The organism is Dechloromonas sp. TW-R-39-2, from assembly GCF_016864195.1.
In the GTDB taxonomy this organism is placed as follows: Bacteria; Pseudomonadota; Gammaproteobacteria; order Burkholderiales; family Rhodocyclaceae; genus Azonexus.
Genome location: NZ_CP045202.1, coordinates 57,672 through 279,273, shown reverse-complemented (window position 1 = coordinate 279,273; position 221,602 = coordinate 57,672). Strand labels below are relative to the sequence as shown.

The following is a 221,602-nucleotide window of genomic DNA, read 5'->3' as shown; positions in this document are numbered from 1 at the left end:
CGCGGATTTGCCGGTCAAGTTGATGGTCGACCGCGACAATCTGTTTTCATCGGTCCGGCTGTCAGGTTCAGCCGATCTTGCTGAAACGCTGGCTTTCGTCTTTCGCAATTTGCGCTGGGATGCAGAGGGCGATCTGGCTCGCCTGGTTGGTGACATACCGGCTCGCCGTACCTTGATGACCCTGCGCGATCTTTCTGCGCATTGCCTGGGGAGTGCCCGACGGGTAGTGGACAATGTCAGCGAGTACATCAGGGAAGATTCCGGCCTGCTGGTGAATCAGCTTGAAATCGGCAGTTTTGGCAGCGAAATCAACCGCTTGCGCGATGATCTGGCCCGTCTTGAAAAACGAGTAGCTAGTCTCTGATCTGGGAATTCCGGGTGACCCGTCCTGAAATAGGTTGACACCTATTACGACGAATTGGTCAGCTTAATTGCTGACCTGCAAAGACGCCCGATGGACCTCATCGGGCGTCTTCAATTGTAGCGAGAAATGCGGCCGCTCCTGATTGTAGATAGCGACGGATTGGCTGACCATGCGTCGGGCCTGATGTAGATCATCGGGCTGCTGAAGCAGGAATTCGTGCTTCAGAATGCCATTGACCCGCTCTGCCAAGGCATTCTGATAGCAGTCGTAGCCGTCCGTCATCGAGCAGATCAGTCCGTGTTGCTGATGAATGGCCTGATACTCATTCGAGCAGTATTGAATCCCCCGGTCCGAATGATGGACCAGCTGTCGATTCCCTTGTCGGCTTTTCAGTGCCATCTTCAAAGCCAGACTGACCTCGGCCGTGTGCAGGCTGCCATGGACGTGGTAACCGACGATCTTGCGTGAATAGGCATCGGTCACCAGGCTCAGGTAGGCACACTGCTCGCGGGTGGGCAGGTAGGTGATGTCCGCGACCCAAACCTGCTCACTGGCCTCGGCGTGAATCTGTTCGGGACCGGCTTTCAGCAAGTTGGGATGACGCCGGAAACGGTGCTGGCTGTTGGTCGTCTTGTGATAGGCCCGTTTGGGCTGTACCAACAGGTGTGTGCTGCGCAACAGCGCAAACAAGGCATCCCGACCAATGCTCAGGTCCTGAGTGGCGAGTGCTGGGCTAATCAGGTGGTGCAGTTTGCGCGTGCCCAGCCGTGCTTGATGCAAACGCTTTGTCTTCACCAGTGCCAGAACCCGCTCGCACTTGGCCTCATCGAGCACCCGACGATGTTGCCACTGGTAGTGTGCCTGCCGGCTGATTCCCATGTGACGGCAAGCCCTCGACACGCTCAGCCCTTCAACGGACTTTTGCGCGAGGACTTGCCCACAGGCTTTTTTACAACACGCACGCCATAGTCCTTCTTCAAAACATCGATGACTGCTTCGAAGAATTGGGATTTCTCCCGCGCTTCCTTGAGCTGGACTTCCAGTTCCTTGATCCGTTGTTCCGGCGTCAGGCCTTGGCCGCTCGTTGATGGGTGGGTTGGGTCAGTCATGCGACCGTATGATGCCATCGCCCCCCAGTTCTGGCGACCGTGCTTACGCAACCAGACCAGAACCGTCGATCTTCCCTGGATGCCGTAGCGATCCTGTGCCTGCTTGTAACTCAGCTCGCCTTTTTCTACCTGATCAACCACGGCACGTTTAAAAGCCAGCGTGTAGTCTCGCTGTGTCCTCTTAATCCCTGTGTCCATCTGACTTCCCCTTTCACTCAGGAAAAGGTGTCAACTTCTGGCAGGACGGGTCAGGGCAAATAAAAAGGGCAGCCTTAGCTGCCCTTTTTTTATCCGCTGTTCCGGAATCAGTGCGTATGTTTGCGCAGATGCTGAATCGTCTGAAGCTGTGCAATTGCTTGCGCCAGTTCGGATTCGGCCGCAGCGTAATCCATTTCTGCTTTCCGGTTGGCCAGTGCTTCTTCGGCCCGCTTCTTGGCTTCAAGCGCCTTGGCTTCGTCCAAGTCGTGGGCACGAATGGCGGTGTCAGCCAACACGGTAATCATGTCGGGCTGTACCTCCAGCATGCCGCCAGACACATAAACCAGCTCGAATTCGCTCTGGTCCAGCACCTTCAGACGAATAGTGCCGGGCTTGATGCGAGTGAGCAGCGGGGTGTGGCGCGGCAGAATGCCGAGTTCCCCGGCTTCGCCGGGAAACACCGCAACCTCGACCAGGCCGGAGAAGATGGACTCTTCGGCACTGACGACATCACAATGAACAGTCATAACCATGAATGGCTCCTATCCAGAAACTGCATTACTGCAGTGTCTTGGCCTTTTCGATGACTTCCTCGATACCGCCGACCATGTAGAACGCTTGTTCCGGCAGGTGATCGTATTCACCGGCACAAATGCCCTTGAAGCCCTTGATGGTTTCCTTGAGCGGGACAAACTTGCCCGGGGAACCGGTAAAGACTTCAGCAACGTGGAACGGCTGCGACAGGAAACGCTGAATCTTACGAGCACGGGAAACGGCCAGCTTGTCTTCAGGAGACAGTTCGTCCATACCCAGAATCGCGATGATGTCACGCAGTTCCTTGTAGCGTTGCAGGTTCATCTGCACGGCACGGGCAACAGCGTAGTGCTCTTCGCCAACGACTTGCGGATCGAGCTGACGCGAGGTGGAATCGAGCGGATCGACGGCCGGGTAGATACCCAGGGAGGCGATGTCACGCGACAACACAACGGTGGAGTCCAAGTGCAGGAAGGTGGTAGCCGGGGACGGGTCGGTCAAGTCATCGGCAGGCACGTAAACGGCTTGGATGGAGGTGATCGAGCCAACCTTGGTGGAGGTAATACGCTCTTGCAGACGGCCCATTTCTTCAGCCAGCGTCGGCTGATAGCCCACAGCGGAAGGCATACGGCCGAGCAGTGCGGAAACTTCCGTACCAGCCAGGGTGTAGCGATAGATGTTGTCGACGAAGAAGAGAATGTCGCGGCCATCATCACGGAAACGCTCGGCCATGGTCAGGCCGGTCAGCGCGACGCGCAGACGGTTGCCCGGCGGCTCGTTCATCTGACCGAACACCATCGCGACCTTGTCGAGAACGTTGGAGTCCTTCATTTCGTGATAGAAGTCGTTACCTTCGCGGGTACGCTCACCAACACCGGCAAACACGGACAGACCCGAGTGTTGCTTGGCGATGTTGTTGATCAGCTCCATCATGTTGACGGTCTTGCCGACGCCGGCGCCACCGAACAGACCGACCTTGCCGCCCTTGGCGAACGGGCAGATCAGGTCGATAACCTTGATACCGGTTTCGAGCAGATCGACGGAAGAGGACAGCTCGTCGAACTTCGGCGCAGCAGCGTGAATTTCACGCAGCTCGTTCGAGTCGATCGGGCCGGCTTCGTCGATTGGACGGCCGAGGACGTCCATGATGCGACCTAGCGTACCCATGCCGACCGGCACGGAGATGGCTGCGCCAGTGTTGTTAACTTTCATCCCGCGGCGCAGGCCGTCGGAAGAACCCATAGCGATGGTACGCACCACGCCGTCACCCAGTTGCTGCTGAACCTCGAAGGTCAGGCCTTCTTCGGCCATACCATTGGCTTCAGCGGCATCCAGCTTGAGCGCGTCGTACACCTTCGGCATCGCGTCGCGCGGAAAGTGGATGTCCACAACGGCGCCGATACACTGAACGATGGAACCTTGACTCATATTCAAATCCCCAAAAATTAAAAGCTTCGCGCTTGCGTCAGACGGCGGCTGCACCGCTTACGATTTCCGACAATTCCTTGGTAATCGCGGCCTGACGGGCCTTGTTATAGACCAGCTTCAATTCACCGATAACGTTCTTGGCGTTGTCGGAAGCAGACTTCATGGAAACCATCCGGGCAGATTGCTCGGAAGCCATGTTTTCAGCGACTGCTTGATAAATCAAAGCTTCTACATAACGGATCAGCAGATCGTCGATCACTGCCTTGGCTTCGGGTTCGTACACATAATCCCAGTTCGATTTGCTCGAACCAACGGCATCGCCGCTCAGGGGGAGAAGTTGTTCGAAAACCGGCTCCTGCTTCATCGTATTGATGAAGCGGGTGTAGCCAATATAAAGCGCGTCGATCTCGCCGTTCATGTAGGCGTCGAGTTGAACCTTGACCGGCCCGATCAGCTTTTCCAGATGCGGAGTATCACCGAGACCCGTTACGTGCGAAACGATCTTGGCGCCTGCGCGCTGCATGAAGCCGAAACCCTTGTTACCGATGCAGGTAGCCTGAAGCTTTTTGCCCTCGGCCTCAAAAGCCTTCATCTTGCTGACCACAAGGCGCAAGACGTTGGAATTGAGACCGCCGCACAGGCCCTTGTCCGAGGTGATCAGGATCAGGCCGACATTGGCCTGGTCACGGTTCATCAGGAACGGGTGCTTGTATTCGGTCAGGGCATGAGCCAGATTGCCTGCAACGCGCCGGATTTTCTCGCCATAAGGACGGGCAGCACGCATCCGTTCCTGCGCTTTGCGCATTTTGGATGCGGCCACCATTTCCATGGCCTTGGTGATCTTTCGCGTGTTTTCTACGCTCTTGATCTTGTTGCGAATTTCCTTGCCGCTAGCCATGCAATTCTCCTAGCTGATCAGGCCCAGCTGCCCTTGAAGGCGGTGATGCCGGCGGCGAGAGCCTTTTCGGTATCACCGCTGAGGTCTGCGGACGACTCCATGGTGTTCATGACGTCGGCACAGTTAGCCTTGAGGTAACCGAGCATGGCCTTTTCGCATTCCAGAGCGCGCTTGACTTCGACATCGTCGAAGTAGCCCTTGTCAGCTGCATACAGCGTGACGGCCATTTCGGAGATGCTCATCGGCGAGTACTGGGCTTGCTTCATCAGCTCGGTCACCAGACGGCCACGCTCCAGCTGCTTGCGGGTTGCTTCGTCGAGATCGGAAGCAAACTGGGCAAATGCAGCGAGTTCGCGGTACTGGGCCAGGGCCAGACGGACACCGCCACCGAGCTTCTTGATCAGCTTGGTCTGGGCAGCGCCACCGACGCGGGACACGGAGATACCGGCATTGATAGCAGGACGGATACCAGCGTTGAACAGGTCGGTTTCCAGGAAGATCTGACCGTCGGTGATGGAAATCACGTTGGTCGGAACGAAGGCGGAAACGTCACCAGCTTGGGTTTCAATCACTGGCAGCGCGGTCAACGAACCGGTCTTGCCCTTGATCTCGCCGTTGGTGAACTTTTCGACCCATTCTTCGGAAACGCGAGCTGCGCGCTCGAGCAGGCGTGAGTGGAGATAGAACACGTCACCCGGATAAGCTTCACGGCCTGGTGGGCGGCGCAGCAGCAGGGAAACCTGACGGTAGCCCCAAGCTTGCTTGGTCAGATCGTCATAAATGATCAGTGCGTCTTGACCGCGGTCGCGGAAGTACTCACCCATCGTGCAGCCAGCGTAAGGAGCCAGGTACTGCAGTGCAGCGGATTCAGAAGCGGAGGCAGCAACAACGATGGTGTTGGCCATCGCGCCGTGTTCTTCCAGCTTGCGAACGACGTTGGCGATGGTCGAAGCCTTTTGACCGATAGCGACATAGACGCAGAAAACGCCGGTACCCTTCTGGTTGATGATGGCATCGACAGCAACGGCGGTCTTGCCGGTCTGGCGGTCGCCAATGATCAGCTCGCGCTGGCCACGACCAACCGGAACCATGGAGTCCACGCACTTCAGGCCGGTTTGTACCGGCTGGGAAACGGACTTACGCCAAATAACGCCCGGCGCAACCTTTTCCAGCTTGTCAGTTTCCTTGGCGTTGATCGGACCCTTGCCGTCGATCGGCTGGCCCAGCGTGTTGACCACGCGACCAAGGAGTTCCGGACCAACCGGCACTTCCAGAATGCGGCCCGTTGTCTTGACAACGTCGCCTTCGGAAATGTGCTCGTATTCGCCGAGGATAACAGCGCCGACGGAGTCGCGCTCGAGGTTGAGTGCCATGCCGAAGGTGTTGCCGGGGAATTCCAGCATTTCGCCTTGCATGACGTCTTGCAGACCATGCACGCGGACGATACCGTCAGTGACGGAAACCACGGTGCCCTGCGTGCGCACTTCCGATGCGCCTTGCAGGTTCTGGATCTTGCTCTTGATCAGTTCAGAAATTTCGGAAGGATTCAACTGCATGAAATTCTCCTAGTTGTTCAGCGCCACGGCCATCGAGTCGAGTTTGCCGCGGACTGAAGCATCCAGCACCTGGTCACCCACGGCGACCTTAACCCCACCAATCAGGGACGGATCGATAACGACACGGCCTGTCAGACGGGTACCAAAGCGGGCTTCGAGCTGTTTGAGCAGCGTCGACACCTGGGCGTCGTCAATGGGAAATGCGGAATGCACCACCGCCTCTTTGACCCCTTCTTCCTGGCTCTTGGCCAGGTCGAAAAGCCGGGAAATCTCCGGCAGGAGCGCGAGACGCCGGTTTTCTGCGAGGGTACGAATAAAGCTGCCAAGTGTTGCGTCGCTATCTTCCGACAGCGAAATGAACAGTTCAGCAACCTGCTCGGCGGAGAGCCGGGGATTGCCCATGACCGAAGCCATGTCCCCGTCCTGGGCGATCAGGGACAGACGCGCAAGGCGTGCAGCCCAGATGCCCTGCGCCCCGGTTTCCTGAGCTATCCGGTAGGCAGCTTCAGCATAGGGGCGGGCGATGGTGACAGATTCAGCCATAAGCTTTACAGATCCTGTTTGATCGTGGCCAGAATATCGGCATGAGCCTGGGCATTAATCTCGCGACGCAGAATTTTTTCTGCACCGGAAACAACCAGGGCAGAGACTTGTTCGCGCAATTGTTCCTTGGCGCGGACAGCTTCCTGGTCGATTTCAGCCTTGGCGCCGGCGACGATGCGGTCAGCTTCGGCCTTGGCCGTAACTTTCGCTTCTTCGACTACCTGAGCCGCACGCTTTTCAGCTTGAGCCAGGAGTTCGGCGGCTTTTTCCTTGCCTTCACGGAGTGCTTCCGTGGAGCGCTTGGTGGCCAGTTCGAGATCATGCTTGCCGCGTTCGGCGGCAGCCAGTCCATCCGCGATCTTCTTCGCACGCTCGTCGAGCGCCTTCACAATGGGGGGCCACACGAATTGCATCGTGAACCACGCCAGAATGAAGAACACAACGAGCTGTGCAAACAACGTTGCGTTCAGATTCACGGTTCTAGTCCTCTAAAAGTTGATCGGGTGAGGACCGATTAAACCAGCTTGAACGGGTTGGCGAAGGCGAACATCATGGCGATACCAACGCCAATCAGGAATGCAGCGTCGATCAGACCGGCCAGCAGGAACATCTTGGTTTGCAGAGCATTCATCAGCTCAGGTTGACGTGCAGATGCTTCAATGTACTTGCCGCCCATCAGGCCAATACCGATACAGGCACCGATAGCGCCCAGACCAATGATCAGGCCGGCAGCCAGAGCAACAAAACCGAGAACGTGTTCCATGACAACTCCTTGCTAAGTTAAAAAAGTAAAGACTACAAAGTTACTACAAATCAGTGTGCTTCGTGTGCCTGGCCAACGTAGACCAGTGTCAGCATCATGAAGATGAATGCCTGCAGTGCAACGATCAGGATGTGGAAAATTGCCCAGATCGAGCCGGCAATGACGTGGCCGGCAAAGAGGGAAACTCCGGTTGCGCTGGCAGACCATGCGGCACCCATCAGGGCGATCAGCATGAATACGAGTTCGCCAGCGTACATGTTGCCGAACAGTCGCATGCCGTGGGAAACGGTCTTGGCGAGGAATTCGATCATCTGCATGGCGAAGTTGATTGGGTAAAGCAGCGGGTGGCTACCGAACGGTGCGGTGAAGAGTTCATGCACCCAGCCGCCAATGCCCTTGATCTTGATGTTGTAGTAAACACAGACCAGCAGGACGCCGACGGACATGCCGAGGGTGCCGTTCAGGTCAGCGGATGGGACAACGCGCAGATAGGCGTGATGGTCGCCGGTGATGGTTTGCCAGATGGTCGGCAGAAGATCGAGCGGCAGGAAGTCCATCGAGTTCATCAGGAAAATCCAGATGAAAACGGTCAGCGCGAGAGGGCCGACGAACTTGCGCGATTCGGCGCTATGGACAATGCCCTTGGCCTGGTCGTTCACCATTTCGAGGACGATTTCGACGGCAGCCTGCATGCGGCCGGGTACGCCAGAGGTGACGCTCTTGGCGACGCGCCACATGACGAAAAGACCGATGACGCCCATCAACACCGAGAAAATCATGGTATCGAGGTTGATCACGCTGAAATCAATGACGTCCTTCTGAGCGTGACCGGTGGAGTTCCAGTGCGTCAGGTGGTGGACGATATATTCGCCGGCGGTCGGCGCGTTTGCTGCTGTTTCGTGGCCTGCTGTAGACATAATCAGGATTTCTTCCAAAACGCTATAAAACCTGCATGCAAGACAATCGCAAAGCCGATCAGCAAGCTGGGCCAGTGCATCTCGGGATACCCCTTGACGGCGATTGCCAGTAATCCGATGGTGGCTGCAATCTTGAGGAACTCACCGATGAAGAAGTTCGCTGCGTAAGAGGCGCCAGAGCGATCATTCACCATCGTTAGACGGATGGCGAAGAAAAGGTTGGGAAGTATGCAGGCAACAGCCGCCAATCCCACCGAAACAAGCCCCCGTGTTCCTACTATTGCACCGGCCCCGACTGCTGTTATCAGCGCTGCACCAAATTGGAGGAAAATCGCTCTATACATGGTGTCCTGCAATCGTTGACCGGCTGTGCCACACAGACCTAAATGATACAAGAGTTAAACGCCGTACGTCAATGAAATTACGGGTTTTCCTCAATGTCCGGCTGGCCATTACTGGTTTACCGGAGGCGTCCGAGAATTCCGTCGAGCTGGTCGAGATCGTTGAATTCGATGGTCAATTTACCGGCGCCCTTTTTGTTGCTGCGGATCGCCACGGCTGCACCGATGACATCCGAAAGTTCTTCCTGAAGGCGCAGAATGTCGCGGTCGACAGGCTGGACTGTGGATGGTTTGGGCGGGTTGATGATCTGCTGGACGAGGCGCTCGGTTTCGCGCACAGACAACGATTTGTGGATGATGCGCTGTGCCAGTGCAACCTGCTGTGCGCCAGGGATGGGCAGCAGGGCGCGGGCGTGACCCATGTCGATCTTGCCGGCCATGAGAAGCTCTTGGACTGCTGCGGTCAACTGCAGCAAACGAAGCAAATTGGTTGCTGCCGGACGTGAGCGGCCGACGGCATCGGCTGCCTGCTGGTGGGTCAGGCCGAATTCGTCGATCAGGCGTTGCAGGCCCTGGGCTTCTTCAAGCGGATTGAGATTCTCGCGCTGGATGTTCTCGATCAGCGCCATGGCCAGCGCCTGTTCATCCGGAATGCTGCGAATCAGTACCGGAACTTCACTCAGGCCGGCCAGTTGGGAGGCACGCCAGCGGCGTTCACCGGCGACGATTTCGTAGCGTTCGGCACCCGGCGTCGGGTCGATGGCGCGCACCAGAATCGGTTGCATGACGCCCTGTGCCTTGATTGAGGCGGCCAGTTCGGCCAATGCGGCATCGTCCATGTGTGTGCGCGGCTGGTATTTGCCGGGGCGCAGACGCTCGACCGGCAAATTGCGTTGCTCATCGCCGTGCGGCTTGTCGTTGCCGGAAAGCAGTGCGTCAAGGCCGCGGCCGAGTCCTTTCATCTTGATCATGGGGCGACCCTTTCGAGAATTTCTTTGGCGAGCGCGCTGTAGGCTTGCGCGCCCTTGGAATTTTTGTCAAAAGCGATGACCGGCTTGCCGTAGGACGGGGCTTCGGCGAGTCGGACATTGCGTGGCACGATGGTCTTGTAGACCTTGTTGCCGAAGTGGTTTTCAAGTTCGTTTGAAACCTGTTGCGTCAGCGTGCTTTGGGCGTTGTACATGGTGCGCAGCAGACCTTCGATTTCGAGCCGGGAATTCAAGTGAGCGCGCACCTTGCGCAGTGTTTCGACCAGATCGGACAGGCCTTCTAGCGCGTAATATTCGCATTGCATCGGGATCAGCACGGAATCCGATGCCACTAGGCCGTTGACCGTCAGCATGTTGAGGGCGGGTGGACAGTCGATCAGGATGAAGTCGTAGGTTGCATGACCGGCTTGCAGCGCATTTTTCAAGCGGTATTCGCGCTCGCTGAGTTCGATCAGCTCGACCTCGGCACCGGCCAGTTCGCGGTTGGCCGGGAGAATATCGAAGCCGAATTCGGTGTGGATGCAAACCTCGCTCAGGGTCGCGGCGCCGATCAGTAACTGGTACACCGTCGGCAGTGCTTCCTTCTTGGTGATGCCTGCGCCGGTCGTTGCGTTGCCCTGCGGATCGAGGTCGATCAGCAGGACGCGTTGACCTTCGACACCCAGCGAGGCGGCGAGATTGACGGCTGTCGTGGTCTTGCCGACGCCGCCCTTCTGGTTGGTGATGGCGAGTACTTTCATGACCCGGCTTTCAAAATGATCAAATGTCTTTCGGCATCCAGCCCCGGAACGCGGAGCGGAATGATCGTTTCAACCGTTACATCGGCCGGCAGCGCGGCAATTTCGTCGTCGGGACGGACGCCCTTCATGGCCAGCCAGCGGCCGCCCGGGGCGAGCAAATGGCGGGTCAGGCTGACGAACAGCGCCAGCTCCGAAAAGGCACGCGAGCTGATCTGGGCGTACTGTCCGGTCATTTCCTCGACTCTGGCGTGGTGCACCGCGACATTCTTCAGCCCAAGCTCAATGCTTGCCTGCTGCAGGAAAGTGGCTTTTTTCTGGACGGTGTCGACCATGCTGACCGACAGTTCCGGGCGGGTGATGGCCAGCGGAATGCCGGGCAGCCCACCGCCGCTGCCAACATCGAGCAGCGAGCCTGAACCGATATGCGGCAGGATGGCCAGCGAGTCGAGCAAATGGTGCGAGATGGCCTGGGCTGGATTGCGCAGCGCGGTCAGGTTGTAGGTCCGGTTCCACTTGAGCAGCAGGTCGCGGAAGTCGAGGAGCTTGTCCTGCGTCGCTTCGGTGAGTTCAAGGTGCAATTCGGCGAGGCCGGCGGCCAGTGCTTGACGGCTCATACGGCCACCTGCGAAAGATTGTGGCGCTTGAGATGGATCAGCAGCAGCGAAATGGCGGCCGGGGTGATGCCCTGGATGCGCGAGGCCTGGCCGATCGTTTGCGGCCGATGCTGGGTCAGCTTCTGCTTGACCTCGTTGGATAGCCCGGCGACGGTGCCGTAATCCAGATCGACCGGCAGAATCATGCTCTCGTAGCTGGTCGACCGCGCCACTTCGTCGGCCTGCCGGTCAATGTAGCCCTGATACTTGGCCGAGATTTCCAGTTGCTCGACAACCAGCGGATCGGTCTGTGCCTCGCCGGCACCCGGCAAGGTAAGCAACGATGCGTAGGAGACTTCCGGGCGGCGCAGCAATTCGAACAGGTTGTACTCGTGTTCGATGGCTTTGCCGAGGACACGGATGCAATCTTCGGCCGGCGTGATCTTTGGATTGACCCAGGTCGCCTTCAGACGCTCCTGTTCGGCGGCGACGGCATCGCGCTTGCGGCAGAAGGCGTCCCAGCGATTGTCGTCGACCAGTCCAAGCGCCCTGCCCTGTTCAGTCAGGCGCAGGTCGGCATTGTCTTCGCGCAGGCTGAGGCGGTATTCGGCGCGGCTGGTGAACATCCGGTAGGGGTCGGAAACGCCGCGCGTGATCAGGTCGTCGACCAGTACGCCGAGATAGGCTTCGTTGCGCTTCGGGCACCAGCCGGCTTCGCCACGGACGTAGCGCACGGCATTGACGCCGGCCAGCAGACCCTGTGCGGCGGCTTCCTCGTAGCCGGTCGTGCCGTTGATCTGGCCGGCGAAGAACAGGCCGTTGATGGCCTTGGTTTCCAGCGTGTCCTTGAGGCCGCGCGGGTCGTAGAAGTCGTATTCGATGGCGTAGCCGGGGCGCAGGATGTGCACGTTTTCCATGCCGCGGATCGAGCGCACCAGCGCCAGCTGGATGTCGAAAGGCAGGCTGGTTGACACGCCGTTCGGGTAGATTTCGTGCGTCGTCAGGCCTTCTGGTTCAAGGAAGACGTTGTGCTTGTCCTTGTCGGCGAAGCGGTGAATCTTGTCTTCAATCGACGGGCAATAACGCGGGCCGACGCCTTCGATGACACCGGTGTACATCGGCGAACGGTCCAGGCCGCTGCGGATGATGTCGTGCGTGCGTTCGTTGGTTTCGGTGATCCAGCACGGCAACTGGCGCGGATGCTGGGCCGCGTTGCCGAGGAAGGAGAAGACCGGCATCGGGTTGTCCGAATGCTGTTCTTCCATGACCGAGAAATCGATGGTCTTGCCGTCCAGGCGCGGCGGTGTGCCGGTCTTCAGGCGGCCTTGCGGCAGCTTCAGTTCCTTCAGGCGGCCGGCCAGCGACACCGAGGGTGGATCGCCCATGCGCCCGCCGGTGTAGTTCTCCAGCCCGACGTGGATCTTGCCGTTGAGGAAGGTGCCTGCGGTCAACACCACGGCATCGGCCAAAAAGCGGATGCCGAGCTGGGTAACCGCGCCGCACACCTTGTCGCCTTCGACAATCAGGTCGTCACAGGCTTCGGCGAAGATGGTCAAATTGGGCTGATTTTCGAGTCGACCGCGGATCGCCTGCTTGTACAGCACGCGGTCGGCCTGGGCGCGGGTAGCGCGCACGGCCGGGCCTTTCGAGGCGTTCAGGATGCGGAACTGGATGCCCGATTCGTCGGTCGCGGCAGCCATGGCACCGCCCAAGGCATCAACTTCACGGACCAGGTGGCCCTTGCCGATACCGCCGATCGACGGGTTGCAACTCATCGCTCCCAGCGTATCGAGATTGTGCGTCAGCAACAGCGTGTTCGCGCCCGCTCTTGCCGCAGCCAGCGCAGCTTCGGTGCCGGCATGGCCGCCGCCGACAACGATCACGTCAAAACGGGTGGGATAGAGCATGGTTGGGCAATGTTGCAGCGCAGTATCGGGAGGCGGATTTTACGTCAGGTCGCTGAAAAAACACAGGTTTTTGCCGGCCCCGACGGAGCCTTGGGCGATCCCGGCGATGTAGTGCGAAAGCCTTGCCCTTCTTGCCGTTCGCCCGGAAGTGCAGTACCTTGGCCGGATACGCACACGTTAAGCAAAGCGCATGGCCACCCTTGATAACGACGAGATGCTGCTGGTTTTACAGCAGTCACTGACAAAAAAACGGGTTCTGATCGTTGATCGCCATTCTCCGGCACGCGATTCCATGCGCCTGATGCTTTCGGCGCTGGGCGTGACGGCGGTGCATGGGGCGGGTAATTCGGCCGAGGTGATCCGCCAGGTCAAGGCCAACCGTTTCGATATCATTCTTTCGGATTTCGTCCTCGATGACGGCCGTGACGGCCAGCAACTGCTTGAGGAACTGCGCCACGCGCACCTGATTCCGCTGTCGACGGTTTATCTGATCATCACCAGCGAACGCGGTTACACCAATGTTGTTGCACTGGCTGAGTTGGCGCCGGATGACTATCTGATCAAGCCATTTACCGCCGAGCAGTTACAGGCCCGGCTGGTCAAGGCAATCTACAAAAAACACATCCTGCGCAAGATTTACGAGCAGATCGAACGGGGTGCCTTGCAGGAAGCCATCGCTGCCTGCGACCGCGTCATCCAACAGCAACCTGCCTTCATGTACGACGCCTTGCGTTTCAAGGGTGAGTTGCTGCATTCGCTGGGCAAGACGCGTGAAGCCGAGGAAGTTTTTCGTCATGTGCTCGAAGGGCGGGTGGTGCCGTGGGCCAAGATGGGACTGGCGACTGCCCTGCGTGATCGTGGTGCACTCGATGAAGCTGAGCAACTGGCCGAGCAGGTGACTCAGGAAACACCGGAATATCTTTCAGCCTATGATTTCCTGGCCTCGGTGCACGAGGCCCAAGGGCGTCTGGATTCGGCGCAGCAAGCCTTGCAGCGGGCGGCCGATGCCTCACCGCACAACACCGTGCGTCAGCGTCTGGTTGGTGATGTAGCGGTGCGCAACAAGGATTTTCTCTCGGCTGAAAAGGCGTATGGCAAGGTGATTCAGCGCAGCAAGGGATCGACGCTGCGCACTGTCGATGATTTCGCCAACCTGTCGCGCGTGCTGGTCGAGCGCGGCGAAATCGATGGCTCGCGCAAGCTGGCGGCCGAGATGAAGCGTGAGTGGCGGGGCGACAAGCAGGGCGAGTTGGCGGTGCTGGTGACCGAAAGCCTTTGTCTTGAAGCCGAAGGGTCAGCTGAAAAAGCCAAGGAACTGGTCGACAAGGCGCTGGCGCTGCAACAGCAGGTCAGCGCCGAGGCTGCAGAAAAGGGCCGGCATGTTTCCCAGCGGCTGGCGGTCGACCTGGCGCATGCCTGTTTTGCCACGGGAAAGCAGGAGGCGGCCCAGAAATTGATGCGTCAGGTCGCGGCGGAGAATCACGAAGATCCGCATCTGACCGAACAAATCACCAGCGTTTTCGAAAAAACCGGTCAACCGGATGCCGGCAAGGCCTTGCTCGATCAGGTTGGCAAGGAAATCATCGAGCTCAACAACAAGGGTGTGTTGGCGGCGCGTAGCGGCGATCTGGATGGCGCTGTGCAGTTGCTGATTCAGGCTGCCGAGCAGGTTCCCAACCTGCAATTCCTGGTCAATGCCGCCAAGGCCATTTTTACGCTGCTTGACCAGAAAGGCTGGGATACCGATCTGGCCGCCAAGGGCGTCGTCTATTTGCAACGCGCCCAGCGCAAGGACCGCAAGAGCCAGAAAGTGGCTTCAGCCCGCGAACTCTACGTTTCTGTCGCGCGCAAGAACGGGGTCGTGCCGGAAGCCTAGCTTGTCGCGGTCGACTCGGGTTCAGTGCTGTTTTTGCCCGAGTCCGAGGTAGGCTTCGATCACCCGTGGATCGGCGGCCAGCTCTTTGCTCGGGCCGGCCAGCGAGACTTCGCCGGTTTCCAGCACATAGCCGTAATCGGCGATCTGCAGTGCAGCACGGGCATTTTGCTCGACCAGCAGGATGGCGACACCGGTTTTTTTCAGCTCGGCGATGATCCGGAAAATTTCCTTGATGATCAGCGGTGCCAGGCCGAGGCTGGGTTCATCGAGCATCAGCAGTTTCGGCTTGGCCATCAACGCACGGCCCATCGCCAGCATCTGGCGTTCGCCGCCGGATAAAGTGCCGGCCAGCTGGTTGCGGCGCTCTTCCAGGCGCGGGAAAAGTTCGAAAACCTCGTCCATCGTTTCCATGTGGTCGCGGTGGCCGGTGCGGTAGCGGTCGAAGGCGCCGAGTACCAGGTTGTCCTCGACACTCATTTCGGAGAACAGCTCGCGTTTTTCCGGGACCAGCGTCATGCCCTGGCGAACCAGGGTTTCGACCTGGCGCTCGCGGCCCTGGGCGTGGCCCATGTAGACGATCTCGCCATCGGCCGGCAGCAAGCCCATCAGCGCTGAAAGCAAGGTCGTCTTGCCGGCGCCGTTCGGGCCGATGACGGTGACGATTTCGCCGCGCCGGATGGTCAGGCTAACCTGGTGCAAGGCTTCGACCTTGCCGTAGGCGACGCGCAAATCCTTCACTTCGAGGATGATTTCGTGGTCGTGCAAATGCGGGTGCTTGGTCATGATTTACTCCACGCCGCCGAGGTAGGCTTCGAGCACCTTCGGGTTGCGCTGAATTTCTTCCGGCAGGCCCTCGGCGATTTTTTCGCCGAACTCCATGACGACGATGCGATCGGCCAAGCCCATGACGAAATCCATGTCGTGTTCGACCAGCAAGATGCCCATGCCTTCGCTGCGCAGTTTGCCGAGCAGTTCGGCCAATGCCTGTTTTTCACGATAGCGCAGGCCGGCCGCCGGCTCGTCGAGTAGCAGCAGGCAGGGGTCGGAACACAGCGCGCGGGCAATTTCGACGATGCGCTGCTGGCCAAGGGCGAGACTGCCGGCCGGTTCGAACATGTGCTCGGCCAGGCCGACGCGTTCGATCTGGCGGGCGGCTTCGGCCAGCAGGCGGTTTTCTTCGGCACGATCGAGGCGCAAGGCGGCGGCCAGAACCCCCTTGCTGCCACGCAGATGGGCGCCGATGGCAACATTTTCGAGCACTGTCATCTGGCCGAGCAGGCGGACATGCTGGAAAGTCCGGCTCATGCCGCGTCGGGCAATGTCGCGCGACAGCATGCTTGCGGTCGACTCGCCAAGGAACTCGATTTTGCCTTCGCTGGCCGGGTTGACCGCGGAAATGCAGTTGAACATTGTGCTCTTGCCGGCGCCGTTCGGGCCGATCAGTGCCATGACTTCACCGGCCTTGACGGTCAGCGACAACTGGTTGTTGGCGACCAGTCCGCCGAAGCGCTTGGTCACCTCGGTGGCTTCGAGCAGCAGCGTGCCGCCCTCGGCCAATTGGCGCCGTGGCATGGCTTCGGCTTGTGGTACGGCATGCTTGATGCGGCGTTCCGGTACCAGCTTGAGAATCAGCGGCCAGATGCCATCGCGCGCCCGCTGCAAAATGAGCACCATGGCGATGCCGAAGACGATGATCTCGAAATTGCCGCTTTGGCCGAGCAGTTGCGGCAGCAGATCCTGCAGCCACTGTTTGAGGATGGTGATCAGGCCGGCGCCGAGTACGGCACCCCAGACATGGCCGATGCCGCCGACCACCGCCATGAACAGGTATTCGATGCCCTGGGTCAGCGAAAATGGTGTCGGATTGACGAAGCGTTGCAGGTGGGCGTAGAGCCAGCCGGAAATACTGGCCAGCAAAGCGGCGATCAGGAAAATCACGATCTTGGCTTGCGGCGTGTTGACGCCCATCGCCTCGGCCATCACCGTGCCGCCCTTGAGTGCGCGGATGGCGCGGCCCTGACGCGAGTCGAGCAGATTGCGGATGGTCAGGATGGCGAGCAGTACGACCAGCCAGATCAGGTAGAAAAATTCACGGCCCGATTTCAGCTCCCAGCCGAACAGCTGGATGGTCGGAATGCCGGTGATGCCGGTATGGCCACCGAGGAATTCGACATTGCCGAACAGGAAATACAGGCTCATGCCCCAGGCGATGGTGCCGAGCGGCAGATAGTGGCCGCCCATGCGCAAGGTGATGAAGCCGAGGAAAAGTGCCACCGATGCGGTGATGGCTAGACCGATCAGCAGGGTCAACCAGGGCGACAGGCCGTAGACCGTGGTCAACCAGGCGGTTGTGTAGGCACCGAGGCCGACAAAGGCCGCCTGGCCGAACGAAGTCAGTCCGCCGACGCCGGTCAGCAGCACCAGACCGACGGCAACGATGGCGTAAAGCCCGATGTAATTGAGCAGCGTGACGTGAAACTCGGGCAGCAGCAGCGGACTGATGCCGAGCAGAGCGACGAAGAGGGCGATCGGCAGATGGCGCATCATTCTTCCTCCTCCTCGACGTGGGTTGAGGTCAGCGAGCGCCAGAGCAGCACCGGGATGATCAGCGTAAACACGATGACTTCCTTGAAGGCGCTGGCGTAAAACGAGGAATACGATTCAAGCAGGCCGACCAGAATGGCGCCGAGCGCGGCAATCGGGTACGAGGCCAGGCCACCGATGATTGCCCCGACAAAGCCTTTTAGGCCGATCAGGAAGCCGGAGTCGTAGTAAATGGTCGTGATCGGCGCGATCAGGATGCCGGAGAAGACACCGATCGCAGCCGCCAGCGTGAAACACAGTTTGCCGGCGAGGATGGGCGGAATGCCCATCAGGCGGGCGCCGGTCCGGTTCATCGCCGTGGCGCGCAGCGCCTTGCCGTAAATCGTCCGTTCGAAGAAGAAATAGAGGCCGATGATCAATACGGCGGAGGCGACGACAACGAGGATGGTCTGGCCTTGCAGCGGTGCGCCAGCCAGCTCGAAGCTGAGGTCGGTGAAGGCCGGCGTGCGCGAACCTTCCGCGCCGAAGAAAAGCAGGCCCAGGCCGATCATGGCAACGTGGACTGCAACCGACACAATCAGCAGCACCAGCACCGAGGCGCCGGCTAGCGGCTGATAGGCGACGCGGTAGATCATCGGGCCGAGCGGCACGACCAGCAGCATCGAAACGACTACCTGAATCCAGAGCGGCAGTTCGGTCGGCGGTATGGCGAACAATCCCGCCGCACACAACAAGGGCACACCGATGTTGGCAATCAGCAGCGGTGGCAGTTTGCGGTAGCGGCCTTCACGAACCAGTGCGATGCCATCCAGCAAGGCGACAAGGCAGCCGAGAACGAGCAGCAGCCAGACGGTGCCCGGCACCTTGCCGGCCTGCAGGCTGGCCAGAGTCAGTGCACCGTAGGCAACAAATTCGCCCTGTGGAATAAAGATGATGCGGGTGACCGTGAAGACCAGCACCAGGGCCAGAGCCAGCAGCGCATAGATGGCACCATTGGTGATGCCATCCTGGCCGAGAAGAAGGAGGATTTGAAGGTCCATGCTACCGGAGAGTGTGAGACCGCAGCGCCGACCAGTGGCTCGTACCCGGCTGGCGGGTGAGCCCTGGTGGCGGCAGATTGTTACTTACTTGATGAGTTTCCAGGCGTTGTTTTCAATCGTGACCATGACGCGGGCGCGCTGGTCAAAACCCTGGTGATCGTTTGCGGACGTGTTGAAGATGCCGTGGGCGCCGGCCAGGTTCTTGCTGTTTTCCAGTGCATCGCGCAGTGCCTTGCGGAATTCCTTGGTGCCCGGCTGGGCTTTCTTCAATGCAACCGGAATGGCGCTTTGCAGCAGTACGCCGGCATCCCAGGCGTGGCCGCCGAAGGAGCTGACGCTGCCCTTGCCATGCACGGTTTCGTACTTGGCAACGTATTCCATGGCCGATTTCTTGACCGGATTGTCATTCGGCAACTGGCCGGCAACAACCATCGGGCCGACCGGCAGGAAGGCGCCTTCGACATCCTTGCCACCGACGCGCAGGAAGTCGTTGTTGGCGACGCCGTGGGTCTGGTAGATCAGGCCCTTGTAGCCTTTTTCCTTGAGCGCCTTCTGGGGCAGCGCAGCCGGCGTGCCGGCACCGCCGACCAGTACGGCATCCGGCTTGGCGGCCATGATCTTGAGAATCTGGCCGGTCACCGAGGTGTCGTTGCGCTGGAAGCGCTCGCTGGCGACGACCTTGAGCTTGCGAGCTTCGGCAATCTTGGCGAACTCCTTGAACCAGCCTTCGCCGTAGGCATCGGCAAAACCGATGAAAGCGACGGTCTGGACATTCTTGTCGGTCATGTGCTGAACCAGCGCGGTCGCCATGTGGGCGTCGTTCTGGGCGGTCTTGAACACCCACTGGCGCTTGGCATCCATCGGTTCGACGACGATGGCCGAGCCAGCCATCGAAATCAGCGGTGTTTCGTTGTCGACCGCGACATCCATCATGGCCAGCGAATTTGGCGTGGTGGTCGAGCCGATCACGACATCGACCTTGTTCTCGCCGATCAGTTTCTTGATGTTCTTGGTCGCGGCGGTCGGGTCGGTGGCATCGTCGAGCACGATGTAATTGACCTTCTGGCCACCGATTGTCGTCGGCAGCAGCGCAATGGTGTTCTTTTCCGGAATGCCGAGTGAGGCGGCCGGGCCTGTCGCCGAGAGTGAAACACCGACATTGATGTCGGCCAGAGCCATGGTGGACAGTGCGGTCAGAACAGCCAGCGTCAGTTTCTTGTACATCTATGTCTCCCGGAAAAAAGGCGGAAAGAACGGAGTCTACCATGCACAGCCGGCCCTGAGCGTGCGGTGGAAAGTGGGATGAAATGGGGGTTTCTATCCCTTGTCGCATCAATCCGGCATGATAAAGTCAGCGTTTTGAGCAAAAACGGGTTCTGCCAATGTTTTCTGGAATCATCGCGGCGGTTGGCCGCATTACTTCCCTGACGCCGCGTGAAGCGGGTTTCCGCCTGCACATCGACGCTGGCAGTCTGGGGCTGGATGACGTCGCGCTGGGCGATTCGATTGCCTGCAACGGCGTTTGCCTGACCGTGGTTGCCAACGAGGGCAATACTTTCGCGGTCGACGTCTCGCCGGAGACCTTTTCCTGTACGGTCGGTCTTGATGCACCGGGCGAAATCAATATGGAGAAGGCGCTGCGCCTGGCTGACCGTCTGGGCGGCCATCTGGTTTCAGGTCACGTCGATGGTGTTGGTGAAGTGCTGCGCTTCGATCCGGTCGGCGACAATCGCCTGCTTGAAATTCGTGCGCCGCATGAACTGGCAAAATATATTGCACGCAAAGGATCGATCACGATCAACGGGACCAGCCTGACGACCAATGAAGTAGAGGGTGACGTTTTCACCATCAACCTGATCCCCCACACGCTGGAAAGCACGACACTGAAGCATCTGGTGCCGGGCAGCCGGGTCAATCTGGAAATCGATCTGATCGCCCGCTACGTCGAGCGCATGCTGAGCGGCGCCGCTTAAAAGAATTCGACGCGATTTCGTCCGGCCTGCTTGGCGCGATACATCGCCTGGTCGGCCAGGCGGATCAGTTGATCGGCATCCGCCGCGTCTGGCGGGTAAAGAGCGACACCGATACTGCCGGACACGGTGACTTGGACATCATCCGCCAGTTGGCAGGGCATGCCGATGCTGTCCAGTGTCCGAGCCAGGATTTCACGGGCCATGGTGCAGGTGTGGACCTCCGCCAGCAAAATGACGAACTCGTCGCCACCCAGTCGGCAAACCGTGTCGACATCGCGCAGCGTGGCCTTGATGCGTTGCGCAATCTCAATCAGGACGGCATCGCCAGCCTTGTGGCCGTAGGTGTCGTTGACCGGTTTGAAGTCGTCAAGATCAAGGTAGCAAACGGCGAGCAACTGGTTGCGTCGGCGTGCTTGCGCTAGCGCCAGGGTCAGGCGGTCGGTCAGCAAGGTCCGGTTGGGTAGCGCGGTCAGCGGGTCGTAATAGGCCAATTCCTCAAGTTGGCGCTGGTTTTCGCGCAGGCTGGTGATGTCTCGCAAGGATGTGACGGCGGCCGTGATCTGGCCGTTGTCGGCATCGACGATGGCGGATGCATTGATCGTCAGCCACTGAATGCTGTCGCGGCCATGGGGCTGCAGGCCGACGATCTGGTCGTGTTGCGATTCACCGCTTTGCAGGGCGCGCATGACCGGGAAATTGTCCGGCGGCATCAGCGTGCCGTCGGAGTGGAGAACATTGCCCCCGGCCCAGGGATGAATCAGGTTGCCGACAAGATGCTCCTTGCTGGCGCCGAAGATGGTTTGCGCGGCCTGGTTGCAACTGATGATCCGGTAGTCCAGCCCGACCACAAGAACGCCCTCGGCCAATACCGAGACGACCGAGCGATTGAATTCGTGGGCTTGACGCAAAGCCTGCTCGGCATACCAGCGCTCGGTTTGCTCGCGGAAAGTCCAGACCCGGCCGATCGGTCGCCCATCAAGAATCTGCGGATTTGAACTGCGTTCGATGACCCGGCCATCCTTGAGGTGAACGACCGTGTGGGAGAAGGCCATCGGTTCTCCGGCCAGGCGCGTTACCTCCAGCCCGAAATCGGCCGGTGCTGTTGTTTGCTCGCCGATGAAGGCAAAAAGCGTCGCACTCTGTTTCTCATTGATCAACTCGAAGGGCATGCGCCAGAGATCGACCAATCGGCGGTTGGTGCTGGTGATGCGGCCATTCAGGTCGGCCACCAGAATACCGTCGGCCGATCCCTCCATGGTTGCCTCGAAGCGGGAGAGCGATTCCTGCTGGTTGCGCAGCGCTTGCTGACGTTCCGTGACATCGGTGATCAGGAAAAGGATTTCATCGCCCATCCTGGTCGCCAGGACATCAAGCGTCAAAGTACGGCCATCCCGGCGTCGAATGCAAAACTCGGATGGTCCCAGTGGCTCTGTCTGCTCGGTGGGCATGTCGATCAGGGCCAGCCAGAGTGCTTGTGCGCGCTGGCGCTGAAACTGGTCCGGTAAAACTACGGCCCACCAATCGTTGATTTGTCGGGTGTCGCTATCGAGCAAACCAAACATCGCAATCGCGCTGCGATTGATGAACCGGTTCTGGCCGTCTACGCCGAACAGCATGATCCCGCCGGGCTGGTATTTAAGTACTTTGATCCAGTGGGCTTCGCGCTGGCGCAAATTCTCCTGCGCCTGAAGACTTGGCTTGAGCAGCGCTTTTTGTAGAGGAGTGCGGAGTGCGGCGCCAAGCAGCCCGCCGAGCAGCAGGCTGGATAAGATTCGGAATATGAATGCGCTTTCCGGTTCGGGTCCTTGAGGAGAAAACCATGGGTAGCTGGCCAATCCGCAAGTCAGTGCCGGCAACAAGGCAATCGCCAGCGCCAGCGCATTACTCAGGCGACCGATCTGGCGTACGAGTTGCGTGTCTTGGTTGGGATTCAATGGACAGGGACCTGGCGGGGATGGTTCGAAGCGATGAGCGTCGGAGCCGACGGCGGAGAAAAAGTTTCTGGAGATCGCTGCTCAGTAGCCGAATTTATGATTTTAGTGCGTCTTTGGGTGTGTGAGGTGAGTTGAAAAGGCGTTGATACCAAAAGAAAAGGGCCCGGATAACCGGGCCCTGGAATTTGGTGGAGGCGGGGGGGATCGAACCCCCGTCCGCAAGTCCTACACAGGCAGATCTACATACTTATTCCGGTCAATTGGTTTTAACCCTGGTGCGCCGGCCGAACAGGCTCACTTCAGGCGATCCACTTGATTTTCGAGGATGGCTACGCGGCATCGCCAACCCTTATCCGATGTAAGTGACACTGCGTCCAGTTGCCTGGTCCGGCCCATCGGAGAGCCGGTGCAGCGCCAGCCGCGTTAAGCGGCCAGTGCGAATTGTTCGTCGTTGGCGTTTGTAAAGTTTCCAGATGGATTTACGAGGTGACTGGCCCTCGGTATGCACTGTTCTGATTCGCAACCCACGTCGAAGCCAGGTCGCCCCCATTTTTTACGGCAACCATGAGACACGGCTGCCGCTCAACAAGTTCCGGATTTTACGCTATCGCGCCGGTTCCGTCACGAAGGCTATTTTGACGATGCCGGCTTTCTGCGCTTCGGCCAGGACTTCGGTCACTTTGTCATAACGTGTTGTACGGTCGGCGCGCAAGTGCAATTCGGGTTGCTGGTTTTGTGTCGTTAGCTGCGAGAAATGGGCTGACATGCCGGCTTTGTCCATCAGGCTGCCATCCAGATAAACCTTGCCGCTACCATCAATCGCAACCGAGATAACCCGTGGTTTGTCATCGAGTTTGCTGGCATTGACTTGCGGCAGGTCAATCGGAACGGCTTGATGGAAAAGCGGTGCAGTAATGATGAAAATAACCAGCAGTACGAGCATCACATCAACCAGTGGTGTCGTATTGATCTCGGCCATTGGCTGGGTATTGCTGCCGTTTTCGAAAGAGCCAAAAGACATGATTTTCTCAGGCGTTACGGTTGGCGCGCACGGCGTCGAGGTCGATCAGCTTGTCGCCTGGCTGGCCGCGCAGGCCGGTCGTCAGGTAGGCATGCAGGTCATGGGCGAAGCCGTCGAGACGGGCCATGGCCAAGCGGTTGCCACGCGTAAAAGCGTTATAGGCGAGGACGGCCGGGATGGCGACAAAAAGGCCGGCGGCAGTCATGATCAGCGCTTCGCCAACCGGACCGGCTACCTTGTCGAGAACAACCTGGGTTGCCCCGGATAATCCGACCAAGGCGTGATAAATCCCCCAGACCGTACCGAATAGACCGATGAATGGCGCGGTCGACCCGACCGAAGCGAGAAAAGTCAGGCCGGATTCGATTTTGGCCTGTGCTTCGACGATCTGGCTGCGGATGGAGCGGGTGACGAATTCGCTGGCGCTGACGCCGGCTCCGATGCCGCGATCAGCATGCCGCCTGTGTAATTCAGCAGCATTGGCTCCGGCAATGGCCAAACTGGCCAGAATGCCTGTCTTGTCTTCCGTGTTGATTGCTTCAATGGCACTTGGGAGCGTTGGTGCGCCCCAGAATGCAGCCAGGGCACGTCCGTGACAACGACGTGAAAGCCACATTCCGTAAGCCTTGCCGGCCATGACATACCAACTGGCAACGGAGAGCAGCAGTAACAGGATTGCGACCGAGTGTGTGATCAGGTCACCTTGCGCCCAAAAATGCGCCAGTCCCATGTCTCTTTGCATTGTTTTTCCTTAACTATCCAGTGAAAACAGCAAGGGCACGAGGACCCATGCTTCGATGGTTTCATTGCCTTGCTTGGCCGGTACGAAACGCCAGAGCTCGACGGCCGACCGGGCAGCTTCATCGAGCCGGCTGAAATTGCTCGATTGCTTGATTTCGATAGTCAATGGCAGTCCCTGCGGACTTACCTTGACCTTGAGTATGACGCGGCCCTCTTCGCCGAGGCGACGTGACATGGTGGGGTATACCGGCTTGGGGTTTTGCAGGTAAGCAGCATCAAAGCGCGCGGCAACAATCGGTGCCGGCGGCGCCGGGGGCGTTGGAACGGTTTCGACCGGTCTGGGTGGAGCCTGCGGTGCAACACTGAAATTGCTTGAACTCGGGGTTGATGTGGCGGCAACCATGACCGGTGGGGGGGCGATTTGCGTCTTTGGACGTGGTGCTGCCGTTGGTTTGACCGGAGGCGGTTGGGGCGCTTCAGTTTTCGGCGGTGCCAGTTCGATGATTTTGACGCTCAATGTCGCGAGCGATTGCTGGAATTCCGGACGCAGCGTCGTCGTGACGATGAGCCCGAGCAGTACGGCGTGAATACCAACGACGAGCAGTAATTCAATCAAGCGCCGGGCAGGCTGCTTGGCAGGAATTTCCGGTGTGGAGAACAGGGGCTGACTGTCTGACATCGGTCTATTTTACGTGGTCCTTGATCCAGCGCTCGAGCTGTTCGTGCGGGATCAGTCCAGAGGTCGCAAGGCGCCGATGCTGAGCGTCAAAAAAATAGGTGCGTGGCAACTCGCCATACCAGCGCCGATCAATCTCGAAGCGCAGTTTTTCTGGTTGAGGATCGGCAAAAACCCATTGCTGTTTGCTCGATAAACCGTAGTTTTGAACCAATTTGCTCAGCTCTTCGGATTCGGCAGGAGAGTCCGTTGAGATCAGGACAATATCGGTTCGCGGATACTTCTTTACCCACTGACCGAGCATGCGCAGTTCTTCCGGACAGTGGGTGCAACTGGCTGACCAGAGGGCGAGGATGAATGGTCGACCGGTTCGCTCATCCTGGATTTTTTTGAGGCTGCCTGAGGTGAAGGGCTGAACGTCTGCCTGGGCGAGGCTGCTGAGCAGACCCAGTATTGCGACAAGGTATTTCATGGACTGACCTGCTTCACGGCGACCCCTTGCCTGGCAGTGTTCCATACCAGCCAGATAGCGCCGCGTCCCTGAATCAGTAGCGGATCATCGGCAGCGCCTTCGGTGCTGGAGAGCTCCTTCGGGGCGGACCATGCTTTTCCTTGATTAGTCGAATACATACCCAAAATACGAGTGTACTTGCCATCAAACTCTCGCCATACCAGATGCACGTTGCCATTTTGCGTGGCGATCGCTGGATGGCTGGCCTGGGCGTCAATATTGCCAAAAGGCATGGGTTTCGAGGGCGTTTTCCCGTCGATCCGCCGGTAATACAGTCCGGGGGATTTCTCGGCACCGGTGAACCATGCCAGATGCCGGATAGCATCCCGGTCTACAGCCAGAGTGCCACCGTGATGCGGGCAGGCGTCTATGGCCCAGCCATCTTCCGTGGCTCGCATCAACGGTTCATCGAGACGGGCCAGTGCAAAATCACGAATGTTGCGGCCGAAAATCTGTCGCCAGAAAATCAGGGCTGTCCCGTCCTTGTCGCTGGCCATGCCCAATCGGCAGCATTCACAGGAGTGATCGGCTTGCTTGCGATTGGCGGTAAAAGTCTGGCCGCCGTCATGAGATTGGGCGGTATAGATTGCCGCTCCACGGTAATCGGCTTTGCCGCTGCCATCACGTTTGTCGATCCAGGCGATGGTGATGTTCTTTGCGTCGGCCAGCATGGCATTGAAACGGTGGGTAATTGCTTCCTGATTATCGTTGACCGTGACGGGGGGCGAAAAACTCTGGCCGACATTGTTCGATACCGCAAAGCGGATATGACCGGCAAAGGGTTCGGGCAGGACTTGCGTCCAGTTGAGATAGATTTTTTGCCCGACAACGGCAATCTGCGGCCGACTTTGACCGTCGGCAGCGATCAGCTCGGGGACTTCGTTGACCGTGACCGGGCTTGAAAAATTTTCACCGGCATCATCCGAGTGACTAATTTGTAAATGCCGGCCAACGGCCCGGGCCAACCAAAGTCGGCCATGATCATCAAAACTTGCTGCGACGGCGAGGCGTGGGGCTTGTTCCTGACGAGCTAGCCACTTTCTGGCTGAATTGCTTTGAGTGGTGCTATGAGCAGCATGTTCATCAGCCAGCGTGACGCTGGAAAACAGGCAGGCGCCCAAGGCGAGTAGCAGAACATTCATCAGGTTTGCCTAATTGACTTTGGTCAAAAATGTTTATTTAACAATGATTTAGGTGTCGGATAATAAGGTTTTCAGTCAATCTCAGGAATGCGGCAAATTGTCGCACCTGTTGATTCATCCCCGGCTGCCTTGCATGTTCTCCCATAAAAAAGCCCCGGGGAAAGCCCGGGGCTTTGCTCGGTATCGAAGGTTTAGAACTTCACATTCACACCGGCATAGAGCGAACGTCCCATACCCGGAACTGCGATGCCGTAGGGTGCGCCTGTCCCGTTCAGTGACATGGTCGATCCCTGGCCGATATAAGCGCCGCCAAGCGGGGCTGCATATTGCTGGTTCAGGGCATTATCAAGGCCAAGATCAAGGCGGACCTGCTTCCACTCGTAGCTGCTCCGCAAGTTCAGCAGACCGTAACCTTTGGTCTTGATTTCATTGCGGACAGCCGAAACCTGATGTTTGCCGCTGACCAGTTGCTCTTCGATGGTATTCGTCCAGTTGCCAATCCGATGCTCCAGTGCCAGTTTGGCGTTGAGCGGCATGATGTTGTAAAGGTTGTCGCCGGTGCTCAGGTTCTTGCCGTCCACATAGCCCAGCACGCCGCGGGCCGTGACGCTACCGATGCTGCTGGCTTTGACCACGGGCATGAAACCTGAGATGTCGGCCCCGAACAGGCGGGCATCCTGATTGACCAGCGTCAGGCTGACAAAGCGGTCGGAGCGGCAGGGGGCGCTCAGACAAGTGGCGTCAATGTAATCCTTGACGTAGGTGAAGTACGGCGTGACCTTGAGCCCCCAGCTTTCCTTGGCGGCATCGTGCCAGTCGGCCGTGAAGCTCAGGGTGTGGGCAACCTCGGGTTTCAGGGTGAGATTCCCGACATAACCGTTGCCATCGTTCACCCAGTTGTTCATGGCCAGCGCCATGCCGTTGTTTGACCAGGTATAGCGTTCGTAGAGGCTGGGTGAGCGGGTTTTGCGGGCGTAGCCGCCTTCGTAGGTCTGGGAGGCGTTGGCCACATAGCGGGCCAGGGCGGTCAGATCAATGTTGTCATCGCTGCGTTTGCGGTCGCTGGCATTGAAATTCGATGCGTTATACATCCCGTTGTAACCTTGAACCGAACCGGTATTCATGGTCACCGTACTGCTCCGGAGACCGACCAGGCTTTGCCACTGGCTGGTCCATTGTGCCTCCCATTCGGCGAATACATCGAAGCGGTCGCGTTGCCCGTCGTTGATGTTCCAGAAAGTGTTGGGCGACATCATGGCCGAATTGGCGACCGGAGCCCACCAGTCGCTCAGCCGGTAGCGCTGGTATTCACTGCCGACCCGCAAGGTATCGCGGGCCGAGAGATTGATGTCGGCCTTGATCTGTACCCCGGTATTTTTACCCTCGGTTTCCATCGGCATGCCGGCAACGTTGCGACTTGCGCCAAACCAGTAGAGCTTTTCGTCACCGAAGTTCATCTTGTGGCTGGTGCGCTCGTTATACAGGCGGGTTTCCAGCTTGCCCCAGTCAAATACGCCGGTGTAGCGCAGATTGACTTGCGTGCTCTCGTTGTCAGTCATGTCCATGTGCTGATTCGGATAGCCCTGATAGGGAATGTGCTGATAGCCGAGCTTGAGGTCGAGCAAGTGGTTCTCATGCTTGAGTGCGACGCCCAGCGCATGGTTTTCAGCACGATAGGACGACGAACCGACTTCGTTGCCCTGCAGCCAGCCCTTGCCCCAGGCAGCCTGGCCTGCGGGTTTGAAGTCCTTGGCCGATTTGTAATTGTCGGACTGTGCGGTCGAACCGTTGTAGCTGACACTCAGGTTCTCTGTTGCAACCGTGGCTGATGCATTGCCGCCAATGGCATTGCCGTTGGAGCGGTAAAATGAACCGAGCTGGCCACCGACCAGCATTTTTTCACCCGCCTTGGCAAATTTCGGGGCGGCTGAATTCACCAGAATCGTGCCGCCAATGCTGTCTCCACCCACGCTGACTGGCGTGATGCCGGCAAATACGCGAATCTGCTCGACATTGTTCGGGTCGATATATGACAAAGGGGAGTTCATGTGATTGGCGCAGGCGGAAATCAGATCCATGCCATCCACCTTGATGCGAATTCTGTCGTCGGCCAGTCCGTGAATCACCGGCAGGCCGGAAACGCCACCTGCACCTGAAATGTTCACGCCCGGCACATCCCGGAGCAGGGTTGCGGTGTCGCTGGTTGCGGCGCGCAGCGGTGAAATATCTTTGCTGTCCATCTTGTCGGTTGCTGCATCGGCTCCCTTGATGCGGCCTGCATTGACAACCACGCTATCCAGCGTCTGTGTTTCGGGGCTTGTTTGAGCCTGGACTTGCCAGGCTGCAGTTGTCGAGAACGCGACTGCCATGGCGGCAACCAGCGGACGTAAACGTGAAACCATTGTGCTCTCCCTGTTTATTTTGATCTTTAAACGGGGGCCGATTCTCCGCTTTCGTGAAGACGTGCGGAATGTGACAAATTGTCGCGCACCAGTACAGTGCATGCCAAAAACTGGTTTTGGCGGGTTTGCCGCGGTCGACCGCGGCAGGTCAAAGATTCAGCCGGCGGGGCTGTGGGCCCTGAGTACGCGAAGCATTTCATCTGCCTTGAAGGGCTTGCTGATGAAATCATCCATGCCGGCCCGCATGCATTGTTCGCGGTCGGCAGCCAGCACATTGGCGGTCAGGGCAATGATCGGCAGGCGTGGTAGCGACTCGTTGGCTTCCCTGGTGCGGATCAGTTGCGTGGCTTCAATGCCGTCCATATTCGGCATTTGCAGATCCATCAGGACGAGATCGAAGGTTTGGCTGTTTACGGCGTCAACCGCCTGCAGCCCGTCTTCGGCCAGCGTGACGAGACAGCCCTGCTTGCCGAGCAACATGGTGGCGAGTTTTTGGTTGACCGGCGTATCTTCGACCAGCAGGATGCGTCGCCCTTTCAGGTTGGGGCCGGTCTCCAGCGAAGGGCTGGCGGATATGGCCGTTGTCGTGGCTGGCATGGCTGTGCGCAGATAGTCGATGCTGAACCTGAAATGGCTGCCTTGCCCCGGCTGGCTGTCTACCGAGAGCGTGCCATCCATCATCTCGATCAGGCGCATGACGATCGACAAGCCGAGGCCGGTGCCGCCGTATTTCCGGGTAGTCGAGCTTTCGGCTTGCGAGAAGGGCGAGAAAATCATTTCCTGCTTGTCGCTGGGAATGCCGATGCCGGTATCGCTGACGATGAAGTTGAGTCGAACTTTCTCGGCCACCGGGCCGGGCGTGGCTGACAACTCGATGTGTACGCCACCCTGCTCGGTGAATTTCAGGGCATTCGAGATCAGGTTGGTCAGAATCTGGCGCAGGCGGACCGGGTCGCCGATGACCTCGCGGGGAACGCTCTCCGCAGCGTGCCAGCTGAGCTTCAGCTTCTTGTCGCTGGCTTGTAACGAGTAAATGCCGAGGACGCTGTCGAGCAAATCCGGCAAGGAGATCGGGATATGTTCCAAGCTGAGCTGGCCAGCATCGATCTTGGAAAAATCGAGTACGTCATTGAGAACGCGCAGCAGGCTTTCACCCGATACCTTGACCCAGGTGAGATATTCGCGTTGTTCCGCGGTCAACTCAGTGGCCAGGGCCAAATCCGTCATGCCGAGAATGCCATTCATCGGTGTCCGGATTTCATGGCTCATGGTCGCCAGGAAACGGGTCTTGGCCTGGGCGCCAGCTTCGGCCGCCTTGGCCAGTTCGGTTTCCTTGTCGCGGGCTTCGGTCAGTTCCCTGATCCGCTCGGCGATGGCGCGCGACATGGCATTGAATGCCCGGCCAAGATGGCCGATGTCGTCATCGCCTTCAGGCACCGGTGGCGGCGTCAGATTGCCGGCAGCAACCGCTTCGCTGGCCTCGGTCAGCGTACTCAGATGGCGCGTCATCAGGTAGCCGATCAGGCCGATCAGTCCGGCCGAAAATAAAATTTCGAGCAGCGCGATGCCGACGCCTTGCTGGAAAAGTTGCGCGTGTGCCTGAAGGATCTGCGAAAGATCGAGTCCGACATGCAGCGTTCCCATTTTCTGGCCATAGGCCGTGACCGGCACCTGAATGTCGTAACGTGGATTGCCATCCTTGGCGGCAAAAAGCTGGAAGCTGGGGTCCGGTGGCGGCAAGTCCGAACTTTTGGACCAGCCGCTGCTGGCTATTCGACGACCGGCCTTGTCGGTGACAGCCAGATAGCTGATGCCGCTGGCCGCCCTGCTTTCGTCGAGAACGGCCTGGACGGTGGCATAGTCGTGCTGGGCAAGCGGTGCGACGATGGCGGCGATCAGCACCGGGGCAATCTGCTCGGCATGGCGTTGTGCCTGCATCCCCATATTGTCGGCCAGCAGCCGCAGGCTGTTGGCGACGAGCACGGTCAACATCAGCGCTTCGACCAGAATGGCGACGACCAGAAGACGACCGCGCACCGAGCGCGGCAGGAATGAACGTCTCATCGGGCCTTGATCAACTGACGGGTTTCGACGGCGTAGGGTTCCATCGTTTCAAGCTCCTTGGGGCGAAGCTTGCGGTAAGCCTCAAGCTTGTTCTGGCTGAGGTATTTTTTTCCTGCCGGTGAGTTGGCAAAATTGACCAGTGCCTGCTCGAATTTGCCGAATTGCTGGGCCCAGCGTTTGTTGAGCATGTAAACCCGGCCAAGCAGCGAGTCGCTTTCGGCCAGGATGCGCAAGGCAGCCTGTTGTTCGACCGGCAGTTTTTGAAAATTGGCCAGCGAGGTAAAGGCCAGGCTGGCGTCGCCGGCGAGGACTTGCTGGCTGACGCTGTCGGCCGCTGAAACATAACGCATGCTGGTTTCCTGGACGCCGTTGATTTTCATCCAGTGCTGCCCCCACAAGGTCACCAGGGAGGATGGTGAGAGTCCGAGGACCGTTGAACCTTTCAGATCTGCCGGGCCGCGAAAAGGGCTGTTGCGTGCAACCAGTGCAACGGCCTTGAAATCGGCCTTGTAGGTTGCCAGCGGCAGGTAGCCGGCGTCGGTCTGGTAAAGACGGGCCTGGTGGCCTGTCGTGATTGCCAGGTCGTAATCCTGATTCAGGGCGCGCCGGCCGAACTCGGTAAAATCCGGCGCTGTCTGGACTTCGACGGGCATGCCCAAGTCGCGCTCAAGCTGCTGGCGCAGTGGCTGATACATTTCCAGAATGACCCGGGCGCTGGTGTGTGGCGCAACCCCCAGCTTGAAAACCGGCGACTCTGCCGCTGCGCCCCATGCAAAGCACAGGGCCCCAATGGCGAACAGGCGGATGAGTGCGGATTTCAGCATCAGGTTTCTCAGGCGTTCAGCTTATCGAGTGCCTCGCGCAGTTTTCCCGGTTCATCGAGGCGCAGCATCCGGCGGACCGTGGGGGCGAGTTCGCTGACATCGGCTTTGAGTACGCGATTCTTCACTTCAAGAATCTGCGATGGGTGCATCGAGAAAATGCGCAGGCCCATGCCGAGCAGCAGGCGGGTGAATTGCGGATCACCGGCGACTTCACCGCAAACGGAGACCGGAATGTTGACCTTTTCCGCCATCGACAGCGTGTGGGCCAGGAGCATCAGTACGGCAGGATGCAGCGGGTCGTAAAGATTGGCGACCTGTTCATCGGAACGGTCGATGGCCAGTGTGTACTGGATCAGGTCGTTGGTGCCGATCGACAGGAAGTCGAGGCGGCGCAGGAACAGGCCGACGGCCAATGCGGCGGCAGGAATCTCGATCATCCCGCCAACCTGGATGTTTTCGTCGAAAGCGACCTTTTCGCCACGCAGGCTGGATTTGGCCTGCTCCAGCGCGGCCAGCGTCTGGTCGATTTCATGGGCGTGCGCCAGCATCGGGATGAGCAGTTTGATCGGGCCGTATTTCGAGGCACGCAGGATGGCACGCAGCTGGATCTGGAACATGCGCGGCTCGGCCAGCGACAGGCGGATGGCGCGCCGGCCGAGGGCCGGGTTGGTGTGAACGCGATCGTTGGTGTTGTTGCCGGGGCGCAGATCCTTGTCGTTGCCGAGGTCGAAGGTGCGGATGGTGACTGGTCGGCCGGCCATGCCCTTGACCACTTTTTTGTAGGCTTCGTATTGCTCGCGCTCGTCGGGCATGTCGCCGCGGTCGAGGAAGAGGAATTCGGTACGGAACAGGCCGACCCCTTCGGCACCAGCCTCCAGCGCAATCGGCACATCGCCGGGCAATTCGATATTGGCAAAAAGTTGCACGTCGACCGCGTCAATCGTCTGCGACCTGGCCGTCTTCAGGCGCTTGAGCTTGGAGCGTTCCAGCTCGATCTGGTTCTTGCGGAGCTGGTATTCCTCCAGCACGCGCGGGTCCGGATTGACGATGACGACGCCGCGCGTGCCATCGACGATGATCTGCTCGCCATCGCGGATCAGCGAACGCGCCGTTTCAAGGCCGACAATCGACGGAATCGCCATGCTGCGGGCGAGAATTGCCGTATGCGAAGTCGAGCCGCCGACATCGGTGATGAAGGAGGAGAAGCGGTGATCCTTGAAGGCGATGACGTCGGCCGGTGAGAGATCGTGGGCAACGACGATCAGTTGCTCTTCCTTGACGCCCTTGGCCGTTTTCATCACCGCCCGGCCGGGGTGGCCAAGCAGTTCCTTGATGACGCGCTCGACGACCTGGACGACGTCGAACTTGCGTTCGCGCAGGTAGGGATCGTCGAATTGCTCGAATTGCCCGACCAGGTGCTCCATCTGCTGGACCAGCGCCCATTCGGCGTTGCAGCGCCGCTCGCGGATGATCTCGCGCGGCTTGTCGACCAGTTCCGGGTCTTCAAGGAACATGGTGTGGATGTCGATGAAGGCGGCAAGCTCGGCCGGGGCGTGCTCGGTCGTTTCCTTCATCAGTTCGAGTTCGCCCTTGACGGCCTTCATGGCTGCCTCGAAACGGGCGATTTCCTTGTCGACCATGCGCGGGGCAATGGTCAGGTGCGACACTTCGAGCGTCGCATGCGACATCAGCATGGCCCGCCCGATGGCGATGCCGCTGGAGACACCGAGACCGTGCAGGGTGAAGCTCATGGTCGCTTACTCCCCTTCGCCGAAATAATCGGCGATCAGCGCAAGCAGCGCATCCATCGCCTCAGCCTCATCCGGGCCGTCGGTCTCGACAGTCACTTTCGAGCCCTTGCCAGCCGCCAGCATCATCACCCCCATGATGCTCTTGGCGTTGATTCGTCGCGTGCCTTTGGTCATCCAGACTTCGCTCTTGTATTTGCCGGCCAGCTGGGTCAGCTTGGCCGAGGCGCGGGCGTGCAGGCCCAGTTTATTGATGATTTCAGTTTCTCTGGTCTGCATGTCTAGTGGTCCTGCATGTTGAAAACGCCATCGCGGCCGCCGCCGATGGCTCGGGTGAGCAAGGTTTCCATGCCTTTTTCGCGGTAGGTCAAGGCGCGTAGCAGCATCGGCAGATTAACCCCGGCGATGCCTTCGACGCGCCCCGGTTCCAGTAGTTTCAGGGCGAGATTGGCCGGGCTGGCACCAAAAATGTCGGTCAGGACGACCGCACCTTCGCCGGTATCAACCAGGGCGAGCATTTGTTGAGCCAGTGGCAGGAGGTCGAGCGGGTCATCCTGAGCGGCCACGCCCAGCTGGTTGAGCTGGATCGGGCGCTTGTTGAGCACGTGGCAGGCGTTCTGGACGAGTGCCTCGCCATAGCTGCCATGGGTGATGAGTAGAATTCCGATCATGCGTCGGATTCTACCGCCCTTTCAGCGTCGGCTGGCGATCAGGATACCGCCGACAACCAGGCCGGCTCCGGCCACCTGGGCGAAGGAAATTTGCTCGTCGAGCAGCCACCAGCCAAAGCCGATGGTGAGTAATGGTCCGATCATCGTGATCAGCGAGGCATGGCCGGCGCCGAGCCGCTTGATTGCCGCCGTTTGGGCGAATACCGGGATGATCGTGGCGAACAAGGCCATCGCCAGTCCCCAGCCGTATACCGGCAATGGCTGGATGAAGGCGCTGAGCGGATGTGACAGGGCGAAGTGTACCAAGGTGACGGCCGACGACATTAGCGTGGCGATGGCGGCAAAGCGCATGGCGCCGATCCGCGTGATCATCGGGGCGCTGCCCGAGAGATAGATGGCGTAGGAAACGCTGGAACCGAAGACAAGGGCGCCGCCGAGCCAGACATTGCGGGCATCGCCGAAATCGAGATCATGCATGAAGGCAAAACCGATGCCGCAATAGCAGAAGACGATGGCAATCGCTTCGCGGCGGGTGAAGGGTTTGCCCTGGAAGAAAATGCCGATCAGGATGGTCAGCGTCGGGTAGGTGAACAGGATCAGGCGCTCCAGTCCGGCCGAAATGTACTGCAAGCCCCAGAAGTCGAGGATGCTTGCACCGTAATAGCCGCAACAGCCGAGCAGGAAAAGCCGGCCCCAGTCCTGGTGCGACAATTGGGCGCCGCTGCGTTGCTCGGCCAGGCCGACCCAGAGAAAGACCGGCAGCGCAAAACCCATGCGCAGCGCCAGCAGGGTGACGGCATCGACGCCATACGGATAGGCCAGTTTGACGAAGATGGCCTTCATCGAAAAACCGAGTGCGGCAAGCAGGGCCAGGGCGGCACCGGTGGCAGAACTATTTTGCCAGGCGTTCGATTTTTTCAAAGTCATGTTCGTCGAGTTGGAGTGGATAGCCCATTGAATACGTCACCAGGTGGCTTGGCAATTGGTAATATTCAAAGCAAGCATTCGTTCTGGACGAAACCATGTATTACGATCTTCCTGATTTGCGCCTGGTTGCCGCGATTGCCGACAGTGGCAGCCTGACCCGGGCGGCCGCAAGGGTTCATCTGGCGCCCTCTTCGGCCAGCCATCGCCTGACCCAGCTTGAAGCGGCGCTCGGCGTGCCGCTGTTTGCCCGTCACCATCGTGGCCTGACCCCGACGTTGGCGGGTGAGTCGCTGTTGCGGCATGCCCGTCAGGTATTCGCCCAGCTGGAACAAATGCATGCCGATCTGGCGCCCTACGCCAGCGGCTTGAACAGCCAGGTCACGGTGTTTGCCAACACCAATGCGATCAACTGTTTTTTGCCCGAAGATCTCGGCGATTTTCTGCGTGAGCATCCGCGCATCCGGGTCAGCCTCGAAGAGCAGCCCAGTCCGGCGATCATTCAGGCGGTGGCCGCCGGGCAGGTTGAAATCGGGGTGGTGGCCGCGGAGCGCGGGCCGGGCAGCCTGGATTCGCAGCCTTACCGGCGCGATCGTCTGGCCCTGGTGGTGCCGGCCGGGCATCCGTTGGCGGCTCGCCAGATCGTCGATTTTGCCGAGGTGCTCGACCAGCCTTTTGTCTGCCTGCATGCCGGCAGTGCGATTCATACTTTCATGATGAATGCCGCGGCCCAGTTGGGTGGCAGCCTTGATGTGCGCATCCAGGTACGCAGCTTCAATGCCATTTGCCGCATGGTGGCGGCGGGTGTCGGCATCGGTTTGTTGCCGCACTCGTCGATTGTCGCGGTCGACGGCTTGAAAACGGTAAAAATCGCCGACGACTGGGCGCCGCGCGATCTGCAATTGTGCGTTCGTTCGCGCGCCGCACTCAGCCCGGCGGCAGCTGCCCTGTTCGACCATCTGGCCGACAAGGGCAGGCAGGCGCTTACAACGGTCGTTTGACGGTCAGCGCACCGCGCACTTCGCCCTTGGCGTAGCCGGTCGCCTGGTCGTGTGGATAGCTCTCGCCGAGTTTGGTCTTCAAACCGGCCTCGAATTGTTCAACCGGGCCGTGGCACTTGAGGCAAACGTCGCCGACCGGCAGGGCCTTGATGTAGCGGAAGACCGGTTTGCCGTCGATGTTGACGATTTCGCTCTTTTCCAGCGTTTCCGGTTTTTCGCCGTTGGCGGCACGGATGTTGAAGTCGGCCAGTTGCCGGACTTCCCACAAATCCGGCGTGCTGCGCTCGGCGTTGCGCGTCTTCAGGCTGACCCGGCGAATATCCCAGCTGGTTTCCTGACGTTTTTCCTTGATCAGCGCCGGTGCCTGCTCCTTGCAGACGGGAATCGCCCCGGCGACGCCTTTTTCAGCGACCGCCTCCTGCATTGCACTGACTACCTTGGGGACAACGGGCAGCACGGTTTTTTTGGTATCGGCGGTCAGCGTGGCGATGTCCTGGGCCAGCACCGGCATGGCTGCCAGCAGCAGGGCGAGAGGCATGAAAGTTTTCATTGGGGCTCCGGATAAAATAAGCAAACTCTTATTTTATTCCCTCTTCCTGCTGCATGGTGTGCGATTTGTCAGTGCCAGCGCTCAGCGACGACCGCCGAGAATCGAGCCGAGTACGCCGCGCAGGATCTGCTTGCCGATTTCACGGCCAACGGTGCCGGCCATGCCGCGGGCGGCGCTCTTGGCGGCCGCTTCGATCATGCCTTCGCGCTTGCCGCCCCGCGGTCCGGTGCTGCCGCCGAGCATTTCGCCGATGCTGTCGAGAATGCCGCCGCCGGATTCCTGTGCGGCGACTTCGGGCTGGCGAGCCTGGGGCGCCGGGCGTGGCTGGGCTTGCTGGCCGCCGTGATTGCCCCAATCATTGGCGTTAAGGCCGCCCGGCTGGCCGGGGGGCGGGGCCGGAATGGCGCCGGGAGCCGCTTGCTTTGTGGCCGGCTTGCCGCGCAGTATTTCGTAGGCCGATTCGCGGTCGACCGTGGTGCCGTAAGTGGCGAGCATCGGTGACGCCTGGATCATCGCCTTGCGTTCGTCGGCGCTGAGCGGGCCGAGGCGGGAAGCGGGCGGAAAGATGATGCTGCGGTCGACCACCGTCGGGCGGCCTTTTTCGTCGAGGAAGGAAACCAGTGCTTCGCCGACGCCGAGTTCGGTGATGACGGTGGCTGCATCGAATTTCGGGTTGGCCCGCATGGTCTGGGCTGCGGCCTGGACGGCCTTCTGGTCGCGCGGCGTGAAAGCGCGCAAGGCGTGCTGGACGCGGTTGCCGAGCTGGCCGAGGATTTTCTCCGGCACGTCGAGCGGATTCTGGGTGACGAAATAGACGCCGACGCCCTTCGAGCGAATCAGCCGGACCACCTGTTCGACCTTGTCGGTCAGGGCCTGCGGGGCATCGGTGAACAGCAGGTGGGCTTCGTCGAAGAAGAAGACGAGCTTGGGTTTGTCGAGATCGCCGGCTTCCGGCAGTTGCTCGAACAATTCGGCGAGCAGCCAGAGCAGGAAGGTCGAGTAAAGCGCCGGGGCCTGGACGAGCTTTTCGGCCGAGAGCACGTTGATCACGCCGCGCCCGTTTTCATCGAGCTTCATCAGGTCGTTGATGTCGAGCATCGGTTCGCCGAAGAACTGGTCGCCGCCCTGCTCTTCCAGCGTCAGCAGGCCGCGCTGGATGGCGCCGATCGAGGCTGACGAAACGTTGCCGTATTCGGTGGTGAATTCCTTGGCGTTGTCACCCACGTGCTGGACCATGGCGCGCAAATCCTTGAGATCGAGCAGCAACAGGCCTTGATCGTCGGCGATCTTGAAGACCAGTTGCAGCACGCCGGTTTGCGTGTCGTTCAGGTTGAGAAGGCGGGCGAGGAGCAGCGGGCCCATGTCGGAAATGGTGGCGCGAACCGGTACGCCGCCCTGGCCGAAAACATCCCAGAAGGCGACCGGGTTGGCGTAAGGCTGGAAACCTTCGAGGCCGAGATCCTTGAGCCGGGCTTCCAGCTTCGGCGTGACGACGCCGGGCGCGCCCATGCCGGAAAGATCGCCTTTGACGTCGGCCATGAAGACGGGAACGCCGGCAAAGGACAGGCGTTCGGCGATCGATTGCAGGGTGACCGTCTTGCCGGTGCCGGTGGCGCCGGTGATCAGGCCGTGGCGGTTGGCCATCTGCGGCAGCAATGCCGGGTAGCCGTCTTCGGATTTGGCGAGGTAAAGCGGTTCGGACATGGCGCGAGCTTCCACTGGATAGGTATCCGGCATTCTAGCAACGCTTGGCGGGGTGAAATGTGAAAGAGCGTAATCAGCGTCAGCTGGAAATTCGAACATCGACTGACGAGACTGCCGGCTGCGGTTAAAATTGCGGCTTCTTTGTTTTTGCAGTGAGAGAAGACCATGGCAGGTCATTCCAAGTGGGCCAATATTCAGCACCGTAAGGGTCGTCAGGACGAAAAGCGCGGCGCCGCTTTCTCCAAGATCGCCAAGGAAATTACCGTGGCTGCCAAGATGGGCGGCGGTGATGCCGGTTTCAATCCGCGCCTGCGTGTCGCGGTCGACAAGGCCAAGGGCGTCAATATGCCCAAGGACAAGATCGATACGGCGATCAAGAAAGGGACCGGCGAACTGGAAGGCGTCGATTACGTTGAAATCCGCTACGAAGGCTACGGCATCGGCGGCGCAGCGATCATGGTCGACTGCCTGACCGACAACAAGACCCGGACCGTCGCCGAAGTGCGCCACGCCTTCAACAAGTACGGCGGCAACATGGGCACCGAAGGTTGCGTCGTGTTCCAGTTCAAGCATTGCGGCCAGATGATTTTTGCCCCGGGGACCGACGAAGCGGCGCTGATGGATGCGGCGATCGAAGCCGGTGCCGAGGACGTGGCGACCAATGAAGACGGTTCGATCGAAGTGATCACCGGGCCGACCGATTTCATCACCGTCAAGGATGCACTGGAAGCTGCCGGTTTCAAGCCGGAGTTCGGCGAAGTGACGATGAAGCCGGAAGGCGAAACCGAGCTGGTCGGCGACGACGCCGTGCGTATGCAGAAACTGCTCGATGCGCTCGAAGGTCTGGACGACGTGCAGGAAATCTACAGCACGGCTGTGATGGATGAATAAGCGCTTGCCGCGCAGTCAGGAATTATCGTGAATCAATCCCGTGTCTTGCTTGCCGTGCTGCTTGTTGCATCGAGCCTGACTGCGTCGGCCGCGACGCTGGTCTGCCCGGATTTGTCCGGCGCAGCCCAGGTCAATGCCTGTCCGATGGAAGAAGAGCTGAAGTACACCTACAACGGCTTTTGCAGCGATGCCGCCAAGGCGTATGCCAATCAGACCGACTCCTGTTTGCGTTATGAAGACTACCGGGCGATGAAGAATGTCGCCCTGTGGGAATCGAAGGATGGCGTTTTCGACGCTTACGTTTCCTGCGACAAGCCGGCCGCCGAGGTCAAAATGCTACGGTCGACCGGCATGAGAGTCGAAAAACTGGGCAAGCTGACCAAGCTGGTCTGCAGCTATCCGGGCGGGGTGACGTTTACCTACCGGACCAAGGGTGCTTGCCGGGTGGATGGCGCGCAGGCAAGTTGCGATTGAGTGCCACGGGGCGCAGCTGATGCAGCGCCTCTACCCCTTTCTTTTTGTCTTTCTGTGGAGCACCGGCTTCATTGGGGCCAAGTACGGCCTGCCTTACGCCGAGCCACTTTCTTTTCTGCTCACCCGCTACGCCTTCGTCATCGCCCTGATGACGGCAATCGCCCTGCTGACCCGGGCACCTTGGCCGAAAGCGCCGATGCAGTGGGTGCATATTGCTGTTTCCGGCTTGCTGGTCCATGCCGTTTATCTCGGCGGGGTTTTCGTCGCCATCCGGCACGGCCTGCCGGCCGGCGTCACGGCGCTGGTCGTCGGCATGCAACCCTTGCTGACGGCGCTGGGGGCCGGCTGGTTGCTTGGCGAACAGGTCAATCGCCGGCAGTGGGCCGGTCTGGGCCTCGGTTTTGTCGGCGTTGCGTTGGTTGTCTCAGGCAAATTTGGCGAGGCTGCCGCCCTCGGGCCGATGTTGGTTCCCGCTTTGATTGCCTTGCTCGGCATCACCATCGGCACCTTGTACCAGAAACGTTTTTGCGCCAGCTTCGATCTGCGCACCGGGTCGGTCATCCAGTTCGTTCCGACGGCGCTGGTCACCGCGCTGGCGGTGCTGTCGTTCGAGAATTACCGGATCGAATGGAACGGCGATTTCATCTTCGCGCTCGGCTGGCTGGTGCTGGTGCTCTCGATTGGTGCGATCAGCCTGCTCAATCTGCTGATTCGCAGCGGCAGTGCGGTGAATGTCGCCAGTCTGTTTTATTTGACCCCGCTGAGCACGGCACTGATTGCCTTCGTGATTTTCGATGAAAAACTGACGTTGACCGCAGCAATCGGCATGTTGATCGCGGTCAGCGGCGTCTATCTCGTCGCACGACCCAAGTGAGTCTGGCGACACCGCGTATTCTCGGGATCGATCCTGGTTTGCGGGTCACGGGGTTCGGTGTCGTCGAGTTGCACGGCAACAAACTGGTCTATATCGCCAGTGGCTGCATCAAGTCGAACGACAAGCAATCGCTGCCGGAGCGGATCAAAACGCTGTTTGCCGGGATCAGCGAGGTGGTTGCAACGTATCAGCCGGATCAGGCTGCGGTCGAGAAGGTCTTCGTCAACGTCAATCCGCAATCGACCCTGCTGCTCGGCCAGGCGCGCGGTGCGGCAATCAGCGCCCTGGTTCACGCCGGTCTGCCGGTCTCCGAATACACGGCATTGCAGGTCAAGCAGGCCGTCGTCGGCCATGGCAAGGCGGCCAAGGAGCAGGTTCAGGACATGGTGGTCCGGTTGCTCAATCTCTCCGGTTCACCGACTTCCGACGCGGCCGATGCGCTGGCTTGCGCCATTTGCCATGCGCATGGCGGGCAAGGTTTGGGCGCCATGGCGACCGCCGGGTATCGCATTCGGGGCGGCCGCCTGATAGGATGAGCACCTGTGTGAAATTACAGTACCTTGCCCTGAAAGAAATCGAGCCGACATGATTGGAAGACTGACCGGCATCCTCGCCGAAAAAAATCCCCCGCAGATCGTGCTGGAGGTGAATGGCGTCGGCTACGAGCTCGACGTGCCGATGAGCACCTTCTACAACCTGCCGGCCAATGGCGAAAAAACGCGCTTGCTGACCCATTTCGCCGTGCGTGAGGACGGTCACTATCTGTACGGCTTCCTGACCGAGGCCGAACGTTTCGCTTTCCGTCAGTTGCTCAAGGTTTCCGGGATCGGCGCGCGCACTGCGCTGTCGGTCCTCTCTGGCCTGTCGGTCGGCGATCTGGCCGCTGCCGTGGCGCAGCAGGAGCTGGGTCGCCTGATCAAGGTGCCGGGCATCGGCAAGAAAACGGCCGAGCGCCTGTTGCTCGAACTCAAGGGCAAACTGGCTGAAACTACCGGTGTTTCGCTGCTTGCTGCGGTCGACGATACAAAACAGGATATTTCCAACGCCCTGCTCGCTCTGGGTTACAACGAAAAGGAAGCGGCTGCGGCAATGAAGCAATTGCCAGCCGATATCGGCACCTCGGATGGCATCCGGGCGGCGCTCAAATTGTTGTCCAAGGTCTGATGTTCAGCAGCGAGGAAAATCCCAAGCGCCTGGCGCAGATTGCGCTGGTGATCTTGCTGATTGTCGGCTGCATTGCCGTGCTCTGGCCGATGATCGGCGCCGTGCTGTTCGCTTTCGTCGTCTGGATCTGCACCTGGCCGCTTTATTCAGAACAGCTGCTGCCGCGTCTGGGCGGCCGCAACACGCTGGCCGCCACCTTGATGACGACCCTGCTCGTGCTGGTCATGCTGCTGCCGATGATCTTCCTGGCTGGCAGTCTGGCGAGCAGCGCCGACAAGCTGATCGATTTCGCCCGGCCTTATGTCGAGCAGGGCTTGCCGCTCGATCCACCCGCCTGGCTTAGTGGATTGCCGTTTTTTGGTGTCGAGATCGATACTTTCTGGCACCAGATCGCCAGTAACCGGGCCGAACTGAATGCCCTGCTCAAGCAACTGGTCGTGCCTTTGCGCCAGTTCGGGCTGGCGCTCGGCGGCATTGCTGCCAACGGTTTGTTGCAGGTGGCGTTGGTGATTTTTGTTGTTTTCTTCCTTTATCGCGACGGCGCCAAGGTGGTCCATTCGTTGTATGTCGCCGCGCACAAACTCGGCGGCGAGTTGGGTCAAGAAATGCTCGACAAAGCACGCGGCACGGTGGTTGGGGTGATGCTGGGCATTGTCGGCACGGCTGCGGCACAAGGCACGGTGGCGATGATCGGTTTCCTGATTGCCGGTGTTCCGGCTGCAGTCCTGCTGGGTTTTGCCACCTTTTTCCTGTCGATGATTCCAATCGGGCCGCCGTTGATCTGGGGGGGCGCCGCCGCCTGGCTTTACAGTCAGGGGCTGACCGGCTGGGCGATTTTCATGGTCCTTTACGGCCTGTTCATCATCAGCAGTATCGACAACTTTGTAAAACCCGTCCTGATGGCGCGCGGCGCCGGCATTTCGATTTTGCTGATCGCGCTCGGCGTGCTTGGTGGGGTGCTGGTCTTCGGCTTCATCGGCATTTTTCTCGGGCCGGTACTGCTGGCGCTCGGCCATATGCTGTTTGGCCGCTGGACGCGTGAGGACATTTCCGCATGATCGAAACCGACCAACTTTTTGCTCCGCAGGCCGATTCTCCCCGTGCCGCGGTCGACCGCATCATTGCCCCGAATTCGAAATCGGCTCAGGAAGAGGCGCTGGAACGGGCGCTCCGTCCCAAGCGGCTGGCTGATTACACCGGCCAGGTCAAGATTCGCGAGCAACTGGAAATCTTCATCCAGGCAGCCAAGAATCGCAGCGAATCGCTCGACCATGTGTTGCTTTTCGGGCCGCCAGGTCTGGGCAAGACGACTTTGGCCCATATTGTGGCGGCGGAGATGGGCGTCAACCTGCGCCAGACTTCCGGCCCGGTGCTCGAACGAGCCGGCGACCTCGCCGCCATCCTGACCAATCTCGAACCGCACGATGTACTGTTTATCGACGAAATTCACCGTCTTTCACCGGTCGTTGAAGAAATTCTCTACCCGGCGCTGGAGGATTTCCAGATCGACATCATGATCGGCGAAGGCCCGGCGGCACGCTCGGTCAAGCTTGATCTGCCACCGTTCACGCTGGTCGGTGCGACGACCCGGGCCGGCATGCTGACCAATCCGCTGCGCGACCGTTTCGGTATCGTCGCCCGGCTTGAGTTTTACAACGCCGATGAACTGAAAAGTATCGTCAGTCGTTCCGCCTCCCTGCTTAATGCGCCGATCGACCCGGAAGGCTCGCTCGAAATCGCCAAACGTTCGCGTGGCACGCCGCGTATCGCCAACCGCTTGTTGCGTCGGGTGCGCGATTACGCCGAGGTCAAGGCCGATGGCAACATTACCCGCCAGGTCGCCGATGCCGCGTTGCATATGCTTGACGTTGACCCTGCCGGGCTTGACCTGATGGATCGCAAACTGCTCTCGGCGGTGATCGATAAATTCGGCGGCGGACCGGTCGGAGTCGACAATCTGGCGGCTGCGATTGGCGAAGCTCGCGACACGATCGAAGATGTCCTGGAGCCCTACCTGATCCAGCAAGGCTATCTGCAACGGACCTTGCGCGGCCGGATTGCCACGCCGGCCATTTATCGCCATCTTGGCTTGCCGGTGCCAAATTCGCCGGAAACCTTGCCGGAAAACTGAGTTTTGGCGCGGTCGACCGCGCCAAATGCGGCAAGAAACAGATCGTTACAAAATATTGTTGCGGCGCAAGGTAAAATCGCGGGATGAAATACGAGCCCAAGCCCAACGCCTTCTCGATCCCCGTTCGTGTCTATTACGAAGATACCGACGCCGGCGGCGTGGTTTACTACGCCAATTACCTCCGCTTCTTCGAGCGTTGCCGTACGGAATGGATGCGTTTTGCCGGCCACGACCAATCGGCGCTGGCTGCCGAAGCCGGTATTGGTTTCGTGGCGCGCAAGGCGAGTTGCGAATATCTCAAGCCGGCAAGGCTCGACGACGAACTGACTGTTGGTCTGGAAGTCGAAAAACTCACCCGTGTCCGCGTCGTCTTCCGTCAGCACGTCCGCCGTGGCGACGTTGAACTGGTCACCGGCACCGTCGAAATCGCCTGCGTCAACATGGCCACCATGACGCCGGCGGCCATCCCCGATTTTCTGCATCAAAAACTGGAAGCGCTGAAATGAACGTCACCCAGGATATGTCCATCCTCCACCTGATTCTCCAGGCCAGCGCGGTCGTCCAGGCCGTCATGGCCCTGCTCGCCGGCGTTTCCTTCATGTCCTGGTACTACATCTCGATGAAGTGGTTCACCGTGCGCCTGGCGCGCACCAAGACCGAGACTTTCGAGCGTGATTTCTGGTCCGGCGGCGATCTGAACAACCTCTACAACAGCGCGGTCAACGACCGCCACCATGCCGGCTCGATGGAGCGCATCTTCGAAGCCGGTTTCCGCGAATTCACCAAGCTCAAGGGCCAGAAGAACCTCGACCCGAAAGACATCGTCGACGGTTCGCGCCGTGCCATGCGCGCCACCTACCAGCGCGAAATGGATGCACTCGAATCGCATCTCGCCTTCCTCGCGTCGGTCGGTTCGGTGTCGCCGTATGTCGGCCTGTTCGGTACGGTGTGGGGCATCATGCACGCCTTCCGCGGCCTTTCGAATGTCGGCCAGGCCACGCTGGCCTCGGTTGCGCCGGGTATTGCCGAAGCGCTGGTCGCCACCGCCATCGGCTTGTTCGCCGCCATTCCGGCCGTGCTCGCCTACAACCGTTTCTCGCACGACATCGACCGCCTGGCTGTGCGCTACGAGTCGTTCATGGAAGAATTCTCCAACATCCTTCAGCGGCAGATGCGTTAAGCCATGCGCCAGCGTCGCCTGAAAGCTGAAATCAACGTCGTTCCCTACATCGACGTCATGCTGGTGCTGCTCGTCATCTTCATGGTGGCAGCGCCGATGATGACGACGTCGAGTATCGATGTGCCGACCGTCGGCAAGGCCAATACCGCACCAACGGCACCGCTCGAGGTTGCGATCAAGGCCGACCAGACCTTGACGCTGACTGACCGGGCTGGAAATGGCAAGGAAATCCGCGTCGACCGCAAGGAACTACCGGGCATGATCCGCGCTGCGCAGGACAAGAATCCCGAGCAGCCGGTATTGATCGCCGGTGACAAGAACGTGAAGTACGAAGCCGTTCTTTCGGTGATGGATGAATTGCAGCGTGCCCAGGTCAAGCGCGTTGGCCTGGTTGTTCAGACAACTGGCAAATGATCCTCGATCGTCCCGAAGAGCCCGGTAAAAAGTACGCACTGGCGTTCACCATCGCGGTGCACGTCGGTCTGGTGCTGGCGCTCTTTCTTGGTGTGCAGTGGAAGCGCAGCCCGCCCGAGGTGATGGAGGTCGAACTGTGGTCGGCCAAACCGGCGCCGGCGACTTTTGTCCCGCCGCCGCCCCCGCCGGAACCCGAGGTGAAACCCGAGCCGAAGCCGTTGCCCAAGGTCGAGCCCAAGCCAGAGCCACCGCCGCCGAAAAAACCGGATATCGCGGTCAAGGAAGAAAAGAAGAAACCTGAGCCGAAGAAGCCGGAACCCAAGCCCGAGCCACCGAAGCCGGAACCGCCGAAAAAGCCTGAGCCGAAACCCGAGCCGCCCAAGAAACCGGAGCCGAAGAAGCCCGAGGCACCGAAGTTTGACTTCGACAAGGAACTGGCCAAGGAAACCTCGCAGCTCAAATCTGCGACCCGCAGCGCCACGGACAGCCAGCGGATGTCGAATGCTGCCGCGGCTGAAGCCGAGCAGCGCGCCTCATCGAACAAGCGCGGGCTGGCCGATTACGCCACCAAGATTCGCGTCAAAATTCGGGGGAACATCGTTCTGCCTCCCAGTATTCAGGGGAATCCGGAAGCCATCTTTGCCGTCGATCAGTTGCCATCCGGCGAGGTTCTGGCCATCAAGCTCAAGCGTTCGAGCGGCAATCCGGGTCTGGATGCAGCAATCGAACGAGCCATCCTCAAGTCTTCGCCCTTGCCCAAGCCCGATGATGCGGCGCTTTTCCAGCGTACGCTGGAAATAAAATACAAGCCGTTTGAAGAGTAAAATCGCGTAAAACCTATTGAAAATGAACGCAATGTACACAATTTCACGCCGTCTCTTCCTGGCCCTCGCGCTCTCCATGACCGGACTGGCTCAGGCTCAGTTGTCGATCGAGATCAGCGGTGCCGGTGCCAATCGCCTGCCGATTGCGATTGCCGATTTTACCGGTGATGGCACGGCGTCACGCATCATCACCGCAACGGTTCGTTCGGATCTTGAGCGCAGTGGCCTGTTCAAATTGATCGATCCGGCCAATGCCGTGCTCGATGAAAATTCCCCGATCAATTACGGCGAATGGAAAGGCCGTGGTGCCGATTCTCTGGCTGCCGGTCGTCTGGCACAAAGCCCGGATGGCCGGATGGAAGCCCGTTTCCGGGTCTATGACACACAAAAGGGTGTGACGCTGGGTGGTGCGGTCTACGTCACCAGCAACCAGCAATTGCGTGCCGCCGGTCACCGTATCGCCGATTACATCTATGAAAAACTGACCGGCGAGAAGGGTGTTTTCTCGACCCGGATCGCCTATGTCGTCAAGGCTCGCGGTCAGTTCCTGTTGCAGATCGCCGATGCCGACGGCCAGGGTGCCGCGACCGCGCTGACCTCGACCGAGCCGATCATTTCGCCGGCCTGGTCGCCGGATGGCGGACGTCTGGCTTATGTCTCCTTCGAAAAGAAGAAGCCGGTCATCTACGTTCATTCGCTGGCTTCCGGGCAGCGCCAGATCGTCGCCAATTTCAAGGGTTCCAATTCGGCACCGGCCTGGTCGCCGGATGGTCGCCGGCTGGCGGTCGTGCTTTCCAAGGATGGCAATTCGCAGATTTATGCCGTCAATGCCGATGGCAGTGGCGTCCAGCGTCTGAGCCAGTCGGGCGGCATCGATACCGAACCGCGCTACTCGCCGGATGGCGGCACAATCTATTTCACGTCCGATCGGGGCGGCAGCCCGCAGATTTACCAGATCGGCGCCAATGGCGGTGATGCCCGCCGGGTCAGTTTCGAAGGCAATTACAATGTCTCGCCGCGTCCCTCGCCGGATGGCAAGAGCCTGGCTTTCATTACCCGCCGCGAAGGTCGTTTCCAGCTCGCCGTGATGGATCTGGCCAGCCGTCAGGTGCAGGTGCTGACCGACTCGCACAAGGACGAATCCCCCAGTTTTGCCCCTAATAGCCGCATGATCCTGATCGCCACTGAAGTTGGCGGGCGCGGCATCCTATCGGCTGTCTCCAGCGATGGCAGGATCAAACAACGCCTTTCGGTCGCCGCGGGTGATGTACGTGAGCCGGCCTGGGGCCCTTTCTTTCAATAATCCTCACCAAATTCCCCGGAGAACACCATGAAAAAACTGCTTATTCCCGCCCTGCTGTCCGCCTTGATCGTCGGTTGCAGCTCTACCCCGATTCCTGACGACAATGGCGGTGCGCCGGTCGAGTCCCGTACCGGTGGCAGCAATACCGGTGTTGCTCCGGTGGTTGCCGGTGGCCTTGATTCCCGTGGTCTGCCGCGCGAACTGACCGATCCGAAGAGCACGCTTGCCCAGCGCAGCATCTATTTCGACCTCGACAGCTACGAAGTCAAGGGTGAATACAAGGATCTGGTTGCCGCACACGCCAAGTACCTCGTTGCCAATCGTGGTTTCAAGGTGCTGCTGCAAGGCAATACCGACGAACGCGGCAGCCGCGAATACAACCTGTCGCTCGGCCAGAAACGGGCCGATGCAGTCAAGCGTTCGCTGACCCTGCTCGGCGCTCGTGAAGATCAGGTGGAATCGGTCAGCCTCGGTGAAGAAAAGCCGAAGAACGACGGTCATGATGACTCGGCCTGGGCGGAAAACCGTCGCGCCGACATTCTCTACCGTGCAGCTGACGGTCGCGGCGAGTTCTGATCATGCGCCCGGTTCGAATCGCCCTCCTGATTGCCGCACTCGGCACGGCCCAAGCGCAGGCCGGTGTATTTGACGACGATGAAGCACGTCGTCAGATTACCGATCTGAAAATCAAGACGGAGGCGCGCTTCGACCAGCAAGCCAAGGGCCAGCTGGATCTGGCAGGCCAGATCCAGCGCCAGGCCGAAGAAATTGCCCGCTTGCGCGGTCAATTGGAAACACTGAATTACGAGTTGGAAACTGCCAAGAAGCGGCAGCAGGATTTTTACCTCGATCTCGATACCCGTTTGCGCAAGTTCGAGGCTCCGGGTAGCGCCAATGCCACGGTCGACCCCGCTGCCGGCGGAAATCCGGTGAAAGCCGATCCGGCACGCGAGGGGCAGGAATACGAAGCCGCCTTGAACCAGTTCAAAGCGGCCAAGTACAAGGAGGCCGCTGTGGCCTTCGCTGGCTTCGTCCAGAAATACCCGGATAGTTCGCTGGCGCCGAATGCCCAGTACTGGCTCGGCAATGCCTGGTACGCCCAGCGCGATTGCAAGCGTGCGATCGAAGCGCAAACGCTGGTCACGACCAAATACGCGGATTCGCCGAAGGCGCCCGATGCCTGGCTGGCGATTGCCACCTGCCAGCAGGAGCTGGGTAATCCGGCCGGCGCCAAGCGCTCGCTGGAGACGGTGCTCGGCAAATATCCCAACACACCGGCAGCCGAGTCGGCCCAGCAACGTTTGAAGAAGAAATAATTGGCTTTACGTCTGACTGAAATTTTCTTCTCCCTGCAGGGAGAAGCTGCACGCGCCGGCCTGCCGACCGTCTTTGTCCGCCTGACCGGTTGTCCCTTGCGTTGTGTCTGGTGCGATACCGAATACAGCTTTACCGGCGGTGAGCCGGCAACGATAGCCTCGGTGTTGGCCGAGGTCGCCAAATACCCCGCACGCCAGGTTTGTGTCACCGGCGGTGAGCCGCTGTCGCAGAAAGAATGCCTGCCTTTGCTGACCGCCTTGTGCGATGCCGGCTACGACGTTTCCCTCGAAACTTCCGGCGCACTTGACGTTGCTGCGGTCGACCCGCGTGTGGCGCGGATTATGGATTTAAAGGCACCGGATTCCGGCGAATCGGCGCGCAATCGTTGGGAAAATCTCGACGTGCTGACGGCACGTGACGAAATCAAGATCGTCATTGCTTCGCGCGGTGATTACGAGTGGGCGCGCGATGTATTGCGCCAGCGCAACCTGGCGCAATGTTGTCAGGTTCTGTTCTCTCCGGCCCAGGGGCGTGTCGAGCCACGGATGCTGGCTGAATGGATACTCGAAGACGGTCTCGATGTGCGCTTTCAGATGCAGTTGCACAAAGTGCTTTGGGGTAACATGAAGGGCAAATAACGGACGGAGACTTCCATGACCAGCAATCGCCGCCAGTTTTCCCGGATTCATTTCCAGACCGAAGCAAGGCTTTATCTGCCGGCGGGTGAAGCTTCAGTCGAGGTGCTTGATCTATCGCTGAATGGTGCGCTGATTCAGCCAGAAGTCGATTTCTATGCCAAAGTTGGAACCAAGGGCGCGCTAAAAATACGTCTCGACGAGATGGGAACGACGATCAGCATGGAAGTAGCTATCGTGCACCATCAGGGCCAGGTCTATGGGCTCGCCTGTCGTGAGATCGATCTCGATAGCATCACCCATCTGCGACGACTGGTTGAGTTCAATATGGGCGATGAAATGCTGCTCGAACGCGAGCTGGCGTTGCTGATCAAACCTTAGTCTCGATTTTCGGGGGCTTCCCCGCCGTTTTACAAATTTCATCGTGCTTTCTATTGTCAGACAATAGACCATGTGAGCATAATGGAATTTATGTCGAGACGACTGTCGCAGAAGGGTTTGCGGGGGAATGATGACGAATGTGGTTTCTGCCAGCAGGATGGCATCGTGCCTGAAGCACCGTTTTTCCCGGTGGACGAACAGGCATGGTTGCTGACTCCCCATCTTTTTTCCCTTGTTGTGCCGGTGAGAACCTGATCGACTCGGACCTGTGCCTCCCCGAACTATTCGAAATACAGCACGCCATTCTTGAAAATGCCGGCCATTCGATCATTGCGACGGATGCCGAAGGGACCATTCTCTACTTCAACCGGGCCGCCCAGAAAATGCTCGGTTACAGTTGGGCCGAGGTGGTCGGCCGCGCCACTCCAGGGCTGTTTCATGAACTGGATGAGGTTGCCCGTCGGGCACAGACCCTGTCACTTGAATTGCAGCGCCCGGTAGCACCCGGTTTCGAGGCTTTTGTCGCGCGTCTGACCATCACCAGCACCGATGAGCAGGATTGGACATACCGCCGCAAGGATGGCTCGACACTGCCCGTCCGCTTGTCGGTTACAGCCTTGTGCGATCCGCACGGGACAATCAACGGCTATCTTGGGATCGCTTCGGATATCAGCGAACGACGTCGCCTGGAGCAGGAACTGCGCGTTGCTGCCGTCGCCTTCGAGTCCCAGGCGGCGATCATGGTAACCGACCCGGCCCAGCGCATCCTGCGGGTCAACCAGGCTTTTGTCCGGCTGACCGGGTATTCGGCCGACGAGGCGATTGGCCAGAAGCCGAGCCTGTTGCAGTCCGGTCGGCAGGACAAGGCTTTCTACCAGGCGATGTGGCAATGTCTCCTGTCGCACGGGCATTGGGAAGGAGAAATCTGGAATCGGCGCAAGTCCGGCGAGATTTATCCTGAATGGCTGACGATCAGTGCCGTCAAGGATGATCACGGGGCGCTGACCCATTACGTCAGTACCTTTTCGGATATCAGCAATTTGAAGGTTGCCGAGTCGGAAATCCACAGTCTGGCCTTCTACGATCCGTTGACCGCGCTACCCAACCGGCGCTTGCTGCTTAATCGGTTGGCCAAGGCGCAGGCGGCGAGCAATCGCAGTGCGCAATATGGCGCCTTGCTGATGATCGATCTGGATAATTTCAAGACGCTGAACGATACCCTCGGTCACGACATGGGTGACCGGTTGCTGGTCGAAGTGGCCAGCCGCCTGACTTTCCGGATTCGTGAAGGCGATACGGCGGCCAGGCTTGGTGGCGACGAGTTTGTCGTGATGCTCGAAGATCTTGGTGAGGATGCCGAAGCGGCGGGGGTCCAGGCCGAAGTCATCGCCGAGAAAATTCGGCTGGAACTGGCCAGACCCTATGTCATGCTCGGCGATGGCGAGTATTTTCACAGCGCCAGCTTTGGCATCAGCCTGTTCTGCGGTCACGATAAAACCACCGAGGCCATTCTCAAGCAGGCCGATATTGCGCTCTACAAATCGAAGGATGCCGGACGAAATACCATTCGCTTCTTCGATAACGAGATGCAGACGGCACTCGATATCCGGGCCGGACTTGAGGCTGGTTTGCGTCAAGCCTTGTCGCGCAATGAATTCCGTCTTTTCGTCCAGCCTCAGGTCGATGGTGCTCGGCAAGCAATCGGTGCCGAGACGCTGTTGCGCTGGCAACCACCCGGCAAGCCGATGGTCGCACCGGGCGACTTCATTCCGCTGGCCGAAGAAACCGGCCTGATTGTTCCGATCGGCTTGTGGGTGCTCGACATGGTGTGCGCCCGTTTGCGGCGCTGGGCCGATAATCCGAAAACGGCGGCGCTTTATCTGGCTGTCAATGTCAGCGCCCGCCAGTTCCGTCAGCCTGATTTTGTCGAACAGGTCAAAGCGGCATTGGCCAGGAACGGGGCCGACCCACAGCGCCTGAAACTCGAACTGACGGAAAGCCTGCTGCTCGACAACGTCGATGGGGTGGTTGTCAAAATGCAGGCGCTGCGCGCCATCGGCGTGCGCTTTTCACTGGATGACTTTGGAACCGGTTACGCCTCGCTGTCTTACCTCAAGCGTTTTCCTTTCGAACAGCTCAAGGTCGATCGTTCTTTCATCCGTGACATCACGGTCGACCCCGACGATGCCGCGATTGTCCGGGCAATTATTGCCATGGGCAGTACCTTGCGGCTGAATGTGGTGGCCGAAGGGGTTGAGGCCGATGAGCAGCACGCCTATCTGGTTGAGCACGGTTGTCAGGTATTTCAGGGTTATCTCTTCGGTCGTCCGATGCCTTTCGAGGACTTCGAAGCCAGTCTTTGAAGCGATTCGGCAATTGCTGCGGTCGACCGTCGAATTGGCAAAATATTGCGCAGGAACAAGCAGATACGGGTTCAAAGCAGGCGCTGTTTCAGGTATATTCGCGCCCCATGATGAAGCCTGCTGTCGTTCTCCTTTCCGGTGGTCTCGATTCCGCCACCTGCCTCGCCCTCGCCCGTAGCCAGGGTTTCGATTGTTATTGCCTGTCTTTCGACTATGGCCAGCGCCACAATGCCGAACTGGCGGCGGCCGACCGTGTCGTCAAGGCGCTCGGTGCGGCCGAGCATCGGGTGATCAATTTCGGCCTGGCCCAGTTCGGTGGTTCAGCGCTGACCGATACCAGCATCGCAGTGCCAACCGGCGGCGTCATGCCCGGTATTCCGGTCACTTATGTGCCGGCCCGCAACACCATCATGCTCTCGCTGGCGCTTGCCTGGGCCGAAGTGCTGGGCAGTCGCGACATTTTTGTCGGGGTCAATGCGGTCGACTATTCCGGTTATCCCGATTGCCGCCCAGAGTACATCGCGGCATTTGAAACCATGGCCAACCTGGCGACGCGAGCCGGTGTCGAAGGTGTCAAATTAAGCATTCATGCGCCGCTGATTGCGTTGTCCAAGGCCGAGATCATCCGTACCGGCATGCAGCTGGGGGTCGATTACAGTCTCACCGTTTCCTGCTACCAGGCCGATACGCAGGGTCATGCCTGCGGCCAGTGCGATTCCTGCCGCCTGCGGGCCGAAGGCTTTGCCGCGGCCGGCGTGCCTGATCCAACGCCTTACGCAGCCGCCTGAGCATGGAGGCCAATAGCGCAGTGGCGACCATTCTCTGGCTCGCATTTGCCGTTGCCTTCGTTTTTGGTGCGATTGGCCAGAAAACGCATTTCTGCACGATGGGCGCGGTATCCGATATCGTCAATATGGGCGACTGGAGCCGGATGAGGATGTGGTTGCTGGCCATTGGCGTGGCGATTCTGGGGGCCGGCGCCTTGCACGCCAGCGGCCAGATCGATCTCGGCAAGTCGATTTACCGGACCCCCGCATTTACCTGGCTCTCGTACATCGTCGGTGGCAGCTGTTTTGGCGTCGGCATGGTGCTCGCCTCGGGCTGCGGTTCGAAGACGCTGATCCGGATCGGCAGCGGCAATCTCAAGTCGGTGGTTGTCTTCATCGTGCTCGGTTTGGTGGCTTACATGACGATGCGCGGTGTGCTGGGCGTGTTTCGCGTCAATGTGCTGGAAAAAGCGGCCATGACCTTTCCCGGTGGCCAGGATGTTCCGGCACTGCTGGTTGCCGCCGGCATCGAGCCGAAAACGGCGTTCATGCTGGCCGTTTTTGGCATCGGCGGCGGGTTGACCGCGGCAGCGCTGCTCAAGCGTGATTTCTGGACATTCGACAATCTGCTCGGTGGTCTGGGTACCGGCCTGGCCGTGGTCGCTGCCTGGTACGTCAGTGGCCACCTCGGTTTTCTGGCAGAACACCCGGAAACGCTGGAAGAGGCTTTCATCGCGACCAACAGCGGGCGCATGGAGTCGCTCAGTTTTGTCGCGCCGGCTGCTTTCTCGCTCGATTTGCTGATGCTCTGGTCGGACACCAGCCGCAAGGTGACCTTTGCCATTGCTACCGCTCTCGGCGTTATTGCGGGCTCTTTCGCCTGGACATTGCTGACGCGCAATTTCCGTTGGGAAGGCTTTGTCAGCGTTGAAGACACGGCAAACCATCTGGTCGGCGCTGCGTTGATGGGCTTTGGCGGCGTGGTGGCCATGGGGTGTACGGTTGGCCAGGGCATTAGCGGGTTTTCAACGCTGGCGCTGGGTTCCATCGTCACTTTCCTGTCCATTGTTCTGGCTGCGGCCGGGATGCTGAAGTTCCAGTATTGGCGCTTGATGCGCGAGGATTGAGCGCCTGTTTTCCTGCCTCGGGCCGGTTTAGAATGCCGGAATAACCGATAAATGGAGGAGAACCCATGGCCAAGGCCCAATTTTGCTGGCAAGACCCGTTACTGCTTGATGCGCAGCTGACGTCCGAAGAGCGCATGATCCGCGACGCGGCGCGCGATTATTGCCAGGAGCGGCTGATGCCGCGCGTTACTGAAGCCTTTCGCCACGAGAAGACCGATCCGGAGATTTTCCGTGAAATGGGCGCTCTTGGCCTGCTCGGCCCGACCATTCCGGCCGAGTACGGCGGCGCCGGCCTGAATTACGTCAGCTACGGCCTGGTTGCGCGTGAAGTCGAGCGTGTCGATTCGGGCTATCGCTCGATGATGAGCGTCCAATCCTCGCTGGTCATGGTGCCGATCCACGAATTCGGGACGGAAGCCCTGAAACGCAAATATCTGCCTGGCCTTGCCCGTGGCGAGTTGATCGGCTGCTTTGGCCTGACCGAGCCGAACCATGGCTCCGACCCCGGCAGCATGGAAAGCCGGGCGCGCAAGGTCGATGGCGGTTACCTGCTCAATGGCAGCAAAATGTGGATCACCAACGCGCCGATCGCCGATGTTTTTGTCGTCTGGGCCAAGAACGATGCCGGGATGATCCGCGGCTTCGTGCTCGAAAAAGGCATGCCCGGCCTGAGCGCGCCGGTCATCCACGGCAAGGTCGGTTTGCGTGCCTCGGTGACTGGTGAGATCGTCATGAACGATGTATTTGTCCCGGCTGAAAACGAGTTCCCGGAAGTGCGCGGTCTGAAAGGCCCGTTTACCTGCCTCGATTCGGCCCGTTACGGCATCGCCTGGGGCGCTTTGGGGGCCGCCGAGTTCTGCTGGCACATGGCCCGGCAATACACGCTTGATCGGCAGCAGTTCGGTCGGCCGCTGGCGGCCAATCAGTTGGTTCAGAAAAAGCTGGCCGACATGCAGACGGAAATCACGCTTGGCCTGCAAGGCTGCCTGCGCCTTGGCCGGATGAAGGATGAAGGCACGGCGTCGGTCGAAATCACGTCGATCATGAAGCGCAACTCCTGCGGCAAATCGCTCGATATTGCCCGCGTTGCGCGCGACATGCTGGGCGGGAACGGAATCAGCGACGAATTCGGCATTGCCCGCCATCTGGTCAATCTGGAAGTGGTCAATACCTACGAGGGAACGCACGATGTCCATGCGCTGATCCTCGGCCGGGCCCAGACCGGCATCGCGGCTTTTTGATCCGCCGGGGGCGCTTCAGCCGCCCTCGTTTTCCTTCAGCTTCTCGATGACCAGCGGGAAGGCTGCCGAACCGAACAGCGCAACCGCCGAGACGATGAAGGCCAAGCCGGCCATCGGGTCATCGAGCACCGGATGGAGCCAGGAGCCGAGGCCAAACAGGCTGAACAGCCCGACCAGAGTACAGAGCAGACCGAGGCTGCCGAGGGCAATGAAGGAATAAGGGTAGCGGCGCATGACCGGGATTCTACGGTCTTCAGGGGCGGGGCGTGAACGGGCAGCCTGGACAGGCATGAAAAAGGCCGGCCCGGATTGCGCCGGCCGGCCTTGTTTCAACGCTCGAGGCGCTTACTGGATCTGCTGGATACCGGCCAGCGTCCAGCCACGGCTGCCATCGTGCGGCTTGGTCAGATGCCACATTTCGTCGAAGGCTTCGGTCGGGCCATTCTTTTCCTCGCGGATCAGGCCGTGGAAACGGACGCTGACGACGTAACGACCAGCTTCTTCAGCCACGTCGAGGACTTCGGCGTTGAGCTGGACGACATCGGTTTCCTGCTTGGCGGTACCCCGCTCGGCCATGGCCAGCTTGATTTCACCGAACATTTCTGGCGAAGTGAATTCGCGGATATCGTCCAGATTGCCGGAGTCGTTGGCGGCCTGCAGGCGGATGAAGTTGACCTTGGCATTGCGCACGAAACCATCGACATCGAAGTCGGCCGGGATCGAGCCAGTGGTTGTGGCTGCTGCTGCGGCGGCAACTGGTGCAGCGCTGCCGCCGGCCGGGAATTCAGGCTGGATCGGTGCATTGCGGTTGAAGTCGGGATTGCCACCGGCGTATTGCATGCCGTTTGACGCGCCTTGTTGGGCCGCGGCCTTCTTGCGCATGAAGTAACCGATCGCCATCACGGCAACCATGACCAGCAGGCCGATCATCATCATGTTGGCCAGGCCTTCACCAAAGCCGAAGTGCGAAGCCAGTGCGGCCAGACCAAGACCGGCGGCCAGGCCGGCCAGCGGTCCCATCCAGGAACGTTTGGGCTGGGCTTGCGGCGCTGCAGCCGGTGCAGCATGTTGCTGCTGGGCGGGAGCGGCATTGGTTGCCTTGTTCGGGGCGACCGACTGGCGTTGCATGCCGGATGAACTGCCACCGCCGAGGCGCTTGGCTTCGGCATCGCCGATATTCAGCGTGAAGCCGAGTACAACGGCTGCGACCATCAAAGCAAAAGATTTCATGTTTGTCTCCATCGAGGTAAGTATTGCGAGGTGCAGGATAACCGCAAACCAGCCCCGAAAAAATATGATTTATTTGTGATGTTCAATCGAAAAAACCGAAGTATTTCAGGAGAACAGGGCGGCCGTTGCCTTGGGGTTGGAGGCGAAGTAGAAGTGGACATAGGAAGCGGTCAGCCGTTCCCGGCGGTAGATCGCCTCGCCTTCCCGGCCATCCTGCGTCTGGGCACGGACGATGGGCGTCAGCGGGGTCTCGCTCTTCGAGTAATGGAAGGTGTGGCCCTGCAGGCGGCCTTCCGGCAGGTCGGCGAACTGCATGCCGAGCGCTGTCAGGCGTTTCTGCATCACCGAGATGCCGGGCAACAGACCGGCGAAGGCGTGCGTTGTGCCGGCCTTGTCGGTGACCTGCTCGAACAGGCTCATCATGCCGCCGCACTCGGCGAGCAAGGGCTTGCCGGCCGCGACGTGGGCGCGCAGCGCGGTCCATAGGGGCTGGTTGGCCGACAGCGCCGGGGCGTGCAGTTCCGGGTAACCGCCGGGCAGCCAGACGGCATCGCAGGCCGGCAGCGGCTCGCCGGCGACCGGCGAGAAAAAGCGCAGTTCGGCGCCGAGGTCGGCCAGGGTTTCCAGATTGGCTGGATAAATGAAGCCGTAGGCGGCATCTCGGGCAATGGCGATGCGCTTGCCGGCGAGCAGCGGTTCGATCGTCGGGGGCGACGCGTCAGCAAAAACGACCGGTGGCGGCAGGTCGACTGCGCCCCGCAGGACCCCCCCTTGGGGGGAGGCACTGGCGGCCAGCGCATCGGCCAGGCGGTCGAGGCGTTCCTCGATATCGTCGATTTCGGCCGCCTGCAGCAGGCCGAGGTGGCGTTCCGGCAGCACCGCATCCGGGTTGCGCGGCAGGGCGCCGAACCAGCCCATGCCGGCTGGCAGGCTATCGCGGGCCATCGTGGCGTGGCGTTCGCTGCCGACCCGGTTGGCCAACACGCCGGCAAAGGGCAGGCCGGGGCGGTAGGTGGCGAGGCCGTGGGCGACGGCACCAAAAGTCTGGGCCATTGCCCCGGCGTCGATCATCGCCATCACTGGGATGTTGAAGCGGCAGGCGATGTCGGCTGCCGAGGGCGTGCCATCGAACAGCCCCATGACGCCTTCGACCAGGATCAGGTCGGAATCCTGCGCTGCCCGGCTCAGCCGCCAGCGGGCATCTTCTTCGCCGCACATGCCGAGATCGAGGTTCTGGCACGGTCGACCGCTGGCTACGGCATGAATCTGCGGATCGAGAAAATCCGGGCCGCACTTAAATACGGTGACGCGCCGGCCTTGCCGGGCATGCAGCCGGGCCAGCGCGGCGGTGACGGTGGTCTTGCCTTGGCCGGAAGATGGGGCGGCAATCAGCAGGGCGGGACAGGCAGTCATTTTTCTTCCTTGGCGGCGGGTTCGATCAGGACCAGTTTGCCGGTTTTCGGGTCGCGAAACACTTCGCCGATGCGGTCGTAGCCGCTGCCGTTCTGCGTGATGCCGCTGACCGGGCGTTCGATCTGCTGGCCTTTTTCGACCGGTTTTGGCGCCTTCAGCGCACTTTGCGTACCGGCCGCCAGCGCGGCGAGCAGGCCGCAGGCGAAAACCAGCATGACGTCGACCAGATTGACCAGGCTGGCGCGCGGGTCTTCGTCGTGATCGTCGAAGCGGGCATCGAGCTTGGAATAGAGGCGCAGGCGTTTGCGCGGCTGAATTTCGCTCATTCCATGCGCTCCAGCACTTCCTCGTACCAACGGCGGCGCAGCTTGCCGATCACCAGGCCGCCGATGCCGGCGACCAGGCCGAGGACGGTGGCATCGAAGGCGACGGTGACGGCACTGGCCAGCTGGGCCGGATCACCTTTGCCGAGTGCTGCAAGGCCGGGTCCGAGCGGGATGATGGTGGCCATCAGGCCGAGCATGGGCGGGATACGGGCGAGCAGGTCGGCGCGTTCCAGCCGGTGGCGGGCGATTGCCTGAACACGATCGACATTGCCGCTGGCCTGCAGTTTGGCAAGGCCGGAGAAACGCTCGCCGACGGCAATGCCGGCTTCGATCAGGGCGATGGCACAGGCCAGCATCAGGGCGGCGAGAGCCGGGGTGAGCAGCCAGGTGACGGCATCGTGCAGCCAGGCGAAGGAAAGTGGATCGTTCATTGAAAACTCCTGGAATTAAGCGCTGCGGCGGCCCAGCCACAAGCCGGTCGTGAACAGCGCAAGACTGGCGGCAAGCAGGCCGAGCAGGTTGAGGGTGCGGCCGACCAGATCGGCCGCCGGCAGTTCGGATTCGTTCAGTTCGTAGTAGCGCGGTGCGGCGGCGGGGGCTTCGGCTGCCGGTTCGGTTTTTGCCGTTTTTGCGGTGTCGACCGCCGGATTGCCGTTCGTTGCCGGGGTGACGGCGCCAGCCGGGGCTGTTGCCACCACTTCGCCGCGTGCCTTGGCCAGCGTCACGCCGAGCGCCTGTGCCTCGGCCGCATCGAGCTGCGGTGCCAGCCATTGCCACATCGGGTGATTGGGCGCGGTGTGACCGCTGCCGGGCAGGCCGTTCTTGGTGACCAATCTGGCCAGTTCGCCGCCCATCTGCTTGATGGTGGCGGCATCAGTTTTCCAGAAACCCTTTTCGGCGGCGACCATGAAAATCGCCAGCATATGTGCCTTGACGTGGGCGTTCTGGCCCTGGCCGAGGAATTTCGGCAGGCCGAGCTTCTGTGCATCGTCGAAATAGACGGCTTTCACTTCCTCCCAAGCCCAGTTCTTGACCAGATCGGGGCGTGTTACCTGCCAGCCCCACAGATTTTCGAGGAATTCGGTACCCATTGTCCGCGCCCCGGCGTAACCGTGTTCCATCAGCGGCTTCAGCCAGGCCGGGTTGAGGAAGCGGCCGCGCAGTTCGCCGAGCAGTGCCGTGGTCAGCGGCTCGACATCGGCCCGGCCGGGTTCGGCGTGTTGCAGGATCAGCGCTTCTGGCGGCTGGCCGGTACGGCCCTCGATGGCCAGCGACAGGCCGCCCAGGTAATCGAAGGCGTCGTTGTTGTCGAGCAGGCCGTAAAGGTTGCTGGCCCGGCCGTGGTAGGTCCGCTTGATGCCGTCGAGGGCGGTGTCGAAGGCGGCATGGGCGGCTTCGCCGCTGTCGTCGAGGCCGTAGGCGTGACCCATGCGGTTGCGGTAGGCACGGCCGATTTCGTCGCGTTCGCGCCAGGCGCCGGAGCGTTCGGTCAGCCGGTTGACGCCGGTGCCATAGGCGCCCGGGGCATCGCCGAAAATGCGCTGGGCGGCGGCATGGCCGGCTTCCTTGGTCGGCAGGCCGGCTTGTTCCAGTGCCGCAACGCGGTTCAGCCATTCGCGGGCAACGCGGTTGTCGCTAACCGCTTCTTTGCCCCAGTGGACGGTGGGGAGCGGCGCGAGTGCGGCGGTGAGCGCATCCTTCAATTCCGGTCGTTGTTCGAGCAGACGGCCGGCCGAGGCTGCGAGCGCCAGGCGGCCGGCACGGTCGATCAGGTTGTTGAGGTTGGGGTAAAGGTCGCGGAACAGGCCGGAAGTCGTGACGATGACGTCACGCCGCACGACGCCTGGCTTGAGGCGAACGTCGGTGACGATGCCGCGGGCGTTCCACACTGGTTCGGCGCCCATCATGGCCAGCGCGAAAGCGACCATCACCCCTTCGTCACGTACGGCGTCGGAGGCCCAGAGGATGATGCCTTCCGAGCCCTGGTCGTTCTTTCCAGCGCGGTCGACCGACTTCCGGGCCAGTTTTTCGCCGAGCTGGTAGCCGATTTTGGTCGGCAGGATATCGCCATCGACGGCGTGGAAATTGCGCCCGGTCGGCAGCGAGTCGGGCGAGCGCAGCGGGTCGTTGCCCTTGCCCGGTGGAATGTAGCGGCCATCCAGCCCGGCCAGCAGGCCGAGCATTTCGAGGCGGGGCGAATCGGCCAGCTTGCGGCTGATTTCCGGATCATCGATGCCGCCCTGCTTCATTGAGCCGAGCATCAGGTCAAGCGCCTTCTGGCTCCAGTTGCGGCCGAAAATGTGCAGGCCGTAGGGCATGAATTTTTCCTGCAGCTTGGTCAGGTAGTGGCCGACTTCGTGCGCCAGCAGGTCGTCGTCGGCCGCCTCGAAGCCAATGCCGCGCACCGCCAGCACGTCGGCCATCGAGGCTTCCAGTTCGGCCTTGAGGTTGAGCGCGACGACCTGCTCGCGCATGGTTCGGGCGGCTTGCGCCTTGAGCGATTCGGAGGAAGCGGCTTCGTAGCTTTCAACAATTTGGCGCAGGGCCAGCAACTGGTCGTAGAGCGGCGTTGCGGCGAGCGGTGGCGTCAGGTGGTCGACCATCACGGCCAGCCCGCGGCGCTTGGCCTGGGTGCCTTCGCCGACGCCATCGACGATGTAGGGGTAGATGCCGGGCAGATCGGCGGCGATCAGGCTTGGGTAGTCATCGGCGGCGAGGCCGACAGCCTTGCCGGGTAGGAATTCGTAGGTCGAATGGCGACCGACATGGACCACGGCATCGGCTTTGAAACGGTCGCGCAGCCAGTGGTAGAAGGCGAGGTACTGGTGCGGCGGCGTGACGCTGGTGTTGGCGTGCAGCAGTTCCTCGTCGACTTCCCAACCGCGTGGCGGTTGCGGGCCGATGAAGACGTTGCCGAAGGTCATGCCCGGCACCAGCAGCCGGCCGCCTTCGACCATCACCTTACCCGGCACGGTACCCCAGCCCTTGAGGCCTTCGATGCCGTAGCCGCTCAGGCGCCGGTTGAGCGGTGCTAGCGTCGCACAACGACGGGTGGATTTGTCGGCCAGGCAGGCGAGATAGCCGGCTTCCAGCGCTTTCAGGTCGCGGATTGCGACTTTGCGTTTCGGGTGATCGGCACCTTCGACCAGATGGTGCAGTTCCTTCAACACCGCATCGACTCGTTTGCGGCCGACCGTCTTTTCGTTGGCCTGTTCGGCTTCGAGCACTTCGGCCTGCAGGCGGCCGAGTGGACCGGCGGTCATTTCGCCCTGCACCCGGGCCGGCAGCGTCGCGAACCAGCGAGCGTAATCGGCGGTTTTGACCCCGTCGACCGCAGCACTCAATTCCTTCAGCGCAGTGCGGTCTTCCGGCAGATTGACGCCGTGCGCCATGATCCGGTCGAGCAGCGCTTCGGGCGATGCCGGCAGTTCGCCGACCGTGTAGCCAGCGGCTTTCAGCGCGTGCAGCATGTCGAACAGCGAGGCTGGCACGTCGAGGTTGTCGGCCCCGATGTTCTGTCGCCCCGGCGGATGGTTGTAATAGATCACCGCGACCCGTTTGTCGCGGTTGGCCTTGGCGCGCAGGTCGAGCCAGCGGCCGACACGGGCCGCCAGACGGTCGACTTCGGCGCCCAGTACGACCGGTGGCCGGCTTTCGATGCCGGTCAGCTTGTCCGGCCGCGCCGCGCCGAGCGCCGAGACGACGATGGGCTGGCCGATGCCCTGCAACTCGGGCAGGGCGACGCGATACTGCACCGAATCGGCCGGCAGGCCATCGGGCGACAAGCGCCACTGGGTCGCTGTCCGCTCGTTCAGGCGGATCGCCTTGAAGACCGGTACGTCGAGTTTCTTGAATGCTTCGCCGACCGCTTCGCGCCCTTCGGCCGCCCCGACGACGAAATCCTGCAGTACGACGAGGGCCGCCGCACGGGCCGGGGCGATCAGTTCAGGCAGTCGTTCGAGCGCTTCGCGCGAGGCGCCGCCCCAGCGCGTCAGCACCTGGACGCAGGCTTGGCCGTTGGCTTCGATCTGCCGACAGAGTGCGGCGGGCGGGCCGCCATCCATATTGGCCAGGTCGAGGACGACGACGGTCGGCTCGGCTTTGAGTCCGAGCTGGCTGGCGTTACCCCAGGCCGCGGTGTCGCTCAATTCCCGCTGGCCGACGCGCAGGCGCAGCGTCGGTTCCGGCTTGATTGCCGGTAAAGGCTGTTGTGGAGCGAGCAGGTGGGCGAACAGGGCCTGCGTGTTGTCGCTGCCGCCGGCTTGCCAGATTTGACGGGCGGCCAGCCAGTGGCGCGTGGTCGACTGCTTGCTTGCTGCGGTCAACGCTGATTCCGGTGGGTTTTCCAAGGCCAGCTGGCGCAGGGTTTCGGCTGGAAAGGCCGCCAGGGAGCCTTCGTTGTCGCGGCTCATCAGATTCAGGCTGGCTTCGCCGTTCATCGCCAGTACGGGCGTTTGTGGCCGTACGTGACGGCCCAGCGCGTCTTTCAGTCTACGGGCCGGGTCGCTGAAGACCGAAACGGCCAATATGCTGTCGGCCTTGCTTAGCCACAGACCAAGCTGTTTTTCGTCGGCCGCCATCAACTGGGCCGGCGTGCGCAACATGATGCGGTCACCCGGATGGCTGGCGAGATGGCGATGCGCCGCTTCGATTGCGGTGGGAGCGGCTCGTTCGGTGACCACGGCGAACAGGGTTGCGGCCTGCGCCGATACCATGCCGGCGGCACACAAAAGTGCCAGGGCATGGCGTTGCCAGCGGCAAGAAAAGCGTGTCATTGACGAGGTGTTTTCGGACGAGTGTGGCCGACTTACCAGTCGAGCCCCGGCATCGCCTTGATGCCTGCCTTGAAGGCGTGTTTCTCGTTGCCGATGTCGCTGACGGTATCGGCTGCATCGCGCAGAGCCTCGGGGGCGGCGCGGCCGGTGATGATGACGTGCTGCATCAACGGTCGGGCAAGCAGTTTGGCGATCACGCTGTCGAGATCGAGCCAGCCGTATTTGAAGGCGTAGGTCATTTCGTCGAGCACGACGAGGCCGATAGCCGGATTGTTCAAATGGCCGCAGGCGACTTCCCAGGCGGCTTGCGCGGCTTTGGCATCGCGTTCCTTGTCCTGGGTTTCCCAGGTGAAACCTTCGCCGCCGATATGCCAGGCGACATTGGCCTGCTGGCGGAAAAAGGCTTCTTCGCCGGTATCCGAACGACTCTTGACGAACTGCACGACACCCACTTTCAGACCGTGGCCGAGGGCGCGGGCGACGACGCCGAAAGCGGCCGACGATTTGCCCTTGCCGTTGCCGGTGTTGATCAGCAATACGCCGCGCTCTTCCTGGGCGCCGGCGATCTTTTCATCGACCACGGCTTTCTTTTTCTGCATGCGTTCTTCGTGGGTCACAGCCATGGGTCTTACTCCGGAATGAAACAGCGATGGCCGCGGTCTTCGAGCTGACGCAGGCCATAGCCATAAAGTTGGGACAGCTTTTCTGCCGTCAGGATGGTGTCGACCGTGCCAAGCTCGGTGCGGCCATCGCCATGCACCAGCAAGGCGCGATCACAGAAGCGATGCGCCAGTGCCGGGTCGTGCAGCACCATGATGACGCCCGCCCCATCGTTGCGTGCGGTCTCCGCAAACAGTTCGAGGACAGCCATCTGGTGATTGAGGTCGAGGTGCGAGAGCGGCTCGTCGAGCAGGTACAGCGGTGCTGCCTGGGTGAGTAGCGTGGCAATCGCCAGGCGCTGGCGTTCGCCACCTGACAAGGTATGAATCTGGCGGGTTTCCATGCCATCGAGGCCGACCGATTTCAGTGCAGCACGGGCGATTTCGGCATCCTGCCGGCTTTCCCAGGCCCAGCGGCCAAGGTGCGGGTGGCGGCCGGTCAGGGTTGTTTCCAGAACCGTCGAGCCAAACGGGTCGGACTGGAACTGGCCAAGCCAGGCCCGACGCAGGGCGGCCTGGTGCGGCGGGGTCAGCGCAAGGTCTTCGGCATCGAGCATCACCACGCCGGCACTACTTGGACGCAAGCCGGCCAGTGTCGACAGCAAGGTCGACTTACCGGCACCATTGCGCCCCAGGATGGCCAGCCGTTCGCCGGCGTGCAGGCTCAGGTCGAGCCGGTCGATGACTCGTTTGCCACCGACGTCGACGGCCAATTGGCGTGTTTCGAGCAGGGCGCCGCTCATTTCGGCTGCCTCGACAGGATGACCAGGAAGATCGGGACGCCGATCAGCGCGGTGAGTACGCCGACCGGGAGTTGTTGCGGGGCGATGATCGTCCGGGCCAGCGTGTCGGCCAGAACCAGCAGCGAGCCGCCGGCCAGCACCGATGCAGGGAGCAGCAGTCGCTGGTCGTTGCCGGTGGCGAGGCGAACGAGGTGGGGAACGATCAGGCCGACAAAGCCGATCGAACCAGCCGTTGTCACAGACGCAGCGGTGGCCAGCGAAGCGAGCAGATAAATGGCGTAGCGCAAGCGGTCGACCGCGACACCCAGCGCCTGGGCCTGCATCTGTCCACGTGCCAGCATGTTCAGTTCGCGGGCGAAGGGCATGGCCAGTATCAATGCCAGGCCCAGGGCGCTCAGGGCTGGCCACCACTGGGCGCTTTGGCCGAGATCGCCCATCAGCCAGAAAAGCATGCCGCGCAGCTTGTGCTCCGGTGCGATGGCCAGCATCAGGGCGACCAGCGCACCGCAGCCGGCGGCAACGATGACGCCGGTGAGTAGCAGGCGTGTCTGCGTCCAGCTGCCATCGCCGTGCGCCAGACCAAAAACCAGCAGCATGGCGCCGAGCGCACCGGCAAAAGCCAGTCCGTCGATGCCGAGGGCCGGCAAGCCGAGAATGATGGCGAACATTGCCCCGGCCCCGGCGCCGCCGGAAATCCCCAGGACGTAAGGATCGGCCAGCGGATTGCGCAGCAATACCTGCATCAATGCGCCGGCCAGTGCCAGCAGGCCACCGCAGGCAAAACCGGCAATTGCGCGCGGCAACCGAAGCTGCAGCACGACATCGCCGGCGCCGCCTTCCTGCCCGAGCAGGGCCGCCCACACTTCACCGATCGAAACCTTGAAGCTGCCGACCGTCAGGGCCAGTGCGAAGCTGGCCAGGACGAGCAGGCAGAGACAGGCGAGGATCAGCAGGGCGCGGCGGCTGGAGGGCATGGTTCAGTAAGCGTAGTTGACCGCGGCAAACCAGTTGCGCCGGGGTGCGGCATAGTACGAGTAATACTCACGGTCGAGCAGGTTGTCGATCGCCAGCGAGGCGGTGATGTGCTTGTCGATGCGATAGGCGATACGGCTGTCGACGACGGTGTAGGCATCGTAGGACTGGAAGACGTTGCCGGCGAAATCGCTGTTGTCATCGGTCGAGTATTGCTTGCTGGCGTAGCGCAGATTGCTGCCCAGCGTCCATGGGCCGTAGCTGGTGTCAAAGCCGAGCGTTGCCTGGTGTTGCGGCAAATAAGCGATTTTCTTGCCTTGGCTGATGCGCGATTGGCTATTCCGCCGTACTTCGGAATCAGTCATCGTGTAAGAGGCCATCAGACGGGTCGAGTCGCCGATTTTTTGCGTCATGCCGACGACGAAGCCCTGGCTGGTGGCCTCTTCCGCATTGATCCGGTTACGCGTTGTTCCACTCGTTTGTGTGTAGATCAGGTCATCCATCCGGTTGCTGAAGGCAGTGAACTTGAGTTCGCCTCCTTGCCAGGGCTTGAAATCTGCGCCGATATCCAGCGTTGTGACGGTTTCTGGCTTGAGCAGTGGATTGGCGGTTAAGTTTGTTTTACCGATCCAGCCGCTGCGATAAAGCTCGTAGACGGAGGGCGCGCGGAAGGCAGAACCGTATGATGTGCGCAGGGCAAAGGCTGAATTGACTTCAAAACGCAGGGCCAGTTTCGGGTTCCAGGCTTCAGCCGTCCGGCTGGCGTAGTTTTTGTAGATATTGCCGCTGTTCCAGCCCGGGGTCTCGATATGGCCGTTCGAGTTCTTCCAGTAGTCGTAACGCAGGCCGAAATGTGCGAGCAGTCGATCGCTCAGTTGCCATTCATCCTGAGCATACAAGCCGAGAGAGTTGGTTTCTCCACTGACGTTGGCGTAAAGATTGCCCCGGCTCGATGCATCGTGCCAGTTGCTCAGTGTGTATTCGCTGTTGTTTGCCCGGTCGTGGCGCCATGCGCTCCCCAGCGTGATGCCGTGGCGACCCAGCTGACGTGTCCAGTAAGCATCAAGCAATTCGCTGCGGGCGGGAGAGTCGCTGATCCGGCTGGTGCTGGGGGTGATGAAATAATTGCTGCTGACATCAATATAGGCTGCGCTGATCTTGAGCAGTCCGCCCAGCGTTTCGATATCGCCGCCTAGCGAGTAAATCTGCCGTTCATAAGCGCCCGGGCTGGCCATCCAGGTCGAACAGATGGCCGTTGTCGGCGTACACCCGTTCCAGTTCGTCGTGCCATTGCTGTTTCTGAGATAGCTTTCCGGGGTGCTGTTCGAGTATTCATAAGCCTGGCGCTGCCAGCCGGCGCGCCATTTGTTCAGGCCGCCCAGGCGCTGTTCGAGTTTGATGTACTCGCCGTTTTCTTCCCAGGCCGTTGCTCCTTTGTTGCCAACGAGATAAGCATTGACCCCCTTGTTGCTGCTGGTCTGGGTCCAGCCGCTGACGGTGGCGCCAGGACTGCTTGTTGCCGTGACATTTTCATTGCGATAGCCGGCGGTTGCCATCCAGTTGCCGCCAATCAGGACCGACAGACCATTATCGAACAGCGTGCCGCCCATTAAGCTGATCCGGCGTGTGTCTTCCGGTGCCGTACCACGCGAAAAAGGTGCGCCGTAACCAAAACTGGCGTTGAACATCGGGGCTTTCGGCATCAAGGTGGTGAAATTGACCACGCCGCTCATTGCCGTTCCGCCATAGAGCGAAGACATCGGGCCGACCATGACTTCGGCCTGGCGAAGTATTTCGGTTGGCATGCCGGATAAGTTGACGCTCCCGGCGTAACCGTCGTTGACCGGTATGCCATCGACCATGACCAGCATCCGTCGTTCGTCCGGGATGCCGCGCAATGACATGGCCTGGGTCGATTGGGTCGTGCCTCGCCCGGGTTGGATGGTCAGGCCTGGAATGTATTTGACGACATCGCTCAATCGGTCGTTTTTGCGGCTGTTCAATTCATCCTGGCGAACAATCTCGACTTGCCCCGGTGCCTTTTCCAGCGGCGTCATGAAACGACTGGCCGAAACAACGACCGATTCCAGCTCGGTTGGCCGGTCGATACTGAGGGGCTCGGCAATGGCGTGATGCGCGAAAAGCGAACTGATCACAGCCGCAGTGTGGGTCAATCGAAAATTCATGGTCTTCCTTTTTCCGGCAGGCGTCCCCGCGAACCGGAATGGCATTGAAAAGGAAAAGCAAGGGATGACAGGTCGGCCGAATAAAACTGGCGCCACAACCCCGTGGCAATTCCGTGATTTGTTTCAGGCCGGTATCCGGGCTCGCAAGTCTTGATGTACCGCCTTCCCAGGTTTTACCCAGTGGCCTTGAGGTACATCCGCACTCACTTACCGTTGCGGGGGCAGCAGCGGATTGATCTCATCGGAGACGCACCACTTTCCCGTTTAACTGCACTTGGAGAATCCGCGCGCAGCACCTGACACGGTGCGCATTCTACATGTGCACTTGCTGCATCGCACTATAAAAGTCGTGCCCATTTCGTATAAACCACTTTGAGAATAAAGGCTTAGTCCTTGACCACGCATTGTTTTTCCCTCTATAGTTCGCGCCATGAATACCGAACTCGAAGCGCTTGAAGCCAAGATTGAACAGGTGGTTGCCCTGGTGCACCAGTTGCGTGCCGAGAACGAGGTGCTGAAAAACCAGATGGCTGCTGCCGAGGCAGAGCGTCTCCACTTGCGTCAGACAATGACGGTGGCGCGAGAGCGCCTTGAAGGCCTGGTCGACAAGCTGCCCGAGGATGTCTGAGATGAGCACCGAAACGAATTTCCTCGATGTCAAAATCATGGGGCGCGAATATCGCGTGGCCTGCAGTGCCGAAGAGCGCGATGCGCTGCTTGCTGCGGTCGACCTGGTTGACAACAAAATGCGCGAAATCGCCCAGCGCACCAAAAGCACTATTGCCGAGCGTGTAGCGGTAATGGCTGCGCTCAACATCGCGCACGAACTGCTGGCCGGTCAGGCTGCAGGCGGTATCGAAGGCGATGCGGAATCTGTTGATACTTCCGAGACAAAGCGTAGAATCGATCACATGGGAGCACGAATTGATTCCGTGCTTGCGCCCCAGCAGCAACTGGACATCTAGGTCATTTGCTGTTGACCCCGGCGCCGCCCGCCGAGCGTCCCCTGCGGTGTTTGTTAAGACCATATATTCCTTGAACCAATGCTAATTGGCATCGGTTGCGGACCATACCGCTGCTGTTGTGAGTGCCTCTCTGTCAGGCGTTCCTGATGCAGCTGGAAAGCGACCATTCTGGACCCCGGTTCAGGATGCCGGTCTGACGGCACTTGCGGGGGCCTTTTTTTTGGCCTGGCGATGACTATTTCTCCTGATTTTCCCATGGCAGTCTCCGATCAACCGGTTGCGCAGTTCTGGTTGATGAAATCGGAACCTGATGAGGTCTCGATTGATCATCTTGCCGCTGCGCCAAATGTTCCCTTTCCGTGGTTTGGCGTCAGAAACTATCAGGCGCGCAACTTCATGCGCGATGCGATGCGGGTCGGCGATCTGGCATTTTTTTATCACTCGGGCTGTGCCGAACCGGGGATTGCCGGGGTTTGCCGGATCGCTTCGGCGCCTTACCCCGATGCAACCCAGTTTGATGCGGTCAACCCGTATTTCGACCCGAAATCCAAAGCCGATTCGCCGCGCTGGTTATTGCGTGATGTCATGTTCGTGCAAAAGACGCGCTATTTGCCGCTGACTGAACTGCGGGCTTGTCCGGAACTTGCTAACATGCGCCTTCTTGCCCGCGGCAACCGTTTGTCGATTACACCGGTAACCGCTGAGGAATGGCAATTTATTACGATGGAACTTCTGGTATGAGCTTGTTGCTGATTTGGGTTGCTGCTTATCTTGTACTTGGTGCATTTACCGGATTTTTTGCCGGGATGCTGGGGATTGGCGGCGGGCTGGTCATGGTGCCGGCCCTGACCTTGATGTTTGCTGCACAGACTCAGTTTCCTTCAGGCGAAATCCTGCACATGGCACTTGGCACTTCGATGGCCTCGATCATTTTTACGGCTGTTGCCAGCTTGCGGACGCACCATAGCCATGGTGCGGTGATGTGGAATATTTTCAAAGTAATTACACCCGGCATTCTGCTTGGTACGGCGATCGGAACTTTGTTTGCTGCCAGCGTTCCGGCACGTCCACTGGCCATTTTTTTTACTTTCTTTGTTTGTCTCGTTGCAGTCCAGATGGCGCTTAACTTGAAGCCAAAGGCGGCTCGTGACTTGCCTGGGACGATGGGGGTTGCTGCTGTCGGCTTCGGTATCGGTGCACTGTCTTCTGTCGTAGCAATCGGTGGCGGTGCATTGACCGTACCGTTCCTGACTTGGTGCAACGTTCGTGTTCAACATGCTATCGGTACCTCGGCGGCAGTCGGTTTGCCTATCGCGGTCGGCGGAACGTTGGGCTATGTCTTCAATGGCTGGCACCAGCCGGGTTTGCCACAGGGCAGTTTGGGATTTGTGTACTTGCCAGCCCTGGTGATTCTGGTTGCAGCATCGATGGTGACAGCTCCCTACGGTGCCAGTCTGGCGCATCGCTTGCCAGTGGCAACCCTGAAGCGGATTTTTGCCGCAATCCTTATCCTGCTCGCGGCAAAAATGGTCTGGAGTTTGTTCAGCACGCCTTGAACGCAGGTTTGCGCTTTTCAAGGAAGGCGCTCAGGCCTTCCTTGTAGTCCTCTGTGTCGAGGAAGGCGAACGACGCGGCTTTTTCTTCATCGTTCAGCGGTCGACCGTTTTGCAGGCGGCGAATCCACTGCTTGTGCCAGCCGGCCACCAACGGGGCGCCGGCACAGATGCGCCGTGCCGTGGCATAGGCTTCATCTTCGACCTGCGGATCAGGAACAACGCGGGTGATCAGCCCTTTTTCATAGGCTTCGGTGGCGTTGAGAATGCGTCCTTCGAGCAGGATTTCCTTCATCACGGCGGCACCGGCCAGCTTCAGCAAACCCTCCATCTCGCCTGGATACATCGAAAAGCCGAGTCGATTGATCGGCGCACCGAAGCGGGCCGATTCGTTGCTGATACGCAGGTCACAGACGCCGGCGATTTCAAGGCCGCCACCGATGCAGGCTCCCTGGATCAGGGCCACGGTCGGGTGCGGGCAATCGGCGATGGCATTCAGGGCCAGCGCGACTTGCTCGTGGTAGTGCAGGGCTTGCTCCAGCGTGGCGCGTCCGGTGACGAATTCTTCCAGATCGCCGCCCGCGGCAAAGGCATCGTGCCCGGCACCACGCAGCACGATGCAGCGGATGTCGCGGTCAACCGCCAGCTTGCCCATGATTCCGGCCAAGTCCTGCCACATGGCCAAATTGATGGCATTCAGCTTGCCGGGATTGTTGAGTGTCAGGGTGGCGATTTCGCCGTTTGTGGAGAGGTCGACCGTAGCCATGTGCGCAAAGTGTTGTTTTTAATGACTTGAATTATATGCCCAGGGACATTCACGCATCGTGAATGTCTTATATAAGATATAATATAGCCGCCGATTTTTCGGTAATTACAAATTACTAATTATGGAGATATAGCCATGAGCAGCGCGATGTATGAGCGTATGCGGGCCAATCCGAAGTTCCAGGACCTCGTCGCACGACGCGGCCGTTTTGCCTGGACCTTGGCCTTCATCGTATTGGCCATGTTTTACGGCTTCGTGATGGTTGTTGCCTTCAACCCGCTTTCGCTCGGTCAGCCGATCAGCGAGGGTTCCAAGGTAACGGTCGGGGTTGCCGTTGAACTTTTCATGTTCACTTTCTTCTGGGTGCTGACGGCTGTTTATGTGCGCCGCGCCAATACCGAGTTTGATGCCCTGACGCAGGAAATCGTCAAGGAAGCCTGGAAGGAGAGCAAATAATGCGTCACCTGACTCAACTTATCTCCGCGCTCGGCCTTTTTGCCGCAGCGGCTTCGGCTTACGCCGGTGGCCCGCTTGAAGGCGTGACCGAACAGCAGGCGACCAATTGGCACGCCATCATCATGTTCTGCATCTTCGTCACGATGACGATGGGCATTACCTACTGGGCGGCCAGCCGGACCAAGTCGACGGCTGACTTCTACACGGCGGGCGGCGGTATCACCGGTTTCCAGAACGGTCTGGCGATTGCCGGCGACTACATGTCTGCCGCCACGCTGCTCGGTCTGACCGCCATGGTTTATACCCAGGGCTACGACGGCTATATCTACATGCTGTGCTTCTTCGCCGGCTGGCCGGTCATCCTGTTCCTGATGGCCGAACGCCTGCGCAATCTCGGCAAGTTCACCTTCTCCGACATCACGGCCTATCGCCTTGATCAGGGCAAGGTACGGACCATGGCCGCGATTTCGTCGCTGGTTGTTGTGTGCTTCTACCTGATCGCCCAGATGGTCGGTGCCGGTCAGTTGATCAAGCTGCTCTTCGGTCTGGAATACAACGTCGCCATCTTCGCTGTCGGTATCCTGATGATGGTCTATGTCACCTTCGGCGGCATGGTTGCTACGACCTGGGTGCAGATCATCAAGGCCTGCATGCTGCTGTCCGGCGGTACGCTGGTCATGGTGCTGGCCATGAGCCAGTTCGATTTCTCCTTCACCAAGCTGGTTGACCGCGCCATGTCGGTGCACAAGCTCGGCGAGAAGCTGATGTATCCGGGCAGCCTGCTCAAGGATCCGGTCACCGCGATCTCGCTCGGTCTGGGTCTGATGTTCGGTACGGCCGGTTTGCCGCACATCCTGATGCGCTTCTTCACCGTGACCGATGCCAAGGAAGCGCGCAAGTCGGTGCTCTACGCATCCGGTTTCGTTGCCTACTTCTTCAACGTCATCTTCCTGATGGGCCTCGCCGGCATCCTGATCGTTGGTCAGAACCCCGAGTTCTTCGAAGGCGGCACGGTCGGCGGCAAGCTGATCGGTGGCGGCAACATGGTTGCCATGCACCTGGCCAAGGCGGTTGGCGGCAACATGCTGCTCGGCTTCCTGGCTGCCGTGGCTTTCGCCACCATCCTGGCTGTCGTTTCCGGTCTGGCACTGGCTGGCGCCTCGGCGATCTCGCATGACATCTACGCTCGCGTCATCATGAAGGGGCAGGCTTCCGAAGCCACGGAAATCCGTGTCTCCAAGATTGCCACGATCTGTCTCGGTGCCGTCGCCATCGTGCTCGGCATCCTGTTCGAAAAGCAGAACATCGCCTTCATGGTCGGTCTGGCTTTCGGTGTTGCAGCAGCCGCCAACTTCCCGGTCCTTATCCTGTCGATGTACTGGCGTGGTCTGACGACGCGCGGCGCACTGTTCGGTGGTTACGGTGGCCTGGTTTCAGCCGTGCTCTTCGTGCTCTTCTCGAAGTCGGTATGGGTCGACGTGCTGGGCAATGCTGCGCCGCTCTTCCCCTATACCCAGCCGGCCCTGTTTGCCATGCCGGTGGCCTTCCTGCTGGCCTACATCTTCTCGAAAACCGACTCCAGTGCTCGCGCTGCGGTTGATCTGGGTGGATTTGAAGACCAGTACGTTCGTGCTCAGACCGGTTTTGGTGCAGCCAGCGCCAGCAACCACTAAGCAGAATCAGCTGTTGAAAACCCCGGCGCGTAAGCGACCGGGGTTTTTCATTTTTTGCGTGGCTCAAATACGCGATTCGTGGCGCATTTATATAGTATATTTGATAAAAATCTCAATAAGATTTTCGGCCTGATTGTTGCCGGTCCGGGGTTTCCGGGGTAAGTCGCTTGATTGGAGAGGCGAGGGTGAAACGAGCTATTGAGCCGACCAGCATCGAACGTACGATGCGCGAAAATGATTTCATCGTATCGAAGACGAATGCCAAGGGAATCATCACCTACGGCAATCCGATTTTCATCGAGTTTTCAGGGTATACCGAAGCAGAGTTGCTGGGATCGCAGCACAATATCATCCGTCATCCGGATATGCCGCGCTCAGTGTTCAAGTTGGCCTGGGATACGATCCAGAGCGGCAAGGAGTTCTTTGGTTACGTCAAGAACATGTCCAAGGATGGCGGTTTTTACTGGGTTTTCACGCATATCGCCCCCGATTTTGATGCGAACAGACAAATTGTCGGCTTTACTTCGGTACGCCGTTGCCCGCGTCGCGAGGCGATCAGCAAAATCGAGCCGGTTTATCGTGAAATGCTGCAGGCTGAACGCGCAGCCGGAGCGCGCGATGCCATTGCTGCCGGGACGCAGGTTCTGGTCGACCTGCTGAACAAGTCTGGAACTGGATATGAAGAACTTGCTTTCTCCCTTTAGGCTCAAACTTCTGCTGGTCGGTATGCTGGTGGCCGGGCTGGCTGCGGGCTTCTATTCCCCATGGGCGCCCTTCTTCCTGATCTTGCCGGCCATCTTGATTCTGGTACTCGGCAAAACGTCGGGCGACGCTCAACTGAGTGCGCTGGATGCCGAGCTGCAGGCGATTGGCCAGGGCAATCTGGTCGGACGTTTGCCGAACCAGTTTGACGATGTCACGCTGGAATCGATCCGGATCAATCTCAATTCGGCACTCGATCAGACGGAGTCTGCGTTTCGCGAAATTCTGGGGGCGATGAGCGCATCGTCGGAAAACAGGACATGGCGTCGGTTGCAGACCACCGGGCTGCACGGCGCGTTCAAGGATGTGTTGCTGCGCGTGCAAACGGTGCTTGACCAGCTTGATGCCGCACAGGAGTCTGTTGCCCGGGAAGCTTTGTTGTCGCGTATTTTCCTGCGTTCGGAGCGCGGCTTGTCGATGGCCATCACGCATGTCGGTTCGGCGCTTGGCGATGTCGATGGCAATGCCGTTCAATCGGGTGAGTTGTCGGCCAGCTTTGCCGACTCGGCGAGTGCCATGGCTGATGCCGCAAACCGCATGTCGCTCGCGCTGGGGGGTGCCCAACAGGCCGCAGAAGCGGGTTCGGCGGCGCTCGATGAACTCAATGCCAAGACCAGCGATATCCGTGATCTGACCGGGCGCATCGACGGTATCGCCAAACAGACCAACCTGCTGGCGCTCAATGCCGCCATCGAGGCTGCGCGTGCCGGTGAGGCCGGGCGTGGATTTGCCGTTGTGGCCGACGAAGTCCGCAAACTGGCGGATCAGTCGCAGCGCTCAGCGGAGGAAATCACGACGGCCATCGAGCAAATTACCCACGCGCTTGCGATGACGACCGATCGGGTCGGTACATTGAAACTGGCGGTTTCCGGTGCGCGAACGACGGCCGATGAATTCGGCCTGAATCTGGCTGATGCAGCCGGCTCCGCAACACAGGTGCGCGAACTTGCCCTCTCGATTGGTGGTGGCGCAAAGACCATGGGCGCATCGATGCATCTTGTGGCGCTGGCCCAGAAGGCACGTGCCGATGTCACCGCCATCCTGCACGGCGATAACGTCAACATTGCCAATCTCTCGGAGCTTGAGCAGAAAGCGCTGACCATCGCCCAGTCGCGGACGTGGGTCAAAGGCAGCAAGGACCGCGAGGCGCTGATCGAAATCTACGAAATGCTTTTTGCCAACATCGAAGGCCAGATGCATTGACCGTGTTGCGGTCAACGCCAAAAGTCAGGCTGTTTTGACGGCAGGGTCCTGAATCTTGGCCAGTGCTTCCCGGCCGGAAAGCAGGTGGTCGTGCATCAGTTTTTCAGCCTTGGTGCTATCGCCGGCTTCAAGGGCGGCCATGATTACCCGGTGTTCGTCGAGCGATTGCTGCAGGCGGCCTTCGAGGGACAGTGAGTGCAGGCGAGAAAGCTTGAGCACCTTGCGCAGATCCTGAATGACCGAAAGCAGCCAGCGGTTGCCGGACAATTCCTGGATTTTCTTGTGAAACTCCTGGTTGGCTTCAAAAAAAGCATCGATCCTGCCTTCGCGGGCCGCCGACTCCAGTTGTTCATGGATGGCCTTCAGGGCGGTCATGTCGGCCGCCTTGGCGCGACGGACGGCTTCCGAGGCGCAGCGTCCCTCCAGCATGGCCATGAGCGGGAAAATGTCGTCGAGGTCGCGGCGGGAAATTTCCGTAACGTAGCAGCCGCGGCGTGGCTTCAACTCGACCAGCCCCTCGGAGGCGAGAACCTTGAGGGCTTCGCGCAGCGGTGTCCGGGAAATACCGTATTGCTCGGCCAGCTTCTGTTCGTCGATCCAGGTGCCAGGCGTCAGCTCGTGCGCAAAGATACGTTGCCGCAAACGTTCGGCAACTTCCTGGTAGAGCGCGGTGGGGACAATACGGGTCATGGTGTTGTGTGGTGTGTGAGTTAAGGGCACGTCGATACATTGCCGACTTGCGTCCATAATTATGGATAAAGTATTATGCGTTGGTTTGTATGTCAAGCTAGGCTCGAAAGCGTAGAATTTTGAATTCTGCATCATCGGCCTCAAAAAATCGAATTAGCGAGGGTGAGTCATGTCTGAAAAATTCTTTGATTCCAATAACCTGGACGCCTGGGAGAAGGCTGCCGCGAAACATTCGCCGGCTGGTGACGTCAAGAATCTGAACTGGATCACCCCGGAAGGCCTGACGGTCAAGCCGCTGTATACCAAGAGCGACGTCGAGAATCTCGAATTTGCCGACACCCTGCCGGGCTTCGCACCGTATCTGCGTGGCCCGCAGCCGACGATGTATGCGGTCAAGCCGTGGACCATCCGCCAGTACGCCGGCTTCTCCACCGCCGAAGCTTCCAATGCCTTCTACCGCAAGGCGCTCGCCGCCGGCGGCCAGGGTGTTTCCGTGGCTTTCGACCTGGCGACGCACCGCGGTTACGACTCCGACCATCCGCGCGTCACCGGTGACGTCGGCAAGGCCGGCGTGGCGATCGACTCCGTCGAGGACATGAAGATCCTCTTCGACAGCATCCCGCTCGACAAGATTTCCGTTTCGATGACCATGAACGGCGCCGTGCTGCCGATTCTCGCCGGCTACATCGTTGCCGCCGAAGAACAGGGCGTCAGCCAGGACAAGCTGTCCGGCACCATCCAGAACGACATCCTCAAAGAATTCATGGTGCGGAATACCTATATCTATCCGCCCAAGCCGTCGATGAAGATCATCGCCGACATTTTCGGCTACACCGCGCAGCACATGCCGAAGTTCAACTCGATCTCGATTTCCGGTTATCACATCCAGGAAGCCGGTGCCAACCAGGCGATCGAACTGGCCTTCACGCTGGCCGACGGCATGGAATACGTGCGTACCGGCGTCGCCTCGGGCATGGACGTCGATACCTTTGCTGGCCGCCTGTCCTTCTTCTGGGCGGTGGGCATGAACTTCTACCTGGAAATCGCCAAGATGCGCGCCGGCCGCCTGCTGTGGGACCGCATCATGACCGGTTTCAACGCCAAGAGCGCCAAGTCGAAGATGCTGCGCACGCACAGCCAGACCTCGGGCTGGTCGCTGACCGAGCAGGACCCGTACAACAACGTCGTGCGCACCACCATCGAGGCGATGGCGGCAGTGTTCGGCGGCACCCAGTCGCTGCACACCAATGCGCTCGATGAAGCCATTGCGCTGCCGACCGAGTTCTCGTCGCGCATCGCCCGCAACACGCAGCTGATTATCCAGGAAGAAACCCACATCACCAACGTCGTCGATCCGTGGGCCGGCTCCTACATGATGGAAAAGCTGACCCAGGACATGGCCGACAAGGCCTGGGGCATCATCCAGGAAATCGAGGCGATGGGCGGCATGACCAAGGCCGTCGAATCCGGCTGGGCCAAGATGCAGGTCGAAACCTGCGCGGCCGACAAGCAGGCGCGCATCGACTCCGGCAAGGACGTCATCGTCGGCGTCAACAAGTACAAGCTGGCCAAGGAAGACGCGATCGACATTCTCGATATCGACAACCATGCCGTGCGCGACTCGCAGATCGCCCGTCTCAAGCAGATTCGTGCGACGCGTGACACTGCTGCGGTCAACGCGGCTTTGGAGGCATTAACCAAGGCCGCCGAAACCGGCGAAGGCAACCTGCTCGACTTGACTGTCAAGGCGATGCGCTTGCGTGCCACGGTGGGTGAAGTGTCGGATGCGCTGGAAAAAATCTTCGGCCGTTTCCGTGCCAACAACCAGACCATTTCGGGTGTGTACGGAGGTGTAGTGGAAGGTCAGGAAAGCTGGGAATCCATCAAGGCCGATATCGCCAAATTCGCTGAAGAAGAAGGCCGCCGTCCGCGCATCATGATCGCCAAGCTTGGCCAGGACGGCCATGACCGTGGCGCCAAGGTGGTGGCTACCGCCTTTGCCGACCTTGGCTTCGACATCGACATGGGGCCACTCTTCCAGACACCGGAAGAAGCCGCTCGCCAAGCCATCGAAAACGACGTACACGCCATCGGCTGCTCGTCGCTTGCCGCCGGCCACAAGACCCTTGTACCGCAAATTATCCAGTCGTTGAAGGCGCAGGGCGCGGAGGACATCATCGTCTTCGCGGGTGGCGTGATTCCGGCCCAGGATTACGATGCCCTCTACGCAGCAGGTGCCAAGGCCATCTTCGGGCCGGGTACGCGCATCGAGGACTCGGCCAAGCGCGTCATGGAAGAAATCCGCAAGGCGCGTGGCTGATTACTGAATGAACCTGAGCGAGCCTCCCTTGTTGGCGAAGCAACTTTTGCTGGCTGACCAGACACTGGTGGACGGCGTACTGGCCGGCCAGCGGCGCTCGCTTGCCAAGGCCATCACGTTGATTGAGTCGACGCGGCCCGATCATCAGCAGCGTGCCCAGCAAGTGCTGAATGCGCTGTTGCCGAGCACGGGCAAGGCGATCCGCATTGGTATTTCCGGCGTGCCGGGGGCGGGCAAGTCGACCTTCATTGAAGCGCTTGGTGTCTGGCTGATCGAACAGGGCAAGAAACTGGCTGTTTTGGCCGTTGATCCATCGTCGTCGGTTTCCGGCGGTTCGATTCTCGGCGACAAGACGCGGATGGAAATGCTCTCGCAGCGCGAGGAAGCCTTTATTCGTCCAAGTCCGTCATCGGGTTCGTTGGGTGGCGTGGCCGAAAAATCGCGCGAAGCCATGTTGCTTTGCGAGGCTTCCGGCTACGACGTGATCATCATCGAGACCGTCGGTGTCGGCCAGTCGGAAACCACCGTGGCCGGCATGGTCGACATGTTCTGCCTGCTGCAATTGCCGAATGCTGGCGACGACCTGCAGGCGATCAAGAAGGGCATTGTCGAAATCGCCGACATGGTGGTCATCAACAAGGCCGACATCGACAAGCAGGCCACTGCCGTCGTCCGCGCCCAGTGGCGCAATGCCTTGCACATGCTGCGCCCGGCCTCGCCCAACTGGTCGCCGCCGGTCATTGCATTGAGTGCCCTGCACAAGGAAGGCATCGTCGATTTCTGGGAGCAGGTCGAGAAATATCAGGCCGCCCTCAAGCCGACCGGCGAATTTGCCGCCAAGCGCCAGCATCAGGCGCTGAGCTGGATGTGGCAAATGATCGACTCCGGCCTGCGTCAGCATTTCCGTCATCATCCGCGCGTGCAGGCCAGCCTGCCGGCGCTGACCCTCTCCGTCGAACAGGGCCATACGACCCCGGCAGCTGCCGCGTATGCCTTGCTTGACTACCTGAAACACTGAAGTTCCGAATTACCCGATCCACTTAGGGAGTTTTCTATGCATGACATCATCCGCCAGCTGGAAAAAAAGCGTGAAATGGCCCGCCTTGGCGGTGGCCAGAAGCGTATCGACAGCCAGCACAAGAAGGGCAAACTGACCGCCCGCGAACGTATCGAGCTGTTGCTTGACCCGGATTCCTTCGAGGAATGGGATATGTTCAAGGAACACCGCTGCGTCGATTTCGGCATGGATCAGGCCGAAAAAACACCGGGTGATGGTGTTGTTGTCGGTTACGGTACGATCAACGGCCGTCTGGTGTTTGTCTTCTCGCAGGATTTCACCGTGTTCGGCGGCTCGCTGTCAGAAACTCACGCCGAAAAGATCTGCAAGGTGATGGATCAGGCGATGAAGGTCGGTGCCCCGGTGATCGGCCTCAACGACTCGGGCGGCGCCCGTATCCAGGAAGGCGTTGCCTCCCTCGGTGGTTACGCCGACGTGTTCCAGCGTAACGTCATGGCCTCCGGCGTCGTGCCGCAGATCTCGATGATCATGGGCCCCTGTGCCGGTGGCGCGGTCTACTCGCCGTCGATGACCGATTTCATCTTCATGGTGAAAGACTCTTCCTACATGTTCGTGACCGGTCCGGAAGTCGTCAAGACCGTGACCCACGAAGATGTGACCGCCGAAGAACTCGGTGGCGCCGTGACCCACACCAGCAAGTCCGGTGTTGCCGACCTGGCTTTCGAGAACGATGTCGAAGCCCTGTCGATGCTGCGTCGCTTCATGAACTTCGTGCCGGCCAACAATCGTGAAAAGCCGCCGGTCACGCCGACCAACGATCCGGTCGACCGCATGGATTATTCGCTCGACACCCTGGTGCCGGATAACGCCAACAAGCCGTACGACATGAAGGAACTGCTCGTCAAAGTGGTCGACGACAATGACTTCTTCGAACTGCAGCCGGATTACGCCAAGAACATCATCATCGGTTTCGGTCGTATCGACGGCCATCCGGTCGGCATCGTTGCCAACCAGCCGCTGGTGCTGGCCGGCTGTCTGGACATCAAGTCCTCGATCAAGGCAGCCCGTTTCGTCCGTTTCTGCGACGCCTTCAACATCCCGGTCGTCACCTTCGTCGATGTGCCGGGCTTCATGCCAGGTACGACGCAGGAATACGGCGGCATCATCAAGCACGGCGCCAAGCTGCTTTACGCCTACGCCGAATGTACCGTGCCGAAGGTTACCGTCATTACCCGCAAAGCCTACGGTGGCGCTTACGACGTGATGTCGTCCAAGCACCTGCGTGGCGACGTGAATCTGGCCTGGCCGTCTGCCGAGATCGCTGTGATGGGTCCGAAGGGGGCCGTGGAAATCATCTTCCGCGAAGAGAAGAACGATCCGGAAAAGCTCGCCCAGCGCGAAGCAGAGTACAAGGCCAAGTTCGCCAACCCGTTCGTGGCCGGTGCGCGTGGCTTCATCGACGACGTCATCATGCCGCACGCCACCCGCAAGCGGATCGCCCGTTCGCTGGCCATGCTGCGCGACAAGAAACTCGACAACCCCTGGCGCAAGCACGGCAACATTCCTCTCTAACCAATTTGGCATCGCGCATGGCTTCGTTGGCCTCCTCGTCTGCTCTTCGCCGTACTGGCGTACTGTCTCGTCGCAGTCAGCGTCGCCGCCTCGCCCTGCGCGCCCCAAATTGCTTAGTCACTCCGAATTGAGGGTCATACATGTTTACTAAAATTCTGATCGCAAACCGCGGCGAAATTGCCTGCCGCGTCATCAAGACCGCCCGCAAGATGGGCATCAAGACGGTTGCCGTCTATTCCGAAGCCGACAAGGACGCCCTGTTCGTCGATCTGGCTGACGAAGCCGTCTGCATTGGCCCGGCTGCTTCGAAAGAGTCCTACCTGGTTGCCGACAAGATCATCGCTGCCTGCAAGCAGACCGGTGCTCAGGCGGTCCATCCGGGCTACGGCTTCCTGTCCGAAAACGCCGCGTTCTCGCGTCGTCTGGAAGAAGAAGGCATCAAGTTCATTGGTCCGAAGCACTACTCCATCGCCAAGATGGGTGACAAGATCGAGTCCAAGAAGCTGGCCATCGAAGCCAAGGTCAACACCATCCCGGGCTACAACGACGCCATCTCCGGTCCTGACGAAGCTGTCAAGATCGCCCAGGGCATCGGCTACCCGGTGATGATCAAGGCCTCCGCCGGCGGTGGCGGCAAGGGTCTGCGCGTAGCCTACAACGATGCTGAAGCGCACGAAGGCTTCACGTCCTGCGTCAATGAAGCCCGCAACTCCTTCGGCGACGACCGCGTCTTCATCGAAAAGTACGTGCTGGAACCGCGTCACATTGAAATCCAGTTGCTCGGCGACAGCCATGGCAACTACGTGTACCTGAATGAGCGCGATTGCTCGATCCAGCGCCGTCACCAGAAGGTCATCGAAGAAGCGCCGAGCCCCTTCGTCGATGCCGAGATGCGCAAGGCGATGGGCGAGCAGGCCGTGGCTCTGGCCCGTGCCGTGAATTACGAATCGGCCGGTACGGTCGAATTCGTCGTCTCCGGTGCGACCAAGGAGTTCTACTTCCTGGAAATGAACACCCGCCTGCAGGTCGAACACCCGGTCACCGAACTGATCACCGGCCTCGACCTCGTCGAGCAGATGATTCGCGTCGCCTACGGCGAAAAGCTGCCGCTGACCCAGGCCGATGTGAAGATCAACGGCTGGTCGATGGAGTGCCGGATCAACGCCGAAGACCCGTTCCGTGGCTTCCTGCCGTCGACCGGTCGTCTGGTCAAGTTCCTGCCACCCAAGGAAACCACCGATGCCAACGGCACGACCCGTGTCGATACCGGCGTGTACGACGGTGGCGAGATCTCGATGTTCTACGACTCGATGATTGCCAAGCTGATCGTTCATGCCAAGGATCGTGACAGTGCGATTGCCCGCATGCGTGATGCGCTGAACGCCTTCGTCATCCGCGGGATTTCCTCGAACATTCCATTCCAGGCCGCGCTGATGCAGCACCCGGCTTTCCATTCCGGCATTTTCGATACGGGCTTCATTCCCAAGTACTATCCGACCGGCTTCGATGCCTCGATGGTGCCGCACGATGATCCGGCGCTGCTCGTTTCTGTCGCGGCTTATGTCTATCGCGCCTTTACCGACCGTTCTGCCTCGATCAGCGGCCAGTTGCAGGGTCACGAGCGTCTGGTCAGCAACAACTGGATGGTGGTTCGCCTCAATCCCGAAGGTAACGAGCATCATCCGGTCACGGCGCGTCTGGTACCCGGTGGCTATGATATCGAGTACAAGGGCCAGCACTACGAGCTGCGCTCGAACTGGAAGCTGGGCGAATCCCTCTTCGTCGGTACCTGTAACGGCCAGGAATTCACGCTGCAGGTCGAGCGTCACAAGACCAAGTACAGCCTGTTCCATTGGGGCACGCGTGCTGACTTCATGGTGATGAGCGCCCGTGCTGCTGAATTGCTTGCACTGATGCCTGAAAAGGAAGCGCCGGATCTCTCGAAGTTCCTCCTTTCCCCGATGCCGGGCCTGCTCCGTGAAGTGTCGGTGAAGGTCGGTCAGGAAGTGAAGGCAGGTGAGAAGCTGGCGGTCATCGAAGCGATGAAGATGGAAAACATCCTCAAGGCAGACCAGGACTGCAAGGTGAAGAAGATTTCGGCGGCTGCCGGCGAAAGCCTGACGGTCGACCAAGTCATCATCGAGTTCGAGTAATCCGGAATCCGGCTATTCTGGCCGGTCGACCGCAGCGTTCCCTTTTTTTGGGATGCTTCAAGAGCCCGTCGCAAGACGGGCTTTTTGCATTCAGGCCGCCTGGCAGGCGTAGCGGATGAAGTCTACGCCGCGTTCGATCACGCTGGTCGGCAGCAAGTGTTCGACTGAGGTTGATTCGAGTACCAGGCCGACGCCCAGGCGGGCACCGGCACTGATCGGCAGCAAGGCCGAGAGGGTCTTTTCGTCGCGCAGGATGAATACCGGAATCGGTGGCTGGCGTGGGTCGTGCTGAGGACTGCGCTTCAGTTTTCCAGCTTCGACTTCTTCCGCGAACCATTTCAGCCGGGCGGAAAGATGCCCCCCGGGGCCTGTTTGCAGAGCTTGCAGAATACCCAGTCGAATCTTGCCTTGCATCGATGCAGCAATCAGGCTGTTGGACAGATGACGTCCGAGATTTTCCCCATTGACCCGGCTGGCTCGTCCGGCTTGCAGCGTCCACTGTTCACCGGGAATGACCAGTTTTCTATCGACGCTGCTGACTTGTCCGTCACCGTCTCGTTCATGGCCGAACATCGCCATCCGCTGGTAACTCAGCGGGGTGTGCTGGACTGTTTGGCCGGGGGGCGGACTGAGCAATTCTCCACGAATCAGCGCGAAGGCATCTGCGCCACCAAACACCAGCTCGATGTGCCCGGATTCCTCGGGCTCGGTTTTAAAGGGGTTGTGAAGGGCGCGGTTGATCTGCTCAAGTACGGCAATGCACGCCTGGCTGGAAAGTTCGCTCCCCAGCTTGAGTGCTTCCGGTGTTTCACCTGCGTTCAGGGAGTCGATGCGTTGGCGAATTTTCCGGCTGACATTGCGAACTTCGAGCCAGCGCGGAATACCTTCCGGCAGGGGGCTGCCAAACAAGGGGGAGAGATCGAGCAGCTGAGCTTTGGGCGAGTGGTCCGGGATGACCTGGAATCCGGGGAGCTCGCGCCAGCGGCGAAGGGCACGGTTGGCCACCGTCAGTTGACCGGTACTCATGTGATACGGGTCGGAGAGTCGCAACAGGTAAGCCCAGGAGAGGATGCCTGCGATATGCGCCGTACCGAGTTGAGGGAAATCCGGGTCGCTGACCGGTTGGCGCAACAAACCGTGGCGTTCTGCCTGGGCAAGGACTGAAAAGAGCAGGCGATCGATCAGCGGGGGGAGTTCGTGTGATGCCTGGAAATGCGCGTACTGGGCCAGGCGGAGTGCTGTCGCGGCGCGGTGCAGGTGCAGGCATTTGTCGGCCGGGGCAAAATGCGGTGCCCGCCGGAGAAAGGCAATACCCAGTCGAAGCCAGATGAGCTGGGTGATTTCAAAGGCACGCTGATCGTCTTCCGGTAGGGGCAAGGGCTTTCTGATGAATCGGGGGGCGACATCGGCCAGCAAGGGAATGGCAGCCGTCCGCAGGATCGACAGGAGCTCGATGGCTTGCGTTGGCGGCATGATGGCGCCGTCGATTGCCTCGATCTGAAGCCGGATGGCAGCCAGCGTCTGGAGCGGCCGGGCATCGAGTTGCTCGGCCAGCCAGAGTTTGGCGGTCATTTTGTCGTGGAAGGCGGGGCTGATCGTTTTGCTTGGTTCAGGCAGGGTTAGCCAGTGCATACTTGCCTCTTTCAGCGGAGAACGAAATGAGTGGGTTCGAACACTATGGACAGGAACTGGCTGATCTTGATCACGAAATTCGCCGCTATGCGGCCATTTGCGGGGTGAGTCTGGAAAGGCGCCACGAGGTGGATGCTTGTCTGCGGGAGGAGCATGCCGATTGGGCGGATGACAAGGCGCGGCAATCGTTGAAAGGTTTGTTGATTTTGCGCATCAAGCTGGAGGCGGAGATGATCGAGCTGGGTTTTACGCCGGCCCCGTTGATTCCGCCTCCCGTGGTTGAAGCCTGATCAGCCGTCGGCGTTGATGCGCTTGATCAGCGCCTGCAGGGTTGCTTCCGCCTGATCATTGTCGACCTGGCAGGTTCCTGCCGCATGATGCCCGCCGCCGCCATACTGCAGCATCAGTTCGCCGACATTGGTCTTGCTGCTGCGGTCGAGGATCGACTTGCCGGTTGCAAAAACCGTGTTCTGCTTCTGAACGCCCCACAGAATGTGGATTGAAATGCTGGTTTGCGGGAACAGGGCATAGATCATGAAACGATTGGTCGCCCAGATCGTTTCCTCGTTGCGCAAATCGAGCACGGCGAGGTTGCCATGTACGGTCGTGCAGCGCTGGAGCTGTTCCTTGGCCTTCTCGGCCTGGTCGAAATAAAGCTCGACTCGTTCCTTGACGTCAGGCAGGGCAAGGATTTCGGCGATGCTGTGATTCCGGCAGTATTTGATCAGGTCCATCATCAGCGCATAGTTGCTGATCCGGAATTCGCGGAAACGTCCCAGGCCGGTCCGTGCATCCATCAGGTAATTGAGCAGTACCCAGTCGGTCGGATTGAGGATTTCATCGCGGCTGAATTGTGCCGAATCAGCCTTGTCGACCGCATCCATCATGTCGTCGGTGATATTCGGGAAAGCCTGTTTGCCGCCGTAGTAGTTGTAGACGACTCGTGCCGCCGAAGGAGCGTCGGCCTCGATGATGTGATTCTTGCGCTCGCCGGTATTGCGGATGGTTTCCGAGAGGTGATGGTCGAAAGCCAGGTGGGCGGCAGCGACATATGGCAGGTTGGTCGTGATGTCGCGTGAAGTGATGTCGACCTTGCCATCCTGCATGTCTTTCGGATGGACGAACTTGATGTCGTCGATCAGGTTCAGTTCGTTGAGCAGTACGGCGCAAACCAGGCCGTCAAAGTCGCTGCGGGTGACGAGGCGGAATTTTTCTTGGGTCATCGGTTGTCTCCGGGTGGCAAATGGCAGTCCGAATCAAAGCATAACGCCATTGGTCTGGCAGCGGAACGGGCTGCGACAACTTATTGCTGAATTGCGATAGCCTGTGTCGGGCAGGCAGCGACGCAGGCGCCGCAGCCGCTACATTGTTCGTGATCGATTTCCGGTAAGGGGCTGCCGCCGAGGCGTGGCTGGAAGCGGATGGCACGCGCATCACAGAAGTCGCCGCAAACACGGCATTCAACCCCCTTGTGGGGCAGGCAGGCAGGACTGATGACAGCCTTGTACGGCCAAGGCGAGGTCTGGGTTTCGGGGTTCAGTGCCTTGGGCTGGCAGGCACGGGCGCAGTCGCCGCAGAAGGTACATTCGCCGCGCTTGAAATCGACGCTCGGGTAGCCGCCGTCGCCTGCAATCAGAATGGCTTCCGGGCAGGCGCCCAGGCAATCGTTGCAGCGGGTGCAGGCATCGATGAAAGCGGCTTCAGCGAGCGCCCAGGGCGGGCGGATTTCGGCCTTCGGGCGCGGTCGACCGCGAAAGAAGCCGCGCCGCGCCAGATCGACCATGGCTTACTTGCCTTGCTTCATCTTGTCGATTCCGCTACGCAGCATCTGGTCGATTTCAGAGCCCGGCTCGACTTGCGGCAGCAACTGCTCCCAGTAAGCGATGCCTTTCTTGTTTTCACCGGCTTCCATGGCGGCGGCACCGGCCAGGAACAGCGAGTGCGCATGCTTGGGGTCGAGCTTCAGGGCGCGCTGGACGAGTTCGATCGGCTTGCCCTTGAGGCCCTTGCCGTTGGCCATGGCGACGGTTTCGGCATAGTTGGCGAGCAAATCCGGGTCTTCGTTGACCAGCGTTTCAGCCTTGCTGAAAGCCTGTACGGCTTCGTCGTAGCGTCCCATCGTCTTGTACGAGCGTGCCAGCATCAGCCAGCCTTTCAGGTCACCCGGATTGGCCTGCATCCGCTCGGCCAGTTTGCCGACCATGGCGTTGATCTGTTCCGGCGTCATCGGTGGCTGGGCGACGGTCTGTGTCGGGTCGAGCGCCTTGGTGTTGCCGAGAATGCCGTAGCCGGCCAGGGACAGAATGGGCAGCAGCACCAGGATGGCAATCGCCAGCTTGCGGCTGGGCGCATGGCTGGTTTGCGGTGTCGGCAGATCGGCTGGTGCGACTTCTTCCAGCAGGCGGCGCTGCAATTCGCGGTGGGCCTGGTCAAAATCGCTGGCCGACAGCGTGCCTTCGGTTTTTTCCCGTTCGAGCTCGGCCAGTTGATCCCGGAAAATATTGAGATTGAGTGCCTTGCGTTCGCTCTCGGTTGATTTCGGTGCGCGCAGGCCGAGCCAGAGCGGTGGCAGGATGAAGGCCGCAACAACGACGATAAGCAGTGTGGCGAAAATGGCGAACTGGGTCATTTTTGATCGATTTCCTTGAGCAGCGCCTCGGCGCGGCTGGCTTCGGCAGCCGACAGCGGCTTGTCCTCGGCGTTAATCCGGCTGGCACGGCGGCGCAGATAGTTGCGCAGTGCCAGGATGCCGAACAGCATCAGGGCAATCGGGCCGCCCCAGAGCAGCAGCGTAATGCCCTTGACTGGCGGGCGGTAGAGGACGAAATCGCCATAGCGGGTGACCATGAAGTCGACAATTTCCTTATCCGACTTGCCATCCTTGATCATGCTGCGAACTTCGCGGCGCAGATCCTGCGCCAGTTCGGCATTGGAGTCGGCGATGGTCTGGTTCTGGCAGACCAGGCAGCGGAGTTCTTCGGAAAGTTTTTGCAGACGCTTTTCGGCCACCGGATCGGCGGCCAGCGCAGCTTCATTGGCTGCCGAGGCAAGGGCGGCGGTCGACCCGATGAAATGGGCAAAAACGAAAGCGGCAATCAGTGCGCGGAGGTTCATTTATTCAACTCGGCAAGCAGTGGCATGATTTTCTTGCCGAGAATTTCAGGCGTGATCGGGCCGGTGTGTTTCATGCGGATGACGCCAGCCTTGTCGATGACGTAGGTTTCCGGCACGCCATAAACGCCGTAGTCGATGCCGACGCGTCCGTCGAGGTCCATGACCGTCAGCTTGTACGGGTCGCCGTGGTCGGCCAGCCATTTGTTGGCCCGCTGGAAGGCGAGTTTTTTCTCTTCATCGGCCGGCATCTTGCTCATGTCGAAACCGCCATCGCCGCGAACTTCCTTGTAGTTCAGGCCGATCAGCGGCACGTCCACTTTTTTCGAGAATTCAACCAGGATCGGATGTTCGGCCCGGCAGGAAACGCACCACGAGGCCCAGACGTTGAGCAGCCAGACCTTGCCCTGCATGTCCTTCGGGCTGAGCGTCGTTTCAGGCTTGGCCAGCACATTCAGGCTGAACGCCGGGGCAGGCTTGCCGACCAGCGGCGATGGTACATCGCGCGGATTGAGCCCCAGACCGACGGCGAGCAGGGCGACGAGGGCGGCAAAGCCGCCGAGAATCCAGAAATAACGGTTCATGCTTGTTGAGTTCCTGCTGGAGTTTGAGCGGGAGATGCCACCCGCGATTTGGCGCGGTAACGGCGGTCGAGCATGGCTAGCAGGCCACCGAGTGCCATCAGCACACAGCCGCCCCAGATCCAGTCGACAAAGGGTTTGTAATAAACGCGAACGGCCCAGGCACCTTCCGGCTTGTCGCGGTCGATGGGTTCGCCGAGCGACACATAGACATCGCGCAGGAAGCCGGCATCGATCGATGCCTCGGTCATCGGCATCTGGGACGAATGGTAATTGCGCTTTTCCGGATTCATTTTGCGCTGGAAACGACCGTCGACCGCAAGATCGAAGTCACCCTGCGCGGCCACGTAATTCGGGCCTTCAACCGCCTTCACGCCGTTGAAGGTAAAGCTGTAACCAGCCACCTGAACGGTGTCGCCGGCTTCCATCTTGACGTCTTTTTCATCCTGGAAGCTGCTGACCATGGTGACGCCGACGACAAAGACAGCGATCCCGATATGGGCCAGATGCATGCCGAAGAAGCTGCGTGGCTGCTTGAACGATGCCGTCAGGAAGCTTTGCTGGCCGCGGGTATGCTGGACGCGCTGGGCGAAATTGAGCCCGGCGGTAAAGACGATCCAGGCGGCAAGCAGCAGGCCCAGCGCGGTCAACGCGCTCCACTGACCATAAACCAAGGGCAGGGCGATGGCGACGACGACAGCAGCGAGGAAGGCCCAGCGCACGGTGCGGATGATTTCAGGGACGGAGGCTTCCTTCCAGCGGGCGAAGGGGCCAATACCCATCAGGAAGAGCAATGGCGTCATGACCGGGACGAAGACCGCATTGAAATACGGTGGGCCAACTGAAATCTTGCCGACGCCGAGTGCATCGATCAGCAGCGGATAGAGCGTGCCGAGCAGCACGGTGGCGCAGGCGACGGCGAGCAGCACGTTGTTGGTGAGCAGCAGCGATTCACGCGAAACCAGGCCAAAACGCCCACCCAGACCAACCTTCGGGGCGCGCCAGGCAAACAGGGCGAGCGACGAGCCGATTACGGCGACGAGGAAAATCAGGATGAAAATGCCGCGCCGTGGGTCGGTCGCAAAAGCATGCACCGAAGTCAGGACGCCAGAGCGGACCAGGAAGGTACCGAGCAGCGACAGCGAAAAAGCCGAAATGGCGAGCAGAACGGTCCAGTTTTTGAAACTGCCGCGTTTTTCGGTGACTGCCAGCGAGTGCACCAGGGCGGTACCGACCAGCCACGGCATGAACGAGGCATTTTCGACCGGATCCCAGAACCACCAGCCGCCCCAGCCCAGTTCGTAATAGGCCCACCACGAACCCATGGCGATGCCGAGGGTCAGGAAACACCAGGCGGCGGTCGTCCAGGGGCGCGACCAGCGGGCCCAGGCGGCGTCGAGCTGGCCGGAAAGCAGTGCAGCGATGGCAAAGGCGAAAGCGACGGAGAAGCCAACGTAACCCATGTAGAGCAGTGGCGGATGGATGACCAGCCCGAAATCCTGCAACAGCGGGTTCAGGTCGCGCCCTTCCGCAGCGCCCGGCAGCAGGCGGTCGAACGGATTCGAGGTGATCAGGATAAACAGCAGGAAACCGAATGAAACCAGACCGAGGGTGCCGAGCACGCGGGCAACCATGGTTTCCGGCAACTGGGCCGACAGCAGGCGGACGGCAAAGGCCCACCAGGCGAGCATCAGCATCCACAGCAACAGGGAACCTTCGTGGCCACCCCAGACGGCAGCAACGCGATATTGCAGCGGCAGCAGCGAATTCGAGTGCTGGGCGACGTAGACCACGGAAAAGTCGTTGGTGATGAAAGCCTGCATCAGGCAGGCGAAGGAGAAGGTGACGAGCAGGGCCAGTGCCGAGGTGGCCGGGCGGGCGACGGCCACCCAGGTCATGTGGTTCTGGTGGGCGCCGACCAACGGCAGGATGCCGAGAATCAGGGCGACGAGCGCTGCGAGGATCAGCGCGAAATTACCGATTTCTGGAATCATGCTCAGTAACCCGTTCCTGTTTTTGCCGGTGCACCGGTTGTTTCGGCCGCTTTTTTGTCGGCTGCGCGGTTGCCTGCGTCATTGACTGCCTTGGCGGCTTCCGGCGGCATGTAGTTTTCATCGTGCTTGGCCAGCACTTCATTGGCTACGAAGATGCCTTCGGCGGTCATCTTGCCCTGGGCGACAGCACCTTTGCCCTCCTTGAACAGGTCGGGAAGGATGCCCTTGTAGTTCACCGTGATGTCCTTTTCAGTGTCGGTCATGATGAAGGCGATTGTCACACCATCGGCCTGGCGCTTGATGCTACCTTCCTTGACCAGCCCGCCGATGCGGAAAACCTTGCCCTGCGGTGCCTTGCCGGCGGCCACATCGGTCGGCGAAATGTAGAGCGCGATATTGCTGTTCAGCGCGTTCAGGACCAGTGCGGCGATGATGCCGATGATGGCCAGGGCGCCGCCGATCAGGGCGAGTTTCTTGTGACGGGATTTCATGAGGCGATGTTCCTAGATTCGGCGCGCAACTGGCGCTTGAGGCGAGCAATGGTGTTCTTTCGATGGCGCACGACGGCAATCGGTTCAATCGCCATGATGGCGGCGGTCAGGCCGAAGGAGCCCCAGACGTAAAAGCCGTAGCCGCCCATGGCGATAAAGTCGGAAAAACTGTTCCAGTAGATCATTTTTCGTCTCCGGCCAGCGCCGCCTTGACCCAGTCGGTGTGGCGTTCGCGCTCGAGCATGATGGTCCGGACGCGCATCAGCGCGACGGCAATCGAATACATCCAGAAACACAGGGCCATCAGCAGCATGCCCCAGAGCATGGTTTCAGCCATCGACGACTTGGTCATGTTGATGCTCGATCCCTGGTGCAGCGTGTTCCACCATTTGACTGAGAAATAGATGATCGGGATATTGACCACGCCAACCAGCAGCAACAGGCCGCCGGCCTTGTCGGCCCGACGCTGGTCGTCGATTGCCGCGGTCAACGCCATGTAACCGATATAAAGGAAGAGCAGGATCAGTTCGGAGGTCAGGCGCGCATCCCACACCCACCACGCACCCCACATCGGCTTGCCCCACAGCGCGCCGGTCCATAGCGAGAGGAAGGCCATCAGCGCCCCGGTTGGCGCCAGCGCCTGGGCCATCATGCCCGACAAGCGGGTATTGAAGGCCAGCCCGATGGCTGCCCAGAAGGCCATGACCAGGTAGATGAACATCGACATCCAGGACGCCGGGACGTGGATGAAAATGATCCGGTAGCCTTCGCCTTGCTGGAAGTCGGTCGGTGCGACGAGCATGCCGAGCCATAGCCCGGCCAGCCCGAAGACGACTGAAATGGCGATGAACCAGGGAATCAGTGCCCCGGCCAGCGGATAAAAGGTGGCCGGTGAGGCAAAGCGATAGAGATTGAAGCGATCTTTCATTCGAGGGCGATCTTCAAGGCAGCGGCCGTCGCCCAGGGGGCGAAGCCGAGTGACGCAAAAGTAAGGGCGGCGAGCAGGGACAGGTGACCTTCTCCCCCGAGTCCGGTCACCGTAGCGTCCACTGCGCCCGCGCCGAATATTAGCACTGGAATGTAGAGCGGGAGGACAAGCAGGGAAAGCAGTACGCCACCACCGCGCAAACCGAGGGTCAGCGCCGCGCCGATGGCGCCGATGCCGGAGAGCGCCGGGGTGCCGAGCAGGATGGCGCCGGTCAGGACGATGAGCGCATCGCCGGAGAGGTCAAACTGGATACCGAGGACGGGGGCGATCAGCGCCAGCGGCAGGCCGGAAACCAGCCAGTGAGCGATCACTTTGCCGGTCACGACTAGCCCGAGCGGGTGTGGGGCCAGCGCCAGTTGTTCAAGCGTGCCATCGCGGTGGTCGTCGGCGAACAGGCGCGGCAGCGACAGCATCGTAGCGAGCAACGCAGCGACCCACAGCACGCCTGGGGCGAGTTTGCGCAACAGATCGGGTTCGGGGCCAACTCCGAGTGGGAACAGGCTGACGACGATGACGAAGAAGAACAACGCTGAAACGATGTCCGCCTGTCGCCGCATGGCCAGTTTGAGATCGCGGCCAATCACCGCAGTAACGATCTTCAGCATCAGCAATCCATTAACCGAGGCGCAATTCGCGAACCTGCCCGGCCGGAATGCTGACCAGCTGGTGCGTTGTCATGACCGCCAGCCCGCCGCGCTGGAGGTGGCCGGAAATGATGCCGGCCAGCCAGTCGACCGCAGCAACATCGAGCGCCACAAACGGCTCGTCGAGAATCCACAGGGGGCGTTTTTCGGTGACCAGGCGAGCCAGTGCGACCCGGCGTTTCTGGCCTTGCGAAAGATATTTGCAGGCAAGGTCTTCGCGTCCGGCCAGCCCGACTTGCTCCAGTGCGTCGAGAGCATCGTCTTCGGACAGCGTTGTGTCGGCCAGGCTCGCTGCCGCGAGCAGGTTTTCAAGCGGCGTCAATTCTTCCTTGATGGCGTTCAGATGGCCGAGGTAGCAGAGATCGGCACGAAAATCGTCACTGCCGATCGGCTTGCCCTGCCAGCGGATTTCCCCGGCTTCCGGTGGCAGCAGGCCGATCAGCATGCGCAACAGACTGGTCTTGCCGGCCCCGTTTTTGCCTTGCAGATAAAGCAGTTCGCCGGCCTCCAGGCGAAACCCGACGCCTGAAAACAGGCGGCGTTCGCCACGTACGCATTCGAGGTTGTCTGCTTCAAGCATCAAGGGAAAAAACCGAAAGAATTCAGGCGCAAATTATGAACGCGCCAGTGTACCGACAGATTGATGATCATCAAACAAAAAGGGCAAGAAAAACGGGGGCCGTAGCCCCCGTTGTTTCTCTGTTGGCGTTTTATTTTTTTTCAAACGGCGTCGGACGCGGGGTGGTGTCCGACGATGGTGGCAGGATCGGCATCTTGAAACTTGGCTGATCACCGGTCAGTGTCTTGAGGAAGGCCACGACCTTGGCGTTTTCTTCGGCGGTGAATTTTTTGCCAAGCTGCAGGCGAGCCATCGTATCGACGGCTTCTGGCAGGGTATTGGCCGCACCGTCGTGGAAGTACGGATAGGTCATTTCGACGTTGCGCAAGGTGGGAACCTTGAAGTTGAACCGGTCGGCATCCTTGCCGGTCACGGCAGAGCGACCTTCGGCCGGGCTGGAAGCCTTGTAGGCTTCGACCACGCCCATTTTCTGGAATGAGTTGCCGCCAACGGCCGGACCATTGTGGCAGGCGATACAGCCGCTATCCTTGAACAGCTTGTAGCCTTCCTGTTCATTCTTGCTCAGGGCTTTCTTGTCGCCTTTCAGCCATTTGTCGAAGCGTGAATTCGGGGTGACCAGGGTTTCCTCGAAGGCGGCGATGGCTTTGGTCACTTTTTCGATGTCGACCGCATCATTGCCAAATGCTTTCTTGAATTCGGCAACGTAGCCAGGGATCGACTGCAGGACGTTGATCGCCAGCGTGTGGGTGAATGCCATTTCGCCTGGATTGGCGATCGGCCCACCGGCTTGTGCCTTGAGGTCGGCGGCGCGGCCATCCCAGAACTGAGCAACATTCAGGCTGGAGTTGAGGACGGTGGGTGCATTGATCGGACCCTCCTGCCAGTTGTGGCCGATCGAGGTCTTGATATTGTCGGTGCCGCCCATCGACAGGTTGTGACAGGAATTGCAGGAAATGAAGCCGGATTTCGACAGTCGCGGATCGAAATAGAGCTTTTTGCCCAGTTCGACAAGTGCCGGGTTGCTGATCTTGGCAGGGTTAATCGGCTGGATGGGTTCCTGATTGGCCGCTAGAGCGCCATGACTGGTGACAGCTCCCAACAGCATGGCAATAGTGGCAGCAAGCAGTGTGCGTTTCATGTTTTTCTCCCTGAGTGAAATAAACCGGTCCGCGCATTCTCACCTTTGTGCCTGTGTTAATATTGATCCAAGTCAATGATTTTTATGGATTTTTGTTATAGTGCCTATAGGTATTCCCTATAGTAAGAAGGGGTTTTAGCTCCCGGCGAATATTTTTGGAGAGCAGTTAATGACACTGACCGAGTTGCGATACATCGTCGCGCTGGCACAGGAGAGCAATTTCAGCCGGGCAGCCGAACGTTGTTCGGTGAGCCAGCCCACACTCAGTGTGGCCATCGCCCGCCTCGAGGATGAATTGGGCGTTCAGCTCTTTGAGCGTGGCAAGGGATTCGTCAGCCCGAGTGTGGTTGGCCTGAAAGTGATCGAGCAAGCCCAGAGAGCCCTCGCCGAGGCAGAAAAGGTGCGCCAGATTGCAACGCATGGACGCAATCAACTGGAAGGTGCCTTGCGCCTGGGCGTGATTCATACGATTGGTCCTTACCTGTTGCCGCAATTGATTCATTCGCTCAAAACAGTGGCACCGGATATGCCGCTGGCGATCGAGGAAAACATGACTGCGACGCTGGCCGAGATGTTGCGTGACAACGAGCTGGATGTCGTGATCATCGCCTTGCCGTTCGATGTTTCAGGGATATTGACCCGGCCGATTTACGATGAAGCGTTCAAGGTCATTGTGCCTCGTGGTCATGCCTGGGAAAGCAAGCAGTGCATCAGTCCGGAGGAGGTGGCGGGAGACGAGGTTTTATTGCTCAAGGCAGGCAATTGTTTCCGCGATCAAGTGCTCGACAGTTGTCCGCAGGTGAGCAGTCCGGAAACCGATATCCGGCTCGGCCATTCCATCGGCACTATCCGCTGCATGGTGGCTTCCGGGCTGGGGGTGTCGGTGCTGCCCGATGGTGCACTGCTTAATCCCTACAGTAATGACATGATTTCAGTCATTCCATTCAAGGAACCGGCGCCATCGCGTCGCATCGCATTGGCCTGGCGGGTCGGATTTGTCCGGCCGAAGGCGATTGATGCTTTGCTTTCGGCCGTGGCCGCACTGAATACCCCAGCCTATCGTCTACTGGTCTGATCGGCGATCAGTACCTCGGCCTGGATTTGTTCGATATGTTCGACAAATCGCGCGCTGGCTGCTTCGAGCTCTAGCAGGAGTTTTTCGCTACCTTCGCTCGATCCTGCGTCATGCAGCGCAATTAATTCCTGGCCGAGTTGATGGATTCGCGTATGAATGTTTTCGATCGAAGAAAAGCAGTCGACCGCAGCATAGCGTTTGCTTTCCTCGCTGTAGAACCAGCGCCCCAAACGACACTGATGCGTATCTTTTGGGGGCATCCTGGCGGCATCGTTCGGTGTGCTGAGGTAAGTGTAGAGCGAGCGCTTCCAGCGCTTGTGGTCGACTTCGGCGATCAGCAGCGGCAAGTCGTCGCGCGACCAGCGAAACGCCGTGGCGGAACTCCACAGGGCATCCGGCTGGAAGTGACGCACCCAGTCGGGGAGTTGCTCGGCGGGCATCGGGCGGGCGATGCCGAAACCTTGCGCCAGATCGCAACCGAGCAGCAGCAGAACCAAACCATGTTCTACCGTTTCCACCCCTTCGGCGATCACTTCGCGCTGAAAGGCCTTGGTCAGTCCGATGACGCCTTCGACGATGGCCAGGTCGTCGGGGTCATCCAGCATGTCGCGGACGAAGGACTGGTCGATCTTGAGAACATCGGCCGGCAGGCGCCGGAAGTAGGTCAGTGATGAATAGCCGGTGCCAAAGTCGTCCAGCGAGAAACTGACGCCGAGGCGTCGGCAGGTGGCGAACAGCTCGGCGGCATGCCCGATGTCTTCAAGCGCAGCCGTTTCGAGGACTTCAAGTTCCAGCCGATGCGGCTGAATGTTGGGGTGTGCGGCGAGCAATTCGCTCAGGCGGCGGGCAAAGCTCGGGCTTTGCAAATGGTTGCCGGCAATGTTGACGCTGACTTTGATGTCGAGCGATTGCTTGCGCCAGCGCTCAAGCTGGCGCAAGGCTTCCTGGATCACCCAGTCGCCGAGCTCGATGGCCAGTTCGCTGCCTTCGATGGCGGGGAGGAACTGGCCGGGTGCGAGCAGGCCGCGTTCGGGATGCTGCCAGCGAATCAGGGCCTCGACGCCGACGACACGCCCTTCGCGCATGTTTACCTTGGGCTGGTAGTGCAGCACGAATTCGTTATTGACCATGCCCTGGCAAATGGCAGCGATTTCGTCACGCCGCACGCGGGCACGCCGGTCGTTTTCCGGGTCGAACAAGTGGTAGCGATTGCGGCCGGCCTGCTTGGCGGCGTACATCGCCTGGTCGGCGTGGCGCAGCAGCGTGTCCGAATCGGCGCCATCTTCCGGGTAGAGCGTGACGCCGATACTGGCCGATATCGTCACGGCATGATTGCTGATGATGAACGGCTGGGTCAGTGCGGCAATGATCCGGGCGATTGCGTGGTCGCATTCATGCACGTCTTCGAGGCCAGCCAGGAGCAGGACAAATTCGTCGCCACCCAGTCGGGACACCGTATCACCGGCCCGGACGCAGATTTTCAGGCGTTGCGCCACCTCGATCAGCAGACGGTCGCCGGTGGCGTGGCCGTAGGCGTCGTTGACCGGTTTGAAATTGTCGAGGTCGAGATAGCAGACGGCCAGCGTCTTGCCGCTGCGCTCGGTCTGGGCCATCGCCAGTTGCATGCGGTCGCCGAGCAGCATCCGGTTGGGGAGCTGGGTCAGGGCATCGAAGTGGGCTTGGTGTTCGAGACGGCGCTGATGCTCCTTGATCAGCGTGATGTCGGAGAAAATGCCGACAAATTGCGATATTTCGCCATTTCGGTTGCGAACGGTCGAAATGGTCAATTGTTCGACGAAAATCTCACCGGTTTTCTTGCGATTCCAGACCTCGCCGCGCCAGAAGCCTTCCTGGCGAATGGTCTGCCACATTTCCTGATAAAACACCGGATCGTGGTGGCCGGATTTGAGCAGATCGGCTGTCTGGCCGATTGCTTCGTCACGCGCATAGCCGGTCAGCTCGCTGAAAGTCGCATTAACTTCGATGATCTGCCCATGAGCATCGGTGATCATGATGCCTTCGTGGGCGTTGTCGAAAACACTGGCGGCCAGTTTCTGACGCTCTTCTGCCGCCAGACGCTCGCTGATGTTCTGGGAAATGCCGAACAACGCCGGCTGGCTATTCCAGTAGCCCTGCGTAATCCGGGTTTCGACGATGATTTCATGCCCGTCGACGTGCAGAATCGGCAAGGTGCAGGTCGAACGCGTGCCGCTGATCATGTCCTCGACCATTTTTCCGGCCATTTCATGTGCTTCGGCCGGGTGGACCGCGGTAACCGGTTGACCACGCAAGGCATCCGGGCCGTAGCCCAGGTTTTCTGCCACCGAGCGGTTGTAGTGCAGGATGCGGCCCTGCATGTCGAAAATCAAAATATAGTCGGCCAGGGTGTCGAACAGGCCATTCAGATTCTGCTGGAGGCGTTGGGCTTCTTCCTGGGCTTGCAGGCGGGAAAGCGTCTGGCTGAAGTTGCCGGCCAGGGTTTCCAGGGCCAGCAAGGTTGCATGGGTGATTTGTCGTGTCCGGTGCCCGGCCAGATTCAGGCAGGCAACCGGCTGGCCGGCAACGGCGATGGGCAGGATGACCAGGCAGCGCAGTCCTTCGCCCTGCATTAGCGGGCTATTGATCAGTTCGGTGTTGTTGCAGTGCTCGCAGGCGGGGGTGCAGTTGCAGACCGGTTTGCCATCCTGGACGATACCGGCTTGCGGTGAGTCGCCAGCAATTTCGCCGACCTGGGCAATGAACTCGGGCGATAGCCCTTCGTGAGCCACAAGATGGTAGCGGCCATCCGGCTGGCGCCAGTAAATCCCGCCCGAATCGAGCTCAGGAAAACGCAGGGCCGCATGCAGGATGGTGGCCAGGACTTCTTCTCGCGCCATGCCGGCAGCCAGGGCCAAGGCCAGATCATGTTCGATATCGAGGCGCAATTTGGCGTTTTTGCGCTCGCTGATGTCCTGAATCGAGATGATCAGTGCCTTACGACCGAAATAGGTGCCGGCATGCAGGTGGGCTTCGACCGGAAATATTTTGCCGGCAGCGTTCTGCCCCCAGAATTCGAGCAACCGGGGCCGGCCGGAAAAAGCTTCGCTGACTTGTGCTTTCATGACCTCCGGATTATTCAGGCCGGTGGCGCCGAATTCGCTGTAGTGCTTGCCGTGCAGATAGTCCCGGGTGTGGCCCGAGAGGCGTTCGGCACCGAGGTTGGCGTCAAGAAAGCAGCCATCTTCGGACTGGATGAAAATGGCTTCACTGATGCTGTCGAAAATTCCCCGGAAAGTTTCCAGGCTTTCCTGCAGATTGTCGGTGTTGCGCTGATTGGTCAGGACCAGCGCCGCCAACTGGCTGGCCTGGTTGAGCTGATTCAGGTCCTGTTCGCTCGGTGTGGCGGGATTTTTCTGATAACAGGCAAAAGTGCCGAGCAATTCGCCTTGCGGTCCGATGATCGGGTCTGACCAGCAGGCGGAGAAGTCACCGAGTTGTGCCAGGTGAAGGCAGGGTTGCCACAGCGGATCGTTGTGTACGTTGCTGACGATGGTTTGTTGGCGCCGGTAGGCTGCCGTGCCGCAGGAGCCGACGCCTTCGGCAACGGGAATGCGTCCGGTGGCGGCAATGTAGTCGTCCGGCAGGCGAGGCGAGGCGCCGTGAAAAAGATGCTGGCCATCTTTTTCGGCCAGCAGAATCGAGCACATCCAGGCTGGGTTCTCAGCTTCGATCGAAAGAATCAGCAATTCGAGAATGCCAATCAGCGGTTCGCCGCGAATCAGGCCGGCGAGCGTTGCATTGCGCAGCAGCATGGCTTCATCGCTGCGCTTGCGGGCAGAAATGTCCTGGGCGAAGCCGACCGTGCCGAGCAGCGTGCCGTTGTCGCCGAATACCGGCGCCTTGAATGTCTCGTGCCAGATCTGCAAACCATGCTTGATGACGGGTTCGAGCACGGTTTTTTGCTGCCGGGTTTGCATCACTTCCGCATCGTCGGCACGGTAGCGATCAGCCAGCTCTATAGGCGAAAAATCAGTGTCGCGCTTGCCGATCAGTGCATTGACCGAGTCGAGTTCGAGGGCCTCGGCCAAAGCGCGATTGGCGGTCAGGAAGCGTGATTCCGTGTCTTTCAGCCAGACCAGGAAGGGAAAGTTGTCGAGCAGGGCGCGCTGGTAGCGTTCATTGCGCAGCGACTGTTCGACGGCAGCATCCCGCGAACGCATCAAGGCCATGCGTTCGGCCATGGCATCGTCGAGCAGGTCAAGTTCGAGCGGGCGCATCAAGGTGTGTTCGGACAACAGCCCGGATACCTGGCCGCCGCGGTCGACGACCACCAGATGCCGAATTCTGTGTTCGACCATGCGTTCGGCGGCATCGGCCAGCGAAGAGGTTTCTTCGACCGTGACGACCGGCTGGGTCATCACGCTGCCCAGTTCGGGATTGAAGTTGGCACCCAGAAAAAGCCGGACGACGTCGCGCTCGGTGACGATGCCGAGCGGCTTGCGTCCATCGACCACGACCACGCAGGTGGCGCGGACGGCGGCCATGGCGGAAATGGCGTCGTCGAGGCGGGTGGTGGCTGGCAGGCGCGGGAAGGTCCGCTCCATCAATGTGTCGACATCGTTCAGATGGCGAAAGAAGTCGGGCCCCAGGTGATGGCGGAAATCGGTTTCAGACGCGACGCCAAGCGGCTTTCCGTCCTTGTCGATGACGACCAGGTGGCGGATGCCGAGCTGGCTCGCTTCGCGATATGCGTGACGAAAATCCATCTCAGCCGGAACAGTGTGTACGGGCGCGGTCATGACTTCCTGCACCGCCTGGTCAAGCGTGCGATGCTGGCGCATGGCCTGCATCATGTCGCCTTCGGTGACGATGCCGTGTACCCCTTCGGCATCGACCACGATGACCGATGAAATACGTAACTCGACCATCAGCGCAGCCGCCTCGCCAAGGCTGGCGTGCAGGGCCACCTGGGCTGTGTGCGGGGTGATCAGGTCGACTATTCGGGGCATCTGTTTTTCCTTGGCTCGGCCAATTTTAAGGCTGGATGATGCCTTGGCGCTGATTGAAGTCAATACGTCATCAGAATGTGTCGACAGTCGCTATGGAAGCTTTCTTTTCACAGGTGGATGCTCTGTGTTCGTTTGCTGTCTCTCCAGATCCTGCCGGCCGTCAGTCCAAAGACAACAAGAGCCTTGATTTGTTTCGTTTAGTTGTGCATCTGATGAAGCTGGCACAGGCCTTGCACCGTGTTGTCCACTTCACGCTACACAAAAATGGGGGAGTCACAAGTGAGCGAGACATTCTACGAAGTGCTGCGTCGCCAGGGGATTACCCGTCGCAGTTTTCTCAAATTCTGCAGCCTGACTGCCACCTCGCTGGGGCTGGGTAGTGCCGCCGCGCCAACCATCGCCCATGCGCTGGAAACCAAGCCGCGCACGCCGGTGTTGTGGCTGCACGGCCTGGAATGCACCTGCTGCTCCGAATCCTTCATCCGCTCGGCGCATCCGCTGACCAAGGATGTCGTGCTCTCGATGCTGTCGCTCGATTACGACGACACGCTGATGGCCGCCGCCGGCCACCAGGCCGAGGCGATCCTCGACGAGGTCAAGAAGAAGTACAAGGGTAATTACATCGTTGCCGTCGAAGGTAATCCGCCCTTGAACGAAGACGGCATGTTCTGCATCCAGGGCGGTCGCCCCTTCATCGAGAAGCTGCGCGAAACCTGCGCCGATGCCAAGGCCATCATCAGTTGGGGCGCTTGCGCTTCCTACGGCTGTGTCCAGGCTGCCAAGCCGAACCCGACACGCGCCACGCCGGTGCACAAGGTGATCACCGGCAAGCCAATCATCAACGTGCCGGGCTGCCCGCCGATTGCCGAGGTGATGACCGGCGTCGTCACCTACATGCTGACCTTCGACCGCATTCCCGAGCTGGATCGCCAGGGCCGGCCGAAGATGTTCTACGGTCAACGTATCCACGATAAGTGTTATCGCCGCGGCCACTTCGATGCCGGCCAGTTCGCCGAAGCCTGGGATGACGAAGGTTCGCGCAAGGGCTACTGCCTGTACAAAATGGGTTGCAAGGGTCCGACCACCTACAACGCCTGCTCGTCGATGCGCTGGAATGGCGGCGTCAGCTGGCCGGTGCAGTCCGGCCACGGCTGTATCGGTTGTTCGGAAGATGGTTTCTGGGACAAGGGGTCGTTCTACGACCGCGTTACCGACATCAAGGCTTTTGGGGTTGAAGCCAATGCCGATTCGATTGGCAAGGCAGCTGCCGGCACCGTGGGTGCGGCGATTGCTGCCCACGCCGCCGTGACGGCGCTGGCTCGTGCTCGTCAGAAGGCGGGCGAGACTGAAGAACAAAAGGGAGAAAAATAAGATGAGCGCCTACGAAACCCAAGGCTTCAAGGTCGATAACTCCGGCAAACGCGTCGTTGTCGATCCGGTCTGCCGCATCGAAGGTCACATGCGTGTCGAGGTCAATCTCGACAGCGACAACGTGATTCGTAACGCCGTCTCGACCGGTACCATGTGGCGCGGTCTGGAAGTCATCCTCAAGGGCCGCGATCCGCGCGATGCCTGGGCGTTCACCGAGCGCATCTGCGGCGTGTGCACCGGTACCCACGCGCTGACCTCGGTGCGTGCGGTGGAAGATGCGTTGTCGATCAAGATTCCGGAAAACGCCAACACCATCCGTAACCTGATGCAGCTGAATCTTTATATTCATGACCATCTGGTGCATTTCTACCATCTGCATGCGCTCGACTGGGTCGATGTCGTCTCGGCATTGAAAGCTGATCCGAAGGCAACTTCGGCGCTGGCCCAGAGCATTTCCAGCTGGCCGCTGTCGTCACCGGGCTATTTTCGCGACATCCAGAACCGCCTGAAGAAATTCGTCGAATCCGGCCAGCTCGGCCCGTTCATGAACGGTTATTGGGGCAATCCGGCCTACAAGTTGCCGCCGGAAGCCAATCTGATGGCCGTGGCGCATTACCTCGAAGCGCTCGATTTCCAGAAGGAAATCGTCAAGGTGCACACCATTTTCGGCGGCAAGAACCCGCATCCGAACTGGCTGGTCGGCGGCGTACCCTGCGCGATCAACCTCGAAGGCGTCGGTGCCGTCGGGGCGATCAACATGGAGCGCCTGAACCTGGTCAAGAGCATCATCGACCGCTGTACCGAGTTCGTTGAACAGGTCTATGTGCCGGATCTGCTGGCCATCGGTTCCTTCTACAAGGGCTGGGGCTACGGCGGCGGCCTGTCGTCCAAGAACATGCTGTCCTACGGTGATATTCCGCAGATCGCCAATGACTATTCATCCGGTAACCTGCTGTTGCCGCGCGGCGCGATCATCAACGGCAAGCTCGACGAGATTCACCCGGTCGACCTGAAAGACCCGGAGCAGGTGCAGGAATTCGTCGCCCACTCCTGGTACAAATACCCGGACGAAACCAAGGGCCTGCACCCGTTCGATGGTGTCACCGAACCGAGCTTCGTGCTCGGCCCGAACACCAAGGGCACCAAGACCAACATCAAGGAGCTCGACGAAGGCGGCAAGTATTCGTGGATCAAGGCGCCGCGCTGGCGTGGTCATGCCATGGAAGTCGGCTGCCTGCCGCGCATGGTGCTCGGCTATCTGCAACCGAAGCAGTATCCGGAAATCCACGGCCTGGTCGAAGGCGCCCTGAAAAAACTCGACATCCCGGTCACCGCACTGTTCTCGACACTGGGTCGTACGGCGGCACGCGGTCTGGAAACGGCGTACTGCGTCAAGCTGCAGAGCCAGCAATTCGACAAGCTGATGGCCAATCTCAAGGCCGGCGATCTGAACACGGCGAATATCGAGAAGTGGGAACCGAGCACCTGGCCGAAGGAAGCCATGGGCGCAGGTTTCACCGAAGCCCCGCGCGGTGCGCTGGGTCACTGGATCCGCATCAAGGACACCAAGATCGACAACTACCAGTGTGTTGTGCCGACCACCTGGAACGGCGGTCCGCGCGACCACAAGGGCCAGATCGGTGCCTTCGAGGCAGCGCTGATGAACACGCCGGTTGCCAAGGCCGACGAGCCGCTGGAAATCCTGCGTACGCTGCATTCCTTCGATCCCTGCCTGGCCTGCTCGACGCACGTGATGAGCCCGGATGGACAGGAAATGACGACGGTCAAGGTCCGCTGAGCGGTCCGGAAAGGAGGCAATCATGCTCTCTCAACAGGACATGCTCGAGGCCGAACGGCACGGTAAACAAGTCCGTTCGATCTATGTCTACGAAGCGCCGGTCCGCCTGTGGCACTGGCTCAATGCGCTGGCCATGGTGGTGCTGGCGGTGACCGGCTATTTCATCGGCACGCCGTTGCCAACCCAGCCAGGCGAGGCGGCGACCCATTTTCTGATGGGTTACATCCGCTTTGCCCATTTTGCGGCCGCCTATATTTTTGCCATCGGGCTGGCGGCGCGCATTTACTGGGCCTTCGTCGGCAATCACCATGCCCGGCAGATTTTCATGCTGCCGCTCAGTAACAAGCATTGGTGGAGTGAAGTGTTCTTCGAATTGCGCTGGTATCTTTTCCTCGAAAAGACGCCGAAAAAATATGTCGGTCACAATCCGATGGCGCAGTTGATGATGTTCTTCTTTTTCACCGTACTGGCCGTTGGCATGGTGTTCACCGGTTTTGCGTTGTATGGCGAAGGCGCCGGCCTGGGCAGCTGGAGTGACCGTGTCTTCGGCTGGGTATTGCCGATGCTCGGCGGTTCGATGCAGGTGCATAACCTGCACCGTCTGGGGATGTGGATCATGATGAGTTTTGCCGTCATCCACATCTACGCCGCGATCCGCGAAGACATCATGAGCCGCCAGAGTCTGATTTCGACGATGATTTCCGGCTGGCGGATGTTCAAGGACTGACGATTTACCTTGCGTTGGCCCCGGGGCATGCGAGTGCGCCCGGGGCATTTTTTTCAGGGGATGGCAATGAATTCCAAACGCATTCTGGTCCTTGGTATCGGCAACCTGCTATGGGCCGATGAAGGTTTTGGCGTGCGCTGTGTCGAGGCGCTCAACGCCGGCTGGGTATTCCCGCCGCAGGTCGAGCTGATGGATGGCGGAACGCAGGGCCTCTACTTGCTGCCCTATGTTCAAGAAGCCGACTGTCTGCTCGTCTTTGACGCGGTCGACTATGGCGATGAGCCGGGAATGCTGCGTGAAGTGGTCGGCGATCAAGTGCCGCGTTTCATGGGCGTCAAGAAAATGAGCCTGCACCAGACCGGTTTCCAGGAAGTCCTGATGGCCGCCGAACTGACCGGCAAACTGCCGGCCGAGTTGGTGCTGGTCGGCGTTCAGCCGGTCGAGCTTGAGGATTACGGCGGCAGCCTGCGCGATGCGGTCAAGGCACAGATGCCGGCCGCGCTGGAGATCGCTTTCAAATGGCTGGCGCATTGGGGCGCCACGCCCGACGCGCGAACCGGCCTGGCCGAGCGGATCAACAACCCGGCGCTGGCCATCGACCTGTATGAAGGCGAGCGGCCACCGGCTGATCAGGCTTATCGGCTCGGCGACGCGCGTTTCCTCAACATGGAAGCCTCCTGAGATGTGCCTCGGCATTCCGGTTCAAGTCATCGAGTGCGGCGAACACTTCGCCCGCTGCCAGGGGCGGCATGGCGACGAGCTGAGGATCGACCTCAGCCTGGTCGGCCAGCAGGCACCGGGCACCTGGCTGCTCTGCTTTCTCGACGCCGCACGCGAAGTGATTCCGGCCGAGCGGGCCGCATCGATCTGTGCGGCACTTGCCGCGCTGGAAGCCGTCGGCACCGGAGAAACCAATTTCGATGCTTTTTTCGCTGATCTGAATCGCGAACCCCAACTCCCCGAATTCCTGAGGACGAACAAATCATGACGCTGCAACTTGCCCCCGGGCTGACTTCGCTCGACCGACTTGATACTTCAATCAGCCGGATGGTCCAGAAACACGGTTTTCAACGTGTCGACCGCAGCAATCCCGATTTTCCCGCCGGGCTGACCGCCTTGCTGCTGACCGATGATCCGCAGCGCAACCTGGAAGTACTCGACGCCTGCGTCATCCTGCCGGAAGCCCTCAAGCCGCTGGGCGAACAGATTTCCCGCCGGGTCGCCGATCATCTGGTCAGCGCCGGGTTGATGAAGCAATACGGTGTGGCTCGTGCGCCTGCCGTTGTCTTCCTGCGCGACGGCCAGTTTGTCGGCATGCTCAACGGCATCCGTGACTGGTTCGAATACCAGAATGAAGTGACCCGCCTGCTGACCGGGCCGGCTCAACCCAAACCCATCGGCATTCCCGTTCGTTCGGCCGATCAGCCAGGAGCCTGCGCATGAACCCGTCCACGATGCGTCCTTTCCCTATTTCGGTCGTTGCCATGGGCCCTGGCTCGCAAGGCGACGAAGCGCCGGATTACCTGCCGATGCCGAAAGGCATGGAAACATTTTCAGCCCCCAGCCTGCCCTACGATGCGCCGCCCGACATCGTTGTCCGGGCCGAACGCCTGCTCCGTTTTTTCGTCGATGGAGCCGCCGAAGTCGGCTTTGCCGGCGGCGCCAAGCTCGATTTGCTCGGTCTGGATGCACCGGTGCGTGAAGTCATCAACCAGTCGATGGGCTTTGGCGAAGTCAGCGCCTTTACCGCGGCGCCGGAACACTGGCGTGTCCAGGAAACGGCCTTCGCCGGGCTGTGGCGCGTCCTGAAAGTGGCCGATGATGGTGCAATGCTGGTCGACCGCCTGGAAACCGGTGTCGTGCCGGCCGTTCTGATCGATGCCATGCTGGCCACGACGACGGATGATCTGCCGGCCCCGGACTATCCGGCCGGCACGATGAATGCACCGGCTCTGGTCGAGGAGCTGCGCCTGCAGGCTGCCGCCTGGCAGCCGGGGAGCGCGGCGCACATCATCAACCTGACGCTGCTGCCGGTCAGCGATGCCGATCTCGACACCCTGTACAACTGGCTGGGGCATCGTGAGGTTTCCATCCTGTCGCGCGGTTACGGCAATTGCCGGATTACCAGCACGCGGCTGAAAAATGTCTGGTGGGTCCAGTATTTCAACAGCATGGATACGCTGATCCTCAACTCGATCGAAGTGATCGGCATGCCTGAAGTGGCGCTGGCTTCTGACGAGGATTTCAGCGATTCGATCGAGCGCTTGCGCGAATATCTGGCCATGATGGCCGACCCGCTTTAAATGTCGATCATGCGATTCGAAGGTTCATTTCTCGGCGTCAAGCCGGAAGACAAGCTGGAGTGCGGCATTTGCTGGTGGGTGTACGACCCGTCCGAAGGTGACGACGTGCGTGGCATTCCCCCCGGCACGCCGTTCGCCGCTTTGCCGGATGATTGGTGTTGCCCCGGCTGCGATGCGCCGCCGCACAAATTCATGGTGCTCGGCGAATGAAAGTCCGGGCGACCGACCCGTCGTCCGAGCTGGTCGAGGTATTCAGCGAAATTGCCCGGACGCGCATGGCCGGCTTGCCGATCTGCAATGCCCGGCTGGAAGTCGAGGCGCTCGGCTTCCGGCAGACGGCTTCCGGGCATTGGGCCGGCGCCATGGTGACGCCCTGGGCGATCAATCTGCTGTGCCTGCCCGGTCAGGCCGAAGGCTGGCCCCAGTTGGCGGCATGCAGCAAGTATGATTGGCAGTTTCCATCCGGCAATTACGAATTCACCGTGGCGCAGGAAGATCGTCTGGGTAACTACCACCTCTGTTCACTGTTTTCGCCGGCCCTCGAATTCGAGAGCCACGAAGCCGCGCGCCTGACGGCGCTGGCTGCGGCCCAGGCCCTGTTTTCCGGGCCGATCGCTGTACCGACGGAGGGTGCGGCACCGGCCCCGACACGGCGCGCTTTTCTGGGATTGCGCGGGTGACCTCAACCGGTTTGCTGACCGTTCGGGCGCAGCTGCAGGGCGCGCATCTGGCCGCGATTGACGTCGAGCTCCGGCGACCGGCCGTGACCCGCTTGTTCATCGACCAGATTCCCGAGGCGGTGGTCAAGACGGTTCCCTATCTTTATACCTTGTGTGCCCATGCCCAGCGCGCGGCGGCGCAGGCAGCGCTGGCCGCAGCACAGGGCGAGTCGCGCCGGCCGGTCGATGATGCCGAGTTGTGGATCGAGGTACTGCACGAGAATCTCTGGCGTCTGTTGCTCGACTGGCCGCTGGCCCTCGGCCTGGCGCCGGCCAAGGAAGCTTTTGTCGCCTGGCGGGCCGGGCGACAGGGCAGTGAGTGCATCAGCACGACCCGGCATTTGCTCGATACGGCCTTGCTCGATGTCAGTGAAAAATGCCTTGAAAAGCTGGTCGACCGCGACGCGCCGGCGGATTGCTCCAGCCCCTTGCTGAATGCCGAGGACTGGCTGGCTTTCTGGCAGGGCAATGCCGCATCGCCGCCGGCCGTACATCGTCCGGCAACGGTCGTCGCCGCATATCGTGCCCGTCTGGCTGAGGTTGAACGGGCCGGGCAGGCGCTGGCTGCCGGTGCCCCCTTTCCGATTGCGGCTGCCGCTCAGGCGGCTTGGGGCGTCGGGCAGACGCTGACGGCGCGCGGTGTGCTGACCCATGCGGTGCACCTTGTCGATGGACGGGTGCTCAATTACCGTGTCGATGCGCCGACCGATGCGCTTTTTGCCGATGCCGGCGCGTTGACCGCGTTACTGGCCGGGCGGACCTTTGCTCATGCAGCCGAGGCGCGTCTGGCGCTCGATCAGGCCATTCTGGCGCTCGATCCCTGTGTGCCGTATAGCGTGGAATTGAATCATGCATGAAATGTCGCTGGCCGAAGGTGTGTTGCAACTGGTCGAAGATACCGCCCGGCGCGAAGGTGCCAAGCGGGTCACGACCGTCGTGCTGGAAATTGGCCGGATGTCCTCGGTCGAGCCGGAGGCCTTGAAATTCTGTTTTGAAGCGGTGACGCACGGCAGCCTGGCTGAAGGTGCGGCGCTGGAAATCGTCAGCGTACCGGGGGCGGGGTGGTGCATGGTCTGTGCCGCGACCGTGCCGATGGAAGAACTTTTCGGTGCCTGCCCGACGTGTGGCAGCCATCAGGTGCAGCCGACCAGCGGCACCGAAATGCGCGTCAAAGAAATCGAAATCGACTAGGAGACAAGATCATGTGCACAGTTTGCGGATGCGCGGCGGGCGAGACCCGCATGGAAGGCGATGGTCACGAACATACCCATGTTCATGCCGACGGCACGGTTCACAGCCATGGTCACGAGCATCATCATGATCACGCCCACGAGCACGGGGCTGAACCGGCCGGGACGCACAGTCACAGCCATGTCCACGCCGATGGCAGCACGCATGTTCATGAACACGTGCATGCCGGCGAGCACGCGCACGATCATGGCCATGAACACAGCCATCATCACCACGAACACCCGGTGTCCGGCGATCTCGATTACGGCACCGGCCCGGCCCGTGCCCACGTGCCGGGGTTGAGCCAGTCGCGCATGGTGCAGATCGAGCAGGACATCCTGTCGAAGAACAATACCTACGCGACGGCCAATCGCAGCTGGTTCGATGAGCGCGGTATTTTTGCGCTCAATCTCGTCTCCAGCCCCGGTTCCGGCAAGACGACCTTGCTCGTCAAGAGCATCGAATTGCTCAAGAACAGCGTGACGATCAGCGTCGTCGAAGGCGACCAGCAAACCTCGAACGATGCCGAGCGGATTCGCGCCACCGGCGTCGCGGCGCTGCAGATCAACACCGGCAAGGGCTGTCATCTCGATGGTCACATGGTGGGCCACGCCGTGCAGCGGATGAAGCCGGCCGATGAATCGCTGTTCCTGATCGAAAACGTCGGCAATCTGGTCTGCCCGGCAGCTTTCGATCTCGGCGAACACCACAAGGTGGCGATTCTTTCGGTGACCGAAGGCGAGGACAAACCGCTGAAATACCCGGACATGTTCCGCGCCGCCGATGTGATGTTGCTCAACAAGTGCGATCTGTTGCCGCACCTCGATTTCGATGCCGATCTGGCTGAGGCCAATGCCCGCCGGGTCAACCCCGCGCTGGTCATCTTCCGCGTTTCGGCCAAGAGCGGCGAGGGCATGGCCGCCTGGCTGGACTGGATTCGGGCCGGGCTGACCGCCCAGCGCGGCAAGCGGAGCGCCAGCGTGGATGCGCTGAAGGCGCGGGTCGCCGAGTTGGAGCGCCAGTTGGCGGCGCGCTGACGGATCGATGAGCGGCCAGCTGATCCGCATTCGCGGTCTCGTTCAAGGCGTCGGGTTTCGTCCCTGCGTCTGGCGGCTGGCCAGAGAACTGGGTTTGCGCGGCTGGGTGCGCAACGATGGCGGTGGTATCAGTGTCGCGGTCGACGGTGCCGGCGTGGCCGAATTCGTCGCCCGGCTGCAGTGCGACAAGCCGCCGCTGGCGCGCATCGACGGGATAGCCATCGAACCGATGGAAGTCAGCGGCGAAGGTTTCAGCATTCTGGATAGCGCACCCGGCGAGATTCGCACGGCCATTGGGCCGGATGCGGCCATCTGCCCGGCCTGCATCGCCGATATCTGCAATCCGCAAAGTCGGCGCTGGCGCTATGCCTTCACGACCTGCACGCACTGCGGGCCGCGCTTCACGGTCAGCCGGGCGCTTCCCTACGACCGGGCGCAGACCAGTCTGGCGGCGTTTCCGTTGTGCGCTGCCTGCGCCGAGGAATATGGCGAACTGCCGGCGACGGATGCGGCGGATTTCACGGTCGACCGCCGTTTTCATGCCGAAACCACCTGCTGCCCGGCCTGCGGGCCGCAACTCGCCTTGCTCGATGCAATGGGCAAGGTACAGACCGGCGATCCGCTGGCTGCAACCCTGGCCTTGCTGCAAGCCGGAAAGATTGTTGCGCTCAAGGGACTGGGTGGTTTTCATCTGGCCTGCGATGCGCACAATGCGGCGGCGGTGATCGAGCTGCGCCGGCGCAAACAGCGCGAGGCCAAACCCTTCGCCGTGATGGGCCTGAATCCGGCGGCGCTCGCTGCCCATGCCCGGATCGGTTCGGCCGAGCTGGATTTGCTGCGCTCGCCGGCGGCGCCGATCGTGCTTTGTCCCAAGGCGGCTGATGAATTGCCCGGCATTGCGCCGGATCTGGCCTGGCTTGGCGTGATGTTGCCGTTCACGCCATTGCATCTGCTGCTCTGGCACGAAGCGGCCGGTCGGCCGGCTGGCACGGCGTGGCTGGATGAGCCGGCCGAAATGCTGCTAGTCATGACCAGCGCCAACCCGCACGGCGAGCCGCTGGTTATCGATAACGCCGAAGCCGTCGAGCGTCTGGCCGGGATTGCCGATGCCTTTCTGGTCCATGACCGGGCAATCGTCATGCGCTGCGATGACTCGGTGCTGCGCACCGGGCACCAGGGGACGCACTTCATCCGCCGGGCGCGCGGCTATGTACCGCAGCCGATACCTCTCGCCGAGAGCGGCCCGACGGTGCTGGCACTGGGCGGCTACCTGAAAAATACGGTCTGTGTCATGAAAGGCGGCGAAGCCTACCTGTCGCAGCATGTCGGCAGCCTCGACAATGTCGCGGCCATCGGTTTCCTGGAAGAAACGGTCAGGCATCTACTGGCCATACTCGATGTGCGTCCCGAACTGATCGCCCACGATTTGCACCCCGATTTCGCCTCGACCCGACTGGCTCAGGCCTTGGCTGACGAGTTCGGCGTTCCGGCGCTGGCTGTTGGGCATCATCAGGCACATCTGGCGGCGATTTGTGCCGAACATGGCGTTAATAAGCCGATAACCGGTATTGCCATCGATGGTGTCGGGCTGGGACCGGAGGGTGGCTTGTGGGGCGGCGAGTTGCTGCGTCTGGATGGCATTTCCGCTCACCGCCTTGGCCACCTCAAAACGCTGTGTTTGCCGGGCGGCGATCGCGCGGCGCGCGAGCCGTGGCGGATGGCGGTTTCCTTCCTGCACGGCGCGGGGCTCGCTGAGCGCATTCCCGACTGGCTGGCGCGTTGCCATCCGGGGCGCGATGCCGGGCCGTTGTTGACCATGCTCGACCGTCAGTTGCGCTGCCCGCCGACCAGTAGTCTCGGGCGCTGGTTCGATGCCGCCGCTGCCCTGCTCGGCCTGTGCGGTGAAGTGCGCTACGAAGGGCAGGCCGCGATGCAGCTGGAAGGGCTGGCCGCCGGGCATGGTCCGGTCGCCCCTTTGCCGGAAGGATTTGTGATTGCCGATGGCGTGCTCGATTTGACGCCGCTACTGAGCACTTTGCTCGATTGCCATGATCCGGCCTACGGTGCCGCGCTGTTCCACGCCACGCTGGCAGCCGGGCTGGCACAATGGGTGATCATCGGAAATGCCGCGTTTGCTGCGGTCGACCGCGAAAAATCAGGGAAAATCGCGGTTGCCGGTGGCTGTGCGATGAACGCAGTGTTGATCGATGCCTTGCGTCGGCAACTGGCGGCGGTTGGATTGGACTTGCTTGAAGCCCGTCAGGCACCGCCGAACGACGGTGGTCTGGCGCTCGGTCAGGCCTGGGTGGGACGGCGCATGTTCAAGGAAAAGCAATGTTGAGTGGAATGACAGGCCCATGGTTGAGCAACAAATGACCCCGATTCACGCGCAGGATCCCGCGCTTTTGCTGGAAGAGCATTTTCGGCAGACGGCCGGACAAAACGGGCCGCTCAATCCGCGCCTTCAAGTCGAAGCCATCGGCTTTTCGCGGTATCTGGGCGACTGGCTGGGGGTTGTCGTGACGCCCGATTTTGTCCGCCTGCTGCTTTTGCCAGGCGGCGGTTCCCTGTGGGGCGACATTCCGGCCGGTCAGCGGCGTTATCTCGAACTGGCCGGCGGCACCCACACCTTTTTTGCCGAGGAATCAGCGGCGATCGGCCCATATCAATGGGCCGCGCTGGTCGATTCCGCGGCTGCGCTGCCCGACATGACGAGCGCCCGCCTGCTGGCGCTGGACGGGCTGCGTCTGGCTACCGGGCGGCTGCCCGAGCAGTTGCCGGTGGCGCCTGCCGAAGCCGCTCCCGAAGTGACGCGGCGCGGGTTTTTCCGGCGCCTGGCTGGCAAGCGCCCATGATGCCCAAGGAGAATGACTGATGTGTCTGGCAATCCCCGCCCAGGTGGTTGAGTTGCGCGACGGCGACAATGCGCTGGTCGATCTGGCCGGCGTGCGCAAGGAGATTTCGCTCGCGCTGGTCGAAAACGTCGCGGTTGGTGATTACGTCATCGTGCATGTCGGCTACGCGCTGAACAAGCTTGACCCCGACGAAGCGGCCAAAACCCTCAAGCTGTTCGCCGAACTTGGCGATGCAGCTTTCTCCGCCGACGATCCGACCGTGCACTGATGAAATACATCGACGAATTCCGCGATGGCGAGGTCGCCAAAGGGCTGGCCGAGGCCATTCGCCGCGAAGCCAACCCGGCGCGCAACTACCATTTCATGGAGTTCTGCGGCGGCCACACCCATGCCATTTCGCGTTACGGCGTATCCGACTTGTTGCCGGCCAACGTCAAGATGATCCACGGTCCGGGTTGCCCGGTCTGCGTGCTGCCGATCGGTCGCGTCGATCAGGCGATCCGGCTGGCCGTCGAGCAGGGCGTGATGCTGTGCACTTATGGCGACTGCCTGCGCGTGCCGGCCTCCGACGGCCTGTCGCTGATGAAGGCCAAGGCGCGCGGCGGCGACATCCGCATGGTGTATTCGAGCGCCGATGCGGTGCTGCTGGCGCAAAAAAATCCGGACAAGCAGGTGGTGTTCTTCGCCATCGGCTTCGAAACGACGACGCCGCCGACTGCGGTGGCGATTAAGCAGGCGGCGGCACTCGGCCTCAAGAATTTTTCCGTACTGTGTTGCCACGTACTGACGCCATCGGCCATTTCGAGCATTCTCGAATCGCCGGAAGTTCGTCAGTGGGGCACCGTGCCGCTCGACGGTTTTATCGGCCCGGCCCACGTTTCGACCATTATCGGCAGTCGACCGTACGAATTTTTCGCCGAGGAATACCGCAAGCCGGTGGTCATTGCCGGCTTCGAGCCGCTGGACGTGATGCAGGCGATCAAGATGCTGATCCGTCAGGTCAATGAAGGTCGGGCCGAAGTTGAAAACGAGTTCTCGCGGGCCGTCGACCGCGACGGCAACAAGAAAGCCCAGCAACTGGTCGCCGATGTCTTCGAGATGCGCAAGCACTTCGAATGGCGTGGTCTGAACGTGCTGCCGTATTCAGCCTTGCGCATTCGCAGCCAGTTCGCCGAATTTGATGCCGAAAAACGCTTTCCGCTCGGCTATGCCTCGGTGCCCGATCACAAGGCCTGCGAGTGCGGCGCCATCCTGCGCGGCGTCAAGCGGCCGCAGGACTGCAAGATTTTCGGCACGGTGTGCACGCCGGAAAATCCGGTCGGCTCGTGCATGGTTTCCTCCGAAGGCGCTTGCGCCGCCCACTACACCTATGGACGCTACAAGGATGTCTGAGTCTTCCGCAACGCCTCGCAAGAACTACGTTCGACCGCTCGACATCAAGCACGGCCAGGTCGACATGGCGCATGGCGCCGGCGGCCGGGCGATGGCGCAACTGATCGAAGAGTTGTTTGCCCGTCATCTTGGCAACGAATACTTGGCGCAGGGTGACGATGGAGCGTTGCTACCGGCGCAAGGCGAAGGCCGGCTGGTCATGGCGACCGATTCGCATGTTGTTTCGCCGCTGTTTTTCCCCGGTGGCGATATCGGCTGTTTGTCGGTGCATGGCACGATCAACGATGTGGCCATGATGGGCGCGAAGCCTTTGTGGTTATCGGCCGGCTTCATCCTTGAAGAAGGGTTTAAGCTCGCCGATCTGGCGCGCATCGTGCAAAGCATGGCGGCGGCGGCCAAGGAGGCTGGTGTGCCGGTGGTGACCGGCGATACGAAGGTGGTCGAGCGCGGCAAGGGGGATGGTGTGTTCATCACGACAACCGGCGTCGGGGTGGTTGCGCCGGGTCAGGCATTGTCCGGGCGCAGCGCGCGGCCCGGCGACGTCATTCTGATATCCGGCACGCTCGGTGATCACGGCATGGCGATCATGGCCGAGCGCGAAAGCCTGGGCTTCGAGTCGCCGATTGTTTCCGATACCGCCGCGCTACACGGCCTGATTGCCGCGATGCGGGCGAGCGGTGCCGATATTCATGTGCTGCGCGATCCGACCCGCGGTGGCCTGGCCACGACATTGAATGAAATCGCCCGTCAGTCGGGGGTCGGCATGATGCTGCAGGAAAAGGCTTTGCCGGTGAATCCGGCGGTCAACGCAGCCTGTGAATTTCTTGGGCTTGACCCGCTTTATGTCGCCAATGAAGGCAAATTGGTCGCGATCTGCGCTGAAAATGATGCCGAAAAGCTATTAACGGCGATGCGTGCCCATCCGCTCGGCGGCCAATCCGCGATCATTGGTACGGTGCATGAAGATGCGCACCATTTTGTCCAGATGACGACGGCTTTTGGCGGCAAGCGGATTGTGGACTGGTTGTCCGGCGAGCAGTTGCCGCGAATCTGCTAGGAGAGCTCAGTGGCGCAGTGCAATCAGCAGCGATTGGACATCGTCGAGTTCGGCCAGGACGACGGCCCGTGCGTCAGCCATATTGTCGGCGTAGCGGACATGGAAAATGTCGCGACGGCCGTCCAGGTAGCGGACTGCGGCGGTGTACTCCGGGCGTGGGTTCGGTGCCGAGTGAATTGTCGTGCTGCGTGATGTGTTGCGCTTTCGTTGTGCCTGCATTGTCTTTTCCCCCGACTGTTTTCTTGTTGGAATGCATCGTAAAGAAAGCCAAGTGATTGAAAAATAGCGCGAAAGTCATAGAGATATGCGCATGTAAAACTGGCGGTCTGCCAGCCAGCGTCGCGCCGCGCTTTATGTGCATGTAATTTCTTGTAAATATCCGGACGGTATGCGAATTCTCTTCCTGACCCATAGCTTCAACAGTCTCGCTCAACGGCTTTTTTGCGAATTGAGTCAAATCGGCCATGAAATCAGCATTGAGTTCGATATTGCCGATTCGGTCAGCGAAGAAGCGGTGCGTCTGTTCCGTCCCGATCTGATCCTGGCACCCTTTCTCAAACGGGCGATTCCGGCATCGATCTGGTCCCGGCATCGCTGCCTCGTCGTTCACCCCGGCGTACCGGGCGACCGTGGTCCGTCGGCGCTCGATTGGGCGATCCAGAAGGATCTGCCGACCTGGGGCGTGACGGTGCTGCAGGCTGAGGCCGAAATGGATGCCGGTCCGGTCTGGGCCTCGGCTGAGTTCCCGATGCGCCGGGCCAAGAAATCGTCGATCTACCGTAATGAAGTGACCGAAGCGGCGGTGCGCGCCGTCCTTGCTGCGGTCGACCGTTGCCAGCAGCCCGATTTCAAGCCGCAGCGCATGGCCGGGCAGGCGCATTCAACCCTGCGTCAGGCTGACCGGACGATCGACTGGGCAAGCCAGGGCAGTGCCGCCGTGCTGGCCCGGATCAACGCAGCCGATGGTTTCCCCGGTGTGGCCGATCTGTTGTTCGGCCAGCCCTGCCATCTGTTTGATGTCTGGCCGGAAGCGGTCTTGCGCGGTGCGCCGGGTAGTCTGATTGCCCGGCGTGAAACGGCCATCTGCCGTGCAACGCAGGATGGTGCGGTGTGGATCGGCCATGTCAAACGCCAGGGCGGCATCAAGTTGCCGGCAACACAGGCTTTCCCCGAGGCGGCTGAATTGCCCGAGGTGCCGTTGGCTGGCTATTTGAAATCGGCGCAGCCCACCTGGCAGGACATCAGCTACGAAGCCGCCGGTGGCGTTGGTTTCCTCAGTTTCGAGTTCTACAACGGCGCAATGAGCAGCGGACAATGCCGGCGTCTGACCGAAGCCTTTAACTGGGCGGCTGCGCAGCCGACGCGGGTTATCGTCCTGCGTGGCGGTAGCGATTTCTGGTCGAACGGCATTCACCTCAACACCATCGAAGCGGCGGCCAGCCCGGCCGATGAGTCCTGGGCCAACATCAATGCGATCGACGATCTGGCCGAAGCCATTTTGCGCTGCGAAACACAGTTGACCGTGGCAGCTGTCGGCGCCAACAGCGGGGCGGGCGGTTGCTTTCTGGCGCGCGCCACCGATTTTGTCTGGGTCCGTGACGGGGTGATGCTCAACCCGCATTACAAGAACATGGGCAACCTGTTCGGCTCCGAGTTCTGGACTTACCTGTTGCCGCCGCGCGTCGGCGAAGACGGTGCCCGTGCGATCATGCGCCACCGCTTGCCGATGACGGCGGCCGAGTCAGTTCGCCTGGGCTTCTACGATGCTTGTTTGCCGGCCCCGGGTTTTGCTGTTGATGTCGCCCGGCGAGCTGCAGAATTGGCGGCGGCCGGTGATTTTTCAGAACGCGTGGCGGCCAAGCAGGCCAAACGTCGGGCCGATGAAGCGATACGACCGCTGGCCGATTACCGGGCGGCCGAGTTGCACGAAATGCAGCGCAATTTCTATGGATTCGATCCGTCCTACCATGTGGCGCGCTATCATTTTGTCGAGCGTTCGCCGCATTCCTGGACGCCGCGCCATTTAGCCAAGCATCGAGACCTGAACTGGATAATTCCCGAATGAGCCCGCCCAGTCTGCGAAAACTGCCCGCCGTGCTGGTTGTCGATGACGAGGTGCGTTCGCAGGAAGCCTTGCGGCGTACGCTGGAAGAGGATTTCGATGTGCTTTGTGCGTCGAGCGCCGCTGAAGGCATGGAAATCCTCGAACGCGAGATGTCGACCGCAGCAGTCCGCATCGTTCTGTGCGACCAGCGCATGCCGGGCATGACCGGCGTCCAGTTTCTCAAGGAAGTGCGCCATCGCTGGCCGGATGTCGTGCGTATCATCCTGTCCGGTTATACCGACGCCGAGGACATCATCACCGGGGTCAACGAAGCCGGCATCTGGCAATATCTGCTCAAGCCCTGGCAGCCTGAACAACTGCTGCTGACCTTGCAACGGGCCGCCGAGGTGTGGCGTCTGCAGCAGGAAAACCAGCGTCTTTCCCTCGATCTGCGCACCGCTGAGCCGGTCCTCAAGAAGCGTGTCCAGAGCAAGTTCGACAAGGCAAGGCACGCATTCGGGCTGAGCAGTTTCATTCGCCAGCGCGGCAGTCCGCTCAACGATATCTGCGAAATGATCGAGCGTGTCGCCCCCTTCGACCTGGCCGTGCTGGTTACCGGGGAATCGGGCACCGGCAAGGAAATGGTCGCCCGGGCCATCCACTACGAGAGCCGGCGGGCCGAGCGTCCGTTCATTACTGAAAATTGCGGTGCATTGCCGGATACGCTGCTTGAGTCCGAACTCTTCGGCTACAAGCGCGGCGCCTTTACCGGCGCGGTCGAAGATAGGGTCGGCCTGTTCCAGCAAGCCGATGGCGGTACGCTGTTTCTCGACGAAATCGGTGAAACCAGCCCGGCTTTCCAGGTCAAGCTGCTGCGCGTTCTGCAGGAAGGCGAGTTCCGTCCGCTCGGCAGCAATCGCTCGGTCAACGTCGATGTCCGGGTCATTGCCGCAACCAATCGCGATCTTGAAGAAGACGTCCGGACCGGGCGCTTCCGCGAGGATCTTTACTACCGCCTGGCAACGATTGCCCTGCATGTGCCGCCCTTGCGCGACCGACCGATGGACCTGCCGTTGCTTGCCCAGCATCTGCTCGACAGCAGCAACCGTCACCTCGGCTGTGCGGTGCAGGGCTTCATGCCCGAGGTGCTTGAGCGCATGGCCGCCTATCGCTGGCCGGGCAATGTGCGTGAACTGCAAAATGAAATTCTGCGCATGGTGGCGTTGAGCGAATCGCCCAGCCTGTCTGCGGCACTCCTTTCGCCGCGGGTCTTGCGCGAACCGGCGCTTGAGCGGGGCCGGGAGCGGCAGGAAGACCTGGCTGACGGATTGAGCGGCGGGTTGAAGGAACGCATGGAACAGCTTGAAGTACGGGTCTTGCGCCAGGCTATGCTGCGCCATCACGGCAACAAGTCGCGTGCTGCGCGCGAACTGGGCCTGTCGCGCGTCGGCTTGCGCGCCAAGCTGGTGCGCTACGGGCTGGAGCAGGGCGAATGAAGCTGCTCTGGTTGCAAAGCGGCGGCTGTGGCGGTTGTACGCAGTCGCTGCTGTGCGCCGAGCCGCGACCGTTGTTCGATGAGTTGCGCGACGCCGGCATCGAGTTTGTCTGGCATCCGGCTTTGTCGCTGGAAAGCGGCGATGCGGCCTTGCAGATCCTCGAAGACTGCGCAGAAGGGCGCTTGCCCTTCGATGTCCTGTGCATTGAAGGGGCGATGTTGCGCGGCCCGAACGGGAGTGGAAAATTTCATCTGATGGCCGGCAGCGGCCGGCCGATGACCGAATGGGTCGAGCGCCTGGCGCGCCACGCCCGCTGGGTTTTTGCCATTGGTTCGTGCACGGCCTACGGCGGATTTTCGGCCAGTACGCCGGGGAATCCCCTTGAAGCCTGCGGCCTGCAGTTTGATACCGATGAGCCGGGCGGCTTGCTCGGCAAGGGCTTTCAGTCAAGTGGCGGTTTGCCGGTGGTCAATATTGCCGGGTGTCCGGTACATCCTGGCTGGGTCGTCGATACGCTGGAGAAGCTGGCATTCGAAGGGCTGGCGGCGAGCGATCTCGATGCATACGGGCGTCCGCTGCTCTATGCCGATCAACTGGTTCATCATGGTTGTTCGCGCAATGAATTCTACGAATTCAAGGCGAGTGCCGAAAAACAGTCCGACCTGGGCTGCCTGATGGAGAACCTGGGGTGTAAAGGGACGCAGGCTCATGCCGATTGCAATGTCCGCACCTGGAACGGCAGTGGTTCCTGCCTGCGCGGCGGTTTTGCCTGTATTGCCTGTACCGAACCGGGGTTTGAAGCGCCGGGCCATCCTTTCCAGGAAACGCCCAAGCTGGCCGGGATTCCGATCGGTTTGCCGACCGACATGCCGAAAGCCTGGTTCGTTGCGCTGGCCGCATTGTCCAAATCGGCGACCCCGAAACGGGTGCGGGAGAATGCCGTGGCCGATCATCCGGTGATTCGTCCGGCCGTCAAAAAGGCAGGAAAATGAAGCGTGTTCTGGTGGGGCCGTTCAATCGCGTCGAAGGCGATCTTGAGGTCAGTCTTGATGTTGATGCCGGCCAGGTTGTTGCGGCGCGCGTTAATTCGCCGCTGTTCCGCGGCTTCGAGCAATTGCTGGTCGGCCGGGTTGCACACGATGCTTTGGCCATCGTGCCGCGCATCTGTGGCATCTGTTCGATCGCCCAGTCGGCTGCCGCAGCTGCCGCGCTGGCCAGCGCCAGTGGCGTTCAGATGCCGACCAACGGAAAGCTGGCGCAAAGCCTGATCCTGGCGACCGAGAATCTGGCCGATCATCTGACGCATTTTTATCTTTTTTTCATGCCGGATTTTGCCCGTTCCAGCTATGTCGACCGCAGCTGGTACCCCGATGTGGCCAGCCGTTTTGCTGCCATCAAGGGGAGCGCGGCACCGGCTGCACTGGGTGCGCGCGCCGGGTTCTTCAAACTGATCGGTTTTCTTGCCGGGCGCTGGCCGCATTCGCTTGCATTGCAGCCTGGCGGCAGCACCAAGGGGATGACCGCCGCAGAGCGCATCCGCGTGCTGGCGCTATTGCGCGAGTTTCGGGGCTTTCTTGAAACGACCTTGCTGGGCGACAGCCTTGAGCAATTCAGTGCCTTGGCTTCCGAGTCGGCATTGCGCGACTGGGCTGCCGGCCGGGCGGGCGATTTTCCCGCTTTCCTGAATGCGGCTTACGATCTTCGGCTGGAAAGCGTGGGGCGGGCGAAGGACCTGTTTTTGTCCTACGGGGCCTACGACTTGTTTGCCGGCGGCGCCTGGTCACCGGAATACGGCGAGACTGCTGCGGTCGACCGCCTTGATCCGGCCAAAATTGCGGAAGATGTCAGCCATGCGTGGCTGGCTCAGGGCGAGCCTTTGCCGCCGGCCTTGGGTGAAACCGTGGTCGATGCCAACAAGGCTGCGGCATATACCTGGTGCAAGGCGCCGCGCTATGCCGGCCAGGTCGCCGAAACAGGCGCGCTGGCTCGTCAGGTTGTGGCCGGGCAGCCATTGGCCCGCGATCTGGTCTGCCGGCATGGCGCCAGCGTCACCGCTCGAGTCGTTGCGCGGATGATCGAGCTGGCGACGGTCGTCCCGGCAATGGAACATTGGGTGAAAGCCATCGTGCCCGGTGAGCCGTTTTGCAATCAACTCGTCTTGCCGGATTCCGGCGAGGGTGTCGGGCTGGTCGAGGCGGCCCGTGGCAGCCTCGGACACTGGTTGTCGTTCAGGCGCGGCCGGATAGATCGCTACCAGATCATCGCGCCGACCACCTGGAATTTCTCGCCGCGCGACGGCAGCGGCCAGCCCGGCCCGCTCGAACAGGCACTGATCGGCCTGCCCGCCGGGGAAGAGGCCGCGCCTACAATCCAGCACGTTGTACGTTCGTTTGATCCGTGCATGGTGTGTACGGTGCATTAGACAAGCCAGCGGCACAGGCTTGTCCGATTGTTGCTGGACGGGTGGCAATAATCAGTGGCAAAGTGCGTTCGAATCAAATTCTGGCGGCCGTGAGGAAGGGAATGATGGATATTCAAGCAATGCTGGATGCCGTTGTGGCAGATGCCGAACGTGGCGACATGGTTTTTCCGACGCATGCCGAGGTCGCTCTGCGCGTCCAGCAGGCGCTCGATGACCCCGATTGTTCGGTTGAGCAACTTGCCAAGTTGATCTCGGCGGAACCGATGCTTGCCGCAAGAGTGGTCGGCATGGCCAATTCAGTCAGCTATAACCCATCCGGCCGGGCTATTGGCGATGTTAACAGCGCAATTTCCCGATTGGGTTTCAAGACCCTGTACACACTTGTGACCGCGTTGATCGTGCGCCAGATGCAGGAAATGTCACCCCTGCCCGAGCATCGTGCACTGGCCGCCCGTCTGTGGGAACATTCAGCCCATGTCGCCGCATTGGCCCGTGTGATTGCTAAGCGGGTGACGAAACAGGACCCGGAAGCAGCTTTTTTCGCCGGTATTGTCCATGAACTGGGGGCGTTCTATCTGCTCGCCCGGGCCAGCCATTATCCCGGGCTGCTTGAAAACCATCTCGAAAACTGGTTTGAGCAAGGCGAGGCCCGATTGGGGCGTGCGGTCAGCAAGGCGCTGGGTGTGCCGGCCAATCTCAATCCGGCTCTTGAAACCCTGTGGGCCGGCTACCTGACTATGCCACCCGAATCCCTGGGCGACACCTTGCTCCTCGCCGATCAGCTTTCTCCTGTTGAATCGCCTCTCGCCGAGTTGCTGGGCATGAGCCATAAAGACATCGCGGTTGATCTCGATTTGCTGATCGACGACGCAACGCTCAGTAGCGTCCTGGCGGCGTCGGCAGAAGAAGTCGCTTCTCTGGCGGCAGCCTTGCGCGTCTGAGTTCCATCGAATGGCGCGGTCGACGTCCCTTCTGTGCCCGAAATGCTGCCGCTCGTCGCTCCGTTGTTTTCCTTGCGCCAGGTGTGGACTAAATTAAGCATCGAAAAACCGCCCAGGCGATTTGTCCATCCGCGGTTGTCATTCCGGCGTCTCGGCCGGCAAAACCAGTCTTACAGGGGTGTCATCATGGAAACAGGCTTCAGACTCAAGACCATCAGCCAGGCGTTGTGCATTGCCTTCCCGATGTTCGCCCTGCCGGCCATCGCCGCCGAGCCTTACCCGGCATTGCCACCGACGCTATCGACTTCTGTGGCACCGAACGTGATGCTGTACATCGATACGTCGGCGAGCATGTTGCAGGATGGTAACAATGCTTGGATGCTGACGGGGTTGTGTGACTCCGATGACGATTGGGTTGGTTGCGTGAATAACAACGCCAGCTATCGCAATGCAATCGATAGCGAGCAAACTTCGCCCAATACGAAAATGAACATCGCCAAGCGGGTGGCGAGAAATCTGATCAGGAACAATCGGGGGTTGCGCTTCGGCTTGTTCTCTTTCTACAACGATAAGCCGGGCCGTACTCAAGAGATCGGCAACAATGAGCGGAATCAGGCCGGTATCCTGCGGCGCGGTATTGCCGATATCTCCGGTACAGGTACTTGCGAGTCGAACACCAACTGCAACAATCTGCTGACTGCGATCAATGCGATGAATGGCCGGACAGCCACGCCGCTGGCCGAGGGTTTGCTGGATATCATTCAGTACTACAAGGGGGCGTCATCGCTGTACGGGAGGGGGAGCTACACTAGCCCGATTCAATATCGTTGCCAGAAAAATTTCACCATCCTGATTACTGATGGCGAAGCGAGTAACGACCAAAATTTGCCGGGCACAGGACAAAAGGGTGAAGATGGCAATTCCTCTATCGGTGAGCAGTCTTACACCGCGCGAGATTCAAATGGTGCTGCAGTCAGCAAGACTTTCTCTGTCTGTAGATCCTCAAGCTCTACGGCCGATGATGGCTATAACGTTACCTGCCCATCTACCTATGATGGTGAGACGACCACCAGAGCCTTTGGCAACGACGCTAACCGGCCAAGTGCGGTACGTGATGTGGCGATGCTGGGTTTCCGTGGTGATCTGCGCGTAGGAGGAGTCGAGCCTATTACTAATGGGAAAGATTTCGATGGTGTAGGTGATAACGGCAGGTTTGCGTTACAAAACATGATCACCTACACGGTCGGTTTTTCTACCTTGAACCCAGTCTTGCCTTCGGCTGCAAAAGTTGGCGGTGGAAAGTACTATTCGGCCTCGAACGAGACAGAGTTAAGCACAGCCTTGAACAATGCTGTGGCCAGTATTGCCGACCTGGTTTCCAACGCCGGCGGTGTGGCCACCAAGGGCGATACGATCTCGACAGCCAAGCAAGTCTTCCAGCCGGTATTCAACCCCAATGGCTGGTTTGGTGAATTGCGCTGTTTTGATCGCAGCACGGCAACCTCGGCAACCTCGCTCGGCGCGGCGTGCTCCCCGAATGCCAAGGCGGTGATTCCGACCGATGTGCCCAGCCTGACCAATCGCAGGATTTATTCCAGCAAGGTGGTCGGTTCGACAACTACGGCATTTGATTTCAAGACGACAGAACTTTCCACGATGACGACCTACCAGCAGGCAGCCCTGGGAAGTTCGGCGAATAGCAACGAAGAGCGCAAGAACGTGATCAATTTCTTGCGTGGCAATGCGATTACCGGCTATCGCACTCGTCCAAATGGTTTGCTGGGTGACATCATTGACAGCCAGCCTCTGGCAATTTCTGCACCGAACGGACAGACCTCAGATTCTGACTACTCAACCTTTGCGACCAATAACGCGAACCGTGGCCATGTGCTGATTGGGGCCAATGACGGGATGATGCACGCCTTCCGCATGTCTGATATGACAGAAATCATGGGCTATATACCTTCGCCGGTTTATCCGCGTCTGAAAGCACTGAAGGAAACTGACTATGGCCAATCAGCCGGAACTTTGCACAACTACTACGTCAATGGCTGGATGCGCCAGTCGGACATCAAGGTGGGTGGCAACTGGATGACACTAGCCGTCGGTGGTCTGGCACAAGGCGGGCAAGGCTATTACGCGATTGATGCGACCAGCGAGCCAGTATTGCAAACGAACTCGGCTGTCAAATGGGAATGGACCGATGTCAGCGATAGTGAAATGGGCTACAGCTTTCCGGCGCCTTTGATTTATAACGTTCGTATGTCGGCTACAACCGTGGTGCCGGCGGTAATTGTTTCGAATGGTTATGAAAACAAGCAGGACGATACGGCTGTTGGCGGCCAGAAAACCACGGCCAACAGCTCCGCGCTGTACATCCTGAACGCAGCAACCGGTGCCTTGCTCAAAAAGATTACGTTGCCGAATACCAGCGGTGGCCTGTCTTCGCCGGCGGGCTTGGATATTGGCCAAGATGGCGTGCTTGACTATGTCTATGCGGGTGATATCAACGGCAATCTGTGGCGTTTCGATCTGACAGGTGACGGGCCGAGTACTTTCTCGGTTCGTTCTGCCCCGATCTTCGTTGCGATGGACAGCCTCGGCAATCGTCAGCCCATTGTTATCCGGCCGGCCATCAAAGCGCTGGGTAAGACTAGCAATCTGATCCTGTTCGGCACCGGGAAGCTGCAGGTCGATGCGGATCGCTCCGATACCAAGGTGCAGAGCTTCTATGCCGTTGAAGACAAGATGGACACTCAGGATAATAGTAGTACCGTTGAGCGTAGTCAGATGGGGCAGCGCACGATTGACGGCGCGCCTTATGTCGAAACCCGCACAAATGATGGTGGATCGCCTGCTGTGGCTGTTGCGGCAGGAACATACCGGAAAATTTCGACCACGCCGGCAATCGACATGGCTTCTACAAATAACACCTATCGTGGCTGGTATCTCGACTTCCCTGATGAAACCGAACGCCTGATGACGTCGCCCATCTTGCTGGACAATGAAATCCTCTTCGGTACCGGTATTCCCAAGGCAGCAGAGGCCTGTGTGCCGGGCGGCAAAGGGTGGGTCATGGGGCTGAATGTGGTCACCGGTGGAGTGACCAAGACTACAGCAGGACAAGAGTACAGTTTCGTTGACGTCGTGCTTAACAATGCCTCGGATGCGAATGACAAGCTAAATTTTGCAAACGGAAAGGCATTTATCAGTGGCTATGCTACGGAAGGTATTCCGACCGAACTGACTTACATCAATTCAGGCACCCGGATTACCACGCCGGATGGTACCGATGGCGGTTTGGGTAGCGTCGGTGCGGTGATTGCCCTGCAGGATGCCAATATGTCGGCTGTCTTTACCGGCAATGGCACGGCCTCGACCGGGAAGCCCATGGGGCGTCCAACAGGCGGTGGCAAGGGTGAATTGATCAACTGTATCGAAGGGCAGCCAGGTTGCACAACGAAAAAGCGCGTTATTCCTGGTGGTGTGAAAATGGAAACGACCATCTGGCGGGAGATCAAGTGAAGCCGGTCTATCGTTCCGGAGAGGTCGGATTTACGCTGATCGAACTGATCATCAGTATTACCGTGCTGATCATGCTGGCTATGCTGGGGGTGCCCAGTCTGTTGAATCTGATACGCGATGCACGTCTTTCGGCGCAGGCTGATCTGTTCAGTACCGCATTGAGTACGGCACGGATCGAGGCGATCAAGCAGCGCAAGGACTTTAAGGTATGTCCGTCGAATAGCGGTGCAACGGCTTGCTCGACAAGTGCTTCGGATTGGGGCAAAGGCTTGTTGATATGGGATGGTGCGGCAATATTCAAGGTGGTACCGATAGCCGATAGCACGACGATTGCCTCGGCCGCAACAGAGGTGATGTTTCGCGGAACGCTGGGGAGTGCCACGGCGGCAGCCAGTTTCACGATTTGTGCCAGTGGACGGAAGCAGCAGCAGGTGGATGTGACGCTATCCGGCCATGTCATGAAGCGGATCAATACGGCGACCGTATGTCCGTAGTCGTGTGTTTGGAGATGAGATGAAAACGCAAAGAGGGATGTCGCTGGTCGAGGTAATGGTTGCTGTCGTGATTCTTGGTTCAGGGATACTCGGCCTGGCTGCCTTGCAGGGGCGTTCCGTGGCGATGACGCAAAGCTCGCATTATCGCGGCGTGGCGGCTGATCTGGCGGCTGATCTGGCTGACCGAATCCGGGCCAATCGTACGCCATTCTTCACGATGGAAAATTCGGCGTTGCATGCTGACATGCTGACCAATCTGCCGCCCAATTTTGCCAATTGTCCGCAAAATACCTCTACGCCGGATACTGCGCCGAGTTGCTCTGGGCAACCGTCCGGGCATCAAGCGTATCTGGTAGCGACCGAAATGAGCGAATGGAACAGCGCCTTGCGTGCCCAGTTACCTAATGGCCAATACACGCTTAATGCTGCGGCTGCGGCGGCGGTTGCGACAAATCCGGCATCGGGCTTCTATCGTTACACTCTGGTCATTACCTGGGCCGATGACCGTACCAATAACAGTACCTTCAGCTACACGACGGTGATCGAATGACCATGTTCTCTCGTTCGCAGCGCGGGCTTTCCCTGGTTGAATTGATGGTGGGCATGACCATTGCACTGGTTGCCGTCGCCGCAGCGACCAGCATGTATGCGGCGACCCGCCAGACCAGTCGTGTCCAGGCCTCTCAGGCAAGACTGGCCGAGGACGGCCGGTTTGCCATTTTCATGCTGCAACGGATTATCGGTCAGGCCGGCTATCGTCCACCTGATGGCGCTAAAGTTATCCAGCCTCTGATCTCCAATTACTTGACGCCAGATGCAACGACTGCAGCAACCAAAGCGCAGGTTCGGTTTACCGGTGATACAGCGAATGTGTCAAGCATTGACTGTGCCGGAGCTTTGGTGAGCGGTGCTCAGGTGTTGACTATCTCCGGCACTGGCGGGACGTTGAGCTGTACCAACGCAGCGAATACGGCAACCAACTGGATTGCTGCCTCGGCGTCTGGTACCGGCGGTGCGACGGAACTGGTCGATTTCAAGTTGGAATATGGTACGGATCGCTGGGGGCCTCTAGGCAATGGTGTCGCTGTTTCCACTGCCATCGGATGCGGCGCTGCCATGGGGTCCGGGCTGGCACGTGACTGCGTTGCCGATACCTATGATGAAGCGATTGCCATAGCCAATCCGGCCAATATTATCGCGGTCAAGGCTTGCCTGGTCTTGAGGGCAGAGGCGGTCGATGGAGCGATCACCAAGTCGGCGGCAGTTACGAATTGTTCGGGCGGCAGTGTGGCGAATTCGCAGACTGACAAAAAACTCTATCGAACTTTCCGCACCACCATCTTGTTGCGTAATCGCTAGGAATACAGCCATGAACAGGCCAGGACATAATCGCGAACAAGGTTTTGCATTGATCTTCTCGATGCTGACCCTGCTTTTGCTGACCATCATAGTGGTGAATTCAGTGCGAACGACGACAATGAACGAGCAGATGGCCGGTAGCTATATGGATCGAAACCGTGCTTATCAGGCGGCAGAATTGGCCCTTCGGCAGGGTGAGGCGTTGTTGTCCACTCATGCGGATCTTTGTTTAACAGGATGCCTGGTGGTGAGTACGGGGACACCGACGGCAAATACCAATGGAGCCGTCGACTTGCCTCCATCGTTTACAGCTTCCGATGCTGGTACAAAAGTGTCGATCACTGCAACAACCGGTGGAACGGATAGTTCTTTCAAGATCCGGCAATTGAGCGATGCGCACGTACCTTCCGGCAAATCAGGATGCAAGGCTTATAGCATCATGGGTGAAGGGAAAGGGATTGATACCCGGACGGCAGTTGTCTTGCAAACCGTTGCATTTATGTGTCCAATCTGATTCTCGGGAAAAGGAAGCATTTGAATGAATAAAATATTTATCGGCCGCCAGCAACAAGGGTTTAGCTTGATTGAGGTGATGATCGTGGTGGCTATCGTCGGTTTTTTGTCGGCAATTGCTTACCCTTCATACAGCAGCTATGTGGTCAAGTCGAAGCGCACGGATGCCCAGCGTGCCATGGTTGAGTACGCCCAAAGCATGGAGCGCTATTTCACTGCCAATGGGTTTTACACAGCAACCAAGGGAACAACCGGCAACAATACCTGTGGTGGCACGGCGCCATCGAGCGTTAGTCTTTACGCCATTACCTGCGCAACAGCCAGCGACTCGACCTTCACCATTACAGCGACTCCGACCACCGGCACTGCTCAGGCCAATGATGGAAATATGACATTGACCAATACCGGTGTGAAGACCGGAACATGGAAATTCTAATTTTTGGAACGCTTCACCATCTCCCTAGACGAGTCGCTGGCCAGCCAGTTTGACGAGTTGATTTCGGCGCGCGGCTATAAAAACCGTTCCGAGGCGGTGCGTGACCTGATTCGCGGGGCGATCGAAGGGGACAGGCAGCGCGATGCGCCGGCCGGGCATTGTGTGGCCAATCTGTCTTACGTCTATAACCACCATGAACGTGAGCTGGCCGAGCGGCTGACCGGTTTGCAGCATGATTACCATGACCTGACGGTGGCGGCGATGCATAGTCATCTGGATCACGATCACTGCCTGGAATCGGTCATTCTCAAAGGGTTGACCGTGGAAGTACGGCATTTTGCCGATGCCCTGATGGCCGAGCGTGGTGTGCGGCACGGCAAGCTGAACGTGATTGCGCTGGAAGCGGAGCATCACCATGCCCACGATGAGCAGGGTGATGCCCATGTCCATTACCGTCCCGTCCGCTGATCCGGCTACCGGCGAAGGGCTGGGCGAGCAGGCCTGGATCGAGGTTATCCAGAAGATGGACGAGGTCTACAACGACCTGCTCCAGTACGAAGTCGCCCTTGAAGAAAAAAATGCTGCGCTGGAGGAGTCTCACCAGTTCATCGAAAGCGTACTGACGTCGATATCCGACATTCTGATCGTCTGCGACCGTCAGGGCAGCATCATCGAGGTCAATTCCTCGTTGCTGCACTTCTCCGGGAAAAGTGCGCAGGAACTTGAAAAAACGCCGGTATTCGATCTTTTTGCCGATGAAATCGAACGTGCCAGGGCGCGCGAAGTATTTGCCCGTTTTGGCCGCGAAGGCGTGCATGACTGCGAATTCTTTTTGCGGGCCGGCGATGGGTCGACCGTGCCGGTCTCGATGAATTGCACGCCGCGCGTTTCGCAGACGGGCAAGCTGATGGGGATGGTGGTGACCGGTCGGCCGGTCGGTGAATTGCGCCGGGCTTATCAGGCTTTGCGACAAGCGCATGACGACCTGAAGCGAACCCAGGGCCAGTTGTTGCACGCCGAGAAAATGGTGTCGCTGGGGCGCCTGGTGGCCGGGGTGGCGCACGAATTGAATAATCCGATCAGCTTTGTCCTGGGCAACGTGCTGTCATTGCAGCGTTACGCCAGCCGTCTCGAAAGCTACCTGGGGGCGGTTCATGCCACCAGCGTGGCGGACGATGCCGCACTGATCGAATTGCGCCAGTCCCTGCGCATCGATCGCATTCTGGCCGACATGCCGTTGTTGATCGACGGGATGATCGAAGGCGCGGAACGGACGCGCGACATTGTCGATGCCCTGAAGCGCTTTTCTGCGGTCGACAAGACGCTCCCGGAGCTGGTTTGTCTTAATGATGTGATCGAGCGTTCTGTGCGCTGGGTTGTACAAAGTGCGTCGGCCCGTTTCGCGGTCGACGTCGATTTGCCGCCCGATTTGCGCTGTTCCGGCTCCTCTGGTCAGTTGCAGCAGGTGGTGATGAATCTGGTACAGAACGCCTGCGACGCGACACTCCATGTCGGCGATGCCCGTCTGGTTATTCGCGGCTCGGTTGCTTCGGGCCAACTCAGCTTGATATTCAGTGACAACGGACCGGGTATCCCGGCCGAGAATCTGGGACGCCTGTTCGAACCGTTTTTTACGACCAAACCGGTTGGCCAGGGAACCGGGCTGGGTTTGTCGATCAGCTACGGCATCGTCGAGCGGCATCGCGGCAAACTGAGTGCGGCCAACCGCCCGGAAGGCGGAGCGGAATTCATTCTTGCACTGCCGGTGGAAAGCAACTGATCACTTGACGGTTTTGCTCAGTCCACCCGGCTTGAATAAAACAATGCGAACAACGAGTTACTGAATTGGCATGGTATTTGTATGAGGATTTCAAAATCCTTCATACCTGTGCGCCATGGAAAACTTTCCCTCCGACTGGCTGTCCCTGCTGATCCTCACCTTTGTGCTGGGCATGAAGCATGGCTTTGATGCCGATCATCTGGCGACGATCGATGGCCTGACCCGCTACAACCTGCGCAGCCAGCCGGCCATGGCGCGTTACTGCGGAACCCTGTTTTCACTCGGGCACGGGGCGGTGGTCATCGCGATTGCGCTCGGTGTTTCGGCGGTTGCCGGGCAGTGGGATGTTCCGGACTGGTTCGGTACGCTGGGTTCGCTCATCTCCATCGCGTTTCTTGTCGCGCTTGGCAGCCTCAACCTGGCTGCGGTGCTGCGCGCGGGGCCGGATGAAATCGTCCAGCCCGTCGGCCTCAAAGGGCGCCTGCTCGGTAATTTGCGACATGCATCGCACCCCGTTCTGGTGGCGCTGGTCGGTGCGCTCTTTGCCTTGTCGTTCGATACGCTGTCCCAGGCCGCTTTTTTCGCCTTGACGGCAACCCGCTTCGGCGGCTGGGAGCACGCCTTGTTGCTTGCGGTGCTGTTCATGCTCGGCATGCTGCTCACAGACGGGATCAATGGCTTGTGGATCGCCCGCCTGATCGCCCGGGCCGATCAGGTGGCGCTGGTTGCGTCGCGCGTGATGGGCTTGGTCGTTTCCGGGATCAGCCTGCTGGTGGCTGCCTTCGGGGCGGCAAAGATGCTGTCGCCGGCGATCGACGCCTGGAGCGAGGGGAGGGAGCTGGTTTTCGGATTCTCTCTCGTTGCCCTCATTGTCCTCAGTTTCATTGCTGCGTTGCGGCTGACGCGGCGTCCGGCGGCGACCTGATATTGCTGTCGAGAGGAGGCTGGCCGGTGCGCCGGCTTTTTTGATCGATGAAAATAAGACAAAAAATAATTTATTCCTATTTGTGGGGTGCGCTGGGGGCGGCCCACGGGCATGAGGCAACGGAGCTTTCGGCAGTTGAAGTGCGTGCTCAGGCTGAAAATTTGCAGGGAATTGCCCTGGCCGGCAGTGAAGGTGTGGTTTCGAGCCAGCGCCTGGCGGCTACACCGATCTTGCGTCCCGGTGAGGTGCTTGAAATGGTGCCCGGCCTGATCGTTACCCAGCATGCAGGTGACGGCAAGGCCAATCAGTATTTCTTGCGGGGTTTCAATCTTGATCACGGAACCGATTTTGCGACGACGGTTGCCGGTGTGCCGGTCAATATGCCTGCTCACGCGCACGGCCAGGGTTACACCGATCTCAATTTTCTGATTCCTGAGCTGGTCGACCGCATCATTTTCAGAAAAGGCCCGTATTACGCCGATGAAGGGGATTTTTCATCGGCCGGTGCGGCGCATATCGACTATTTTCGCCGCCTGGACAGTTCTCTGGCCCAGGTGACGCTAGGGCCGAATGGATACGCCCGGACATTGCTGGCCGGATCGCCCGACTCGTTGGCTGGGCGCTTGTTGTACGGCCTCGAGGTTTTTCACAATGACGGCCCGTGGCAGGTTGGTGAGCATTACCGGAAACTCAACGGCGTGTTGCGTTACAGCCAGGGAACGCGTCACGACGGCTGGTCGCTGACCGGCATGGCTTATCAGGGCCAGTGGACCTCGACCGACCAGATTGCCCAGCGTGCAATTGATCGTGGCACGGTCGACCGCTTCGGGACGCTCGATTCGACGACGGGCGGGCGGACATTCCGCTACAGCCTGTCCGGCGATTGGGCGGCACGCGGGGAAAACAGCCAGCGCAAGGCCAATGTCTGGTGGCTGAAATCAGGTCTCGATTTATGGTCCAATTTTCAGTATTGCCTGAACGATATCGCCGCCACGGGAGGTTGCGCCGGTGGTGACCAGTTCAAGCAAAGCGAGCGGCGTCAGGCGGGCGGTTTTGCCCTGACGCAGACAGTTTTTGATCGCTGGGGTGATTTTGATGTCAGTAATGCCGTCGGCTGGCAGGGGCGGATCGACCGTCTAAGTCCGGTCGGGCTATATAACACCCGCCAGCGCGAGGTCTGGAATACCGTGCGCGAGGATCGTGTAACCCAGCGCAGCCTGGCGTTCTGGGCTCAAAATGAAGTCCGCTGGACATCATGGTTTCGTTCGGTGCAGGGTTTGCGGGCCAATGCCTACGATTTTGTGGTCGACGCCAATCAGGCCGCCAATTCGGGCAAGGCCGGCGATCAGATGCTGACGCCCAAGCTGGCACTGGTGTTCGGCCCGTGGAAAAAGACCGAGCTGTACGCCAATTATGGTCATGGCTTCCATTCGAACGATGCTCGCGGAACGACGATTTCGCGTGATCCGGCGAGTGGCGATGCGGTCGATAAAGTCAAACCCATGGTGCGTGCCAAAGGTTACGAGGCCGGTGTGCGTTCTGAAATCGTCTCAGGCTGGCAGTCGACCGTGGCACTCTGGCAACTGGAGGCGGCATCCGAATTGGTTTTTGTCGGCGATGCCGGCACGACCGAAGCATCGCGCCCTTCCCGTCGACGCGGCGTGGAGTGGACCAATTTTTACCGACCCGCCGACTGGCTTGCCTTCGATGCTGATTTTTCCTGGTCGCAAGCCCGCTTCATCGATCCCGGCGTGCTGGGTAACGACATTCCGGGGGCGGTCTCGCGAACGGCGAATCTGGGCGTGACGCTGGATCACCTTGGGGCCTGGTTCGGTGCGCTACGTTTGCGCTACTTCGGTTCGCGGCCGTTGGTCGAAGACAACTCGGTACGGGCTGCGCCATCCGCCTTGACCAACTTGCGGATCGGGTACAAGTACGATCGCCGGACGCAGTTGACGCTCGACGTGTACAACCTCTTCGCGCGCAAACTAAATGACATCGAATATTGGTATGAGTCCCGACTGGCCGGTGAAGCCGGTCCGGTATTCGATCGTCACCTACATCCGGCCGAGCCGCGCAGCCTGCGGGCGAGCATTTTGTATCGATTTTGAGGCGAAATTACGTGCTTTCCACCTTTGCCCGGGATGAACCTTTGGAGTAACCTACTGGGTTTTCCCTAATTGCCGAATTCCGAGGAGAGTCCGTGGAAAAGGATTTGCGCGAAGCCGCACTTGAATATCATCGCTGGCCCACGCCGGGCAAGATTTCCGTTCGCCCGACCAAAGGGCTGACCAACCAACGCGATCTCGCCCTGGCTTATTCGCCGGGCGTTGCTGCCGCCTGTGATGCCATTGTCGAAGATCCGGCCACGGCCGCCTGGTACACCTCGCGCGCCAACCTGGTCGGCGTGATCACCAACGGTACGGCCGTGCTGGGTCTGGGCGATATCGGCCCGCTCGCCGCCAAGCCGGTGATGGAAGGCAAGGGCTGTCTGTTCAAGAAATTCGCCGGGATCGACGTGTTCGACATCGAGCTGGCCGAGAACGACCCGGACAAGCTGATCGACATGATCGCCGCCATGGAGCCGACGCTCGGTGGGGTCAATCTCGAAGACATCAAGGCCCCTGAGTGCTTCTACATTGAAGAAAAGCTCAAGGAGCGGATGAATATCCCCGTGTTCCACGACGATCAACACGGTACGGCAATCATTTCTGCCGCTGCAATGCTGAACGGCCTGAAAGTGGTCGGCAAGAAGATCGAAGAAATCAAGGTCGTCTGCTCCGGTGCCGGTGCTGCTGCCATTTCTTGTCTCAACCTGTGGTGCCAGCTCGGCGTCAAGCGCGAGAACATCATGGTTTGCGACTCCAAGGGCGTCATCTACGTTGGCCGTCCGGGTCACATGGATGAAACCAAGGCGCGCTACGCCCAGAATACCGAAGCCCGTACGCTGGCCGATGCCATGATCGGCGCCGACGTTTTCCTCGGTCTTTCCGCAGCTGGCGTCGTCAAGCAGGACATGGTCAAGAACATGGCTGACAAGCCGATGGTTTTTGCGCTGGCCAATCCGACCCCGGAAATCATGCCGGAACTGGTCAAGGAAGTCCGTCCGGACGCGATCATCGCGACCGGCCGTTCCGACTACGTGAACCAGGTCAATAACGTTCTCTGCTTCCCCTTCATCTTCCGCGGCGCACTCGATGTCGGCGCAACGCGCATCACCGAAGAAATGAAGATGGCTTCCGTGCGTGCCATTGCCGAACTGGCCGAAGCCGAAGTGACTGACGAAGTGGCCATGGCTTATCCGGGGCATGAACTGTCCTTCGGGCCGGAATATCTGATTCCGAAGCCGTTCGACCCGCGCCTGATCGTCAAGATTGCACCGGCCGTTGCCCAGGCTGCAATCGATTCCGGCGTAGCCACCCGTCCGATCACCGATTGGGATGCCTATCGCGCCAAGCTGTCGGAATTTGTCTATCACACCGGCGTTGGCATGCGGGCCATCTTCCAGGCCGCTCGTCAGGCCCAGGGCAAGCGCATCATTTTTGCCGAAGGTGAGGACGAGCGCGTGCTGCGTGCTGCCCAAGTGGTGATCGAAGAGAAGTTTGCCCGTCCGATTCTGGTGGGGCGCCAGGCTGTCATCGAGCATCGTCTGGAAAAAGCCAAGCTGCGCATCAAGCCGGGTGTCGATTTCGATATCGTCAATCCGGAATCCGACGAGCGTTACCGCGAATGCTGGACCGCCTATCATCAGCTGATGGTGCGTCACGGCGTGACCCCGGCCATCGCCAAGGAGTCGCTGCGTCGCAAGCCGACGCTGATCGGCGCCATGCTGCTCAAGCTCGGTTACGCCGATGGCCTGATTTGCGGCATGACCGGCCAGTACAGCCATCATCTCGGCGTGATCAGCCAGGTGATCGGCAAACGCGAAGGCGTCAATACGCTGGCCGCGATGAACTACCTGATGCTGCCGAGCCGTTCGTTGTTCATCTGCGACACCCATATCAACGAAAATCCGACAGCGGAAGAAGTTGCCGAAATGACGCTGATGGCGGCCGAGCAGGTCAAACGTTTCGGTGTGCAGCCGAAAGTGGCCCTGCTGTCGCATTCGAACTTCGGTTCGGGCAATTCGGAGTCGGCCCGCAAGATGAGCCGCGCCGCTGCGCTGGTCAATCAGATGTCCGGTGGCGATCTTGAAGTTGACGGTGAAATGCATGGCGATTCGGCACTTTCCGAAGAAATTCGCCGTGCAGCGCATCCGGATTCAACGCTCAAGGGCGAAGCCAACCTGATGGTCATGCCGAATATCGACGCTGCCAACATTACCTACAATCTGCTCAAGATGACCGGTGGTGAAGGCGTGACGATTGGCCCAGTGCTGCTCGGTGCGGCGCGTCCGGTGCATGTGCTGACCGCCACGGCAACGGTTCGTCGCCTGGTCAACATGACGGCTCTGGCCGTTGTCGAGTCGATGGAACGCTGATTCAGCGCAATTAAAAAGGGCGCAGCTGGGGAAATCCAGCTGCGCCCTTTTTGTTTTTGGCTCGTGCGGTCAGTCGACCGCAGCAGTCATTTTTCGAGTGCGGCGAGCAACTTGCCGTGAATGCCGCCGAAGCCGCCATTGCTCATGACCAGAATATGGTCGCCGGAGCGGGCGGTAGCAACGATTTTGGCGACAAGTTCGTCGATATTGTCTTCGACGATGGCCTTCTCGCCCATCGGGGCGAGTGCTTCACGAGCATCCCAGCCCAGATTGGCGGCGTAGCAGAATGCCGCATCCACCTCGCTCAGGCTGGCCGGCAACTGGCTTTTCATCGTACCCAGCTTCATCGTGTTGGAGCGAGGTTCGAGTACGGCCAGAATACGGGCATTGCCGACCTTGCGGCGCAGACCGGCGACCGTCGTGGCGATGGCCGTGGGATGGTGGGCAAAATCGTCGTAGACCGTGACGCCGCGTACTTCACCGCGTACTTCCATGCGTCGCTTGACGTTGACGAAGCGCGACAGCGCCTCCAGCCCCTTGTCGAGCGGGACGCCGACGTGACGCGCGGCGAGCAGTGCGGCGCAGGCGTTGGCCCGGTTGTGTTCGCCGGACAATGCCCAGTGCGTTCGTCCGATTTCGCCTTGCGGGCCATGCAAAACCAGCTCGCCACTGGCGTCGTCACCACTGACGCGGTAGCCGGCCGGATCGTTGAAACGCTCGATGTCGCTCCAGCAACCGCGTGCCAGTACACGTTCCAGGCTGGTCTCGGCAGCATTCGAGACAATCAGTCCGGAGGCCGGCAGGGTGCGGACAAGGTGGTGGAATTGCGTTTCAATCGCAGCCAGATCAGCGAAAATGTCTGCGTGATCGAATTCCAGATTGTTCAGGACGACGGTGCGCGGCTTGTAATGCACGAACTTTGAACGTTTGTCGCAGAAGGCCGTGTCGTATTCGTCGGCTTCGATGACAAAGAAGGGTGTATCGCCGAGGCGGGCTGATACGCCAAAATTGAGCGGGACACCGCCAATCAGGAAACCTGGCGCCATGTGGGCATCTTCGAGGATCCAGGCGAGCATCGAACTGGTCGTCGTCTTGCCGTGCGTGCCGGCAACGCCAAGCACCCAACGCCCCTGAAGGACGTTCTCGGCCAGCCACTGTGGGCCGGAAACATAGGGCAGGCCTTTGTCGAGTACCGCTTCCAGCAAGGGATTGCCGCGCGAGATGGCATTGCCGACGACAAAAACATCGGGCACCAGCGCCAGTTGTTCCAATCCGAAGCCTTCGGTCAGTTCGATGCCGGCGCCACGCAATTGGTCGCTCATCGGCGGATAGACGTTGCTGTCGCAGCCCGTTACACGGTGGCCGGCAGCCACTGCAAGTTGGGCGACGCCCCCCATGAAGGTGCCACAAATACCCAGAATATGAATGTGCATGTCACATAGACCCGTTAGAATGAGGGCGATTTTACCCTGATCGAGCTCCCATGCCCCGTCATGAAAGGCCCCGCCCGAGCAGTAGCCATACACGGGCCAGTATTGCCAGTCTTGCTGCCCGTCTGATGGTCGAGGACGGCATTGCCGATTTTTACCTCGCCAAACGCAAAGCCGCCCGTCAGCTCGGACTGCCGGAGCACACGACCTTCCCCGATAATGCCGAAGTCGAGCTTGAGCTGCGCGCTTATCGCAGCCTTTACGGCGATGCAGCCGATGCCGAGTTGCTGCGTGCACAGCGTCGGGTTGCGCTAGAAATTCTCCTGCTGTTTGCCGATTTTTGCCCGTACCTGACAGGCTCTGTTCTCGACGGAACGGCCGGTGAGCATTCGACCATCGATATCCTGTTGTTTGCCGACAGCGCCAAGGAGGTCGAGATTTTTCTGCTTAATCGCGGAATTGACTTCGAACATGTCGAGCCACGCAACGAACGTGTCGAAGCCGTGCTGGTGCTCGAAACAGATGTGGCGGACGTGAATTTGATCGTTCTTCCGCCAAAGTACGAGCGAGTCACGCTGAAACACCGCGATGGGCGCTCGCGTGAACGTATCAAGGCCGATGCCTTGCGTGCCTTACTTTCGGAATAGGCTGGACAAAATGCAGCGATTTACGGCAAACTTGCAGCTATGAAGAAGCAAAAAACCGCTTCCAAGTCGGTCGAAAAGGCCCGCATCCTGGTGGTGCACGGCCCGAATCTGAACCTGCTTGGTACTCGTGAGCCCGAGCATTATGGCCGGGTGACCCTGTCTGACATCAATCTCGCCTTGTCGCGCATGGCGGAAGCCGTTGGTGTCGATCTCGAAGCCTTTCAAAGCAACCACGAGGGGGCTTTGATCGAACGCATCCATGCGGCACGTGATCAGGGGGTGCGAGCCATCATCATCAATCCGGCGGCTTACACGCACACCAGCGTGGCTCTGCGCGATGCGCTGGCAGCGGTGGCGATTCCATTCGTCGAAGTGCATCTTTCGAATGTGCATGCCCGGGAGTCTTTCCGGCATCACTCATATTTCTCCGATCTGGCTGTCGGCGTCATTTGCGGCCTGGGTCATCAGGGCTACCAGTTGGCCCTCGAATACCTGCTTAACAAGATCAACATTGAATAGTCCGGCTTTGGCCGGCATTTGCGTCGAACACGATGCGAACTAGAAGGGAGTCTCCATGGATCTGCGTAAACTCAAAAAACTCATCGACCTCGTTCAGGAATCCGGTATTTCGGAGTTGGAAGTGACCGAAGGCGAAGAAAAGGTGCGTATTGCCAAGCATTACGGCGCCGTTGCCGCACCCCAGCAATACTATGCCGCTCCGCCGCCGGTTGCAGCGGGTGCGCCGGCCGTTTCCGCGGTCAACCTCGATGATGAAGACGAATTGCCGGAAGGCCACGTCGTCAAGTCGCCGATGGTCGGTACCTTCTACCGTTCGCCGTCGCCGGGTGCCGATGCATTCGTCCAGATCGGTCAGACGGTCAAGCAGGGCGAGACCCTGTGCATCATCGAAGCCATGAAATTGCTCAACGAGATCGAAGCGGATGCTTCCGGCGTGGTCAAGGCCATCCTGCTCGACAACGGCGAACCGGTTGAATTCGGCGAACCGCTGTTCGTGATTGGCTGATATGGCCATGTTCGAGAAAGTTCTGATCGCCAATCGTGGCGAAATTGCGCTGCGCATTCAGCGCGCCTGTCGCGAACTCGGCATCAAGACGGTCGTCGTCTATTCCGAAGCCGACCGCGAAGCCAAGTACGTCAAGCTGGCCGATGAGTCGGTGTGTATCGGTCCGGCCTCGTCCACGCTGAGCTACCTGAATGTGCCGGCAATCATTTCGGCTGCCGAAGTGACCGATGCCCAGGCTATTCACCCGGGTTACGGCTTCCTTTCCGAAAATGCCGATTTTGCCGAGCGCGTCGAAACCTCTGGTTTCGTCTTTATCGGTCCGCGGGCTGAAACCATTCGCCTGATGGGCGACAAGGTGTCGGCCAAGAATGCGATGAAGGAAGCCGGCGTGCCCTGCGTGCCGGGTTCGGACGGCGCGTTGCCGGAAGATCCGAAGGAAATCGTCAAGATTGCTCGGGCGGTCGGTTATCCGGTGATCATCAAGGCGGCTGGTGGCGGCGGTGGTCGCGGCATGCGCGTCGTGCATACCGAAGCTGCGCTGGTCAATGCCGTGGCGATGACCCGTCAGGAAGCCGGCACGTTCTTCGGCAATCCTGCGGTCTACATGGAAAAATACCTGGAAAACCCGCGTCACGTGGAAATTCAGGTGCTGGCCGACGAATACAAGAGCGCCATTTATCTTGGCGAGCGCGATTGCTCGATGCAGCGTCGTCACCAGAAGGTGATCGAAGAAGCGCCGGCGCCGCATATTCCGGCACGTCTGATCAGCCGTATCGGCGAGCGTTGTGCCGAAGCCTGCCGCAAGATCGGTTACCGTGGTGCTGGCACGTTCGAGTTCCTGTACGAAAACGGTGAGTTCTACTTCATCGAAATGAACACCCGCGTTCAGGTCGAGCATCCGGTGACCGAAATGATTACCGGTGTCGATATCGTTCAGGAACAGATCAGGGTTGCTGCCGGCGAGAAGCTGCGCTACAAGCAGAAGGATGTCGTGTTCCGTGGTCATTCGATCGAATGCCGCATTAACGCCGAAGATCCCTTCACGTTCGTGCCATCTCCCGGCAAGATTGCCTTTTATCACCCGCCTGGCGGCCCCGGTATCCGTGTCGATTCGCACATTTACCAAGGCTACACCGTGCCGTCGCATTACGACTCCATGGTGGCCAAGGTGATTTCCTACGGCGATACGCGCGAGCAGGCGATTCGTCGCATGCGCATTGCGCTGTCCGAGATGAGTATTCAGGGCATCAAGACCAATATCCCGTTGCACCAGGAGCTGATGCAGGATGCCCGTTTCGTCGAGGGCGGCACCAGTATTCATTACCTCGAACAGAAACTCGCCGACAAGGGCGAAGTGAAGAAGTAGATCATGGCCTGGCAAAGCGTCAGTTTCCTGACTGTTGCATCGCACGCCGAACCGCTGTGCGATGCGCTTCTGGAGGTCGGCGCGCTGTCGGCCTCGATCGAGGATGCGGATGCCGGTACGCCGGATGAAAAGCCGCAATTTGGCGAACCGGGCTCGGTCAACTCTCCGGGCTGGGATCGCTCCCGCGTCGTTGCCTTGCTTGAGCCGGACACCGATGTGGCGGCCCTGCTCGCTGCAGCCGGTGCACAAATCGGTCTGACCGAGGTACCGGCCTTCACGGTTGAGATCATCGAAGAACAGAATTGGGTCCAGCTGACCCAGGCGCAATTCGATCCGATCCGTGTTTCCGAGCGCTTGTGGATTGTCCCGTCGTGGCACGAGTCGCCCGACCCTGCTGCGGTCAACCTCATTCTGGACCCCGGAATGGCGTTTGGCACGGGTTCCCATCCAACCACCCGGCTTTGCCTGGAGTGGCTTGAGCGTGTCGTTACCGACCAGATTTCCGTGCTGGATTACGGTTGTGGCTCAGGCATTCTGGCGATTGCTGCCGCCCGCCTTGGAGCGGGTCGTGTTGCCGGTGTGGACATTGATCCGCATGCCGTTCAAGCGGCGCGGGCCAATGCCGAACGTAACGGTGTAACGGCGCTTTTCGCCGACTCCGCCGCCCCGGTTGCAGGGCAATACGATCTCGTTGTCGCCAACATTCTGTCGAATCCCCTGCGTGTTTTGGCGCCGGCAATCTGTGCCCATGTCCGTTCCGGCGGACAACTGGCCCTTTCCGGCATCCTGCGCGAACAGGCCGAGGAAATCATCGGCATCTACGCTCAGTGGCTGCCCATGCAAGTGGCTGACACCCGCGAAGATTGGGTTTGCCTGAGCGGAGTCATGCCCTGATGCGGACACGCTGCCCGGTTTGCAGCACGATTTTTCGTGTTACCTCCGAGCAGTTGCGCCTTCGGGCGGGCAAGGTCCGTTGCGGCCATTGCGACTCAATTTTCAATGCTTTCGAGGCCTTGCTCGAAGATGAGCCACCGGCTGTCCCCGTTGTGCCGGAACCGCCGGCGGCAATCCCGCCAGCGGTTCGGCAGGCCCCGGTGCCGCCGCCCGTCGTTGCTGCCACCAGGCCGCCCGAGCCAGTCTGCCCGTCGTTCGACGAACCGTCGGTTCAGCCTGTCGAGCCCGTTCAGCAAATCGAACTCCCGGCGGAGCCGGAAGTTCCACTTGCGCTTGAAATTCAAACGGTCGATGTCCCGGCACCGGTTGTCGTGCCTGATGAGCCGGAAGAGGTTTTCGAGCCCGAAGCTTCTTCGGCTCCACCCGAGTTGCCGCCGCTGGTCGAGCCTTTGAACGAGCCGACAGCGCAGTCAGTCGAGAAAATCGAAACAACGGAAGAGTCGACACTCGCTGCGCGCGAAGCAGGCTTGGTTGCCGCGCGCGAGTTGAGCGATACCCCGGCTTACAACCGCTGGGCTGCGGGTGCGCTGGCCGGCAACGGCATGGGCGGATTCAGCCATGAAACCGAGCATGCGGCGACCTGGCCCTTCGTGCTCGTTTCCATTGTCCTCGGCATCGCCTTGTCCTGCCAGTTGCTGTTCCACTTCCGGACCGATCTGGTGCGTCGCATACCCGATCTGGCGGGCTTGTACGCCCTTGCTGCGGTCGACGTGCCTTTGCCGCAGGATTCCGATCTGGTGGCCATCGAATCCTCCGATTTGCAGTCCGACAATGCGCGCGGCCTGTTCGTCCTGCAGGCAGCGCTGCGCAACCGTGCGGCACATGCCCAGGCGTGGCCGGCGCTCGAACTGACGCTGACCGACGTGCATGACATGGTCGTTTCACGTCGTGTCCTGCTGGCGCCTGACTACCTGCCGCCGGGCATCAGTCCGGTTTCCTTCCCGGCCAATGGCGAACTCGCCATTCGTCTGTGGGTCGAAGCCAAGGACATCGGTGCTGCCGGTTATCGTCTTTACGTTTTTTACCCTTGAGAATTCATTCCCCATGAGCACCCTGATCTGCGGTTCGCTGGCTTTCGACAACATCATGGTCTTTCCCGACCGTTTCAAGAACCACATCCTGCCCGAACAGATTCATATCCTGAACGTGGCGTTTCTGGTGCCCGAACTGCGTCGTGAATTTGGCGGTTGCGCCGGCAATATTGCCTACAACCTGATGCTGCTTGGCGGCGAGCCGTTGATCATGGCGACGGTTGGTGACGATGCTGCGGTCTACCTTGATCGCCTGGACAAACTCGGTTTGCCGCGTACGCATGTGCGTCAGGTGCCGGGCAGTTTCACCGCTCAGGCTTTCATCACGACCGATCTCGACGACAACCAGATCACGGCCTTCCACCCGGGCGCGATGAGCTTCTCGCACCTCAACAAGGTTGAGCAGGCCAAGACAGCCACTTTGGGGATCGTCGGGCCGGATGGCCGCGAAGGCATGATGCAGCACGCCCGTGATTTTGCGGCAGCAGGCTTGCCCTTCATCTTCGATCCGGGTCAGGGCATGCCGATGTTCAGCGGCGACGAATTGCTCGATTTCATGCGCCTCGCCGAGTATGCCTGTTTCAACGATTACGAAGCCAAGCTGCTTTGCGACCGCACCGGACGCAGCCTCGAACAGCTGGCCGGCGAGGTCAAGGCGCTGATCGTGACGCGTGGCGGTGAAGGTTCCGAAATTTACGCCGCAGGTCAACGCTACGACATTCCTTGTGTCGAGGCCGATCAACTGCTCGACCCGACCGGCTGTGGCGACGCTTATCGCGCCGGTCTGCTTTACGGTATTACCAATGGCTTCGACTGGCTGACAACGGGACGCCTGGCATCGGTCATGGGAGCCATCAAGATTGCTTCGCGCGGTGGCCAGAATCATCAACCGAGCCGCGAAGAAATTGCGGCGCGTTATCAACGTGCCTTTGGCACCCAGCCTTGGTGAAATCCATGAAAACCATTTCCCTGCTTTTCATTTCACTGGCCTTGCTGGCCGGTTGTGCAACCAGCAAGTCCGGCGATGTTTACAGTCGTGACCAGGCGCGCCGCGAAATGAATGTGCGCATGGGAACGGTTGAGTCGGTGCGTACCGTGGCGCTTGAAGGCACCAAGTCCGGCGTCGGTACCGTTGCCGGTGCTGCCGTTGGCGGCGTGGCCGGCAGCGGGCTGGGCGGCGGTAAAGGTCAGATCGTCGGGGCTGTGCTTGGTGCTGTCGTCGGTGGTCTGGCGGGTAGCGCCGTCGAGGAAGGCGTGACACGCAAGGATGCGCTGGAGATTACCGTCAAACTGGATAATGACCGGATGATCGTCGTTGTTCAGGAAGCCGCGCCGGGTGAGTTCCGTCCGGGCGAGCGTGTGCGGGTCGTTTCCGGAACTGGCGAGACGCGCATCACGCACTGAAACATCGCTGTCATTTTCGGGCAACGCGCATGTAACACGCGTCATCCAGACTGTTCTCCACAGACATACAAGGAGAACAACATGGAAAATATCCAAAAAGATGCGGGGCGTGTGCGTCCCAAGCGCCATACGCTCGATGTCGGGCTGGCGCGTAGCCCGAGTGAAATTCTTGATGCCCAGCGTCTGCGCTACCGTGTTTTTGCCGGTGAGATGGGCGCCAATTTGCCCTCCCGGACCCCCGGGGTGGATCACGACATCTACGACCCGTATTGCGACCATCTGGTCGTACGCGACACGCAAAGTGGCGAAGTGGTCGGCACCTATCGCATTCTTTCACCGGAAAATGCCCGCCAGATCGGCTATTACTCGGAAAACGAGTTCGATCTGACCCGTCTGCAGCATCTGCGCTCGCGGCTGGTAGAAATCGGTCGTTCCTGCGTTCATCCGGATTACCGTACCGGCGCGACGATCACGCTGCTCTGGTCCGGTTTGGCCCAGTACATGACCGAGCGTGGCTACGATTACCTGATGGGCTGCGCGTCGATCAGCATGGCTGACGGCGGCCATGCTGCGGCCAGCTTGTATAATCGCCTCTCGGAGGAACATCTGGGACCGCAGGAGTACCGTGTTTTCCCGCGTTGTCCATTGCCGCTGGCGGCCTTGCAACAGGATCGTCCGGCTGAGACGCCGCCCTTGATCAAGGGCTATTTGCGGGCCGGGGCATGGATTTGCGGCGAACCGGCATGGGATCCCGATTTCAACACGGCTGACCTGCCCATCCTGATGCCGATGGCCAAGGTTTCCAGTCGCTACGCCAAGCACTATTTGGGATAAATCGTCTGAGCCAGACCAATTTTTTGATTCGCAGCTTCCGTATTTTTCGACTGGCTCTGCTGGTTGTATTCGGCTTGATCGTTACGCTGCTCGTGTTTCCCGTTTGCAGCGATGCAGCCCGGCTCCGACTCAAGTCAAGCTGGGCGATTGCCCTGCTTGATGCGCTGGGTGTCGAGGTCGATGCCGATCTGGCACATGCCGCGCCTGGGGCGCTGCTCGTTGCCAACCATATCTCGTGGATCGATATCTACGTAATCAATGCCGCGCTGCCCTCGGCCTTTGTTTCGAAGGAAGAGGTACGGCATTGGCCGGTGATAGGTTGGCTGGCCGCAAAGAACGATACGATTTTCCTGCGCCGAGGCAGTCGGGGTCACGCCAAAATCATCAATCAGGAAATTGGTGACTTGCTGGCTCGTGGGCGCCATGTCGCGGTTTTTCCGGAGGGAACGACAACCGATGGCCGCAGTTTGCTGCATTTTCATGCCGCATTGCTGCAACCGGCACTGGTCGGTGGCTACCCGGTCTTGCCGGTGGCGCTCTCCTACTGGGAAGCCGATGGCCAGCGTAGTCTGGCGCCGCGTTACGACGGGGATATTTCTCTTGGCGAATGTACGCGGGCCATTCTCGGTCGCAAGCGTTTGATTGCCCGTCTTGTAACGACGCCGTTGCTGGGCCTGAATGGCGAGGACCGCAAGCAGGTCGCCGCTGAGGCACGCGAGGCGATCAGTCGAGCGGCTGGGCTTCCTCTGCCGAGCAGTTCACCTGAAATACCGAACGATCTTCAAGGCGAACCGCCGTCAGGTGGCCTCCCCACAGGCAGCCGGAGTCCAGCGCCAGAAAGTGCGGTAGCACTTTAAGACCGAGTGCCGACCAGTGGCCGGTAATCAATACCGAGTCAGCGTAGCGGGGGTTGGGCGCATCAAACCAGGGAATGTGGCCGGCCGGGGTGTTGCTCAGTTTGCCTTTGGCCTTGAATTCCATGATGCCTTCCGGTGTGCAGAAGCGCATGCGCGTCATGGCATTGACAATGACGCGCAGGCGCGGCCAGCCGCTCAGTTCGTCAGACCAGCCGGCTGGGTCGCTGCCCCATAGATTCTTGAGGAATTGGCGATAATCCGGGCCCCGCAGGGCAGCCTCGACTTCGCTCGACAGTGCTCTGGCTTGGCTGGCGGTCCATTGTGGCAACAGGCCGGCATGCACCATGCAATAGTCGTCTTCGGTGTAGCAGAGCGGTTGCTGGCGAAGCCAGTCGAGTAATTCGCTGCAGTCCGGGGCATCAAAGATGGCCTGCAAGGTATCGTCCTTGGCGCGAAATTTGGCCCCGCCTTCGGCCACCATCAGCAGGTAAAGATCGTGGTTGCCGAGCACGGTCACGGCCGCCGGGCCGAGCGATTTGATCAGGCGTAGCGTTTCCAGTGATTTCGGCCCGCGGTTGACCAGATCGCCGACCAGCCAGATGCGGTCATGCGCTGCGTTGAACTCGCATAACTCGAGCAAGCGGCAAAGGGAGTCGTAGCAGCCCTGAATGTCGCCGATTGCGTAGTTCGCCATTATTCGACGGTGACCGATTTGGCCAGGTTGCGCGGCTTGTCCACATCGGTGCCTTTGACCAGTGCGACGTGGTAAGACAGCAACTGCAGCGGGATGACGTGAAGGATCGGCGAGAGTTCGCCGTAATGTTCCGGCAGGCGCAGGATGTGCACGCCTTCCGATTCGGGAATCTCCGAGTCGGCATCGGCGAAGACATAAAGCTCGCCACCGCGTGCCTGGACTTCCTTGAGATTCGACTTCAGCTTGTCGAGCAACTGATCGTTCGGGGCAACCGAAATGACCGGCATGTTGGCATCAACCAGCGCCAGCGGGCCATGTTTCAATTCGCCGGCCGGATAGGCTTCGGCGTGAATGTAGGAAATTTCCTTGAGCTTCAGGGCACCTTCAAGGGCAATCGGGTAGTGCCGGCCGCGACCGAGGAAAAGGGCGTGGTGCTTGTCGGCAAAACGTTTGGCCCAGGCTTCGATATCCGATTCAAGGTCGAGGACCTTGTTGACCGCGACAGGCAGGTGGCGCAGTTGTTCGATATAGATGGCTTCCTGTTCGGCGCTCAGTTGCTGGCGCACCTTGGCCATGACCAGTACCAGCAGGAAGAGCGCGGCGAGCTGGGTGGTGAAAGCCTTGGTTGAGGCAACGCCGATTTCCGGGCCGGCGCGAGTGATGAAGCGCAGGGCGCATTCGCGAACGATGGCCGATTCCGGCACGTTGCAGATGGCCAGCGTCTTGGTCTGGCCGAGCGATTTGGCATGGCGCAGGGCGGCCAGCGTATCGGCTGTTTCGCCGGATTGGGAAATGGCAACGATCAGCTGGCGCGGGTTCGGTACCGAAGTGCGGTAGCGGTATTCGCTGGCGATTTCGACATTGCACGGCACACCGGCAATGGCTTCCAGCCAGTAACGGGCGGTGAAGCCCGAATGGCTGCTGGTGCCGCAGGCAAGAATCAGGATCGAGTCGATATCGGCCAGTAAATTGGCGGCTTCTGCGCCGAAAATGCCGGGCTGGATCGATTTGCTGCCGCCGACGATTTCCAGTGTGTTGGCCAGGGCTTCCGGCTGCTCGAAGATTTCCTTCTGCATGTAGTGCTGGTAATTGCCCAGCTCGACAGCGGCGGCCGAGAGTTGCGAGACATGCACCGGACGCTCGACCGGCGTGCCGTCGAGCCGGGTGATGCGGACTGATGTCGCGGTCAACTCGGCAATATCGCCATTTTCCAGATAGACCATGTTGCGTGTGACCTGGAGCAGCGCCGAGGCATCGGATGCGGCGTAGTTGCCGGTTTCCGAAACGCCGAGCAGCAAGGGCGAGCCTTCGCGGGTGACGACGATTTTGCCCGGCTGGCTGTGGTCGATGACGGCGATGGCGAAGGCGCCGACCAGGCGGCGGCAGGCAATCTGCACGGCCTTGAACAGGTCGGGCTCGCTTTTCAACGTGGCTTCGATCAGGTGGGCGATGCTTTCGGTGTCAGTGTCCGACGTGAAGACATAACCCTGGGCCGTCAGTTCGCTGCGCAGGCTTTCGTAATTTTCGATGATGCCGTTATGAACGACGGCGATCGTGCCGGAAACGTGCGGGTGAGCGTTGCGTTCGCATGGCACGCCGTGCGTTGCCCAGCGGGTGTGGGCAATGCCGGTTGTGGCGCTGGTCGCGGCCGAAGCGGCTTCAAGCTCGGCGACCCGGCCGACCGAGCGGACACGTTCGATTTCGGCGCTGCCGATGACGGCAATCCCGGCCGAGTCATAGCCCCGGTATTCGAGTTTCTTCAGCCCTTCAACGAGGACGGGAACGATGTTGTTGCCGGCTGCTGCCGCGACGATGCCACACATGACTGATCCTTAAACCTTGTAGTAATCGCGATACCAGGCGATGAAGCGGCCAACGCCTTCCTGGATGGGCGTGCCTGGGACGAAACCGACCCAGTCGTTGAGCAGCGAAGTATCGGCATAGGTCGCCGGGACGTCGCCGTCCTGCAGCGGCAGCAGGCGCTTCTCTGCCGTCTTGCCGAGCGCCTGTTCGATGGCGCCGATGAAGTCGAGCAACTGGACCGGATTGTTGTTGCCGATGTTGAACACGCGGTAAGGCGCATTGCTCGTCGCCGGATCGGCGGAAATCGCATCATATTCGGCGTTGACCGCAGCATTCTTGTCGAGCACGCGGATGACGCCCTCGACGATGTCGTCGACGTAGGTGAAGTCGCGCTGCATGTTGCCGTGGTTGAAGACGTCGATGGCACGACCTTCAAGAATGGCCTTGGTGAACAGGAAGAGCGCCATATCCGGGCGACCCCATGGGCCGTAGACCGTGAAGAAGCGCAGCCCGGTCGTCGGCAGGCCGAACAGGTGGCTGTAGGTGTGGGCCATCAGCTCGTTGGCCTTTTTGCTGGCGGCGTAGAGACTGACCGGATGGTCGACGCTGTCGTGTTCCGAGAACGGCATCTTGGTATTGCCGCCATAAACGCTGGAGCTGGAGGCGTAAACCAGATGCGCCACCTTGTTGTGGCGGCAGCCTTCGAGAATATTGGTGAAGCCGACCAGATTGCTGTCGATGTAAGCGTGCGGATTCTGCAGCGAGTAACGAACCCCGGCCTGAGCGGCAAGGTGAATCACCTTGTCGAACTTTTCGCTGGCGAACAGGGCTTCCATGCCGGCCCGGTCACCAACGTCGAGCTTGATGAAGCGGAAGTTGGCGTGGCTGGTCAGTCGGGCCAGGCGGTTTTCCTTCAGGCTGACTTCGTAATAATCGTTCAGGTTGTCCAGACCGACGACTTCGTCGCCGCGCGCAAGCAGGCGCAGCGAGGTGGTCATGCCGATAAATCCGGCTGCGCCGGTCACAAGAATTTTCATGGGCTTACCCGTGGCAATGGAAAGGTGATTTTACCGCAACGTCGCATCGGATTTTTGACGTTCCAGCATTTTGGAATATTTCATGAAGCTGTTGAAACAGCCGATGGCAATGTGGATCAGGCCGGGCAAACCGTCGCGGAAACCCTGGCGGATCAGGTAGAACTTGATGAAGCGGACCAGCGGGCTGAAGGCAATGCGGCCGAAGCTTGCCCGTTTGCCCGCCGCCAGTGCCATGTCGGCGGCCAGCGTGGTGTAGCGGTTTTGCTTGGTCAGGTAGCTGGCCAGCGATTCGGCCGAGTCGTGCAGCAGATCGCCCGACAGTTGGCCGATGGTGGCGCGGGTTTCGACTTTTTCATGGACGGCATCGTCCGACCAGCGTGCCTGACGGCGGTCGAACAGGCGCAGGCTCCAGTCGGGATAACCCTCGCCGTGTTTTAGGTAGCGGCCGAGGAAGCGATTGCAGCGTGGAAAGCGGAAAGCTGCGGTCGACGGCTGTTGCAGGGCAATTTCGATGCTTGTCTGCAAGGCCGGGCTGACTCGTTCGTCGGCATCGAGGCAGAGTACCCAGTCGTGGCTTGCCGCGTCGACGGCAAACTGTTTTTGCGGCCCGAAGCCCAGCCAGTCTTGCTGGATGACGCGGGCGCCGTAACGTTCGGCCAGCGCCACCGTGCCGTCGGTGCTGCCTGAGTCGACAACGATGATCTCGTCGGCAAAGCGCGCACTTTTCAGGCAATCCTCGAGCTGGGAGGCGGCATTGAGCGTAATGATCGCAACGGAGAGCGGCTGGCGCGTGGCAGGCATTTATAATCGCGGCTTCGAAAGCACGTATTTTATCTGCCGATGCGCATTCTGCTCGTGAAAACTTCCTCGCTCGGCGACGTGATCCACAATTTGCCCGTGGTCAGCGACATTCGCCGGCATTTCCCCGATGCCGCGGTCGACTGGTGCGTCGAGGAGAGTTTCGCGGCCATTCCCCGTCTGCACCCAGCCGTCGGCGAAATCGTCCCGGTTGCGATCCGGCGTTGGCGTAAAAAGCTGTTTCAGGCGCAGACCTGGCGTGAATTCGGCGCTTTTGGCCGCCAGATGCAGGCCCATCGTTACGATGCGGTGATCGACACCCAAGGTTTGTTGAAAAGTGCCTGGCTGGCCCGCCGTGCGCGCGGGCCACTCAGCGGTTATGCGGCAGATTCGGCGCGCGAACCGGTTGCCGCACGATTCTATGAGCGTCACTTCAGCGTCCCGACGACCGAGCATGCCGTCGTACGCAATCGCCTGTTGGTGGCTGCGGCCCTTGGTTACAGCATCGATGGTGGTCCGGATTACGGCATTGCGCCGCCAGCCGCCCAATTCGACTGGTTGCCGGAACGGCCTTTTGTGGTTTTTCTGACGGCCACCAGTCGCGATGACAAGCTCTGGCCCGAGACGCACTGGATCGAATTAGGTCGCCAATTGGGTGCGCTGGGCTATACCGCTGTCTTGCCGGCCGGTAGTGCGCCCGAGCGCGAGCGGGCGGCGCGTCTTGCGGTATCGATTCCGGGGGCCATCGCTGCGCCGCCGATGAACATTCCGCAACTGGCTGCGCTGCTCGGTTCTGCCCGGGCAGCGGTTGGCGTGGATACCGGGTTGAGCCACCTCGCCGTGGCCTTGAAAACGCCCACCGTTGCCTTGTACACCGCGACAGACCCCGGTTTGACCGGCGTACTCGGCAGTGGCTTCTTCCGTAATCTGGGTGGCAAGGCACAAATCCCGACGGTTTCGGCCGTGCTCGACGAATTGCAAGCGGCGCTTTCCTGATGGCGCGCCTGCTTTATTCGCTGTTCCTCTACCTGATCACGCCGCTGATCTGGCTGCGCCTGCTCTGGCGTGCCCGCAAGCAAGCCGATTACCTGCATCATCTCGGCGAGCGATACGGTTTTTACGCTCAGCCCGTGCCCGAAAAACTGATCTGGGTGCACGCTGTCTCGGTCGGTGAAACGCGCGCGGCGCAACCGTTGATCGAAGGTTTGCTGGCGCGTTGGCCCGGCTATCGCATCCTGCTGACCTGCATGACTCCGACCGGACGGGAAACCGGGCGTGAGGTCTATGGCGAGCGGGTTATCCAGGCGTATCTGCCGTATGACTACCCTGGCGCGGTCGACCGCTTTTTCAGGCGTTTTTCGCCGCTTTTCGGTGTCCTGATGGAAACCGAGATATGGCCGAATCTGCTCGCTTCCGCACAGAAAAACCGTGTTCCGGTAATGCTGGCCAATGCCCGTCTGTCGGTTCGTTCGGCGCGCGGTTATGGCCGTCTTGGCCGGCTTGTCCGCCCGGCCTTCGGCGTCCTCGCCGGTGTCTCGGCGCAGACGGACGGCGATGCGCTGCGCTTGGGTCAATTCGGTGCCGGGTCGGTCGAGGTTTGTGGCAATCTGAAATTCGACGTGGTGCCATCGCCCGAAAAACTGGCGCTGGGGCGTGACTGGAAAGCCGGGCTCGGGTCGCGCCCGGTCTGGTTGGCCGCGAGTATGCGTGAAGGTGAGGAAGCGTTGATTCTCGATGCCTGGCGTGCAGCGCGTGTGCCGGATGCCTTGCTCGTGCTGGTGCCGCGCCATCCGCAGCGGTTCAATGAGGTTGCCGACCTGATTGCCAGCCGGGGGCTGCGTTGCGAGCGGCGCAGCGTGGCGATGCCTGTCGCGGAGACGGATGTTTGGCTGGGCGACAGCATGGGAGAAATGGCGGCTTACTACGCCATGGCCGACCTGGCCTTCATCGGCGGTAGTTTGTTGCCGCTTGGCGGGCAGAATCTGATCGAGGCAGCGGCTTGCGCTTGTCCCGTGCTGGTCGGTCCGCATACCTTCAATTTCCTGCAGGCAACGCAGGATGCCATCGCGGCTGGTGCGGCGCGGCGCATTGACTCAGTCGAGGCGCTTGGACTGGCGGTCGAGCAACTACTGGGCAGTGTCGATGAACTGGCCGACATGCGCCAGGCGGCTAGCCGGTTTGCGCTGGCCCATCAGGGCGCAGCGCAGCGTACCCTGAATTTTATTGAACGGCAGGTCGCTCAAGCAAGGCGTTGATCTGGGCAATATCGTCTTCGCCCAGGGCGCCGACCGCACCCTTCAGGCGCAGTTGGGCGAGTAGCGTATCCAGCGTCGCCCGAGCCAAGTCGCGGCGGGTGACGTAGACCTGGTTTTCGGCGTTGAGCACATCGATGTTGATGCGTACGCCGACTTCGTAACCCAGCTTGTTCGACTCAAGGGCTGATTGTGACGAAACCAGCGCTGCCTTGAGGGCGCGGACCTGGGCCAGCCCGTTGACCACGCCGAGGTAGTACTGGCGGGCGGAAAGGGCGGCCGTGCGGCGCGCTGCTTCAAGGTTGGACAGGGTGGCGGTGCGATTGGCTGCGGCTTCGCGCTGACGCGATGCGACCTGGCCGCCCTGGAAAATTGGAATGTTCAGCTGGATGCCGATGTTCTGGTATTCGGTATCGATCATGCCCAGCGCGGTCGACCCGAAGGATTTGGCATTTCCGGCGTTGGCGACCAGATCGACGGTCGGGTAGTGCCCCGCGCGTTGCTTGCCAACCTCCCGTTCGGCGATGTCGGCATTGGCTTGCTGAACCTGGACGGCGATGCTGTCCTTTTCGGCTGCGGCAACCCACTGATTCATATCGTTGGGTTGTGGTGCAGTCAGCTCGGCATCCTTGCGCGTGGTGGCCAAGTCGCCCGCTTCCTTGCCAATGATGGCTTGCAGGCTGCGCTGTTTGACTTCGTAGTCGCTTTCAGCCGCAATTTCCTGTGCCACGGCGAGGTCGAAGCGGGCCTGTGCTTCGTGCGTGTCGGTAATGGTTGCCGTGCCGACTTCGAAATTCTTTTTGGCCGACTCGAGCTGCTGGGCGATGGCGGTCTTGTTGGCCCGAACGGCTTTGAGGTTTTCGATGGCGTAATTGACATCGAAATAAGCCTGGGCAACACGCAGGATCAAATCCTGGCGAGCTTGCGCGAAATTGGCTTCGGCCTGGGCAACCTGGATTTTCGACTGGTCGTAACTGACCCAGTTCTGCCAGCGGAAAAGCGGCTGGGACAGGGTCAGCTGGTAGCCGTTGCTGTTGAAATGCGGTTTGCCAAGCGTGGCACCGTTGAAGAGCGAGACTTCATTCTCGTTCCACACCGTATTGCCGGAAAGTGTCAGGCTCGGCAGCAGGCTAGCCCGGCCCTGGGGCATTTTTTCGCGGCCGGCATCGAGTGTGGCGCGGGCTGCGGCAAAGGTCGGATCGTTGTCCTGTGCTTCGCGGTAGACCTGCATCAGGTCTGCGGCAAACACAGGTGCAGCAAGCAAGGGTGAAAGAATCAGCCAGGCGAGTTTTTTCATGCCATCCTCAATATCGATGCATCGTGGGGTCAACTTCTCCTGCCCAGGCTTCTACGCCGCCAGCCAGGTTGTGCAATCGTGCATAACCCTTGCGTTCGAGAAACATGGCAACCTGCATGCTGCGTCCGCCGTGGTGGCAAATGACGACAAGCTCACGCTCCGGGTCGAGCTCATCGCAACGCAGGGGGACCGTGTGCATCGGAATGAGCAGCGAATCAGGCAAATGGCAGAGTTCGAATTCCCACGGTTCGCGCACGTCGAGCAGAATCGGCTTGGGCTGGCTGTCATCAGCCAGCCATTCGGCCAGTTGGCGTGCGCGAATCTGCTGCATCAGAACGAGAAGCCTGATTCGGGCGTGGTGCCGTCGATTGCCGGAATGACCGTTTCGAACAGGTTGACCGTGTTGTAGATGCCATCGGCGGTACAGGTGATCAACTGGGCTTGCATGACCGGGGCCAGGCCAACCGTGACGGCAAGACGGCCACCGACGCGCAGTTGCTTGAGCAAGGCGGCGGGCAGGGTGGGCAGGGAGCCGGAAACAACAATTGCGTCGTACGGACCGGACTGGCTCCAGCCTTGGGCACCATCGGCAACTTCGACCGTGACGTTGGCGACACCGGCGCGTTCCAGGTTCTGGCGAGCGGATTCAGCCAGTGCCGGGCGGGATTCGACCGTCACAACGTGTTCGGCGCGCGCTGCCAGCAAGGCCGCCATGTAGCCGCTGCCGGTGCCGATTTCGAGAACCTTGTCGGTTTTCTTGATGCCGAGTTCCTGCAGCAGTTTGGCTTCGACACGCGGTGCCAGCATGACCTGGCCATCGCCGAGCGGGATTTCCATGTCGGCAAATGCCAGGTTGCGGTAGGCGGTCGGTACGAAATCTTCGCGCTTGACCACGAAAAGCAGGTCAAGCACCTGCGGATCCAGAACCTCCCAAGGGCGGATCTGTTGTTCAATCATGTTGAAACGTGCTTGCTCGATATTCATGTGGGTCTCCGCAGGCTTAATATTAGCACAAGCTAATATATTGATTCCGAGAAAGCAAAATTATACCTGACTCCCGCGCAAGCCTTGGCGCAGGAGATCCATGTGAATTTGCAGGTAAAGACCTGAATCGCCTTCGCTGTTTTGGCAGCAGGCCATTGAAAAGCGCCAGATCAACAGCATCAGGATGGGGGCGATGATCACGTCGATGGTTGTTTCAACATCCATGCGCCGGAATTCGCCGGAGGCCATGCCGCGCTCAAGGGCTGCGCCGACCAGGGCTCGCCCGCGCTTGATGACGTTTTCGTAATAGAAAAGTGCGACGTCGGGAAAATTTCTGGCTTCGGCAACCATCAGTTTCGGGATGCCGGCCAGTCGTGTTTGGCCGATCTTGCTCCACCAGTTACCGAGCAGTTTTTCCAGCAGGTCGAAACTGCTGCCGCTATGTTGGGCGGCAATGGCCTCGTTTTCGGCTACAACCGGGACGATACCTTCCTGAATGACCGCCTTGAACAGCGCTTCCTTGCTGTCGAAGTAGAGGTAGAGCGTACCTTTGGATACGCCGGCGCTGAGGGCGACATCTTCCAGTCGCGTTGCGGCGAAGCCTTTTTCGACAAACAGGCTGAGCGCAGCTGTGGTCAGCTCCGAAGGACGGGCTTCCTTGCGACGTTTACGGGCGGGTGGGGAGGCTGACATGGGTAACTTAATGACTCGCTGGTCATTAAGTTACCACTTCGTCTTGTCTGCGGTCAACGACCTTCCTTGATCATCCGGCTGCTGGCCGGCTGGATGGGGCGTGCGTTGTTGCGGTACAGCCGGCTGAAGATGTTGATCTGCTCCGGCGAAACCTGGACCGGCTGCTTCATGACCAGCCAGAGCACCCCTTCGGTACAGGGTGGGGTCGTCAGCGAGCCCATGTAGGTGTAGTAATTCTGGTCGGAAGGCAGCAGGTTGGCCGGGTTGATGACCGGGCCGGGCGGCGAGACCTCGACGTTTTTCTCTAGGGGCATGTTGTTCCAGAGCGTCTGGATGAACGGATTTTCGCTGCCACGCTCAAGTAGCACGGCAACCACGGCCAACTGGCCTTCGTCCGATTTATGCACCAGATGCACCACCATGTCGAAGCGCTGGCCGTTGACCTTTTCTTCGGAAGGGCGATGGAAATGGAACTGGACCAGTTCGTAGGTTTTCCCGGTCAGGCTGATCGAGCTGTCGCCGACGGCAACCTGCACGGTGTGTCCATTGTCAATGATGCGGAAGGTTGATGGACGGTAGCTGAACTTGATCTGTTCGAGATCGACCTTGATGCCTTCCTTGATGTCGATCGGTGACTGACGCTGGCCGATGGCACAAGTCTTGTTTTTCGGATCGATCTTGGCCCAGTTATCGGGGCCGCCTTCGCCGTCATAAGACCAGTGAATGTGGGCATGCTGGAGTGCCGGTTCGCTGTGTGCCAATTCCAGCATGTAACCGCCAGTCTTTGCCTGTTTGGCAGGTTTGGCCGGCGATGAGCTGTGCACCACGACGTGGCTTGCCTTGGGCGGTGCGGCTTTCGGTGGCGCCGGCTCATGCGCGGCCTCTGCTGGAGGTTTCAGGTTCGGCTTGATTGAAATCGGCGCAGCCTGCTCGGCCTTGGCGGCAGGGGCATGGCTGGTGTCGGATGCCTTCATTGCACCGGACTTGGCGAGATCTTTCTTGATCATCGCTTCGTTGGCTTCTTTCAACTGGCTGGTTGCCTCGTTGGCTTTTTGGGCAACCTCGGTCACGCTTTCCTTGGCCGGGCGGCAAACTTCGCGCAGGACCTTGTCGTCGAGCGTGCCGGTACGGACCGGCAATTCGGCACCCTTGATCTCTTCTTCGCGAACGACTTCCGACTCGTTTTTCTTGTAAATGCGCTTGATTGTGCTGGCATTGCGCGAGCCGCAGTCGTAGCGGGTGATCGCTTCAATAACCCGGTAGCCGGCGCCGGACTTGGCATCGACGATTTCCTTTTCGAGGATGACCCGTCCCTGGGCTTGAACCTTGCCGCCATCTTCACGTTTGATGCTGGTCCGGTCGAGTTCGATCCGTTTTCCCGGTTCGGACGAGATGGTTTGCCAGGTCGGTGCGGCTGCCGCGCACCACGGCAGCGTCGCCAGCAGGGCGGCAATAGTCAATAAGCGCATGTTTAACCCCTTTGATTTTGTTTCTTTTTCGCTTGCCATGGATATTTCGGTCAAAATTGAGAAATCTTGAGCAAGGAATGTCATTCCTTGCATTTTGCCTGTGTTTCCAGTAACTTGCAGCCCACTCGTTAGGGGTGTCTGCCGCCATGTTTTGCTGCGGTCGACTGAGAAAAACCCTTCGAACCTGACCGGGTCATGCCGTCGTAGGGAAACGAACTCTCCGTTGGAACCAGATCGCTCCTTGCCCGTCTTACCCGCTGTGTCCCCGCATGGAGCTCCAATGAACGCCAAAGAACAATTCCTCGCCGCCAACGCCCACGTCGACGAGGCTGCAGTCCAGCCGCTGCCTAATTCCCGCAAGATTTACATCGAAGGTTCGCGCCCGGACATTCGAGTGCCGATGCGCGAGATCATGCAGGATGACACACCGACCGCCTTCGGTGGGGAAAAGAATCCGCCGATCTACGTTTATGACTGCTCCGGTCTGTATTCCGACCCGGATGCCAAAATCGACATCCGTTCCGGCCTGCCGGCTTTGCGTGCCCAATGGATCGCCGAGCGTGGCGATGTTGAAGAACTGCCCGGCCTGAGCTCAGAATTCGGCCAGAAACGAGCCGATGACAAGTCGCTCGACGAACTGCGTTTCCCCGGCCTGCACCGCAAGCCGCTGCGCGCTAAGGCCGGCAAGAATGTCAGCCAGATGCACTACGCCCGCCAGGGCATCATCACGCCGGAGATGGAGTACGTCGCCATCCGCGAAAACAACAATCGCCGTGCCTATATTGAAAGCCTGAAGAATACTGGTCCGATGGGCGAGAAAATGGCCAAGCTGCTCGGTCGCCAGCACCCGGGCCAGAACTTCGGGGCCAGCATCCCGGAAGAAATCACCCCGGAATTCGTCCGCAGCGAAATCGCCCGTGGCCGCGCCATCATCCCGAACAACATCAACCACCCGGAAAGCGAGCCGATGATCATCGGCCGCAACTTCCTGACCAAGATCAACGCCAACATCGGCAACTCGGCGCTCGGCTCCAGCATTCAGGAAGAAGTCGAGAAAATGACCTGGTCGATCCGCTGGGGCGGCGACACGGTGATGGACCTGTCTACTGGCAAGAACATCCACGAAACCCGCGAATGGATCATCCGCAACAGCCCGGTCGCCATCGGCACCGTGCCGATCTATCAGGCGCTGGAAAAGGTCAACGGCAAAGCCGAAGACCTGACCTGGGAAATCTTCCGCGACACGCTGATCGAACAGGCCGAACAAGGCGTCGACTACTTCACCATCCACGCTGGCGTCCTGCTCCGCTACGTGCCGCTCACCGCCAACCGCATGACCGGCATCGTCAGCCGTGGTGGCTCGATCATGGCCAAATGGTGTCTGGCCCACCACAAGGAAAGCTTCCTCTACACCCACTTCGAGGAAATCTGCGAAATCATGAAGGCCTACGACGTCGCCTTCAGCCTCGGCGACGGCCTGCGTCCCGGCTCGATCTACGACGCCAATGACGAAGCCCAGCTCGGCGAACTCAAGACCCTCGGCGAACTGACCCAGATTGCCTGGAAGCACGACGTGCAGGTGATGATCGAAGGCCCCGGCCATGTGCCCATGCACATGATCAAGGAGAACATGGACCTGCAGCTCGAATACTGCGATGAAGCCCCGTTCTACACCCTCGGCCCCTTGACCACCGACATCGCGCCGGGCTACGACCACATCACCAGCGGCATCGGCGCCGCGATGATCGGCTGGTACGGCACGGCCATGCTCTGTTACGTCACGCCGAAAGAACACCTCGGCCTGCCGGACAAGGATGACGTCAAGACCGGCATCATCACCTACAAGCTGGCCGCCCACGCCGCCGACCTCGCCAAGGGCCACCCCGGTGCGCAGATCCGCGACAACGCCTTGAGCAAGGCGCGCTTCGAATTCCGCTGGGACGACCAGTTCAACCTCGGCCTCGACCCGGACAAGGCGCGTGAATTCCACGACGAAACCCTGCCCAAGGAATCGGCCAAGGTCGCCCACTTCTGTTCGATGTGCGGCCCGCACTTTTGCTCGATGAAGATCACGCAGGAAGTGCGTGAGTTCGCGGCGCAGCAAGGCGTCGACGAACAAGCGGCGCTGGCGAAAGGGATGGAAGTGAAGTCGGTCGAGTTCGTGAAGGCCGGGGCTGAGGTTTATAGCAAGGTCTGAGTGGCAGTATCCAGAATGAAAAAGGCGGCCATTTGGCCGCCTTTTTGTTTGTTCCGGATTTTTGCCAACTACATTCCGAGCGATTTCAGCAAATCGTCGTGCTCGCTGGATTCAGCGGCTTGCACCGGGGCTTTGGCCGGCATGGCGGCTTGGGCAATCAACTCGTCGGGATCGGGAGCATCGCTGGCTTCGAAGTCGAACAGCTTGATGAACTCAGTGCCATCGATTGCCATTTCGAGATAGAAAATATTGTTGCGCCCGGTATGGAAGGTGACGCGACGGGCTTCCGGCTTGTCGAGGTTGGTGTCGACGCTGAGCATGACCTGCTTGTTGAGAACCAGCATCTTGGGCTGGTTTTGCGTGATCTGGGTTTGTAGTTCGCGGGCAACCTTGCCGGTGAAATCGCCGACGATCTGGTTCATCAGTTCGCCCATCACGTTGCTGACTTCGTCTGCGGTGTGCGAGCTGGCCAATTCATCCTTGGCCATGCCCATGTTGAGCATGTAGCTTTCGTACAGCTCCATTGCTGCCTGCGACGAAAAGTTGATCACCACCAGCCCCGAGAAACCACCGTCGAACAACACGAAGCAGCCGATATCCGGCTTGAGACAGGTCTTGGTGATGCGCTGGACCATGCCGGAAAAATGGATCGGGCTTTGCGTGGCGACGGTCAGTACCCGCGACACTGAATTGCACAGACTCAGCAGGATATCTTCGGTGCCGAATACGACTTTTTTTTCTGGAGTGCTCATGGGCTAATCGTCCTGCTGGATAGGTATTGCGAATATATAGCACAGCTGACCGGCGTCGACGGTGGCTGCGCTGAATGAATTTCAAGGATTCGTCGAAAATGCCATTTCTCGATGGTTGACCGCGGCATTGGCATTTTGCTGCTTATTTACCGTTGAAGGTTTCCCGCCAGGCGCTCGGCGAAACGCCGAAGGCTTTGCGGAAGTGGTGGCGCAGGGTGACGGATGAGGCGAAGCCGGCGAGGTCGGCAATTTGCTCGATATCATGTTCCGTGCCTTCGAGCAGGCGCTGGCTCAATGCCAGCCGTTGTCCGAGCAACCACGCGCTGACGGTGCTGCCGGTGAGTTGCCGGAAATGGCGGGTAAAGGTGCGACGGCTCATCAGCGCACGTTGGGCCAGGCTGTCGAGTGTGTGCGCTTGCGCCGGATTGGTGCGCACCCAGTCGAGCAATTCGGCCAGTCGCGAGTCGTTGGCGCTGGCCGGGACGGGTTGCTCGATGAATTGCGCCTGTCCACCTTGCCGGTGCGGCGGAACAACCAGGCGGCGAGCGACGCTATTGGCCGTTTCGGCTCCGTATTCCTGGCGCAGCATGTACAGGCAGCAATCAATCCCGGCGGCGGTCCCGGCTGAGGTCAGTATCTGGTCGTCGGCAATGTACAGAACATTGGCGTCGACTCGGGTCAGCGGATAACGTCGGGCGAAATCTGCGGCGTAGGCCCAGTGGGTTGTTGCCCGACGTCCGTCGAGCAGGCCGGCAGCAGCCAGTACGTAGGCACCGAGGCACAGGCCGACGATGGTCGCGCCGCGCTGTGCAGCTGAAGTCAGTGCGCTGAGTAATGCGGCTGGCGGCGTCTCGGTCGGATCGCGCCAGCTCGGAATGATGACGATGTCGGCATCAGTCAGGGCTTCCAGCCCGTGACTGACGTGAATGTCGAAGCCGGCGGTGGTCTTCAGGCTGCCCGGTTCGACGGCGCAGACGGTGAGTTCAAATGACGGGACACCCGGATGGGCATCACCGAAAACGACGCAGGGAACAGAGAGGTGGAAGGGGCTGATCCGTTCGAAGGCGACAACGGCGATGCGAAGCTTGGACATTGGGTTCGGTCTCGATGCAACAGGATTGGCCCGATATTATCGTTAATTGTCTATTGGGCCACTTACCGGCGGTTGAGGTTCTGCGAATAATGGCGCCATCCCAACGCCAACAAGGAAACGATCATGTCTCAAATCAAGCGGGCGCTTATCGTCATCGACGTGCAAAACGAATATTTCACCGGAAATTTGCGGATCGAATATCCGGATGTCCGGATTTCACTACCGAATATTGTCCGGGCGATGGATGCGGCGCAGGCCGCCGGGATTCCGGTGGTGGTGGTGCAGCATCTGGCGGCAGAGGGGGCCCCTGTTTTTGCCAGGGGCAGCGAGGGGGCCGCAATTCATCCCGAAATTGCCGGTCGACCGCGCAATCACCACATTGAAAAATCGTTGGCCAGCTGTTTCGTCGGCACCGATCTGGAGGCGTGGTTGCGCGAGCGTCAGATCAATACGTTGAGCATCGTCGGCTACATGACGCACAACTGTGACGATTCGACGGTCCGCCAAGCGGCACACGCCGGCTGGAAAGTCGAATTGCTGCATGATGCCGCCGGTTCTCTGCCTTATGCCAACGCAATCGGTTCGGCAACGGCCGAGGAAATCCATCGCGTTTTCACGGTCGTGATGCATACCGGTTTTGCCGCCGTGGTCAGCACCGATCAATGGCTGGCGGCTGTCGCCGAACACAAGGCTTTGCCGGCTGACAATATTTATCTGTCGAACCAGCGCGCCATTGCGCAGCGTTGAGCCGAATTGATCTTCTTGAGAGTGAAAATCGGCGAAAATCGCCGTCTTTCACTCTCGGTGGTCACGCATGGAATGCCGTCCCGGATGTGCCGCCTGTTGCGTCGCGCCCTCCATCTCTTCGCTGAACAAGCCTGCCGGACAGCCCTGTCCGAATCTGGATGCCGATTTGCGCTGCACGATTTTCGGCCGGCCCGAGCGGCCTTCCTGCTGTGGCGGCTTGCAGCCTTCGCTGGAAATGTGCGGCGAGTCGCGCCAGCAAGCCATGATCTGGCTGGCAAATCTGGAGGCGGCTACCCGACCGGGATAGTAGAATGCCGGCTTCTTGTATTGGCTGCATTCCATGGACCCGATTCTGCTGCTTAAAGCCCTCATCCTCGGTATCGTCGAGGGCCTGACTGAATTCCTGCCGATCTCGTCGACCGGTCATTTGATTCTGGCTGGCGATTTGCTCAATTTCAACGACGATCGCGGCAAATTGTTCGAGATTGTCATACAGTTCGGCGCCATTCTTGCGGTTGTCTGGGAGTATCGTCAGCGTTTGCTGGTTGTGGCGCGCGGTGCGTTCAGCGATAAAACTGCCCAGAAATTCATTCTCAATCTCTTCGTTGCCTTTCTGCCGCTGGCGATTCTCGGCTTGCTGTTCGGCAAGGCGATCAAGGCCAATTTGTTCAACCCGATCGCTGTCGCCAGCACCTTCATTCTTGGGGCATTCGTCATCCTCTGGGCGGAAAAACGTGAACACACGATTCGCGTTCAGACGGTTGAAGAAATGAGCCTGCTTGATGCGCTGAAAATGGGCATCGCGCAGGCGTTCGCGTTGATTCCCGGCACCTCGCGCTCAGGAGCGACGATCATTGGCGGCCTGCTGTTCGGCTTGTCGCGCAAGGCGGCGACTGAGTTTTCCTTCTTCCTGGCCATTCCGACCATCGGTGCGGCAACGGCTTACCAGCTGTACAAGGAGCGGGCGCTGCTCAATTTCGACGATGTCGGCATGTGGGCGGTCGGATTCATCTCGGCTTTTGTCTCGGCCTTCCTGTGTGTGCGCTGGTTGCTGCGCTTCATCTCCAGCCATGATTTCACGCCATTCGCCTGGTATCGCATCGTTTTTGGCATTGTCGTGCTGTCGACCGCGCATTTCGGCTGGGTGCAGTGGGCGGCGCATTAAGTCGTCCGCAGGTTATTTACCTGCACGGCTTTTGTTCGTCGCCAGCCTCGTGGAAATCGCGCTTGCTGGCTGAGGCGATGGCTGCGCGCGGTCTGGCCGGACGCTTTGCCTGTCCGCAGTTGTCGCCCTTTCCGGCGCAGGCCATGGCTGAGGTTTCGCGCTTGATCGAAGCGGCCGATGGCCTGGTGACGCTGGTCGGCAGTTCGCTCGGCGGGCATTACGCCCATTTTCTGGCCGAGCAGTACGGGCTGCATGCCGTGCTGATCAACCCTGCTGCGGTCGACCGGCTGGAATTGGGCAAATTTGTCGGTGAGCACCACAATTTCCACAGCGGCGAGCATTTTGTTTTTGGCCAGGCGCATGTCGAGGAATTGCGCGCACAGGTCAGGCCGCCGACAGCGGATCGCTATTGGCTGCTGGTTGAAACCGGCGACGAGGTGCTGGACTATCGGCAGGCTGTGAATTTTTACGCTGGCTGTCGCCAAAGCATCCTGCCCGGGGGCGATCACAGCTTCACCCGCTTTCCCGAGTTCATTCCGCAAATCCTTGAATACGCTGGGTTATAATCCGCCGATGAATGTATTGTTTGAAGAAGACGGCGGCTTTAAGACCGGTGTCATCATGGCTGACAACGACACCTCGTTGCAGATCGAGATGCCATCCGGCAAGCGCAGCAAAATCAAGTCCGCAACCGTGTTGTTGCGTTTCGAAAAACCATCGGCGGCAGTCATGCTTGAGCAGGCAACGCCGCTGGCTGAAGAAATCGAAGCGGATTTTCTCTGGGAGTGTGTCAACGATGGCGAATTTTCGTTTCTTGATTTTGCCCGTGATTACCACGGTCACGAACCCAGCCCGGTCGAAGCGGCGGCGGTGTTGCTTGCCCTGCACGCAGCGCCCATCTATTTCCATCGCAAAGGTAAGGGCCGCTTCCGCAAAGCGCCTGCCGACATTCTCGCAGCTGCTCTGGCCGGTCTTGAAAAAAAGCGTCAGCAAGCGCTCGCCATGGAAGGCTGGATCGCCTCACTGAAAGAATTCCGTCTGCCGCCGGAAATAGCGGCAATGACCGACGCTTTGCTTTATGCGCCGGACCGCAACAAATCGGAAACCAAGGCGTTCGAGACGGCCTGTGCCGAAACCGGCCTGACTGCGCCGCAACTGCTGTTCAAGTGCGGAGCCATCAAGTCAGCCTATTTCCTGCACTATCGTCGCTTTCTGCATGAGCAGTTCCCCAAGGGCACGGCCTTCCCGCCGCTTGATGCCCCGAAGTTGCCGCGCGACTTGCCGCGTGCCGACGTCCGTGCCTTCTCGATCGACGATGCCAACACCACCGAGATCGACGATGCGCTGTCGGTCGTCAAACTGCCCGGCATTGGTTCGCGCATCGGTATCCACATTGCCGCACCGGGCCTGGCCATCGAGCACGGTTCGCCGCTTGACGGCATCGCCCGGGCCCGTTTGTCCACGGTGTACATGCCGGGCAACAAGATCACCATGCTGCCGGATGCCGTGGTCCAGAATTACACGCTGGCCGGTGGCGTCGATTGCCCGGCCGTGTCGCTTTACCTGACGGTCAATGACTCGCTGGAAATCCTCAGCCACGAATCGCGGCTGGAAATGGTGCACATCGCGGCCAACTTGCGTCACCACGAGATCGAACCCTGGTTCAACGCCGAAACCATCAACGGCCCCTTGCCCGACCAACCGTTCAAGGATGAACTGGTCCATCTCTGGCATTTTGCCAATGCTTGCGAAGGCCGGCGCGGCAAGCCTTCGGCGATGCAGGGCAACAATGATTACAACTTCGGGATTGAAGGCGATCTGGCCGATCCCGATGCATGCATCGTTGAAATCAGCGAACGCAAGCGCGGCAGCCCGCTCGACAAGCTGGTCGCCGAGTTGATGATCGTCGCCAACTCGACCTGGGGCGGCCTGCTCGCCGAGAAAAATGTCGCCTGCCTGTACCGCGCCCAGACCCAGGGCAAGGTGCGTATGACGACCTCGCCCTTGCCACACGAAGGCCTCGGCGTACCGCAATATGCCTGGATGACCTCGCCGCTGCGGCGTTATTGCGATCTGGTCAATCAGTGGCAACTTATCGCCTGTTTGAGGGGTGAATCGCCGGCATTCGCGCAGAAATCGGCGGAGTTGTTTGGTGCAATGCGCGATTTCGAGATCACCTACGCGGCTTACGCCGACTTCCAGCGCCTGATGGAGCGTTACTGGTGCCTGCGCTGGTTGCAGCAGCATGGCATTTCGGAAATTGATGCCACGGTGCGGCGTGAGCAACTGGTCAAACTCGACCATCTGCCCTTGATGCTGCGTGTCCCGTCCTTGCCGGCCGATCTGGCACCGGGGCGTCGGGTGCGTCTGGCGATTGAAAGCCTCGATTTGCTGGCGCCGGAAGTGGCCGGGCGTTTTGTCGCCCTGCTTGATGCGCCGGAAGTCGACATGGCTGGTGCCGACGAGGAGGATGGGGCGCAGTGAAGGCGGTCGCATTGCACTGGCAGTCGATGCAAACCGACAGCCGCCGGCTCTGGCTGGCGATTGGCATTTCGATGCTGGTGCATGTGCTCGTCCTGACGCTGCACTTCAAGTTTCCCGAGGCGTCGAGCTCGATGCGCGAAAAGGCGCTCGATATCATCCTGGTCAATTCGAAATCGGCCCGCAAGCCAACCGACGCCCAGGCGCTGGCCCAGTCGAATCTGGATGGCGGCGGCAATACCGACGAAAACCGGCGGGCCAAGACGCCGCTGCCGCCGACGCACCAGCAAGTAACGGGCAGCGATGTGCAGCAGATGCAGCGGCGGGTCCGTGAGCTTGAAGCGCTGCAGCAAAAGATACTGACCCAGACGCGCAGTTCGCGGACCATCTCGGCCGGTGAAAACACCAATGTTCAACCTACACCGGTGACCACGGTCAGCGGTCTCGACCTGGCGGAATCGGCCCGGGCGATGGCTCGTCTCGAAGGCGAAATCAGCAAGAGTACCGACGAATACAGCAAGCGGCCGCGCAAGAAATTCATCGGGGCGCGCACCGAGGAATATCGTTTCGCCCAGTACATCGAGGACTGGCGGCAGAAAATCGAACGCATCGGCACACTCAACTACCCCGCTGCGGCGCGCGGCAAATTGTATGGTTCTCTGGTGTTGACCGTGTCGATCAATGCCGATGGCCAGATTGGCCGCATCGACATCAATCGCTCGTCCGGCCACAAGATGCTGGACGATGCGGCGCGGCGGATCGTCCAGATGGCCGGGCCCTATTCGCCGTTTCCGCCCGATATTCGGCGCGATACCGATGTTCTCGAAATCACCCGCACCTGGTACTTCACCCAGGGCGATCAACTTTCTGCCAAATGACCGATCTCTACGCCGTATTCGGCAATCCGATTGCCCATTCCCGGTCGCCTGACATCCACACGCGTTTTGCCCAGGCTTGTGCCCAGGATTTGCACTACGAGGCACGTCTTGCTGCGGTCGACGGCTTTGCCGAGGCAATTTCCGCATTTGTCGCCAGTGGCGGCAAGGGCGCCAATGTCACGGTGCCCTTCAAGGAAGAGGCTTTCCGCCTGAGTACCCGGTTGAGCGATCGGGCGCAGCGCGCCGGGGCGGTCAACACGCTGATTTTCAAGGGCGCTGAGATCCATGGCGACAATACCGATGGCGCCGGTCTGGTGCGCGACATCGAATGCAATGCCGGCCTGCCACTGGCCGGCAAGCGTGTTCTGCTATTGGGGGCCGGTGGCGCTTCGCGTGGCGTGATTGCCCCGATTCTGGCGAGTGGGCCAGCCAGCCTGTTCATCGCCAACCGCAGCGCCGACAAGGCGGTGGCCCTGGCCGGCAGTTTTTCTGCGCTTGCCGCGGTCGACGGCGGTAGTTTTGCCGAAATCGACGGGCGGCAATTCGATGTGGTGATCAATGCAACATCGGCCAGTTTGTCTGGTGAAAGCCTGCCCCTGCCCGCCGGTGTTTTTGCGGCCGGCGCACTGGCCTACGACATGATGTATGGCAAAGGCGAAACCCCGTTCTTGAAACTGGCGCGCGAGCAGGGCGCAGCCAGCTGCGTGGACGGCCTGGGCATGCTGGTCGAACAGGCAGCCGAGGCTTTCTTCATCTGGCGCGGCGTGCGTCCTGAAACCGGCGTTGTGCTGGCCGACTTGCGGGCGAAACTCGGCGCATGAAAGCCCTGGGCCGCGGGCTCAAATGGGCGCTGCTCGGCCTGCTCGGCTTGTTTCTCGTCTGGCAACTATGGTTGTTGGGTTGGGTGCTGTTCTGGGGCTGGGCGAATCCCGGTACAACCCGCTTCATGGACATCCGTCTGGCCGAGTTGCGCGTCAACAAACCCGATGCCGTGCTGAAGAAGGAATGGGTGCCTTATGAACGGATTTCAATTCATCTGAAACGGGCGATTATCGCAGCCGAAGATGCCAAGTTCGTCGATCATGAAGGCTTCGACTGGGAAGGTATCCAGAAAGCCATGGAAAAGAACCAGAAGAAAGGTCGTTTCGTGGCCGGTGGCTCGACCATTAGCCAGCAACTGGCCAAGAATCTTTTCCTGACGCCGAGCAAATCGTATTTTCGCAAAGCCGAAGAGGCGATCATTACCTTGATGCTGGAAAATCTGTGGAGCAAGCGGCGGATTTTCGAGGTCTATCTCAACGTGATCGAGTGGGGCAACGGGGTTTTCGGTGCCGAGGCCGCCGCCCGGCATTATTTCAATGTCGGCGCCGCCCAGCTCGGGCCGGAACAGGCTGCCCGGCTGGCCGGGATGGTGCCCAATCCGCGTTATTACGACAAAAATCGCGGGGCATCCGGCCTGGGACGCAAGACCGGCATCATCCTGGCGCGCATGCCGGGCGCCGAAGTGCCCTGAACGCTGCAAATTAAGGGTTTTCCGCAGTTATTTTGTCAAAACCCTGACATCCGCCCGGTGCTAAAATGGCGCACCTTTTGCCGCAGCGCACCATGAGCGAAGAAGCCCAACTGACCGATACCGAAGACTTGCAGGAGCGCCTCGCCGAGGTGCAGACCCTGCTCGCGCGGCATAAATTGGTCGAAGAGTTGGTGCATCGCCAGGAAGGGCCACGCCACGACCTGGTCGAGGACATGGTGCACAAGCAGCATCTGAACGAGCTGCAGCACAAGCTTGAGCCGATGCACCCGGCCGACATTGCCTACATTCTGGAAGCTTTGCCGCTCGATGAGCGCTTGATTGCCTGGGATCTGGTCAAGGCCGAGCGCGAAGGCGAAATCCTGCTCGAAGTCTCGGATGCCGTTCGCGAAACGCTGATCGACTCGATGGAGCGGACCGAGCTGGTCGCGGCGGCTGAAACGCTGGATGCCGACGAGCTTGCCGACCTGGCGCCCGACCTGCCGCAAGGGGTTATCGACGACGTTTTCCGCGGCTTGTCGGTCGAAGAGCGCGAGCAGTTGCGCGCCGCCATGTCGTACCCGGAGGAGTCGGTCGGCTCGATCATGGATTTTGACATGGTCACGGTGCGCGAAGATGTTTCGCTTGAAGTGGTTTTGCGTTATCTGCGCCGTTTCGACGAACTTCCCGACCATACCGACCAACTTTTCGTGGTCGACCGCGACGAACGCCTGAAAGGCGTGTTGCCGTTGAATATCCTGCTGGTCAATGAAGTCGAGGTCGAAGTCGGCGCCTTGATGCAGACCGACTTTGTCGAACTTGAACCGGACGATCTGGCCGACGAAGCCGCCAAGGCGTTCGAACGCTACGATCTGGTGTCGGCCCCGGTCGTCGATCCGGAAGGACGGCTGGTTGGCCGCGTGACCGTCAATGCGGTGGTGGACTTCATCCGCGAAGAGGCCGAGAGCGAGCAACTGGCGCAGGCCGGTCTGCGTGAAGAGGAAGATATCTTTGCTTCGGTCTGGGATTCGGTGAAAAACCGCTGGGCCTGGCTGGCGATCAATCTGGTTACCGCCTTTATCGCCTCGCGCGTGATTGGCGCTTTTGAAGATTCGATCGAGAAACTCGTGGCACTGGCTGCACTGATGCCAATTGTTGCCGGGATCGGCGGCAACTCGGGCAACCAGACGATCACGATGATTGTCCGGGCGATTGCCATGGGCCAGGTGCAGCCGGATGCGATGCGTCGCCTGCTGCGCAAGGAGCTCGGCGTGGCAACGATCAACGGCCTGATCTGGGGCGGCCTGCTGGGGATTTCAGCCTGGTGGTTGTACGGCAGCTTCAAGCTGGGTCTGGTGATGACGGCAGCGATGACGCTGAATTTGCTGCTGGCTGCGTCCGCCGGGGTGGGAATTCCGTTGCTGCGTCAGAAATTCGGCGCCGACCCGGCCATTGGCGGGTCGGTGATGATTACCGCCCTGACCGATTCGGGCGGTTTCTTCATCTTCCTCGGTCTGGCGACGCTATTCCTAATGTGAGTCCGGCGTCAGCAGCTTGAGGCCGACAATGCCGGCCACAATCAGGCCGATACTGGCCAGCCGCGCCGCTTCCCGTGATTCGCCAAACAGGTAGATACCCAGAATCGCCGTGCCGACCGCGCCGATGCCGGTCCAGATCGCATAGGCCGTGCCGAGCGGCAAAACCTTCAATGACCAACTGAGCAGCACGACGCTGGCGACCATGGCCAGCACGGTCGCCGCCGAGGGCCAGAGCCGGCTGAATCCCTCGGTATATTTCAGGCCGACCGCCCAGCCCACTTCGCACAGGCCGGCGACGAAAAGAATGAGCCAGGCTTGGGTTGGGCTCATTTTTGCGTGGCAAACCAGGCGTCAGCGGCCGCAATCGTGGCGGCAATGTCGGCTTGGCTGTGCGCTGCCGAGACGAAACCGGCTTCGAAGGCCGACGGTGCAAAGTAATGACCAGCGTCGAGCATGGCGTGGAAGAAGCGGTTGAAGGCTTCCTTGTCGCAGGCCAGGACTTCGTCGTAGGTGCCCGGGCACTTCTCGGCAAAATAGAGGCCGAACATGCCGCCGACGTTCTGGGCGGCAAAGGCGATGCCATGTTTTTTCGCTGCGCCGACCAGGCCGTCGCACAGGGCCTTGGTTTTTGCGGTCAACGCTTCGTAAAAGCCGTTTTCCTGAATTAGTTTGAGCGTGGCCAGGCCGGCGGCCGTGGCGATCGGGTTGCCGGACAAGGTGCCGGCTTGATAGACCGGGCCGAGCGGGGCGATTTTTTCCATGATTTCGCGCTTGCCGCCGAAAGCACCCAGCGGCATGCCACCGCCGACCACCTTGCCGAAAGTGGACAGGTCGGGCGTGATGCCGAACAGGCCTTGGGCGCTCTTCAGGCCGACGCGGAAGCCGGTCATCACTTCGTCAAAAATCAGCACGGAGCCGTTCTTGGTGCACAGCTCGCGCATGGCTTTGAGGAATTCCGGCGTCGGGGCGATCAGGTTCATGTTGCCGACCACCGGCTCGACGATCACGGCGGCGATCTTGTCGCCATGCTTGGCGAAGGCGTCGGCCAGTTCCTGCGGGTCGTTGTAAGTCAGCACCATGGTCGTTTCAGCGGTGCCGGCTGGCACGCCGCTCGACGACGGGTTGCCGAAGGTCAGCAGGCCGGAGCCGGCCTTGACCAGCAGGCCGTCGGAATGGCCGTGGTAGCAGCCCTCGAACTTAATCAGGATGTCGCGCCCGGTGTAGCCGCGGGCCAGGCGGATGGCGCTCATCGTAGCTTCGGTGCCGGAGGAAACGAGGCGCACCATGTCCATGGATGGCACCAGTTCGCACAGCAGATCGGCGATATCGACTTCCTTCTCGGTCGGTGCGCCGAAGGACAGGCCATCGACCACGGCGGCCTGGACGGCGGCAATCACATCGGGGTGGGCGTGGCCGAGGATCATCGGGCCCCACGAGCCGACGTAGTCGGTGTACCACTTGCCGTCCGCATCCTGCACCTTCGGGCCAATGCCCTTCTGGAAAAACAGCGGCGTGCCACCGACCGAGCGGAAGGCGCGCACCGGTGAATTGACGCCGCCGGGAATGTGGCGCTGGGCGCGTTCGAAAAGTTGCTGGTTGCGAGAGGTCATGCCTTGGATTCCTCGAAAAGACGTTGATAGGCGGCGGCGCGGGCGGTGATGTCCGGCGCGGAAAAAAGATCGGTAATGACGGCCAGCAGATCGGCGCCGGCGGCCAGCAAGGGGGCGGCGTTGTCGGTCGTGATGCCGCCGATGCCGCAGCTGGCAGCGGCCAGCGTGGATTTTGCCTGCTGGAACAGGTCGACCGTGGCAAGCGGGGCGTTCGGTTTGGTCGGCGAAGGATAAACGGCGCCGAAAGCGACGTAGTCGGCGCCGGCTTGCGCCGCTGTGCGGGCCAGCGCAAGACTGGCGTAACAAGAGGCACCCAGGATTTTGTCTGGTCCGAGTATGGCCCGGGCGGCAACCAGGTTGCCGTCGTCGGCGCCAAGATGAACGCCATCGGCCTTGACCAGCACGGCCAGTGCCAGATCGTCGTTGATCAGCAGTTTTGCCTGATGGTCTGCCGTCAATTCGCGCAGTTGCCGGGCGCGCACCACGCGTTCTGCCGGCGAACTGGTCTTGTCGCGGTATTGAATGATGCGGCAAGCGCCGCGCAGGGCCGCTTCGACGTCGGCCAGCAAGCGTTTGCCATCGGTCTGGTCGGGGGTGATGGCGTACAGGCCACGCAATTTAGACGGCATCGCCGGCTTTCGGGGCATCTTCGGGTTCTTCTTCGCTTCTGGCCCAGAAAAAGCGGTCGGGGATGAATTGCCCCATGCCCGGGCGCAACGGATTGGCCAGCGTTTGCCAGGTGTAGTCCTGGGCGTCGCGCACGGCGTCCTCGACACTGGCGCCGCCAGCGATGCAGCCGGCAATGGCCGACGCCAGCGTGCAGCCCGAGCCGTGATAGCTGCCGGGCAGGCGTTCCCAGTCGTCGCGGCGGATGATGCCTTCGGCGCCGTAGAGCGTGTTGACGACCTGTGGCGTGTTTTCGTGCGTGCCGGTAATCAGGACATACTGCGCGCCCATTTCGATCAGGCGCTGGGCGCAAACTTCGATCGACGGCTCATTTTCATCGTCCGGATTTTCGGCCAGGCGGCGTGCCTCAGGCGCGTTGGGGGTCAGCAGCGTGGTTTGCGGCAACAGCATTTCGCGCATGGCGGTGATGATTTCCTCGTCGGAAAATTCATCGCCCCGTCCGGATGCCAGGACCGGATCAAAAATCAGCGGGATTTCCGGGTAGTCGCCGACAATTTCGGCGACGGCCAGAACGTTTTCCAGGCTGGCCAGAACACCGATCTTGAAGGCCGCAACCGGCATGTCTTCGAGTACCGTGCGGGCCTGCTGCTCAAGCAATTCGGCACTGAGCGGGTGCACGCTTTGCACGCCGACCGTGTCCTGAACCGTAATGGCGGTCAAGGCGGTCAAGGGATGGCAGCCGAGGCTGGCCAGCGTCATGATGTCTGCTTGTATACCTGCGCCCGACGAAGGGTCGCTTGCTGCAAAGACCAGAACGGAAGGAAGAAGAGAGGCTTTTGGCGTGTTTGTGGTCATGAAGATCGCGTCGTTGGCAGACACGAAGGGGATTCGGTAAGATGGCCGCGATTTTATCCGAATCTGACGGTGAGGACGCCGCTGTGACAATGTGGCAACACTGAATTGACGACTACGTTTACCTACGACTTCCGTAGTAAGATGCCGAGAACGTATGAACGTTCCATAACAGGCCAGAGGGCGGGGAATTGGCTGATCTAACAACACTGCGCGGCGTCAGGGTCATGGTCATTGACGACAGCAACACGATACGGCGAAGCGCCGAGATTTTTCTCGTCCAGGCCGGCTGTCAGGTTGTCCTCGCCGAAGATGGTTTCGATGCCCTGGCCAAGGTCGCCGATCACCAGCCCAGCGTTATTTTCTGCGACATCATGATGCCGCGCCTCGATGGCTATCAGACCTGTGCGCTGATCAAGAAAAATCCCCGTTACAAATCCACCCCGGTCATCATGCTTTCTTCAAAGGATGGCCTGTTTGACCGGGTTCGCGGCCGTATGGTCGGCTCTTCCGAATATCTGACCAAGCCCTTTACCAAGGACAGCCTGCTGCAGACGGTCGCCAGATTTGCCTTTCCGTCCGCGACAGAATCCACTTCGTAAGCTCAGAGAACCAGAATGCCAGTCAAGAATATCCTCGTTGTCGATGACTCTCCCACCGAACGCTTTTTCACGGTCGACGTGCTGGTCAAGGCCGGTTATTCGGTGATTACTGCCGAAAACGGCGAAGAAGGCATTGCCAAGGCCAAGTCGGAAAAGCCGGATTTGATCCTGATGGATGTCGTCATGCCCGGCTTGAACGGTTACCAGGCGACGCGAACGCTGACTCGCGATGATGAAACCAAGGACATTCCGATCATCGTCTGCACCTCCAAGGGGCAGGAAACCGACAAGATCTGGGGCTTGCGCCAGGGGGCGGTGGATTATCTGGTCAAGCCGCTCAATGCAGACGAGTTGCTGCAGCGCGTCTCGGCCCTGCCCTGAGCGGTATGGCCCGGAAAGTCAGCCTCAGGGATTTTCAGGAATACCTGTCCGGTCGTCTCAAAACGGCCGCACAGGGCAAGGGAACGGCTGCCTGGCTGGGTGTCGAGGCGGGCAACGAGCCTTGGCTGGTCGACCTTGCCGATAGTGGTGAAGTCGTCCAGGCGCCGGTCATGATGAGCGTGCCGCTGACGCAGCCGTGGTTTGCCGGAATCGCCAATATCCGCGGCAACCTGCATGCAGTGACTGATTTTTCGGCTTTTCGCGGCGGAGCACCGACTGCACAGAATGCCAGTGCGCGCCTCTTGCTTGTCGGGACCAAATTCGGGGCCAACTCTGCGCTGCTCGTGTCGCGCATGCTGGGGCTGAAAAATCCCGAGAATTTTGCCCTGGCGGCGGCGGATGATGCAGCACCGGCCTGGGCCGCAGCACGTTACACGGATGTAAATGGACAGGTCTGGCGCAAGCTTTCGGTGCGCGACCTGCTCGTCGATCAAGATTTCATGAATATCGGGTTCTGATCCCGGATTTTCCGGGACCCCAGTGGAGAGTTTTCATGGCTAATAGCCTTAATCGTCCGAATGATGGGTTGACCGCAAAATTGCAGTTGCCCGCATTCATCGCCAAGCAGCCGGTCGTCCAGCAGATGAAGACACTGGGCGGTGTCTTTGTGGTTCTGCTGCTGGTGATTGCGGCGCTGGTCTTCCACGACAATCGCGAGTCGACCCATGGCACGGCTTATATCGCCGCCTCCGGTGAAATGCGCATGCTCTCGCAGCGACTGGCCAAAGCCTCTTCCCTGGCGCTGCAGGGTAATGCGGCAGCCTTCACGCAACTGGCCGAGTCGCGCGAAACCTTTGCCCAGTTGCTGCAACGTCTGACGGAAGGCGGCGACATCGGTGGCGTCAATGTGCCGGCTTCATCCGGTTCGATGCTGGCAGGCATCGAGGCATTGAACCAGCGTTGGGTATCGACGGACAAGGACGCCCAGGCGGTGATCGCCCAAGAGAAAAGCCTGGTTGCGCTTGGTCGCAACGTGGCCACGATCGACAACAAGAATCCGGCCATGCTGGAACTGACCGATCAACTGGCCGCCCTCAAGTTGCAGGCCGGCAGTTCGGCCCGCGAGATTGCGGCCGCCAATCAATTGGTGATGTTGACTCAGCGGATCGCCAAGAATGCTTCGGCCTTGCTGGTCGGCGATGAAATCAACCCTGAAGTCGCCTTCCTGCTCGGCAAGGATACCAATGCCTTCCGCGATATTCTGGCAGGCCTGAGCAAGGGCAACGACATGCTCCGCCTGTCCGGCAGCAACGATCCGGAAAGCCGGGCCAAACTGGCCGAGCTCGATACGGCGTTCAAGGAGTATCAGGAAGCGATCGCCAGCATTCTGGGCAACATCCAGCCGCTGGTGCTTTCCAAGCAAGCCGGTTCGCGGATTTTCCGCGAGAGCGAGGAACTGCTCAAGGCAACCGATGACCTGGCTCGCGGCTATCAGGACAGCCTTTCCGAACGGGCGATCTATATTGTTTTGCTTCTGATCTTGTTGCTCGCCTCGTTGGCCACGCTGGCGCTGCTTGCCAAGGTCTATCTCGACGATACCGGGCGCCGGGCGCTGGCTGCTGACCAGCAGCGTCAAACCTCGGAGCAGACCAATCGTGAAAACCAGGACGCCATTCTGCGCCTGATGAACGAACTGGGCGATCTGGCTGACGGTGATCTGACCGTAACGGCCACCGTGAGCGAAAACATTACCGGCGCCATCGCCGACTCGATCAACTACACGATTGAAGAACTGCGCGTGCTGGTCGGGCGGATCAACGATGCGGCAAATCGAGTCACGGCAGCGACTGAAATCGCCCGCCAGACTTCGGCCGAATTGCTCAGCGCGGCCGAGCGCCAGTCGCTTGAAATTCAGGAAGTCGGCCAGTCGGCACTGGAAATGGCCAGCTCGATGAGCCAGGTTTCCGGCAATGCAACGCAGTCCGCCCAGGTTGCGCGCCAGTCGCTGATGGCCGCCGAAAAGGGGACGCAGGCGGTACATGACTCGATCAAGGGCATGAACGAAATTCGCAAGCAGATTCAGGAAACCTCGAAGCGAATCAAGCGCCTTGGCGAAAGTTCACAGGAAATTGGCGAAATCGTGGAGCTGATTTCCGACATTACCGAACAGACCAACGTGCTGGCCTTGAACGCTGCCATCCAGGCGGCTTCGGCCGGCGATGCCGGTCGCGGCTTTACCGTGGTGGCGGAAGAAGTGCAGCGACTGGCTGAGCGCTCCGGCGAAGCAACCAAGCAGATTGCGGCGATTGTGAAAACCATTCAGACCGATACGCAGGATGCGGTTTCCGCCATGGAGCAATCGACCCAGGGTGTGGTCGAGGGGGCCAAGCTGTCCGACGCGGCCGGTCAGGCGCTGACCGAAATCGGTCAGGTGTCGCGCGATCTGGCCGACCTTATTCAGGATATTTCAAGCTCGACACAAACCCAGGCCAATTCGGCCTCGCACGTGGCAACGCTGATGCAGGACATTCTGCGGGTGACCGAGCAAACCACCGCCGGTACGCAGCGCACCGCCGAGGCCGTGGATGAACTGACGGCGCTGGCTTCCGAACTCAAGGGCTCGGTCGCCGGCTTCAAGGTCGATTGATAGGCAGCACGGGATACCATGAACGCGGCAACGGAATTTGATTTGGGCCCGCTCTCCTGGGTCAAGGCGGAGATCGACCTGGCGCTGGAGCGTGCCGAGCAGGCGCTGGCCCAGTCGGCAGGCGGGACCGATGTCACCCAGCTCAAATTCTGTCGCACCCACGTGCACCAGGTGCACGGGGCCCTGGCCATCGTCGGCCTGGATGGTGTCACGCAGATCAGCGATTCGCTCGAACTTCTCTTGCAAGGGCTTGAAGAAGGGCGTCTGCTTGCCGATCAGGCTTGCTTGACGGCAATCGGGCAGGCTTTGTCGGCCTTGCGGCAATATCTCGACGACCTGATGCTTGGCGAACCGAACCAGCCTTTGCGTCTTCTGCCTGTCAGCCAGGCCTTGAAAGCCGCCCGCGGAATGCCGGCTGGCCATGCCAGCGAACTGTTTTACCCCGATCTCAGCCTGCGGCCGCCCAAGCGTTGGGCCGGTGCGCCAACGGTCAGTCCGGACGAATTGAAAGCGGCGCTCAAGACCGAGCGCATGCGTTACCAGAAAGGCCTGCTCAGCTGGCTCAAGAAACCGGCGGAAGCCGAAGCCGGGCGTCAGCAAATGCGTCAGGCACTGGCCGGCGTCGAGGCGCTGCAGGAAGCACCGGCGGCGCGTTCGTTCTGGTGGGTCGGGCTGGCTTTCCTTGATGCACTGGCCGCCCCGGAAGTCGCTGCCGATGTGTCGGCTCGCCAGCTTTGCTCGCATTTCGATGCCCAGATCCGGCGTTTGCTCGAAGGCTCGAACAGTATCGCCGAACGCGTGATGCGCGAAGCCCTGTATCACGTGGCGCAGGCCCCGGCGGAACTCAGCCCGCAGATTGCCCAGGTGCAATCGACCTTTGCCTTGTCGGCACTTTTGCCATCGGCCGTCCCTCTGGCCGGTCCCAAACCGCAGGATGCCGCGTTGCGCAAATTGCGCGAAGCGCTGGCCACGACCGAGGAGTTGTGGAATCGCTTTTGCACCGGCAGCGCCAGCAGCCTGACCAGTTTTGTCGACCATGCACGAGTCTGCGCGACGCTGACCGAGGACATCGGCTATACCGACCTGAAACGCCTGGGGCAGGGTCTGGGGGCCATTGCCAACTGGCTCTCCGAAGCGCCGGGACGACATAACGATACGGTCGCCATGGAAGTTGCGACCGCGATTCTGCTGTTGCAGAACGCTCAGGAAAGTTTCCACCGCCTGGGTACCGATTTCGCCCAGCAGGTCGATTTGATGGTCGCCCGGCTGTACGCCTGTATTGCCGGCAAACCGATGGCCGGCGACCAGGCCCTGCCGGCGCTCGATGAAATGACACGGCGGGCGCAGGAGCGTCTGCTGATCGGCCAGGTCGGCAAGGAAATTCAGAGTAATCTGGCACAGATCGAGCAGGCGCTCGACGTTTTCTTCCGCGAGCCGGCCAAGGGCCTGGATTTTGCACCGATCGACGGCCCGCTCAAGCAGATTGGCGGCGCTTTTGCGATGCTGGGTCACTTTGCCGCGGTCAACAGTCTGAAAGCCTGCGGCGAACACATTCGCCAGTTTGCCGCGCCGGATCAAACACCGACACACGATGACTTCGAGGCGTTGGCCCAGCAGCTTTCCCTGCTCGGATTCTTCGTCGATTCGCTGCAACACGGCGAAACCGATTTCGATGCCTTCGTTCGTCGTCAAAAAGGCGGTGCCGCGGTCGACCCGGCGGCCGAGGCAGAAATGCCCCATGCCACGGTTGAAGCCCAACTCGCCGAGCAAGCCCGTGAAACGCGCAACCTTGTCGAAGCCTTGCGTGAATCGCCGGAAGATCTCAATCTGCAGGACGAGCTCAAGCAGAACCTCAAATCGATTCAAAAAGATGCCGACCTGGTGGCCGACCGCGAGCTCGGCGAGTCAGCCAAGCTGGCCCTCGAAGCCCTGCAAAGCGGTGGCGTCGATGCCGCGCTGTCTGGCCTGCCGTCCGGCACGCTCGACGCACCGCCGCCCTCGGCCGCAACATTGCAACTGGCCGAAGCCAGTCATGCCGACATTGATGCCGAACTGCTGGCCATCTTCCTTGAAGAAGCCAACCAGGTGCTGGAAACGATCGGCGAGCAGGCCGCGCGACTGGTTGCCGCGGCAAATGACGTCGACGCGCTGACCATCATCCGTCGTTCAACGCACACGCTGAAAGGTAGCGGACGCATGGTCGGCCTCAAGGATCTGGGCGAAACCGCCTGGGCGCTTGAACAGACCCTGAATCACTGGCTGCAACAGGATCTGCCGGTTACGCCGGCGTTGCACACGATGATTGCCGACGAGCATCGCCTTTTCAGCGCCTGGGTGGCCTGTCTCGAAAGCGGGCAGGGCGCCTTGCCCGACCCGGCCGGATTGATTGCCATGGCGGCACAACTGCGTGGTGCCAGCGCCCCGGAATTGCCGCTGCCGGTCGAGTCGACCGCAGCAACCTCCGCCGTTCAGCAAATTGAATTGCCGGTGCCGGATAGCGCAACCGATGCGCCATCGATCCTGCTTGATCTGCCGGAAACCGACATACTGGAAGCCGAAGCCGAAGCCGAAGCCGATGTGCATCTCCAGGTTACGGCCGAGGCGCTGGAGGATTTGCTGGTCGCCGACGAGCAAATGCTGCAGTCAACTCCCGAAAAAGCCGAAATTGCAGCGCCCCCTGCGGCGCCGACGCTTTACGACATTTTCCGCGAAGAAGCACGCGGCCATCTGCAGACGCTGATCGATAGTCATGCCGCGCTCAACGCCACGCCGGATGCGCCGACAACCTTTGAAATGACACGCGCCGCACACACGCTGGGCGGTATTTCAGCCACGGTCGGCCTGATGCCGCTCAACCACCTGGCTATCGCCCTCGAACATGCCTTGCTGCGGCGTGACAGTTCGGCCCAGCCGGACAGCATCGAGGGCCTGGAAACCGTGCGTCAGAGCATCATGATGCTCGAAGAAATGTTCGCCGGCCTGGCGGCACAAAAAGCACCCGATGAACAGCCGCAACTGATTGTCGCGCTGGACGAAATCTTCCTTGCGCCAGCCGTTGACGAAACCCCGGAAGCGCCGCCGCAGCAAAGTGCACAGATCATTCCGCTGCACGCCGAGATGCCGCCTGCAGCACCGGCCAGCGCGCCGATTCCGTTGGCGCCCTTGCTCAACGATACGCTGGACGAACAGCTGCTGCCGATTTTCCTCGAAGAGGCCAGCGACCAACTGCGCGATCTGGCAAGCCATCTGCGCGCCTGGCGTGCCGACCCGACACTCGATGCTCATCCCAAGGCGATTGCCCGCCTGCTGCATACTTTCAAGGGTAATGCCCGCATGGCCGGGGCGATGAACCTTGGCGAGCTGACGCATCTGCTGGAAACCCGGGTTGATGAAACGCTCAAGGCCAACGCGCCTGATGGGATCCCGTTCGACGAACTTGAGGCCGGTTTCGATGCGCTGGCCCAGACGGTCGATGCATTCCGCCGCGGCGCGCATTTGCTCGCTGAACCTGATGCCGATCCCGAAGACGACGAAACGGCGATGCCGGCTGGAAATCCAGGGGCAGACACCGAAATCGAAGCGGCTGGAGCGCAATACGGTAGCTTGCGCATGCGCGCCGACCTGGTCGACCGGCTGGTCAATGAGGCTGGCGAACTGGCCATTGCCCGGACGCGTATCGAAGGGGAAATGCGCAACCTTAAAGGATCGCTGCTCGACTTGACCGAAAACGTCATTCGTCTGCGCCGCCAGTTGCGAGAAATCGAAATCCAGGCTGAAGGCCAGATGCAGGCGCGGGTTGCGCAGGAGGGGCAGGCCGAGTTCGATCCGCTTGAACTCGACCGCTTTACGCGCTTCCAGGAGTTGACGCGCTTCATGGCCGAATCGGTCAATGACGTCGCAACGGTGCAGCAGAATCTGCTCAAGAACCTGGACGATGCGAATGCTGCAATCATTGCCCAGTCGCGCCTCAACCGCAGTTTGCAGCAGGAACTGATGGCTGTCCGGATGATTCCGTTTGCCAGCCAGTCCGAGCGCCTTTACCGCATCGTTCGGCAGACTGCCAAGGAAGTCGGCAAGCGGGCCAACCTCGACATCGCCGATGGTCAGGTCGATATCGACCGTTCGGTGCTCGACAAAATGCTGGCACCGCTTGAGCACATGCTGCGCAATGCCGTGACGCACGGCATCGAAAGCCGCGAGCAACGGCTGGCAGCCGGCAAGTCCGAAATCGGTGAAATCACGCTGAAACTGGCCCAGGAAGGCAATGAAATCATCCTGACACTGGCCGATGACGGCAAGGGCCTCGATCATCAGCTGATTCGCGCCCGAGCCGAAGCCATGGGCCTGCTTGCACCGGATGCTGCGGTCGACGCGGCCCAATTGCACGATTTCATTTTCCACCCCGGTTTCTCGACTGCCGCCGAACTCAGCCAGCTGGCCGGGCGCGGCGTCGGCATGGATGTGGTCAAGACCGAAGTGACGGCGTTGGGCGGCCGGATCGAAACCCTGTCACAACCGGGCGCCGGCAGTACCTTCCGGATTTATCTGCCGCTGACCCTGGCAATGGCCCAGACCTTGCTCGTTCGGGCCGGTGCGCAGCGTTATGCCGTGCCCTCGACGATGATCGAACAGGTGCTTGAGCTCAAGGAAAAGGGACTGACCGCCTTGCGTGAAAACGGCGAGGCCGAATGGCAGGGCAATCGCTACCCCTTCCATTTCCTGCCGCATTTGCTGGGCGATGCGGCGGCCGTTCCCGAAGCGCACCGTCAATACTGGGTGCTGCTGCTGCGCTCGGGGACGCAGCGGGTCGCTGTGCTGGTCGATGAGCTCAAGGGCAACCAGGAAGTCGTGGTCAAGAACATCGGTGCGCAACTGGCGCGTGTCGTCGGTATTTCAGGTGCCACGGTGCTCGGCGACGGCCAGGTGGTCCTGATCCTCAATCCGGTCGCCCTGGCCGCCCGGACGCCGCTGGCTACCCCGCAGACCACGACACCGGCCGAGGCTGCGCCGGTTGCGTCCGGCGCTACGTTGCCGACCGTTATGGTGGTCGATGATTCGCTGACAGTCCGCAAGATCACCAGTCGCCTGCTGCTCCGCGAAGGTTATCAGGTGGTTCTGGCCAAGGATGGGGTCGATGCGCTGGAAAAATTGCTCGATGTGCAGCCCGATGTCGTGCTTTCCGATATCGAAATGCCGCGCATGGATGGTTTCGACCTGCTGCGCAACATTCGCGCCGACGAGCAGTACAAGCATCTGCCGGTGATCATGATCACTTCGCGTACCGCCGACAAGCACCGCAACTACGCGCTCGAAATCGGGGCCAATCACTATCTTGGCAAGCCCTACGACGAAGACGAACTACTTGGATTGGTTGCCGGTTACTGCAAAAAAGCAGGGTAGCCCGGCACCGTCCTGAGCTTGCCTTGCCGTTTCAGCGTTTGACCACGGCATAGCGGGCCAGCGTTTCGTCGCGGGCCTTGGCATGGTCGACAATCGGACCGGGGTAATCCCGGCCGATGACGACACCCAGCGCTTCCTGCTCGATACGCCCGATCAGCCACGGTGCGTGGATGTATTTGTTGGCGACCTTGGTTAGCTCCGGCACGTAACGGCGGATGAACTTGCCCTCCGGATCGAATTTTTCCGACTGGGTGACCGGGTTGAAAATCCGGAAATAAGGCTGGGCATCGCAGCCGCTCGACGAGGCCCATTGCCAGCCGCCGTTGTTGGCCGAGAGGTCAAAGTCGATCAACTGTTCAGCAAAGTAGCGTTCGCCCAGGCGCCAGTCGATGCCGAGATCCTTGGTGAGAAACGAGGCGACGATCATGCGCAGCCGGTTGTGCATCCAGCCGCTGTGCTTGAGCTGGCGCATCGCCGCATCGACCAGCGGATAGCCGGTGCGGCCTTCGCACCACGCGGCGAAGCCGGCCGGCCAGTCGGCCCAGCGGATAGCGTCATATTCCGGCTTGAAAGCCTGACTGACGACCTGCGGGTGACGGTCGAGAATCATGAAATAGAAGTCGCGCCAGATCAGCTCGCTGAGCCAGACATCCGCCTCGCGCGAGACGGCTTCGCGGACCAACTGGCGGATCGACAGCGTGCCGAAGCGCAGATGAACCGACAGATAGGAGACGCCCTTGACGGCGGGAAAGTCGCGCAGGCTGCCATAGCGCAAGATGCGCTGTTCGCGGAAGTCGTCCCACAGTGCTTCGGCGCCGGACATGCCGGGGCGGATGCCGACTTCGTGCAGGTCAGTCGCGGCAAAACCGAGTTCAGCCAGTGTCGGTATGCCATTGGCCGGGCCGGGGGCGAATTGGCCGGTGCAGCGATATTCGGCCCAGTCTGCTGCGGTCAACCGCTTCAACCAGGCATTTTTGTACGGCGTGAATACGGAGAACGGCTTGCCGGCCTGGGTCAGCACTTCGTCGCCATCGAAGATCGCCTGATCCTTGCAGCCCTTGAAGGCGATGCCGTCAGCCGCCAAGCGGGCGGCAACTTCGGCATCGCGTCGTTTGGCTCCCGGTTCGTAGTCGCGGTTGGCGTACACCGCAGAAACGCCCAGCTGGCACGCCAGTTGGGGAATTTCAGTGCTTGCCGGGCCGTGTACGACGATCAGCCCGCCCCCTTTGGCACGCAATGCGCTATCCAGTTCAAGCAGCGACTCGTGAATGAACTGGACGCGCCGGTCGTGGCGCGACGGCAGGGCCGCGAGGATTTCCGTGTCGAAAACAAAGGCACAGTGAACTTCGCCGGCTTCGGCAAGGGCCGCACTGAGGGCGGCATGATCGTGGTCGCGCAGGTCGCGGCGGAACCAGACAAGAGCTTTTTCGTGTTTCATGGTTGGTTTGTACCCGACCGGGCATTAAAATTCCAGTCATGAACAGCGTCAACCTGACCGATCACTTCCTCATCGCCATGCCGGCGCTGGAGGATCCGTATTTTTCCAATGCCTTGGTCTATATCTGCGAGCACAACGAAAACGGGGCGCTCGGGATCATCGTCAATCGTCCAATCGACATGAATCTGGCCGGCTTGTTCGAGAAGATCGACATCAAGCTTGAAGCGCCGGAGATGGCCGATCTGCCGGTATATTTTGGCGGCCCGGTGCAGCTTGACCGTGGTTTTGTCCTGCATCGGCCGATCGGGGAATGGCAGTCGACGCTGGTCGTCAATCCTGCTGTCGGGCTGACCAGTTCGCGCGATGTGCTGGTTTCGGTCGGCAGCGCCGGCCTGCCGGGCGAGATCCTGGTCAGTCTGGGTTACGCCGGCTGGGAAGCCGGGCAACTGGAAAGCGAATTGGCGCAAAATTCCTGGTTGACCGTGCCATCGCAGCCGAGCATCCTTTTCGACCTGCCGCCGGAAGCGCGCCTGCCTGCGGCGATGCAGGCCCTGGGGATCAGCTTCACGCAACTTTCCGACGTGGCCGGGCATGCCTGACGGCACGGTTCTGGCCTTCGACTTCGGCGAAAAACGTATCGGCGTGGCAACCGGTGAAACCCTGCTTGGCAGCGCTCATCCGCTGGCCGTGATCCGGGCCGAGTCGAACGACGATCGCTTCGCCCAGATCGGCAAGCTGATCGCCGAATGGCAGCCGGTCCAGCTGGTCGTCGGCCTGCCGACCCACGTCGATGGCACGCCGCATGACATGACGCGTCTGGCGACCAAGTTCGCCGAGCGTCTGAAACGCCGCTTCAATCTTCCCGTGGCCTTTGCCGACGAGCGTCTGACCTCGCTCGACGCCGAATCCCGCCTGCGCGAAACCGGTCGCAACAGCAAGTCGGCCAAGCCGCTGCTTGACGCCGTGGCGGCCCAACTCATCCTTCAAACCTGGTTCGAAAGCCCGCACCATGTCACCCCTGAATAATCCCCTGCCCGACGCCGAAGCCCAGTGTCGGCAACTGGCTGAACTGATTCGCCCGCAACTGCACCGCAATCCGGCGTTGGTCGGCGTTTATAGCGGCGGCGCCTGGATCGCCGAACGCCTGCGCGAATTGCTCGGCTTGCCCGACGCGATCGGCCTGATCGACGTTTCTTTCTACCGCGACGATTTCGCGGCCAAGGGCCTGCATCCGCAGGTCAAGCCGACGGTCATCCCGTTCGACGTCGAAGGTCGCCACATCATCCTGGTCGATGACGTGCTCTACACCGGCCGCACGACGCGGGCCGCGATCAACGAACTGTTCGACTACGGTCGTCCGGCCTCGATCGAACTGGCCGTGCTGGCTGATCGCGGTGAACGCGAATTGCCGATCGGCGCAACGCATTGTGTCTGGGATGTCGCCCTCGGCGAAGGTCAGAGCCTGGTGCTGGCCAGGCAGGACGACGGTCAACTGGTCTGGAGGCTGGAAAATGCATAACCCGCAGCTGAACAAAAATGGCGAACTGATTCACCTGTTGTCGACCGAAGGCTTGCCTAAGGCAATCATCACGCAGATTCTCGACACCGCCGAATCCTTCATGGAAGTCTCGGCGCGCGACGTCAAGAAAGTCCCGCTGCTGCGCGGCAAGAGCGTCTTCAACCTGTTTTTCGAGAACTCGACGCGCACCCGGACAACCTTCGAGATCGCTGCCAAGCGCCTGTCGGCCGATGTGATCAATCTCGACATCAACAAGTCTTCGGCGAGCAAGGGCGAAACCCTGCTCGATACCATCGACAATCTCTGCGCGATGCATGCCAACCTGTTCGTCGTGCGCCATGCCTCGAGCGGCGCACCTTACCTGATTGCCGAGCACCTGAAGCGGGTCGGGCGCGACGACATCCACGTCGTCAATGCCGGCGACGGCCGACACGGGCACCCGACCCAGGGCCTGCTCGACATGTACACCATTCGTCACTACAAGAAGGACTTCACGCAGCTGCGTGTCGCCATTGTTGGCGACCTCCTGCATTCGCGCGTCGCCCGTTCCGACATTCACGCCCTGACCACGCTCGGCGTGCCGGAAGTCCGCGCCATCGGCCCGGCCACGCTGCTGCCCAAGCATCTCGACAAGCTCGGTGTACATGTTTTCCACGACATGGAAGAAGGCCTCAAGGATTGCGACGTGGTGATCATGCTGCGCCTGCAGAACGAGCGCATGACCGGCGCCTTGTTGCCATCGGCCGGCGAATATTTCCGCCATTACGGCCTGACGCCCCAAAAGCTGGCGCTGGCCAAGCCGGACGCCATCGTGATGCATCCGGGGCCGATGAATCGCGGCGTCGAAATCCACTCGGCGGTGGCCGATGGGGCGCAGGCCGTGATCCTGCCGCAGGTCACCTTCGGCATCGCGGTTCGCATGGCCGTCATGAGCATTGTTGCGGGGAACTGATCCATGAATATCGAAATCAAGAATGGCCGCGTTATTGACCCGAAAAACGGTGTCGACCGCAGCACCTCGCTGTACCTGGTCGATGGCCGGATTGCCTCGCTCGACGCGGCGCCGGCCGGCTTTGTCGCCGAGCAGACGATCGATGCTGCCGGCTGCGTTGTCTGCCCCGGCCTGATCGACCTGAGCGCCCGCCTGAACAGTATCGAAGCCGAACTGGCCGCCGCCGTCGCCGGGGGCGTCACCTCGGTCGTCGTCCCGCCGGACGCCGATCCGCCGCTCGACGAGCCGGAACTGGCCGATCGCCTGGTGCATCGTGGCGAGGAAATCGGCAAGGCCCACATCCTGCCACTCGGTGCGCTGACGCTCGGCCTCAAGGGTGAGCGCCTGTCCGAACTGGCCGGTTTGAAGAAGGCCGGCTGCGTGGCCTTTTCGCAGGCCAACAAGCCGGTGGTCGATACCGAGGCGCTGCTTCGGGCGATGGAATACGCCGCCACTTTCGACTTCGCCGTCTGGTTGCAGCCGCAGGATTACTGGCTGGCGCGTAACGGCATCGCCCACGAAGGCGAAGTGGCCAGCCGTCTTGGTCTGGCCGGCATCCCGGTCGCCGCCGAAACCATCGCCATCGCCACCATCGTTCAGCTGGTTCGCGACACCGGCTGCCGCGTCCATCTGACCCGCCTTTCATCGGCCGCCGGCGTGGCGCTGCTCGCCCAGGCCAAGGCTGAAGGCCTGCCGGTCAGCTTCGATGTCGGCGTGCATCACCTGCATCTGACTGAAAATGATATTGGCTTCTTCAACCGCCAGGCTCGTTTCGACCCGCCATTGCGCACGCAAAATGACCGCCAGGCGCTGTCGACCGCAGCAGCCAGCGGTCTGGCTGCGATTTGTTCCGATCACACGCCGGTCGGTGCCGACGACAAGTTGCTGCCTTTTGCCGATGCCAAGCCAGGCGCCACCGGTCTCGAACTGCTGTTGCCGCTGACCTTGAAGTGGGCCGAGGCTGCCAAGTTGCCGCTATCCGCTGCCATCGCCCGGATTACCCAGGCGCCGGCCGAGGTACTGGGGCTGGATATCGGCCATTTGACGCCGGGCAGCGTTGCCGACATCTGCGTCTTCGATCCGCAGGCCAATTGGTTGGTGACACCCGAGGCTCTCAAGAGCCGTGGCAAGAATTCGCCCTGGCAGGGCTATGAAATGACCGGCAAGGTCCGTTCAACCCTGGTTGGCGGGCGTCTTGTCTTCTCCTCGGCTGGCTGATTTTCTGGCTCAAAAATGCAAAACAAATAATTACATTTGCATTTAAAACCGGGTTGTATGATGCGAATGGCATTCTGGCTGCAAAGCTGGAATGCCATTTTTCATTGACGCATTCATCCTTCCGGGAGGCAACACATTCATGAAAACCATTCTGACCCTGATTCTTGCCATGCTGGCCAGTATCAATTTTGCATTTGCTGCGGTCGACCTCAACGCTGCAACGGCGGCTGAACTTGAAGCAGTGAAGGGTTTGGGGCCGGCTAAAGCCAAGGCAATCGTCGATTACCGCACCAAGAACGGCCCGTTCAAGTCGGTCGATGACCTCAAAGGCGTCAAGGGCTTCGGTGCCAAAAGTGTCGCCAAGATGCAGGGTGAACTGACGGTGGGCGGTTCCGGCGCCAGCGCACCTAAAGCGACTCCTGCTGCTGTCGCCCCTGTGGCCAAGCCGCCAAAGCCGGCTGCACCGGGTAGCAAGTAAATCATCATCTGGATCAATGGCAGAGCGGCGGCTTGTTCCGCCGCTTTTGCTTTACAGCGTCAGCAATCGGGCGATGGCCTGACTGTCGCTGCCGGTGACTTCCAGGACCTTGCGGCGCGAAGTCTGGCCGCTTTTCAGGTTGACCGCGGATTTCGGCAAACCGAGCACCTCGGCAACGAACTTGACCAGGGCTTCATTGGCCTTGCCATCGACCGGCGGTGCAGCCAGCCGGATTTTCAGCGCATCGCCATGCAGCCCGGCAAATTCGGTCTTTTTTGCGCCGGGCTGAATGTGCAGCGTCAAGGTGATGCGGCCATCGGCCGCGAGGCGGAACCAGTCGCTCAAGTCGATCTCAGAGGAACATCAGGGCAACTTGCAGCAGCAGGATGGCGACCAGCGGTGACAGGTCGATGCCGGAAATCAGCGGGACGAAACGTCGGATCGGATCGAGCAGGGGCCGGGTCAGCTGGTGCGCCGGGGCGCTCAGCGGCGAATAGGGATTGATCCACGACAGGACGGCCTGCAGGATCAGGGCGCCGATCAGGATATAGACGCCCAGTCGAAGCACGGCACGTACGCTGAACCACGCGACCATCAATGCCAGGCTGGCTGGGTCGGCCGATAGTGCAACCGGGGAAAGCCCGATCAACAGCCCGGAAAGCAGCACCTGCATGGCCAGCGCGGCCAGCAAGCTGGCCCAGTCGAAACCGCCGGCTCCGGGGATTACCCGGCGCAGTGGCTTGACGGCCCAGTTGGTCAGCGCCACGACGAAGTTGCCGAGTTGGCCGGAAAACGAAACGCGCATCGCCTGCATCATGAAACGCAGCAGGAACAAGGTGCAGAAGAAACTGACGACAGCGTCGAGCAGAAAGATCACCGGCTGCATGCTCAGGCGGCTCCGAGCAGCTTGCCAAGTTCCTGACCACGGGCTTCAGCCGCCATGACGCCGGCGATGATGCCTTCCTTGACGCCTTTGTCGGCCATCACCTGCAAGGCAGCGGCCGTGGTGCCGCCTTTCGAGGTGACCCGTTCGCGCAGCACGGAAGCGGGTTCTGTCGATTGAGCGGCGAGGGCGGCCGCGCCCTGGACGGTTTCGATGGCCAGTTGGCGGCCTTGTTCCGGTGTGAAGCCGAGGTCGGCTGCCGCCTGCTGCAGTGCCTCGATGAACAGGAAGACGTAGGCCGGGCCGCTGCCCGAAACGGCGGTGACGCCGTCCATCTTGCCTTCGTCATCGATCCAGACAGTGCTGCCGACGGCGCGCAGCACGCGGTCGGCCGCTTCGCGTTCGGCTTGGCTGACTTCCGGCAGTGGGCAAAGGCCGGTAATGCCGGCGCCGATCAGGGCCGGGGTGTTCGGCATGCAACGGACGATGCGGCGATGGCCGCCGAGGAAGCGCGCCAGCGTTTCCAGGTCGAGGCCGGCAGCAATGCTGACGACAACCGCCTGACCGAGCTTGTCGACGAGCGGTGCGACGGCTTCCTTCATTTGCTGCGGCTTGACGGCGAGGACCAGCAGATCGCCGACGGCAGGCAGCAATTCGGCCGCTGCGTAGCAGTTGACCGCGTAAGTCGCGCTCAGCTTTTCACGGGCTTCGCTGCCCGGATCGATGACATTGATGTCGGCTGCGACAAAACCCTGTTTCAGCATGCCGCCGATCAGCGCGTTGGCCATGTTGCCGCCGCCTAGAAAAGTAATCTTCATGTGTAGTTTCTTTCACCAAAAATGGCCGTGCCGATGCGGACAATCGTCGCACCTTCGGCCACGGCAGCTTCAAGATCGTGGGACATGCCCATGGAAAGTGTGTCGAGCGGCACGCCGGCCGCTCGTACTGCGTCGGCGATCAGTTTCAGCCGACGAAAAGGTTCGCGCTGCGCGACCGGGTCGTCGCAGGGTTCGGGAATCGCCATCAGGCCGCGCAAGTTCAGTTTGGGCAGGGCGGCGATGGCCAGGCACAGGGCGACCGCTTCATCCGGGGCGCAACCGCTCTTGCTGGCTTCGCCGGAAACATTGACCTGGACGCACACCTGGAGCGGCGGCAACCCGGCGGGGCGCTGGGCCGACAGGCGTTCGGCGATTTTCAGGCGCTCGATCGAATGGACCCAGGCGAAGTGTTCGGCGACCTGGCGTGTCTTGTTGCTCTGCAGTGGACCGATGAAATGCCATTCAAAACCGTGGTCGACCGTGGCAAGCGCCTTTTCGCTACCTTCCTGGACATAGTTTTCGCCAAAGGCATGCTGTCCGGCTGCGCCTGCCGTCAGCACATCGGCCAGCGGCTTGGTCTTGCTGACGGCCAGCAAATGGACGGAATCGGGCGCGCGACCGGCTGCGACGGCGGCCTGGGCGATGCGTTCCCTGATTGCTTGCAGGTTGGTGGCGATTGCGCTCATAATCTTTTGGAATTACGTCAGTTTCCAGTATACACGCGCCTCAAGGACGATCCATGGACATTACCGAACTGCTGGCTTTCAGCGTCAAGAACAAGGCTTCCGACTTGCACCTGTCGGCCGGCCTGCCGCCCATGATCCGGGTGCACGGCGATGTTCGGCGGATCAACCTGCCGCCGATGGAGCACAAGGATGTTCATGGCATGGTCTATGACATCATGAATGACGGCCAGCGCAAGGTCTATGAGGAAACGCTGGAGTGCGATTTCTCCTTCGAAATTCCCAACCTGGCGCGTTTCCGGGTCAATGCCTTCAACCAGCAGCGTGGTGCCGGTGCCGTTTTCCGGACCATTCCGACCAAGGTCATGACGCTGGAAGAACTCAACTGTCCGAAGATTTTCCGCGAAATTTCCGAGTATCCGCGCGGTATCGTGCTGGTTACCGGGCCGACCGGTTCGGGCAAGTCGACGACGCTGGCGGCGATGGTCAATCACGTCAATGAAAACCACTATGGCCACATCCTGACGGTCGAGGACCCGATCGAATTTGTGCACGATGCCAAGAAATGCCTGATCAATCAGCGCGAAGTCGGGCCGCATACGCTGTCTTTCTCGAACGCCCTGCGCTCGGCGCTGCGCGAAGACCCGGACGTGATCCTGGTCGGTGAAATGCGCGACCTCGAAACCATCCGTCTGGCACTGACGGCGGCCGAAACCGGCCACCTGGTATTTGGCACGCTGCATACTTCTTCGGCCGCCAAGACGGTTGACCGTATCGTTGACGTTTTCCCGGCGGCTGAAAAGGAAATGGTTCGCTCGATGCTGTCCGAATCGCTGCGCGCCGTCATTTCGCAGACCCTGCTCAAGACCAAGGATGGCGCCGGCCGCGTGGCTGCCCACGAAATCATGATTGGCACGCCGGCCATCCGCAACCTGATCCGTGAAAACAAGGTGGCGCAGATGTATTCTGCGATCCAGACCGGCCAGAATGTCGGCATGCAGACGCTGGATCAGAATCTGCTCGACATGGTTCGGCGCGGCATTGTTTCAAGCAACGATGCACGCAACAAGGCATCGAACAAGGATGCTTTCCCGGCCTGATCGGTCGCGGCATAAAAACCAAGGAAAAATATGGAACGCGATCAGGCAATGAAGTTCATGCACGATCTTTTGCGCCTGATGTCGCAAAAGAAAGGCTCCGATTTGTTCATCGCCGCCGGTTTTGCGCCGGCCATCAAGATCGATGGCAAGGTGACGCCGGTGTCGAACCAGGTATTGACGGCGCAACACACGGCCGAGTTGGCCCGCTCGATCATGAACGACCGCCAGGCGGCCGAGTTCGAGGCGACCAAGGAGTGCAATTTCGCCATTTCACCCTCCGGTATCGGGCGCTTCCGGGTCAATGCGCTGGTTCAGCAAGGTCGCGTCGGTGTCGTATGCCGGACGATCAACATGACGATTCCGACGCTCGATGAGTTGCAAATGCCGCCGGTGCTCAAGGATCTGGCGATGAGCAAGCGCGGCCTGATCATCTTCGTCGGCGGCACCGGCACCGGCAAGACGACCTCGCTGGCTGCCTTGGTCGATTATCGCAACGAGAATTCCTTCGGCCACATCATCACCATCGAAGACCCGATCGAATATGTACACGAGCACAAGAACTGCATCGTGACGCAGCGCGAAGTCGGCGTTGATACCGACGACTGGGGTCCGGCCCTGAAGAACACCCTGCGCCAGGCACCGGATGTCATCCTGATGGGCGAAATCCGCGACCGCAACACGATGGATTACGCCATCGCCTTTGCCGAAACCGGCCACCTGGCGCTGGCTACGCTGCATGCCAACAGCGCCAACCAGGCGATCGACCGGATCATCAATTTCTTCCCCGAAGAGCGTCGCCAGCAATTGCTGATGGATCTGTCGCTCAATATGCGGGCCATGGTTTCCCAGCGCCTGCTGCCCAAGAAAGACGGCAAGGGGCGGGTTGCCGCGATCGAGGTAATGCTCAATTCGCCGCTGATCGCCGACCTGATCTTCCGCGGCGAGGTGCAGGAGATCAAGGAAATCATGAAGAAGTCGCGCGAGCTGGGCATGCAGACCTTCGACCAGGCCCTGTTCGATCTCTACGAAGCCGGCAAAATCAGCTATGAAGATGCGTTGCGCAACGCCGATTCGCTCAATGACCTGCGCTTGCAGATCAAGTTGTATGGCAAGGAATCGAAGGATCGAGACCTGAGCAGCGGTCTGAACCATCTCGATATCGTCTGATCGCCCAACCCCTGGAGAATTTTATGCGTACCCTTCAAAAAACCGTTTTTGCCCTTTGCCTGACGTTGACCGCAGCATTCGCCCAGGCCGGGGCGCTGGATGCCATTTCAACCGGCGATGCCAGCGCCGGCGTCAAGGAAGCTCTGGCCAAGGGCGCTGACTATGCCGTGGCCTCGCTCGGCAAGGATGGCGGCTTCCTCGGCAACAGCAAGGTCAAGATTCCGTTGCCGGGTTATCTCGACAAGGCAGAGAAAGGGCTGCGCATGTTCGGCATGGGCAAGCAGGCCGACCAATTGATCGAAACGATGAACCATGCGGCTGAGCAGGCCGTGGCCGAAGCCAAGCCGATTCTCAGCGACTCGATCAAGAAGATGAGCGTGCAGGACGCCAAGGGGATTCTGACTGGTGGCGAAGACAGCGTGACGCAATATTTCAAGCGGACATCGACCGAGCAACTGACCGCCAAGTTCATGCCTATCGTCAAGGCATCGACCCAGAAGCTTGATCTGGCCGGGCAATACAACGCTTTTGCCGGCAAGGCGGCAAGCAGCGGCCTGATTGACCAGAAAGACGCCGACCTCGATGGTTATGTCACGCAAAAGGCGATGGATGGCCTGTTTGCGATGATCGCCGAGGAAGAAAAGAAACTCCGCGCCAACCCGCTTGGGGCCGGCAGCTCGCTGCTCAAGAAAGTGTTCGGCGCCCTGTAAATTAAAGTCGGGCGTTTCAGCCGCCGTCAATACAGTCAGGAGACTGGAATGCAACTGAAACGCCTTGATTCGACGACGCAGCCCCGGGCGATTGATGCCAGGGAAAGCTTGCGCCAGCTCCATGGCGAGCAGATTCGCCGGGTCGAGGCGCTGGCTGCCGTCGAGAACGACCGGCAACGCAGCCTGCAGCAGGAAATGGCCGAGGTCGATGCCCGTTCGCTTGGTCCCTTCGAGGGCAGCCAGCAGGTCTTGCAGGAGGCCCGTAGTGTGGCCGCGCGCCTGGTTGTGCTGGGTGGGCATGGCGAGGCCTTGATCAAGCTGCGGGCACTCAGCCTGGCGCTGCCGCATGTCGATGACACGGTGTGATGCCCGTTGATTTAGTCCGTGCGAAGCGGCCTGGCTGCTAAAATTGCCTGATTCAAATTCGCGCCCCGCTATTCCGGGGCGCTTCGTTTTCGATCCCGATGTCCGGCCTCAATCCTCAGCAACGCGAAGCAATCCACTACCTCGACGGCCCCTTGCTGGTGCTCGCCGGTGCCGGCTCGGGCAAAACGCGGGTGATTACGCAGAAGATCGCCTATCTCGTTCAGGAATGTGGTTTCCAGCCGCGTAACGTTGCTGCCATCACCTTTACCAACAAGGCGGCCAAGGAAATGCAGGAGCGGATCGGCAAGATTCTCTCCAAGCCGCTGGCCGACGAGTTGCAGATCTCGACCTTCCACTCGCTCGGTGTGCGCATCCTGCGTGAGGAGGCCAAGGCGCTCGGCTACAAGCCGCGCTTTTCGATTTTCGACTCAGCCGATTGTGGCGGCATCATCGGCGAGGTGGCCGGTACGGTCGACAAGGCCACGCTGCGTATTTTGCAATCGATCATTTCGAACTGGAAAAATGCGCTGGTGACCCCCGAGGGGGCGTTGCACATGGCGCGCGACGAGCACGAGAAGCTGGCCGCCCATGCCTACCTCTCCTACGAAGCGACGCTCAAGGCTTATCAGGCGGTCGATTTCGACGACCTGATCGGTCTGCCGGTCAAGCTGTTCAGCGAACACCCCGAGATTGCCGACAAGTGGCAGAACCGCCTGCGCTACTTGTTGGTCGATGAATACCAGGATACCAACGCCTGCCAATACCAGTTGCTCAAGTTGCTGACCGGGGTCCGTGCCCAGTTCACCGCCGTGGGTGACGACGATCAGGCGATCTACGGCTGGCGCGGCGCCGACATTGAAAACCTGAAGAAGCTGCCAACCGAATTCCCGGCGCTCAAGGTGATCAAACTTGAGCAAAATTACCGGTCGACCGTGACGATCCTCAAGGCGGCGAACAACGTCATTGCCAACAATGAAAAACTGTTCGACAAGAAGTTGTGGTCCGAGCTTGGATTGGGCGAGCCTATCCACGTTACAACCTGCCGCGACAACGATGCCGAGGCCGAAGGCGTGATCATGAAGCTGCAGGCGCATCGCTTCGAGCATCGCGGCAAGTTCAAGGACTACGCCATCCTCTACCGTTCGAACCACCAGGCACGAACCTTCGAGGAATACCTGCGCGACCACCGGATTCCCTATCTGCTCTCCGGCGGCAAATCCTTCTTCGATAAGGCCGAGATCAAGGACATCATCGCTTATCTGCGTTTGCTGACCAACGAAGATGATGATCCGGCCTTCATTCGTGCGGCTACGACGCCGAAGCGCGGGATTGGCGCGGCGACCCTCCAGGCACTCGGTACCTATGCCGGCGAACGCCATATTTCGCTGTTCCAGGCGGCTTTCGAGGAAGGCTTCGCGCATCGCGTCCAGCCGCGCCAGATTGAGCCGTTGCTCGAGTTCTGCCAGTTCATCAACCGCACCCAGGGACGGGCCAGCCGTGAGCCGGCCCATCAAGTGCTGCCGGACTTGCTCAAGGCGATCGATTACGAAGGTTTCTTGTACGACCACGAGGAAGAGCGCACGGCACAGACGCGTTGGGCTAATGTCTGCGAATTTGCCAACTGGTTGAACAAGAAGGGCGAGCTCGATGGCAAGACGCTGATCGACCTGACCCAGAGCATTGCGCTGATCAACATGCTCGACAAGCAGAACGACGAAGAGGTCGATGCCGTCCAGTTATCGACGCTGCATGCTTCGAAGGGGCTGGAGTACAAACATGTCTTTCTCGTCGGTGTCGAGGAGGGCATCCTGCCGCATCGCGAGTCCACCGATCCGGGCAAGATCGAAGAAGAGCGTCGCCTGATGTATGTCGGCATCACCCGAGCCCAGCGCACACTGCATATCTCCTACTGCGAGCGGCGCAAGCAGGCACGCGAGTTCGTCCCCTGCGAACCATCGCGCTTCATCGATGAAATGGGCAAGGATGATGTCCGTTTTCTCGGAGGCAAGCAGGATGCGCCGCCCGACAAGGCCACCGGCAGCGCCCGGCTCGATGCCATGAAAGCCATGCTGGCCGGCAACAAGCGCTAACGGTTTGGTCATACACCGTTACGACGAGTTACTTTTCTGATGACATCCGGGCCGTAACGGCCTGCGTTATTCGACACAAGGCAGCGCAATTTCGCAAAGCCGGATGAACTACCGAATAAATCAATCAGGAGATTCAAAATGACCAAGCAAATTTTCGCACTCGTTATCGCCGCCGCTTTCGGTATCGCCCACGCTGCTGACGTCAAGCCAGCCGCCGCCGACCTCAAGGCCATTGCCGCTCCGGCTGCAGCGACCGTCAAGGCCGAGGCGCCCAAGGCCGCTGAAGCGGTTGTGAAATCCGAAGTCAAGGCAGCAGAAGCCAAGCCAGCGGCTGCCACGCCGGCGCCGGAAGCTAAAAAAGAAGCCGCCGCTCCGGTCGAGAAAAAGGTCAAGAAAGCCAAGAAAGCCAGCAAGAAGGCTGAACCTGCTGCTGCAGCCGCAGCCGCCGAACCAGCCAAGGCCGCAGAAGCGGTCAAGAAGTAAGGTTCGAATCGCCTCTGGCCGGCAGCCCTCCAAAAGCTGCGCCCAACAAAAAAGCGCTCACAAGGCGCTTTTTTTGTGTGGACAAAAAAGAGGGAGGCCGGAGCCTCCCTCTTTTTGATGCAAGCCGGGGAATTACTTGGACAGGCCGATCAGGTGATCAACGGCAGCCTTGATTTCGCCATCGGACAGATCGCCTGCGCCACCCTTCGGCGGCATGGCGCCCTTGCCGCCAATCGCGCTCTTGTACAGTGCATCCTTGCCCTGGCCGAGACGTGGTGCCCAGGTGGCCTTGTCGCCAGCCTTTGGTGCGCCGGCTGCGCCGGTGTTGTGGCAGGCGCCGCAAACGGTGTTGAAAACGGTAGCGCCATCTTTCGGTGCGCCGCCGGCAGCAGGTGCAGCAGCCTTGGCCAGTTCGAACTTGGCAACCGGTTGAATGCGGACATCAGCTTCATCGTTACCCTTGGCAGCATCGGCAGCCGAGGTGGATTTCTTGACGGTAAGCGGGAAGACGATGGCGATCAGAACGATGGCGATAATGATCGTTGCCCACATGATGCTCTTGGAAGAGTGCTGCTCGGCCATGCTGATTACCTCATTGCGCAAAAATAAAAGTGCGTAATTATAACGGCTTAACTTTGGCAGCTGAGCAAAAAAAACCCCGCCAGTGGCGGGGTTGAAATTCTCGAAAGGGGGAGTTTCGAGAGGAGGGGTTCAATGCACAACTGAAGTGTATGCGCCGCCGCTTCTCTCGTCTGTCGTGCTTTCGTAGCCTTGTGTAACCAAATGTTGCACCTGCAGCAAGCGCTGTTCAGTGCTCGATGCGGCAGATCTCGACCGCGCTGGTCGGGATCTGGTAGTCAGCAGCCAGTTCGGTACGGGCCATGTCTTCGATAGCCTGGCCTTCGCAAGCGGCGAAGCGGCGGGCGCCGGTGAAATCCTGCGGGATGCCGGCGCGGTCCTGGGTAATCCGGTAATGGATCTTGACGTTCACTGCGGTTCTCCTGAAACAATATTTTGTGGTTTGCCGGGCGCGAGGATAGTCGTTTGATGCTGCGCTGCAATAGTGGTTTTCCACATGAGAGGAGAACGCAAATTTGCTGAAATGTGGATAATGGGCGCCGTTTATCGGGTTATATCAAGACGGAATGCTATGAAAGTCATTGGCTTCGCCGGTTGGTCGGGTAGTGGTAAAACAACACTCATCGAACAGGTTATCAGCCTGCTTGAGGCGCACGGTCTGGCCGTGTCGCTGATCAAGCATGCACATCACGAATTCGACGTGGATCATCCGGGCAAGGATTCCTGGCGTCATCGGCATGCCGGTTGCCGCGAGGTATTGATTACTTCGGCAACGCGCTGGGCGGTGATGCACGAGTTGCGTGGGCGTGATGAACTGACGCTGAATGAGGCGCTGGCTCAACTGTCGCCCTGCGATCTGGTGCTGGTCGAAGGTTTCAAGCGCGAGCCAATCCCGAAAATTGAAATCTATCGGGCCGAGCTCGGCAAGCCGATGATTTTTCCGGGTGATCCGCATGTCATTGCAGTGGCGAGTGATGCGCCGGTCGCCACCGATTTGCCGCAACTGGATCTGAACCAGCCGGCGGCGGTCGCCGCCTTTATTCTTGAGTGCCTGTCAGCCGGCTGACTCGAAGCGGCCAAGCTCTTCCTGGGTGTTGATGTTCTCGAAGGCGTCGGCTACATCATCGAAAGCGACCTCGACGATTTTCAGCGTCGAGTACCAGCGGTCGATCTTGCGTCCGCCGGAGGCGAGAAATTCGGTCAGGTGAGGCAGGACTTCACGTTTGCACAGGCAAAAGACCGGATGTGGCTGATCGAAGGTGCGGGCGACGGCGAGATCGGCCTCTGCTGCGGTCAACGCCTGGAAAAGGCGGGAAATCAGATCAGCCGGCAGAAATGGCGAGTCGCATGGCGCCGTGGCAACCAGGGGGTGGGTTGCTGCTGATAGAGCGGCATGCAGCCCGGCCAGCGGGCCGGCGAAATCGGGAATCTGATCGGGAACGACGCGGTGGCCGAAGGCGGCGTAACGTTCGGCGTTCTGATTGGCATTGATCAGCAATTCATCGACCTGCGGCCCGAGTCGCTCGACGACCCAGGCGGCCATCGGGCGGCCGCGCAATGTCTGCAATCCTTTGTCGATGCCGCCCATGCGGCGGCCAAGGCCGCCGGCAAGGATGACGCCGGTAATCGGGGTAGGCTGGCTCATCGGGAAAAACGCTCCTCTCCGCTGAATAGCAGGTAATGCTTGCCCTGGGCGCGGCCGATCATGGTCATGCCGATGCGCTTGGCCAGTTCCCAGCCCATCTGGGTCAGGCCGGAGCGCGAAACGAGGCAGGGAATGCCCATCTGGGCGGTCTTGATCACCATTTCGGAGGTTAGTCGCCCGGTGGTGTAAAAAATCTTGTCGCCGCCGTCCAGTCCGTCCAGCCACATCTGGCCGGCGATGGCGTCGACGGCGTTGTGGCGGCCGACGTCTTCGACGAACATCAGGATATCGCTGTGCGTGCCGCTATTGCTGACCAGTGCGCAACCATGTACCGCTCCGGCCTGCTTATAGATTGATTCGTGGTGGCGCACGGCTTCGAGCAGGCCATACAGGCCGGCCTCGGTCAGGTGGGCGTCGGTGGGCAATTTCAGGGTGTCGATTTCATCCATCAAATCGCCGAACACCGTACCTTGTCCGCAACCGGTGGTGACCGTGCGGCGCTCCATGCGGTTGGCCGCCACGCCGTTGCCGTGGCGGGTTGTGACCGCTACGGCGTTGACTTCCCAGTCCACCTGGATGCCGGCGACTTCGTCGAGGCTGCCAATCAGGCGTTGATTGCGCAGGTAGCCAAGGGCCAACGCCTCGGGGGCAGCCCCCAGCGTCATCAGCGTAACGATTTCACGCTTGTCGACATAAAGCGTCAGCGGGTGCTCGCCGGCAATCGCGGTTGGTACGATTTCGCCGCGTTCGTTGATTGCGTCGATCTCGAAAGTCAGTGGCCGGCTGGCCTGGGTCAGGATAGGGCGTCGCATCGGCGGGATTCTACACTTGCCTGAACTTGGGCTATGCTGAAAAAACATCCCCTCGTCGAGTTGCCCATGAAACAGTTTCCCGTTGCCGTGATCATCGAAAAAATCCGCCTGGAAAATCGCTGGGTCAGCGAGAAATGGGAGGCCATTGGCGTTGTGCCGGATTTCGAGGCTGCTGCGGTCGACCGCCCGGCGCGGCTCATTTTCGAAGATGAAAATCGGGCGCGTTATCTCGCTGGCCATTTTCCGCTTGAGCTGTTTCGTGACGAAGTCGATAACTACCACCTCAACCTGACCTCGCCCGAGCCCCGTGTGTTCGTCATGTGGCGGATCGAAGATGATTTTGCCCGCCCGACCGAGGTCAGCCTGAGTTACGGCGAGGCGGCGCGCTGGCTGGATTCCGGCGAGCAGTGTGACGGCGTGCCGATGCCGCCGGAAATCGCCGACTGGCTGGGTGATTTCGTCAATACGCACTACAAGCCTGCGGTGCGTAAAAAGAACAAGCGCAATGATCCGTTTGCCGGCCAGGGGCGTGGTGGTGTGCGTACGGAGTCGGTGAAATGAGCGAGGGGCGGAGCTTTCTGGCGCGCTGGTCGCGGCTGAAAAAGGCCGCTGAAACGGCGTCGACCGCGGAAATTCCGGATGCCGAGGCGATGCTCGCCCAACTCGGGCCGGATAGCGATTTTGGCCTCTTCCTGCGCGAAGAGGTCAGTGAGGCGGTGCGCCGGAAGGCGATGAAAACCCTATTTGCCGATCCTCATTTCAATGTCATGGATGGCCTGGATATCTACATCGACGATTATTCAATAAGCGACCCGATCCCCGACGAAATGATGGCGACGCTGAATCATGCGAAAACCTTGTTCGAGACGCCGGATCTTCAGGAGGTGCCGGTGGCTGATGGGTGCGACATTTTGGCTGTCGATGGACAAAATGTCGCAGATGTCGAGCCGGCTTCACCTGGAGCTACGGAAAATCAGTCACTTGGCACTCGCTAAGGCCAATGTTTAGCTGGCACGAAGTCTGCATTTAAAACTCACTCTCCGAAAGGTCTATTCTTGAATCAAGCAGCCTCAGCCCGCTTTTATGCGCCAGACAGCCCGCCGCTCGGTGCTGCACTGGATGCGTTGCTTACCCTGCCTGCTCTGGAGCCGGTGCCGGCTGTCAGCATGCAGGCCAATGGCCGCCTGGTGATTGTCGGCGAACCCGACGTCGCCACCGGCTGGGCCGAACGACTGGCCGCACAGCGTGATGTGCTGGTTCTCGCGCTGGTGGGTGCCGGTGTTGCGGTCGACGTTCCCGAAGAGGCCGAATATCTGCTTGAGCCTGTTTCGGATCTCGAACTTGCCGGGCATCTTGGGGCGTTTTCCTTTACCTGGCAGGTGGGAGGTCAGTCGAAGACTGCTGAAGCCGATGTCGTGCTCGACCTGTCCTCCGAAGCGCTGCTCAAGCGTGTCGAGTTGCCGCCCGGCTATGTGGCTCCCGGCCGTGATCCGCTGGATCAGGCTTTGGCCGTGATTGATCTGCTGGCTTTCGATGGCGAGTTTGAAAAGCCGCGCTACGTGGCCGTCAATGACCGCCTCTGCGCCCACAGTCGTTCGCAGAAATCGGGCTGCAGTAATTGCCTTGAGGTTTGTGCTACGGAGGCGATTGTCAGCGCCGGCAATACCATCAAGCTTGATCCCTATCTCTGTCAGGGCTGCGGAACCTGCACGACGGTCTGCCCCTCGGGTGCGCTGGCTTACCAGTTTCCGCGCGTCGCCGATGTCGGGCTGGCGATCAAGGTGCAACTGAAGGCCTACCGCGATGCCGGTGGCGTCGATCCCTGTTTGCTCTTCCACTCGGCCGAGGCGGGGAGCAAGCAACTGATGGCACTGAAACGTGCCGGTCGCAGCTTGCCGGCCAATGTCATTCCGCTCGAAGTCTGGAGCGCCGATGCCGTTGGCCTCGATCTTCTGCTTGGCAGCGTCGCGCTGGGTGCCTCGCGGGTCGTCGTGCTGGGGGCCGGGTCGCACGATACTGCACCGCTCAGGAAGCAGGCGGCGATCGGTCAGGCGGTGCTCAACGGTCTCGGCTTTGCCGGAGAGTATCTGCACATCGTCGAGGCCGAATCTGATTTGCTGGCCTTGCTGGCCGATCGGTCGCCAACGGTCACGGTTCCGCCAGCGGATTTCCGTCTGCTCGCCGACAAGCGCACGACGCTCGAATTTGTCATCGATCATCTGCTGCGCCATGCGCCAGTGCAGGATGAGGCGCTGGCCTTGCCGGCTGGCGCGCCGTTTGGCAGCGTTGCCGTGAGCGACGCCTGTACCTTGTGCATGTCGTGCGCCGGTGCCTGTCCGGCCAGCGCTCTCAAGGCTGCCGCCGATGCGCCGCGACTTTCCTTCATCGAACGTAATTGCCTGCAGTGCGGCTTGTGTGCGAACACTTGTCCGGAAGGGGCCATTTCATTGACGCCCCGCCTGCTCTTGAAAGATCGGCGCCAGGAGCGCATTCTCAAGGAAGCCGAGATTTTCTGCTGCACGGCCTGCGGCAAGGCAATGGGGGCCAAGCCGATCATCGACAACATGCTGGCCAAACTTTCCGGCCACAGCATGTTTGCGTCGCCCGAGGCGCTGGCCCGTCTGAGCATGTGTTCCGACTGCCGAGTGATCGATCTGGTTAAAAATGAAAACAGCACGAAAGCCTGGGAGATGACCGAATGAGCGCAGTCCTTGAACGTCAGGCCGGGCCTGTGCTGAGTGACGAGGATCGTGCCCGTGCCGAGCACTACGCCATCCTTTCCCGTCTTTTTGCCGGGCCGCCCGATGCCGCTTTGCTCGCTTCGCTGGCGACCTTGGCCGGGGTGTTTGGGGCTTCCGGCAGCACGCTCGGCCAAGCCTGGCTGATGCTCGGCGATGCCGCTCGGGCAGGAGATGCTGTCGCGGTCGACGAAGAATATACCCGGCTTTTCCTGACCATCGGCCGTCCGGAAGTCATGCTTTTTGGCTCCTACTATCTGGCTGGTTTTCTGATGGAAGAGCCGCTGGTCGATTTGCGCAATGACCTGGCCGAGCTGGGTCTGGGCCGCCGCCTTGGTGTGATGGAGTCGGAAGACCATATTTCAGCTTTGTGTGATGTCATGCGCCATCTGATTGTGACCGGCCCGGATGCCGCAGGATTGGCGCGTCAGCAGGCCTTTTTTGCAGCACACATTTCGCCCTGGATGGAGCGCTTGTGCGACGCGCTGGAGCAGGCACCCGAAGCCCGTTTTTATCCGCGAACCGGTCCGCTGGTTCGCGCCTTTTTTGATATCGAACGTCTCGCGTTCGATATGTTGTGATTCAAGTTTTTGGAGGAGGGGAAGCATGGACAACAAGCAAACCAACCTGAAACGACGCGGTTTTCTGCTCGCAGCCGGGGTCGGCAGTGCCGGCGCCGTAGCCGCAGTGGCGACCGCCGTGAGCGGCAAGGAAGCCGTCAAGCCGGCAATCGCCGTCGTTGAAGAAAAGGCCGGCGGTTACGAAGAAACTCGCCACATCGCCAACTACTACCGCACGGCGCGGGTCTGATCGGGAGAACACCATGCTGACCAGAAAAGCAAAATCCGCCGGGCGTCCGCAAGCGGCCCCGATTTTTGCGGCCAATTCAATGTCGACCGCAGCGAGCGGCGTGCTGGCCGCGACGATGGATCGCCGTACCTTCCTCAAGCGTTCCGGCCTTGCCGCTGGCGGTGGCGCCATCGCCAGCCAGTTGCCCTACAACATGATCGGTTCGGCCGAGGCTGCCGATGTGGCCAAGGACAAGACTGGCGTTGAAGTCAAACGGACTATTTGTACCCACTGTTCGGTCGGCTGTGCTGTCGATGCAGTGGTTGAGAACGGTGTCTGGGTTCGCCAGGAGCCGGTATTCGATTCGCCGATCAATCTCGGTGCACATTGCGCCAAGGGCGCTTCGGTCCGTGAGCACGGTCACGGCGAGCATCGTCTGAAATATCCGATGAAGCTGGTTGACGGCAAGTATCGCAAGATCAGCTGGGAACAGGCGCTCAACGAAGTCTCGGAAAAGCTGCTCGCCATCCGCAAGGAAAGCGGCCCGGATGCGACCTACTGGGTCGGTTCCTCGAAGCACAGTAACGAGCAGGCGTACCTGATGCGCAAGTTCGTCTCTTTCTTCGGCACCAACAACATGGACCACCAGGCCCGCGTCTGCCACTCGACCACGGTCGCCGGCGTCGCCAATACCTGGGGTTATGGCGCGATGACCAATTCGTACAACGACATGCAGAATTCGAAGGCTGCGTTGTATATCGGCTCGAATGCGGCTGAAGCGCATCCGGTATCGATGCTGCATCTGCTGCATGCCAAGGAAAACGGCTGCAAGATTGCCGTTGTCGACCCGCGTTTCACGCGTACGGCGGCCAAGGCAGATGTCTTTAGCCGTATCCGTTCCGGGACCGACATCCCCTTCATCTGGGGCCTGCTCTACCATGTCTTCAAGAACGGCTGGGAAGACAAGGAATACCTGAAGGCCCGCGTGCACGGTATCGACAAGGTCAAGGAAGAGGTGATGAAGTGGACGCCGGACAAGGTTCTGGACGTCACGGGTATCCCCGAGGCCGAAGTGCTGAAGATTGCCGAGATGCTGGCCAAGAACAAGCCGTCCACGGTCGTCTGGTGCATGGGGCAGACCCAGCACACGGTCGGTAACGCCAACGTTCGCGCCATGTGCATCCTGCAACTGGTGCTTGGTAACGTCGGCGTCTCCGGTGGCGGTACCAACATTTTCCGCGGTCACGACAATGTGCAGGGCGCCACCGACGTCGGCCCGAACCCGGACTCGCTGCCGGGCTATTACGGCTTGGCCGCTGGCTCCTGGAAGCATTGGTGTGCGGTATGGGGCGTCGATTACGAGTGGGTCAAGAGCCAGTATGCCTCGCAGGGCATGATGGAAAAATCCGGGATCACCGTCTCGCGCTGGATCGACGGCGTGCTCGAAAAGAACGAGAACATCGACCAGGACTCCAATCTGCGTGCCGTGGTTTACTGGGGGATGGCGCCGAACAGCCAGACACGCGGCCTGGAAATGGTCGAGGCGATGAAGAAGCTCGACCTGCTGGTCGTCGTCGATCCCTACCCGTCGGCAACTGCCGCGATGTCGGCGATGATGCGCAAGGATGGCGTCTATCTGCTGCCGGCCTGTACCCAGTTTGAGACCAGCGGTTCGCGGACCGCCTCCAATCGATCCCTCCAGTGGGGCGAGAAGGTCATCGAGCCGTTGTTTGAATCGAAACCTGACCACACCATCATGTACGCCTTCGCCAAGAAGTTTGGCTTCGAGAAGGAACTGTGCAAAAACATCAAGGTGATCAAGGACAAGCAGGGCTGGGATGAGCCGGAAATCGAGGACATCCTGCGCGAAATCAACAAGGGCTGCTGGACCATCGGCTATACCGGCCAGTCGCCGGAGCGTTTGAAGTTGCACATGAAAAACATGCACACCTTCGACGTCAAGACGCTGAAAGCCAACGGCGGTCCGTGCGATGGCGAATATTTCGGTTTGCCGTGGCCGTGCTACGGCACGCCGGAAATGAAGCATCCGGGTACGCCCAACCTCTACGACACCTCCAAGCACGTGATGGACGGTGGCGGCAACTTCCGCGCCAATTTCGGTGTCGAGCGTGAAGGCGTTTCGCTGCTTGCCGAGGATGGCTCTGCCTCAAAGGGTGCCGACCTGCAGATGGGCTACCCGGAATTCGATCACGTCCTGCTCAAGAAGCTGGGCTGGTGGGATGACCTGACCGACGACGAGAAGAAGTTGGCCGAAGGCAAGAACTGGAAGACCGACCGTTCCGGCGGCATCCAGCGCGTCGTCATGAAGGTGCATGGCTGCCATCCGTTTGGCAACGCCAAGGCACGTGCCGTGGTCTGGAACTTCCCTGATCCTGTGCCGGTGCACCGTGAGCCGATGTATTCGCCGCGTCCGGATCTGGTCGAGAAATATCCGCAAGGGGCCGACAAGAAAGTCTTCTGGCGCTTGCCGACGCTTTACAAGTCATTGCAGGACAAGGTCAAGGATATCTCCAAGGAGTTCCCGATCGTCATGACTTCCGGCCGTCTGGTCGAATACGAAGGTGGTGGCGAGGAAACGCGTTCCAATCCGTGGCTGGCCGAACTGCAGCAGGAAATGTTCGCTGAAGTGAATCCGAAGGATGCCAACAACGCCGGAGTGCGCAATGGCGACTATATGTGGGTTGAAACACCGAGCAAGGGCCGCATGAAGTTGCGCGCTCAGGTGACCGAACGGGTTGCGCCGGGGACGGTTTTCCTGCCTTTCCACTTTTCCGGCTGGTGGCAAGGCAAGGACATGCTCGAGTACTACCCGGAAGGTGCGGCACCGATCATTCGTGGCGAATCCGTCAACCAAGGGACGACCTATGGTTACGACTCGGTCACCATGATGCAGGAAACCAAAACCACGCTCTGCCGCGTCACCAAGGCCTAAAGGAGAAGAACAATGGCTCGCATGAAATTTCTCTGTGACTCGGAGCGCTGCATTGAGTGCAATGGCTGCGTCACCGCTTGTAAAAATGAACACGAAGTGCCTTGGGGGGTTAACCGCCGTCGCGTCGTGACCATCAATGATGGTGTGCCAGGCGAAAAATCTGTTTCCGTCTCGTGCATGCACTGTTCCGATGCGCCCTGTATGGCCGTTTGCCCGACCGATTGTTTTTACAAGACGGAAGAGGGTGTCGTCCTGCACAACAAGGATGCCTGTATCGGTTGCGGCTACTGCTTCTTCGCCTGTCCGTTCGGTGCACCACAGTTTCCGAATGGTCCGGCGGCCTTTGGCGCGCGTGGCAAGATGGACAAGTGCACCTTCTGTTCGGGTGGGCCGGAAGAGAACGGTTCCAAGGCAGAGTTCGAAAAATACGGTCGCAATCGCATTTCCGAAGGCAAGTTGCCGGCTTGCGCCGAAATGTGCGCTACCAAGGCATTGCTGGCTGGCGATGCACCGGTGATCTCCGATATTTTTCGTGATCGTGCGCTACGTCGCGGCAAGGCTGGCGATGCCGCATGGGGCTGGACGACAGCTTACGGCAAGCCGGAACAGGCTCAGGAGCGCAAGCAGGAGCAGGTTCGTGAGCAGCAACGGGAGGGGCAAAAATGAAAAAAGCTCTCTTTTTGATGTCGACCGCAGCCTTCGTTCTGAGCGCCTGCGGTGAGTATTCACAGGTCGCCAACTACAAGCCGGGCAATTACCAGGGCAAGTCGGACACCCGGCCCTGGGAAGGTGGAAAATTTGCTGGCGACAAGGCTGCATGGGAGGCTGCGCTGGCCAACCGCAACCAGTCCCAGAACGAGTACAAGAAGGCTAACTGAGGAGTTGACGATGACGACTTCAAATTTTGCCTCACTGCTCGGGCGCTGGCTGATCGCCGCCTGCCTGATGCTGGCCTGGGGGTTGCCGCTGCATGCGGCTGATGCTCCACCGGCTCAGCAACAGGCGGAACGGCAGCAGACACAGCCTGGTAACAATGCGCCGATGTGGCGCGAAGTGCGCCAGGATAAGGAGCATTTCACGACCAATCGCGGCATCGAGGCCGGCGTACTGATCCAGGATGGTGGCAATGCCTGGCGCCACCTGCGCAACGGGCCGCTGACGACCTATGGCGGATGGTTGCTGGTGCTGGTTGTGGCGGCAATTCTGGCCTTCTACAAGATCAAGGGGCCGCTGACCAACCATGATCCGTTGACCGGCAAGCTGATCCAGCGCTTCCCGCGCTACGAACGGGTGGTGCATTGGCTGACGGCGGGTACTTTCCTGGTGCTGGCTGCCACCGGGCTGGCCATTTTGTTTGGCAAGCATGTACTGATACCGATTATCGGCCACAGCTTGTTTGGTTACCTGATGGTGCTCGGTAAAAACGCGCATAACTTCATCGGACCTCTCTTTGCTTTTTCAACATTGGCGATGATTGCCGTCTGGGCGCGTGACAACGTCTGGCAAAACATCGATGCATTGTGGATTCGCAAGGCGGGCGGTTTGCTGACGGGCGAACACGTACCTTCCGGGCGCTTCAACTTCGGTGAAAAAACCTGGTTCTGGATTGGCGTGACCATCCTCGGCCTGACCGTGTCGGTGACCGGCTTCATTCTCGACTTCCCGAACTTCGGGCAGCTTCGGGCGGATATGCAGCTGGCTAGCCTGGTCCACGCAGTTGCGGCGATCACCATGTTGCTGCTTGCCTTTGGGCACATCTACATGGGGACAATCGGTGTTGATGGGGCGCTGAATTCAATGCAAACCGGTTATGTCGATGAAACCTGGGCGCGCGAGCACCATGAGGAATGGTTCAACGACGTCAAGGCTGGCAAGTCCGGTCACCCGAAAGGTTAATGGGAGGAAGATGAATATGAAGCACAGCAAATTTGCCCTGATTCTGGCGTTGACCGTAGCCAGTGCTGGTGCGTGGGCCAAGTTGCCGCCGCCGAGTGAAGAAGCCAAGGTCAAGGCCGAGGAGGCCAAGGTCAAGGCTGCGGAAACCGCCAAGATGGAAGGCGAGCAACTCGGCAAGGCTCAGGATCGTGTCGCTGAGAAATACATCAAGGAACAGAAAGCCAAAGGCGTTACCGTCAAGCCGACGCCTATTCCGCCACCGCCGCCTGCCGCTGCTCCTGCTGCGCCGGCTGCACCAACGCCGGCAGCGGCACCCGTGGTAGCGCCCGCAGCGAAGAAGTAAGCGTTTCGGTCGTAAAAACAGAAAACCCGGCGTTTCAGGCCGGGTTTTCTGTTTTGGATTGCTGGCTAGAAAGTAATGACCTTGTCGGCGGCCAGCGTCGCATCGGCCAGTTCAACCAGCGTACCGATGGTCGTTCCGGGGATCAGCGGTAAATCACCCAGGCCTCGGGCCAGTGCGCAGGTGCGGCAAAGGCGGATTTCAACGCCTTGGGCGACCAGTCCTTCAACCATGCCTTGCAAGCCGTTGCCGGCACCATCGATCTGATTGGGCAGGCCGAGGACGGTTGCGTCAGACATCAGAAAAATGCGGATGGCCGGTTTGGCATCATGGCCGGCTAACGCAGTTGCCAGCCGAAGGGCGGAAAGGCAGCGTTCGCTGCCGTAAGGAGCGGCATGAATGATGATCAGGATGTTTTGCATGGTTGTGTCCGGATTGCGGGTTGGCAGGTATGGGCAGAGGGTTTCTGTCTGTAGTGAATATTAGAGTGGTCTGATGATAGCGGAAGCGAACCAGAACCAGAACCAGAACCAGAACCAGAACCAGAACCAGAACCAGAACCAGAACCAGAACCAGAACCAGAACCAGAACCAGAACCAGAACCAGAACCAGAACCAGAACCAGAACCAGAACCAGAACCAGAACCAGAACCAGAACCAGAACCAGAACCAGAACCAGAACCAGAACCAGAACCAGAACCAGAACGGAATGAGCAGCACTTATTCTGCAGGCGCTGCCAGTGTTATTCTGCGTGCCCCATGCTAGACACCCTTTCCAGCGCCCTCTCGCTGCTTGGCAGCTTCGACCATCGATTGTTCGACATCGTTGGCATGTCGTTGCGTGTCAGTTTGTCGGCGCTGCTCATCGGTGGCCTGATTGGCTTGCCGATGGGAGCGTGGCTGGCTGTCGCCAGTTTTCCTGGCCGCGGGGCGTTAATCGTTTGCCTCAATGCGCTGATGGGCCTGCCTTCGGTCGTGGTTGGTGTTCTCGTCTATCTTGCCTTGTCGCGCAGCGGCCCCTTCGGCAGTTACGGTCTGCTTTTCTCGCCGCTGGCGATGATCGTCGCGCAGAGCGTACTGGTTGTGCCCTTGATTGCCGCCGTCTCGCGCCAAATTGTTGAAGAGGCCTGGAAGGAATACGCCCCGGAGTTTGTTCTGATCGGCATTGCCCGGCCACAGGCCGTCCTGTTGTTGCTGGCCGATTGTCGCTTCGCACTTTCCGTTGCATTGCTCGCCGGGTTGGGACGGGCAATGTCCGAGGTGGGGGCGGTGATGATCGTGGGCGGCAATATCGACGGTTATACGCGGGTGATGACCACGGCAATCGCGCTGGAAACGAGCAAGGGCGATCTGGCCCTGTCCATTGCGCTGGGCCTGGTGTTGATGGTGATCATCCTCGGACTCAATGCCGCTGCCCATTTCGTGCGTTGCTGGGCGGTGCGGAGGTATGGTTGATGTTTCCTCTGCAGATTTCCGGTTTGCGTTTTGCCCCGGATGACCGCCGTGTCCTTGATGGCGTCGAGTTCGTATTGTCCGGGGAGGGAATCAGCGTGATCCTTGGTCCAAACGGGACCGGCAAGACGGTGTTGTTGCGGCTGATTGCCGGCCTGCAGGCAAACCATGGCGGTACTCTCTCATGGGCCGGCGCTGCCCGGCCGGAGGGGCGGTTGGCCATGGTCTTCCAGCAACCGATGCTGCTCCGACTTTCGGTTTTTACCAATGTCGAGTTTGCCTTGCATGCCCCGGCAACGGGCAAGGCTGCCCGGCGCGAACGGACGATGGATGTTCTTGAGCGCGTTGGTCTGGCGCATCGGGCCAATGATTGTGCCCGCCTGTTGTCTGGCGGCGAGCGTCAGCGTCTGGCTCTGGCCAGAGCCTGGGCCATGCGGCCACGCTTGTTGTTGCTTGATGAGCCGACGGCCAGCCTTGATCCGTCGGCCACCGAGGCGGTCGAGCGCATCATCCGCGAAATCCGGACCGAAGGGGCCAAGGTGTTGATGACCACTCATAATCTGGGCCAGGCGACGCGCCTGGCTGACGACATTATCTTTCTCGCCGATGGCCGGGTTCAGGAACACGAATCGGCCCAGCGTTTTTTTGCCCGTCCGCAATCCCCCGCGGCGCGTGCGTTTTTACAAGGAGAATTGCCATGGCGAATTGCCTTCGATCGTTGATTGCCCTGCTCAGCTTGAGCACCAGCCTGTGTTTCGCGCAGGAAGCACTGGTTGTTGCTTCGACCACGTCGACCGAGCAGTCAGGTTTGTTCGGCTGGATTTTGCCCCGTTTTGAACAGTCGACCGCGATCAAGGTCCGCGTTGTCGCGGTTGGTACCGGACAGGCGTTGGAAATTGGCCGGCGTGGCGATGCGGACGTGCTTTTTGTGCATGATCGTGCGGCTGAAGACAAATTCGTTGCCGATGGCTACGGCAGTTATCGCAAGGACGTGATGTACAACGATTTCATCATCGTTGGTCCGCAGGATGATCCGGCGGGCGTCCGCAAAGCGGCGAACGTCAACGATGCCTTGATCGCCATTGCCCGTACAGGCCAGTCTTTCATCTCGCGTGGCGACAAGAGCGGTACGCACGCGGCTGAGTTGCGCTTGTGGAGCAAGGCCGGGACTGATCCGAAAACACTGGCTGGTTATAAGGAAACAGGCAGCGGCATGGGGCCGACCTTGAACATGGCGGCCGCCACTGGCGCATACACGATCTCTGATCGTGCCACTTGGGGGGCTTTCAAGAACCGTCGTGACCTTGATCTGGTCTACGCTGGAGATCCGGTTCTGTTCAATCCCTACGGCGTGATTCCGGTCAATCCGGCTCGCCATGCGCATGTCAAAAAGGAAGCCGCCGAGCGTTTTGCCCAGTGGCTGATCTCACCGACCGGTCAGGAAGCGATTGCCGCTTTCCGGGCGGATGGCCAGCAGGTGTTTTTCCCCAATGCAAAGAAGTGATGCCATGACCGATACCACCTCCTGTCTTTCCCGTGATCCAGCCAACCGCGCCCTTTCGGCTGCCGAGGCGCGCGAACGGATGGTAGCCGAGGTCACGCCGATCCGCGGTCACGAATATCTGCCGGTACGCGCTGCGTTGGGCCGGGTTCTGGCCGCCGACATCATTGCGCCGCACGATGTTCCTGCCCACGATAATTCGGCGATGGATGGCTATGCCATCCGCTTTGACAGTCTCTCTGCCGAAGGCGAAACACGGCTGGCAGTGGTGGGTACGGCGCTGGCCGGCAACGCCTTCTCTGGCTTGGTCGGCAAGGGGCAGGCGGTGCGTATCATGACCGGTGCCGTTCTGCCGGCTGGTGCCGATACCGTGGTTGTACAGGAAGTAACGCGGACCGAGCCCGGGGCTGTTTTCATTCCGTCCGGGCAGCGCTCCGGCCAGAACACACGCAAAGCCGGTGAGGATCTTGCTCGGGGAGCGGTTGCCATGGCCGCCGGCAAGCGAATCGGACCGGCCGAATTAGGCTTGATCGCTTCACTTGGCGTGGCTGAGGTCGCGGTCAAACGTCGTTTGCGGGTTGCATTTTTCTCGACCGGTGACGAACTGGCATCGATCGGCAAGCCCCTTGCGCCGGGCGAGGTCTATGACAGCAACCGCTACACCCTGCACGGCCTGCTTACCCGACTTGGTGCCGATATCATCGACATGGGCGTGGTTCCGGATCGCCCGGAAGCCCTTGAAGCCGCACTGGCCGAAGCTGCACTGGTCGCCGATGCGATCATCACGACCGGCGGCGTTTCAGTCGGCGAAGCCGATTTTGTGCGCGATATTCTCGACAAGCTGGGGCAGGTCAGTTTTTGGAAATTGAATATCAAACCGGGGCGTCCGATGGCTTTTGGCAAGGTCGGTCAAGCCTGGTTGTTCGGACTGCCCGGCAACCCGGTTGCGGTGATGGTCAGCTACACGCAGTTTGCGCTCGATGCCTTGTTGCGTCTGTCCGGGGTCGATCCCTTGCCGGAACGCCCTTTGCTGAGTGTCGAATCAGCCGTGGCGATCAAAAAACAGGTCGGGCGCCGGGAATATCTGCGCGGCCGGGTTGGCGCGGTCGACGGCCGCTGGCAGGTCAAAATGGTCGGCAATCAAGGCTCCGGCGTACTCAGTTCAATGTCGGAAGCCAACTGCTTTATCGTGCTGGCCGAAGAGTGCGCTGGCGTTGCGGTCGGCGAAAATGTTCAGGTCCAGCTGTTTGAAGGGGCGTTTTAATCCGGCGTCAATTGCGCCAGTGGCGAGCCGTTTCCGAGGGCAGTTCGCCGAACAGGGCGCGGTATTCGGCGGCGAAGCGCGGCAGGTGCCAGAAGCCCCATTTGCCGGCGATGTCGCGAATTTGTGTGTTTGAAGGCATGGGCTGGCGCAGTTCGCGGCGTACGCCGTTCAGGCGCAGCGAGCGCAGGTAGTGCACCGGGTTGGTGTCGAGCACTTCCTGAAAGCAGTAGTTGAGCATGCGTCGGCTGATGTTCAGTTTCTGGCACAGATCGGCAACAGTGATCGGTTCCGACGTGTTTGACAGCGCGTAGTCGGTGGCTTCCTTGACGACGTGGCAGCGTCCCTTGAACGAGCGGGTCGGCAAAGGCGCGTGACTAGAGGCGTGCAGGACTTCGGCCAGATGCCCGATCACGGCGGAGCTCATGGCGCGCTGTACCTGCGGATAGCGGAGCAGGGCGGGTTCAAAACTGGCCGGATCGAAAATCGATAGCAGGCAACTGCGTAATTCGTCGATCAATTGCGGTTCGGCCACCATGACGGTCGGTGCTTTGGGAAAAACATGGCGCAACTGGTCGTGAGCATCGGGATTCAGTGCATTGAGCAATGTTGCTTCCGGAATCGCCACTGCAACGACATCGAAGTATTCGGGCGAGGTGAGCGAGAACTCCTGGTCGCTGTGGAAGGTGAGCATTGAATCGTGGGTCAGTACCTGGCGGGCAAACAGGCCGGTACCTTTCATGCTGACCGGGATGCCAACAACGAAACAGCCATTCCACGAACTGCCGCTTTGCGAGACCGAACGATTGGTTGTTTCGCGAAATATCTGCAGTCCCTTGAAACGCAGGTCGATGACCTTGCCTTCGAAGTTGCCGGGCGATAACTGATCGTAGACCTGGTCCCAGTCCTTCAGTGCTTCGGCGTGCTCATCCGAGTCGCGTGTAATGCGATTTTGAAATGAGTATTGGGTGGCGGCGCTGTGGGACATACAAACACACTTTCAGTCATCGGGCTGTTCAGTGCGATCAACTGGCAGATCGAACACTATGCCCTTAAGGATAGTAGAGAAATTTCGTTTAGTGGAATCAATCTTGAATAGTGACAATCTGATTTTTCCGATTCCGGATATTCAGGATTTGCTGTTGATCGATTTTGTGCCTGGTTTGCATGTCGGATTGGTGCATCGAGAAAGTGAAATGCACCGGATTTGGCGCTTGAGGTCCGCTTCCTGATTTATATTTTTCTTTGAAAATCATGCTGTTGTGTGATTTTTGATTGATGGCTGGTGGTTTTGTTTCGCATTGCCCTGTGTTTTCAGCACAAGCTGTGCCAATTGGCCTGGCTGCAATTGACTCAGCGTTTTAGTCGGTTATTTGCCTGGTAGCTGAATGACCTGATCCGAGTTTCGGTTCAGGTCATTTTTTGGTCGGCCCGACCTTGTTTCAGGTCAAGAATTTCATCTTTGAAATGACGACTTTTCCGATTCCGGATACTGCATAGCCAGTTTCCGGGATTTCGGTTCCGATTTCGGATACCGCCTTCTCCCTCCCAGAGACAACAATTTGAGCCATCCGCCGGAGTGTCACTTCGCTTCGGTTCTGGTCCAGATTCGATAACAAAAAGGAGGTCGCTGGTGATACCCAAGAGAGCAGTTCTACTTTCCCTGCTGGCAGTGCTGGGGGCTGCGCTACCCGCGCATGCCGAGTTGCCGGTCGATGAGATCACGGTCGGCAAGCTGGCGCCGGCCCATCCCTACCGCTTGTACTACACCGATGTCGCGCTACCGCATCTGGCCGACGGCAAACTGACGGTGATCGACGGGCGCACCCTGAAGGTCGAGGGCATGGTGTCTACCGGCATGTTCGCCCAGACTACCTTGTCGCCTGACCGCAGTGAAATCTATGTGGTGACGACGTACTACAGCAAGTTGAATCGTGGCGAGCGGATCGAGGAAATTCTCGTTTATGACGCCAAGACCCTGGCGCTCAAGGAGGAAATTCCCTACGCCGCCCGCCACGCCCAGGCGCTGCCGTATCGCGGCACCTTGCGTACCTCGGCCGACGGTCGCTTCATCATCGTCCAGAACGCCACGCCGGCAACCTCGGTCAGCATCGTCAATCGCCAGACCGGCAAACAGATTTCCGAAATTCAGACGCCGGGTTGCTACATCGTCTATCCGGCGCAGACCGCCAACCGTTTCTCGACCTTGTGCGGCGACGGCACGATGCTGACCATTTCGCTGGATAACGACGGAAATCCGGTCGGCAAGAAGAAGAGCATCAAGTTCTTCGACCCGGACGAGGATGCGTTGTTCGTTTCGGCTGCGCAGGAAGGCGACAACTACCATTTTGTTTCCTACAAGGGCAATGCGGTGACCGTCAATGTCGGTAGCGAAGCTGCGGTTCCGGGGACATTCTGGAAACTGGGTAACGAGGCCGATGTGAAAAAAGGCTGGCGTCCCGGCGGTTATCAGCCGGTTGCCCTGCACCAGGCCAGCGGCACGCTGTATGTCGGCATGCACCCCAAGGGTTTTGAAGGCAGCCACAAGGAAGGCGCGCGTGAAATCTGGGTCTATGACCTGGCTTCGAAAACGCGCGTCAGCCGCACCAAGACCACCCCTGCTACCGGGCTGGCGGTCAGTCAGGGCGATGCGCCGCGCGTCTTTGCCTTCGATAGCGCCAAAGCCGGTGTTGCCGCTTTCGACGGCGGTCGCAAGTTGAAGCCGGTCGGTGCAGCCGTCGGTTTTGGCGATACCCCGACCCAGCTGGAAGTGCAGTGATGGAAACCCTTCTCTCCCTGTTTTCCGATCCGGTGGTGACACGGGCGCTCGGGGCGACCTTGTCGGTGGTCCTGCTGGTCGGCGCCTGGCACAAGTTGAAAGACCCGCTGGTGTTTTCGGCAGCAGTCGACAACTACCGTCTGGTGCCCGAACGCCTCTCGCCTTTGGTGGCCGGTGTTCTGCCTATCGTCGAACTGGCGGCCGGCGGCTTGCTGCTCTTCCCGGAAACGGCCTTCATCGGTGGTCTGCTCGCCTTGCTGTTGCTGGCAACGGTGACCTCGGCAGTGGCAATCAATGTCCTGCGCGGCCATACCAAGATCGACTGCGGTTGCGGCGGCTTGTCCGGTCAGCCGTTGTCCTGGGCGCTGGTCGTACGTAACGGCCTGCTCATGGGCATGGTCGCCCTGGCCATGCAGGAAGGCGCTGCCCGCACGCTGGTCTGGGCCGATTACCTGACGGTCGGTGGTGCCGTACTCGCTCTGGTCGGCATCTATGTCTCGGCCAATCAACTGATGACCAACGCCCCGCTGGCGCTGGCTGTTCGCAAATAGAAAAGGAAATGCCATGAACGAAGCAATGCTTGTTTCCAACGTTTTTCTCTGGGCCGTGGTTCTCGGCCTGGTTGTCGTCGTGCTCGCCCTGGCTCGCCAGATCGGCATCCTCTACGAACGTGTCGCACCGATGGGGGCGCTGATGATGGATCAGGGGCCGAAAGTCGGTGAAGTCGCTCCGGCCTTCACACTGGATTCGATTGGCGGCGGCAAGCTGAGCATCGGTGGCCATACCGGCCGCAGCCAGTTGCTCTTCTTCCTCTCGCCGACCTGCCCGGTGTGCAAGAAGCTGTTGCCGGTCCTCAAGTCGATCCAGACCGTCGAAAAGGGCTGGCTGGATGTTGCGCTGGCCAGCGATGGCGATCTGCCGGAACACGCCGAGTTCTACCGCAAGGCCGACCTGAAGAGCTTTCCCTACGCCTTGTCGACCGATCTGGGCATGACCTATCGCATTTCCAAGCTGCCCTACGCCGTACTGATCGGCGAAGACGGTCGTATTCGCGGCAAGGGGCTGGTCAATTCCCGCGAACAGCTGGAGAGCCTCTTCACCGCCAAGGAAGCCGGCGTGGCTTCAATCCAGGAATTCATCGATCAGCGCGCCTGATCGTTACCGAACACAAGGAGAACAAACGTGAAATGGCTAGATGATTTCTTCGAGCGCAAGACCCGCCGCGTCGCCCAGTCGGCTTCCCGCCGCAGCGCGCTGGCCAAGGTCGGCAAGCTCTTCGTCGGTACCGCATTCATCCTGCCGGTGCTGCCTTTCGACCGCATGATGCCGACGGCGCATGCCGGCGAAAACAAGAAAGCGGTCGAGGACGATACCAGTTGCGACTACTGGCGCTACTGCGCACTGGACGGCTTCCTTTGCACCTGCTGCGGCGGAACGATTTCGAGCTGTCCGCCTGGTACCGAGATTTCCAAAGTGACCTGGGTCGGTACCTGCCGCAATCCGGGGGATGGCAAGGATTACCTGATCAGCTACAACGATTGCTGCGGTGTCACGATGTGCGGCCGTTGCGCCTGCAACCGCAATGAACGCGAGCGTCCGGGCTATCGCCTTGGCGTCCATAACGACATCAATTGGTGCATGGCCAACGGCAGCAATGCCTACCATTGCACGGTCGCCGCCATTGTCGGCGTCGGTGAGCAACGAGGCTGATCCCGATGCGCCAACTGCTCTCCGCCGCCCTCCTGGTTCTTGCTGCGGCTCCCCTGTCGGCTCAGGACAAGGCAGGGGCCGGGCTTTATGCCGCGCACTGCGTTGCCTGTCATCAGGTGGAAGCAGTTGGCGCACCCGGGGTTGCTCCACCGCTGGCCGGCAATATCGGTCGTCATGCCAGTACTGCCGAGGGCCGGGCCTATCTGGCCCGCGTTCCGCTGACCGGCATGGTGGGCACGATCAATGTCGGCGGCATGCGCTACACCGGCAACATGCCGTCCTTCGCCAAATTGTCGGATGGCGAAATTGCCAGCGTCCTGGCCCATGTCCTCGGTAGCTACGAGGCAGTCGGCGATCTCGGCTGGCTGACGCCGGAGTTTGTCGCCGCTGTTCGCCAGGCCGGCGGGACGCCGAACGAAACCCACAAACTGCGTGGCCGTTTGCCGGCTGCGAGCGGAGGTTGAGCCATGCGAAAAACCATCCTGTTGCTGGCGTTGGGTCTGTTTGTCGGCCCGTTGTCGGCGAATGACGCAGGTTCGCCGCGCATGAATTTCATGTTGCATTGCTCCGGCTGCCACGGCCAGGACGCCACCGGGAGTCCGGGGGCGGGCGTGCCGAACATGCGTGGGGCGCTCGGCCATTTTCTCAAGGCGGAAGGCGGCCGGCAGTTTCTGATCCAGGTGCCGGGTACGGCCCAGTCGGCACTCAACGACAGCCAGACGGCCGAGTTGATGAACTGGATTCTCAAGACCTTCAGCAAGAACGAAATGCCGGCTGCTACGCCGCCTTACACCCAGCAGGAAGTGGCGCAGTTGCGGGCGAATCCATTGGCTGATGTCGCGGCCGAGCGGGAGGCAATCATCAAACGTTTGCAGGCGCAGGGTATTGCCATCGACTGAGTCCGGTCGGCGGCTTCGGGGTGATTCATGTATTTCGAGAGAAGGGAATCAAAAATGAACAAGACCAACAGAGTAAAACCGCTGTTCGCGCTGCTTGTCGGCGTGTTCGGCATCGCGCTGACGGCCGGTGCTGCGGTCAACGAGCAGGAAGCGGCACAATTGGGCAAGGATCTGACCCCGGTTGGGGCTGAACGGGCCGGCAACAAGGATGGCACGATCCCGAAATGGGAGGGGGGCTTGCCCAAGGGCAAGCACAAGCTTGGCGATGCGCGGGTCGATCCGTTTGCGGCTGAAAAGCCGCTGTATTCGATCGATGCGAGCAATGTCGATAAGTACAAGGACAAGCTCTCGGCCGGCCAGATCGAGTTGATCAAGACGCGCAAGGGCTACCGGATGGACATCTATCCGACGCATCGCAGCTGTGGCTACCCGGATTCGGTCTACGGTCAAACCCGGATCAATGCAACCACGGCCAAGCTGACTGGCGACGGCAAGGACAATCTGGCCCAGGCGGTCGGCGGCGGCTTCCCCTTCGCCATTCCGAAAAACGGCGCCGAGGCGGTGTGGAATCATCGTTTGCGCTGGCAGGGCGAAGGTCGTTTCGAGTATTACCAGACCAACTTCATCAATCCGGATGGCAGCTTTTACGGCCTGGCTCAGGATCAGGTCGTGATGACGCCGTTTGCTTCGGCCAAGGCCAAGTCGATCGAGGATGTCGGTGGCTTCCAGATGAAGCTGCTCAATCTGGCGACGGCCCCGGCTTCGCGGACCGGCGAGATCATCCTGGCGCATTACTTCCTCGGTAAATCGAACGATGCCTGGATGTATTTTCCGGGCCAGCGTCGCGTCCGTCGCCTGCCGGCTTTTGAATACGACAACCCGATTCCCGGCTACGAAAACCTCGAAACGGCCGATCAATACCCGATGTTCGCCGGGGCGCTCGACCGTTACGACTGGAAACTGGTCGGCAAGCAGGAAATGTATGTGCCGTACAACAGTTTCAAATTCGTCGCCAAACGCAAGTTGACCGAGGTATTCGACGGGATGTACCCGAAGCGCGACCTGATGCGCTACGAACTGCACCGCGTCTGGAAGGTGGAAGCAACGGTCAAGCAGGGCATGCGTCACATGTTCGCCAAACGCACCTTCTACATCGACGAAGACACCTGGATGCTGCTTGCTGCCGACCAGTACGACGCTCAGGGCAAGCTCTGGCGCGTGATGGAAGGTTCGCTCTATCCGGCAGTTGAACTCGGTGCCTGCGTCAGCCAGGAATTCATGTCCTGGGATTTGACGGTGAATCGCTACATGGCCGAGAACGCAACCCAGGAAAGCAAGCCGACCGACTGGCTGGCCGGGCAGGAAGGCCGTATTGATGCCAAGCGTTTCGAATCCGACGAGTTGCGCCGGGCCGGTGACCGCTGATCGCGGTCAACCATAAAAAAGAGGGGAATTCCATGCACAGCACAGCAATCCTGCGCCGTACCCCGGTCGCCTTGGCGCTTGCCGCCATCGGCCTGGGGCTGGCCAATCCGGCCTTCGCGTTCAAGTTCGATCTCGACAACGGAATGAGCGGCACCTTCGATTCGACCATTTCGATGGGCATCCAGCGACGCATGCAGTCGCCGGACAAGACCATCATCGGGCGCGACTCCGGAGGCAGCGCACCGACTTCCGGCGAACTTGGGCAACGGGTGAACGGCAATGCCGCCAGCTCGATCGGCGATTTCAATTACACCAATATCGACGACGGCAACCTGAACTACAAGAAAGGCGACATCGTTTCGGCCGTCCTCAAGGGAACGCACGAACTGTCGCTCGGCGAGCGCGGCAACTGGGCGGCGCTTGGCCGGGTGACCTGGTCGTCCGACTTTGCGGCGATCCACACCGACCGTACGCCGCTCGACGACGATGCCAAGAAGGCCCTGCGCCAGGATGTTTCGCTGCTCGATCTATGGGTGTCGAAAGACTTCAACTGGGCCGGCAACTCGGCCAAGATGAAGGTCGGCAACCAGGTGATCAACTGGGGCGAGGATATTTTCATCATGGGCGGGATCAATTCGATCCACGCCTTTGATGTGCGCAAGGCCCATATCCCCGGTACGCAGGTCAAGGAAATCCTCATTCCGGCACCGATGATCTCGCTCAACACCGCCGTCTTGCCGGGGGTGTCGATGGAAGGCTATTACCAGTTTGCCTGGAACAGCTTCAAGCTCGATCCGGCCGGCAGTTACTGGTCGAGCGCCGACTTTCTCGGCAAGGGCGGCCGGCGCGGTGCCTTCATTCCCTCCAGCCTCGGGGTGGGCGGCACCGGCGACTACGATCCGACACGCGGCCGGACGCTGGACTCGATCAATCAGGCCAATGGCGGCGCCGGGGTGATCCCGACCGAACGCCAGAAGCCGAGCGGCGGCCAGTACGGCCTCAACATGCGCTACAAGCCGGCCGGTGGCGATACCGAATATGCCGCCTACTACATCCGCTACCACGACAAGCTGCCGTTTGTCGGCTTCAAGGTTAACGGTGCGGCCAATGTGCTCGGCGTCACCGCAGTCGAACAATATGGTCAGAATCTCGATCTGTTCGGCCTGTCGATGAATACCAAGGTGGGCGATTGGGCCTTTGGGGCGGAGTTGTCCTACCGGCCGAAGGATAGTGTGGCGATCGATCCGACGGTACCGACACAGAACGGCTCCAAGTCGAAGCAGCAATACAACCTCGCGGCGCTGTCGAACAACTACACCTCGAATGCGATGGCCAACGGCTATGTCGGCGAGAAAAAGTTCCAGGCGCACACGACGGCATTCACCTGGCTGCCGAACCAGATCACGCGGGCGCTCGGTGCGGCCGATGGCGCTTTCCTGTTCGAAGTCGCGGCGACGCATTACCCGGAACTCGACCTGTCCGGTGCGGTGCCTTACCTGCTGAACAATTACGCGATGCCGGACAAGACCTCCTGGGGTTACGTCGCCGAAGTCAGCCTGACTTACGCCAACGTCTTCAACTCGGGCTGGACGGCGACGCCGATTGTCGACTTCTACCACGACGTCAAAGGCACCAGCCCGAACACCATGCCGTTTGTCGAAGGCCGCAAGGCGCTGGCGATGGGTGTGACCTTCGATTACCACAACCAGTGGAAAGTCGGGGTTGGCTACAGCAACTTCTTCGGCGGCGGCAATCTCAACGTGCTGCGCGATCGGGATGTGGCCACGGCGACGGTTTCCTACGCGTTCTGATCTGTTTTACAGGGCAGTCCTTCCTGTCCCTGACAAGGGGCTGCCCGACCCCTGCCCGACCCGGATGGTCGGGCAGCGGCTCACCAGAGGTTAAATTCGATGTCGAGCATCGTAGGTTTCGTAAAACGCCTGGAGGATTTTTTCTTCCGCTACCGGGCGACCACCCTGCTGCTTCTGCTGGCCTTGACCGTCGGCATGGGCATCCTGGCCTCGCGCCTGCATATGTCGGCCGGCTTCGACAAGCAGTTGCCGCAAGGCCATGAATACACCGATACGTTTTTCAAATATCGCACCCAGCTCTTCGGTTCCAACCGGGTGATGGTGGTTGTCCGGGCGCGCGACGGCAATATCTGGACGCCGGCTTCGCTCAAGAAACTGCATGAGGTCACCGAGGCGGTGCTTTATCTGCCGGGCGTCGATCGCCGCTCGGTGCAATCGCTGTGGACACCGAATACCCGGGTCTATGAACTGACCGAAGAAGGCTTCCAGGCCGAAGATGTGATCGGCGGCACGGTCACGCCCGAGGCGCTCGATGCCGACAAGATCGCCGTGATCCGCGACCGTGCGGCGCGTGGCGGCTATACCGGCAATCTGGTGGCGAACGATGGCAGCGCGGCGATGATCGTTGCCGACCTGCTTGAAGAAGACCCGGCGACGCACGAACAACTCGACTACCTGGCACTGGCCGCCAAGCTCGAAGCCGATATTCGCGGCAAGCTGGAAACGCCGGAACATGAAATCGAGATCGTCGGTTTCGCCAAGCAGATTGGCGATATCGCCGATGGCGCCAAGGGGGTGGCCGGCTTTTTTGCCCTCGCCACGCTGTTGACCGCGCTGGCCGTCTATTGGTACTGCCGTTCGGTGCTGCTCACCCTGCTGCCGATTTTCTGTTCGATGGTTTCGGTCGTCTGGCAGTTTGGCACGCTGACCCTGCTTGGTTTCGGCCTCGATCCGCTGGCCATCCTGGTCCCTTTCCTGGTCTTCGCCATTGGCGTTTCACATGGTGTGCAGCAGATCAACGCCATTTCCAAAGCAGTGGCCGAAGGGTCCGATTCGATCACGGCGGCGCGCGAAAGCTTCTCCAGCCTGTTCATTCCCGGCACGTTGGCGTTGGTCACGGCTTTTGTCGGCTTCATCACGCTGGTCATGATTCCGATTCCGATGATCCGCGAACTGGGCATCGCCGCGTCGATCGGCGTCGGCTACAAGATCATCACCAACCTGATCATGTTGCCGGTCGTCGCTTCATACTTCCGTTTCTCGCAAAAATACGCGCTGCACCTGGAGGCGATCCAGAACAAGCGCGGCGAATTGATCCAGCGTCTCGGTTTCATCGCCGACATCAACCACGCCCGCCTGGTGCTGGCGGCGGCTGTCGTGCTGCTCGGCCTGGCCGTGTGGCAGAGCCATGGCCGCCACATCGGTGCGCTGCAGCCGGGGGCGCCGGAACTGCGTCCGGATTCGCGTTACAACCAGGACGTCGAAAATATCGTCAAGCGTTTCGATCTGGGCATGGACGTGCTGACCGTCGTTTTTGAAACGCCGAACGATTCCTGCAACAACTTCGAGGTGCTCAATTACATCGACCAGTTCAGCCAGTACATGGGGCAGGTACCGGGCGTGCTGTCGGTCCAGTCGCTCTCCGGGCTGGCCAAGTTTGCCAATGCCGGGCTCAATGAAGGCAATCCGAAAATGGCGGCCTTGCCGCGTGATACCAAGGCACTGCAGGTGGCCATCGGTTATTTGCCGGAGGCCGGCGGCCTGTTCAACCGGGCGTGCACGATGATGGCGGCCAATATCTATCTGGCCGACCACAAGGCAACGACCATCGAACCGGCGATTCACGCGATCAAGGATTTTCGCCTGAAATACAACCCGGAAGCGCTCGGTGTCACGCTGCGTCTGGCCTCGGGCAATGTCGGGGTGCTGGCGGCGACCAACGAGGAAGTCGAAGCGCGCGAATTGCCGATGATGCTTTATGTCTACGCCGCGATCATCGTCCTGGTCCTGCTTGCCTACCGCGACTGGCGGGCGATGCTGGCCTGCTGCCTGCCGCTCACCGTCGCCACTTTCCTCGGCTACTGGTTCATGAAAAGTCTCGACATCGGCCTGACCGTCGCGACCTTGCCGGTGATGGTGCTGGCCACCGGGATCGGCGTCGATTACGCCTTCTACATCTACAACCGCCTGCTGATTCACCTGGCGCGTGGCGAAAGCATGAAGGTGTCGCTTGAAGGCGCGCTGCGCGAAGTCGGCGTGGCAACCATCTTCACCGCCATCACGCTGTCGGTCGGCGTCGCCACCTGGGGCTTTTCGGAACTCAAGTTCCAGGCCGACATGGGCATCCTGCTGACCTTCATGTTCATGGTGAACATGCTGATGGCGATCACCGTGCTGCCGGCTTTCGCCGTCAAGCTGGATTCCCTCTTCCCGCGTCGCGGCCCGGTCAAGGCACCGGCCATCGGCCACTGAACGGAGTAATGAAAGTGAAGATGCAATTCAAGGCTTTGGCCCTCTCTCTCGCCGTGGCTTTTGCCGTTCCGCTGATTGCGGCAACGGCGTCCAGCCCGGCGGCGGGTACCGGCTATTTCAACCGGGCGCCGCAACTGGTTAACCCGGAAAAGGCACCGATCTATGCTGCAACACGGGCCGGACAACGCATTGTCGCGGTCGGCGACTACGGCCTGATCAATTGGTCGGACGACGGCAAGGTTTTCCGGCAGGCCAGCGTACCGACGCGTACCCCGCTGACCTCGGTGTTTTTCATCGACGAACGCCGGGGCTGGGCAGTCGGCCACGATGGCACGGTGATCGGCAGCAGCGATGGTGGTGAAACCTGGCAAATGCTGCGTGAAAAACATGGCCAGGATCAGGTGCTGATGTCGGTCTGGTTTGAAAACGCCGAACACGGGCTGGCGGTCGGCCAGTTCGGCCTGGCGCTGGAAACCCGCGATGGCGGCAAAACCTGGGCCGAGCGCACGCTGGTCGATGGCGAGGCCGGTGAGCGCCACCTGCTGCAACTGGTGCCCGGCGACAAGGGCTTGCTTTTCGTCGCCGCCGAGGCCGGCACCATCCTGCGTTCGGAAGACGCCGGTGCCCACTGGGCTGCAGTTCAGACCGACAACAAGGGCTCTTTCTGGAC

Annotated in this window: 222 protein-coding genes, 2 other RNA genes, 1 pseudogene and 2 riboswitches (2 of these 227 only partly in view); of the genes and pseudogenes, 136 read left to right on the top strand and 89 right to left on the bottom strand. The window is 60.0% G+C overall.

All coding sequences use genetic code 11. The annotated features are described in order from the left end of the window. Positions 1 to 364 carry the 3' portion of an SCP2 domain-containing protein gene (locus GBK02_RS01395; RefSeq protein ID WP_203467999.1) on the top strand. 206 nt of this gene lie to the left of the window's left edge, so the window shows 364 of its 570 coding nt (coding positions 207–570); its start codon lies beyond the left edge, outside the window; its stop codon occupies positions 362 to 364. Positions 365 to 427: 63 nt separating this feature from the next. On the opposite strand, the gene GBK02_RS01390 is transcribed toward GBK02_RS01395, so the two are convergent. The 14 genes from GBK02_RS01390 to mnmG form a co-directional block, all read right to left on the bottom strand. Next, a protein-coding gene (locus GBK02_RS01390) for an IS3 family transposase (protein ID WP_203467998.1) occupies positions 428 to 1,671 on the bottom strand; the annotation gives its coding sequence in 2 pieces (ribosomal slippage) (positions 428 to 1,315 and positions 1,318 to 1,671; 1,242 coding nt in all). Positions 1,672 to 1,778: 107 nt separating this feature from the next. Next, on the bottom strand, positions 1,779 to 2,204 hold the full coding sequence (locus tag GBK02_RS01385; protein WP_203467997.1) for a F0F1 ATP synthase subunit epsilon: 426 nt from the start codon (positions 2,202 to 2,204) through the stop codon (positions 1,779 to 1,781). 25 nt (positions 2,205 to 2,229) lie between these two features. Beyond that, the gene (gene atpD, locus GBK02_RS01380; RefSeq protein ID WP_203467996.1) at positions 2,230 to 3,633 is read right to left on the bottom strand and encodes a F0F1 ATP synthase subunit beta; all 1,404 of its coding nucleotides are present in this window, start codon (positions 3,631 to 3,633) and stop codon (positions 2,230 to 2,232) included. 37 nt (positions 3,634 to 3,670) lie between these two features. Beyond that, a complete protein-coding gene (gene atpG, locus GBK02_RS01375) occupies positions 3,671 to 4,531 on the bottom strand; it encodes a F0F1 ATP synthase subunit gamma (protein WP_203467995.1) in 861 nt (286 codons plus the stop codon). Positions 4,532 to 4,548: 17 nt separating this feature from the next. Beyond that, positions 4,549 to 6,087, bottom strand: a complete 1,539-nt coding sequence (atpA, locus tag GBK02_RS01370) for a F0F1 ATP synthase subunit alpha (protein ID WP_203467994.1) — start codon at positions 6,085 to 6,087, stop codon at positions 4,549 to 4,551. A 9-nt stretch (positions 6,088 to 6,096) separates the two neighbouring features. Further along, positions 6,097 to 6,630 carry a F0F1 ATP synthase subunit delta gene (locus GBK02_RS01365; protein WP_203467993.1) on the bottom strand — a complete coding sequence of 178 codons (534 nt, stop codon included), beginning with the start codon at positions 6,628 to 6,630 and terminating at the stop codon, positions 6,097 to 6,099. Between the two features lie 5 nt (positions 6,631 to 6,635). Beyond that, complete coding sequence (locus GBK02_RS01360; protein WP_203467992.1) at positions 6,636 to 7,106, bottom strand: F0F1 ATP synthase subunit B; 471 nt, start codon at positions 7,104 to 7,106, stop codon at positions 6,636 to 6,638. A 38-nt stretch (positions 7,107 to 7,144) separates the two neighbouring features. Continuing rightward, a complete protein-coding gene (atpE, locus tag GBK02_RS01355; RefSeq protein ID WP_027457100.1) occupies positions 7,145 to 7,393 on the bottom strand; it encodes a F0F1 ATP synthase subunit C in 249 nt (82 codons plus the stop codon). A 50-nt stretch (positions 7,394 to 7,443) separates the two neighbouring features. Further along, a complete protein-coding gene (gene atpB / locus GBK02_RS01350; protein ID WP_203467991.1) occupies positions 7,444 to 8,310 on the bottom strand; it encodes a F0F1 ATP synthase subunit A in 867 nt (288 codons plus the stop codon). Between the two features lie 2 nt (positions 8,311 to 8,312). After that, a complete protein-coding gene (locus GBK02_RS01345; protein WP_203467990.1) occupies positions 8,313 to 8,654 on the bottom strand; it encodes an ATP synthase subunit I in 342 nt (113 codons plus the stop codon). 116 nt (positions 8,655 to 8,770) lie between these two features. Further along, positions 8,771 to 9,622 carry a ParB/RepB/Spo0J family partition protein gene (locus GBK02_RS01340; protein ID WP_203467989.1) on the bottom strand — a complete coding sequence of 284 codons (852 nt, stop codon included), beginning with the start codon at positions 9,620 to 9,622 and terminating at the stop codon, positions 8,771 to 8,773. Continuing rightward, the gene (locus GBK02_RS01335; RefSeq protein WP_203467988.1) at positions 9,619 to 10,380 is read right to left on the bottom strand and encodes a ParA family protein; all 762 of its coding nucleotides are present in this window, start codon (positions 10,378 to 10,380) and stop codon (positions 9,619 to 9,621) included. Before GBK02_RS01335 ends, GBK02_RS01340 begins: the two co-directional genes overlap by 4 nt. Beyond that, positions 10,377 to 10,994, bottom strand: coding sequence for a 16S rRNA (guanine(527)-N(7))-methyltransferase RsmG (gene rsmG, locus GBK02_RS01330; protein WP_203467987.1), 618 nt, complete (start codon positions 10,992 to 10,994; stop codon positions 10,377 to 10,379). Before rsmG ends, GBK02_RS01335 begins: the two co-directional genes overlap by 4 nt. Continuing rightward, on the bottom strand, positions 10,991 to 12,880 hold the full coding sequence (gene mnmG / locus GBK02_RS01325; protein WP_203467986.1) for a tRNA uridine-5-carboxymethylaminomethyl(34) synthesis enzyme MnmG: 1,890 nt from the start codon (positions 12,878 to 12,880) through the stop codon (positions 10,991 to 10,993). The genes rsmG and mnmG overlap by 4 nt, the downstream gene beginning before the upstream one ends. Before the next feature lie 190 nt (positions 12,881 to 13,070). On the opposite strand from mnmG, the gene GBK02_RS01320 reads away from it, so the two are divergent. Further along, complete coding sequence (locus GBK02_RS01320; RefSeq protein ID WP_203467985.1) at positions 13,071 to 14,756, top strand: tetratricopeptide repeat protein; 1,686 nt, start codon at positions 13,071 to 13,073, stop codon at positions 14,754 to 14,756. A gap of 21 nt (positions 14,757 to 14,777) precedes the next feature. Here the strand turns inward: GBK02_RS01320 and GBK02_RS01315 are convergent, their stop codons facing one another. The 4 genes from GBK02_RS01315 to GBK02_RS01300 form a co-directional block, all read right to left on the bottom strand. Beyond that, positions 14,778 to 15,539: an ABC transporter ATP-binding protein gene (locus GBK02_RS01315; RefSeq protein ID WP_203467984.1), complete on the bottom strand. Its 762-nt coding sequence runs from the start codon at positions 15,537 to 15,539 to the stop codon at positions 14,778 to 14,780. A 3-nt stretch (positions 15,540 to 15,542) separates the two neighbouring features. Next, positions 15,543 to 17,303 carry an ATP-binding cassette domain-containing protein gene (locus GBK02_RS01310; RefSeq protein ID WP_203467983.1) on the bottom strand — a complete coding sequence of 587 codons (1,761 nt, stop codon included), beginning with the start codon at positions 17,301 to 17,303 and terminating at the stop codon, positions 15,543 to 15,545. Continuing rightward, positions 17,300 to 18,340 (bottom strand): branched-chain amino acid ABC transporter permease, encoded by a 1,041-nt coding sequence (locus GBK02_RS01305; protein ID WP_203467982.1) that lies wholly within the window; start codon positions 18,338 to 18,340, stop codon positions 17,300 to 17,302. The genes GBK02_RS01310 and GBK02_RS01305 overlap by 4 nt, the downstream gene beginning before the upstream one ends. An 84-nt stretch (positions 18,341 to 18,424) precedes the next feature. After that, positions 18,425 to 19,564 carry an ABC transporter substrate-binding protein gene (locus tag GBK02_RS01300; RefSeq protein WP_203467981.1) on the bottom strand — a complete coding sequence of 380 codons (1,140 nt, stop codon included), beginning with the start codon at positions 19,562 to 19,564 and terminating at the stop codon, positions 18,425 to 18,427. A 158-nt stretch (positions 19,565 to 19,722) separates the two neighbouring features. Between GBK02_RS01300 and GBK02_RS01295 the strand changes: the two genes are divergently transcribed. Then, complete coding sequence (locus GBK02_RS01295; protein ID WP_203467980.1) at positions 19,723 to 20,313, top strand: riboflavin synthase; 591 nt, start codon at positions 19,723 to 19,725, stop codon at positions 20,311 to 20,313. Here GBK02_RS01295 and GBK02_RS01290 read toward each other — a convergent pair. From GBK02_RS01290 to GBK02_RS01225, 14 genes are all read right to left on the bottom strand, one after another. After that, a complete protein-coding gene (locus GBK02_RS01290) occupies positions 20,310 to 22,247 on the bottom strand; it encodes a bifunctional diguanylate cyclase/phosphodiesterase (RefSeq protein WP_203467979.1) in 1,938 nt (645 codons plus the stop codon). The two genes, GBK02_RS01295 and GBK02_RS01290, sit on opposite strands and share 4 nt — an antisense overlap. 186 nt (positions 22,248 to 22,433) lie before the next feature. Further along, positions 22,434 to 22,795: a transfer-messenger RNA gene (gene ssrA, locus GBK02_RS01285) on the bottom strand. A 56-nt stretch (positions 22,796 to 22,851) separates the two neighbouring features. After that, positions 22,852 to 23,268: a biopolymer transporter ExbD gene (locus GBK02_RS01280; RefSeq protein WP_203467978.1), complete on the bottom strand. Its 417-nt coding sequence runs from the start codon at positions 23,266 to 23,268 to the stop codon at positions 22,852 to 22,854. 7 nt (positions 23,269 to 23,275) lie between these two features. Then, positions 23,276 to 24,010 carry a MotA/TolQ/ExbB proton channel family protein gene (locus GBK02_RS01275; RefSeq protein WP_203467977.1) on the bottom strand — a complete coding sequence of 245 codons (735 nt, stop codon included), beginning with the start codon at positions 24,008 to 24,010 and terminating at the stop codon, positions 23,276 to 23,278. A gap of 9 nt (positions 24,011 to 24,019) precedes the next feature. Then, positions 24,020 to 24,688, bottom strand: a complete 669-nt coding sequence (locus tag GBK02_RS01270; RefSeq protein WP_203467976.1) for an energy transducer TonB — start codon at positions 24,686 to 24,688, stop codon at positions 24,020 to 24,022. A gap of 4 nt (positions 24,689 to 24,692) precedes the next feature. Continuing rightward, positions 24,693 to 25,157: a TlpA disulfide reductase family protein gene (locus tag GBK02_RS01265; RefSeq protein WP_203467975.1), complete on the bottom strand. Its 465-nt coding sequence runs from the start codon at positions 25,155 to 25,157 to the stop codon at positions 24,693 to 24,695. Next, positions 25,154 to 26,338: an exo-alpha-sialidase gene (locus GBK02_RS01260; RefSeq protein ID WP_203467974.1), complete on the bottom strand. Its 1,185-nt coding sequence runs from the start codon at positions 26,336 to 26,338 to the stop codon at positions 25,154 to 25,156. The genes GBK02_RS01265 and GBK02_RS01260 overlap by 4 nt, the downstream gene beginning before the upstream one ends. A gap of 191 nt (positions 26,339 to 26,529) precedes the next feature. Next, complete coding sequence (locus GBK02_RS01255; protein ID WP_203467973.1) at positions 26,530 to 28,740, bottom strand: TonB-dependent siderophore receptor; 2,211 nt, start codon at positions 28,738 to 28,740, stop codon at positions 26,530 to 26,532. Between the two features lie 156 nt (positions 28,741 to 28,896). Further along, positions 28,897 to 30,804, bottom strand: coding sequence for an ATP-binding protein (locus GBK02_RS01250; RefSeq protein WP_203467972.1), 1,908 nt, complete (start codon positions 30,802 to 30,804; stop codon positions 28,897 to 28,899). Further along, on the bottom strand, positions 30,801 to 31,628 hold the full coding sequence (locus tag GBK02_RS01245) for a phosphate/phosphite/phosphonate ABC transporter substrate-binding protein (protein WP_203467971.1): 828 nt from the start codon (positions 31,626 to 31,628) through the stop codon (positions 30,801 to 30,803). Before GBK02_RS01245 ends, GBK02_RS01250 begins: the two co-directional genes overlap by 4 nt. Positions 31,629 to 31,636: 8 nt before the next feature. Beyond that, positions 31,637 to 33,379 (bottom strand): phosphoenolpyruvate--protein phosphotransferase, encoded by a 1,743-nt coding sequence (ptsP, locus tag GBK02_RS01240; protein WP_203467970.1) that lies wholly within the window; start codon positions 33,377 to 33,379, stop codon positions 31,637 to 31,639. A 6-nt stretch (positions 33,380 to 33,385) separates the two neighbouring features. Further along, a complete protein-coding gene (locus GBK02_RS01235; RefSeq protein WP_203467969.1) occupies positions 33,386 to 33,655 on the bottom strand; it encodes an HPr family phosphocarrier protein in 270 nt (89 codons plus the stop codon). Positions 33,656 to 33,657: 2 nt separating this feature from the next. Beyond that, the gene (locus GBK02_RS01230; protein ID WP_203467968.1) at positions 33,658 to 34,047 is read right to left on the bottom strand and encodes a PTS sugar transporter subunit IIA; all 390 of its coding nucleotides are present in this window, start codon (positions 34,045 to 34,047) and stop codon (positions 33,658 to 33,660) included. Between the two features lie 21 nt (positions 34,048 to 34,068). Next, entirely contained in the window at positions 34,069 to 34,974 is a 906-nt protein-coding gene (locus tag GBK02_RS01225; RefSeq protein ID WP_203467967.1) for a DMT family transporter, read from the bottom strand. A gap of 95 nt (positions 34,975 to 35,069) precedes the next feature. Between GBK02_RS01225 and GBK02_RS01220 the strand changes: the two genes are divergently transcribed. Further along, positions 35,070 to 35,972 carry a LysR family transcriptional regulator gene (locus tag GBK02_RS01220; RefSeq protein WP_203467966.1) on the top strand — a complete coding sequence of 301 codons (903 nt, stop codon included), beginning with the start codon at positions 35,070 to 35,072 and terminating at the stop codon, positions 35,970 to 35,972. On the opposite strand, the gene GBK02_RS01215 is transcribed toward GBK02_RS01220, so the two are convergent. Continuing rightward, the gene (locus GBK02_RS01215) at positions 35,956 to 36,522 is read right to left on the bottom strand and encodes a DUF3365 domain-containing protein (RefSeq protein WP_203467965.1); all 567 of its coding nucleotides are present in this window, start codon (positions 36,520 to 36,522) and stop codon (positions 35,956 to 35,958) included. The two genes, GBK02_RS01220 and GBK02_RS01215, sit on opposite strands and share 17 nt — an antisense overlap. Positions 36,523 to 36,603: 81 nt before the next feature. Continuing rightward, on the bottom strand, positions 36,604 to 38,226 hold the full coding sequence (locus tag GBK02_RS01210) for a helicase HerA-like domain-containing protein (protein WP_203467964.1): 1,623 nt from the start codon (positions 38,224 to 38,226) through the stop codon (positions 36,604 to 36,606). A 165-nt stretch (positions 38,227 to 38,391) separates the two neighbouring features. Between GBK02_RS01210 and GBK02_RS01205 the strand changes: the two genes are divergently transcribed. The 20 genes from GBK02_RS01205 (at position 38,392) to GBK02_RS01110 (ending at position 55,312) form a co-directional block, all read left to right on the top strand. Continuing rightward, positions 38,392 to 39,117 (top strand): YebC/PmpR family DNA-binding transcriptional regulator, encoded by a 726-nt coding sequence (locus tag GBK02_RS01205; protein ID WP_203467963.1) that lies wholly within the window; start codon positions 38,392 to 38,394, stop codon positions 39,115 to 39,117. Between the two features lie 27 nt (positions 39,118 to 39,144). Continuing rightward, entirely contained in the window at positions 39,145 to 39,591 is a 447-nt protein-coding gene (locus GBK02_RS01200; protein WP_203467962.1) for a hypothetical protein, read from the top strand. A 19-nt stretch (positions 39,592 to 39,610) separates the two neighbouring features. After that, positions 39,611 to 40,465, top strand: a complete 855-nt coding sequence (locus GBK02_RS01195; protein WP_203467961.1) for a DMT family transporter — start codon at positions 39,611 to 39,613, stop codon at positions 40,463 to 40,465. Further along, the gene (gene ruvC, locus GBK02_RS01190) at positions 40,462 to 41,001 is read left to right on the top strand and encodes a crossover junction endodeoxyribonuclease RuvC (RefSeq protein WP_203467960.1); all 540 of its coding nucleotides are present in this window, start codon (positions 40,462 to 40,464) and stop codon (positions 40,999 to 41,001) included. The genes GBK02_RS01195 and ruvC overlap by 4 nt, the downstream gene beginning before the upstream one ends. A 49-nt stretch (positions 41,002 to 41,050) precedes the next feature. Then, a complete protein-coding gene (gene ruvA, locus GBK02_RS01185; RefSeq protein WP_203467959.1) occupies positions 41,051 to 41,629 on the top strand; it encodes a Holliday junction branch migration protein RuvA in 579 nt (192 codons plus the stop codon). Further along, a complete protein-coding gene (locus GBK02_RS01180) occupies positions 41,629 to 42,687 on the top strand; it encodes an AI-2E family transporter (RefSeq protein ID WP_203467958.1) in 1,059 nt (352 codons plus the stop codon). The genes ruvA and GBK02_RS01180 overlap by 1 nt, the downstream gene beginning before the upstream one ends. Further along, a complete protein-coding gene (gene ruvB, locus GBK02_RS01175) occupies positions 42,684 to 43,760 on the top strand; it encodes a Holliday junction branch migration DNA helicase RuvB (protein ID WP_203467957.1) in 1,077 nt (358 codons plus the stop codon). The genes GBK02_RS01180 and ruvB overlap by 4 nt, the downstream gene beginning before the upstream one ends. Before the next feature lie 83 nt (positions 43,761 to 43,843). Then, the gene (gene ybgC / locus GBK02_RS01170) at positions 43,844 to 44,266 is read left to right on the top strand and encodes a tol-pal system-associated acyl-CoA thioesterase (protein WP_203467956.1); all 423 of its coding nucleotides are present in this window, start codon (positions 43,844 to 43,846) and stop codon (positions 44,264 to 44,266) included. Positions 44,267 to 44,280: 14 nt separating this feature from the next. Further along, entirely contained in the window at positions 44,281 to 44,940 is a 660-nt protein-coding gene (gene tolQ / locus GBK02_RS01165; protein ID WP_371810512.1) for a protein TolQ, read from the top strand. Positions 44,941 to 44,943: 3 nt separating this feature from the next. Further along, entirely contained in the window at positions 44,944 to 45,354 is a 411-nt protein-coding gene (tolR, locus tag GBK02_RS01160; protein ID WP_203467954.1) for a protein TolR, read from the top strand. Further along, complete coding sequence (locus tag GBK02_RS01155; RefSeq protein WP_203467953.1) at positions 45,351 to 46,178, top strand: energy transducer TonB; 828 nt, start codon at positions 45,351 to 45,353, stop codon at positions 46,176 to 46,178. Before tolR ends, GBK02_RS01155 begins: the two co-directional genes overlap by 4 nt. A gap of 31 nt (positions 46,179 to 46,209) precedes the next feature. Continuing rightward, on the top strand, positions 46,210 to 47,481 hold the full coding sequence (tolB, locus tag GBK02_RS01150) for a Tol-Pal system beta propeller repeat protein TolB (RefSeq protein ID WP_203467952.1): 1,272 nt from the start codon (positions 46,210 to 46,212) through the stop codon (positions 47,479 to 47,481). A 27-nt stretch (positions 47,482 to 47,508) separates the two neighbouring features. Next, positions 47,509 to 48,057, top strand: a complete 549-nt coding sequence (pal, locus tag GBK02_RS01145) for a peptidoglycan-associated lipoprotein Pal (RefSeq protein WP_203467951.1) — start codon at positions 47,509 to 47,511, stop codon at positions 48,055 to 48,057. A gap of 2 nt (positions 48,058 to 48,059) precedes the next feature. Further along, on the top strand, positions 48,060 to 48,797 hold the full coding sequence (ybgF, locus tag GBK02_RS01140) for a tol-pal system protein YbgF (RefSeq protein ID WP_203467950.1): 738 nt from the start codon (positions 48,060 to 48,062) through the stop codon (positions 48,795 to 48,797). After that, positions 48,798 to 49,436 (top strand): 7-carboxy-7-deazaguanine synthase QueE, encoded by a 639-nt coding sequence (gene queE, locus GBK02_RS01135; RefSeq protein WP_203467949.1) that lies wholly within the window; start codon positions 48,798 to 48,800, stop codon positions 49,434 to 49,436. A 15-nt stretch (positions 49,437 to 49,451) separates the two neighbouring features. After that, entirely contained in the window at positions 49,452 to 49,814 is a 363-nt protein-coding gene (locus GBK02_RS01130; protein WP_203467948.1) for a PilZ domain-containing protein, read from the top strand. Positions 49,815 to 50,017: 203 nt separating this feature from the next. Beyond that, positions 50,018 to 52,177 carry a bifunctional diguanylate cyclase/phosphodiesterase gene (locus GBK02_RS01125; protein ID WP_203467947.1) on the top strand — a complete coding sequence of 720 codons (2,160 nt, stop codon included), beginning with the start codon at positions 50,018 to 50,020 and terminating at the stop codon, positions 52,175 to 52,177. A gap of 107 nt (positions 52,178 to 52,284) precedes the next feature. Continuing rightward, positions 52,285 to 52,965 (top strand): 7-cyano-7-deazaguanine synthase QueC, encoded by a 681-nt coding sequence (gene queC / locus GBK02_RS01120; RefSeq protein ID WP_203467946.1) that lies wholly within the window; start codon positions 52,285 to 52,287, stop codon positions 52,963 to 52,965. A 2-nt stretch (positions 52,966 to 52,967) separates the two neighbouring features. Beyond that, positions 52,968 to 54,071, top strand: coding sequence for a YeeE/YedE family protein (locus GBK02_RS01115; protein ID WP_203467945.1), 1,104 nt, complete (start codon positions 52,968 to 52,970; stop codon positions 54,069 to 54,071). A gap of 65 nt (positions 54,072 to 54,136) precedes the next feature. Further along, on the top strand, positions 54,137 to 55,312 hold the full coding sequence (locus tag GBK02_RS01110) for an acyl-CoA dehydrogenase (RefSeq protein WP_203467944.1): 1,176 nt from the start codon (positions 54,137 to 54,139) through the stop codon (positions 55,310 to 55,312). A 15-nt stretch (positions 55,313 to 55,327) separates the two neighbouring features. On the opposite strand, the gene GBK02_RS01105 is transcribed toward GBK02_RS01110, so the two are convergent. The 10 genes from GBK02_RS01105 to GBK02_RS01060 all read right to left on the bottom strand — a co-directional run bounded on the left by GBK02_RS01105 (position 55,328) and on the right by GBK02_RS01060 (position 67,616). Then, positions 55,328 to 55,546, bottom strand: coding sequence for a hypothetical protein (locus GBK02_RS01105; RefSeq protein ID WP_203467943.1), 219 nt, complete (start codon positions 55,544 to 55,546; stop codon positions 55,328 to 55,330). Positions 55,547 to 55,657: 111 nt separating this feature from the next. Beyond that, positions 55,658 to 56,542: a Tim44 domain-containing protein gene (locus GBK02_RS01100; protein ID WP_203467942.1), complete on the bottom strand. Its 885-nt coding sequence runs from the start codon at positions 56,540 to 56,542 to the stop codon at positions 55,658 to 55,660. A gap of 105 nt (positions 56,543 to 56,647) precedes the next feature. Further along, entirely contained in the window at positions 56,648 to 57,955 is a 1,308-nt protein-coding gene (locus tag GBK02_RS01095; RefSeq protein ID WP_203467941.1) for a cobyrinate a,c-diamide synthase, read from the bottom strand. Continuing rightward, complete coding sequence (locus GBK02_RS01090; protein WP_203467940.1) at positions 57,952 to 58,281, bottom strand: DUF2149 domain-containing protein; 330 nt, start codon at positions 58,279 to 58,281, stop codon at positions 57,952 to 57,954. Before GBK02_RS01090 ends, GBK02_RS01095 begins: the two co-directional genes overlap by 4 nt. Beyond that, positions 58,278 to 58,712 carry a MotA/TolQ/ExbB proton channel family protein gene (locus GBK02_RS01085; RefSeq protein WP_203467939.1) on the bottom strand — a complete coding sequence of 145 codons (435 nt, stop codon included), beginning with the start codon at positions 58,710 to 58,712 and terminating at the stop codon, positions 58,278 to 58,280. Before GBK02_RS01085 ends, GBK02_RS01090 begins: the two co-directional genes overlap by 4 nt. A 15-nt stretch (positions 58,713 to 58,727) precedes the next feature. Next, on the bottom strand, positions 58,728 to 63,056 hold the full coding sequence (locus GBK02_RS01080) for a cobaltochelatase subunit CobN (RefSeq protein WP_203467938.1): 4,329 nt from the start codon (positions 63,054 to 63,056) through the stop codon (positions 58,728 to 58,730). Positions 63,057 to 63,088: 32 nt separating this feature from the next. Next, positions 63,089 to 63,679, bottom strand: coding sequence for a cob(I)yrinic acid a,c-diamide adenosyltransferase (gene cobO / locus GBK02_RS01075; RefSeq protein ID WP_203467937.1), 591 nt, complete (start codon positions 63,677 to 63,679; stop codon positions 63,089 to 63,091). Between the two features lie 5 nt (positions 63,680 to 63,684). Continuing rightward, on the bottom strand, positions 63,685 to 64,458 hold the full coding sequence (locus GBK02_RS01070; RefSeq protein WP_203467936.1) for an ABC transporter ATP-binding protein: 774 nt from the start codon (positions 64,456 to 64,458) through the stop codon (positions 63,685 to 63,687). Then, positions 64,455 to 65,432, bottom strand: a complete 978-nt coding sequence (locus GBK02_RS01065) for an iron ABC transporter permease (RefSeq protein WP_203467935.1) — start codon at positions 65,430 to 65,432, stop codon at positions 64,455 to 64,457. The genes GBK02_RS01070 and GBK02_RS01065 overlap by 4 nt, the downstream gene beginning before the upstream one ends. A 3-nt stretch (positions 65,433 to 65,435) precedes the next feature. Then, positions 65,436 to 67,616 carry a TonB-dependent receptor gene (locus GBK02_RS01060; RefSeq protein WP_203467934.1) on the bottom strand — a complete coding sequence of 727 codons (2,181 nt, stop codon included), beginning with the start codon at positions 67,614 to 67,616 and terminating at the stop codon, positions 65,436 to 65,438. Positions 67,617 to 67,724: 108 nt separating this feature from the next. Next, positions 67,725 to 67,931: riboswitch (cobalamin riboswitch) on the bottom strand. A 115-nt stretch (positions 67,932 to 68,046) separates the two neighbouring features. Between GBK02_RS01060 and GBK02_RS01055 the strand changes: the two genes are divergently transcribed. From GBK02_RS01055 to GBK02_RS01035, 5 genes are all read left to right on the top strand, one after another. Further along, complete coding sequence (locus GBK02_RS01055; protein ID WP_203467933.1) at positions 68,047 to 68,244, top strand: hypothetical protein; 198 nt, start codon at positions 68,047 to 68,049, stop codon at positions 68,242 to 68,244. A gap of 1 nt (position 68,245) precedes the next feature. Then, positions 68,246 to 68,581 carry a cell division protein ZapA gene (locus tag GBK02_RS01050; protein WP_203467932.1) on the top strand — a complete coding sequence of 112 codons (336 nt, stop codon included), beginning with the start codon at positions 68,246 to 68,248 and terminating at the stop codon, positions 68,579 to 68,581. A 35-nt stretch (positions 68,582 to 68,616) separates the two neighbouring features. Then, positions 68,617 to 68,797: non-coding RNA, 6S RNA (ssrS, locus tag GBK02_RS01045), on the top strand. 39 nt (positions 68,798 to 68,836) lie between these two features. Then, positions 68,837 to 69,322, top strand: a complete 486-nt coding sequence (locus GBK02_RS01040; protein WP_203467931.1) for an EVE domain-containing protein — start codon at positions 68,837 to 68,839, stop codon at positions 69,320 to 69,322. Then, a complete protein-coding gene (locus GBK02_RS01035) occupies positions 69,319 to 70,137 on the top strand; it encodes a sulfite exporter TauE/SafE family protein (RefSeq protein WP_203467930.1) in 819 nt (272 codons plus the stop codon). Before GBK02_RS01040 ends, GBK02_RS01035 begins: the two co-directional genes overlap by 4 nt. Here GBK02_RS01035 and GBK02_RS01030 read toward each other — a convergent pair. Continuing rightward, on the bottom strand, positions 70,124 to 70,900 hold the full coding sequence (locus tag GBK02_RS01030; protein WP_203467929.1) for an enoyl-CoA hydratase/isomerase family protein: 777 nt from the start codon (positions 70,898 to 70,900) through the stop codon (positions 70,124 to 70,126). The genes GBK02_RS01035 and GBK02_RS01030 overlap by 14 nt on opposite strands. Before the next feature lie 135 nt (positions 70,901 to 71,035). Between GBK02_RS01030 and GBK02_RS01025 the strand changes: the two genes are divergently transcribed. The 4 genes from GBK02_RS01025 to GBK02_RS01010 all read left to right on the top strand — a co-directional run bounded on the left by GBK02_RS01025 (position 71,036) and on the right by GBK02_RS01010 (position 74,994). Continuing rightward, positions 71,036 to 71,356, top strand: a complete 321-nt coding sequence (locus tag GBK02_RS01025; RefSeq protein WP_203467928.1) for a DUF485 domain-containing protein — start codon at positions 71,036 to 71,038, stop codon at positions 71,354 to 71,356. Next, the gene (locus tag GBK02_RS01020) at positions 71,356 to 73,029 is read left to right on the top strand and encodes a cation acetate symporter (RefSeq protein WP_203467927.1); all 1,674 of its coding nucleotides are present in this window, start codon (positions 71,356 to 71,358) and stop codon (positions 73,027 to 73,029) included. Before GBK02_RS01025 ends, GBK02_RS01020 begins: the two co-directional genes overlap by 1 nt. 185 nt (positions 73,030 to 73,214) lie before the next feature. Beyond that, positions 73,215 to 73,733 carry a PAS domain-containing protein gene (locus tag GBK02_RS01015; RefSeq protein WP_239003118.1) on the top strand — a complete coding sequence of 173 codons (519 nt, stop codon included), beginning with the start codon at positions 73,215 to 73,217 and terminating at the stop codon, positions 73,731 to 73,733. Next, positions 73,708 to 74,994 (top strand): methyl-accepting chemotaxis protein, encoded by a 1,287-nt coding sequence (locus GBK02_RS01010; RefSeq protein ID WP_203467926.1) that lies wholly within the window; start codon positions 73,708 to 73,710, stop codon positions 74,992 to 74,994. Before GBK02_RS01015 ends, GBK02_RS01010 begins: the two co-directional genes overlap by 26 nt. A gap of 24 nt (positions 74,995 to 75,018) precedes the next feature. On the opposite strand, the gene GBK02_RS01005 is transcribed toward GBK02_RS01010, so the two are convergent. Further along, positions 75,019 to 75,684, bottom strand: a complete 666-nt coding sequence (locus GBK02_RS01005; protein WP_203467925.1) for a GntR family transcriptional regulator — start codon at positions 75,682 to 75,684, stop codon at positions 75,019 to 75,021. A gap of 169 nt (positions 75,685 to 75,853) precedes the next feature. On the opposite strand from GBK02_RS01005, the gene scpA reads away from it, so the two are divergent. The 4 genes from scpA to GBK02_RS00985 all read left to right on the top strand — a co-directional run bounded on the left by scpA (position 75,854) and on the right by GBK02_RS00985 (position 82,747). Beyond that, positions 75,854 to 78,004, top strand: a complete 2,151-nt coding sequence (gene scpA / locus GBK02_RS01000; RefSeq protein WP_203467924.1) for a methylmalonyl-CoA mutase — start codon at positions 75,854 to 75,856, stop codon at positions 78,002 to 78,004. 7 nt (positions 78,005 to 78,011) lie between these two features. Next, positions 78,012 to 79,022, top strand: a complete 1,011-nt coding sequence (meaB, locus tag GBK02_RS00995; protein ID WP_203467923.1) for a methylmalonyl Co-A mutase-associated GTPase MeaB — start codon at positions 78,012 to 78,014, stop codon at positions 79,020 to 79,022. Positions 79,023 to 79,058: 36 nt separating this feature from the next. Further along, positions 79,059 to 80,594 (top strand): acyl-CoA carboxylase subunit beta, encoded by a 1,536-nt coding sequence (locus GBK02_RS00990; RefSeq protein ID WP_203467922.1) that lies wholly within the window; start codon positions 79,059 to 79,061, stop codon positions 80,592 to 80,594. A 140-nt stretch (positions 80,595 to 80,734) separates the two neighbouring features. Continuing rightward, positions 80,735 to 82,747: an acetyl/propionyl/methylcrotonyl-CoA carboxylase subunit alpha gene (locus GBK02_RS00985; RefSeq protein ID WP_203467921.1), complete on the top strand. Its 2,013-nt coding sequence runs from the start codon at positions 80,735 to 80,737 to the stop codon at positions 82,745 to 82,747. 90 nt (positions 82,748 to 82,837) lie between these two features. On the opposite strand, the gene GBK02_RS00980 is transcribed toward GBK02_RS00985, so the two are convergent. Continuing rightward, positions 82,838 to 84,379 (bottom strand): hypothetical protein, encoded by a 1,542-nt coding sequence (locus GBK02_RS00980; protein ID WP_203467920.1) that lies wholly within the window; start codon positions 84,377 to 84,379, stop codon positions 82,838 to 82,840. Between the two features lie 26 nt (positions 84,380 to 84,405). Here GBK02_RS00980 and GBK02_RS00975 point away from each other — a divergent pair, with 26 nt between their 5' ends. Further along, positions 84,406 to 84,669: a hypothetical protein gene (locus GBK02_RS00975; protein ID WP_203467919.1), complete on the top strand. Its 264-nt coding sequence runs from the start codon at positions 84,406 to 84,408 to the stop codon at positions 84,667 to 84,669. Here the strand turns inward: GBK02_RS00975 and GBK02_RS00970 are convergent, their stop codons facing one another. The 12 genes from GBK02_RS00970 to GBK02_RS00915 all read right to left on the bottom strand — a co-directional run bounded on the left by GBK02_RS00970 (position 84,670) and on the right by GBK02_RS00915 (position 93,873). Beyond that, positions 84,670 to 85,602, bottom strand: a complete 933-nt coding sequence (locus GBK02_RS00970; protein ID WP_203467918.1) for an exopolyphosphatase — start codon at positions 85,600 to 85,602, stop codon at positions 84,670 to 84,672. A gap of 80 nt (positions 85,603 to 85,682) precedes the next feature. Further along, positions 85,683 to 86,162 carry a ferredoxin-type protein NapF gene (gene napF / locus GBK02_RS00965; protein WP_203467917.1) on the bottom strand — a complete coding sequence of 160 codons (480 nt, stop codon included), beginning with the start codon at positions 86,160 to 86,162 and terminating at the stop codon, positions 85,683 to 85,685. 3 nt (positions 86,163 to 86,165) lie between these two features. Further along, a complete protein-coding gene (gene ccmI, locus GBK02_RS00960) occupies positions 86,166 to 87,008 on the bottom strand; it encodes a c-type cytochrome biogenesis protein CcmI (protein WP_203467916.1) in 843 nt (280 codons plus the stop codon). Continuing rightward, complete coding sequence (locus GBK02_RS00955) at positions 87,005 to 87,493, bottom strand: cytochrome c-type biogenesis protein (protein ID WP_203467915.1); 489 nt, start codon at positions 87,491 to 87,493, stop codon at positions 87,005 to 87,007. Before GBK02_RS00955 ends, ccmI begins: the two co-directional genes overlap by 4 nt. Further along, positions 87,490 to 88,074, bottom strand: coding sequence for a DsbE family thiol:disulfide interchange protein (locus tag GBK02_RS00950; RefSeq protein WP_203467914.1), 585 nt, complete (start codon positions 88,072 to 88,074; stop codon positions 87,490 to 87,492). The genes GBK02_RS00955 and GBK02_RS00950 overlap by 4 nt, the downstream gene beginning before the upstream one ends. After that, positions 88,071 to 90,065 carry a heme lyase CcmF/NrfE family subunit gene (locus tag GBK02_RS00945; protein ID WP_203467913.1) on the bottom strand — a complete coding sequence of 665 codons (1,995 nt, stop codon included), beginning with the start codon at positions 90,063 to 90,065 and terminating at the stop codon, positions 88,071 to 88,073. The genes GBK02_RS00950 and GBK02_RS00945 overlap by 4 nt, the downstream gene beginning before the upstream one ends. Positions 90,066 to 90,067: 2 nt before the next feature. Then, positions 90,068 to 90,556: a cytochrome c maturation protein CcmE gene (gene ccmE, locus GBK02_RS00940; RefSeq protein WP_203467912.1), complete on the bottom strand. Its 489-nt coding sequence runs from the start codon at positions 90,554 to 90,556 to the stop codon at positions 90,068 to 90,070. After that, complete coding sequence (gene ccmD / locus GBK02_RS00935; protein WP_203467911.1) at positions 90,553 to 90,741, bottom strand: heme exporter protein CcmD; 189 nt, start codon at positions 90,739 to 90,741, stop codon at positions 90,553 to 90,555. Before ccmD ends, ccmE begins: the two co-directional genes overlap by 4 nt. Then, on the bottom strand, positions 90,738 to 91,484 hold the full coding sequence (gene ccmC / locus GBK02_RS00930) for a heme ABC transporter permease CcmC (protein ID WP_203467910.1): 747 nt from the start codon (positions 91,482 to 91,484) through the stop codon (positions 90,738 to 90,740). The genes ccmD and ccmC overlap by 4 nt, the downstream gene beginning before the upstream one ends. Further along, positions 91,481 to 92,149 carry a heme exporter protein CcmB gene (gene ccmB, locus GBK02_RS00925; protein WP_203467909.1) on the bottom strand — a complete coding sequence of 223 codons (669 nt, stop codon included), beginning with the start codon at positions 92,147 to 92,149 and terminating at the stop codon, positions 91,481 to 91,483. The genes ccmC and ccmB overlap by 4 nt, the downstream gene beginning before the upstream one ends. Before the next feature lie 10 nt (positions 92,150 to 92,159). Beyond that, positions 92,160 to 92,768 (bottom strand): cytochrome c biogenesis heme-transporting ATPase CcmA, encoded by a 609-nt coding sequence (gene ccmA / locus GBK02_RS00920; RefSeq protein ID WP_203467908.1) that lies wholly within the window; start codon positions 92,766 to 92,768, stop codon positions 92,160 to 92,162. Positions 92,769 to 92,898: 130 nt separating this feature from the next. Continuing rightward, on the bottom strand, positions 92,899 to 93,873 hold the full coding sequence (locus GBK02_RS00915; RefSeq protein ID WP_239003228.1) for a cytochrome-c peroxidase: 975 nt from the start codon (positions 93,871 to 93,873) through the stop codon (positions 92,899 to 92,901). Positions 93,874 to 94,075: 202 nt separating this feature from the next. Between GBK02_RS00915 and GBK02_RS00910 the strand changes: the two genes are divergently transcribed. Further along, positions 94,076 to 94,981: a hydrogen peroxide-inducible genes activator gene (locus GBK02_RS00910; protein WP_203467906.1), complete on the top strand. Its 906-nt coding sequence runs from the start codon at positions 94,076 to 94,078 to the stop codon at positions 94,979 to 94,981. On the opposite strand, the gene GBK02_RS00905 is transcribed toward GBK02_RS00910, so the two are convergent. Next, complete coding sequence (locus tag GBK02_RS00905; RefSeq protein WP_203467905.1) at positions 94,963 to 99,969, bottom strand: EAL domain-containing protein; 5,007 nt, start codon at positions 99,967 to 99,969, stop codon at positions 94,963 to 94,965. The two genes, GBK02_RS00910 and GBK02_RS00905, sit on opposite strands and share 19 nt — an antisense overlap. A 279-nt stretch (positions 99,970 to 100,248) precedes the next feature. On the opposite strand from GBK02_RS00905, the gene GBK02_RS00900 reads away from it, so the two are divergent. The 17 genes from GBK02_RS00900 (at position 100,249) to hypE (ending at position 114,458) form a co-directional block, all read left to right on the top strand. Continuing rightward, entirely contained in the window at positions 100,249 to 101,340 is a 1,092-nt protein-coding gene (locus GBK02_RS00900; RefSeq protein WP_239003117.1) for a hydrogenase small subunit, read from the top strand. 1 nt (position 101,341) lies between these two features. Continuing rightward, positions 101,342 to 103,138, top strand: coding sequence for a nickel-dependent hydrogenase large subunit (locus GBK02_RS00895; RefSeq protein WP_203467904.1), 1,797 nt, complete (start codon positions 101,342 to 101,344; stop codon positions 103,136 to 103,138). Positions 103,139 to 103,160: 22 nt separating this feature from the next. Then, positions 103,161 to 103,865, top strand: a complete 705-nt coding sequence (cybH, locus tag GBK02_RS00890; protein WP_203467903.1) for a Ni/Fe-hydrogenase, b-type cytochrome subunit — start codon at positions 103,161 to 103,163, stop codon at positions 103,863 to 103,865. A 66-nt stretch (positions 103,866 to 103,931) separates the two neighbouring features. Further along, on the top strand, positions 103,932 to 104,546 hold the full coding sequence (locus tag GBK02_RS00885) for a HyaD/HybD family hydrogenase maturation endopeptidase (protein ID WP_203467902.1): 615 nt from the start codon (positions 103,932 to 103,934) through the stop codon (positions 104,544 to 104,546). Position 104,547: 1 nt separating this feature from the next. After that, on the top strand, positions 104,548 to 104,853 hold the full coding sequence (gene hypC, locus GBK02_RS00880) for a HypC/HybG/HupF family hydrogenase formation chaperone (protein WP_203467901.1): 306 nt from the start codon (positions 104,548 to 104,550) through the stop codon (positions 104,851 to 104,853). Beyond that, positions 104,850 to 105,308, top strand: a complete 459-nt coding sequence (locus GBK02_RS00875; protein ID WP_203467900.1) for a hypothetical protein — start codon at positions 104,850 to 104,852, stop codon at positions 105,306 to 105,308. The genes hypC and GBK02_RS00875 overlap by 4 nt, the downstream gene beginning before the upstream one ends. Beyond that, positions 105,305 to 106,168, top strand: coding sequence for a hydrogenase expression/formation protein (locus GBK02_RS00870; RefSeq protein ID WP_203467899.1), 864 nt, complete (start codon positions 105,305 to 105,307; stop codon positions 106,166 to 106,168). The genes GBK02_RS00875 and GBK02_RS00870 overlap by 4 nt, the downstream gene beginning before the upstream one ends. Beyond that, the gene (locus tag GBK02_RS00865) at positions 106,169 to 106,378 is read left to right on the top strand and encodes a rubredoxin (RefSeq protein ID WP_371810500.1); all 210 of its coding nucleotides are present in this window, start codon (positions 106,169 to 106,171) and stop codon (positions 106,376 to 106,378) included. It abuts the gene before it with no gap. Further along, the gene (gene hybE / locus GBK02_RS00860) at positions 106,375 to 106,848 is read left to right on the top strand and encodes a [NiFe]-hydrogenase assembly chaperone HybE (RefSeq protein ID WP_203467898.1); all 474 of its coding nucleotides are present in this window, start codon (positions 106,375 to 106,377) and stop codon (positions 106,846 to 106,848) included. The genes GBK02_RS00865 and hybE (GBK02_RS00860) overlap by 4 nt, the downstream gene beginning before the upstream one ends. Continuing rightward, positions 106,845 to 107,744 (top strand): hypothetical protein, encoded by a 900-nt coding sequence (locus GBK02_RS00855; RefSeq protein WP_203467897.1) that lies wholly within the window; start codon positions 106,845 to 106,847, stop codon positions 107,742 to 107,744. Before hybE (GBK02_RS00860) ends, GBK02_RS00855 begins: the two co-directional genes overlap by 4 nt. Further along, a complete protein-coding gene (gene hypA, locus GBK02_RS00850) occupies positions 107,737 to 108,078 on the top strand; it encodes a hydrogenase maturation nickel metallochaperone HypA (RefSeq protein WP_203467896.1) in 342 nt (113 codons plus the stop codon). The genes GBK02_RS00855 and hypA overlap by 8 nt, the downstream gene beginning before the upstream one ends. 11 nt (positions 108,079 to 108,089) lie before the next feature. After that, positions 108,090 to 109,154: a hydrogenase nickel incorporation protein HypB gene (gene hypB, locus GBK02_RS00845; RefSeq protein WP_203467895.1), complete on the top strand. Its 1,065-nt coding sequence runs from the start codon at positions 108,090 to 108,092 to the stop codon at positions 109,152 to 109,154. A 7-nt stretch (positions 109,155 to 109,161) separates the two neighbouring features. Beyond that, complete coding sequence (gene hypF, locus GBK02_RS00840) at positions 109,162 to 111,495, top strand: carbamoyltransferase HypF (RefSeq protein WP_203467894.1); 2,334 nt, start codon at positions 109,162 to 109,164, stop codon at positions 111,493 to 111,495. Positions 111,496 to 111,526: 31 nt separating this feature from the next. Then, on the top strand, positions 111,527 to 112,009 hold the full coding sequence (gene hybE / locus GBK02_RS00835) for a [NiFe]-hydrogenase assembly chaperone HybE (protein WP_203467893.1): 483 nt from the start codon (positions 111,527 to 111,529) through the stop codon (positions 112,007 to 112,009). 19 nt (positions 112,010 to 112,028) lie between these two features. Continuing rightward, positions 112,029 to 112,277, top strand: a complete 249-nt coding sequence (locus GBK02_RS00830) for a HypC/HybG/HupF family hydrogenase formation chaperone (RefSeq protein ID WP_203467892.1) — start codon at positions 112,029 to 112,031, stop codon at positions 112,275 to 112,277. Next, positions 112,277 to 113,401, top strand: coding sequence for a hydrogenase formation protein HypD (hypD, locus tag GBK02_RS00825; RefSeq protein ID WP_203467891.1), 1,125 nt, complete (start codon positions 112,277 to 112,279; stop codon positions 113,399 to 113,401). Before GBK02_RS00830 ends, hypD begins: the two co-directional genes overlap by 1 nt. Further along, positions 113,394 to 114,458 (top strand): hydrogenase expression/formation protein HypE, encoded by a 1,065-nt coding sequence (gene hypE / locus GBK02_RS00820; protein WP_203467890.1) that lies wholly within the window; start codon positions 113,394 to 113,396, stop codon positions 114,456 to 114,458. The genes hypD and hypE overlap by 8 nt, the downstream gene beginning before the upstream one ends. Positions 114,459 to 114,464: 6 nt before the next feature. On the opposite strand, the gene GBK02_RS00815 is transcribed toward hypE, so the two are convergent. Next, the gene (locus GBK02_RS00815; protein ID WP_203467889.1) at positions 114,465 to 114,677 is read right to left on the bottom strand and encodes a hypothetical protein; all 213 of its coding nucleotides are present in this window, start codon (positions 114,675 to 114,677) and stop codon (positions 114,465 to 114,467) included. A gap of 169 nt (positions 114,678 to 114,846) precedes the next feature. On the opposite strand from GBK02_RS00815, the gene GBK02_RS00810 reads away from it, so the two are divergent. The 16 genes from GBK02_RS00810 to GBK02_RS00735 all read left to right on the top strand — a co-directional run bounded on the left by GBK02_RS00810 (position 114,847) and on the right by GBK02_RS00735 (position 134,873). Then, a complete protein-coding gene (locus GBK02_RS00810; protein ID WP_203467888.1) occupies positions 114,847 to 116,523 on the top strand; it encodes a hydrogenase maturation protein in 1,677 nt (558 codons plus the stop codon). After that, positions 116,520 to 117,998, top strand: coding sequence for a sigma-54 dependent transcriptional regulator (locus GBK02_RS00805; RefSeq protein ID WP_203467887.1), 1,479 nt, complete (start codon positions 116,520 to 116,522; stop codon positions 117,996 to 117,998). Before GBK02_RS00810 ends, GBK02_RS00805 begins: the two co-directional genes overlap by 4 nt. After that, positions 117,995 to 118,990: a HupU protein gene (locus tag GBK02_RS00800; protein WP_203467886.1), complete on the top strand. Its 996-nt coding sequence runs from the start codon at positions 117,995 to 117,997 to the stop codon at positions 118,988 to 118,990. Before GBK02_RS00805 ends, GBK02_RS00800 begins: the two co-directional genes overlap by 4 nt. Continuing rightward, positions 118,987 to 120,420: a nickel-dependent hydrogenase large subunit gene (locus tag GBK02_RS00795; RefSeq protein WP_203467885.1), complete on the top strand. Its 1,434-nt coding sequence runs from the start codon at positions 118,987 to 118,989 to the stop codon at positions 120,418 to 120,420. The genes GBK02_RS00800 and GBK02_RS00795 overlap by 4 nt, the downstream gene beginning before the upstream one ends. A 101-nt stretch (positions 120,421 to 120,521) precedes the next feature. Further along, positions 120,522 to 121,361: an HDOD domain-containing protein gene (locus GBK02_RS00790; RefSeq protein ID WP_239003116.1), complete on the top strand. Its 840-nt coding sequence runs from the start codon at positions 120,522 to 120,524 to the stop codon at positions 121,359 to 121,361. 42 nt (positions 121,362 to 121,403) lie between these two features. Then, positions 121,404 to 124,886, top strand: a complete 3,483-nt coding sequence (locus tag GBK02_RS00785) for a pilus assembly protein (protein WP_203467884.1) — start codon at positions 121,404 to 121,406, stop codon at positions 124,884 to 124,886. Continuing rightward, on the top strand, positions 124,883 to 125,380 hold the full coding sequence (locus GBK02_RS00780) for a GspH/FimT family pseudopilin (protein ID WP_203467883.1): 498 nt from the start codon (positions 124,883 to 124,885) through the stop codon (positions 125,378 to 125,380). The genes GBK02_RS00785 and GBK02_RS00780 overlap by 4 nt, the downstream gene beginning before the upstream one ends. A 19-nt stretch (positions 125,381 to 125,399) precedes the next feature. Next, the gene (gene pilV, locus GBK02_RS00775; protein ID WP_203467882.1) at positions 125,400 to 125,930 is read left to right on the top strand and encodes a type IV pilus modification protein PilV; all 531 of its coding nucleotides are present in this window, start codon (positions 125,400 to 125,402) and stop codon (positions 125,928 to 125,930) included. Further along, entirely contained in the window at positions 125,927 to 126,739 is an 813-nt protein-coding gene (locus GBK02_RS00770; RefSeq protein ID WP_203469258.1) for a PilW family protein, read from the top strand. Before pilV ends, GBK02_RS00770 begins: the two co-directional genes overlap by 4 nt. 10 nt (positions 126,740 to 126,749) lie before the next feature. Continuing rightward, the gene (locus GBK02_RS00765) at positions 126,750 to 127,253 is read left to right on the top strand and encodes a PilX N-terminal domain-containing pilus assembly protein (RefSeq protein ID WP_203467881.1); all 504 of its coding nucleotides are present in this window, start codon (positions 126,750 to 126,752) and stop codon (positions 127,251 to 127,253) included. 24 nt (positions 127,254 to 127,277) lie between these two features. Beyond that, on the top strand, positions 127,278 to 127,688 hold the full coding sequence (locus GBK02_RS00760) for a type IV pilin protein (protein WP_203469257.1): 411 nt from the start codon (positions 127,278 to 127,280) through the stop codon (positions 127,686 to 127,688). A 3-nt stretch (positions 127,689 to 127,691) separates the two neighbouring features. Further along, positions 127,692 to 128,156, top strand: a complete 465-nt coding sequence (gene nikR, locus GBK02_RS00755) for a nickel-responsive transcriptional regulator NikR (RefSeq protein ID WP_203467880.1) — start codon at positions 127,692 to 127,694, stop codon at positions 128,154 to 128,156. After that, complete coding sequence (locus GBK02_RS00750; protein WP_203467879.1) at positions 128,131 to 129,468, top strand: ATP-binding protein; 1,338 nt, start codon at positions 128,131 to 128,133, stop codon at positions 129,466 to 129,468. The genes nikR and GBK02_RS00750 overlap by 26 nt, the downstream gene beginning before the upstream one ends. Before the next feature lie 115 nt (positions 129,469 to 129,583). Then, complete coding sequence (locus tag GBK02_RS00745; RefSeq protein ID WP_203467878.1) at positions 129,584 to 130,393, top strand: nickel transporter; 810 nt, start codon at positions 129,584 to 129,586, stop codon at positions 130,391 to 130,393. Positions 130,394 to 130,440: 47 nt separating this feature from the next. Then, the gene (locus tag GBK02_RS00740; RefSeq protein ID WP_203467877.1) at positions 130,441 to 132,504 is read left to right on the top strand and encodes a TonB-dependent receptor; all 2,064 of its coding nucleotides are present in this window, start codon (positions 130,441 to 130,443) and stop codon (positions 132,502 to 132,504) included. A gap of 92 nt (positions 132,505 to 132,596) precedes the next feature. Further along, on the top strand, positions 132,597 to 134,873 hold the full coding sequence (locus tag GBK02_RS00735) for an NADP-dependent malic enzyme (RefSeq protein ID WP_203467876.1): 2,277 nt from the start codon (positions 132,597 to 132,599) through the stop codon (positions 134,871 to 134,873). Between the two features lie 86 nt (positions 134,874 to 134,959). Here the strand turns inward: GBK02_RS00735 and mpl are convergent, their stop codons facing one another. Continuing rightward, a complete protein-coding gene (gene mpl, locus GBK02_RS00730) occupies positions 134,960 to 136,306 on the bottom strand; it encodes a UDP-N-acetylmuramate:L-alanyl-gamma-D-glutamyl-meso-diaminopimelate ligase (RefSeq protein ID WP_203467875.1) in 1,347 nt (448 codons plus the stop codon). Between the two features lie 50 nt (positions 136,307 to 136,356). On the opposite strand from mpl, the gene GBK02_RS00725 reads away from it, so the two are divergent. The 10 genes and pseudogenes from GBK02_RS00725 to GBK02_RS16810 all read left to right on the top strand — a co-directional run. Further along, positions 136,357 to 136,950: a hypothetical protein gene (locus tag GBK02_RS00725; RefSeq protein WP_203467874.1), complete on the top strand. Its 594-nt coding sequence runs from the start codon at positions 136,357 to 136,359 to the stop codon at positions 136,948 to 136,950. A gap of 39 nt (positions 136,951 to 136,989) precedes the next feature. After that, positions 136,990 to 137,469, top strand: a complete 480-nt coding sequence (gene aroQ / locus GBK02_RS00720) for a type II 3-dehydroquinate dehydratase (protein ID WP_203467873.1) — start codon at positions 136,990 to 136,992, stop codon at positions 137,467 to 137,469. Between the two features lie 55 nt (positions 137,470 to 137,524). Then, positions 137,525 to 137,974: an acetyl-CoA carboxylase biotin carboxyl carrier protein gene (gene accB, locus GBK02_RS00715; RefSeq protein WP_203467872.1), complete on the top strand. Its 450-nt coding sequence runs from the start codon at positions 137,525 to 137,527 to the stop codon at positions 137,972 to 137,974. 7 nt (positions 137,975 to 137,981) lie between these two features. Beyond that, positions 137,982 to 139,340 (top strand): acetyl-CoA carboxylase biotin carboxylase subunit, encoded by a 1,359-nt coding sequence (gene accC, locus GBK02_RS00710; RefSeq protein ID WP_203467871.1) that lies wholly within the window; start codon positions 137,982 to 137,984, stop codon positions 139,338 to 139,340. Between the two features lie 3 nt (positions 139,341 to 139,343). Then, positions 139,344 to 140,234, top strand: a complete 891-nt coding sequence (gene prmA, locus GBK02_RS00705) for a 50S ribosomal protein L11 methyltransferase (RefSeq protein WP_203467870.1) — start codon at positions 139,344 to 139,346, stop codon at positions 140,232 to 140,234. Further along, positions 140,234 to 141,325, top strand: coding sequence for a DUF3426 domain-containing protein (locus tag GBK02_RS00700; protein ID WP_239003113.1), 1,092 nt, complete (start codon positions 140,234 to 140,236; stop codon positions 141,323 to 141,325). Before prmA ends, GBK02_RS00700 begins: the two co-directional genes overlap by 1 nt. A 13-nt stretch (positions 141,326 to 141,338) precedes the next feature. Continuing rightward, positions 141,339 to 142,274, top strand: coding sequence for a carbohydrate kinase family protein (locus GBK02_RS00695; RefSeq protein ID WP_203467868.1), 936 nt, complete (start codon positions 141,339 to 141,341; stop codon positions 142,272 to 142,274). Between the two features lie 5 nt (positions 142,275 to 142,279). After that, a complete protein-coding gene (locus GBK02_RS00690; protein ID WP_203467867.1) occupies positions 142,280 to 142,729 on the top strand; it encodes a glycine zipper 2TM domain-containing protein in 450 nt (149 codons plus the stop codon). Positions 142,730 to 142,810: 81 nt separating this feature from the next. Beyond that, on the top strand, positions 142,811 to 143,563 hold the full coding sequence (locus GBK02_RS00685; protein WP_203467866.1) for a GNAT family N-acetyltransferase: 753 nt from the start codon (positions 142,811 to 142,813) through the stop codon (positions 143,561 to 143,563). Positions 143,564 to 143,655: 92 nt separating this feature from the next. Next, positions 143,656 to 144,093 (top strand): annotated as a pseudogene (locus GBK02_RS16810) (lysophospholipid acyltransferase family protein); the annotation flags it as partial. A gap of 193 nt (positions 144,094 to 144,286) precedes the next feature. On the opposite strand, the gene GBK02_RS00675 reads toward GBK02_RS16810, so the two are convergent. Genes GBK02_RS00675 through GBK02_RS00660 form a run of 4 tightly spaced genes read right to left on the bottom strand, consistent with a single transcriptional unit; the run spans position 144,287 to position 148,755 of the window. Continuing rightward, a complete protein-coding gene (locus tag GBK02_RS00675; protein ID WP_203467865.1) occupies positions 144,287 to 145,114 on the bottom strand; it encodes a symmetrical bis(5'-nucleosyl)-tetraphosphatase in 828 nt (275 codons plus the stop codon). Further along, positions 145,114 to 146,937 carry a glutamine--fructose-6-phosphate transaminase (isomerizing) gene (glmS, locus tag GBK02_RS00670; RefSeq protein ID WP_203467864.1) on the bottom strand — a complete coding sequence of 608 codons (1,824 nt, stop codon included), beginning with the start codon at positions 146,935 to 146,937 and terminating at the stop codon, positions 145,114 to 145,116. Before glmS ends, GBK02_RS00675 begins: the two co-directional genes overlap by 1 nt. Positions 146,938 to 146,946: 9 nt before the next feature. Continuing rightward, complete coding sequence (locus GBK02_RS00665) at positions 146,947 to 147,954, bottom strand: NAD-dependent epimerase (RefSeq protein WP_203467863.1); 1,008 nt, start codon at positions 147,952 to 147,954, stop codon at positions 146,947 to 146,949. A 30-nt stretch (positions 147,955 to 147,984) separates the two neighbouring features. Further along, entirely contained in the window at positions 147,985 to 148,755 is a 771-nt protein-coding gene (locus tag GBK02_RS00660) for a glycosyltransferase family 2 protein (protein ID WP_203467862.1), read from the bottom strand. 54 nt (positions 148,756 to 148,809) lie between these two features. On the opposite strand from GBK02_RS00660, the gene waaC reads away from it, so the two are divergent. Beyond that, positions 148,810 to 149,748: a lipopolysaccharide heptosyltransferase I gene (waaC, locus tag GBK02_RS00655; protein WP_239003111.1), complete on the top strand. Its 939-nt coding sequence runs from the start codon at positions 148,810 to 148,812 to the stop codon at positions 149,746 to 149,748. Continuing rightward, the gene (gene waaA, locus GBK02_RS00650) at positions 149,748 to 151,007 is read left to right on the top strand and encodes a lipid IV(A) 3-deoxy-D-manno-octulosonic acid transferase (protein ID WP_203467860.1); all 1,260 of its coding nucleotides are present in this window, start codon (positions 149,748 to 149,750) and stop codon (positions 151,005 to 151,007) included. The genes waaC and waaA overlap by 1 nt, the downstream gene beginning before the upstream one ends. Here waaA and GBK02_RS00645 read toward each other — a convergent pair. From GBK02_RS00645 to GBK02_RS00625, 5 genes are read right to left on the bottom strand one after another with little or no spacing between them, the layout of a single operon-like run. Next, positions 150,973 to 152,301, bottom strand: coding sequence for a TolC family outer membrane protein (locus tag GBK02_RS00645; protein ID WP_203467859.1), 1,329 nt, complete (start codon positions 152,299 to 152,301; stop codon positions 150,973 to 150,975). The two genes, waaA and GBK02_RS00645, sit on opposite strands and share 35 nt — an antisense overlap. A 7-nt stretch (positions 152,302 to 152,308) precedes the next feature. Continuing rightward, a complete protein-coding gene (locus GBK02_RS00640; protein WP_203467858.1) occupies positions 152,309 to 152,632 on the bottom strand; it encodes a rhodanese-like domain-containing protein in 324 nt (107 codons plus the stop codon). After that, positions 152,632 to 153,285, bottom strand: a complete 654-nt coding sequence (locus tag GBK02_RS00635) for a protein-L-isoaspartate O-methyltransferase (RefSeq protein WP_203467857.1) — start codon at positions 153,283 to 153,285, stop codon at positions 152,632 to 152,634. The genes GBK02_RS00640 and GBK02_RS00635 overlap by 1 nt, the downstream gene beginning before the upstream one ends. Before the next feature lie 60 nt (positions 153,286 to 153,345). After that, entirely contained in the window at positions 153,346 to 153,978 is a 633-nt protein-coding gene (locus GBK02_RS00630) for a TetR/AcrR family transcriptional regulator (RefSeq protein ID WP_203467856.1), read from the bottom strand. Between the two features lie 53 nt (positions 153,979 to 154,031). Beyond that, positions 154,032 to 155,447, bottom strand: coding sequence for a carbonic anhydrase (locus GBK02_RS00625; protein WP_203467855.1), 1,416 nt, complete (start codon positions 155,445 to 155,447; stop codon positions 154,032 to 154,034). Positions 155,448 to 155,567: 120 nt separating this feature from the next. Beyond that, positions 155,568 to 155,674: riboswitch (TPP riboswitch) on the top strand. Between the two features lie 53 nt (positions 155,675 to 155,727). Here GBK02_RS00625 and thiC point away from each other — a divergent pair. Beyond that, positions 155,728 to 157,644, top strand: coding sequence for a phosphomethylpyrimidine synthase ThiC (gene thiC / locus GBK02_RS00620; protein WP_203467854.1), 1,917 nt, complete (start codon positions 155,728 to 155,730; stop codon positions 157,642 to 157,644). Between the two features lie 68 nt (positions 157,645 to 157,712). On the opposite strand, the gene GBK02_RS00615 is transcribed toward thiC, so the two are convergent. Together GBK02_RS00615 and GBK02_RS00610 are read right to left on the bottom strand one after the other, a co-directional pair. Then, positions 157,713 to 158,396, bottom strand: a complete 684-nt coding sequence (locus GBK02_RS00615; protein ID WP_203467853.1) for a DUF3334 family protein — start codon at positions 158,394 to 158,396, stop codon at positions 157,713 to 157,715. Between the two features lie 142 nt (positions 158,397 to 158,538). Continuing rightward, complete coding sequence (locus GBK02_RS00610) at positions 158,539 to 159,489, bottom strand: GlxA family transcriptional regulator (RefSeq protein ID WP_203467852.1); 951 nt, start codon at positions 159,487 to 159,489, stop codon at positions 158,539 to 158,541. A 123-nt stretch (positions 159,490 to 159,612) separates the two neighbouring features. Between GBK02_RS00610 and GBK02_RS00605 the strand changes: the two genes are divergently transcribed. After that, positions 159,613 to 160,236 (top strand): cysteine hydrolase family protein, encoded by a 624-nt coding sequence (locus GBK02_RS00605; protein WP_239003110.1) that lies wholly within the window; start codon positions 159,613 to 159,615, stop codon positions 160,234 to 160,236. A gap of 48 nt (positions 160,237 to 160,284) precedes the next feature. On the opposite strand, the gene GBK02_RS17045 is transcribed toward GBK02_RS00605, so the two are convergent. Continuing rightward, positions 160,285 to 160,578 (bottom strand): hypothetical protein, encoded by a 294-nt coding sequence (locus tag GBK02_RS17045; RefSeq protein WP_203467851.1) that lies wholly within the window; start codon positions 160,576 to 160,578, stop codon positions 160,285 to 160,287. On the opposite strand from GBK02_RS17045, the gene GBK02_RS00595 reads away from it, so the two are divergent. The 7 genes from GBK02_RS00595 (at position 160,577) to mgtE (ending at position 167,808) form a co-directional block, all read left to right on the top strand. Continuing rightward, the gene (locus tag GBK02_RS00595; RefSeq protein WP_203467850.1) at positions 160,577 to 161,401 is read left to right on the top strand and encodes an undecaprenyl-diphosphate phosphatase; all 825 of its coding nucleotides are present in this window, start codon (positions 160,577 to 160,579) and stop codon (positions 161,399 to 161,401) included. The genes GBK02_RS17045 and GBK02_RS00595 overlap by 2 nt on opposite strands. Then, positions 161,386 to 161,967, top strand: a complete 582-nt coding sequence (locus GBK02_RS00590) for a YqiA/YcfP family alpha/beta fold hydrolase (protein WP_203467849.1) — start codon at positions 161,386 to 161,388, stop codon at positions 161,965 to 161,967. The genes GBK02_RS00595 and GBK02_RS00590 overlap by 16 nt, the downstream gene beginning before the upstream one ends. A gap of 7 nt (positions 161,968 to 161,974) precedes the next feature. Then, positions 161,975 to 163,885 carry a ribonuclease catalytic domain-containing protein gene (locus tag GBK02_RS00585; protein WP_203467848.1) on the top strand — a complete coding sequence of 637 codons (1,911 nt, stop codon included), beginning with the start codon at positions 161,975 to 161,977 and terminating at the stop codon, positions 163,883 to 163,885. Further along, entirely contained in the window at positions 163,882 to 164,760 is an 879-nt protein-coding gene (locus GBK02_RS00580; protein WP_239003106.1) for an energy transducer TonB, read from the top strand. Before GBK02_RS00585 ends, GBK02_RS00580 begins: the two co-directional genes overlap by 4 nt. Continuing rightward, a complete protein-coding gene (gene aroE, locus GBK02_RS00575; RefSeq protein WP_203467847.1) occupies positions 164,757 to 165,581 on the top strand; it encodes a shikimate dehydrogenase in 825 nt (274 codons plus the stop codon). The genes GBK02_RS00580 and aroE overlap by 4 nt, the downstream gene beginning before the upstream one ends. After that, positions 165,578 to 166,273 carry a monofunctional biosynthetic peptidoglycan transglycosylase gene (gene mtgA / locus GBK02_RS00570; protein WP_203467846.1) on the top strand — a complete coding sequence of 232 codons (696 nt, stop codon included), beginning with the start codon at positions 165,578 to 165,580 and terminating at the stop codon, positions 166,271 to 166,273. Before aroE ends, mtgA begins: the two co-directional genes overlap by 4 nt. 92 nt (positions 166,274 to 166,365) lie before the next feature. Beyond that, the gene (gene mgtE, locus GBK02_RS00565) at positions 166,366 to 167,808 is read left to right on the top strand and encodes a magnesium transporter (protein WP_203469254.1); all 1,443 of its coding nucleotides are present in this window, start codon (positions 166,366 to 166,368) and stop codon (positions 167,806 to 167,808) included. On the opposite strand, the gene sugE is transcribed toward mgtE, so the two are convergent. The 4 genes from sugE to GBK02_RS00545 are packed head-to-tail and all read right to left on the bottom strand — an operon-like array spanning position 167,800 to position 170,900. Next, a complete protein-coding gene (gene sugE, locus GBK02_RS00560) occupies positions 167,800 to 168,138 on the bottom strand; it encodes a quaternary ammonium compound efflux SMR transporter SugE (RefSeq protein WP_203467845.1) in 339 nt (112 codons plus the stop codon). The genes mgtE and sugE overlap by 9 nt on opposite strands. Beyond that, positions 168,135 to 169,418, bottom strand: a complete 1,284-nt coding sequence (hemL, locus tag GBK02_RS00555; protein ID WP_203467844.1) for a glutamate-1-semialdehyde 2,1-aminomutase — start codon at positions 169,416 to 169,418, stop codon at positions 168,135 to 168,137. Before hemL ends, sugE begins: the two co-directional genes overlap by 4 nt. Continuing rightward, positions 169,415 to 170,047: a thiamine phosphate synthase gene (thiE, locus tag GBK02_RS00550; RefSeq protein ID WP_203467843.1), complete on the bottom strand. Its 633-nt coding sequence runs from the start codon at positions 170,045 to 170,047 to the stop codon at positions 169,415 to 169,417. Before thiE ends, hemL begins: the two co-directional genes overlap by 4 nt. Then, on the bottom strand, positions 170,037 to 170,900 hold the full coding sequence (locus tag GBK02_RS00545; RefSeq protein ID WP_203469253.1) for a hydroxymethylpyrimidine/phosphomethylpyrimidine kinase: 864 nt from the start codon (positions 170,898 to 170,900) through the stop codon (positions 170,037 to 170,039). Before GBK02_RS00545 ends, thiE begins: the two co-directional genes overlap by 11 nt. Before the next feature lie 224 nt (positions 170,901 to 171,124). Here GBK02_RS00545 and GBK02_RS00540 point away from each other — a divergent pair, with 224 nt between their 5' ends. From GBK02_RS00540 to GBK02_RS00520, 5 genes are read left to right on the top strand one after another with little or no spacing between them, the layout of a single operon-like run. Continuing rightward, entirely contained in the window at positions 171,125 to 171,499 is a 375-nt protein-coding gene (locus GBK02_RS00540; protein WP_203469252.1) for a PleD family two-component system response regulator, read from the top strand. 15 nt (positions 171,500 to 171,514) lie between these two features. Next, entirely contained in the window at positions 171,515 to 171,880 is a 366-nt protein-coding gene (locus tag GBK02_RS00535) for a response regulator transcription factor (RefSeq protein WP_203467842.1), read from the top strand. Positions 171,881 to 171,885: 5 nt separating this feature from the next. Further along, a complete protein-coding gene (locus GBK02_RS00530) occupies positions 171,886 to 172,398 on the top strand; it encodes a chemotaxis protein CheW (protein ID WP_203467841.1) in 513 nt (170 codons plus the stop codon). Positions 172,399 to 172,433: 35 nt separating this feature from the next. Then, positions 172,434 to 174,527: a methyl-accepting chemotaxis protein gene (locus GBK02_RS00525; protein ID WP_203467840.1), complete on the top strand. Its 2,094-nt coding sequence runs from the start codon at positions 172,434 to 172,436 to the stop codon at positions 174,525 to 174,527. 42 nt (positions 174,528 to 174,569) lie between these two features. After that, on the top strand, positions 174,570 to 179,927 hold the full coding sequence (locus GBK02_RS00520) for an Hpt domain-containing protein (RefSeq protein WP_239003102.1): 5,358 nt from the start codon (positions 174,570 to 174,572) through the stop codon (positions 179,925 to 179,927). A gap of 31 nt (positions 179,928 to 179,958) precedes the next feature. Here the strand turns inward: GBK02_RS00520 and GBK02_RS00515 are convergent, their stop codons facing one another. After that, the gene (locus GBK02_RS00515; RefSeq protein WP_203467838.1) at positions 179,959 to 181,365 is read right to left on the bottom strand and encodes a deoxyribodipyrimidine photo-lyase; all 1,407 of its coding nucleotides are present in this window, start codon (positions 181,363 to 181,365) and stop codon (positions 179,959 to 179,961) included. A gap of 38 nt (positions 181,366 to 181,403) precedes the next feature. Here GBK02_RS00515 and GBK02_RS00510 point away from each other — a divergent pair, with 38 nt between their 5' ends. From GBK02_RS00510 to GBK02_RS00485, 6 genes are all read left to right on the top strand, one after another. Next, positions 181,404 to 181,964 (top strand): YqgE/AlgH family protein, encoded by a 561-nt coding sequence (locus GBK02_RS00510; protein WP_203467837.1) that lies wholly within the window; start codon positions 181,404 to 181,406, stop codon positions 181,962 to 181,964. After that, the gene (gene ruvX, locus GBK02_RS00505) at positions 181,957 to 182,391 is read left to right on the top strand and encodes a Holliday junction resolvase RuvX (RefSeq protein WP_203467836.1); all 435 of its coding nucleotides are present in this window, start codon (positions 181,957 to 181,959) and stop codon (positions 182,389 to 182,391) included. The genes GBK02_RS00510 and ruvX overlap by 8 nt, the downstream gene beginning before the upstream one ends. After that, a complete protein-coding gene (pyrR, locus tag GBK02_RS00500) occupies positions 182,375 to 182,884 on the top strand; it encodes a bifunctional pyr operon transcriptional regulator/uracil phosphoribosyltransferase PyrR (RefSeq protein ID WP_203467835.1) in 510 nt (169 codons plus the stop codon). Before ruvX ends, pyrR begins: the two co-directional genes overlap by 17 nt. After that, on the top strand, positions 182,877 to 183,836 hold the full coding sequence (locus GBK02_RS00495) for an aspartate carbamoyltransferase catalytic subunit (RefSeq protein ID WP_203467834.1): 960 nt from the start codon (positions 182,877 to 182,879) through the stop codon (positions 183,834 to 183,836). Before pyrR ends, GBK02_RS00495 begins: the two co-directional genes overlap by 8 nt. A 3-nt stretch (positions 183,837 to 183,839) precedes the next feature. After that, entirely contained in the window at positions 183,840 to 185,093 is a 1,254-nt protein-coding gene (locus tag GBK02_RS00490; RefSeq protein WP_203467833.1) for a dihydroorotase, read from the top strand. Between the two features lie 139 nt (positions 185,094 to 185,232). Further along, positions 185,233 to 185,571 (top strand): ComEA family DNA-binding protein, encoded by a 339-nt coding sequence (locus tag GBK02_RS00485; RefSeq protein WP_203467832.1) that lies wholly within the window; start codon positions 185,233 to 185,235, stop codon positions 185,569 to 185,571. 51 nt (positions 185,572 to 185,622) lie between these two features. On the opposite strand, the gene GBK02_RS00480 is transcribed toward GBK02_RS00485, so the two are convergent. From GBK02_RS00480 to GBK02_RS00465, 4 genes are read right to left on the bottom strand one after another with little or no spacing between them, the layout of a single operon-like run. Continuing rightward, a complete protein-coding gene (locus GBK02_RS00480) occupies positions 185,623 to 185,916 on the bottom strand; it encodes a DUF167 domain-containing protein (protein ID WP_203467831.1) in 294 nt (97 codons plus the stop codon). Positions 185,917 to 185,923: 7 nt separating this feature from the next. Next, positions 185,924 to 186,457: a YggT family protein gene (locus tag GBK02_RS00475; RefSeq protein ID WP_203467830.1), complete on the bottom strand. Its 534-nt coding sequence runs from the start codon at positions 186,455 to 186,457 to the stop codon at positions 185,924 to 185,926. A gap of 2 nt (positions 186,458 to 186,459) precedes the next feature. Then, positions 186,460 to 187,272, bottom strand: coding sequence for a pyrroline-5-carboxylate reductase (proC, locus tag GBK02_RS00470; RefSeq protein WP_203467829.1), 813 nt, complete (start codon positions 187,270 to 187,272; stop codon positions 186,460 to 186,462). Further along, entirely contained in the window at positions 187,269 to 187,958 is a 690-nt protein-coding gene (locus GBK02_RS00465) for a YggS family pyridoxal phosphate-dependent enzyme (protein WP_203467828.1), read from the bottom strand. Before GBK02_RS00465 ends, proC begins: the two co-directional genes overlap by 4 nt. Before the next feature lie 53 nt (positions 187,959 to 188,011). On the opposite strand from GBK02_RS00465, the gene GBK02_RS00460 reads away from it, so the two are divergent. From GBK02_RS00460 to GBK02_RS00435, 6 genes are all read left to right on the top strand, one after another. Next, the gene (locus GBK02_RS00460; protein WP_203467827.1) at positions 188,012 to 189,055 is read left to right on the top strand and encodes a type IV pilus twitching motility protein PilT; all 1,044 of its coding nucleotides are present in this window, start codon (positions 188,012 to 188,014) and stop codon (positions 189,053 to 189,055) included. Between the two features lie 30 nt (positions 189,056 to 189,085). Continuing rightward, entirely contained in the window at positions 189,086 to 190,222 is a 1,137-nt protein-coding gene (locus tag GBK02_RS00455) for a PilT/PilU family type 4a pilus ATPase (RefSeq protein ID WP_203467826.1), read from the top strand. Positions 190,223 to 190,245: 23 nt separating this feature from the next. After that, a complete protein-coding gene (locus GBK02_RS00450) occupies positions 190,246 to 190,932 on the top strand; it encodes a DUF4197 domain-containing protein (RefSeq protein ID WP_203467825.1) in 687 nt (228 codons plus the stop codon). A 48-nt stretch (positions 190,933 to 190,980) separates the two neighbouring features. Next, positions 190,981 to 191,298 (top strand): hypothetical protein, encoded by a 318-nt coding sequence (locus tag GBK02_RS00445; protein WP_203467824.1) that lies wholly within the window; start codon positions 190,981 to 190,983, stop codon positions 191,296 to 191,298. 98 nt (positions 191,299 to 191,396) lie between these two features. Further along, on the top strand, positions 191,397 to 193,388 hold the full coding sequence (locus GBK02_RS00440) for a UvrD-helicase domain-containing protein (RefSeq protein ID WP_203467823.1): 1,992 nt from the start codon (positions 191,397 to 191,399) through the stop codon (positions 193,386 to 193,388). A 138-nt stretch (positions 193,389 to 193,526) separates the two neighbouring features. Beyond that, positions 193,527 to 193,871 (top strand): hypothetical protein, encoded by a 345-nt coding sequence (locus GBK02_RS00435; RefSeq protein ID WP_203467822.1) that lies wholly within the window; start codon positions 193,527 to 193,529, stop codon positions 193,869 to 193,871. A 132-nt stretch (positions 193,872 to 194,003) separates the two neighbouring features. Here GBK02_RS00435 and GBK02_RS00430 read toward each other — a convergent pair whose 3' ends face one another. Together GBK02_RS00430 and GBK02_RS00425 are read right to left on the bottom strand one after the other, a co-directional pair. Continuing rightward, positions 194,004 to 194,453, bottom strand: coding sequence for a cytochrome c5 family protein (locus tag GBK02_RS00430; RefSeq protein ID WP_203467821.1), 450 nt, complete (start codon positions 194,451 to 194,453; stop codon positions 194,004 to 194,006). A 226-nt stretch (positions 194,454 to 194,679) separates the two neighbouring features. After that, entirely contained in the window at positions 194,680 to 194,862 is a 183-nt protein-coding gene (locus GBK02_RS00425; protein ID WP_203467820.1) for a hypothetical protein, read from the bottom strand. Positions 194,863 to 195,021: 159 nt separating this feature from the next. Here GBK02_RS00425 and mobB point away from each other — a divergent pair, with 159 nt between their 5' ends. Continuing rightward, positions 195,022 to 195,516, top strand: a complete 495-nt coding sequence (gene mobB / locus GBK02_RS00420) for a molybdopterin-guanine dinucleotide biosynthesis protein B (RefSeq protein ID WP_203467819.1) — start codon at positions 195,022 to 195,024, stop codon at positions 195,514 to 195,516. Here mobB and mobA read toward each other — a convergent pair. Together mobA and GBK02_RS00410 are read right to left on the bottom strand one after the other, a co-directional pair. Then, entirely contained in the window at positions 195,505 to 196,095 is a 591-nt protein-coding gene (gene mobA, locus GBK02_RS00415; RefSeq protein ID WP_203467818.1) for a molybdenum cofactor guanylyltransferase MobA, read from the bottom strand. The two genes, mobB and mobA, sit on opposite strands and share 12 nt — an antisense overlap. Then, the gene (locus GBK02_RS00410) at positions 196,092 to 196,907 is read right to left on the bottom strand and encodes a formate dehydrogenase accessory sulfurtransferase FdhD (RefSeq protein WP_239003100.1); all 816 of its coding nucleotides are present in this window, start codon (positions 196,905 to 196,907) and stop codon (positions 196,092 to 196,094) included. The genes mobA and GBK02_RS00410 overlap by 4 nt, the downstream gene beginning before the upstream one ends. A gap of 66 nt (positions 196,908 to 196,973) precedes the next feature. On the opposite strand from GBK02_RS00410, the gene GBK02_RS00405 reads away from it, so the two are divergent. Genes GBK02_RS00405 through GBK02_RS00360 form a run of 10 tightly spaced genes read left to right on the top strand, consistent with a single transcriptional unit; the run spans position 196,974 to position 205,626 of the window. Then, positions 196,974 to 197,468: a DUF3305 domain-containing protein gene (locus GBK02_RS00405; RefSeq protein WP_203467816.1), complete on the top strand. Its 495-nt coding sequence runs from the start codon at positions 196,974 to 196,976 to the stop codon at positions 197,466 to 197,468. Further along, positions 197,465 to 197,902, top strand: a complete 438-nt coding sequence (locus GBK02_RS00400; RefSeq protein ID WP_203467815.1) for a DUF3306 domain-containing protein — start codon at positions 197,465 to 197,467, stop codon at positions 197,900 to 197,902. The genes GBK02_RS00405 and GBK02_RS00400 overlap by 4 nt, the downstream gene beginning before the upstream one ends. Before the next feature lie 60 nt (positions 197,903 to 197,962). Next, on the top strand, positions 197,963 to 199,609 hold the full coding sequence (locus GBK02_RS00395; protein ID WP_239003098.1) for a 4Fe-4S dicluster domain-containing protein: 1,647 nt from the start codon (positions 197,963 to 197,965) through the stop codon (positions 199,607 to 199,609). After that, complete coding sequence (locus tag GBK02_RS00390; protein ID WP_203467814.1) at positions 199,606 to 200,226, top strand: molecular chaperone; 621 nt, start codon at positions 199,606 to 199,608, stop codon at positions 200,224 to 200,226. The genes GBK02_RS00395 and GBK02_RS00390 overlap by 4 nt, the downstream gene beginning before the upstream one ends. A gap of 25 nt (positions 200,227 to 200,251) precedes the next feature. Next, the gene (locus GBK02_RS00385; protein ID WP_203467813.1) at positions 200,252 to 200,455 is read left to right on the top strand and encodes a hypothetical protein; all 204 of its coding nucleotides are present in this window, start codon (positions 200,252 to 200,254) and stop codon (positions 200,453 to 200,455) included. Between the two features lie 13 nt (positions 200,456 to 200,468). Next, on the top strand, positions 200,469 to 203,387 hold the full coding sequence (locus GBK02_RS00380; protein WP_203467812.1) for a formate dehydrogenase subunit alpha: 2,919 nt from the start codon (positions 200,469 to 200,471) through the stop codon (positions 203,385 to 203,387). A 12-nt stretch (positions 203,388 to 203,399) separates the two neighbouring features. Beyond that, on the top strand, positions 203,400 to 204,053 hold the full coding sequence (gene fdh3B, locus GBK02_RS00375) for a formate dehydrogenase FDH3 subunit beta (RefSeq protein ID WP_203467811.1): 654 nt from the start codon (positions 203,400 to 203,402) through the stop codon (positions 204,051 to 204,053). Beyond that, the gene (locus GBK02_RS00370) at positions 204,050 to 204,265 is read left to right on the top strand and encodes a hypothetical protein (protein WP_203467810.1); all 216 of its coding nucleotides are present in this window, start codon (positions 204,050 to 204,052) and stop codon (positions 204,263 to 204,265) included. The genes fdh3B and GBK02_RS00370 overlap by 4 nt, the downstream gene beginning before the upstream one ends. A 10-nt stretch (positions 204,266 to 204,275) precedes the next feature. Beyond that, the gene (locus GBK02_RS00365) at positions 204,276 to 205,283 is read left to right on the top strand and encodes a formate dehydrogenase subunit gamma (RefSeq protein WP_203467809.1); all 1,008 of its coding nucleotides are present in this window, start codon (positions 204,276 to 204,278) and stop codon (positions 205,281 to 205,283) included. Positions 205,284 to 205,299: 16 nt separating this feature from the next. Then, positions 205,300 to 205,626: a hypothetical protein gene (locus GBK02_RS00360; RefSeq protein WP_203467808.1), complete on the top strand. Its 327-nt coding sequence runs from the start codon at positions 205,300 to 205,302 to the stop codon at positions 205,624 to 205,626. Positions 205,627 to 205,691: 65 nt separating this feature from the next. Here the strand turns inward: GBK02_RS00360 and GBK02_RS00355 are convergent, their stop codons facing one another. Then, entirely contained in the window at positions 205,692 to 206,045 is a 354-nt protein-coding gene (locus GBK02_RS00355; RefSeq protein WP_203467807.1) for a DsrE/DsrF/TusD sulfur relay family protein, read from the bottom strand. Positions 206,046 to 206,118: 73 nt separating this feature from the next. On the opposite strand from GBK02_RS00355, the gene GBK02_RS00350 reads away from it, so the two are divergent. The 5 genes from GBK02_RS00350 to glp are packed head-to-tail and all read left to right on the top strand — an operon-like array spanning position 206,119 to position 209,839. Next, positions 206,119 to 206,388, top strand: coding sequence for a hypothetical protein (locus GBK02_RS00350; protein WP_203467806.1), 270 nt, complete (start codon positions 206,119 to 206,121; stop codon positions 206,386 to 206,388). Continuing rightward, complete coding sequence (locus GBK02_RS00345; protein WP_203467805.1) at positions 206,382 to 207,077, top strand: ABC transporter permease; 696 nt, start codon at positions 206,382 to 206,384, stop codon at positions 207,075 to 207,077. The genes GBK02_RS00350 and GBK02_RS00345 overlap by 7 nt, the downstream gene beginning before the upstream one ends. Beyond that, positions 207,077 to 207,796 carry an ATP-binding cassette domain-containing protein gene (locus tag GBK02_RS00340; protein ID WP_203467804.1) on the top strand — a complete coding sequence of 240 codons (720 nt, stop codon included), beginning with the start codon at positions 207,077 to 207,079 and terminating at the stop codon, positions 207,794 to 207,796. The genes GBK02_RS00345 and GBK02_RS00340 overlap by 1 nt, the downstream gene beginning before the upstream one ends. Next, complete coding sequence (locus GBK02_RS00335; RefSeq protein WP_203467803.1) at positions 207,772 to 208,578, top strand: substrate-binding domain-containing protein; 807 nt, start codon at positions 207,772 to 207,774, stop codon at positions 208,576 to 208,578. The genes GBK02_RS00340 and GBK02_RS00335 overlap by 25 nt, the downstream gene beginning before the upstream one ends. Positions 208,579 to 208,582: 4 nt before the next feature. Beyond that, positions 208,583 to 209,839: a gephyrin-like molybdotransferase Glp gene (glp, locus tag GBK02_RS00330; RefSeq protein ID WP_203467802.1), complete on the top strand. Its 1,257-nt coding sequence runs from the start codon at positions 208,583 to 208,585 to the stop codon at positions 209,837 to 209,839. 7 nt (positions 209,840 to 209,846) lie between these two features. Here glp and GBK02_RS00325 read toward each other — a convergent pair whose 3' ends face one another. Further along, positions 209,847 to 210,824, bottom strand: a complete 978-nt coding sequence (locus GBK02_RS00325; protein WP_203467801.1) for a helix-turn-helix domain-containing protein — start codon at positions 210,822 to 210,824, stop codon at positions 209,847 to 209,849. 645 nt (positions 210,825 to 211,469) lie between these two features. On the opposite strand from GBK02_RS00325, the gene GBK02_RS00320 reads away from it, so the two are divergent. From GBK02_RS00320 to GBK02_RS00275, 10 genes are all read left to right on the top strand, one after another. Then, positions 211,470 to 212,615, top strand: coding sequence for an amine dehydrogenase large subunit (locus tag GBK02_RS00320; protein WP_203467800.1), 1,146 nt, complete (start codon positions 211,470 to 211,472; stop codon positions 212,613 to 212,615). Continuing rightward, positions 212,615 to 213,166 (top strand): MauE/DoxX family redox-associated membrane protein, encoded by a 552-nt coding sequence (locus tag GBK02_RS00315; protein ID WP_203467799.1) that lies wholly within the window; start codon positions 212,615 to 212,617, stop codon positions 213,164 to 213,166. The genes GBK02_RS00320 and GBK02_RS00315 overlap by 1 nt, the downstream gene beginning before the upstream one ends. Positions 213,167 to 213,179: 13 nt before the next feature. Next, entirely contained in the window at positions 213,180 to 213,770 is a 591-nt protein-coding gene (gene mauD, locus GBK02_RS00310) for a methylamine dehydrogenase accessory protein MauD (protein ID WP_203467798.1), read from the top strand. Between the two features lie 27 nt (positions 213,771 to 213,797). Continuing rightward, entirely contained in the window at positions 213,798 to 214,325 is a 528-nt protein-coding gene (locus GBK02_RS00305; protein WP_203467797.1) for a methylamine dehydrogenase light chain, read from the top strand. Positions 214,326 to 214,330: 5 nt separating this feature from the next. Continuing rightward, positions 214,331 to 214,789: a cytochrome c gene (locus GBK02_RS00300; RefSeq protein ID WP_203467796.1), complete on the top strand. Its 459-nt coding sequence runs from the start codon at positions 214,331 to 214,333 to the stop codon at positions 214,787 to 214,789. 3 nt (positions 214,790 to 214,792) lie between these two features. Beyond that, the gene (locus tag GBK02_RS00295; protein WP_203467795.1) at positions 214,793 to 215,224 is read left to right on the top strand and encodes a hypothetical protein; all 432 of its coding nucleotides are present in this window, start codon (positions 214,793 to 214,795) and stop codon (positions 215,222 to 215,224) included. 54 nt (positions 215,225 to 215,278) lie between these two features. Continuing rightward, positions 215,279 to 216,649, top strand: coding sequence for a DUF1329 domain-containing protein (locus GBK02_RS00290; protein WP_203467794.1), 1,371 nt, complete (start codon positions 215,279 to 215,281; stop codon positions 216,647 to 216,649). Positions 216,650 to 216,681: 32 nt separating this feature from the next. Continuing rightward, a complete protein-coding gene (locus tag GBK02_RS00285; RefSeq protein WP_203467793.1) occupies positions 216,682 to 218,460 on the top strand; it encodes a DUF1302 domain-containing protein in 1,779 nt (592 codons plus the stop codon). 99 nt (positions 218,461 to 218,559) lie between these two features. Continuing rightward, the gene (locus GBK02_RS00280; protein WP_203467792.1) at positions 218,560 to 220,932 is read left to right on the top strand and encodes an RND family transporter; all 2,373 of its coding nucleotides are present in this window, start codon (positions 218,560 to 218,562) and stop codon (positions 220,930 to 220,932) included. Between the two features lie 20 nt (positions 220,933 to 220,952). Further along, positions 220,953 to 221,602 carry the 5' portion of a YCF48-related protein gene (locus tag GBK02_RS00275; RefSeq protein WP_239003295.1) on the top strand. The gene runs 310 nt beyond the window's last position, so 650 of the gene's 960 nt are visible here — the first part of the coding sequence; it begins with the start codon at positions 220,953 to 220,955; the stop codon falls past the right edge of the window.

What these genes read in the sequence shown, in the direction of transcription:
- GBK02_RS01385 (WP_203467997.1), bottom strand. Translation starts at nt 2,204, where the DNA reads ATGGTTATGACTGTTCATTGTGATGTCGTCAGTGCCGAAGAGTCCATC.
- atpD (WP_203467996.1), bottom strand. Translation starts at nt 3,633, where the DNA reads ATGAGTCAAGGTTCCATCGTTCAGTGTATCGGCGCCGTTGTGGACATC.
- atpG (WP_203467995.1), bottom strand. Translation starts at nt 4,531, where the DNA reads ATGGCTAGCGGCAAGGAAATTCGCAACAAGATCAAGAGCGTAGAAAAC.
- atpA (WP_203467994.1), bottom strand. Translation starts at nt 6,087, where the DNA reads ATGCAGTTGAATCCTTCCGAAATTTCTGAACTGATCAAGAGCAAGATC.
- GBK02_RS01365 (WP_203467993.1), bottom strand. Translation starts at nt 6,630, where the DNA reads ATGGCTGAATCTGTCACCATCGCCCGCCCCTATGCTGAAGCTGCCTAC.
- atpE (WP_027457100.1), bottom strand. Translation starts at nt 7,393, where the DNA reads ATGGAACACGTTCTCGGTTTTGTTGCTCTGGCTGCCGGCCTGATCATT.
- atpB (WP_203467991.1), bottom strand. Translation starts at nt 8,310, where the DNA reads ATGTCTACAGCAGGCCACGAAACAGCAGCAAACGCGCCGACCGCCGGC.
- GBK02_RS01345 (WP_203467990.1), bottom strand. Translation starts at nt 8,654, where the DNA reads ATGTATAGAGCGATTTTCCTCCAATTTGGTGCAGCGCTGATAACAGCA.
- GBK02_RS01340 (WP_203467989.1), bottom strand. Translation starts at nt 9,622, where the DNA reads ATGATCAAGATGAAAGGACTCGGCCGCGGCCTTGACGCACTGCTTTCC.
- GBK02_RS01335 (WP_203467988.1), bottom strand. Translation starts at nt 10,380, where the DNA reads ATGAAAGTACTCGCCATCACCAACCAGAAGGGCGGCGTCGGCAAGACC.
- rsmG (WP_203467987.1), bottom strand. Translation starts at nt 10,994, where the DNA reads ATGAGCCGTCAAGCACTGGCCGCCGGCCTCGCCGAATTGCACCTTGAA.
- mnmG (WP_203467986.1), bottom strand. Translation starts at nt 12,880, where the DNA reads ATGCTCTATCCCACCCGTTTTGACGTGATCGTTGTCGGCGGCGGCCAT.
- GBK02_RS01320 (WP_203467985.1), top strand. Translation starts at nt 13,071, where the DNA reads ATGGCCACCCTTGATAACGACGAGATGCTGCTGGTTTTACAGCAGTCA.
- GBK02_RS01315 (WP_203467984.1), bottom strand. Translation starts at nt 15,539, where the DNA reads ATGACCAAGCACCCGCATTTGCACGACCACGAAATCATCCTCGAAGTG.
- GBK02_RS01310 (WP_203467983.1), bottom strand. Translation starts at nt 17,303, where the DNA reads ATGATGCGCCATCTGCCGATCGCCCTCTTCGTCGCTCTGCTCGGCATC.
- GBK02_RS01305 (WP_203467982.1), bottom strand. Translation starts at nt 18,340, where the DNA reads ATGGACCTTCAAATCCTCCTTCTTCTCGGCCAGGATGGCATCACCAAT.
- GBK02_RS01300 (WP_203467981.1), bottom strand. Translation starts at nt 19,564, where the DNA reads ATGTACAAGAAACTGACGCTGGCTGTTCTGACCGCACTGTCCACCATG.
- GBK02_RS01295 (WP_203467980.1), top strand. Translation starts at nt 19,723, where the DNA reads ATGTTTTCTGGAATCATCGCGGCGGTTGGCCGCATTACTTCCCTGACG.
- GBK02_RS01280 (WP_203467978.1), bottom strand. Translation starts at nt 23,268, where the DNA reads ATGTCTTTTGGCTCTTTCGAAAACGGCAGCAATACCCAGCCAATGGCC.
- GBK02_RS01275 (WP_203467977.1), bottom strand. Translation starts at nt 24,010, where the DNA reads ATGCAAAGAGACATGGGACTGGCGCATTTTTGGGCGCAAGGTGACCTG.
- GBK02_RS01270 (WP_203467976.1), bottom strand. Translation starts at nt 24,688, where the DNA reads ATGTCAGACAGTCAGCCCCTGTTCTCCACACCGGAAATTCCTGCCAAG.
- GBK02_RS01265 (WP_203467975.1), bottom strand. Translation starts at nt 25,157, where the DNA reads ATGAAATACCTTGTCGCAATACTGGGTCTGCTCAGCAGCCTCGCCCAG.
- GBK02_RS01260 (WP_203467974.1), bottom strand. Translation starts at nt 26,338, where the DNA reads ATGAATGTTCTGCTACTCGCCTTGGGCGCCTGCCTGTTTTCCAGCGTC.
- GBK02_RS01255 (WP_203467973.1), bottom strand. Translation starts at nt 28,740, where the DNA reads ATGGTTTCACGTTTACGTCCGCTGGTTGCCGCCATGGCAGTCGCGTTC.
- GBK02_RS01250 (WP_203467972.1), bottom strand. Translation starts at nt 30,804, where the DNA reads ATGAGACGTTCATTCCTGCCGCGCTCGGTGCGCGGTCGTCTTCTGGTC.
- GBK02_RS01245 (WP_203467971.1), bottom strand. Translation starts at nt 31,628, where the DNA reads ATGCTGAAATCCGCACTCATCCGCCTGTTCGCCATTGGGGCCCTGTGC.
- ptsP (WP_203467970.1), bottom strand. Translation starts at nt 33,379, where the DNA reads ATGAGCTTCACCCTGCACGGTCTCGGTGTCTCCAGCGGCATCGCCATC.
- GBK02_RS01235 (WP_203467969.1), bottom strand. Translation starts at nt 33,655, where the DNA reads ATGCAGACCAGAGAAACTGAAATCATCAATAAACTGGGCCTGCACGCC.
- GBK02_RS01230 (WP_203467968.1), bottom strand. Translation starts at nt 34,047, where the DNA reads ATGATCGGAATTCTACTCATCACCCATGGCAGCTATGGCGAGGCACTC.
- GBK02_RS01225 (WP_203467967.1), bottom strand. Translation starts at nt 34,974, where the DNA reads ATGACTTTGAAAAAATCGAACGCCTGGCAAAATAGTTCTGCCACCGGT.
- GBK02_RS01220 (WP_203467966.1), top strand. Translation starts at nt 35,070, where the DNA reads ATGTATTACGATCTTCCTGATTTGCGCCTGGTTGCCGCGATTGCCGAC.
- GBK02_RS01215 (WP_203467965.1), bottom strand. Translation starts at nt 36,522, where the DNA reads ATGAAAACTTTCATGCCTCTCGCCCTGCTGCTGGCAGCCATGCCGGTG.
- GBK02_RS01210 (WP_203467964.1), bottom strand. Translation starts at nt 38,226, where the DNA reads ATGTCCGAACCGCTTTACCTCGCCAAATCCGAAGACGGCTACCCGGCA.
- GBK02_RS01205 (WP_203467963.1), top strand. Translation starts at nt 38,392, where the DNA reads ATGGCAGGTCATTCCAAGTGGGCCAATATTCAGCACCGTAAGGGTCGT.
- GBK02_RS01195 (WP_203467961.1), top strand. Translation starts at nt 39,611, where the DNA reads ATGCAGCGCCTCTACCCCTTTCTTTTTGTCTTTCTGTGGAGCACCGGC.
- ruvA (WP_203467959.1), top strand. Translation starts at nt 41,051, where the DNA reads ATGATTGGAAGACTGACCGGCATCCTCGCCGAAAAAAATCCCCCGCAG.
- GBK02_RS01180 (WP_203467958.1), top strand. Translation starts at nt 41,629, where the DNA reads ATGTTCAGCAGCGAGGAAAATCCCAAGCGCCTGGCGCAGATTGCGCTG.
- ruvB (WP_203467957.1), top strand. Translation starts at nt 42,684, where the DNA reads ATGATCGAAACCGACCAACTTTTTGCTCCGCAGGCCGATTCTCCCCGT.
- ybgC (WP_203467956.1), top strand. Translation starts at nt 43,844, where the DNA reads ATGAAATACGAGCCCAAGCCCAACGCCTTCTCGATCCCCGTTCGTGTC.
- tolQ (WP_371810512.1), top strand. Translation starts at nt 44,281, where the DNA reads ATGTCCATCCTCCACCTGATTCTCCAGGCCAGCGCGGTCGTCCAGGCC.
- tolR (WP_203467954.1), top strand. Translation starts at nt 44,944, where the DNA reads ATGCGCCAGCGTCGCCTGAAAGCTGAAATCAACGTCGTTCCCTACATC.
- GBK02_RS01155 (WP_203467953.1), top strand. Translation starts at nt 45,351, where the DNA reads ATGATCCTCGATCGTCCCGAAGAGCCCGGTAAAAAGTACGCACTGGCG.
- tolB (WP_203467952.1), top strand. Translation starts at nt 46,210, where the DNA reads ATGTACACAATTTCACGCCGTCTCTTCCTGGCCCTCGCGCTCTCCATG.
- pal (WP_203467951.1), top strand. Translation starts at nt 47,509, where the DNA reads ATGAAAAAACTGCTTATTCCCGCCCTGCTGTCCGCCTTGATCGTCGGT.
- ybgF (WP_203467950.1), top strand. Translation starts at nt 48,060, where the DNA reads ATGCGCCCGGTTCGAATCGCCCTCCTGATTGCCGCACTCGGCACGGCC.
- GBK02_RS01130 (WP_203467948.1), top strand. Translation starts at nt 49,452, where the DNA reads ATGACCAGCAATCGCCGCCAGTTTTCCCGGATTCATTTCCAGACCGAA.
- GBK02_RS01125 (WP_203467947.1), top strand. Translation starts at nt 50,018, where the DNA reads ATGGTTGCTGACTCCCCATCTTTTTTCCCTTGTTGTGCCGGTGAGAAC.
- queC (WP_203467946.1), top strand. Translation starts at nt 52,285, where the DNA reads ATGATGAAGCCTGCTGTCGTTCTCCTTTCCGGTGGTCTCGATTCCGCC.
- GBK02_RS01115 (WP_203467945.1), top strand. Translation starts at nt 52,968, where the DNA reads ATGGAGGCCAATAGCGCAGTGGCGACCATTCTCTGGCTCGCATTTGCC.
- GBK02_RS01110 (WP_203467944.1), top strand. Translation starts at nt 54,137, where the DNA reads ATGGCCAAGGCCCAATTTTGCTGGCAAGACCCGTTACTGCTTGATGCG.
- GBK02_RS01105 (WP_203467943.1), bottom strand. Translation starts at nt 55,546, where the DNA reads ATGCGCCGCTACCCTTATTCCTTCATTGCCCTCGGCAGCCTCGGTCTG.
- GBK02_RS01100 (WP_203467942.1), bottom strand. Translation starts at nt 56,542, where the DNA reads ATGAAATCTTTTGCTTTGATGGTCGCAGCCGTTGTACTCGGCTTCACG.
- GBK02_RS01095 (WP_203467941.1), bottom strand. Translation starts at nt 57,955, where the DNA reads ATGACTGCCTGTCCCGCCCTGCTGATTGCCGCCCCATCTTCCGGCCAA.
- GBK02_RS01090 (WP_203467940.1), bottom strand. Translation starts at nt 58,281, where the DNA reads ATGAGCGAAATTCAGCCGCGCAAACGCCTGCGCCTCTATTCCAAGCTC.
- GBK02_RS01085 (WP_203467939.1), bottom strand. Translation starts at nt 58,712, where the DNA reads ATGAACGATCCACTTTCCTTCGCCTGGCTGCACGATGCCGTCACCTGG.
- GBK02_RS01080 (WP_203467938.1), bottom strand. Translation starts at nt 63,056, where the DNA reads ATGACACGCTTTTCTTGCCGCTGGCAACGCCATGCCCTGGCACTTTTG.
- cobO (WP_203467937.1), bottom strand. Translation starts at nt 63,679, where the DNA reads ATGGCTGTGACCCACGAAGAACGCATGCAGAAAAAGAAAGCCGTGGTC.
- GBK02_RS01070 (WP_203467936.1), bottom strand. Translation starts at nt 64,458, where the DNA reads ATGAGCGGCGCCCTGCTCGAAACACGCCAATTGGCCGTCGACGTCGGT.
- GBK02_RS01065 (WP_203467935.1), bottom strand. Translation starts at nt 65,432, where the DNA reads ATGCCCTCCAGCCGCCGCGCCCTGCTGATCCTCGCCTGTCTCTGCCTG.
- GBK02_RS01060 (WP_203467934.1), bottom strand. Translation starts at nt 67,616, where the DNA reads ATGAATTTTCGATTGACCCACACTGCGGCTGTGATCAGTTCGCTTTTC.
- GBK02_RS01055 (WP_203467933.1), top strand. Translation starts at nt 68,047, where the DNA reads ATGAATACCGAACTCGAAGCGCTTGAAGCCAAGATTGAACAGGTGGTT.
- GBK02_RS01050 (WP_203467932.1), top strand. Translation starts at nt 68,246, where the DNA reads ATGAGCACCGAAACGAATTTCCTCGATGTCAAAATCATGGGGCGCGAA.
- GBK02_RS01040 (WP_203467931.1), top strand. Translation starts at nt 68,837, where the DNA reads ATGGCAGTCTCCGATCAACCGGTTGCGCAGTTCTGGTTGATGAAATCG.
- GBK02_RS01035 (WP_203467930.1), top strand. Translation starts at nt 69,319, where the DNA reads ATGAGCTTGTTGCTGATTTGGGTTGCTGCTTATCTTGTACTTGGTGCA.
- GBK02_RS01030 (WP_203467929.1), bottom strand. Translation starts at nt 70,900, where the DNA reads ATGGCTACGGTCGACCTCTCCACAAACGGCGAAATCGCCACCCTGACA.
- GBK02_RS01025 (WP_203467928.1), top strand. Translation starts at nt 71,036, where the DNA reads ATGAGCAGCGCGATGTATGAGCGTATGCGGGCCAATCCGAAGTTCCAG.
- GBK02_RS01020 (WP_203467927.1), top strand. Translation starts at nt 71,356, where the DNA reads ATGCGTCACCTGACTCAACTTATCTCCGCGCTCGGCCTTTTTGCCGCA.
- GBK02_RS01010 (WP_203467926.1), top strand. Translation starts at nt 73,708, where the DNA reads ATGAAGAACTTGCTTTCTCCCTTTAGGCTCAAACTTCTGCTGGTCGGT.
- GBK02_RS01005 (WP_203467925.1), bottom strand. Translation starts at nt 75,684, where the DNA reads ATGACCCGTATTGTCCCCACCGCGCTCTACCAGGAAGTTGCCGAACGT.
- scpA (WP_203467924.1), top strand. Translation starts at nt 75,854, where the DNA reads ATGTCTGAAAAATTCTTTGATTCCAATAACCTGGACGCCTGGGAGAAG.
- meaB (WP_203467923.1), top strand. Translation starts at nt 78,012, where the DNA reads ATGAACCTGAGCGAGCCTCCCTTGTTGGCGAAGCAACTTTTGCTGGCT.
- GBK02_RS00990 (WP_203467922.1), top strand. Translation starts at nt 79,059, where the DNA reads ATGCATGACATCATCCGCCAGCTGGAAAAAAAGCGTGAAATGGCCCGC.
- GBK02_RS00985 (WP_203467921.1), top strand. Translation starts at nt 80,735, where the DNA reads ATGTTTACTAAAATTCTGATCGCAAACCGCGGCGAAATTGCCTGCCGC.
- GBK02_RS00980 (WP_203467920.1), bottom strand. Translation starts at nt 84,379, where the DNA reads ATGCACTGGCTAACCCTGCCTGAACCAAGCAAAACGATCAGCCCCGCC.
- GBK02_RS00975 (WP_203467919.1), top strand. Translation starts at nt 84,406, where the DNA reads ATGAGTGGGTTCGAACACTATGGACAGGAACTGGCTGATCTTGATCAC.
- GBK02_RS00970 (WP_203467918.1), bottom strand. Translation starts at nt 85,602, where the DNA reads ATGACCCAAGAAAAATTCCGCCTCGTCACCCGCAGCGACTTTGACGGC.
- napF (WP_203467917.1), bottom strand. Translation starts at nt 86,162, where the DNA reads ATGGTCGATCTGGCGCGGCGCGGCTTCTTTCGCGGTCGACCGCGCCCG.
- ccmI (WP_203467916.1), bottom strand. Translation starts at nt 87,008, where the DNA reads ATGACCCAGTTCGCCATTTTCGCCACACTGCTTATCGTCGTTGTTGCG.
- GBK02_RS00955 (WP_203467915.1), bottom strand. Translation starts at nt 87,493, where the DNA reads ATGAACCTCCGCGCACTGATTGCCGCTTTCGTTTTTGCCCATTTCATC.
- GBK02_RS00950 (WP_203467914.1), bottom strand. Translation starts at nt 88,074, where the DNA reads ATGAACCGTTATTTCTGGATTCTCGGCGGCTTTGCCGCCCTCGTCGCC.
- GBK02_RS00945 (WP_203467913.1), bottom strand. Translation starts at nt 90,065, where the DNA reads ATGATTCCAGAAATCGGTAATTTCGCGCTGATCCTCGCAGCGCTCGTC.
- ccmE (WP_203467912.1), bottom strand. Translation starts at nt 90,556, where the DNA reads ATGAAATCCCGTCACAAGAAACTCGCCCTGATCGGCGGCGCCCTGGCC.
- ccmD (WP_203467911.1), bottom strand. Translation starts at nt 90,741, where the DNA reads ATGATCTACTGGAACAGTTTTTCCGACTTTATCGCCATGGGCGGCTAC.
- ccmC (WP_203467910.1), bottom strand. Translation starts at nt 91,484, where the DNA reads ATGAAAGATCGCTTCAATCTCTATCGCTTTGCCTCACCGGCCACCTTT.
- ccmB (WP_203467909.1), bottom strand. Translation starts at nt 92,149, where the DNA reads ATGCTGAAGATCGTTACTGCGGTGATTGGCCGCGATCTCAAACTGGCC.
- ccmA (WP_203467908.1), bottom strand. Translation starts at nt 92,768, where the DNA reads ATGCTTGAAGCAGACAACCTCGAATGCGTACGTGGCGAACGCCGCCTG.
- GBK02_RS00915 (WP_239003228.1), bottom strand. Translation starts at nt 93,873, where the DNA reads ATGCTGTTGGGAGCTGTCACCAGTCATGGCGCTCTAGCGGCCAATCAG.
- GBK02_RS00910 (WP_203467906.1), top strand. Translation starts at nt 94,076, where the DNA reads ATGACACTGACCGAGTTGCGATACATCGTCGCGCTGGCACAGGAGAGC.
- GBK02_RS00905 (WP_203467905.1), bottom strand. Translation starts at nt 99,969, where the DNA reads ATGCCCCGAATAGTCGACCTGATCACCCCGCACACAGCCCAGGTGGCC.
- GBK02_RS00895 (WP_203467904.1), top strand. Translation starts at nt 101,342, where the DNA reads ATGAGCGCCTACGAAACCCAAGGCTTCAAGGTCGATAACTCCGGCAAA.
- cybH (WP_203467903.1), top strand. Translation starts at nt 103,161, where the DNA reads ATGCTCTCTCAACAGGACATGCTCGAGGCCGAACGGCACGGTAAACAA.
- GBK02_RS00885 (WP_203467902.1), top strand. Translation starts at nt 103,932, where the DNA reads ATGAATTCCAAACGCATTCTGGTCCTTGGTATCGGCAACCTGCTATGG.
- hypC (WP_203467901.1), top strand. Translation starts at nt 104,548, where the DNA reads ATGTGCCTCGGCATTCCGGTTCAAGTCATCGAGTGCGGCGAACACTTC.
- GBK02_RS00875 (WP_203467900.1), top strand. Translation starts at nt 104,850, where the DNA reads ATGACGCTGCAACTTGCCCCCGGGCTGACTTCGCTCGACCGACTTGAT.
- GBK02_RS00870 (WP_203467899.1), top strand. Translation starts at nt 105,305, where the DNA reads ATGAACCCGTCCACGATGCGTCCTTTCCCTATTTCGGTCGTTGCCATG.
- GBK02_RS00865 (WP_371810500.1), top strand. Translation starts at nt 106,169, where the DNA reads ATGTCGATCATGCGATTCGAAGGTTCATTTCTCGGCGTCAAGCCGGAA.
- hybE (WP_203467898.1), top strand. Translation starts at nt 106,375, where the DNA reads ATGAAAGTCCGGGCGACCGACCCGTCGTCCGAGCTGGTCGAGGTATTC.
- hypA (WP_203467896.1), top strand. Translation starts at nt 107,737, where the DNA reads ATGCATGAAATGTCGCTGGCCGAAGGTGTGTTGCAACTGGTCGAAGAT.
- hypB (WP_203467895.1), top strand. Translation starts at nt 108,090, where the DNA reads ATGTGCACAGTTTGCGGATGCGCGGCGGGCGAGACCCGCATGGAAGGC.
- hypF (WP_203467894.1), top strand. Translation starts at nt 109,162, where the DNA reads ATGAGCGGCCAGCTGATCCGCATTCGCGGTCTCGTTCAAGGCGTCGGG.
- hybE (WP_203467893.1), top strand. Translation starts at nt 111,527, where the DNA reads ATGACCCCGATTCACGCGCAGGATCCCGCGCTTTTGCTGGAAGAGCAT.
- GBK02_RS00830 (WP_203467892.1), top strand. Translation starts at nt 112,029, where the DNA reads ATGTGTCTGGCAATCCCCGCCCAGGTGGTTGAGTTGCGCGACGGCGAC.
- hypD (WP_203467891.1), top strand. Translation starts at nt 112,277, where the DNA reads ATGAAATACATCGACGAATTCCGCGATGGCGAGGTCGCCAAAGGGCTG.
- hypE (WP_203467890.1), top strand. Translation starts at nt 113,394, where the DNA reads ATGTCTGAGTCTTCCGCAACGCCTCGCAAGAACTACGTTCGACCGCTC.
- GBK02_RS00815 (WP_203467889.1), bottom strand. Translation starts at nt 114,677, where the DNA reads ATGCAGGCACAACGAAAGCGCAACACATCACGCAGCACGACAATTCAC.
- GBK02_RS00810 (WP_203467888.1), top strand. Translation starts at nt 114,847, where the DNA reads ATGCGAATTCTCTTCCTGACCCATAGCTTCAACAGTCTCGCTCAACGG.
- GBK02_RS00805 (WP_203467887.1), top strand. Translation starts at nt 116,520, where the DNA reads ATGAGCCCGCCCAGTCTGCGAAAACTGCCCGCCGTGCTGGTTGTCGAT.
- GBK02_RS00800 (WP_203467886.1), top strand. Translation starts at nt 117,995, where the DNA reads ATGAAGCTGCTCTGGTTGCAAAGCGGCGGCTGTGGCGGTTGTACGCAG.
- GBK02_RS00795 (WP_203467885.1), top strand. Translation starts at nt 118,987, where the DNA reads ATGAAGCGTGTTCTGGTGGGGCCGTTCAATCGCGTCGAAGGCGATCTT.
- GBK02_RS00790 (WP_239003116.1), top strand. Translation starts at nt 120,522, where the DNA reads ATGATGGATATTCAAGCAATGCTGGATGCCGTTGTGGCAGATGCCGAA.
- GBK02_RS00785 (WP_203467884.1), top strand. Translation starts at nt 121,404, where the DNA reads ATGCTGCCGCTCGTCGCTCCGTTGTTTTCCTTGCGCCAGGTGTGGACT.
- pilV (WP_203467882.1), top strand. Translation starts at nt 125,400, where the DNA reads ATGAAAACGCAAAGAGGGATGTCGCTGGTCGAGGTAATGGTTGCTGTC.
- GBK02_RS00770 (WP_203469258.1), top strand. Translation starts at nt 125,927, where the DNA reads ATGACCATGTTCTCTCGTTCGCAGCGCGGGCTTTCCCTGGTTGAATTG.
- GBK02_RS00765 (WP_203467881.1), top strand. Translation starts at nt 126,750, where the DNA reads ATGAACAGGCCAGGACATAATCGCGAACAAGGTTTTGCATTGATCTTC.
- GBK02_RS00760 (WP_203469257.1), top strand. Translation starts at nt 127,278, where the DNA reads ATGAATAAAATATTTATCGGCCGCCAGCAACAAGGGTTTAGCTTGATT.
- GBK02_RS00750 (WP_203467879.1), top strand. Translation starts at nt 128,131, where the DNA reads ATGTCCATTACCGTCCCGTCCGCTGATCCGGCTACCGGCGAAGGGCTG.
- GBK02_RS00745 (WP_203467878.1), top strand. Translation starts at nt 129,584, where the DNA reads ATGGAAAACTTTCCCTCCGACTGGCTGTCCCTGCTGATCCTCACCTTT.
- GBK02_RS00740 (WP_203467877.1), top strand. Translation starts at nt 130,441, where the DNA reads ATGAAAATAAGACAAAAAATAATTTATTCCTATTTGTGGGGTGCGCTG.
- mpl (WP_203467875.1), bottom strand. Translation starts at nt 136,306, where the DNA reads ATGCACATTCATATTCTGGGTATTTGTGGCACCTTCATGGGGGGCGTC.
- GBK02_RS00725 (WP_203467874.1), top strand. Translation starts at nt 136,357, where the DNA reads ATGCCCCGTCATGAAAGGCCCCGCCCGAGCAGTAGCCATACACGGGCC.
- aroQ (WP_203467873.1), top strand. Translation starts at nt 136,990, where the DNA reads ATGAAGAAGCAAAAAACCGCTTCCAAGTCGGTCGAAAAGGCCCGCATC.
- accB (WP_203467872.1), top strand. Translation starts at nt 137,525, where the DNA reads ATGGATCTGCGTAAACTCAAAAAACTCATCGACCTCGTTCAGGAATCC.
- accC (WP_203467871.1), top strand. Translation starts at nt 137,982, where the DNA reads ATGTTCGAGAAAGTTCTGATCGCCAATCGTGGCGAAATTGCGCTGCGC.
- prmA (WP_203467870.1), top strand. Translation starts at nt 139,344, where the DNA reads ATGGCCTGGCAAAGCGTCAGTTTCCTGACTGTTGCATCGCACGCCGAA.
- GBK02_RS00700 (WP_239003113.1), top strand. Translation starts at nt 140,234, where the DNA reads ATGCGGACACGCTGCCCGGTTTGCAGCACGATTTTTCGTGTTACCTCC.
- GBK02_RS00695 (WP_203467868.1), top strand. Translation starts at nt 141,339, where the DNA reads ATGAGCACCCTGATCTGCGGTTCGCTGGCTTTCGACAACATCATGGTC.
- GBK02_RS00690 (WP_203467867.1), top strand. Translation starts at nt 142,280, where the DNA reads ATGAAAACCATTTCCCTGCTTTTCATTTCACTGGCCTTGCTGGCCGGT.
- GBK02_RS00685 (WP_203467866.1), top strand. Translation starts at nt 142,811, where the DNA reads ATGGAAAATATCCAAAAAGATGCGGGGCGTGTGCGTCCCAAGCGCCAT.
- GBK02_RS00675 (WP_203467865.1), bottom strand. Translation starts at nt 145,114, where the DNA reads ATGGCGAACTACGCAATCGGCGACATTCAGGGCTGCTACGACTCCCTT.
- glmS (WP_203467864.1), bottom strand. Translation starts at nt 146,937, where the DNA reads ATGTGTGGCATCGTCGCGGCAGCAGCCGGCAACAACATCGTTCCCGTC.
- GBK02_RS00665 (WP_203467863.1), bottom strand. Translation starts at nt 147,954, where the DNA reads ATGAAAATTCTTGTGACCGGCGCAGCCGGATTTATCGGCATGACCACC.
- GBK02_RS00660 (WP_203467862.1), bottom strand. Translation starts at nt 148,755, where the DNA reads ATGCCTGCCACGCGCCAGCCGCTCTCCGTTGCGATCATTACGCTCAAT.
- waaA (WP_203467860.1), top strand. Translation starts at nt 149,748, where the DNA reads ATGGCGCGCCTGCTTTATTCGCTGTTCCTCTACCTGATCACGCCGCTG.
- GBK02_RS00645 (WP_203467859.1), bottom strand. Translation starts at nt 152,301, where the DNA reads ATGAAAAAACTCGCCTGGCTGATTCTTTCACCCTTGCTTGCTGCACCT.
- GBK02_RS00640 (WP_203467858.1), bottom strand. Translation starts at nt 152,632, where the DNA reads ATGCAGCAGATTCGCGCACGCCAACTGGCCGAATGGCTGGCTGATGAC.
- GBK02_RS00635 (WP_203467857.1), bottom strand. Translation starts at nt 153,285, where the DNA reads ATGAATATCGAGCAAGCACGTTTCAACATGATTGAACAACAGATCCGC.
- GBK02_RS00630 (WP_203467856.1), bottom strand. Translation starts at nt 153,978, where the DNA reads ATGTCAGCCTCCCCACCCGCCCGTAAACGTCGCAAGGAAGCCCGTCCT.
- GBK02_RS00625 (WP_203467855.1), bottom strand. Translation starts at nt 155,447, where the DNA reads ATGCGCTTATTGACTATTGCCGCCCTGCTGGCGACGCTGCCGTGGTGC.
- thiC (WP_203467854.1), top strand. Translation starts at nt 155,728, where the DNA reads ATGAACGCCAAAGAACAATTCCTCGCCGCCAACGCCCACGTCGACGAG.
- GBK02_RS00615 (WP_203467853.1), bottom strand. Translation starts at nt 158,396, where the DNA reads ATGAGCACTCCAGAAAAAAAAGTCGTATTCGGCACCGAAGATATCCTG.
- GBK02_RS00610 (WP_203467852.1), bottom strand. Translation starts at nt 159,489, where the DNA reads ATGTCCAAGCTTCGCATCGCCGTTGTCGCCTTCGAACGGATCAGCCCC.
- GBK02_RS00605 (WP_239003110.1), top strand. Translation starts at nt 159,613, where the DNA reads ATGTCTCAAATCAAGCGGGCGCTTATCGTCATCGACGTGCAAAACGAA.
- GBK02_RS00595 (WP_203467850.1), top strand. Translation starts at nt 160,577, where the DNA reads ATGGACCCGATTCTGCTGCTTAAAGCCCTCATCCTCGGTATCGTCGAG.
- GBK02_RS17045 (WP_203467851.1), bottom strand. Translation starts at nt 160,578, where the DNA reads ATGGAATGCAGCCAATACAAGAAGCCGGCATTCTACTATCCCGGTCGG.
- GBK02_RS00585 (WP_203467848.1), top strand. Translation starts at nt 161,975, where the DNA reads ATGAATGTATTGTTTGAAGAAGACGGCGGCTTTAAGACCGGTGTCATC.
- aroE (WP_203467847.1), top strand. Translation starts at nt 164,757, where the DNA reads ATGACCGATCTCTACGCCGTATTCGGCAATCCGATTGCCCATTCCCGG.
- mtgA (WP_203467846.1), top strand. Translation starts at nt 165,578, where the DNA reads ATGAAAGCCCTGGGCCGCGGGCTCAAATGGGCGCTGCTCGGCCTGCTC.
- mgtE (WP_203469254.1), top strand. Translation starts at nt 166,366, where the DNA reads ATGAGCGAAGAAGCCCAACTGACCGATACCGAAGACTTGCAGGAGCGC.
- sugE (WP_203467845.1), bottom strand. Translation starts at nt 168,138, where the DNA reads ATGAGCCCAACCCAAGCCTGGCTCATTCTTTTCGTCGCCGGCCTGTGC.
- hemL (WP_203467844.1), bottom strand. Translation starts at nt 169,418, where the DNA reads ATGACCTCTCGCAACCAGCAACTTTTCGAACGCGCCCAGCGCCACATT.
- thiE (WP_203467843.1), bottom strand. Translation starts at nt 170,047, where the DNA reads ATGCCGTCTAAATTGCGTGGCCTGTACGCCATCACCCCCGACCAGACC.
- GBK02_RS00545 (WP_203469253.1), bottom strand. Translation starts at nt 170,900, where the DNA reads ATGACCACAAACACGCCAAAAGCCTCTCTTCTTCCTTCCGTTCTGGTC.
- GBK02_RS00540 (WP_203469252.1), top strand. Translation starts at nt 171,125, where the DNA reads ATGGTCATTGACGACAGCAACACGATACGGCGAAGCGCCGAGATTTTT.
- GBK02_RS00535 (WP_203467842.1), top strand. Translation starts at nt 171,515, where the DNA reads ATGCCAGTCAAGAATATCCTCGTTGTCGATGACTCTCCCACCGAACGC.
- GBK02_RS00530 (WP_203467841.1), top strand. Translation starts at nt 171,886, where the DNA reads ATGGCCCGGAAAGTCAGCCTCAGGGATTTTCAGGAATACCTGTCCGGT.
- GBK02_RS00525 (WP_203467840.1), top strand. Translation starts at nt 172,434, where the DNA reads ATGGCTAATAGCCTTAATCGTCCGAATGATGGGTTGACCGCAAAATTG.
- GBK02_RS00515 (WP_203467838.1), bottom strand. Translation starts at nt 181,365, where the DNA reads ATGAAACACGAAAAAGCTCTTGTCTGGTTCCGCCGCGACCTGCGCGAC.
- GBK02_RS00510 (WP_203467837.1), top strand. Translation starts at nt 181,404, where the DNA reads ATGAACAGCGTCAACCTGACCGATCACTTCCTCATCGCCATGCCGGCG.
- ruvX (WP_203467836.1), top strand. Translation starts at nt 181,957, where the DNA reads ATGCCTGACGGCACGGTTCTGGCCTTCGACTTCGGCGAAAAACGTATC.
- pyrR (WP_203467835.1), top strand. Translation starts at nt 182,375, where the DNA reads ATGTCACCCCTGAATAATCCCCTGCCCGACGCCGAAGCCCAGTGTCGG.
- GBK02_RS00495 (WP_203467834.1), top strand. Translation starts at nt 182,877, where the DNA reads ATGCATAACCCGCAGCTGAACAAAAATGGCGAACTGATTCACCTGTTG.
- GBK02_RS00490 (WP_203467833.1), top strand. Translation starts at nt 183,840, where the DNA reads ATGAATATCGAAATCAAGAATGGCCGCGTTATTGACCCGAAAAACGGT.
- GBK02_RS00485 (WP_203467832.1), top strand. Translation starts at nt 185,233, where the DNA reads ATGAAAACCATTCTGACCCTGATTCTTGCCATGCTGGCCAGTATCAAT.
- GBK02_RS00475 (WP_203467830.1), bottom strand. Translation starts at nt 186,457, where the DNA reads ATGCAGCCGGTGATCTTTCTGCTCGACGCTGTCGTCAGTTTCTTCTGC.
- proC (WP_203467829.1), bottom strand. Translation starts at nt 187,272, where the DNA reads ATGAAGATTACTTTTCTAGGCGGCGGCAACATGGCCAACGCGCTGATC.
- GBK02_RS00465 (WP_203467828.1), bottom strand. Translation starts at nt 187,958, where the DNA reads ATGAGCGCAATCGCCACCAACCTGCAAGCAATCAGGGAACGCATCGCC.
- GBK02_RS00460 (WP_203467827.1), top strand. Translation starts at nt 188,012, where the DNA reads ATGGACATTACCGAACTGCTGGCTTTCAGCGTCAAGAACAAGGCTTCC.
- GBK02_RS00455 (WP_203467826.1), top strand. Translation starts at nt 189,086, where the DNA reads ATGGAACGCGATCAGGCAATGAAGTTCATGCACGATCTTTTGCGCCTG.
- GBK02_RS00450 (WP_203467825.1), top strand. Translation starts at nt 190,246, where the DNA reads ATGCGTACCCTTCAAAAAACCGTTTTTGCCCTTTGCCTGACGTTGACC.
- GBK02_RS00445 (WP_203467824.1), top strand. Translation starts at nt 190,981, where the DNA reads ATGCAACTGAAACGCCTTGATTCGACGACGCAGCCCCGGGCGATTGAT.
- GBK02_RS00440 (WP_203467823.1), top strand. Translation starts at nt 191,397, where the DNA reads ATGTCCGGCCTCAATCCTCAGCAACGCGAAGCAATCCACTACCTCGAC.
- GBK02_RS00435 (WP_203467822.1), top strand. Translation starts at nt 193,527, where the DNA reads ATGACCAAGCAAATTTTCGCACTCGTTATCGCCGCCGCTTTCGGTATC.
- GBK02_RS00430 (WP_203467821.1), bottom strand. Translation starts at nt 194,453, where the DNA reads ATGGCCGAGCAGCACTCTTCCAAGAGCATCATGTGGGCAACGATCATT.
- mobB (WP_203467819.1), top strand. Translation starts at nt 195,022, where the DNA reads ATGAAAGTCATTGGCTTCGCCGGTTGGTCGGGTAGTGGTAAAACAACA.
- mobA (WP_203467818.1), bottom strand. Translation starts at nt 196,095, where the DNA reads ATGAGCCAGCCTACCCCGATTACCGGCGTCATCCTTGCCGGCGGCCTT.
- GBK02_RS00410 (WP_239003100.1), bottom strand. Translation starts at nt 196,907, where the DNA reads ATGCGACGCCCTATCCTGACCCAGGCCAGCCGGCCACTGACTTTCGAG.
- GBK02_RS00405 (WP_203467816.1), top strand. Translation starts at nt 196,974, where the DNA reads ATGAAACAGTTTCCCGTTGCCGTGATCATCGAAAAAATCCGCCTGGAA.
- GBK02_RS00400 (WP_203467815.1), top strand. Translation starts at nt 197,465, where the DNA reads ATGAGCGAGGGGCGGAGCTTTCTGGCGCGCTGGTCGCGGCTGAAAAAG.
- GBK02_RS00390 (WP_203467814.1), top strand. Translation starts at nt 199,606, where the DNA reads ATGAGCGCAGTCCTTGAACGTCAGGCCGGGCCTGTGCTGAGTGACGAG.
- GBK02_RS00385 (WP_203467813.1), top strand. Translation starts at nt 200,252, where the DNA reads ATGGACAACAAGCAAACCAACCTGAAACGACGCGGTTTTCTGCTCGCA.
- GBK02_RS00380 (WP_203467812.1), top strand. Translation starts at nt 200,469, where the DNA reads ATGCTGACCAGAAAAGCAAAATCCGCCGGGCGTCCGCAAGCGGCCCCG.
- fdh3B (WP_203467811.1), top strand. Translation starts at nt 203,400, where the DNA reads ATGGCTCGCATGAAATTTCTCTGTGACTCGGAGCGCTGCATTGAGTGC.
- GBK02_RS00370 (WP_203467810.1), top strand. Translation starts at nt 204,050, where the DNA reads ATGAAAAAAGCTCTCTTTTTGATGTCGACCGCAGCCTTCGTTCTGAGC.
- GBK02_RS00365 (WP_203467809.1), top strand. Translation starts at nt 204,276, where the DNA reads ATGACGACTTCAAATTTTGCCTCACTGCTCGGGCGCTGGCTGATCGCC.
- GBK02_RS00360 (WP_203467808.1), top strand. Translation starts at nt 205,300, where the DNA reads ATGAAGCACAGCAAATTTGCCCTGATTCTGGCGTTGACCGTAGCCAGT.
- GBK02_RS00355 (WP_203467807.1), bottom strand. Translation starts at nt 206,045, where the DNA reads ATGCAAAACATCCTGATCATCATTCATGCCGCTCCTTACGGCAGCGAA.
- GBK02_RS00350 (WP_203467806.1), top strand. Translation starts at nt 206,119, where the DNA reads ATGATAGCGGAAGCGAACCAGAACCAGAACCAGAACCAGAACCAGAAC.
- GBK02_RS00345 (WP_203467805.1), top strand. Translation starts at nt 206,382, where the DNA reads ATGCTAGACACCCTTTCCAGCGCCCTCTCGCTGCTTGGCAGCTTCGAC.
- GBK02_RS00340 (WP_203467804.1), top strand. Translation starts at nt 207,077, where the DNA reads ATGTTTCCTCTGCAGATTTCCGGTTTGCGTTTTGCCCCGGATGACCGC.
- GBK02_RS00335 (WP_203467803.1), top strand. Translation starts at nt 207,772, where the DNA reads ATGGCGAATTGCCTTCGATCGTTGATTGCCCTGCTCAGCTTGAGCACC.
- glp (WP_203467802.1), top strand. Translation starts at nt 208,583, where the DNA reads ATGACCGATACCACCTCCTGTCTTTCCCGTGATCCAGCCAACCGCGCC.
- GBK02_RS00325 (WP_203467801.1), bottom strand. Translation starts at nt 210,824, where the DNA reads ATGTCCCACAGCGCCGCCACCCAATACTCATTTCAAAATCGCATTACA.
- GBK02_RS00315 (WP_203467799.1), top strand. Translation starts at nt 212,615, where the DNA reads ATGGAAACCCTTCTCTCCCTGTTTTCCGATCCGGTGGTGACACGGGCG.
- mauD (WP_203467798.1), top strand. Translation starts at nt 213,180, where the DNA reads ATGAACGAAGCAATGCTTGTTTCCAACGTTTTTCTCTGGGCCGTGGTT.
- GBK02_RS00300 (WP_203467796.1), top strand. Translation starts at nt 214,331, where the DNA reads ATGCGCCAACTGCTCTCCGCCGCCCTCCTGGTTCTTGCTGCGGCTCCC.
- GBK02_RS00295 (WP_203467795.1), top strand. Translation starts at nt 214,793, where the DNA reads ATGCGAAAAACCATCCTGTTGCTGGCGTTGGGTCTGTTTGTCGGCCCG.
- GBK02_RS00290 (WP_203467794.1), top strand. Translation starts at nt 215,279, where the DNA reads ATGAACAAGACCAACAGAGTAAAACCGCTGTTCGCGCTGCTTGTCGGC.
- GBK02_RS00285 (WP_203467793.1), top strand. Translation starts at nt 216,682, where the DNA reads ATGCACAGCACAGCAATCCTGCGCCGTACCCCGGTCGCCTTGGCGCTT.
- GBK02_RS00280 (WP_203467792.1), top strand. Translation starts at nt 218,560, where the DNA reads ATGTCGAGCATCGTAGGTTTCGTAAAACGCCTGGAGGATTTTTTCTTC.